This window comes from Streptomyces sp. NPDC050674, assembly GCF_040654575.1.
Classification (GTDB): Bacteria; Actinomycetota; Actinomycetes; order Streptomycetales; family Streptomycetaceae; genus Streptomyces.
The window spans coordinates 1-230686 of record NZ_JBFAIG010000003.1; the positions used below are offsets into that span (position 1 = coordinate 1).

202 protein-coding genes and 6 pseudogenes (1 of these 208 cut by a window edge) are annotated in these 230686 nt (G+C 72.0%); 104 read left to right on the top strand and 104 right to left on the bottom strand.

From position 1 onward, the window contains the following. Positions 1–239 (top strand): RICIN domain-containing protein (locus AB0I06_RS06925; protein WP_363117705.1); only part of this gene is annotated, 239 nt, incomplete at its 5' end. Between the two features lie 114 nt (positions 240–353). Here the strand turns inward: AB0I06_RS06925 and AB0I06_RS06930 are convergent. The 6 genes from AB0I06_RS06930 to AB0I06_RS06955 form a co-directional block, all read right to left on the bottom strand. Further along, positions 354–2000, bottom strand: coding sequence for a ricin-type beta-trefoil lectin domain protein (locus AB0I06_RS06930; protein ID WP_363117706.1), 1647 nt, complete (start codon positions 1998–2000; stop codon positions 354–356). Positions 2001–2077: 77 nt separating this feature from the next. Continuing rightward, positions 2078–3487 carry a non-reducing end alpha-L-arabinofuranosidase family hydrolase gene (locus AB0I06_RS06935; RefSeq protein ID WP_363117707.1) on the bottom strand — a complete coding sequence of 470 codons (1410 nt, stop codon included), beginning with the start codon at positions 3485–3487 and terminating at the stop codon, positions 2078–2080. Positions 3488–3603: 116 nt separating this feature from the next. Further along, positions 3604–5910 (bottom strand): beta-L-arabinofuranosidase domain-containing protein, encoded by a 2307-nt coding sequence (locus tag AB0I06_RS06940; RefSeq protein WP_363117708.1) that lies wholly within the window; start codon positions 5908–5910, stop codon positions 3604–3606. 107 nt (positions 5911–6017) lie between these two features. Continuing rightward, positions 6018–7376 (bottom strand): glycoside hydrolase family 43 protein, encoded by a 1359-nt coding sequence (locus AB0I06_RS06945; protein WP_363117709.1) that lies wholly within the window; start codon positions 7374–7376, stop codon positions 6018–6020. A gap of 427 nt (positions 7377–7803) precedes the next feature. Continuing rightward, entirely contained in the window at positions 7804–8592 is a 789-nt protein-coding gene (locus AB0I06_RS06950) for a polysaccharide deacetylase family protein (RefSeq protein ID WP_363117710.1), read from the bottom strand. Positions 8593–8855: 263 nt separating this feature from the next. After that, positions 8856–9626 carry an alpha/beta hydrolase gene (locus tag AB0I06_RS06955; protein WP_363117711.1) on the bottom strand — a complete coding sequence of 257 codons (771 nt, stop codon included), beginning with the start codon at positions 9624–9626 and terminating at the stop codon, positions 8856–8858. Positions 9627–9874: 248 nt separating this feature from the next. Here AB0I06_RS06955 and AB0I06_RS06960 point away from each other — a divergent pair, with 248 nt between their 5' ends. Beyond that, positions 9875–10492, top strand: coding sequence for a hypothetical protein (locus AB0I06_RS06960; RefSeq protein WP_363117712.1), 618 nt, complete (start codon positions 9875–9877; stop codon positions 10490–10492). Between the two features lie 134 nt (positions 10493–10626). Here AB0I06_RS06960 and AB0I06_RS06965 read toward each other — a convergent pair whose 3' ends face one another. The 7 genes from AB0I06_RS06965 to AB0I06_RS06995 all read right to left on the bottom strand — a co-directional run bounded on the left by AB0I06_RS06965 (position 10627) and on the right by AB0I06_RS06995 (position 19500). Next, positions 10627–11082: a TerB family tellurite resistance protein gene (locus AB0I06_RS06965; RefSeq protein ID WP_363117713.1), complete on the bottom strand. Its 456-nt coding sequence runs from the start codon at positions 11080–11082 to the stop codon at positions 10627–10629. A 55-nt stretch (positions 11083–11137) separates the two neighbouring features. After that, positions 11138–13360: a prolyl oligopeptidase family serine peptidase gene (locus tag AB0I06_RS06970; RefSeq protein WP_363118030.1), complete on the bottom strand. Its 2223-nt coding sequence runs from the start codon at positions 13358–13360 to the stop codon at positions 11138–11140. Then, positions 13357–15141, bottom strand: coding sequence for an N-acetylglutaminylglutamine amidotransferase (locus tag AB0I06_RS06975; protein WP_363117714.1), 1785 nt, complete (start codon positions 15139–15141; stop codon positions 13357–13359). Before AB0I06_RS06975 ends, AB0I06_RS06970 begins: the two co-directional genes overlap by 4 nt. Before the next feature lie 369 nt (positions 15142–15510). After that, a complete protein-coding gene (locus AB0I06_RS06980; protein ID WP_363117715.1) occupies positions 15511–16611 on the bottom strand; it encodes a glutamate--cysteine ligase in 1101 nt (366 codons plus the stop codon). Positions 16612–16845: 234 nt separating this feature from the next. Next, entirely contained in the window at positions 16846–17406 is a 561-nt protein-coding gene (locus AB0I06_RS06985) for a phosphodiesterase (protein WP_363117716.1), read from the bottom strand. A 354-nt stretch (positions 17407–17760) separates the two neighbouring features. Further along, entirely contained in the window at positions 17761–17919 is a 159-nt protein-coding gene (locus AB0I06_RS06990) for a hypothetical protein (protein ID WP_363117717.1), read from the bottom strand. A gap of 111 nt (positions 17920–18030) precedes the next feature. Next, positions 18031–19500, bottom strand: a complete 1470-nt coding sequence (locus AB0I06_RS06995) for a non-reducing end alpha-L-arabinofuranosidase family hydrolase (RefSeq protein WP_363117718.1) — start codon at positions 19498–19500, stop codon at positions 18031–18033. A 665-nt stretch (positions 19501–20165) separates the two neighbouring features. Here AB0I06_RS06995 and AB0I06_RS07000 point away from each other — a divergent pair. Together AB0I06_RS07000 and AB0I06_RS07005 are read left to right on the top strand one after the other, a co-directional pair. Further along, positions 20166–21596 (top strand): endo-1,4-beta-xylanase, encoded by a 1431-nt coding sequence (locus tag AB0I06_RS07000; protein ID WP_363117719.1) that lies wholly within the window; start codon positions 20166–20168, stop codon positions 21594–21596. A 100-nt stretch (positions 21597–21696) separates the two neighbouring features. Beyond that, positions 21697–23004 carry an RICIN domain-containing protein gene (locus AB0I06_RS07005; protein ID WP_363118031.1) on the top strand — a complete coding sequence of 436 codons (1308 nt, stop codon included), beginning with the start codon at positions 21697–21699 and terminating at the stop codon, positions 23002–23004. Between the two features lie 62 nt (positions 23005–23066). Here the strand turns inward: AB0I06_RS07005 and adh are convergent, their stop codons facing one another. Both adh and AB0I06_RS07015 read right to left on the bottom strand, forming a co-directional pair. Further along, positions 23067–24584: an aldehyde dehydrogenase gene (gene adh / locus AB0I06_RS07010; protein ID WP_363117720.1), complete on the bottom strand. Its 1518-nt coding sequence runs from the start codon at positions 24582–24584 to the stop codon at positions 23067–23069. A 157-nt stretch (positions 24585–24741) separates the two neighbouring features. Continuing rightward, positions 24742–25971, bottom strand: a complete 1230-nt coding sequence (locus AB0I06_RS07015) for a transcriptional regulator (protein ID WP_363117721.1) — start codon at positions 25969–25971, stop codon at positions 24742–24744. Positions 25972–26271: 300 nt separating this feature from the next. Between AB0I06_RS07015 and AB0I06_RS07020 the strand changes: the two genes are divergently transcribed. Then, positions 26272–26691, top strand: a complete 420-nt coding sequence (locus AB0I06_RS07020) for a hypothetical protein (RefSeq protein ID WP_363117722.1) — start codon at positions 26272–26274, stop codon at positions 26689–26691. Here the strand turns inward: AB0I06_RS07020 and AB0I06_RS07025 are convergent. From AB0I06_RS07025 to AB0I06_RS07055, 7 genes are all read right to left on the bottom strand, one after another. Further along, positions 26657–27145, bottom strand: a complete 489-nt coding sequence (locus AB0I06_RS07025; protein WP_363118032.1) for a hypothetical protein — start codon at positions 27143–27145, stop codon at positions 26657–26659. The genes AB0I06_RS07020 and AB0I06_RS07025 overlap by 35 nt on opposite strands. Before the next feature lie 289 nt (positions 27146–27434). Further along, a complete protein-coding gene (locus AB0I06_RS07030; protein WP_363117723.1) occupies positions 27435–28694 on the bottom strand; it encodes a glucarate dehydratase family protein in 1260 nt (419 codons plus the stop codon). Beyond that, positions 28691–29599, bottom strand: a complete 909-nt coding sequence (locus AB0I06_RS07035) for a 5-dehydro-4-deoxyglucarate dehydratase (protein ID WP_363117724.1) — start codon at positions 29597–29599, stop codon at positions 28691–28693. Before AB0I06_RS07035 ends, AB0I06_RS07030 begins: the two co-directional genes overlap by 4 nt. A 24-nt stretch (positions 29600–29623) precedes the next feature. Then, the gene (locus tag AB0I06_RS07040) at positions 29624–30568 is read right to left on the bottom strand and encodes a carbohydrate ABC transporter permease (RefSeq protein WP_363117725.1); all 945 of its coding nucleotides are present in this window, start codon (positions 30566–30568) and stop codon (positions 29624–29626) included. Further along, a complete protein-coding gene (locus AB0I06_RS07045) occupies positions 30565–31476 on the bottom strand; it encodes a sugar ABC transporter permease (protein WP_363117726.1) in 912 nt (303 codons plus the stop codon). Before AB0I06_RS07045 ends, AB0I06_RS07040 begins: the two co-directional genes overlap by 4 nt. Further along, positions 31473–32825, bottom strand: a complete 1353-nt coding sequence (locus AB0I06_RS07050) for a sugar ABC transporter substrate-binding protein (protein WP_363117727.1) — start codon at positions 32823–32825, stop codon at positions 31473–31475. The genes AB0I06_RS07045 and AB0I06_RS07050 overlap by 4 nt, the downstream gene beginning before the upstream one ends. Before the next feature lie 201 nt (positions 32826–33026). Continuing rightward, a complete protein-coding gene (locus tag AB0I06_RS07055) occupies positions 33027–33410 on the bottom strand; it encodes a DUF5997 family protein (RefSeq protein ID WP_363117728.1) in 384 nt (127 codons plus the stop codon). Positions 33411–33468: 58 nt separating this feature from the next. On the opposite strand from AB0I06_RS07055, the gene AB0I06_RS07060 reads away from it, so the two are divergent. Further along, entirely contained in the window at positions 33469–34236 is a 768-nt protein-coding gene (locus tag AB0I06_RS07060) for a LysR family transcriptional regulator substrate-binding protein (protein WP_363117729.1), read from the top strand. A 279-nt stretch (positions 34237–34515) separates the two neighbouring features. Here the strand turns inward: AB0I06_RS07060 and AB0I06_RS07065 are convergent, their stop codons facing one another. From AB0I06_RS07065 to AB0I06_RS07100, 8 genes are all read right to left on the bottom strand, one after another. Beyond that, positions 34516–35274 (bottom strand): DUF4142 domain-containing protein, encoded by a 759-nt coding sequence (locus tag AB0I06_RS07065; protein WP_363117730.1) that lies wholly within the window; start codon positions 35272–35274, stop codon positions 34516–34518. A gap of 297 nt (positions 35275–35571) precedes the next feature. Continuing rightward, the gene (locus AB0I06_RS07070; protein ID WP_363117731.1) at positions 35572–36267 is read right to left on the bottom strand and encodes an HAD family phosphatase; all 696 of its coding nucleotides are present in this window, start codon (positions 36265–36267) and stop codon (positions 35572–35574) included. Between the two features lie 19 nt (positions 36268–36286). After that, positions 36287–36763, bottom strand: a complete 477-nt coding sequence (locus AB0I06_RS07075; protein ID WP_363117732.1) for an Lrp/AsnC family transcriptional regulator — start codon at positions 36761–36763, stop codon at positions 36287–36289. A gap of 218 nt (positions 36764–36981) precedes the next feature. After that, positions 36982–38304, bottom strand: coding sequence for a lipase family protein (locus AB0I06_RS07080; protein ID WP_363118033.1), 1323 nt, complete (start codon positions 38302–38304; stop codon positions 36982–36984). 252 nt (positions 38305–38556) lie between these two features. Next, positions 38557–39774: a metallophosphoesterase gene (locus AB0I06_RS07085; RefSeq protein WP_363117733.1), complete on the bottom strand. Its 1218-nt coding sequence runs from the start codon at positions 39772–39774 to the stop codon at positions 38557–38559. A gap of 241 nt (positions 39775–40015) precedes the next feature. Further along, the gene (locus AB0I06_RS07090; protein ID WP_363117734.1) at positions 40016–40474 is read right to left on the bottom strand and encodes a response regulator transcription factor; all 459 of its coding nucleotides are present in this window, start codon (positions 40472–40474) and stop codon (positions 40016–40018) included. A gap of 13 nt (positions 40475–40487) precedes the next feature. Further along, positions 40488–41666 carry a histidine kinase gene (locus tag AB0I06_RS07095; RefSeq protein WP_363117735.1) on the bottom strand — a complete coding sequence of 393 codons (1179 nt, stop codon included), beginning with the start codon at positions 41664–41666 and terminating at the stop codon, positions 40488–40490. 102 nt (positions 41667–41768) lie between these two features. Then, positions 41769–43970, bottom strand: coding sequence for an MMPL family transporter (locus AB0I06_RS07100; protein WP_363117736.1), 2202 nt, complete (start codon positions 43968–43970; stop codon positions 41769–41771). Between the two features lie 689 nt (positions 43971–44659). Between AB0I06_RS07100 and AB0I06_RS07105 the strand changes: the two genes are divergently transcribed. From AB0I06_RS07105 to AB0I06_RS07115, 3 genes and pseudogenes are all read left to right on the top strand, one after another. Next, on the top strand, positions 44660–46159 hold the full coding sequence (locus AB0I06_RS07105; RefSeq protein WP_363118034.1) for an FUSC family protein: 1500 nt from the start codon (positions 44660–44662) through the stop codon (positions 46157–46159). 198 nt (positions 46160–46357) lie between these two features. Then, positions 46358–46598 (top strand): annotated as a pseudogene (locus tag AB0I06_RS07110) (FUSC family protein); the annotation flags it as partial. Positions 46599–46755: 157 nt separating this feature from the next. Further along, entirely contained in the window at positions 46756–47781 is a 1026-nt protein-coding gene (locus tag AB0I06_RS07115; RefSeq protein ID WP_363117737.1) for a lactonase family protein, read from the top strand. Positions 47782–47871: 90 nt separating this feature from the next. Here AB0I06_RS07115 and AB0I06_RS07120 read toward each other — a convergent pair whose 3' ends face one another. From AB0I06_RS07120 to AB0I06_RS07135, 4 genes are all read right to left on the bottom strand, one after another. Then, positions 47872–48795 (bottom strand): hypothetical protein, encoded by a 924-nt coding sequence (locus AB0I06_RS07120; RefSeq protein WP_363117738.1) that lies wholly within the window; start codon positions 48793–48795, stop codon positions 47872–47874. Positions 48796–48905: 110 nt separating this feature from the next. Then, positions 48906–49892 carry a BadF/BadG/BcrA/BcrD ATPase family protein gene (locus AB0I06_RS07125; RefSeq protein WP_363117739.1) on the bottom strand — a complete coding sequence of 329 codons (987 nt, stop codon included), beginning with the start codon at positions 49890–49892 and terminating at the stop codon, positions 48906–48908. Continuing rightward, positions 49889–50566, bottom strand: a complete 678-nt coding sequence (locus AB0I06_RS07130) for a uracil-DNA glycosylase (RefSeq protein ID WP_363117740.1) — start codon at positions 50564–50566, stop codon at positions 49889–49891. Before AB0I06_RS07130 ends, AB0I06_RS07125 begins: the two co-directional genes overlap by 4 nt. A 132-nt stretch (positions 50567–50698) precedes the next feature. Continuing rightward, positions 50699–51856, bottom strand: coding sequence for an exo-alpha-sialidase (locus AB0I06_RS07135; RefSeq protein ID WP_363117741.1), 1158 nt, complete (start codon positions 51854–51856; stop codon positions 50699–50701). A 211-nt stretch (positions 51857–52067) separates the two neighbouring features. Here AB0I06_RS07135 and AB0I06_RS07140 point away from each other — a divergent pair, with 211 nt between their 5' ends. Continuing rightward, on the top strand, positions 52068–52652 hold the full coding sequence (locus tag AB0I06_RS07140) for a hypothetical protein (protein ID WP_363117742.1): 585 nt from the start codon (positions 52068–52070) through the stop codon (positions 52650–52652). Positions 52653–52658: 6 nt separating this feature from the next. On the opposite strand, the gene AB0I06_RS07145 is transcribed toward AB0I06_RS07140, so the two are convergent. Together AB0I06_RS07145 and AB0I06_RS07150 are read right to left on the bottom strand one after the other, a co-directional pair. Next, positions 52659–54674: a HEAT repeat domain-containing protein gene (locus AB0I06_RS07145; RefSeq protein ID WP_363117743.1), complete on the bottom strand. Its 2016-nt coding sequence runs from the start codon at positions 54672–54674 to the stop codon at positions 52659–52661. 137 nt (positions 54675–54811) lie between these two features. Then, positions 54812–56491, bottom strand: coding sequence for an acyl-CoA dehydrogenase family protein (locus AB0I06_RS07150; RefSeq protein ID WP_363117744.1), 1680 nt, complete (start codon positions 56489–56491; stop codon positions 54812–54814). 75 nt (positions 56492–56566) lie between these two features. Here AB0I06_RS07150 and AB0I06_RS07155 point away from each other — a divergent pair, with 75 nt between their 5' ends. Continuing rightward, positions 56567–57325, top strand: a complete 759-nt coding sequence (locus AB0I06_RS07155) for a PaaX family transcriptional regulator C-terminal domain-containing protein (RefSeq protein WP_363117745.1) — start codon at positions 56567–56569, stop codon at positions 57323–57325. Between the two features lie 80 nt (positions 57326–57405). Here the strand turns inward: AB0I06_RS07155 and AB0I06_RS07160 are convergent, their stop codons facing one another. Next, entirely contained in the window at positions 57406–58197 is a 792-nt protein-coding gene (locus AB0I06_RS07160) for a pectate lyase (protein ID WP_363117746.1), read from the bottom strand. A gap of 395 nt (positions 58198–58592) precedes the next feature. On the opposite strand from AB0I06_RS07160, the gene AB0I06_RS07165 reads away from it, so the two are divergent. After that, positions 58593–59933 (top strand): PHB depolymerase family esterase, encoded by a 1341-nt coding sequence (locus AB0I06_RS07165; RefSeq protein WP_363117747.1) that lies wholly within the window; start codon positions 58593–58595, stop codon positions 59931–59933. Between the two features lie 59 nt (positions 59934–59992). On the opposite strand, the gene AB0I06_RS07170 is transcribed toward AB0I06_RS07165, so the two are convergent. After that, the gene (locus tag AB0I06_RS07170; RefSeq protein WP_363117748.1) at positions 59993–61072 is read right to left on the bottom strand and encodes an NADH:flavin oxidoreductase/NADH oxidase; all 1080 of its coding nucleotides are present in this window, start codon (positions 61070–61072) and stop codon (positions 59993–59995) included. A 118-nt stretch (positions 61073–61190) separates the two neighbouring features. On the opposite strand from AB0I06_RS07170, the gene AB0I06_RS07175 reads away from it, so the two are divergent. The 4 genes and pseudogenes from AB0I06_RS07175 to AB0I06_RS07190 all read left to right on the top strand — a co-directional run bounded on the left by AB0I06_RS07175 (position 61191) and on the right by AB0I06_RS07190 (position 64401). Beyond that, on the top strand, positions 61191–61541 hold the full coding sequence (locus tag AB0I06_RS07175; RefSeq protein WP_363117749.1) for a helix-turn-helix domain-containing protein: 351 nt from the start codon (positions 61191–61193) through the stop codon (positions 61539–61541). Positions 61542–61689: 148 nt separating this feature from the next. After that, positions 61690–62142, top strand: a complete 453-nt coding sequence (locus AB0I06_RS07180) for a DUF6214 family protein (RefSeq protein ID WP_363117750.1) — start codon at positions 61690–61692, stop codon at positions 62140–62142. Between the two features lie 284 nt (positions 62143–62426). Beyond that, positions 62427–62798 (top strand): VOC family protein, encoded by a 372-nt coding sequence (locus AB0I06_RS07185; protein ID WP_363117751.1) that lies wholly within the window; start codon positions 62427–62429, stop codon positions 62796–62798. A 164-nt stretch (positions 62799–62962) separates the two neighbouring features. Then, positions 62963–64401 (top strand): annotated as a pseudogene (locus AB0I06_RS07190) (NF041680 family putative transposase). Between the two features lie 9 nt (positions 64402–64410). On the opposite strand, the gene AB0I06_RS07195 reads toward AB0I06_RS07190, so the two are convergent. Continuing rightward, on the bottom strand, positions 64411–65064 hold the full coding sequence (locus AB0I06_RS07195) for a DUF305 domain-containing protein (protein ID WP_363117752.1): 654 nt from the start codon (positions 65062–65064) through the stop codon (positions 64411–64413). A gap of 190 nt (positions 65065–65254) precedes the next feature. Here AB0I06_RS07195 and AB0I06_RS07200 point away from each other — a divergent pair, with 190 nt between their 5' ends. Further along, positions 65255–66757: a hypothetical protein gene (locus AB0I06_RS07200; protein WP_363117753.1), complete on the top strand. Its 1503-nt coding sequence runs from the start codon at positions 65255–65257 to the stop codon at positions 66755–66757. Here AB0I06_RS07200 and AB0I06_RS07205 read toward each other — a convergent pair. The 5 genes from AB0I06_RS07205 to AB0I06_RS07225 form a co-directional block, all read right to left on the bottom strand. After that, a complete protein-coding gene (locus AB0I06_RS07205; protein WP_363117754.1) occupies positions 66745–67431 on the bottom strand; it encodes a helix-turn-helix domain-containing protein in 687 nt (228 codons plus the stop codon). The genes AB0I06_RS07200 and AB0I06_RS07205 overlap by 13 nt on opposite strands. 195 nt (positions 67432–67626) lie before the next feature. Beyond that, entirely contained in the window at positions 67627–68316 is a 690-nt protein-coding gene (locus tag AB0I06_RS07210; RefSeq protein WP_363117755.1) for an HAD-IA family hydrolase, read from the bottom strand. A gap of 60 nt (positions 68317–68376) precedes the next feature. Further along, positions 68377–69045 (bottom strand): phosphatase PAP2 family protein, encoded by a 669-nt coding sequence (locus AB0I06_RS07215; protein WP_363117756.1) that lies wholly within the window; start codon positions 69043–69045, stop codon positions 68377–68379. A 115-nt stretch (positions 69046–69160) separates the two neighbouring features. Then, on the bottom strand, positions 69161–70096 hold the full coding sequence (locus AB0I06_RS07220) for a M56 family metallopeptidase (RefSeq protein WP_363117757.1): 936 nt from the start codon (positions 70094–70096) through the stop codon (positions 69161–69163). Positions 70097–70211: 115 nt separating this feature from the next. Beyond that, complete coding sequence (locus AB0I06_RS07225; RefSeq protein ID WP_363117758.1) at positions 70212–70766, bottom strand: DUF5134 domain-containing protein; 555 nt, start codon at positions 70764–70766, stop codon at positions 70212–70214. Between the two features lie 147 nt (positions 70767–70913). Here AB0I06_RS07225 and AB0I06_RS07230 point away from each other — a divergent pair, with 147 nt between their 5' ends. Further along, positions 70914–72581: an FUSC family protein gene (locus AB0I06_RS07230; protein ID WP_363117759.1), complete on the top strand. Its 1668-nt coding sequence runs from the start codon at positions 70914–70916 to the stop codon at positions 72579–72581. 575 nt (positions 72582–73156) lie between these two features. Then, a complete protein-coding gene (locus AB0I06_RS07235; RefSeq protein WP_363117760.1) occupies positions 73157–73618 on the top strand; it encodes a MarR family transcriptional regulator in 462 nt (153 codons plus the stop codon). A 10-nt stretch (positions 73619–73628) separates the two neighbouring features. Here AB0I06_RS07235 and AB0I06_RS07240 read toward each other — a convergent pair whose 3' ends face one another. The 3 genes from AB0I06_RS07240 to AB0I06_RS07250 all read right to left on the bottom strand — a co-directional run bounded on the left by AB0I06_RS07240 (position 73629) and on the right by AB0I06_RS07250 (position 76136). After that, a complete protein-coding gene (locus AB0I06_RS07240) occupies positions 73629–74681 on the bottom strand; it encodes an aldo/keto reductase (protein ID WP_363117761.1) in 1053 nt (350 codons plus the stop codon). Between the two features lie 83 nt (positions 74682–74764). Then, positions 74765–75526 carry a VOC family protein gene (locus AB0I06_RS07245; RefSeq protein ID WP_363117762.1) on the bottom strand — a complete coding sequence of 254 codons (762 nt, stop codon included), beginning with the start codon at positions 75524–75526 and terminating at the stop codon, positions 74765–74767. 217 nt (positions 75527–75743) lie between these two features. After that, positions 75744–76136, bottom strand: coding sequence for a VOC family protein (locus tag AB0I06_RS07250; RefSeq protein ID WP_363117763.1), 393 nt, complete (start codon positions 76134–76136; stop codon positions 75744–75746). Positions 76137–76207: 71 nt separating this feature from the next. Between AB0I06_RS07250 and AB0I06_RS07255 the strand changes: the two genes are divergently transcribed. Next, positions 76208–76747: an N-acetyltransferase gene (locus AB0I06_RS07255; RefSeq protein WP_363117764.1), complete on the top strand. Its 540-nt coding sequence runs from the start codon at positions 76208–76210 to the stop codon at positions 76745–76747. Here AB0I06_RS07255 and AB0I06_RS07260 read toward each other — a convergent pair. Further along, entirely contained in the window at positions 76744–77427 is a 684-nt protein-coding gene (locus AB0I06_RS07260; RefSeq protein ID WP_363117765.1) for a glycerophosphodiester phosphodiesterase family protein, read from the bottom strand. The two genes, AB0I06_RS07255 and AB0I06_RS07260, sit on opposite strands and share 4 nt — an antisense overlap. 250 nt (positions 77428–77677) lie before the next feature. Between AB0I06_RS07260 and AB0I06_RS07265 the strand changes: the two genes are divergently transcribed. The 5 genes from AB0I06_RS07265 to AB0I06_RS07285 all read left to right on the top strand — a co-directional run bounded on the left by AB0I06_RS07265 (position 77678) and on the right by AB0I06_RS07285 (position 82316). After that, entirely contained in the window at positions 77678–79075 is a 1398-nt protein-coding gene (locus AB0I06_RS07265; protein ID WP_363117766.1) for a DUF6421 family protein, read from the top strand. Between the two features lie 41 nt (positions 79076–79116). Next, positions 79117–79863, top strand: a complete 747-nt coding sequence (locus AB0I06_RS07270) for an SDR family oxidoreductase (RefSeq protein ID WP_363118035.1) — start codon at positions 79117–79119, stop codon at positions 79861–79863. Continuing rightward, complete coding sequence (locus AB0I06_RS07275) at positions 79860–80930, top strand: low specificity L-threonine aldolase (protein WP_363117767.1); 1071 nt, start codon at positions 79860–79862, stop codon at positions 80928–80930. Before AB0I06_RS07270 ends, AB0I06_RS07275 begins: the two co-directional genes overlap by 4 nt. Before the next feature lie 99 nt (positions 80931–81029). Then, entirely contained in the window at positions 81030–81602 is a 573-nt protein-coding gene (locus AB0I06_RS07280; RefSeq protein ID WP_363117768.1) for a transglutaminase family protein, read from the top strand. Positions 81603–81614: 12 nt separating this feature from the next. Beyond that, positions 81615–82316, top strand: coding sequence for a phenylalanine--tRNA ligase beta subunit-related protein (locus AB0I06_RS07285; RefSeq protein WP_363117769.1), 702 nt, complete (start codon positions 81615–81617; stop codon positions 82314–82316). 18 nt (positions 82317–82334) lie between these two features. On the opposite strand, the gene AB0I06_RS07290 is transcribed toward AB0I06_RS07285, so the two are convergent. Both AB0I06_RS07290 and AB0I06_RS07295 read right to left on the bottom strand, forming a co-directional pair. Beyond that, on the bottom strand, positions 82335–83063 hold the full coding sequence (locus AB0I06_RS07290) for a lysophospholipid acyltransferase family protein (protein ID WP_363117770.1): 729 nt from the start codon (positions 83061–83063) through the stop codon (positions 82335–82337). 189 nt (positions 83064–83252) lie between these two features. Continuing rightward, positions 83253–83669, bottom strand: coding sequence for a DUF4395 domain-containing protein (locus tag AB0I06_RS07295; RefSeq protein WP_363117771.1), 417 nt, complete (start codon positions 83667–83669; stop codon positions 83253–83255). A 78-nt stretch (positions 83670–83747) separates the two neighbouring features. Here AB0I06_RS07295 and AB0I06_RS07300 point away from each other — a divergent pair, with 78 nt between their 5' ends. The 4 genes from AB0I06_RS07300 (at position 83748) to AB0I06_RS07315 (ending at position 86758) form a co-directional block, all read left to right on the top strand. Then, positions 83748–84161, top strand: a complete 414-nt coding sequence (locus AB0I06_RS07300; protein ID WP_363118036.1) for a thioredoxin family protein — start codon at positions 83748–83750, stop codon at positions 84159–84161. An 82-nt stretch (positions 84162–84243) separates the two neighbouring features. Then, complete coding sequence (locus AB0I06_RS07305; protein ID WP_363117772.1) at positions 84244–84735, top strand: flavin reductase family protein; 492 nt, start codon at positions 84244–84246, stop codon at positions 84733–84735. A 219-nt stretch (positions 84736–84954) separates the two neighbouring features. After that, entirely contained in the window at positions 84955–85743 is a 789-nt protein-coding gene (locus tag AB0I06_RS07310) for an electron transfer flavoprotein subunit beta/FixA family protein (RefSeq protein ID WP_363117773.1), read from the top strand. A 52-nt stretch (positions 85744–85795) separates the two neighbouring features. After that, complete coding sequence (locus AB0I06_RS07315; protein WP_363117774.1) at positions 85796–86758, top strand: electron transfer flavoprotein subunit alpha/FixB family protein; 963 nt, start codon at positions 85796–85798, stop codon at positions 86756–86758. Between the two features lie 54 nt (positions 86759–86812). Here the strand turns inward: AB0I06_RS07315 and AB0I06_RS07320 are convergent, their stop codons facing one another. Next, the gene (locus AB0I06_RS07320) at positions 86813–87718 is read right to left on the bottom strand and encodes an endonuclease/exonuclease/phosphatase family protein (protein ID WP_363117775.1); all 906 of its coding nucleotides are present in this window, start codon (positions 87716–87718) and stop codon (positions 86813–86815) included. A 193-nt stretch (positions 87719–87911) separates the two neighbouring features. Between AB0I06_RS07320 and AB0I06_RS07325 the strand changes: the two genes are divergently transcribed. Beyond that, positions 87912–89213 carry an aldolase/citrate lyase family protein gene (locus tag AB0I06_RS07325; protein WP_363117776.1) on the top strand — a complete coding sequence of 434 codons (1302 nt, stop codon included), beginning with the start codon at positions 87912–87914 and terminating at the stop codon, positions 89211–89213. Between the two features lie 162 nt (positions 89214–89375). Next, positions 89376–91262 carry a protein kinase gene (locus AB0I06_RS07330; protein WP_363117777.1) on the top strand — a complete coding sequence of 629 codons (1887 nt, stop codon included), beginning with the start codon at positions 89376–89378 and terminating at the stop codon, positions 91260–91262. Here the strand turns inward: AB0I06_RS07330 and AB0I06_RS07335 are convergent. Together AB0I06_RS07335 and AB0I06_RS07340 are read right to left on the bottom strand one after the other, a co-directional pair. After that, complete coding sequence (locus tag AB0I06_RS07335; protein WP_363117778.1) at positions 91208–92023, bottom strand: hypothetical protein; 816 nt, start codon at positions 92021–92023, stop codon at positions 91208–91210. The two genes, AB0I06_RS07330 and AB0I06_RS07335, sit on opposite strands and share 55 nt — an antisense overlap. A 7-nt stretch (positions 92024–92030) precedes the next feature. After that, positions 92031–93095 (bottom strand): LacI family DNA-binding transcriptional regulator, encoded by a 1065-nt coding sequence (locus AB0I06_RS07340; protein WP_363117779.1) that lies wholly within the window; start codon positions 93093–93095, stop codon positions 92031–92033. Positions 93096–93292: 197 nt separating this feature from the next. On the opposite strand from AB0I06_RS07340, the gene AB0I06_RS07345 reads away from it, so the two are divergent. From AB0I06_RS07345 to AB0I06_RS07405, 13 genes and pseudogenes are all read left to right on the top strand, one after another. Continuing rightward, on the top strand, positions 93293–94246 hold the full coding sequence (locus tag AB0I06_RS07345; protein WP_363117781.1) for an ROK family protein: 954 nt from the start codon (positions 93293–93295) through the stop codon (positions 94244–94246). A gap of 544 nt (positions 94247–94790) precedes the next feature. After that, entirely contained in the window at positions 94791–95234 is a 444-nt protein-coding gene (locus AB0I06_RS07350; protein ID WP_363117782.1) for a helix-turn-helix transcriptional regulator, read from the top strand. Positions 95235–95244: 10 nt separating this feature from the next. Continuing rightward, complete coding sequence (locus tag AB0I06_RS07355) at positions 95245–95661, top strand: VOC family protein (RefSeq protein WP_363117783.1); 417 nt, start codon at positions 95245–95247, stop codon at positions 95659–95661. 104 nt (positions 95662–95765) lie between these two features. Then, the gene (locus AB0I06_RS07360; protein ID WP_363117784.1) at positions 95766–98159 is read left to right on the top strand and encodes an excinuclease ABC subunit UvrA; all 2394 of its coding nucleotides are present in this window, start codon (positions 95766–95768) and stop codon (positions 98157–98159) included. Positions 98160–98311: 152 nt separating this feature from the next. Beyond that, on the top strand, positions 98312–98542 hold the full coding sequence (locus tag AB0I06_RS07365; RefSeq protein WP_363117785.1) for a hypothetical protein: 231 nt from the start codon (positions 98312–98314) through the stop codon (positions 98540–98542). Positions 98543–98614: 72 nt separating this feature from the next. Further along, the gene (locus AB0I06_RS07370; protein ID WP_363117786.1) at positions 98615–98815 is read left to right on the top strand and encodes a hypothetical protein; all 201 of its coding nucleotides are present in this window, start codon (positions 98615–98617) and stop codon (positions 98813–98815) included. A gap of 143 nt (positions 98816–98958) precedes the next feature. Continuing rightward, positions 98959–100002, top strand: coding sequence for an NUDIX domain-containing protein (locus tag AB0I06_RS07375; protein WP_363117787.1), 1044 nt, complete (start codon positions 98959–98961; stop codon positions 100000–100002). Positions 100003–100310: 308 nt separating this feature from the next. Beyond that, entirely contained in the window at positions 100311–101342 is a 1032-nt protein-coding gene (locus AB0I06_RS07380) for an ABC transporter permease (protein WP_363117788.1), read from the top strand. A 76-nt stretch (positions 101343–101418) separates the two neighbouring features. Beyond that, entirely contained in the window at positions 101419–103095 is a 1677-nt protein-coding gene (locus tag AB0I06_RS07385; RefSeq protein ID WP_363117789.1) for an ABC transporter substrate-binding protein, read from the top strand. Positions 103096–103173: 78 nt separating this feature from the next. After that, positions 103174–104166, top strand: coding sequence for an ABC transporter permease (locus tag AB0I06_RS07390; RefSeq protein ID WP_363117790.1), 993 nt, complete (start codon positions 103174–103176; stop codon positions 104164–104166). A gap of 26 nt (positions 104167–104192) precedes the next feature. Beyond that, complete coding sequence (locus AB0I06_RS07395; RefSeq protein ID WP_363117791.1) at positions 104193–105293, top strand: ABC transporter ATP-binding protein; 1101 nt, start codon at positions 104193–104195, stop codon at positions 105291–105293. Positions 105294–105319: 26 nt separating this feature from the next. Continuing rightward, positions 105320–106405: a dipeptide ABC transporter ATP-binding protein gene (locus AB0I06_RS07400; protein WP_363117792.1), complete on the top strand. Its 1086-nt coding sequence runs from the start codon at positions 105320–105322 to the stop codon at positions 106403–106405. A 155-nt stretch (positions 106406–106560) separates the two neighbouring features. Beyond that, a pseudogene (locus AB0I06_RS07405) lies at positions 106561–107723 on the top strand (epoxide hydrolase family protein). A 59-nt stretch (positions 107724–107782) separates the two neighbouring features. Here the strand turns inward: AB0I06_RS07405 and AB0I06_RS07410 are convergent. After that, positions 107783–108487, bottom strand: a complete 705-nt coding sequence (locus tag AB0I06_RS07410; RefSeq protein WP_363117793.1) for an MBL fold metallo-hydrolase — start codon at positions 108485–108487, stop codon at positions 107783–107785. Between the two features lie 60 nt (positions 108488–108547). Beyond that, positions 108548–109903, bottom strand: coding sequence for a dipeptidase (locus tag AB0I06_RS07415; RefSeq protein ID WP_363117794.1), 1356 nt, complete (start codon positions 109901–109903; stop codon positions 108548–108550). 190 nt (positions 109904–110093) lie between these two features. Between AB0I06_RS07415 and AB0I06_RS07420 the strand changes: the two genes are divergently transcribed. Further along, the gene (locus tag AB0I06_RS07420; RefSeq protein WP_363117795.1) at positions 110094–111335 is read left to right on the top strand and encodes a geranylgeranyl reductase family protein; all 1242 of its coding nucleotides are present in this window, start codon (positions 110094–110096) and stop codon (positions 111333–111335) included. Here AB0I06_RS07420 and AB0I06_RS07425 read toward each other — a convergent pair whose 3' ends face one another. Next, the gene (locus AB0I06_RS07425) at positions 111336–111785 is read right to left on the bottom strand and encodes a nitroreductase family deazaflavin-dependent oxidoreductase (RefSeq protein ID WP_363117796.1); all 450 of its coding nucleotides are present in this window, start codon (positions 111783–111785) and stop codon (positions 111336–111338) included. A 171-nt stretch (positions 111786–111956) separates the two neighbouring features. On the opposite strand from AB0I06_RS07425, the gene AB0I06_RS07430 reads away from it, so the two are divergent. The 3 genes from AB0I06_RS07430 (at position 111957) to AB0I06_RS07440 (ending at position 115003) form a co-directional block, all read left to right on the top strand. Continuing rightward, positions 111957–112652 (top strand): TetR/AcrR family transcriptional regulator, encoded by a 696-nt coding sequence (locus AB0I06_RS07430; protein WP_363117797.1) that lies wholly within the window; start codon positions 111957–111959, stop codon positions 112650–112652. Positions 112653–112746: 94 nt separating this feature from the next. Further along, a complete protein-coding gene (locus tag AB0I06_RS07435; RefSeq protein WP_363117798.1) occupies positions 112747–113991 on the top strand; it encodes a sensor histidine kinase in 1245 nt (414 codons plus the stop codon). Positions 113992–114337: 346 nt separating this feature from the next. Then, the gene (locus AB0I06_RS07440) at positions 114338–115003 is read left to right on the top strand and encodes a response regulator transcription factor (protein ID WP_363117799.1); all 666 of its coding nucleotides are present in this window, start codon (positions 114338–114340) and stop codon (positions 115001–115003) included. 153 nt (positions 115004–115156) lie between these two features. Here AB0I06_RS07440 and AB0I06_RS07445 read toward each other — a convergent pair whose 3' ends face one another. After that, a complete protein-coding gene (locus tag AB0I06_RS07445; RefSeq protein WP_363117800.1) occupies positions 115157–116647 on the bottom strand; it encodes an MFS transporter in 1491 nt (496 codons plus the stop codon). An 86-nt stretch (positions 116648–116733) separates the two neighbouring features. On the opposite strand from AB0I06_RS07445, the gene AB0I06_RS07450 reads away from it, so the two are divergent. Continuing rightward, positions 116734–117129, top strand: coding sequence for a MarR family transcriptional regulator (locus AB0I06_RS07450; RefSeq protein ID WP_363117801.1), 396 nt, complete (start codon positions 116734–116736; stop codon positions 117127–117129). A 31-nt stretch (positions 117130–117160) separates the two neighbouring features. Here the strand turns inward: AB0I06_RS07450 and AB0I06_RS07455 are convergent, their stop codons facing one another. Beyond that, complete coding sequence (locus tag AB0I06_RS07455; protein WP_363117802.1) at positions 117161–117889, bottom strand: maleylpyruvate isomerase family mycothiol-dependent enzyme; 729 nt, start codon at positions 117887–117889, stop codon at positions 117161–117163. 65 nt (positions 117890–117954) lie between these two features. Further along, positions 117955–118833: an SDR family oxidoreductase gene (locus AB0I06_RS07460; RefSeq protein WP_363117803.1), complete on the bottom strand. Its 879-nt coding sequence runs from the start codon at positions 118831–118833 to the stop codon at positions 117955–117957. 266 nt (positions 118834–119099) lie between these two features. On the opposite strand from AB0I06_RS07460, the gene AB0I06_RS07465 reads away from it, so the two are divergent. Further along, the gene (locus AB0I06_RS07465) at positions 119100–120578 is read left to right on the top strand and encodes a glutamate-cysteine ligase family protein (RefSeq protein WP_363117804.1); all 1479 of its coding nucleotides are present in this window, start codon (positions 119100–119102) and stop codon (positions 120576–120578) included. Positions 120579–120580: 2 nt separating this feature from the next. Here the strand turns inward: AB0I06_RS07465 and AB0I06_RS07470 are convergent, their stop codons facing one another. From AB0I06_RS07470 to AB0I06_RS07480, 3 genes are read right to left on the bottom strand one after another with little or no spacing between them, the layout of a single operon-like run. Next, positions 120581–121690, bottom strand: coding sequence for a Gfo/Idh/MocA family oxidoreductase (locus AB0I06_RS07470; protein WP_363117805.1), 1110 nt, complete (start codon positions 121688–121690; stop codon positions 120581–120583). Then, positions 121660–122370 (bottom strand): ThuA domain-containing protein, encoded by a 711-nt coding sequence (locus tag AB0I06_RS07475; RefSeq protein WP_363117806.1) that lies wholly within the window; start codon positions 122368–122370, stop codon positions 121660–121662. The genes AB0I06_RS07470 and AB0I06_RS07475 overlap by 31 nt, the downstream gene beginning before the upstream one ends. 51 nt (positions 122371–122421) lie before the next feature. Further along, the gene (locus tag AB0I06_RS07480; protein ID WP_363117807.1) at positions 122422–123273 is read right to left on the bottom strand and encodes a class I SAM-dependent methyltransferase; all 852 of its coding nucleotides are present in this window, start codon (positions 123271–123273) and stop codon (positions 122422–122424) included. 77 nt (positions 123274–123350) lie between these two features. On the opposite strand from AB0I06_RS07480, the gene AB0I06_RS07485 reads away from it, so the two are divergent. The 3 genes from AB0I06_RS07485 to AB0I06_RS07495 all read left to right on the top strand — a co-directional run bounded on the left by AB0I06_RS07485 (position 123351) and on the right by AB0I06_RS07495 (position 125397). Beyond that, positions 123351–123782, top strand: a complete 432-nt coding sequence (locus AB0I06_RS07485) for a helix-turn-helix domain-containing protein (protein WP_363117808.1) — start codon at positions 123351–123353, stop codon at positions 123780–123782. Positions 123783–124046: 264 nt separating this feature from the next. Next, on the top strand, positions 124047–124211 hold the full coding sequence (locus tag AB0I06_RS07490) for a hypothetical protein (protein ID WP_363118045.1): 165 nt from the start codon (positions 124047–124049) through the stop codon (positions 124209–124211). Between the two features lie 157 nt (positions 124212–124368). Further along, positions 124369–125397: a LacI family DNA-binding transcriptional regulator gene (locus AB0I06_RS07495; RefSeq protein WP_363117809.1), complete on the top strand. Its 1029-nt coding sequence runs from the start codon at positions 124369–124371 to the stop codon at positions 125395–125397. A gap of 28 nt (positions 125398–125425) precedes the next feature. Here the strand turns inward: AB0I06_RS07495 and AB0I06_RS07500 are convergent, their stop codons facing one another. After that, complete coding sequence (locus tag AB0I06_RS07500) at positions 125426–129400, bottom strand: glycosyl hydrolase (protein WP_363117810.1); 3975 nt, start codon at positions 129398–129400, stop codon at positions 125426–125428. 208 nt (positions 129401–129608) lie between these two features. On the opposite strand from AB0I06_RS07500, the gene AB0I06_RS07505 reads away from it, so the two are divergent. From AB0I06_RS07505 to AB0I06_RS07515, 3 genes are all read left to right on the top strand, one after another. Next, positions 129609–130895 (top strand): MFS transporter, encoded by a 1287-nt coding sequence (locus tag AB0I06_RS07505; RefSeq protein WP_363117811.1) that lies wholly within the window; start codon positions 129609–129611, stop codon positions 130893–130895. A gap of 2 nt (positions 130896–130897) precedes the next feature. Next, on the top strand, positions 130898–132361 hold the full coding sequence (locus AB0I06_RS07510) for an L-fucose/L-arabinose isomerase family protein (RefSeq protein ID WP_363117812.1): 1464 nt from the start codon (positions 130898–130900) through the stop codon (positions 132359–132361). A 250-nt stretch (positions 132362–132611) separates the two neighbouring features. Then, complete coding sequence (locus AB0I06_RS07515) at positions 132612–133871, top strand: cation:proton antiporter (RefSeq protein WP_363117813.1); 1260 nt, start codon at positions 132612–132614, stop codon at positions 133869–133871. 25 nt (positions 133872–133896) lie between these two features. Here the strand turns inward: AB0I06_RS07515 and AB0I06_RS07520 are convergent, their stop codons facing one another. Then, the gene (locus tag AB0I06_RS07520) at positions 133897–134556 is read right to left on the bottom strand and encodes a response regulator transcription factor (protein ID WP_363117814.1); all 660 of its coding nucleotides are present in this window, start codon (positions 134554–134556) and stop codon (positions 133897–133899) included. A gap of 529 nt (positions 134557–135085) precedes the next feature. Between AB0I06_RS07520 and AB0I06_RS07525 the strand changes: the two genes are divergently transcribed. From AB0I06_RS07525 to htpG, 4 genes are all read left to right on the top strand, one after another. Then, positions 135086–135373 (top strand): DUF3040 domain-containing protein, encoded by a 288-nt coding sequence (locus tag AB0I06_RS07525; protein WP_363117815.1) that lies wholly within the window; start codon positions 135086–135088, stop codon positions 135371–135373. Positions 135374–135570: 197 nt separating this feature from the next. Then, positions 135571–136332 carry a hypothetical protein gene (locus AB0I06_RS07530; protein ID WP_363117816.1) on the top strand — a complete coding sequence of 254 codons (762 nt, stop codon included), beginning with the start codon at positions 135571–135573 and terminating at the stop codon, positions 136330–136332. Between the two features lie 116 nt (positions 136333–136448). Continuing rightward, entirely contained in the window at positions 136449–137159 is a 711-nt protein-coding gene (locus tag AB0I06_RS07535; RefSeq protein ID WP_363117817.1) for a class F sortase, read from the top strand. Between the two features lie 87 nt (positions 137160–137246). After that, positions 137247–139145, top strand: a complete 1899-nt coding sequence (gene htpG, locus AB0I06_RS07540; RefSeq protein ID WP_363117818.1) for a molecular chaperone HtpG — start codon at positions 137247–137249, stop codon at positions 139143–139145. A 13-nt stretch (positions 139146–139158) separates the two neighbouring features. Here the strand turns inward: htpG and AB0I06_RS07545 are convergent, their stop codons facing one another. From AB0I06_RS07545 to AB0I06_RS07555, 3 genes are all read right to left on the bottom strand, one after another. Beyond that, a complete protein-coding gene (locus AB0I06_RS07545; protein WP_363117819.1) occupies positions 139159–139410 on the bottom strand; it encodes a twin-arginine translocase TatA/TatE family subunit in 252 nt (83 codons plus the stop codon). Next, positions 139398–140063, bottom strand: a complete 666-nt coding sequence (locus AB0I06_RS07550; RefSeq protein ID WP_363117820.1) for a hypothetical protein — start codon at positions 140061–140063, stop codon at positions 139398–139400. The genes AB0I06_RS07545 and AB0I06_RS07550 overlap by 13 nt, the downstream gene beginning before the upstream one ends. Before the next feature lie 84 nt (positions 140064–140147). After that, a complete protein-coding gene (locus tag AB0I06_RS07555; RefSeq protein WP_363117821.1) occupies positions 140148–140723 on the bottom strand; it encodes a TerD family protein in 576 nt (191 codons plus the stop codon). A 152-nt stretch (positions 140724–140875) separates the two neighbouring features. Between AB0I06_RS07555 and AB0I06_RS07560 the strand changes: the two genes are divergently transcribed. After that, positions 140876–141262 (top strand): BlaI/MecI/CopY family transcriptional regulator, encoded by a 387-nt coding sequence (locus tag AB0I06_RS07560; RefSeq protein ID WP_363117823.1) that lies wholly within the window; start codon positions 140876–140878, stop codon positions 141260–141262. 6 nt (positions 141263–141268) lie between these two features. Beyond that, a complete protein-coding gene (locus tag AB0I06_RS07565) occupies positions 141269–142222 on the top strand; it encodes a M56 family metallopeptidase (RefSeq protein WP_363117824.1) in 954 nt (317 codons plus the stop codon). Positions 142223–142639: 417 nt separating this feature from the next. Here the strand turns inward: AB0I06_RS07565 and AB0I06_RS07570 are convergent, their stop codons facing one another. The 5 genes from AB0I06_RS07570 to AB0I06_RS07590 form a co-directional block, all read right to left on the bottom strand. Next, positions 142640–143647: a sporulation protein gene (locus AB0I06_RS07570; RefSeq protein WP_363117825.1), complete on the bottom strand. Its 1008-nt coding sequence runs from the start codon at positions 143645–143647 to the stop codon at positions 142640–142642. A 194-nt stretch (positions 143648–143841) separates the two neighbouring features. Further along, on the bottom strand, positions 143842–144216 hold the full coding sequence (locus AB0I06_RS07575) for a hypothetical protein (protein ID WP_363117826.1): 375 nt from the start codon (positions 144214–144216) through the stop codon (positions 143842–143844). 260 nt (positions 144217–144476) lie between these two features. Continuing rightward, on the bottom strand, positions 144477–145592 hold the full coding sequence (locus AB0I06_RS07580; RefSeq protein WP_363117827.1) for an acyltransferase family protein: 1116 nt from the start codon (positions 145590–145592) through the stop codon (positions 144477–144479). A gap of 208 nt (positions 145593–145800) precedes the next feature. After that, positions 145801–147444: a cellulase family glycosylhydrolase gene (locus AB0I06_RS07585; RefSeq protein ID WP_363117828.1), complete on the bottom strand. Its 1644-nt coding sequence runs from the start codon at positions 147442–147444 to the stop codon at positions 145801–145803. Positions 147445–147569: 125 nt separating this feature from the next. Beyond that, the gene (locus AB0I06_RS07590) at positions 147570–148679 is read right to left on the bottom strand and encodes a GDSL-type esterase/lipase family protein (protein WP_363117829.1); all 1110 of its coding nucleotides are present in this window, start codon (positions 148677–148679) and stop codon (positions 147570–147572) included. A 344-nt stretch (positions 148680–149023) separates the two neighbouring features. Between AB0I06_RS07590 and efeU the strand changes: the two genes are divergently transcribed. Both efeU and efeB read left to right on the top strand, forming a co-directional pair. Next, entirely contained in the window at positions 149024–151057 is a 2034-nt protein-coding gene (gene efeU, locus AB0I06_RS07595; protein ID WP_363117830.1) for an iron uptake transporter permease EfeU, read from the top strand. A gap of 50 nt (positions 151058–151107) precedes the next feature. Continuing rightward, the gene (gene efeB / locus AB0I06_RS07600; protein ID WP_363118038.1) at positions 151108–152379 is read left to right on the top strand and encodes an iron uptake transporter deferrochelatase/peroxidase subunit; all 1272 of its coding nucleotides are present in this window, start codon (positions 151108–151110) and stop codon (positions 152377–152379) included. 186 nt (positions 152380–152565) lie between these two features. On the opposite strand, the gene AB0I06_RS07605 is transcribed toward efeB, so the two are convergent. The 4 genes from AB0I06_RS07605 to AB0I06_RS07620 all read right to left on the bottom strand — a co-directional run bounded on the left by AB0I06_RS07605 (position 152566) and on the right by AB0I06_RS07620 (position 157818). Further along, entirely contained in the window at positions 152566–154059 is a 1494-nt protein-coding gene (locus AB0I06_RS07605) for a tripartite tricarboxylate transporter permease (RefSeq protein ID WP_363117831.1), read from the bottom strand. Between the two features lies 1 nt (position 154060). Next, positions 154061–154600, bottom strand: a complete 540-nt coding sequence (locus AB0I06_RS07610) for a tripartite tricarboxylate transporter TctB family protein (protein ID WP_363117832.1) — start codon at positions 154598–154600, stop codon at positions 154061–154063. After that, a complete protein-coding gene (locus tag AB0I06_RS07615; RefSeq protein WP_363118039.1) occupies positions 154597–155580 on the bottom strand; it encodes a tripartite tricarboxylate transporter substrate binding protein in 984 nt (327 codons plus the stop codon). Before AB0I06_RS07615 ends, AB0I06_RS07610 begins: the two co-directional genes overlap by 4 nt. Positions 155581–155814: 234 nt before the next feature. Next, positions 155815–157818 (bottom strand): FAD-dependent oxidoreductase, encoded by a 2004-nt coding sequence (locus AB0I06_RS07620; protein WP_363117833.1) that lies wholly within the window; start codon positions 157816–157818, stop codon positions 155815–155817. 292 nt (positions 157819–158110) lie between these two features. Here AB0I06_RS07620 and AB0I06_RS07625 point away from each other — a divergent pair, with 292 nt between their 5' ends. The 3 genes from AB0I06_RS07625 (at position 158111) to AB0I06_RS07635 (ending at position 160881) form a co-directional block, all read left to right on the top strand. After that, positions 158111–160009 (top strand): NAD-binding lipoprotein, encoded by a 1899-nt coding sequence (locus AB0I06_RS07625; RefSeq protein WP_363117834.1) that lies wholly within the window; start codon positions 158111–158113, stop codon positions 160007–160009. Positions 160010–160106: 97 nt separating this feature from the next. Next, the gene (locus AB0I06_RS07630; RefSeq protein ID WP_221754361.1) at positions 160107–160277 is read left to right on the top strand and encodes a DUF5670 family protein; all 171 of its coding nucleotides are present in this window, start codon (positions 160107–160109) and stop codon (positions 160275–160277) included. Between the two features lie 112 nt (positions 160278–160389). Beyond that, positions 160390–160881 carry a hemerythrin domain-containing protein gene (locus AB0I06_RS07635; protein WP_363117835.1) on the top strand — a complete coding sequence of 164 codons (492 nt, stop codon included), beginning with the start codon at positions 160390–160392 and terminating at the stop codon, positions 160879–160881. Positions 160882–160983: 102 nt separating this feature from the next. Here the strand turns inward: AB0I06_RS07635 and AB0I06_RS07640 are convergent, their stop codons facing one another. Further along, positions 160984–162528, bottom strand: coding sequence for an alpha/beta hydrolase (locus AB0I06_RS07640; RefSeq protein WP_363117836.1), 1545 nt, complete (start codon positions 162526–162528; stop codon positions 160984–160986). 338 nt (positions 162529–162866) lie between these two features. Between AB0I06_RS07640 and AB0I06_RS07645 the strand changes: the two genes are divergently transcribed. The 8 genes and pseudogenes from AB0I06_RS07645 to AB0I06_RS07680 all read left to right on the top strand — a co-directional run bounded on the left by AB0I06_RS07645 (position 162867) and on the right by AB0I06_RS07680 (position 168676). Continuing rightward, complete coding sequence (locus AB0I06_RS07645; protein ID WP_363117837.1) at positions 162867–163991, top strand: Gfo/Idh/MocA family oxidoreductase; 1125 nt, start codon at positions 162867–162869, stop codon at positions 163989–163991. Then, positions 163988–164914 carry a PmoA family protein gene (locus AB0I06_RS07650; RefSeq protein WP_363117838.1) on the top strand — a complete coding sequence of 309 codons (927 nt, stop codon included), beginning with the start codon at positions 163988–163990 and terminating at the stop codon, positions 164912–164914. The genes AB0I06_RS07645 and AB0I06_RS07650 overlap by 4 nt, the downstream gene beginning before the upstream one ends. After that, positions 164908–165672, top strand: a complete 765-nt coding sequence (locus tag AB0I06_RS07655; protein WP_363117839.1) for a cupin — start codon at positions 164908–164910, stop codon at positions 165670–165672. Before AB0I06_RS07650 ends, AB0I06_RS07655 begins: the two co-directional genes overlap by 7 nt. Before the next feature lie 68 nt (positions 165673–165740). Next, on the top strand, positions 165741–167024 hold the full coding sequence (locus tag AB0I06_RS07660; RefSeq protein WP_363117841.1) for an ABC transporter substrate-binding protein: 1284 nt from the start codon (positions 165741–165743) through the stop codon (positions 167022–167024). Next, positions 167021–167362, top strand: a pseudogene (locus AB0I06_RS07665) (ABC transporter permease); the annotation flags it as partial. The gene AB0I06_RS07660 and the pseudogene AB0I06_RS07665, both read left to right, overlap by 4 nt. Next, positions 167362–167508, top strand: a pseudogene (locus AB0I06_RS07670) (carbohydrate ABC transporter permease); the annotation flags it as partial. The pseudogenes AB0I06_RS07665 and AB0I06_RS07670, both read left to right, overlap by 1 nt. Then, entirely contained in the window at positions 167505–168107 is a 603-nt protein-coding gene (locus AB0I06_RS07675; protein ID WP_363117842.1) for a hypothetical protein, read from the top strand. The pseudogene AB0I06_RS07670 and the gene AB0I06_RS07675, both read left to right, overlap by 4 nt. A gap of 116 nt (positions 168108–168223) precedes the next feature. Beyond that, entirely contained in the window at positions 168224–168676 is a 453-nt protein-coding gene (locus tag AB0I06_RS07680) for a phospholipase (RefSeq protein WP_363117843.1), read from the top strand. A 63-nt stretch (positions 168677–168739) separates the two neighbouring features. Here the strand turns inward: AB0I06_RS07680 and AB0I06_RS07685 are convergent, their stop codons facing one another. Beyond that, a complete protein-coding gene (locus AB0I06_RS07685; RefSeq protein ID WP_363117844.1) occupies positions 168740–169441 on the bottom strand; it encodes a phosphatase PAP2 family protein in 702 nt (233 codons plus the stop codon). 137 nt (positions 169442–169578) lie between these two features. Between AB0I06_RS07685 and AB0I06_RS07690 the strand changes: the two genes are divergently transcribed. After that, positions 169579–170235: a class I SAM-dependent methyltransferase gene (locus tag AB0I06_RS07690; protein ID WP_363117845.1), complete on the top strand. Its 657-nt coding sequence runs from the start codon at positions 169579–169581 to the stop codon at positions 170233–170235. A 12-nt stretch (positions 170236–170247) separates the two neighbouring features. Here the strand turns inward: AB0I06_RS07690 and AB0I06_RS07695 are convergent, their stop codons facing one another. Both AB0I06_RS07695 and AB0I06_RS07700 read right to left on the bottom strand, forming a co-directional pair. After that, positions 170248–172497 (bottom strand): heavy metal translocating P-type ATPase, encoded by a 2250-nt coding sequence (locus AB0I06_RS07695; protein WP_363117846.1) that lies wholly within the window; start codon positions 172495–172497, stop codon positions 170248–170250. A gap of 3 nt (positions 172498–172500) precedes the next feature. Beyond that, a complete protein-coding gene (locus tag AB0I06_RS07700; protein WP_363117847.1) occupies positions 172501–172713 on the bottom strand; it encodes a cation transporter in 213 nt (70 codons plus the stop codon). 199 nt (positions 172714–172912) lie between these two features. On the opposite strand from AB0I06_RS07700, the gene AB0I06_RS07705 reads away from it, so the two are divergent. Then, positions 172913–173872, top strand: a complete 960-nt coding sequence (locus AB0I06_RS07705) for a hypothetical protein (RefSeq protein ID WP_363117848.1) — start codon at positions 172913–172915, stop codon at positions 173870–173872. A gap of 4 nt (positions 173873–173876) precedes the next feature. On the opposite strand, the gene AB0I06_RS07710 is transcribed toward AB0I06_RS07705, so the two are convergent. Continuing rightward, positions 173877–175715, bottom strand: coding sequence for a glycoside hydrolase family 15 protein (locus tag AB0I06_RS07710; RefSeq protein ID WP_363117849.1), 1839 nt, complete (start codon positions 175713–175715; stop codon positions 173877–173879). A 91-nt stretch (positions 175716–175806) separates the two neighbouring features. Continuing rightward, the gene (locus AB0I06_RS07715; protein ID WP_363117850.1) at positions 175807–176586 is read right to left on the bottom strand and encodes a DeoR/GlpR family DNA-binding transcription regulator; all 780 of its coding nucleotides are present in this window, start codon (positions 176584–176586) and stop codon (positions 175807–175809) included. A 120-nt stretch (positions 176587–176706) separates the two neighbouring features. Here AB0I06_RS07715 and AB0I06_RS07720 point away from each other — a divergent pair, with 120 nt between their 5' ends. Both AB0I06_RS07720 and AB0I06_RS07725 read left to right on the top strand, forming a co-directional pair. Further along, positions 176707–177588, top strand: a complete 882-nt coding sequence (locus tag AB0I06_RS07720) for an SIS domain-containing protein (RefSeq protein ID WP_363117851.1) — start codon at positions 176707–176709, stop codon at positions 177586–177588. A gap of 13 nt (positions 177589–177601) precedes the next feature. Next, complete coding sequence (locus AB0I06_RS07725) at positions 177602–178462, top strand: class II fructose-bisphosphate aldolase (RefSeq protein ID WP_363117852.1); 861 nt, start codon at positions 177602–177604, stop codon at positions 178460–178462. Here the strand turns inward: AB0I06_RS07725 and AB0I06_RS07730 are convergent. Next, positions 178452–179582, bottom strand: coding sequence for a methyltransferase (locus AB0I06_RS07730; protein WP_363118040.1), 1131 nt, complete (start codon positions 179580–179582; stop codon positions 178452–178454). The two genes, AB0I06_RS07725 and AB0I06_RS07730, sit on opposite strands and share 11 nt — an antisense overlap. Positions 179583–179650: 68 nt before the next feature. Between AB0I06_RS07730 and AB0I06_RS07735 the strand changes: the two genes are divergently transcribed. From AB0I06_RS07735 to AB0I06_RS07750, 4 genes are all read left to right on the top strand, one after another. Then, positions 179651–180292, top strand: a complete 642-nt coding sequence (locus tag AB0I06_RS07735) for an alpha-ketoglutarate-dependent dioxygenase AlkB (protein WP_363117853.1) — start codon at positions 179651–179653, stop codon at positions 180290–180292. A gap of 64 nt (positions 180293–180356) precedes the next feature. Continuing rightward, positions 180357–181604 (top strand): ROK family protein, encoded by a 1248-nt coding sequence (locus tag AB0I06_RS07740; RefSeq protein WP_363117854.1) that lies wholly within the window; start codon positions 180357–180359, stop codon positions 181602–181604. 140 nt (positions 181605–181744) lie between these two features. Continuing rightward, positions 181745–182635: an NAD(P)-dependent oxidoreductase gene (locus tag AB0I06_RS07745; protein ID WP_363117855.1), complete on the top strand. Its 891-nt coding sequence runs from the start codon at positions 181745–181747 to the stop codon at positions 182633–182635. A gap of 11 nt (positions 182636–182646) precedes the next feature. Beyond that, a complete protein-coding gene (locus AB0I06_RS07750; RefSeq protein ID WP_363117856.1) occupies positions 182647–183069 on the top strand; it encodes a PPOX class F420-dependent oxidoreductase in 423 nt (140 codons plus the stop codon). Positions 183070–183088: 19 nt separating this feature from the next. Here AB0I06_RS07750 and AB0I06_RS07755 read toward each other — a convergent pair whose 3' ends face one another. From AB0I06_RS07755 to AB0I06_RS07765, 3 genes are read right to left on the bottom strand one after another with little or no spacing between them, the layout of a single operon-like run. Further along, positions 183089–183997 carry a phosphotriesterase gene (locus tag AB0I06_RS07755; protein ID WP_363117857.1) on the bottom strand — a complete coding sequence of 303 codons (909 nt, stop codon included), beginning with the start codon at positions 183995–183997 and terminating at the stop codon, positions 183089–183091. After that, positions 183994–184572: a DUF4865 family protein gene (locus tag AB0I06_RS07760; protein WP_363117858.1), complete on the bottom strand. Its 579-nt coding sequence runs from the start codon at positions 184570–184572 to the stop codon at positions 183994–183996. Before AB0I06_RS07760 ends, AB0I06_RS07755 begins: the two co-directional genes overlap by 4 nt. Positions 184573–184582: 10 nt before the next feature. Next, on the bottom strand, positions 184583–185161 hold the full coding sequence (locus AB0I06_RS07765) for a TetR/AcrR family transcriptional regulator (RefSeq protein ID WP_363117859.1): 579 nt from the start codon (positions 185159–185161) through the stop codon (positions 184583–184585). Positions 185162–185325: 164 nt separating this feature from the next. Between AB0I06_RS07765 and AB0I06_RS07770 the strand changes: the two genes are divergently transcribed. Then, a complete protein-coding gene (locus AB0I06_RS07770; RefSeq protein WP_363117860.1) occupies positions 185326–185610 on the top strand; it encodes an SHOCT domain-containing protein in 285 nt (94 codons plus the stop codon). Between the two features lie 419 nt (positions 185611–186029). On the opposite strand, the gene AB0I06_RS07775 is transcribed toward AB0I06_RS07770, so the two are convergent. Together AB0I06_RS07775 and AB0I06_RS07780 are read right to left on the bottom strand one after the other, a co-directional pair. Continuing rightward, positions 186030–186563, bottom strand: coding sequence for an ATP-binding protein (locus AB0I06_RS07775; RefSeq protein WP_363117861.1), 534 nt, complete (start codon positions 186561–186563; stop codon positions 186030–186032). Between the two features lie 183 nt (positions 186564–186746). Beyond that, positions 186747–187070: a hypothetical protein gene (locus AB0I06_RS07780; protein ID WP_363117862.1), complete on the bottom strand. Its 324-nt coding sequence runs from the start codon at positions 187068–187070 to the stop codon at positions 186747–186749. Between the two features lie 491 nt (positions 187071–187561). On the opposite strand from AB0I06_RS07780, the gene AB0I06_RS07785 reads away from it, so the two are divergent. After that, entirely contained in the window at positions 187562–188686 is a 1125-nt protein-coding gene (locus AB0I06_RS07785; protein WP_363117863.1) for a PLP-dependent cysteine synthase family protein, read from the top strand. Between the two features lie 17 nt (positions 188687–188703). Here AB0I06_RS07785 and AB0I06_RS07790 read toward each other — a convergent pair whose 3' ends face one another. Together AB0I06_RS07790 and AB0I06_RS07795 are read right to left on the bottom strand one after the other, a co-directional pair. Beyond that, positions 188704–189174, bottom strand: a complete 471-nt coding sequence (locus AB0I06_RS07790) for an SRPBCC family protein (protein ID WP_363117864.1) — start codon at positions 189172–189174, stop codon at positions 188704–188706. Between the two features lie 66 nt (positions 189175–189240). After that, on the bottom strand, positions 189241–190071 hold the full coding sequence (locus AB0I06_RS07795; RefSeq protein WP_363117865.1) for a DeoR/GlpR family DNA-binding transcription regulator: 831 nt from the start codon (positions 190069–190071) through the stop codon (positions 189241–189243). A 288-nt stretch (positions 190072–190359) separates the two neighbouring features. On the opposite strand from AB0I06_RS07795, the gene AB0I06_RS07800 reads away from it, so the two are divergent. Further along, positions 190360–192714, top strand: a complete 2355-nt coding sequence (locus AB0I06_RS07800; protein ID WP_363117867.1) for a hypothetical protein — start codon at positions 190360–190362, stop codon at positions 192712–192714. A 4-nt stretch (positions 192715–192718) separates the two neighbouring features. Here AB0I06_RS07800 and AB0I06_RS07805 read toward each other — a convergent pair whose 3' ends face one another. The 4 genes from AB0I06_RS07805 to AB0I06_RS07820 all read right to left on the bottom strand — a co-directional run bounded on the left by AB0I06_RS07805 (position 192719) and on the right by AB0I06_RS07820 (position 197454). Continuing rightward, positions 192719–195157 (bottom strand): right-handed parallel beta-helix repeat-containing protein, encoded by a 2439-nt coding sequence (locus AB0I06_RS07805; protein ID WP_363117869.1) that lies wholly within the window; start codon positions 195155–195157, stop codon positions 192719–192721. A gap of 227 nt (positions 195158–195384) precedes the next feature. Beyond that, a complete protein-coding gene (locus AB0I06_RS07810; protein ID WP_363117870.1) occupies positions 195385–195990 on the bottom strand; it encodes a hypothetical protein in 606 nt (201 codons plus the stop codon). A 163-nt stretch (positions 195991–196153) separates the two neighbouring features. After that, positions 196154–196981 (bottom strand): MOSC N-terminal beta barrel domain-containing protein, encoded by an 828-nt coding sequence (locus AB0I06_RS07815; RefSeq protein ID WP_363117871.1) that lies wholly within the window; start codon positions 196979–196981, stop codon positions 196154–196156. 44 nt (positions 196982–197025) lie between these two features. Beyond that, on the bottom strand, positions 197026–197454 hold the full coding sequence (locus AB0I06_RS07820; RefSeq protein WP_363117872.1) for a DUF6643 family protein: 429 nt from the start codon (positions 197452–197454) through the stop codon (positions 197026–197028). 310 nt (positions 197455–197764) lie between these two features. On the opposite strand from AB0I06_RS07820, the gene AB0I06_RS07825 reads away from it, so the two are divergent. Continuing rightward, positions 197765–199048 carry a TerD family protein gene (locus tag AB0I06_RS07825; protein WP_363117873.1) on the top strand — a complete coding sequence of 428 codons (1284 nt, stop codon included), beginning with the start codon at positions 197765–197767 and terminating at the stop codon, positions 199046–199048. 16 nt (positions 199049–199064) lie between these two features. On the opposite strand, the gene AB0I06_RS07830 is transcribed toward AB0I06_RS07825, so the two are convergent. Next, on the bottom strand, positions 199065–200255 hold the full coding sequence (locus AB0I06_RS07830) for a glycosyltransferase (protein ID WP_363117874.1): 1191 nt from the start codon (positions 200253–200255) through the stop codon (positions 199065–199067). Positions 200256–200294: 39 nt separating this feature from the next. Between AB0I06_RS07830 and AB0I06_RS07835 the strand changes: the two genes are divergently transcribed. Both AB0I06_RS07835 and AB0I06_RS07840 read left to right on the top strand, forming a co-directional pair. Then, positions 200295–201080, top strand: coding sequence for an aspartate/glutamate racemase family protein (locus AB0I06_RS07835; RefSeq protein WP_363117875.1), 786 nt, complete (start codon positions 200295–200297; stop codon positions 201078–201080). A 115-nt stretch (positions 201081–201195) separates the two neighbouring features. After that, positions 201196–201750 carry a hypothetical protein gene (locus tag AB0I06_RS07840; protein ID WP_363117876.1) on the top strand — a complete coding sequence of 185 codons (555 nt, stop codon included), beginning with the start codon at positions 201196–201198 and terminating at the stop codon, positions 201748–201750. Positions 201751–201882: 132 nt separating this feature from the next. Here AB0I06_RS07840 and AB0I06_RS07845 read toward each other — a convergent pair whose 3' ends face one another. After that, complete coding sequence (locus tag AB0I06_RS07845; protein ID WP_363117877.1) at positions 201883–202950, bottom strand: O-antigen ligase family protein; 1068 nt, start codon at positions 202948–202950, stop codon at positions 201883–201885. A gap of 224 nt (positions 202951–203174) precedes the next feature. Here AB0I06_RS07845 and lnt point away from each other — a divergent pair, with 224 nt between their 5' ends. The 4 genes from lnt (at position 203175) to AB0I06_RS07865 (ending at position 208174) form a co-directional block, all read left to right on the top strand. After that, positions 203175–204791, top strand: coding sequence for an apolipoprotein N-acyltransferase (lnt, locus tag AB0I06_RS07850; RefSeq protein WP_363117878.1), 1617 nt, complete (start codon positions 203175–203177; stop codon positions 204789–204791). Between the two features lie 68 nt (positions 204792–204859). Beyond that, positions 204860–205339, top strand: coding sequence for an NUDIX domain-containing protein (locus tag AB0I06_RS07855; protein ID WP_363117879.1), 480 nt, complete (start codon positions 204860–204862; stop codon positions 205337–205339). Positions 205340–205393: 54 nt separating this feature from the next. After that, positions 205394–206194 (top strand): 3-hydroxybutyrate dehydrogenase, encoded by an 801-nt coding sequence (locus tag AB0I06_RS07860; RefSeq protein ID WP_363117880.1) that lies wholly within the window; start codon positions 205394–205396, stop codon positions 206192–206194. Positions 206195–206269: 75 nt separating this feature from the next. After that, positions 206270–208174: a GAF domain-containing protein gene (locus AB0I06_RS07865; protein WP_363117881.1), complete on the top strand. Its 1905-nt coding sequence runs from the start codon at positions 206270–206272 to the stop codon at positions 208172–208174. 49 nt (positions 208175–208223) lie between these two features. Here the strand turns inward: AB0I06_RS07865 and AB0I06_RS07870 are convergent, their stop codons facing one another. Further along, the gene (locus AB0I06_RS07870) at positions 208224–209615 is read right to left on the bottom strand and encodes an MFS transporter (protein WP_363117882.1); all 1392 of its coding nucleotides are present in this window, start codon (positions 209613–209615) and stop codon (positions 208224–208226) included. 407 nt (positions 209616–210022) lie between these two features. On the opposite strand from AB0I06_RS07870, the gene AB0I06_RS07875 reads away from it, so the two are divergent. Both AB0I06_RS07875 and AB0I06_RS07880 read left to right on the top strand, forming a co-directional pair. Further along, positions 210023–212077 carry an alpha-L-fucosidase gene (locus tag AB0I06_RS07875; protein ID WP_363117883.1) on the top strand — a complete coding sequence of 685 codons (2055 nt, stop codon included), beginning with the start codon at positions 210023–210025 and terminating at the stop codon, positions 212075–212077. A gap of 389 nt (positions 212078–212466) precedes the next feature. Beyond that, a complete protein-coding gene (locus AB0I06_RS07880; protein WP_363117884.1) occupies positions 212467–213093 on the top strand; it encodes a TetR/AcrR family transcriptional regulator in 627 nt (208 codons plus the stop codon). A 138-nt stretch (positions 213094–213231) separates the two neighbouring features. On the opposite strand, the gene AB0I06_RS07885 is transcribed toward AB0I06_RS07880, so the two are convergent. From AB0I06_RS07885 to AB0I06_RS07915, 7 genes are all read right to left on the bottom strand, one after another. Further along, positions 213232–213765: a TetR/AcrR family transcriptional regulator C-terminal domain-containing protein gene (locus tag AB0I06_RS07885; RefSeq protein WP_363117885.1), complete on the bottom strand. Its 534-nt coding sequence runs from the start codon at positions 213763–213765 to the stop codon at positions 213232–213234. Between the two features lie 141 nt (positions 213766–213906). Beyond that, the gene (locus AB0I06_RS07890) at positions 213907–215235 is read right to left on the bottom strand and encodes an amidohydrolase family protein (RefSeq protein ID WP_363117886.1); all 1329 of its coding nucleotides are present in this window, start codon (positions 215233–215235) and stop codon (positions 213907–213909) included. Beyond that, on the bottom strand, positions 215232–216824 hold the full coding sequence (locus tag AB0I06_RS07895) for an FAD-dependent oxidoreductase (protein ID WP_363117887.1): 1593 nt from the start codon (positions 216822–216824) through the stop codon (positions 215232–215234). Before AB0I06_RS07895 ends, AB0I06_RS07890 begins: the two co-directional genes overlap by 4 nt. Beyond that, positions 216821–217726 (bottom strand): alpha/beta hydrolase, encoded by a 906-nt coding sequence (locus tag AB0I06_RS07900; RefSeq protein WP_363117888.1) that lies wholly within the window; start codon positions 217724–217726, stop codon positions 216821–216823. Before AB0I06_RS07900 ends, AB0I06_RS07895 begins: the two co-directional genes overlap by 4 nt. Before the next feature lie 19 nt (positions 217727–217745). Then, a complete protein-coding gene (locus AB0I06_RS07905; protein ID WP_363117890.1) occupies positions 217746–218579 on the bottom strand; it encodes an alpha/beta hydrolase in 834 nt (277 codons plus the stop codon). Positions 218580–219045: 466 nt separating this feature from the next. Beyond that, on the bottom strand, positions 219046–221031 hold the full coding sequence (locus tag AB0I06_RS07910) for a beta-galactosidase (RefSeq protein ID WP_363117891.1): 1986 nt from the start codon (positions 221029–221031) through the stop codon (positions 219046–219048). An 83-nt stretch (positions 221032–221114) separates the two neighbouring features. Continuing rightward, entirely contained in the window at positions 221115–223346 is a 2232-nt protein-coding gene (locus AB0I06_RS07915) for an alpha-L-fucosidase (RefSeq protein WP_363117892.1), read from the bottom strand. Between the two features lie 500 nt (positions 223347–223846). Between AB0I06_RS07915 and AB0I06_RS07920 the strand changes: the two genes are divergently transcribed. The 9 genes and pseudogenes from AB0I06_RS07920 to AB0I06_RS07960 all read left to right on the top strand — a co-directional run. Further along, on the top strand, positions 223847–225160 hold the full coding sequence (locus AB0I06_RS07920) for an L-fuconate dehydratase (protein WP_363117893.1): 1314 nt from the start codon (positions 223847–223849) through the stop codon (positions 225158–225160). A gap of 321 nt (positions 225161–225481) precedes the next feature. Beyond that, positions 225482–225919 carry an RbsD/FucU domain-containing protein gene (locus tag AB0I06_RS07925; protein ID WP_363117894.1) on the top strand — a complete coding sequence of 146 codons (438 nt, stop codon included), beginning with the start codon at positions 225482–225484 and terminating at the stop codon, positions 225917–225919. Further along, positions 225916–226959 (top strand): alcohol dehydrogenase catalytic domain-containing protein, encoded by a 1044-nt coding sequence (locus AB0I06_RS07930; protein WP_363117895.1) that lies wholly within the window; start codon positions 225916–225918, stop codon positions 226957–226959. The genes AB0I06_RS07925 and AB0I06_RS07930 overlap by 4 nt, the downstream gene beginning before the upstream one ends. Continuing rightward, positions 226956–227717 carry an SDR family NAD(P)-dependent oxidoreductase gene (locus tag AB0I06_RS07935; protein ID WP_363117896.1) on the top strand — a complete coding sequence of 254 codons (762 nt, stop codon included), beginning with the start codon at positions 226956–226958 and terminating at the stop codon, positions 227715–227717. The genes AB0I06_RS07930 and AB0I06_RS07935 overlap by 4 nt, the downstream gene beginning before the upstream one ends. Beyond that, positions 227714–228346, top strand: a complete 633-nt coding sequence (eda, locus tag AB0I06_RS07940; RefSeq protein ID WP_363117897.1) for a bifunctional 4-hydroxy-2-oxoglutarate aldolase/2-dehydro-3-deoxy-phosphogluconate aldolase — start codon at positions 227714–227716, stop codon at positions 228344–228346. The genes AB0I06_RS07935 and eda overlap by 4 nt, the downstream gene beginning before the upstream one ends. Next, entirely contained in the window at positions 228343–229386 is a 1044-nt protein-coding gene (locus tag AB0I06_RS07945) for a sugar kinase (protein ID WP_363117898.1), read from the top strand. The genes eda and AB0I06_RS07945 overlap by 4 nt, the downstream gene beginning before the upstream one ends. Before the next feature lie 35 nt (positions 229387–229421). After that, a pseudogene (locus AB0I06_RS07950) lies at positions 229422–229604 on the top strand (aldo/keto reductase); the annotation flags it as partial. 172 nt (positions 229605–229776) lie between these two features. Next, a complete protein-coding gene (locus tag AB0I06_RS07955; protein WP_363117900.1) occupies positions 229777–230499 on the top strand; it encodes a FadR/GntR family transcriptional regulator in 723 nt (240 codons plus the stop codon). Positions 230500–230652: 153 nt separating this feature from the next. Beyond that, on the top strand, positions 230653–230686 hold the 5' portion of the coding sequence (locus AB0I06_RS07960) for an amidohydrolase family protein (protein WP_363117901.1). It continues 860 nt past the right edge of the window; only the first 34 of its 894 coding nucleotides appear in the window; the start codon lies at positions 230653–230655; its stop codon lies off the right edge, out of view.

A 230686-nucleotide genomic window follows, 5' to 3' on the forward strand; every position in this document is an offset into this window, starting at 1 on the left:
TGGGCAAGTGCCTCGACGCCGCCGGCGGAGCCACAGCCAACGGCACCAAGGTGCAGCTCTGGGCCTGCCACGGTGGTGCCAACCAGGTCTGGCAGTCCTACAACGGCGGCTACCGCAACCCCGCCTCCGGCCGCTGCCTCGACGTTCCGGGCTCGTCCACAGCCGACGGCACGCAGCTGGTGCTGTGGGACTGCAACGGCGGCTCCAACCAGAAGTGGACCACGCTGACCGCCGGATGACCCCGCTCCGCTCCCGCTGCGGCGGCGGGCCCGCGGTACGGCGCCCCGTCCCGGCCCGAGAGCCGTGGCGGGGCCGCAGCCGTGACGGCCTGCGGCCCCGCAGTGGGTGGTGGGTTACGGGAGTGTGGTCCACTTCTGGTTGTTCTGGCCGTTGCAGGTCCACAGGACGACCGGGGTCCCGTTGGCGGTCCCTGCTTGCTGGGCGTCCAGGCAGAGCCCGGCGTGGACGTTGCGGATCGACCCGTCGGACTGCCTGGTCCACTTCTGGTTGTTCTGGCCGTTGCAGGGCCAGATGACGACCCGTGTGCCGTTGGTGGTGCCCTGGTTGTAGGCGTCCAGGCACTTGTCGCCGTAGACGCGTATCTCGCCTGCGGCCCAGGTGGTCCAGAGCTGGTTGGCGGCGGTGTGGCAGTCCCAGATCAGCGTCGCCGACCCGGCCGCGGTGGCGGCGCGGTCCACGTCCAGGCAGCGGCCGGACCCGGTGGCGCGCAGACGTGCGGTGGTGGAGGCCAGCGGGCTGCCGCCGGTCATCTTGAACACGGCGACACCGTGCGCCGGGACGCTCGCCGAGATCTGACCCGACGTGCTCGACGTGGCACCGGTCCACAGGTCGGTGAGGGTGAACGACCCTCCGGTGAGGCCGACCTGCGCGGCCGAGGCGGTGATGGTCGTGGTGCCCCCTCCCCGGTTGAACAGGCCCACGGCGACCGAGCCGTCGGACAGGGGCTTGGCGAACACCTCGGTGTCGCCGTCGTCGCGCACCCTGCGCCCGCCCGCGCCCAGCGAATCCTGGTTGACCGCCAGCAGACGGGGGTTGCGCAGGATCGCGCTCACGTCGGCGGACATGGTGCGGATGTCGTTGCCGGCCATGAGCGGGGCCGAGAGCAGCGACCACAGGGCGAAGTGGGAGCGGGACTCGGTCAGCGACAGACCGGGACGGCCGACGACCAGCATGTCGGGGTCGTTCCAGTTCCCCGGGCCCGACTGCGCGGCCAGCGGCGCGGTGACGTCCAGGACGTTGCCGACGCCCATCGGGTAGCTGTTGGTGTTGTTGTTCTGCCAGATGTCGAGCAGGTCCTCGGTCGTCCGCCACAGGTCGGCGACCTCACCCCAGTCGTACTTGTCGCCGGTGGGGGAGTGGAAGCTGTTGGGGTTGATGCTGTAGACGATCGGGCGGCCGGTGGCACGCAGGGCGTCGCGCATGGTCGTGAACCGCGCGATCTGCTCGTTGAGGGTGCCGCTGCCGGAACACCAGTCGTACTTGAGGTAGTCCACGCCCCAAGAGGCGAACGTGGCGGCGTCCTGGGCCTCGTGGCCCTTGCTGCCGGTGGAGCCGGGGTAGGTTCCCACGCCCTGGGCGCACGTCTTCTCGTTGGGCGCCTGGTAGATGCCGAACTTCAGGCCCTTGCCGTGGATGTAGTCCCCGAGCGCCTTCATGCCGCTGGGGAACTTGGTCGGGTTGGCCCGGAGGTTGCCCGCCGCGTCACGCTGCGGGTCGAACCAGCAGTCGTCGACGACGACGTACTGGTAGCCCGCGGCCTTCATGCCCGTGGACACCATCGCGTCGGCGGCCTGGCGGACCTGCGCCTCGGTGATCCCGCACCCGAAGCTGTTCCAGCTGTTCCAGCCCAGGGGCGGGGTGAGCGCCGGACTGCCCGGCGCGGCCTCGGCGGTCGAGCCGGCGGAAGCGGTGACGCAGGCGGTGAGCGTCAGCGCGGTGGCCGTGAGGAGACGCAGTAGTCGTCTGTGCAGGGAAACCATGGGGGGTTCCTTCCTGGCCCGCGTGGCTGTGCGGGCCTGATGGGCCGCTCATGAGGTGGTGATCAGGTGCGCGCGGGTCAGCGCTGAAGGGTGAGCAGAGCCGGCCGGTACGGCAGCTTCAGGTAGTCGGTGCCGTCCGATTTGGGGTCCCTGCCCTGGTAGAGGAACTGCAGGTTGCAGGGGTCGATGGTCATGGTCTGGTCGGGGTTGTTGCGGACCAGGTCACCGTGGCTGATGTCGTTGGTCCAGGTGGCACCGCTGTTGGCCTTGCCCGCGAAGGGGTTGCTCTCGGTGGCGGCCTGCGGGGTCCACGGACCGTTCAGGCTGGAGGCCGTGAACGAGCGGAAGAATCGCTGCTCGGTCGCACCCCGAGCCTCAACGATCATGAGGTACTGGTTCTGGCCCTGGACCTTGTAGACCTCCGGCGCCTCGAACAGGTTCTTCTCCGTGTCGGTCATCACCGTCGTGTACGACGAGCCGAAGCTGCCCGGGAAGTTCCCGATCGGCATGGTCGACTTGAAGATGCCGCCCTTGTCGTTGGCGAAGAACAGGTACATGTTCTGGTCGTCGGCGATCACGGTCGGGTCGATCGGGCCGCCGACGGGGACGCTGCCGGTGAACAGCGGCTGGGGCGCGGACCAGCCGTTGGGGTTGGTGGGGTCGCTGGACGTGCGGTAGCTGAAGGGCCAGGCGGTGCCCCACCCGTTCGAGACCAGCACCCATATCTTCTTGGGCGCGAAGTAGAAGAGTTTGGGCGCCACCGCGGACCCGCTGATCTTGGTCTGGCCGGCCGAGGCCATGTCCGACCAGTTCGTGAAGGGCCGGAACGTCATCGCGCCCCACGACGATCCGTCGGAGACGGTCGCGTAGACCAGGTGCTGGCCGTTGTACGTCACGGTGGTGAAGTCCTTCAGCGCGACCCACCCGTTCGACGGCTGCGCCAGCGGACCCGTCGAATTCCACCGGTACGTCGACGGAAGAGCACACGTGGTCGGCGTCCCGGACAGGCCGGTCCACTTCTGGCCGCTGCCGCCGTTGCAGTTCCAGAGCTGCACCGCCGTGCCGTTGGCCGTGGCGCCGCCGCTGACGTCCAGGCACAGCCCGGACTCCACGGCGACGATCGTGCCGTCGGCGTTCGCCCGCCACCGCTGGTTGGTCCCGCCGTTGCAGGACCAGATCACCGGCCGGGTACCGGCCGTGGTGGCGTGGCCCGGAACATCCAGGCACTTGTTGCCGTACACGGTGAGCTGGTTGTCGTCCGTCAGCGTCCACTGCTGGTTGGTCCCGCCGTGGCAGTCCCAGATCTGCACGTTCGTGCCATCGGTCTGGCTGGTGCCCGGTACATCGAGGCACCGGCCGGAACCGGCGCCGCGCACGGTGCTCGTGGTGGCCGCCTGGGCGGGGTTGGCGACGAGTGTCGCCGCCGAAGCGAGCAGGGTCGCCAGCACGACTGACACGTGCTTGCGGCTGAAACCGCGTCTACGCATGGGGGTCTCATTCCTTGAGTGAGCGGTTCTGTTCGTCATGTTCGCCATTCCGAACAAGGGTCGAGCTGTCGAGCAGGCGGAAGGGGGAGAGCGGCCGCCTGCTTCCGGGGCGGAACTCATATCCGCACGATGCGCCACCGGTTGTCGGCGGTGCCGTCGTCCGGACCCTGGATCGCGAACGCGCCGACGGCGGTGGAGTTGTTCGCGATGGCGAGCAACTTGCCGCTGTGCTCGTTGCGGATCTTGTACGTCCCGTCTCCCTGGTCGAGCAGTGTCCATCGGTGGTCGGCGGTGCCGTTGTCCGACCACTGCAGGACGGTCGCGTTGTCGTCCGTGGACATGTTCAAGACGCCGAGCACCTTGCCGCTGTGGGCGTTGCGGAAGCGGAACCCGTTTCCATCGGCGACCATGTGCCAGTCGTGGTCGGCGGTGCCCGAGTCGTGCCACTGGAGGGCGCGGCCGCCGTCGGCCGTGGACATGTCCTGGATGCCCAGCACGAGACCGCTGCCCACATTGGTGAGACGTACGGTGCCGCCGGCGTTCCAGTAGACGGTGTAGTTGTGGCCGTGCGCGTCGTGGAACGGGCCCAGGCTGACGGTGGAGCCGTTGGCGGTGGCGGTGAAGGCGAGTGACGTGCTGCTGGTCCGTCTGATCGAGGACGTGTTCAGCGTGGGGAGGGAACTGAGCGTGGAATCGCCGTAGTTGCCGGACAGGACCACCGGGCCGTAGGTGATCGCGGCGACGTTCGCGTTGTCGTTGGCCGCTCGCATGACGACCCGCATGGGCAGACGGACGGTGACCGTGTCGCCGGAGGTCCAGGAGCGGGTCAGGGTGGCGTAGCCGCCGGGCGTGGTGGCGATGTCCTGCCGCGTGCCGTTGACGCTGACGGTGGCCCCCGCGGTCCAGCCCGGGATGCGCAAGCGCATCGCCCAGGTCCCGCTGACGTTGCCGGTGACCTGAAGGGTCGTGGTGTCGCTGACGGGGTAGGTCGTGGTCTGGGTGACCGTGATTCCGCGCTCCGACCAGGTGAGGACCGAGGGCACGAACAGGTTCACGATCAGCGTGTCGTCACTGCGGTAGTAGATGGAGTCCATCAGCCTGGTGTGCATCTCCAGGCCCGTGCCCTGACAGCACCAGAACGTGCCGTAGTCGGTGCTCCAGGTGCCGCCGCCCCACGCGGGACCCACACCGCGCCGGCCTCCCGGGTTGAGCGGGGTGAAGTAGGTGACGTGGCCGTGGGGGTCGGCCGGGTTCTGCTGGCCGATCATCTGGTTCAGCCACGCCCGCTCGTAGTAGTCGAACAGCGCGGCCCGGTTCGGGTCCAGCGCGAACAACTCCCGCGTGAGAAGCAACATGTTGAAGGTGTTGCAGCTTTCGCAGGTGTCCTTGTTCAGGTAGCCGGCGATCGCGTTCGGGGCGCGGAAGTGCTCCGCCTGGCTGTTGCCGCCGATGGCGTAGGTGTGCGAGTCGACGCAGAAGTTCCAGGCGTTGGTGGCGATGTCCCGGTAACGGGTGGTGCCGGTCGCCTTGAACTCCCGGGCGGCCCCGATCCACTTGGGTACCTGGGTGTTGGCGTGCAGTCCGCTGAGCCGGTCCTGGTTGGCCGCCAGCGGGTCGAACACCGCCGCGTGGTCGAACCGCCGGGCGACGGTGAGCCACCGCGCGTCGCCCGTCTGCTGGTGGAGATCGGTCAGCACGGCGTTCATGCCGCCGAACTCCGTGCCCAGCATGGCCTGCATCTGCTGACCGCTCAGCCGGCCGGTGCGCAGGTCGACCCATCCCGCCAGGGCGAGCAGCACGTCACGGGCTTGTGTGCTGCCGATGTGGCGCCATACGTCCAGCAGACCGGCGAGGGTCTTGTGGATGGTGTAGTACGGCACGTTGCCGTTGCTCAGGGTCCGCTGTTCGAGAGCGGTGAAGTCGGACTCGGGGTAGCCGGAGAGGTACCCGGCGTTGAAGCCGGCGGCGCTGTTGTTGGCCTGGCACTTGGCCAGCTCCGCGACCATGTGGGTCGCCTTGTCCCGGCAGACGGTGTCCCCGGTCACGGCGTACAGCTGCGCCCATGCCGTCAGGAAGTGCCCTTGGGCATGGGTGCGGAAGGGGAAGTCGGGCGCATCCCAACCACCGTTCGGCGAGGCGCCGTTGGTGGACAGCCGGTGGTTGGCGCGGAAGTTGTACAACAGCCGGTCGACATCGACGAACCGCAGGTAGTCCCGTGTGCGGTTCTGGTTGTCCAGCCAGCGGCTCGCGGTGAGACGCACCTGGCCGAGCGCGAAGGGGTGCGCCAAGACCCCGATGTCGGCCCTCGCGGGGGGCACGGCCGCGTGGGCGGGGGACCCGCAGACGAAGGATCCGGTGGCAGAGGCGGCGGCGGTGGCCCCCACTGCTTGCAGTAGGCGCCGTCTGCTGACGGAGGGCGACATCGTGAACCTTTCGGTGAGGGCGGAACAAGCGGTCGCGTATCCACGCGGTGAGCTCCCGGCGCCTGACGGAACAACAGGAGGGCTGGACGGCCGGGGAGTCGGGCAGGTCAGGCCCAGGGGCTGACCAGCGTGAAGGAGCTGTCGGCGCGGAAGGTGTCGGTGTTCTGGTAGAGGTCCATGCGCAGCGCGTAGTTGTAGTGGCGGAGGTAGCGGCCGGGGTAGTTGTACGACTCCAGGCGCACCGAGCCCGCGGTCGCGCCCGGACGGGCGCAGTATGTGGCGTCCTTGTCGAAGACGGCCGTGCCGCTGCTGCTGTCGAAGCGGACCCGGTAATCCCAGTGCCGTAGATAGCGTCCGGCGGAGTCGCGGAAGGAGTAGCAGTTGGCGTCCGCGAGTCCGGGCACGACGGTGAAGGTGGCGCTCTGCTTGACGGCGGTGCTGCTGGAGGAGGTCACCGGGTCGACGTAGCCGAGGCTGTCGGAGCGCACCACGGCGTACCGGTCCGGGAAGTTGACGGACCGGAGGGACCGAGTGGTGTTGGCCGGGAGGGTGACACCACCGGAGACGGTCTCCTTCAGCACGGTGGCGTGGCGAATGAGGCCGGACAGCCCGGGCACCTCGGTGGGCGTGGACCAGGTGGCGAAGTTGTCGTAGCTGTCGCTGTACCAGTACGCGCCGGCGCGGTAGCCGTCGTAGTAGATGCGCCAGCCTCCGTTGTCGAGCCGGACCAGGGCCGGGCCCTCGACCCAGTCGCCGAAGCCCGCCCAGTTGCCCGTCTTCTTGAAGGTGTACGGGCCGGTGAGGCTGGAGGCGGTGGCGTACTCGATGTACTTCGTCGTCTCGTTCTTGGTGAACGCGTGATAGGTGGAACCGACCTTGACGACGAAGGTGTCGATGTAGTTCGGGCCGATGCCGGCCAGCTGGGTGGGGGTGGACCAGGCGGTCAGCGCGGAGTCGGTCGCCGTGATCTTGTAAGCGGTGAAGTGGGTCGCGGTGCTCGCCGACGTCAGGGACACGATGATGTTGACGCTGCCGTCGGTGTCCACGAACCACTCGGGCGCCCAGGTGCGGGTCAGCCCGCTGACAGGGATCGTGTGGTTGTACAGGAACGTCCAGTTCACTCGGTCGGCGCTCCGGGCGAAACCGATGGTGCTCCCGGTCCAGTTGGTGGTGTAAGTGAGGTAGTAGAAGCCGTCGGTGTGCCTGAAGATGCTGGGGTCTCGGATCAGACCGGACGGCGGGGTGAAGGCCGGGCCCTTCCGCAAGGTGAATCCGGTGGCGTCCGGCGAGTCGTACACGTACATGTTCGACTCACTGCTGTTGGTGAACGCGGTCATCGTGTACCGCGTCGTCTGCCCCGCTGGCGGATGGGCGGCTCCGGCCGTGCCCGCGAGAGCGGTGGTGAGGCCCAGCAGGGCGGCCACCGAGGTGAGGACGGCGAGGACCGCCCTGAGGGTTCTGTTCAACGCTCGTCCCATTTCTGCGTGAACTGCCCTGACGCTTCAGGTTGTTCGAAATGCCGAACTGCGTGCGGTACTTCGAGCAGAAGATAGGTATGGGACGTGGGTGCGTCAATGCTTCCGACGGGTTCCGTTTCCGGTGCGGCTCGGGGCGCCCGGACGGCCGGGCGGCTGTGCCGTCGCGCACGCTGAACTCCCCGCGAGGTCTTGTCCGTTCTGCGGCCATTCCACATCGCGGACGTGACCCGCGTTCACGTCACTGGACACGTCTCGTGTCGGCAGGAGAACCCGTCGCACCGGTCTCAAGGTGGCGGAGGGAGGGCCCCGAGGGCGAGTCCGGCGGCGCCGCGAAGCTCATCGGCGAGCAGCCGGCCGGGCCCGGGGCGCCGCGGGGGATAAGGGAGGGCGGCACGCGTGATCGCCCGGACGGCTCCTAGCGCACGGGGAAACCGAAGGAGTACCCGCGCTCCTTCAGCCACGGCAGCAGCTCCCGCAGGGCGGCGACGGTCTGCGAGCGGTCTCCCCCCGCGTCGTGGAAGAGGAGGGTGGGGCCGTTGGAGATCTCGTCCTCGACCGTGGTGACGATGGCCTCGGTGCCGGGGCGTTCGAAGTCCTTGGAGTCGATGTTCCAGCCCAGCGGGCGCATCCCGTGCGACGCGGCCAGGTGACGGCTGTAGGGGGTGAAGGCGCCTCCGGGGGCCCGGTAGTACTGGGGGCGGACACCCCCGGACGCCTCGGTGATCATTCGGGCGGCGTCCATGATCTGCCGGGACTGGTACCCCTCGGACCGGTGGTCCATGGTGACGTCGTGCGACACCGTGTGGTCGCAGAGCCGGTGCCCGGCCGCCACCACCGCCTTGACCAGGTCGGGGTGCGCGCGGGCCTGCGTGCCCACCATGCAGAAGGTGGCCTTCACCCCGTTCTCCCGCAGCACCCGCAGCATCTGGGGGGTCCAGACGGGGTCCGGTCCGTCGTCGATGGTGATGTTGACGCCGCGGGCGCCCCTGTCCGAGGCGTGCGCGATGGCCGCCGAGACGGCCCCGGCCGCGGGGTCCTTGGGCTGCGAGCGGGCGGGAGGCGCCGAGACGCCCGCCTCACCGGGCCGTCCGTCGGTGGAGTCGAGCTGCGCGTTCCAGAACGAGGTCAGGCCGGCCACCGCGGTCACCCCGAGCGCCGCCGCCAGTACCGTGGCGTACCATCCCCGTCCGCCGCTTCGCACCATGTCTTCCGTTCCTTCGCCGTCGCCGTGGAGCCTGCTCACACGGCAAGAGGGCGGAAGGCGGCTTCCGGATCCGTCTGTTACCGATCACGGACAATCCTGCTGCCCGGCGGTGGCCGGACGGCCGCCCCGGGCGCACACGGCGGCGTGGCCGTCCTCCAGCAGGTGCACCGTTCGCGTGGGTGACGCTGCGCGCGAGCCGAAGTCGCCCGCAGCGCGCCGGGGTTGATCCCGAGCCCGCGTCGGCCCGTTCACCCGCCCGCCCGTCACGGCCGGTCGCCGGGGTACGCCCAAGACGCCGTTTCCGATGGCGAGTCAGCCCAGCCGTCCAGGGACTCCATGAACGCGTCGAAGAAACCGAACCAGACGCAGTGGCCCGCTCCCGGCACGGAACGCACGGTGAAACCCTGTGCCAGCATGCTCGCCACCACGTCAGGGGTCACGTACCGGCTCGGGTGAGCGCGCACCACCAGGGACGGCACGTCGGTCGCAGGAGTGAAGTCCCTGCCCGCTGATGACAAGCACAGGCTGACCGCTGTCGCCACATCGAACGACTTGACAGCCTCCACCTCGGAGGCCATGTCCTGCTCGCTCCACCAGGACCGCTCCCGCAACAGGTACTCGAGGGTCCGCTCCTTCTTCGCCGTCGCGTACCCTCGCGTGAGCGTGGCGCGGTCGGGATCGGAGTCGCCCTCGAAGGTGGTGTCGACGTACACCGCACGCTCAGGCCGCAGTCGGCCCACCGCAGCCGCAAGGATCACTCCGCCCATGGAGTGGCCGATGGCCAGCGCGGGCGCGGCGGAAACCGAGTGCACAAGCGCCGCCACGAAGGACTCCACGGTCGCGTCGGCGCAACGCGGGGACTTTCCGTGGCCGGGCAGGTCGACCGCGATCACCCGGTAGCCGCGTCGGGCCAGCGCGGGGCCGACACGCCACCACGCGCGCGAGTCGGCCATCATGCCGTGCAACAGCACGGCGACGCGGTCGCCTGTTCCCCACTCACGGGTATGGAGCTCGACGCCGCCCACCGGATCCATCGATCAACCTCCGTATTCCGCATCCCTGCCGAGGTCGGTTGGTGGACGCCAGTCGGACTCCACCATACGGCCGGCGAACTGGGCGATCCGCGGAAGATTCACCGCGGGAGGGACCGAACCCTGTGCAGCTCCGCCGGTGTGCGGAATGCCGGCACTCCATCTGTAGGGCCGCTGTGAGGGCCACGAGACCGGCGGCGCCCCTCGAGACGTCTCCAAGCCGGTGGCCAACCGGTTCGTATGCTGACCGCATGGGCGTATGCATGGAGGTCCTGATCGTCGACTGGAGCCATCTGGAGTCGGTGCCGGCTGGACAGCGGGAGGATCTGGTCATGGGGGCCGCGTTCGGCCCGGACGATACGTACGACTACAGCCTCCCGCCGGGTTGGACATGGCCCGACCCCACGCAGGCACGGTGGTGGGCGCGCTACGAGTTCCTCGACACCATGACCTCGTACAAAGCGCACTTCTGGGCCGGCGAGCGCTGGGACGAACTGCGCGCCTTCGTCGGTGCGCCGCTGCGGGACGCTCTCGACCAGTTCAGTGCCCCGTTGTTCTGGGACGGCGCCGCCTTCGCCTCCGAGACGTCGGACTTCTCTCCGGCTGTGGAGCCGGGCACCTGTGACTGGACCTCTCGGCTCGACGTCATGCTCTGGCTGCTGCCGGAAGAGGTAGCGGCGCTGCATCGCTTCTGGGGGCACGTCGAGCCGCAGCTCGGCTCACTGCGCGAAACCTTCGGCCGCCACCTCACCGAACCCATCGGCTGGATCCAGGACTTCCCGTCGTTCTCGCGGCTCGTCACCGAATGGGGTGACGTCGTCAGCCAGGCCGCCCGACGCGACTGGGCCGTCATCGGCCTGCGAAGCTGAGCACTTACGGCCGGCAGCCGGCTCGGCACCACTGCACCGAACCATGGCGCGCAACCGCGCAGCGGCCGGAGGGCATAGCCGCAGCTCTCATCAGCTACCGCCGACTCACCGACTGAACCGACGTCTGAGGTGGATCAGAGGTCGAACTCATGCGGCGGCAGGTCCAGGGCGTAACACGCCTCGCGGACCACGGCCTGCTCGTCCTTGTCGAAGTCGCCGTCGGCGCCGCCGATGACGATGCCGATCTGGATGACGGCCCGTGCCTCGGCGGGCTTCTTCCTCGCCTTGGCGATCTCCTGCATGACGCTCACCTTGCCGAAGTCGAAATCGGCGGTCAGCTTGTCGAGGTTCGCCTCGAAGCGGCGGCGCAGGTCGTCCGCGGGGAAGTTGTGCAGAACCTCGTTGGTGCCGATGAGCTGGGCGACACGCTGCCGCTCGGCGGGGTCGACCGTGCCGTCCGCGGCGGCGACCAGGGCGCACATGGCCATGCTGGAGTCGCGGAACGCGCCGCTCTTGAGGTCGTTCTTCCTCGCGATCAGCTGGGTCTGCATCGTCGAGGCGGATTCCTTCAGACGGTCCCACAGGGCCATGAGCACTCCAAAAGGCGTCAATATCTTCTACAGCACTGTAGAAGATACACTGGGCTCACCCGTGGAGATGCCGTGCCAGCCAGTCCGCCGCGGCACGGCGGAAGAGCCGCCGGTTGTCCGCACGCAGGAAGTCGTGCCCCTCGTCGCGCAGGGTCAACAGCTCTGCGGAGACGCCCCGTTCGCGCGCGGCCCGGACGAACTGCCGTGACTCGCCCGGAGGCACGTTGGTGTCGTGCTCGCCGTGCACGGCCAGCAGCGGGGCGCGCAACGCGTCGATGCGGCTCATCGGCGACAGGGCGCGCAGCAGTTCGCGATCGCGCTCGGGATGGCCGTACTTGTGCGCCGCCGATTCCGCGATCCACGGTTCCGTGCCCGCGAAGAAGCTGAGGAAGTCGGACATGCCGCAGACCGCGACGCCGGTGCGGAACAGGTCCGGGTGCCACACGAGCGAGGCGAAGGTCAGATAGCCGCCGTACGAACGGCCCATGACCGCCAGCCGCGTCGGATCGGCGGGGCCCGCCGTGACCGCGTGGGCCGCGCAGTCCGCGACGTCGTCCAGCGCGGCGAACCGGCCGGCGCCGAGGTCGGCGTCGACGAAGGACCGGCCGTGCCCCGACGATCCGCGCACATCGGGGGCGAAGACGTCCAGGCCCCTTCCGGCCAGCTCGTGGTACAGCGGATTGAACACCGGGCGTTCCTGTTCCTCCGGACCGCCGTGCAGGTGGATCACGCAGGGTGCCGGTTCGCCGGGGGAGCGGCCGGGCGCCCTGTAGTACCAGCCGCTCAGGGGCAGCCCGTCCCGTGCCGTCAGCCGCAGGGGGACGGGGCGCACCGGCGGTCGGCCCGGCGGGACGGCGTCCGCGTCCTTCGCCGACCACGGGGTGCGCAGCAGGGACACGCCTTCGTGGGCCCACCAGACGCCCGGCCGGCGCTGCGACCCGGACAGTGCGAGCAGCAGCCGCCCGGCGCCTGCGGCGGTCACGCGTGTGACGACCTCGTGGGGCAGGGCGAGGGGCCTCGGCGGACCCGTACTGTCCGCGGCCTGCCCGGCCGGGAACGTCTCGACGAGCTCCAGCTCGCTCGCGCCCTGCGCGTTCCACGCCAGTGCGGCCGTGCGGCCGTCATGGGCCAGGGCCAGGAGTTCGAGGTCGCTTCCCTCCCGTTCCGCCGCGACGGACACGCCGCGCGACGCTCCGCCCGTGTCCAGCGCGACTTCGAGCAGCGCCGCGTACTCGCGATCGGCGTTGCTGCGCAGCCACAGGGTCCGTCCCTCGGGGGAGAACCGGCCGATCCACGGGTCGCCGTCGGCCACCGGCATCGCGAAGGTGGTAGCCGAGTCGGCGGTGCGCCGTACGACCGCTTCCCGCCGCCCGCGCGGCCCGCGGCGCAGCAGCACGAGGGCGCCGTCGTGGCTCAGGTCGCACGCCCGCAGGGAGGCGGCGTGCGTCTCCGTGGTGAGCAGCACCGGGGAGGCCAGGCCGTCGGGGTCGATCAGGTAGACCGACAGGCCTCCGCCGGACCGGGCCGCCGGGGCGGCGAACGGGTCCCCGGCCTCCGCCGCGTACGCCGACGATGCCCCGCCGGTCCCCGGGGCCCCGTCGTACGCGGTCGCGCCGAGGAGCGTCGCACGACCGTCCCGGTCCGCCCAGTCGGCCGCCGGACGGGCCCCGGCGAGTATGCCGTCCGGCGGGCCGAGGCCGCTCGGGGTCCGCCCCGCGAACGGGGACACGGCGGCCGGCGGAGCGGCGACGGTGACGGCGACGGCCGAACCGTCGTGCGCCCAGCACCCCAGATGGGCGGAACTCGCCGGGTCGGCGCCCGCCAGGATGCGGCGTCCGGTGCCGTCGGGCCGTACGCACAGCACCCGTGAGTGCTCACCGCCGCCCGGCGCGGTGGTGTAGGCGATCCAGCGGCCGTCGGGCGACCAGGACACCTCGGTGACGGGGTCAGGCGAGGAGTCGAGCAGACGGACCTCCTCGCCGCCGACCGGACCCGCCCACAGCTGGGGGACGCCGCCCCGGTCGCAGATGAAGGCCGCCTCGGTGCCGTCGGGGTCGGCGGAGGGGTACCAGCAGCCGTGCGCACGCAGCCGGGTCACCGCGTCCTGCGGGCCGCCCGCGCCGGGCAGCAGCACCGGAGCGGGAGCGGCGTCAGCGGTGCCGGACCGGTCCACCGCCCGGCCGGCCGGGAGCGGCACGGGCGCCGAACCCGGCGTCCCGGAGGGCGCGAGCCCGGGCGCGGGGCCGTACCCCGTCCGCAGGCCCTCGCCGTCCGTCATGTGATCCCGTGCGTCTGCAGCCATATCTCCAGCAAAGCGATCTGCCACAGGGCGTTCGCGCCCCGCTTGGTCCGGTGCTCGTCGGGCGCCGCGAGCAGGCGGGCCACGTACGCCTCCTGGAACAGGCCGCGCCGCCTCGCCTCGGGTGCCTCGAGCGCCTGCCGTACTCGTTCCAGCACCGGGCCCGCCATATGCATGATGGCCGGTACCGGGAAGTAGCCCTTGGGCCGGTCGACGACCTCGTGGGGCAGGAGCTTGCGGCCCGCCTCCTTCAGGACGCCCTTGCCGCCGTCGGCCAGCTTGAGCTCCGGTGGGCAGGCCGCCGCCAGCTCCACCAGTTCGTGGTCGAGGAAGGGCACGCGGGCCTCCAGGCCCCAGGCCATGGTCATGTTGTCGACCCGCTTGACGGGGTCGTCCACGAGCATCACGTGCGTGTCCAGCCGCAGGGCCGCGTCCAGCGCCGTCTCGGCTCCCGGGACGGCCATGTGCTCGCGGACGAAGCGGCCGGAGACGTCGTCGCGGGTCAGCAGATCGGGGCGGAGCATGCCGGCGAGGTCGTCGTGGGGCCGGTCGAAGTACGTGGCGGCGTACCGCTCGGGTTCGTCCTCGCGCGGGACCCCGGCCAGCTCCGGATACCAGTGGTAACCGGCGAAGACCTCGTCGGCGCCCTGCCCGCTCTGGACGACCTTCACCTCCTTGGACACCTGCTCGGACAGCAGATGGAAGGCGACCACGTCGTGGCTGATCATCGGCTCGCTCATGGCCGCGATCGCGCCGTCCAGAGCCGTGGACACGCGGTCGGAGGGGACCATGAGCCGACGGTGGTCGGTGCCGAACTCGCGTGCCACCAGGTCCGAGTAGGCGAACTCGTCGCCCTGCTCCCCGCCCTCCGACTCGAACCCGACACTGAACGTCATCAGGTCGCGCTGGCCCTCGTCGGCCAGCAGCCCGACGATCAGACTGGAGTCCAGGCCGCCGGAGAGCAGGACACCCACGGGCACGTCGGACACCATCCGGCGGCGCACCGCCGTGCGCAGCGCCTCGAGGACGGCGTCACGCCATTCGTCCGTGCCCATGCCGGCGTGCTCGGGCCGGCGGGTGTAGGAGGGCTGCCAGTAGCAGTGGTCCTGGTGGGTGCCGTCCGGCTCGACGACCCGCACGGTGGCCGGGGGCAGCTTGCGCACGCCGTTGAGGATGGTGTGCGGCGCCGGGACCGTGGCGTGCCAGCTCAGGTAGTGGTGCAGGGCCACCGGGTCGAGCGAGGTGTCCACGTCCCCTGCGGCGAGGAGGGCGGGCAGCGTCGACGCGAACCGCAGCCGGCCCGGCGTCCGTGCCAGGTACAGGGGCTTGATCCCGAGCCGGTCGCGGGCGAGCACGACACGGCCGGTGCGGTGCTCGACGACGGCGAAGGCGAACATGCCGCGGAAGTGCTCGACGCAGGCGGTTCCCCACTCCAGGTAGGCGTTGAGCACCACTTCGGTGTCCGACGTGGACGTGAAGCGGTATCCGAGTCCGCGCAGCTCCTCGCGCAGTTCCGGATAGTTGTACACACAGCCGTTGAAGACGCCGGTGACCCGCCCGCGGGCGTCGGTCATCGGCTGGGCTCCCTGGTCCGACAGGTCGATGATCTTCAGCCGCCGGTGTCCCAGGGCGACCGCGCCCTGCGTCCAGGTCCCCTCCCCGTCGGGTCCGCGGGCGGCGAGCCGGCCGCTCATGCGCTCGACGGCCGCCACGTCGGGGCGGCCACCGTCGAAGCGGACCTCCCCGCTCAACCCGCACATGGCAGCCCGCCTCCCTGCCGCGTACCGGCGGACACGCCCGGCCGGATTGCCGACGAGCCTCCTCCGGTGAGGACCCGGACGGTTCTGCGAGACATGACAAAACCCTTTCTCCCAGGGGGCGGCATCTCCCCGAGACCCACCCCGGCACCGGGCGGTCGTGATGGCTCCGTGCCGTCTTTCTGGGTTCCCCGACCATGAGCGGCTAAGCCGGGCGTCACCGTCTGTACCCCTGGTCCCAGGACTTCGCACACGCTCGGTGACGCCTCGCGGGGTCGCGGTGCCGCCCGGTCACGGTGCCGTTCACGCACGGTGCCGTTCGCTCAGCACCGCCGTTCGCTCACCGGGTGAGGTGGTCGCCGTGCCCGGCGGTCAGGGAGTCGTGCTCTCGTCGATGATCAGGTCCATGACCGCGGGGAGACCGCCCTCCGCCAGGGCGGCACGCTGCCGGTCGGCTCCGGTGCCGTCACGCAGCAGCCGGTGGACCAGGGCCGTGACCTGCCGGGTGTCACCGGACGCGTCGAGCGCCGGAGCAACATGCCGCAGGAGCCGGCACAGCACGTCCCCGGCCCGTCGCCGCTGCCCGTCGCCCGGGTCGATCAACGTGTCCCCGAGGCCGTACCGGGCCGCGTGCCACATGCTGGCGTGCAGCAGTTCCGGCGCGCAGTCCGCCGCGGGCACCCGGTCGGCGGTGGCCTCCGCGAGAGCGGTCCGCACCAGAGCTCGGACGATCCCGGCGCACAGGACCGCCTCGTCCGCGCGCAGTTGGACGTCCGCGCAGCGCACCTCGACCGTGGGATACCGCTCGGACAGGCGTGCCTGCCAGTACACCTGGCCGCTGTCCGAGATGAGACCGCTTTCCACCAGCTGCTGGATCCGTCGCTCGTAGTCCGCGGCATCGCGGAACGCCGGAGGCACACCGCCCACCTGCCAGCGGTTGAAGATCACCGTGCGCCAGCTGGCGAACCCGGTGTCGTGACCGTCCCACAGAGGAGAGTTCACCGACATCGCCGTCAGCACCGGCAGCCACAGCCGGATACGGTTCAGGACCTCGACACCGGCCTCCCGGCTGGGCACACCGACGTGCACGTGCATGCCGTTGACCAGCTGTTCCGCGACGAGTTGCGGGGCCTGCGCGGCCATGGCGCGGTAGCGGGCGCGGTCGGTGACCGCCACCGGGCGCCCGTCGCGCAGCGGTGGCGTCGCACAGGCCGATATCCGGCACCCGTGCTCCTCGGCCGCCGTCCCGACGGCGTGCCGCAGACGCAGCAGATGCCCACCGACCTCGTCGAGGGTTCCGCACACCGGCGTCGCCACCTCGACCTGCGCCTGGAGCAGCTCGGACTGCACCTCCTGGTCACCCACGCACGGCGCCGCACCGGCCGCCATGCAGACCTTCTCCGCCAGCGGCGCCGGGAACCCCGCGATGGGGTCCACCAGCAGGTACTCCTCTTCCACGCCGATCGTCGTCATCGACCGCCCTCTGCTTCCTCGCGGCCGCACCGGCTCGCGATCCTCCGACGCCCTCGCAGTGCAAGACGCCTCGACGAGGCGCGCTCTGGGGCTGCCACCGAGTGCCGCAACCGGCTCATCACAAACCCCACACGGTTGAGGAGGTGCGGCGCCGATGATGCGAAGGCGGAGGCCCGGTGCCGACCGTCACGGCCCCGCCCCGCTGCCACTCGGTGAAGCGGTACTGCCGGGGGATCAGGCGCGCCGACGGCCCGCTCGGGAGCCGCGGTAGGCGGCGCGGCGGGTCATGGCCAGGGCGCTGCCGGGGGTGAAGCCCGGCACGCTGTGCGCGTAGATGTCGAAGTCCAGGCTCTCGTGCCGCGGCAGGGGCAGAGCGGTGCGGACCGTGAGGACGGCGAAGGGGCGCCACGAGCCGTCGGAGGTCCCGGCACACAGGTCGAACACGAGCGGTCCCGCGGCCAGCGTCCGCCTCAGACTCTCCGGGTCGCCGTGCACCGGCGCCTGCGCGGTACGGCGGGGAAAGGCGGCCAGGACGCGGTGGCGGCCGCCGACCCGGTAGGAGAGCAGACTCGAGTAGGGGCCACCCAGTGCGTCGGCGCGCGGCAGCGGCACACGCCTGGTGATGCCGCCCCGCCCGCTGCTGGTGAGGAGCAGGTCGAGAGGGCGGTCGGCGCCGTCGGCGTGCTGAACGCGCACGGCGAGCCCGAGCCCGTCGGGAAGCCGCCCGGGCAGGCCGGCCGCGCGGGAGAGCCGGACCGCGGCGGCGTACCGTCCGGGTGCGTCCAGCCATGGCACGTGCCATGGCGTGGTTCCGCCCACAACCTCCAGTTCGGCCGTGCAGGTCAGCCCACGGGGATGCAGCGCGGGGGCCGCGCGCATCGCGGCCAGGCGACGGAATCCGGCTTCCACGGCGGCGACGGCCCAGGACCCCGGCACCGGACGTCGTCGCTTCCCCGTGGCCGCCGGTCCGTCAGAAGGTGCCGCCGCGTCCGCCACGGACCGGGCCGTCCGCTCTCCCACCACTGTGCTCCCTTGTCCGCGACCGGCCACTGGTACGACGCCGAGAAGGCGGGCCGATCGTGAACCGGTCCGTGCGCGCGGCACGGCCGTCGTCCACGATCGGCGCCGCCGTCGGCACCTCGGTGGTGGTCATCCGGTGTCTTCGCCGGACGCCTCCTGTGTGTCCGGGGCCTCGCCGCCGGACGGGTCCGGGGCCGGACGTCCCTCCTCCTCCGGGTGGACGTCCCGTTCACCGGTTTCCCGCTCCAAGGGGGAGTCGGGCTCGCGTTCGGCTTCAGGACTGCTCATGGTCCCTCCTTCACGCCGTCGAACGGGCCTCCCGACTTCCCCTGTGCGGCGAGCGGAAACGGCGAGCCCATGCCGCCCGCTCGCTGCCGGAGCCGGACTCGTCTCACGCCGTCAGCGCCGCAGAGTCAGCAGCCCCGGACGGTAGGGCAGGAGGCCGTAGTCGCCCCCGGAGGAGGGGCTGCGCCCCTGGTAGAGCAGTTGCAGATTGCAGGGGTCGACGGTCATGGTCTGGTCGGGGCCGGTACGGATCAGTTCGCCGTGACTGATGTCGTTGGTCCAGGTGGCGCCACTGTTGGCCTTGCCGGCGAAGGGGTTGCCCTCGGTCGCGGCCTGGGGTGTCCACGAGCCGTTCAGGCTGGTGGCCGTGAACGAGCGGAAGTAGCGGTGGCCCTGCGCGCCGATCGCCTCGACGATCATGAGGTAGCGGTTCTGGCCCTGGAGCTTGTACACCTGCGGGGCTTCGAACAGGTTGTTCGTCGTATCGCTCATCACCACGGTCGAGGACGCGCCGAAGCTGCCCGGGAAGTTCCCGATCGGCATGCTGGCCCGGTAGATCTTGCCGTTGTCACCGGCGAAGAACAGGTACATGTTCGTCCCGTCACCGATGAGCGTCTGGTCGATCGGTCCCGTTCCCGAGCCGGTGATGCTTCCGGAGAAGAGCACCTGCGGGGACGACCAGCCGTTCGGGTTGGTGGGGTCGCTCGACGTCCGGTAGGAGAAGGCGCTCCCGCCCCACTGGTAGGTGAGCACCCAGATCTTCTTCGGCGCGAAGTAGAACAGCGTGGGCGCGACGGTGGAGTTCGACATCGCGTTCTGGCTCGCCGAGCCCATCTCCGACCAGTTGGTGAACAGGCCGAAGTTCATCGAACCCCAACGCGTCCCCGTGTCGTGCGTGGTCGCATACACGAGTTGTTTGCCGTTGTAGGGGACGACGGTGAAGTCCTTGAGCGAGACCCACCCCGGCTTGGGCTGGGCCAGGGCGCCCGTCGATGTCCAGCGGTATGTCGACGGCAGCGCGCACGAGCCGGGGTCGGTGCTGCCGGCCTTGACGAGTTGCCACTGCTGGTTGGCGCCGCCCCAGTCGTCGTACTGGACGACCTCGGCGTTGTCGGCGGTCGAAGCGCCCTGGACTTCGAGGGCCTTGTTGCTGTGGCGCGCGATGAGCCTCACGTAGCCGTCCGAGCTGTCGGCAAGCCGCCACTGCTGGTTGGTCGCGTTCAGGTCGGTCCACTGGACGATCGATCCGCCGTTCGCGGTGGACTGGTTGTGGACGTCCAGAACCTTGCCCGAGTGGCGGGACTTGATGCGGTAGTAACCGCCCCCGGAGTCGACGAACTGCCACTGCTGCTGGGCCTGGTCGTTCCTGGTCCACTGGGTGATGCGGGCGCCGTCGCCGGTTGCCAGGTTGTAGACATCCAGGGCCTTGCCGCTGTTGCGGTTGACCAGCACATACGAGGCGTTGGGGTCCACCGTCGCCGCGCCGGCGGGCTGGGCGCCGAGGAAGGTGACCACGAGCAATAAGGGCGCCAGGACGGCGAGCAAGCGTCTCGGACGGATCGGGGAAGGGTGGCGAGACCACATCGGAGGGCCTCCTTCGACTGGGTGGGGGGTGAGGTGGCCCGATGAAGCGAGGAGCGGACGGGCCGAGTATGGGATCTCGAATGTTTCGAAGATTTCCCGGATGCTTCGACGCCACAAGCTAGGAATGTGGGACCAGTTGGTCAAGGCCTGTCGCAGAACTGTCCACAAACAGCACCTGGCTCAGGGGGGACCGTGGCGCCTGCCGACGGGGGGCGCCGGAGGTTCCTCCCGCGGCTCGCCGAGCACCGAAAGGTTTCGGGGGGAGAGCCGAAAAATTCTTCTGCGGGAGGTGTTGACGATACATCGTCAACGCCTCAATCATCCCTGTCGAAGAGGCGGCCGTGGTTCGAGATGCCGAACCATCAAGCCGACCCCTGAGCAATCCGTGCCGCACGGCAGATCCACACACAGCCGCACGACGGATCCGCACCCCGAGCACCCGCGCCACCCCGTTTCGTTCCGGTGAGGTTCGCACCAGCGCTCCTGGCTCTTCGCGCAGTCGAAGAGGTACGCGACGCCGCGTGGCGGTCCCCCGGCTGAGCCGCGATGGAGTGCCCATGCCTGTGTCGAGACACCGCCGCCGCCCGCCGAACGCCACCCGACGGCCGGCCGGGTGCCGTCCTGCCCTTCGGTCCTTCCTCGATGCCTACCCTGGAGGCACAGTCATGGGCTCGTACGCCCTCCCCAAACCGGTTGTCCGCCTGAAGATGCGCGGCCCGCTGCTGGCGCTGGTCGTCGGCATCCTCAGTACGCTCGTCGCACTGGTCACGCCGCAGACCGCACAGGCCGCCGAGAACACCCTCGGCGCCGCCGCGGCGCAGAGCGGCCGCTACTTCGGCACCGCCATCGCCTCGGGCAGGCTGGGCGACTCGGCGTACACGTCGATCGCGGCCCGTGAGTTCAACTCGGTGACGGCCGAGAACGAGATGAAGATCGACGCCACCGAACCACAGCGGGGCCAGTTCAACTTCACCGCCGCCGACCGCGTCTACAACTGGGCGGTGCAGAACGGCAAGAAGGTCCGCGGCCACACCCTGGCGTGGCACTCCCAGCAGCCCGGCTGGATGCAGAGCCTCAGCGGCAGCGCGCTGCGCCAGGCCGTGATCAACCACATCAACGGCGTCATGGCGCACTACAAGGGCAAGATCGCCCAGTGGGACGTCGTGAACGAGGCCTTCGCCGACGGCAGTTCGGGAGCCCGGCGCGACTCCAACCTGCAACGCACCGGCAACGACTGGATCGAGGTCGCCTTCCGCACCGCGCGCGCCGCCGACCCGGCCGCCAAGCTCTGCTACAACGACTACAACGTCGAGAACTGGACCTGGGCGAAGACCCAGGCCATGTACGCCATGGTCCGGGACTTCAAGCAGCGCGGCGTGCCGATCGACTGCGTCGGCTTCCAGTCGCACTTCAACAGCGGCAGCCCCTACAACAGCAACTTCCGCACCACCCTGCAGAACTTCGCCGCCCTCGGCGTCGACGTGGCCATCACCGAACTCGACATCCAGGGCGCCCCGGCCACGACGTACGCCAACGTGACCAACGACTGCCTGGCCGTCCCGCGCTGCCTCGGCATCACCGTCTGGGGTGTGCGTGACACCGACTCCTGGCGAGCGGACCAGACGCCGCTGCTGTTCAACGGCAACGGCAGCAAGAAGCCCGCCTACACCGCCGTCCTCAACGCGCTCAACGGCGGCTCCACCACGCCCCCTGCGGGTTCCGGAACGATCAAGGGCGTCGGTTCGGGCCGCTGCCTGGACGTGCCCGGCAGCAGCACCACCGACGGCACCCAGGTCCAGCTGTGGGACTGCCACAGCGGCACCAACCAGCAGTGGACGTACACCGCCGCCGGCGAGCTCACGGTCTACGGCAACAAGTGCCTGGACGCCGCCGGCACCGGCAACGGCACCAAGGTCCAGATCTACAGCTGCTGGGGCGGCGACAACCAGAAATGGCGCCTCGGCTCCGACGGATCCATCGTCGGCGTCCAGTCCGGCCTCTGCCTCGACGCCGTCTCGGGCGGCACGGCCAACGGCACCCTGATCCAGCTCTCCTCCTGCTCGAACAGCGCCAACCAGCGCTGGACGAGGGCCTGATGGGACCCGTCACGGACAAAGGGGCGAATCGATGAAGACCTACGGCGCGGTTTCCCCCGCTCCTGTGCGACGACATCGCTGGTGGTCCCGCATCGCCGCGGTGCTGGCGGCGACCCTCGCGATCGGCATGCTCGTCGCGGTGAATCCGACGCCCGCCGAGGCGGCGACGGTGGACCCCAATGCCTGGTACGTCCTGGTCAACCGCAACAGCGGCAAGGCGCTGGACGTCTCCGGCGCGTCCACCGCCGACGGCGCGCGGCTCGGCCAGTGGACGCGCAACGACGGAGCCCACCAGCAGTGGCAGTTCGTGGCGTCCGGCGACGGCTTCTACCGCCTCAAGGCCCGGCATTCGGGCAAGGTCCTCGACGTGGCCGGCTCCTCGACCGCGGACGGTGCCGCGATACAGCAGTGGGCCGACCACAACGGGGCCAACCAGCAGTTCCGCCTGGCCGACTCCGAGGCGGGCCACGTCCGGCTGATCAACCGCTCCAGCGGCAAGGCCGTGGAGGTGCAGGGAGCCTCCACCGCCGACGGCGGCAACGTCGTCCAGTACTCCGACTGGGGCGGCACCAACCAGCAATGGCAGCTGGTCAAACTGTCGTCCGGTGGGGGTGGCGGCGGCGGATGCGGCAGCGCCCCGACCCTGGCGAGCGGTACGCACACGATCCAGAGCGGCGGCAAGAGCCGCAGCTTCATCCTCAGGGTTCCCGCCAACTACGACAACAGCCGCCCCTACCGGCTGATCTTCGCGTTCCACTGGCGGGGCGGAACCGCCGGCGACGTCGCCTCGGGCGGCACGAGCGGCAGCGCCTGGTCCTACTACGGCCAGCAGGAGCAGTCGAACAACAGCGCGATCCTCGTCGCCCCCCAGGGCCTCGGCAACGGCTGGGCCAACTCGGGCGGTGAGGACGTCACCTTCGTCGACGACATGATCCGGCGCATCGAGGGCGGCCTCTGCGTCAACCCGGCACAGCGCTTCGCCACGGGATTCAGCTGGGGCGGCGGCATGAGCTACGCACTCGCATGCAGCCGGGCGAACGTCTTCAGGGCCGTGGCCGTCATCTCCGGCGCCCAGATCAGCGGGTGCAGCGGCGGCAACCAGCCGATCGCCTACTTCGGAATCCACGGCGTCAGCGACAACGTCCTCAACATCGGGCAGGGACGGTCCCTGCGCGACAAGTTCGTCACCAACAACGGCTGCACCCCGCAGAGCCCGCGCGAGCCCTCGCCGGGCAGCCGTACACACATCACCACCACCTACGCGGGCTGCCGTGCCGGATACCCGGTCCAGTGGGCCGCGTTCGACGGAGGCCACATGCCCGGTCCGGTCGACGGCTCCTCCGGCGAAAGCGGCGTCACCACCTGGACCAAGGCAGAGATCTGGAGGTTCTTCGCACAGTTCCAGTGACACCCACGCACCACGGAGTGGAGCCAGGACGATCCCGGCTCCACTCCGTCCACGTCGGGCGACTAGAAGAACCCGAGCTTCTTCGGGCTGTAGGAACAGAGGATGTTCTTGGTCTGCTGGTAGTGGTCGAGCATCATCTTGTGGTTCTCGCGGCCTATCCCGGACTTCTTGTAGCCGCCGAACGCCGCGTGCGCCGGGTAGGCGTGGTAGCAGTTCGTCCAGACCCGGCCCGCCTTGATCTCGCGGCCCAGGCGGTAGGCCGTGTTGCCGTCGCGGGTCCAGACGCCCGCCCCGAGGCCGTACAGGGTGTCGTTGGCGATCTTCAGGGCCTCGTCGACCGAGTCGTACGTCGTGACCGAGACGACCGGACCGAAGATCTCCTCCTGGAAGATCCGCATGTCGTTGGTGCCACGGAAGACGGTCGGCTCGATGTAGTAGCCGCCCTCCAGGCCGGGCACGGCACGGGGGTTGCCGCCCGTGACGACCTCGGCGCCCTCCTTCCTGCCGATGTCGAGGTAGGAGAGGATCTTCTCGTACTGGTCGTTGCTCGCCTGCGCGCCGATCATCGTGGCCGGGTCCAGCGGGTCGCCGCCGACGATGGCCTCGGTGCGTTCGACACAGCGGGCCATGAAGTCGTCGTAGATCGACGAGGGGATCAGGGCGCGGGACGGACAGGTGCAGACCTCGCCCTGGTTGAGGGCGAACATCACGAAGCCCTCCACGGCCTTGTCCAGGAAGTCGTCGTCGGCGGCCATGACGTCGGGCAGGAAGATGTTGGGGCTCTTGCCGCCCAGCTCCAGGGTGACGGGGATGATGTTCTCGCTCGCGTACTGCATGATCAGACGGCCGGTCGTCGTCTCGCCGGTGAACGCCACCTTCGCCACCCGCGGGCTGGAGGCCAGCGGCTTGCCCGCCTCCACGCCGAAGCCGTTGACGACGTTGACCACACCCGGCGGGAGCAGATCGGCGATCAGCTCCATGACGTAGAGCAGGCTGGCCGGGGTCTGCTCGGCCGGTTTGATGACGACACAGTTGCCCGCGGCCAGCGCGGGGGCGAGCTTCCACGTGGCCATCAGGATCGGGAAGTTCCAGGGGATGATCTGGCCGACCACGCCCAGCGGCTCGTGGAAGTGGTACGCGACGGTGTCCTCGTCGAGCTGCGCGATGCTGCCCTCCTGCGCGCGGACGACCCCGGCGAAGTAGCGGAAGTGGTCCACGGCCAGCGGGATGTCGGCGGCCAGGGTCTCGCGGACCGGCTTGCCGTTCTCCCAGGTCTCGGCGACGGCGATCTTCTCCAGGTGCTGCTCCACGCGGTCGGCGATCCGGTTCAGGATGTTCGCGCGTTCCGTCGTGGACGTGCGGCCCCACCGCTCGGCCGCCCGGTGCGCGGCGTCCAGGGCGAGGTCGACGTCGGCGGCGGTGGAACGGGCCACCGCGCAGAAGGTCTTGCCCGTCACGGGGGTCGGGTTGTCGAAGTAGCGGCCCTCGACGGGTGCGGTCCACTCGCCGTCGATGAAGTTGTCGTAGCGGCGGGCGAAGGTGACGATGCTGCCGTCGGTTCCGGGCTGCGCGTACACCATGGCGGCTCTCCTCGGTGAAGGGCGGTGCGGTGACGGTCCGTGCCGTCGTGACGGCCCCCACTGTGCTTCCGGGAGGTTGGCGCGAGGTTGGCGCGCGATGCCGTGCCGCCGGCCCGGCTCCTCCAGGGCACCTCAGCGCCTGGTCGCGAAGAACACGTCAGTCCCAGTCCCGCAGAGCCGTCGTCAGCCGGCCCGCCGCTATCGCGCGGCGCGTGTCGTCCGGGGCGAGCAGCCGCAGCGCGTGCTCATGGATCTCCGCGTCGTACGGCGCGCGTTCGCCGTGGCGCAGGGCGTGTTCCGGACGAGTGCTCGCCAGCACGGCCTCGCGTACCGCCACCTCGAGACGGGTGCGCCACTCCTCGATGCCGGGGGCCTCGGACCGGGGCAGGAGCGGGCCACCGTAGCGGAGCAGGGCGGTGTCCGTGTCGCCCTGCTCCAGCGCGCGCAGGACGTCCGCGGCGTCGCAGGACACGGGAGCGGTGAGGGCGTAGTGGCGGGGGCTGATCGCGCCGCCCAGCGCCCGGCGCAGATGGGAGATCTCGGCCTTGAAGGTCGAGGACGTGACCGGCCGGTCGCCGTACAGGGCCGCGCGCAGCCGTTCGGGGGAGAAGCCCGCGGGTTCGAGGGCGAGAAGGGTGAGGATCTCCAACTGGCGGGGCCGCAGGGCGAGGGGCTGCCCCTCGCGCACGGCCCGTTCGGAGCCCAGACACGTGAGCCGCAGCCGGCCCGGGCGGGGCACCTCCGCGGTCAGCCGGGCCTCGATCGTCGACACCAGCGTGCGGACGGTGGACATGGCCAGGGGATGCGAGCGGTCCCAGGTCGTGGAGAGGTCCAGTACGCCGAGGACGCGGCCGTCCCGGCCGTGCACCGGGGCGCAGTAGCAGACCCAGCCGTGCAGGGCCGACACCAGATGCTCGGCCGAGAAGACGAAGCTGGGACGGCCGGTGCGCAGGGCGAGGGACAACGCGTTGGTGCCCATGGCCTGCTCGTCCCAGCGGCCGCCCGGCGCGAAGTTGACCCGCTCGGCCCGGCGGCGCATGGTCGGACCGCCGCAGGTCCATAGGATGGTGCCGGACTCGTCGGTGACCGCGGTGACGAACCCGGCGTCCTCGGCGATGCTGTGCAACTCCCCGGCGAGTTCGGTGACCGGCCGGTACAGCGGTGAGGACGTCCAGCGCCGGTGCACCTGACCGCCGTCGGTGACCGGGGCACTGTCCCGGCCCGGGTCCACGCTGCCCAGCGACCGGGCCCAGGACTGCGTCACCTCGTCGCGCAACGTCGCGGTGACACCCGGCCGCGCGCCCGGGACGCTCAGCCGCGGCACCCACCGGGACCACTCGTGCTCCAGCACGGCCCTGCGCTGCCGGAGGTCAGGGCGCTGTGACATGGCCTCTCCCTGCCGTCGTGCCGGTTTCCCGGCGTCAGGTCAGTGTTACCGGATGCGCCCGCCCCGGTCGAGAATCCCGTCGAACCCGGCAGCGACCTTCCGCCGGGACGGGTCGGGGGAGGCGTCCTGGCCGGGAAGCGACGGGTCGGCCGGGAATCGCCCTCCGCCCTGAACGGGCGACCGCCTGACTGGATGTTTGTCCGGTGTCCGCACGCCGCCGTTCGGGTGACGCGTTCACTCGACCCGACGGAGGGCGTGCGGCCCGCGTACCACCGGTGTGCGACCCCGCGTTTTCCTGGCATGGACAGCACGGAGACCGCTCGGCGCCTTCCCGGGAACGACGCCGCGCCCCGCTCGTACGCCGAACTCACCAGCGGATACGCGGGACATCCGCCCATCTACGCGGCGCTGGTCGCCGAGTGGGAGGCCAGGGGGCACACCGTCCCGGAGCACCGCGACGGTCAGTGGGTGTCCTTCGCCGCGCCGGCCGAGAGCGAGACCTGGACCGCCGTCACCTCGTGGACCGCCGGCCGGCACCTGGGCCCGGTCGTCCCCGCCGCCCCGCACCCCGCGCACACTCCCCATCCGCCCGCCGGCCGGCACCCCGGCCCGGCCGCCCCGGCCGGCACCCGCCCCGCGTCCGGCCGTCACGCGGGCCCGGCGACTCCCTCGTCCGGTGCCCGTCTCACCAGCCGTCCGTCACCACCGGCTCCGCGCTGACCGGCGCCAGCACCGCGAGGGTGCCGCTGGCCTCTCGCAGGGCCGTTTCGAGCGTGCCGGGCGTGTGCAGGGTGCCGGTTCCGTCCGGCGGGACGAGCCACTCCAGGCGCCCGGCGGGCCGGTACGGCGGTGGCACGGCGACCCAGGAACCCCGCCCGACGTGCCGCACTCCGAAACCGACCCACTCGCTGACCGGGTCCGGCGGCAGGAAGAACCCCACTCTTCGCGCGGCGCAGTCCACCAGTGTGGGGCCCGGCACCTTCAACGGATCGCGCCACAGGATGTCCAGCGCGAGGAGGCCGAGCCGGTCGGGAACGCTGAGCACGTCCCAGTACCGCCCGGCCTGCACGAGCACCGTGCCGGCGCCGTAGTCCCACTCGCGCTTGCACTCCTTGGGGTCCGTGGCGGCCGCGGCGAGCCACTCGACGGCTTGCTTCCACATGACGCTGTGCATGGCCACCCCAGGGACAGTCGGCGGCGCCGCGGTCGGGCGCGTGCTGAACAGAGCCGGTGACCCGCGGGTTCCGCGTGCCGTCCGGCCGTAGCCATGCTGGTAGATATTTCTACGTGCCGGAAGGGGTGGCGTGGTCTGGCGTTTGGGTCGGTCCCGCCCCGGTCGAAAGAGGGCGTTCGGCGGTGTCGTCGCGTAAGTGAGCGATCAACTTCGCGCACGTCCGGCCGCTCCGGCGGAGTCGGTCACCACTGTGGGCGTGCGCCCCTCCCGAGCGAGGGGCGCACGCGGGTCACCAGCGGGGGAGCCGCAGCTCGTGCTCCGGGTGGAACCGCCGCATGTAGCCGGTGTCGTCCCGGCTGCGCATCCCGGAGGCGACGTACCTGCGGTGCAGCCGCTCCAGCTGGTCGTGGTCCAGCTCGACACCCAGCCCGGGCCCGGTCGGCACCTGGACCTCCCCGTCACGCAGCTCCAGCACGCCCGGCACGATCACGTCGTCCGCCGAGTTCCACGGGTAGTGCGTGTCGCAGGAGTGGTCGAGGTTGGGGATGGCCGCGGCGACATGGGTCATGGCGGCCAGGCTGATGCCCAGGTGCGAGTTGGAGTGCATGGACAGGGCGAGCCCGAACGCCTCGCAGACGGCGGCCAGTTCGCGCGTGCGGCGCAGCCCGCCCCAGTAGTGGTGGTCGGTGAGCAGCACCTGGATCGCGCCCTGCTCGACGGCGGGCCTCAGATGCTCCCACGCGATCACGCACATGTTGGTCGCGAGCGGCATGGGGGAGTCCTTCGCCACCTCCGCCATGCCGGGGATGCCCTTGGTCGGGTCCTCCAAGTACTCGATGACACCGGCCAGTTCGCGGGCGACGTACTTCGACGTCTCGACCGTCCACGCCACGTTCGGGTCGAGACGCAGCAGTTGCCCCGGGAAGGCCTCCGCCAGAGCCCGCATGGCGGCGATCTCCTCGTCGGGCGGGAAGACGCCGCCCTTGAGCTTGAACGACCGGAAGCCGTGACGCTCCTGCATGAGCCGGGCCTGCTCGACGATCCCCGCCGGGTCGAGGGCCTCGCCCCAGTCGTCGCCGAGGGCGGCACGGCCGTCGAGCGCGGGGTGCTCGGCCCACTTGTAGAAGAGGTACGCGGCGAACGGCACCGCGTCGCGGACCTTTCCGCCCAGCAGGTCGCTGACCGGACGGCCGAGCAGCCTGCCCTGGGCGTCCAGGCAGGCCACCTCCACCGCCGAGGTGGTCCAGCCGCGCTCGTGGGAGCTCGGCACGCCCGGCAGCAGGGCCGCGTCGATCGCCGCGGACACGGCGGTGGTGTCGAAGACGTCCATGCCGACGACGACCTTCGCGGCGACGTGCAGCCGCTCCAGACGCGCCGCTCCGCCCGGCGACTCGCCGAGCCCCACCGTGCCGTCCTCCAGGACGAGTTGGAGGATGATCCGCAGGGCGAGGGGTTCGTGCATGCCGTTGGAGTTGAGCAGCGGCGGGTCGCCGAAGGCGATCGGGGTGACGATCAGCTCGCGGATGCGTGTGGCGTCGCGGACGCTCATGCGGCGACCACCTCCAGGCCGTGGTCGAGGAGTTTCGCGAGCCGGGCGATGTGCTCCGGCGTCGGGTCGAGCAGGGGCGCCCGGACGCCGCCGACGTCCGGGCCGCGCAGGGTCACACCGGCCTTGACGAGCGACACGGCGTAACCGGGGACCTCGTCGCGCAGGGCGACCAGTGGGTCGTAGAACTCGTCGAGGAGCCGGGAGACCAGGGCGTCGTCGCCCTCGGCGAGGGCCCGGTGGAAGGCCAGGGCGATCTCCGGGGCGAAGGCGAACACCGCCGACGAGTACAGCTCCACGCCGACGCCCCGGTAGGCGGGCGCGGTCATCTCGGCGGTGGGCAGCCCGTTGAAGAACTGGAAGTCCTCCGCGCCCGGCACGGCCCGCACCGCCCGGACGATGCGGTGCATCCGCTCGATGTCCCCGATGCCGTCCTTGAGGCCGACGACCCCGGGCAGGGCGGCGATCTCGGCGGCCGTCTTTGCGGTGAGCCGGGCGGTGCCGCGCTGGTAGAAGACGACGGGCAGCCCGGTACCGGCGCTGACCTCCTCGACGTACCGCACAAGGCCCTGCTGCGGGGCGCTGACCAGGTAGGGCGGCAGCAGCAGGATGCCGTCGGCACCGGCCCGTTCGACGCGGGCGGCCTGCTCCCGGGCGACCGGCGTGGGACCGCCTGCCGCCGCGAGGACCGGGACCCGTCCGGCCGTCGTCGTGACGGCGACCCGGGTGGCACGCTCGATCTCGTCGGTCGACAGTGCGTGGAACTCGCCGGTGCCGCAGGCGACGAACACACCTCCCGCGCCCGCGGCGACCCCCGACTCGATGTGCTGGGCCAGCCGTTCCTCGTCCAGTGAACCGTCCGCCGCGAACGGCGTGACCGGGAAGAACAGCACTCCGTGGAACTTCATGTCTCCCTCATACGTGGGGGGTGGTCAGCCCTTGGTGGCACCGGCTGCGATGCCGGTGACCAGCGAGCGCTGGAGGAGCAGATAGACGATCAGGCTGGGGATCAGGGCGATGACCGCACCGGCCAGCACCACCCCGGAGCCGACCTCGGGGTCGGTGCGCAGGATGGACAGGGCGACGGTGACCGTGTAGTCGGTGGGGTCCTTGGCGGCGATCAGGGGCAGCAGGTACTGGTCCCAGATCATGATGAAGCCGAGCACCCCGGCCACGCCGAGCGCGGGCTTGCACAGCGGCAGGACGACCTGCCACAGCATCCGCAGCTCGCCCACGCCGTCGATGCGGGCGGCCTCCTCGATCTCGGTGGGGATGTCCTTCATGAACTCGGTGAGCACCATCACCGAGAACCCCCAGGCGCCCAGCGGCAGGATCACGCCCCAGACGGTGCCCTTCAGATCGAGGCCGACCACCGGCACATGGCCGAGGACCAGCGACAGCGGGATGGCGATGACCTCCTCCGGCAGCATCATCGTCAGCATGAACAGGGTCAGGACCAGTGCCTGGCCGCGGAACCTGTGCCGGGCCAGGGCGTACGCGGCGAGTGTGCAGACGACGAGCTGGAGCAGCAGTCCGCCGCCCGCGATGACCAGGGAGTTGCCGAAGTAGTCCCAGATGCCGCGCTCGCCTGCCACCTGGAAGTTCAGCAGGGTGGGGTGGTGCGGCAGGAACGACAGGGTCGAGCCGCTGGCCTTCTCGCTGAAGGCGCCGGAGAAGATCGTCAGGAACGGTGCCGCGAAGACGCCCAGGGCGAGCAGGCAGAGCAGGACGCGCAGCGCCCAGGCGGGGCCCGGCCGGTCGCTCCAGCCGAGGGCGGTGTCGAAGCGGGCGGGGGTGGTGCGCTGTCTCCCGGTGGACGTGCGCGCGGGCGAGGCGGTCACCGGGGTGCGGACGGGGTCGATGGCGGGGGCGCTCATCGCACGTCTCCCCTCTTGCGGAGGTGGTTGACCGTGACGGTGAGCAGCAGCGTCACGCAGAGCAGAACCACGGAGGCGGCCGAGGCGCCGCCGATGTCGTTACGGGTGAAGCCGAGGGTGTAGGCGCGGGTCATCCACACGTCGGTGGACCCGGCCGGGCCGCCGCCGGTGAGGACGTACACCTCGGTGAAGACGCGCAGTCCGCGGATGGCGGCGAGGGTCAGGACGATGCCGAGGGCGGGCCGGATGGCCGGCAGCGTGATGTGCCGCAGCCGTTGCCAGAGCGAGACGCCGTCCATGGCGGCGGCCTCGTACAGCGAGCGGTCCACTCCCGCGAGACCGGCCAGGATGATCACCATGTTGTACGGGGCGAGCATCCAGACGCCCATGGCCATCGTCGCCCACAGCGCGGTGCCGGGGTTGTCGAGGTAGGGCACGGGACCGAGGCCCAGCAGTCCGAGTCCGCTGTTGATGAGGCCGTCGGAGGTCGGGTAGTACATCAGCCGCCACAGCTCGCCGACCACCGCGGTGGCGGTGACGACGGGCAGGAAGACGGCGGTGCGGACGATCTTCAGTGAGCGGGCCTGGCCCTCCAGCAGCAGCGCCAGCGCGGAGCCGACGACGATCCCGCCGAGGGACATGCCGACGCCGAGGAGCAGGGTGTGGCCGATGGCGTCCTGGAAGCGGTGGTCGGTGAGGACCCGCGTGTAGTTGTCGAGGCCGACCCACTTGTCACCGAGGAAGGGCCGCACGTCGAAGAAGCTGAGCCAGAGGCCCTTGCCCATCGGCAGGAACTTGAAGACGAGGGCCAGCAGCAGAGCCGGGGCGAGGAACAGCCAGGGCAGTACGGTCTTCTTGCCGATGATCTGGGCTCTGCGCGGCCCGGGTGTCGTCACGGTCGCGGTCATTTCAACAGGTCCTGGTCCTTGAGGTCACCGGCGAGGGTGTCGTTGAGTTCCTTCAGGCCGGAGCGGACGTCGCTGCCGCAGTAGGTGAAGATCGCGTTGAGCGCGTCGGCGGTGTCCTGCTTGATCGGGGCGAAGTCGGGCGCGTTGGGGAACTGCGCGGAGGCCCGCTCGTACGCCGTCTGCACCACGCTCCAGCGGGGGTCGTCGCGCACCTTCGCCGCGTCCAGCGTGGAGTTGACCGGGATGCGCACGACGGGCTGGTGGTCGCCGGTCATGGCGAGTTCCTGGCCCTCGGGGGAGACGAGGAACGCGGCGAGTGCCTGTTCCTGCTTCGCCTTGCCGGTCCGGGCGCCGAAGTAGATGTTCTCGCCGTCGGCCAGCACGTCGTTGTTGCCGGCCGGGCCCGAAGGGGCGGGCAGCACCTCGTACTTGTCCTTGCCGAGCGCCTTGTCGAACGTGGAGATGTTGTAGGGGCCGGTGAGGTACATCCCGGCGTTGCCGTCCTGGAAGTTGGTGGTGTTCGCGGTGACGGAGGTCAGGGCGCTGGGCTGGATGACACCGTTGTCGCCGCAGAAGAGGTTCTTCTTCATCCAGGTGACGGTGCGCAGGGCGGCCGGCGAGTCCATGGCGGGCCGGTAGCCCGACCCCTCCTTCCGAAGGATCCGGACCCCGCCCTGCCACAGGTAACTGGCTCCCCACCAGGCGACGTAGCCGTTCTGGGCGCTGCCCGGGACGACCATCCCGTAGGTGTCCTTCCTGCCGTCCCCGTCCGGATCGCGGGTGGCGAAGGCCTTGGCGAGGGCGAGGGTGTCCTGCCAGGTCCTCGGCCGCGGCAGGCCGAGCCTCTCGCGCCAGTCCTTGCGGACGAACAGGGTCATGGCCTGACGGGAGTACGGGATGCCGTAGTGCCTGCCGTCGCGGCCCACCGTGGACGACCAGGACTTGGCGGTGATCTCGTCGTGGCCCGCGATCGAGGCCGGAGTGACCGGCTTGAGCAGGCCCTGGGCCTGGTAGCTGCCCATCAGCGCGGTGTCGTTGATCATGACGTCCGGCAGGTCCTTGACCGATGCCCGGCTCTGCAACTGCTGGTCGAAGTTCATGACCGGCTGGTAGTCGATTCTGATCCCGGTCTTCTTGGTGAAGGCCGCGAACACGCGGTCGTAGGTCTGGGCGGACTCCGGATCGCTCCGGGTCCACACCTCCAGGGTGTTCGGATCGCCGGCCCGGGCGCTGCCGGAACCGGAGCCGCAGGCGGCCGTTCCGAACAGGAGCCCCGAGACGGCGAGCGTGGCGGCCAGGCGGTGCCCGCGGCGAAGCCGCGTGTCGATCCAGCGTCGGCGATCCCGCATGGATGGTTCTCCGTTCATATTCGTGAACCCGCTTCACGAATCTAAATGATCGGCCAAGCTACGGATCGCGTCATCGCCATGTCAAGACATGGCCGAAAGATTTCACCGAGGCCACACGAGGCTCTGGAAGCCCCTGAAAACAGGGACGGCCCCCACCGGGTCATCCGGTGGGGGCCGTCCGAAAATGACGGGAGGGGGAGGTCAGCTCTGGCGTTCGGTGTTCTTCTTCTTGATCCGGGCGGCTTCCTTGCGGACCTCCGCCTGCGTGGTGCGCTCCCGCTCGAGCCACTCGGGGGCTTCCTGCTTCAGCGCCTCGATCTGCTCGGTGGTGAGGGGCTCGGTGACGCCCGCGCGGGCGAGCCCCGCGATGGAGACCCCGAGCCTGGCCGCGACCACGGGCCGGGGGTGCGGGCCGTTGAGCCGCAGGTCCTTCAGCCACTGCGGCGGGTTCGCCTGGAGCTCGTTCAGCTCGGCGCGCGAGACGACACCCTCACGGAACTCGGCGGGTGTGGCCTCGAGGTACACACCCAGCTTCTTCGCCGCGGTGGCGGGCTTCATCGTCTGGGTGCTCTGGTGCGACGTCATGCCGTCCAGCGTATCGAGCGTGTGCACGCCCCCCGACCACGGCCGGTAACCTGGCGAGGTGACAGGCTCGGATGCAACCCCCTCGTTCCGGCTCGCCTACGTCCCCGGGGTGATGCCCGACAAATGGGTGCGCGTCTGGAACGAGCGGCAGCCCGATGTCCCGCTGGTCCTCACACAGGTGCCCGCGGAAGCGGCGGCCGACCGGCTGCTGGGCGGGGACGCCGACGCGGGCCTCGTCCGTACGCCCGTGGACCGTACGGTCTTCAGCGCGATCCCTCTCTACACCGAGCAGACCGTCGTGGTGGTGCCCAAGGAGCACCTGGTCACGGCCGTCGACGAGGTGGAGCCGGAGGATCTGGCCGACGACATCGTGCTGCACCCCCTCGACGACGTCCTCGACTGGGAGGCCCTGCCCGGGCGGCCCGCGTTCGAACGCCCCGCCACCACGGCCGACGCCGTCGAACTGGTCGCGGCCGGCATCGGCGTGCTCGTCGTCCCGCTGTCGCTGGCCCGCCTGCACCACCGCAAGGACCTCACCCACCGGCCGCTGCGGGACGCCCCCGAGTCGAGCGTGGTCCTCGCCTGGCCCGAGGACGCCAAGACCGACCAGGTCGAGGACTTCATCGGCATCGTCCGCGGGCGCACGGTCAACAGCACGCGGGGCCGCCCGCAGCCTCCCGCGCAGGAGAAGTCCGGGCGTGCGGAGAAGGGCGGTGGCCGGAAGAAGCCGGCGGGGGCCAAGCAGCAGGGCGCGAACCGGCGCGCGGGCGGCTCGGGCGCCACCGCCAAGGGCGGCAAGCGGGGCAGGCCCCGCCGACGGTCCTAGAACGGCGGCCCCTCGCCCCGGCGCGGGGCGGGCGGCCGACGGCGAGGACGCTCACCCGCCCGCCACGCGGGCCTCCAGGCCCTGGCCCTCCGCCCGACGCCCCTGGTCTTCCGGCCGACGCTCCCGGCTTCCGGCCGGTGCCTCTGGCCCTCCGGCGGACGCTCCCGGCTTCCGGCCGGTGCCTCTGGCCCTCCGCCTGACGCCCCTGACCTCGCGGCCGGTGCCCCTGGCCCTCCGCCCGGCGCCCGTGGCGTTCCGCCCCGCGCCCGCCGCCTTCGCTCAGCCCGCCGACGGGGACGGCGCGCCGAAGGACGGATTGGGAGCGACCGTCTGAAAATCCTTCAGGTCTTCGGGGACCGGCAGCACCCGGACCGGCGAACCCGGCTGCGGAGGCGGCGGCGTCGTCTGATCCTGGGGCAGCTTGGGAGGGGCGGTGATCTGGAAGGCCACCTGCTCGTGATTGATCAGACCGGTCTTCTCCAGGACCGTGATGTGGTCGAGCACGGTGTCGTTGGTCTGGTCGGCCAGCTCCCGCACCAGGCTGTTCCGGGTGGTCGCCCGGATCTTGGCGATCGTCGGGAAGATACCTCCGTGCGCGACGCGCATGATGGTCACGGCCGTGGAGTCGAACTCCTTGCCGGAGCTGCCTTCCGCCGTCGCCACGAACTGCTGCTGCTGCGGAGACGGCTCGTTCGGCAGGGTGATGCCCAGGTCCGTGGAGACCTTGCGGCAGGACGCGTCGAGCCGGCCGTGCCCCACCAGCAGGTGCTTGGCGACTTCCTTCATCGCCGGCGTCGTGCCCCGCTGCATCGCCAGTTGTCCCAGCGGGTACTCCCAGAGGCCGGCCGCGCGCACGCGGACCACGAAGTCGCGGTCCGCCTCGCTCAGCGGGCCCCACTGAGTGTTGGCGATGATGCGGTCCTGGCCGGAAGCCGCGTTCTGCACGCCCAGCATGCTGGGATAGGCGAGCGCGGTGAGCGTAAGGATCATCGCACCGCCCACGAACGCGGTTCCTGCCGTGCTGCGCGAGATGCGCATCGTGCCTCCTGGGATATGAACGGCCCAACACCAGGAGGTACGTACGGCAGGGGCGAAACAATCACCGCTGCCGCGAAAAATTTGGAAGGTTCAGGGCCGGTACGAGGCCACGGCCGCCGTGCTCACCACCTTGTCCCCGTTCCGGTGTTCGCGGCGCACGCGTCGATCAGCCGGTCCAGGTCGCACAGCCTGGCCGGCGCGAGGTGTGCGGCCTCGCCGATGATCGTGGGCAACGGGTCCACCGGTTCGCGGTGCCCGGACCGAGCCGTGCCGGTGTACGGGTCGGGAAAGGCCAGTTCAGGCCGGCCCGGCCGGGCCGGCGAGCCAGTCGAACGCGGAGCGCGCCGTGAACTCCTCCTGCCCACCCGGCAGGAGGAGGTCCGCGGTGGCGAACTCCGGTGCGCCCGCCTGGGCCGGGACGTACGGGATCGCGATGCACCGCATGCCGGCCGCATGCGCCGCGGCGGCGCCCGGTGCCGCGTCCTCAAGGACGACACAGTCGGACGGGGCCGCCCCCATCCTGCGGGCCGCCTCGAGGAAGACGTCCGGAGCCGGTTTGCCGTGCGCGACCTCGTCGGCGGAGACCACCGTGCGCAGATGCGCGTCCAGCCCGGTCCCGGTCAGCACCGCCGCGATGGCCTGTGGGGACGATCCCGAGGCCACGGCCATGGGCACCCCCTCGGCCGCGAGCAGCTCGACGAACGCGCGCATCTGCGGGTAGGCACGGGTGCCGCCGCGGGCCAGCTCCAGATAGCGACGGTTCTTGGCGGCGAGGAGTTCGTCCACCGAGGCGGGCAACCGGTAGCGCTCCTTCCAGTCCGCGACCGTCTCCTGCGTGCTGATGCCGACGTACCGCTCGTGATCCGCCCAGGTGAAGTCGTGGACGCCGTATGCCGCGAGCGTCTGCCGGCCTGCCTCGTAGTAGTTCGGCTCGCTGTCCACGAGCGTTCCGTCGAGGTCGAAGATGACCGATGTCCCGCGGAGCCTGCTCATGACGCCATGCTCTCAAAGGTCATCCGCGGGCCGACCGCCCGATCGACTCCACCAGCGGCAGCATCCGGTGGGAGACCCGTTCGCGCAGGGCGACCTCGGTACGGGTGCGCACCACCCCCGGCATGCTGATCAGTTTCTGCACGACGTCCTCCAGGTGTGCGTTGTCCCGGGCCACCACCCGGGCCAGCAGATCCCCGCCACCCGTGATCGAGAACGCCTCGACGATCTCCGGCACCGCCGCCAGCGCGTCGCCCACCTCGTCGAGATGGCCCTGGGTGACCTCGATGTGCACGAACGCGAGCACCGGATGCCCGAGCGCGGCGGGGGAGAGGGCCGGTGCCGTGCCGGTGATCACACCGTCACGCTCCAGCCGGTCGAGCCGGGCCTGGAGGGTGCCGCGGGCGACCCCCAGGACCCGGGCGTACTCGCGCACACTCGTGCGCGGCTGTTCCAGCAGCAACCGCAGGATGCGGGTGTCCAGCTCGTCCACGGCCATGGCACGTCCTCCTCGTCCACTGGCTCTGCCGGGGCGGCTCCCCAGCCGCTCCGGCAGTACCAATGGGCCAGTCTAGAAGGGTGCGGTTGAGCCAGTGGTCCCCGGGATGCCGAGGCGGGCGAGTCCATGGCGCTGCGGATCCCGCCGCGCCATGTTCAGTGGACTCACGGCCGGTGCGGTGAAGGGGCGGTGAGGGGCAGGCCCGCCGGATGGCCCGGTCAGCGCTGGAACGGCATCGTCCAGCAGTTGGACGCGGCCGGCTTGCCCTCCAGGCGGTCGGTGAGCCAGGAGATCGCCGCTTCCTGGTCGGCGATGAGGGGAGCGAGGTGATTGGTGAGGATCCTGTCCCCGAGGTTGGGCAGGTCGAGGGCCTTGTAGGTGACCTCGCCGCCCTTGCGGCACCAGTCCACGGCCAGTTGACGGGCCTGGGCGTGCGGAACGATGTCGTCCTGGACGCCGGTGCTCACCCGGACCGGACCGGCCGGCCTGAGCGTCCCGATGCGCTGCTCGTCGAGGACGGCCCGGGCGCGCGGTTCGTCGGCGATGACCTCGGCGACGGACTTGCCGCTGGTCGTCCACGCGCCGCTCCGGGTGAAGCCGTAGCGGATGACTGCCTCGCCGACGCACATGGTCGAGGCGTCGGCGAGGGCCTTGCGCCCGGCGTCGTTCAGGTTGGCCTCGGCGACGTCCCGCATGCCGGGGTACGCCTGGACGAAACCGTTGATCGCCCAGCCCAGGGCGGCGGCCAGGGCGCTCCCGTCGATCCCCTTCATGACGGCGGTCAGGTCGGCGGGCGGCGCGCCCGCGTAGGTGCCGGCCAGGTGGACGTCGGGCGCGTACGTCGGCTGGAGTTCGGCCGCGGAGGCGCCGGCGCCGCCGCCCTCGCTGTACCCGTACAGGCCGACGCGGGAGCCCGCGGTGAGGGACGTGCCGGGCAGGGCGCGCGCCGCGCGCACGGCGTCCAGCACCGCGTGCCCCTCGTCCAGGCGGTTGACATAGGTGTGCAGACGGTCGGTGGCGCCCAGGCCGACGTAGTCGGTCACGACGACAGCCGCTCCGGTGGCGAGGAGACGGTAGATCGCCAGGTTGTCGTAGGCGACGGACAGGGTCTGTCCGTTCACCGTGAGGGGGTGTTGCAGGGCGAACGACGGCGCGCACTGGTCGCCCTGGCCCATGGTCCCCGAGGCCACCGCCACCAGCGGGCGGGGTCCGTCGCCCTGCCACTTCGCCGACGGCTCGATGTAAGCGCCGGTCACCGCGACGGCTCGGCCGTCGGAGTCGGTGGACCTGTACATCAGCCGGGTGGCGGTGCCCGGCAGGGGGCGGCCGTCGAGACCGGGCAGCGACAGCCCCAGGGGGAGGGGCTCCTGTCGGATCAACGCGCCGTTGGTAGCGGGCAGTTGGGTGGGCGGGGTGTAGAAGGCCGGAATGGCGACCCCCCGGGACACGACGGGTCCGGTGTCGGTCGCGGTGGCGTCGGCCGTGGCCGCGCCGGCGCAGACGCAGACGCAGGCCGCGGTGGCGAGCGCGGTGGCGGCCAGACGGTGGGAGGTGGAACGCGCACGGCTTCGGTATCGGCTCACGGCTCACTCCTCGTGCTGCTGCGGTGCGTGATTGCGCGAAAAAGTAGCACCGGTAGTTACCGCTGGTAACACCTCTCCAAGTTACGTTCGGGTAACTGTTTGCCGGAGCAAGTCCGCGGCGGGATGAGCGCGTCGGCGCGCTGCCCCGCCCGGTGCGGCGAGGAGTCGGCGCTGTGACGAGGTGGGCCGGTACGGCGGCAGTCCGCGCTGTTACGCGGTGGGCCCGTGCGGGCCGCGGAGCACCAGCAGGGTGATCTCGCTCGGGGCGAAGACGCGGAACGGCGGGCCCCAGAAGCCGGTGCCGCGGCTGGTGTAGAGGAGGGTGCGGGAGCCATGGCGGCTGAGGCCGGCGAGTGCGGGCTGGTCGATGCGGACGAGGTGGTGGAACGGCCAGATCTGCCCGCCGTGGGTGTGGCCGGAGAGCTGGAGGTCGATGCCGGCGGCTGCCGCCCGGTCGACGAACGTGGGCTGGTGTGCCAGGAGCAGGACGGGCAGGTCCGGGTCTGCGCCGTCCAGGGCTCCGGCGAGATGGGCGCGGTGGCCCGCCAGGCCGGAGGACTCCGCGGTGACGTCGTCCACGCCGGCGACCACGAGGGTGTCGCCGTCGCGTTCGAGCAGCAGATGGCGGTTGCGCAGCGGCTCCCAGCCCAGTTCGTCCATCAGGTCGACCCAGCCCTGGGCCTCGCTGTAGTACTCGTGGTTGCCGGTGACGTAGACCCGGGCCCGGGTGGCCCGCACCGTGCCGAGGGGGGCGGCCTGGGCGCGGCGGCGTTCGGCCGTGCCGTCCGCGATGTCGCCGGTGTGGCAGACCAGATCGGCATCCAGCGTGTTCACCGTCTCGCACACCCTCGCCGACCAGCGGGCGCGATCGAGCGGGCCGTAGTGGGTGTCGGTGATGAGGACGACACGCAACCCGTCCAACCCGGCGCCCAGCCGCGGGAGTCGCACATCGAGTCGGCGTACGCGCGGCACACGGCGGGCCTCGGCGTATCCCCAGACGAGCAGGACGGCGGCGACGCCGAGGACGGTCCAGGTGACGATGCGGGCGCGGTCCTGACTCTCGCCGGCACCGGCCACCGCCAGGGCGAGCCGCAACAGGACGCCGAGCAGAGCGGACCAGGTGAACAGGACCCAGCTGACGCCCAGCAGCGTGTCACCGATGATCGCCGCCCGGTCCTGCTGCCGCCGGCCGTGGCCGCGCGCCATCGCGAGCGGCATGCAGACGAGGCCGAGGGCGAACAGGGCGGTGCCGAGCAGCGTGACGGGCGGTGGCCAGTGCTGGCCGCCGTGCAGGAGCACCCAGCACGGCACGGCCCACAGCAGAACGGGGGCGACCAGGGGGAGGAAGCGCATCAGGAGGTACAACCGGCTCCGCCGCGGCGCTTTCGCCGCGCCCTCGGTGGGCCGGGTATTGCTGGTGTCGGTCACGGCTCTCCTCCCTCAGCGGGTCGCCGTCTCGCGCACTGTATCCGGTCGTCCTCCAGGGGATCTTTCCCCCCTCACGCCGGGGTACCGCCCGCCCCGCTGTCCGAGCGGTACCCCGACACGCGCCGGTCAGACGCCGGCGGTGGCAGGTGAAGACCATCGGTTCGTCAGTCGCGACTGTGACCGATAACAGTCCCCGGACTGCCCACCGCCCCCCACAGAGGGACCCGGCCGGGCCGGTGCCTCAGCCCTTCCGTTCTCCCGCGCGTACCAGGCCGGCCTCGTAGGCGATGACGACGAGTTGGGCCCGGTCGCGGGCGCCGAGTTTGGCACCGGCCGCCACCAGCCGGACGGCGTCGAGCAGTTGGGCCGGTTCGACTCCCTTGCCCAGGAAGCCGCTCGCGCCGGCTCGGAGGGCCTCGATGACCAGGTCGTCCTCCTCGAAGGTGGTCAGGACGAGGACCTTGACTCCGGCCAGGTCCTCGTCCTGGGCGATCAGCCGCGTGGCCTCGATGCCGTCGACCTCGGGCATCCGGATGTCCATGACCACGATGTCGGCGCGCTCGGACCGGGCCAGCCGGGCCGCTTCCCGACCGTTGGATGCCTCCGCGACGACGTTCATGTCGGGCTGCGCGTTGATCAGGAGCCGGAAGGCGCCCCGGAGCAGGGCCTGGTCGTCGGCGAGCAGGACGCGAATCGGCATGACGGGTGATTCCTCACGGGGCGTCGGGCAGGGTGGGGGCGAGTGAGAGGGGCAGCTCGGCGAAGACCTGGAAGCCGCCCTCCGGCCGGGGCCCCGCGGTGACGGTGCCGCCGGTGGCGAGGGCTCGTTCACGCATGCCGATCAGCCCGTGACCGGTGCCTGCGCCCTTGGACGCGCCGGGGCGCCCGTCGTCCGTCACGGTGACCCGGAGCGCGCGCGGCCCGTAGTCCAGGACGACTTCGGTCCGTGTCGCCGAGGCGTGCTTGTGGGAGTTGGTGAGGGCTTCCTGGATGATCCGGTAGGCGGTCAGCTCGGTGGCCGGCGCCAGCGGGGACGGATCCCCGGTCCGGGTCACGGACACGGAGAGCCCGCTCGCCCGGAATCCGCCCACCAGGCTGTCGAGATCGGCCAGGCGAGGGATGGGCGCCCGCGAGCCCGGCGCGTCGTCGGGCTGGCGCAACAGGCCGACCGTGGAACGGAGTTCGTCGAGGGCGGCGCGGCTGTTGTCCTTGATGTGGGCCAGCGCCTCGTACGCATGGTCGGGGTTGGCGCGCATGAGATGGTGCGCCACACCGGCCTGGGCGTTCACCAGGGTGATGTGGTGGGCGACGACATCGTGCAGATCGCGGGCGATGCGCACGCGTTCCTCGGCGACCCGGCGCCGCGCCTCCTCCTCCCGCGTGCGCTCGGCACGCTCGACGCGTTCCCTGGCCGCCGTCAGATTCTCACGTCGGCTCCGGACGACCCGGCCCAGCGCGGTGGCGGCGAGCACGGCGTCGAAGCGCAGCAGACTGGCCCCCGCCACCAGCGACTCGGCGTGGGTGGCGGCGTGGACACCGGTGATCGCCACCGCCGCGACCACACCGACGCTCCACACGGTGCGCCGGCTGCCGTGTACGGCGAGGGTGTACAGGGCGATCAGGCTCGCCGCCGGGGTCGGCGCGATGTGCGAGGCGACGGCCATCAGCGTCAGGTCGCCCGCCACCGTGAACAGAGCGACCCCCAGCGGCCGGCGGCTCCGGAAGACCAAGGGCATGCAGGACAGCGCTGTCCACACGACCTCGTGCCAACGCGGCGCGTGCCAGTCGTTCCCGCCGACGGCCGTCGCCGCCGTGGCGATCACGATCAGCGGTACCGCGGGCAGCGCGTCTGCGATCCGGTCATGAAGGACCGGCCACTGTCGCCACACCATGGGCGGTTCCACTCCCTCACTCCGAGCAGCGCCGGCCGGTGGAAGGTGAGGTCACCCGCCTTCCACCGGTCCGCGTGCGATGTCGGTCCGTCGTGCTGACGGTCAGCGGGCCAGGCCGGTGGTCTCCGGCTCCCGCACGGCGTGCGGCGGGGACGGGGGCCCGTCGGCGGGGCCTTCCACCGAGACGTGGGGCAGGGCCTTGTCCAGGCGGCGGGGCAGCCACCAGTTGGCCCGTCCGCACAGGTGCATGAGCGCGGGGACGACGACCATGCGGATCAGCAGGGCGTCGAGGGCCACGGCGACGGCGAGGCTGACCCCGAACTCGGAGATGACGCGCATGCCGCCGAAGACGAAGGAACCGAAGACACAGACCATGATGGTGGCGGCGACGGCGATCACCCTGCCGGTCTCCGCCTGCCCGACCCGGACCGCGCGGCGGCTGTCACCGGTGTGCGCCCATTCCTCACGCATCCGGCTGACCAGGAAGACCTGGTAGTCCATGGACAGGCCGAACATGATGCCGACGACCAGGATCGGCACGAACGACTCGATCGGCCCCGCGGCACCGAGCCCGAGGAGTCCGGCGCCGAAGCCGTACTGGAAGACCACGACGATCGCGCCGAAGGCCACCCCGATGCTGAGCATGTTCAGCAGCGCACCCACGGCGGGGATGAGCAGACTGCGGAAGGCGACCGTCAGCAGCAGGAAGCCGAGCACGGCGATGACCAGCACGAACACCGGCAGCTTGCCCATCAGCACGGAGGCGAAGTCGTCGTTGCTCGAGGTGACTCCGCCCACGTAGACCTTCATGGACGTTCCGCGTTCCGCCTCGGGGATCACGTCGTCACGCAGGTGGTGGATCAGGTCGGAGGTGGCCTCGGACTGGGGTGAGGTGGTCGGGACGACGGAGACCACGCCGACCGTCTGCCCCTCCTTCATGGGTGCGGCGCCGACACCGGCGACGCCGTCGACCCGCTTCAGAGCGGTGACCAGTTCCGCCTGGGCCGCCCTGTCGGCGGCGGTGGGGGCCTGGACGGCGAGGACGAGCGGGCCGTTGAAGCCCGGTCCGAAACCGTCCGCGATCATGTCGTACGCCTGGCGGTTCGTCGAGGACGCGGGCAGGTTGCCGTCGTCGGACGCGCCCAGCCGCAGCGACAGCGTCGGCAGCGCGAGTGCCGCCAGCACGGCCAGGGCGACGACACCCAGGGTCTTGGGCCGTGCCTGGACGCGCTCGGCCCACCGGGCCCACAGCCCCGCCCTGCCCGAGGAGCGCGGCCCGCCGAGCCCGGCCCCCTCACGGCGCTCGCTCTTGCTGAGGACACGCGGGCCGATCATGCCGAGCAGCGCCGGCAGCAGGGTGATGGCGGCCAGCACGGTCAGGACGACGGTGACGGCCGCGCCGATCGCCATGCCGTTGATGATGCCGACGTTCAGGGTGAGCATGCCCAGCAGCGCGACGACGACGGTCAGACCGGCGAACACCACGGCCCGGCCGGAGGTGTTGAGGGACTTGGCGACCGACTCGGCCACGCTCATGCCGGCCATCAGGTTGGCGCGGTGCCGGTTGACGATGAACAGCGCGTAGTCGATGCCCACGCCCAGGCCGATCAGCGAACCGAGCGTCAGCGTGGTGTCGGAGAGCGTGATGAGGTGGCTGAGCAGCATCACCGTGACCGCGGAGGTGCCGACACCGACCACGGCCGTGATGATGGGCAGCGCAGCCACCCAGACCGCCCGGAAGACGAACAGCAGCACCACGAAGGCGAGGACGATGCCCATGGCGTCGGCGACCGCGTTCGGTTCGGGGTTGACGGTGAACGCCTGCCCGTTCAGCGCGATGCGCAGGTTCCGCGACTCGAGGTCGGTGGCGAGTTCCTTGACGTGGTCGATCTGCGCGTCGGACACGTCCTGCTCGAAGGCGACCGTGGCGTAGGCCGTCCTGCCGTCCTCGCTGACCTGCGTCCTGCCCTCGGGCGTGTAGGGGCTGGTCACGGAGGCGACACCCGGTGCCTCGGCGACGTCCTCCAGGGCGCCGGTCATGGCCTGCTCGGCGGCGGGCCCGGTGACCTTGGCCTCGGCGCCGTCCACCTGCCAGACGATCCGGCCGCTCTTGCCCGCGGCGCTGTCGGAGGCCTGCTGCAACAGGGCCGTCGCCCTGGCCGAGTCGGTGTCCTGCGATATCGGGCTGTTGCCGAAGGCGTTGCCGGCCGCACCGACTCCGGCACCGAGGGCGAGCAGCAAGCCCACCCAGAGCAGGACGACGGCGAGCCGGTGCCGGTGGCACCAGCGGGCGAGAGGGGACATCGACGAGCCTTTCGAGGGATCTGCCATGCGTACGGGCCGGTCACAACGGCCCACCCCGACGCTCGCAGTTCTCCGGCCTCTCGTCGTTGGCCGTATGCAGACACTTTCGTCTACCGCGATCGCAGCAGTGAGGGCGGCCACGGCATGCCTGCGACGGCCCGCCCGGACACGCGCCGCACGCGCCGGCCCGGGCCGTGGGCGCCGCAATGCTGCGCTCAAGGCCTTCCGTGCCGCGGCCGGTCGCTGGTCCCGGCGTGGTCGGGGTGATCGGCGTGGCGGAGAACCCGGCCCGCGGGCAGCTCACGGTCTGCGTCCGCGTCAGCGGCCGGGTTGCGGGCCGAGCCGGCCCGGAGAGGGCGCGCCGCTCACCCCCTCCTCGGGCGGCGCGACTGTGGTGCCCTTGCGCGTCCTCCGGGCCCGGCCTGATCCATTGGCCGGCCATCGGTTTCCGCCAGCCTCGATCCACTGAGCCATTGGCTCAGTCGATTAAGGGACAGTGGAGCCACTGGGCCCCTGGATGGTTATCTTTGCCCTATCCATGTACTTGCGGCGCCGCGCAGCGCCGGACGGCGACGAGGCCGGTCCGGACCGCGGTGCCGCAGTCGTGTCCGCTTGTCGTCCACCACCCGGGACGGCCGTGGACAGGACACGTACCACCGAGAGGGGGGCGGCGCACCGCCGTGAAGAGGATGTTCGTGGCTCCGGACCCGGGGCGCTCGAGGCTGCGGAACGCGACCCGCGCCGTCATCGGTGTCGCCGCCGCCGTCGCCGTTCCCGAACTCTGCGGACTGTCGCTCACCGCATCCATCACCGGAGGGCTCACGGCACTGCTCGCCCTCTTCACGGTCACCGACGCGACCGTTCGTGACCAGCGGATCACCACCGCCCTGCTGCCCGTGGCCGGATTCCCCGTGCTGGCGCTCGCCACCGCACTGCACGGCATCACCCCGGCCCGTGACGCCGCGTTCCTGGCCGTCGTCTTCTGCGGGGTCTACGCCCGACGCTGGGGTCCACGGGGCCACGCGCTCGGGATCTTCGCGTTCATGAACTTCTTCGTCACGCAGTTCTTGCACGCGGTCCCCGCTCAGCTGCCCGAGCTGTACACCGCCGTGGGTCTCGCCCTCTGCGCGGCCGGTGCCACGCGATTCGTGCTCTGGCCCATCGAGCGGCACACCCCACCCGCGGCGGCCCCGCCGGTCCTGCCGGGCACCGGATGGGCACGGCCCACCACCCGGCAGGCCTTGCAGGCCACAGCTGCCGCTGCCCTCGCCCTCCTGGTCGGGCAGTTCCTCTCCGAGGAGCGCTGGTACTGGGCCGTCGGCACCACCTGGTGGATCTTCGTCAACACGACGTCGCGCGGCGAAACCCTGGTCCGCGGTTTCCGCCGGGTCTGCGGAACCGTGATCGGTATCGTCGTCGGCCTGGCGGTCGCCATCCCGCTGCACGGCGCGCCCACGCCGACGGCCCTCCTGGTCGCCGGCTGTGTCTTCGGCATCTTCTACACCGCCCCCGTCTCGTACACCTGGATGATGCTGGCGGTGACGGTCATGGTCAGCCTGCTCTACGGCCTGCTGGGCGTGCTGGACCCCGGCCTGCTCGGGCTGCGTCTCGCGGAGACCGGCGTGGGCGCGCTGTGTGCCGCGCTGGCCGTGGTCCTCGTCCTGCCGGTCACCACGCACAAGACGACCGACGCGTGGATCCGGCGCGCCCTGCACTGCGTCCACGCGGCCACCGCCGAAGCGGCCGCTCGCCTGGCCGGAGACCCGCATGGCGACCCTGCCCCGCACGCAGCCGAACTGGAGCTCCTGCTCGGCCGGGTGCGGATGGCACTCGCCCCGTTGACGCACCCCCTCACTCCCTGCCGTGCTCGCAAGGCCCGTGCCCAGCAGGTCGGTGAACTGCTCGACGACTGCGCCCGCGAAGTGCGGGGCCTGGTGTCCGTGGCCGCCGATCCGGTCGCGTCGCACGACGCCCGGCTCGTCGCCGCCTGCTGGCGCGTCGAGGCGGCGGTGGAAGCCCTCACCGCCGGTGACCTGGGGCGCAGGCGCGTGGCGCTCCCCACCGGCGAGCTGCCTCAGCGGGACGAGACGGAGTCGGCCCTCGCGCATCTGCGCGGCTTGGAGAAGGCACTGTCGGCTCTGGCGATGCCGCTCGGTTCGTCCTCGCGGCCTCCGCTCGCCCGTTCCTGAGCGGGGCAGAGCGTCGGCGCTACGGCGCGGTGCCGGATCCGGCGCGCCCTGTGCCGTGTGCACGCCTGCGCCGTCGAGACCGCGCGGCACAGGGGGCGGCGGACATGGACCCGGCGCTGGGCGCAGCCGGGACCGATGGCGTACGTGACGCCCGGCACCCTCTCCGGCGCCGCGGCCTCCCGTCAGTGGCGCCAGCAGGTGGCGGGGCCGGAGCGGCTCGTGGCCCGGGTACGGTTCCCGGTCGCCCCGCTCGTCCACCTGCTGAACCCGACGCCGGCCGTATGCGGCGGGCCCGGCAGGTGCCCGCCCTCCTCGATGGCTGCGCCCGGGAGATCCGCGGCCTGGTCGCCGCCGCGGCCGACCCGGGGGCCTCTCACGACGTCCGCTCGCCACGGCCCGCCGCCGGGTGGAGGCCGCCATCGAAGCCCTTACCGGTGGCAGGGACGTCACGCCGCGCGCCGACGGCCTGCGCCATGCGGATCCGCCCCGCGCCCCACCCGGGTCCGACCGGGCGACTCGCCCTTGACCGCTTGGTCTAGACCGCGCATGATCGGCTGCGCGGCACTTCCGGGCGGCGCGGGCGAGAGGGGACAGCGGTGGCGGACGGCAGGCGGCGGGCGTTCATCGGGTCGTTCACGGCGGCCGGCGGGCCCGGGATCGTGATGGCGGAGGTCGAGCCCGACAGCGGGGCGCTGACCGTGCTGAGCAGTGTGAACGCCGTGCCTGACCCCTCCTGCCTGGCGCTCTCGCCCGACGGCGGGACGCTGTACGCGGTCAGTGAGACGCCCGACGGCGCGGTGGCCGCGTACCGGGTGAACGGCGACAAGCCCGAGCCGGCCGGGCGCCCCGTGCCGGTCGACGGCAGCGGTCCGACGCACCTCAGCCTGTTCGACGGTCACGTGCTGACCGCCAACTACGGCTCCGGCAGCGTCTCCGCGGTGCCCGTGCGCCCCGACGGCACCCTCGCGCGATCCGCCTCCGGCGTGCTCCGGCACAGCGGCGCGGGACCGCACACGCCCCGTCAGCAGGGGCCGCACGCCCACCAGGTGCAGGCCGACCCGAGCGGCCGCTGGGCCGTCAGCGTGGACCTCGGCACGGACTCGGTGCGGGTGTGCACGCTGACCGAGGGCACCCTCGCCCTGCACCGGGAGACCGCTCTGCGCCCCGGCTCGGGGCCCCGGCACCTGGCCTTCCACCCCGACGGCTCGCACGCGTACGTCGTCAACGAACTGAGCCCCTCGGTCACCGTCTGCCGCTGGGACGCCGCGGAAGGCGCCCTGACGCCGCTGTCCGAGGTCCCGGTACTGCCCGGCGCTCCGGCGCGCGACGCCTACCCGTCGGGCGTCGTCACCTCGCCCGACGGCCGCTTCGTCTGGACCGCCACCCGCGGCGAGGACGTCCTGTCCGTGCTCGCCGTCGAGGGCGAGGAACTGCGGCTGGTCACCACGGTGCCCTGCGGCGGTCACTGGCCGCGTGCCCTCACCGCCTCCGGCGGCTTCCTGTACGTCGCGAACGAACGCTCGGGCGACGTGACCTGGTTCGCCGTCGATCCGCGCACGGGCGTCCCCCGGCGCTCCGGTTCGGTCAGAGTGACCGCCGCGTCGTACGTGGTCCTGCGCTAGCGGAGGGCTGAAGGGCCGGTCCCCGCCCCATGGCGAGAAGGCCCGCTCCGAACCCGGAGCGGGCCTTCCTCGGTACGTCCACGTCCCGCGTCAGCGGACCGGAGTGCTCTGCGCCTGCTGCGGCGCGATGCCCAGGGCCGTCGTGTACTTGGCCAGGGCCAGCTTGCCGATCGCCGGGTACGGGCCGAGCGACTCGGCGGCGGAGCAGCCCGCCTCCTTCGCGGCCTCCTCCACCAGCCCCTGCTCGATCTCCGGGCCGATCAGGTACGGCGCGAGCGCCAGCTGGTGCGAGCCGGAGGAGCGCAGCTGCTCGGCGACGGAGGCGATGGAGCCCTCCTGGTCCAGGGCCGCCGCCATGACCGGCACGGCCAGGCGCGCGGCGAGCAGCATGCCGGTGATGCCGGCCGCCTGCACCGCCTCGTCACCGCCCACGGAGGCCAGGATGATGCCGTCCGCGGCGGTCGCCACGGTGAACAGCCGGGCGCGGTCGGCACGGGCAAGACCGGCCTCGGACAGCCGCACGTGCAGCGCCTCGGCGAGCAGCGGGTGCGGACCGAGGACGTCGGTCAGCTCGGCGGCGACACGGCTCTCCATGAGGGCCTGACGGACCTGGCGCAGCAGCGCGCTGTCCGGGCCGGCGAGCAGCGGCACGACGACGGCGACGGGGCCGTCGGGCATCTTGACGTCCATGCCGGCGGCGCGGGCCTGCTCGAAACGGGCCGTGCGCTCCTCGGCGGCGTGCACGAGCACGGCTTGCAGCGAGGGGAACTCCGCGTTGTCCCCGTCGAGGTACCCGATGCGGGCGTCGAGGCCGGGCAGCTCGGAGCGGGCGATGCTCACGACCTCCTCGGCGAGGCTGCGCGTGGCGCTACTGGGCGTCCCCGGCACGGCGAGGACGAGCGCGGGCGCGCCCTCGGGAGCGACCAGCGGCTCGGGACGGCGATGCCGTCCGGGCTGGCGGGGGCGCGGCATTCGTACGGGCAGGCCATCCGCGGGCCCAGTGGGGGAACTCATGGCGCCGCATGTTACTGGCTTCTTGGGTTCCCCTGTTCGGGGAGGGTGCAGGTGAGCGGTATCCGTCCTGTTTTGTCTGATGAGTTACATACGGGCTGGGTATCGTCGGATCAATCACCCGGCCGAGTGGTCACGGACAGCATCCTCGGGTCGGCCGGCAGCATGAGCGAACCGGTGCTCAGTGCGGCCGCGATACGCACCGAGCCGTCCAGCGGGTCGCCTTCGGCCGGTACCCGCCGCGCCCGCGGCAGCCGCCGGGCCAGTTCCGCGTCCAGGGGCCCCAGCAGGGGGTCGCCCAGCTTGAACAGGCCGCCGGTGACGGCGACACGGGGTTCGCCGTCGGCGGGGCACACGGCCGCCGCGGAGTCGGCCATGTGCCGGGCGGCAGCGCGCAGGATGCCCGCCGCGACCGGGTCCTCGTCGGCACAGGCGGCCACGCGGGGTGCGAAGGAGGCCAGGACAGCGGGGCGGTCCGGGCGCGGGTACAGCGCACCGGGCAGCCCCGCGACCGGTCCGAACACCTCCTCGGCACAGGCCAGCAGGCGGCGTGATCCGTCCTCGCGCCCGTCATGGGCGCGCAGCGCCGCCTCGAGACCGGCCCGGCCGATCCAGGCGCCGCCCCCGCAGTCACCGAGCAGATGCCCCCAGCCGTCCGCACGCCGCCAGCGCGTCAGATCGGTGCCGACCGCGATCAGCCCCGTGCCGCCCGCGACGACCGCGCCCGGGCGTGCTCCGAGCGCACCCACGTACGCGGTCACGGCGTCGGCGGCCAGCGCGACCCCGCGCACGCCCCATTCCCGGGCCAGGGCGCCGGGCAGTTCGGCACGCAGCCCGTCACCGAGGGAGGCAAGACCGGCCGCGCCGACGGCCACGGCGGTCAACGGCACGGGCCCGGCCTCGACGGTCAAGGCGCGGACCAGCCCGACGAGTTGGGCCATGAAGTGCCCGGGGTCGATCCCCCGCTCGCCTGTGCGCACCGGCTCGTCGGACGCCACCCGGGCCAGCGGACCGCGCTCGGCGGTCCCCAGCACGGCCCGGAGCCCGGAACCGCCGGAGTCCACGGCGAGGAAGCCGGAGCCCTCCGACGCCCCGGTCACGGCAGACGCCAGTCCACCGGTTGGCCGCCCTGGCGGATCAGCAGGTCGTTGGCCCGGCTGAACGGCCGGGAGCCGAAGAAGCCCCGGTCTGCCGACATGGGGGAGGGGTGGGCGGACTCGACGGAGGGCAGATCGCCGAGGAGTGGGCGCAGATTGCGGGCGTCACGGCCCCACAGGATGGACACCAGCGGTTTGCCGCGCCCGGCCAGGGCCCGGATCGCCTGCTCCGTGACCTCCTCCCAGCCCTTGCCCCGGTGGGCACCCGGCTTGCGCGGGGCGGTGGTCAGGGCCCTGTTGAGCAGCAGCACGCCCTGCCGGGTCCACGGCGTGAGGTCGCCGTTGGACGGCTGGGGGAGCCCCAGGTCGCTGTTGAGCTCGCGGTAGATGTTGATGAGGCTGCCGGGCAGCGGCCGCACGTCCGGCGCGACCGAGAACGACAGCCCCACCGCGTGTCCCGGTGTCGGGTACGGGTCCTGACCGACGATCAGGACGCGTACGTCGTCGAAGGGCTGCTGGAAGGCCCGCAGGACGTTCGGCCCGGCCGGGAGGTAGGTGCGTCCCGCGGCGATCTCCGCGCGGAGGAAGTCCCCCATCGTGGCGACGCGTTCGGTCACCGGTTCCAGGGCCTTCGCCCAGCCCGCTTCGACGATCTCATGCAAGGGTCGTGGTGCCACGGGCGTCACCCTACTGCCGTGCCGGCAGCGGCGATCAACCGGTGGCCAAGGCTGCATCGCCACCGCGCCCCGTGCTGTGTGCCCCGCCCAGCCCCACGCCGAGCCTCCCGCGTCCCCCGTGCCATTCGCGGCTCAGCCGACGCGTGCGGCCCGCACGCACAGCACGTCCGGCAGGTGCGAGGCGAGTTGCCGCCAGCTGTCGCCGTCGTCCGCCGACGCGAACACCTCGCCGTTGCGGTTGCCGAAGTAGACGCCCGCCGGGTCCGCGTCGTCCGTGCACATCGCGTCGCGCAGCACCGTGCCGTAGTGGTCCTCCCCGGGCAGGCCCGCCGTGAGGGGCTCCCAGCTCTTGCCCGCGTCCGCGGTCCGGTAGACCCGGCACCGGCGGTCGGCGGGGACCCGGTCGGCGTCGGCGTTGATCGGGAACACGTACGCCGTGTCCCCCCGGTGCGGATGCGCCGCCACCGCGAAGCCGAAGGTGGACGGCAGGCCCGCGCCGATGTCCGTCCACTGCGCGCCCGCGTCGTCGCTGCGGTACACCCCCCAGTGGTTCTGCAGATACAGCCGGTCCGGGGTCACGGTGTCCCGGGCGACCTTGTGCACGCACTGGCCGAATTCCGGGTTCGGGTCGGGCAGGAACACCGCGGAGACACCCGAGTTGGAGGGCGCCCAGCTCGCCCCGCCGTCGAGGGTGCGGAACACACCGGCGGTCGAGACGGCGACCGTCACCGCCTTCGGGTCGCGCGCGTCGGTGAGCACGGTGTGCAGTCCCTCACCGCCGCCGCCCGGCACCCACTTCGACCGGGTGGGGTGTTCCCACAGCGGCCGGACCAGATCGAACGTCTCCCCGCGGTCCTCCGAACGGTACAGCGCCGCCGGTTCGGTGCCCGCGTACACCACGTCCGGCTCGGCGGCGGCCGGGTGCAGCTGCCACACCCGCTCCAGGGACGCCCCCGTGTCCTTGGGGAACCTGACCGCCGGGCGGGCCGGTTCGGTCCACGTCCGGCCGAGGTCGTCGGAGTGGAACACGGACGGGCCCCAGTGCGCGCTGTCGCCGCCGGCCAGCAGCCGCGGGGTCCCGCCCCGGGTGTCGATGGCGACCGAGTACACGGCCTGAGCGTTGAAGTAGGGGCTCTCGTCGAACTCCCAGGCGCCGTCACCTCGCCGGCGCCCGATGAACAGGCCTTTGCGCGTGCCCACGGCGAGCAGTACCTCGGTCATGCCGATCACCTCCGCGGCGTCGTCGTCGACGCCTTCGTCCCGGACACCGGCCAGTCTGCACCCGACCACTGACAGTCACCCCCGGAAGCGGCTCCGCCGCAGGTCAGTGGGGTGTCGCGAGGTGTTCCGGCAGCCTCGCGGCCCGCATCGGCAAGCCGCTCGCGCGGGCCGGAGGCAGGCGGGGACCGCCCCGCCGAAAAGGTGCGGTGAGCATCCAGGCGCCGCCGTCCGTATGGGGAGGGCGGCGGGATGGCCGTGGGCTCGTGAGGAGGAGGCCTCGATGGCGTTACGTGGTCCGGGGGTGTGGTTGTGGCGCTGGCGGCGCAACCCCCTCAAGCGCCGCGCCGACCGGCTGGAGGCCTGGGTCGTGCTGGGCGTGTGGCTGCTCACGGTGTTCGTCGGGGCGGCGGCCGGGGCGGCGGTGAGCCGGTCCGTCGAGGACGGGCTGGCCCAAGAGCGTGCCACGTGGCGCCCCGTCGCGGCACGGCTCGCCGAACGCGCTCCGGGGGCGCCCGCCGGGGCCGCCCCCGCCTCCCGTGCCGAGCGGGTGTGGGCGACGGCGCGGTGGAACGCCCCGGACGGTTCCGAGCACTCGGGCCTGCTACGGGTGCCGGCCGGCAGCGCCGCCGGGACCCCGGTCATGGTGTGGACGGACCCCGACGGCCGCCAGGTCACCCGGCCCGTCACCGTCGCCCAGGCCCGCGTACGGGCGTGGCTGACCGGAGGCGCGGCGGGCGTGTGCGCCGCGGCCGTGCCCCTGGTCGCGGGCCGTGCCCTGCGCAGCCGCCTGGAGCGTCGCCGCCTCGACCGGTGGGACGTCGAGTGGGCCCGCTTCGGCCCCATGTGGGGACGCACGGCGGGATGACGCCGCCTACCGGTGCCCCTCTCCGGCCAGGGCCTGCCGGCACGTCCGCAGCAGCTCCAGGTCCGCGCGCACGCCCTGGCCGCCGGAGTCGGTCAGATGCCGCCGGGGAGAGGCGAGCTCCGCTCGGAGCAGGTCGTGCAGCGGTGTTCCCGCCGGTCCCAGGGCCGCGACGCACCCGGCGATCGTCCGGCGTGTGCGCGGGTGGTCCGCCCAAGCGGAGCGCAGCACCGGAAGGCAGTGTTCCGTTTCCCCCGCGGTCCGCCACAGCGCGCACGCGGCCGTGACCCGCTCCCAGACGTCGGCGGAGCGCGTCCCCGCACGCAGCCCGGGCCCGGCCGGACGGGCCGCCGGCCCCAGTGTTCCCAGCACGGCCGCCGCGCGTCGCCGCCGACCGCTGCCGGGGGCCGCCAGCTCCCGGAGCAGCACGGGCAGCACGGCATCCGCGTCGCCCGTGACCGACCACAGCGCGTCCGCCGCCGCGACCGCGCCGTCGGTCTCCAGCAGCCCGCGCAGCTCCGGTGCCGCCTCGCGCGCCGCACTGCCGAACGCGCCGAGGGCGCGCACCGCCGCTTCGATGACGGCGTCGCGCCGCCGCAGCCCGTCCGGCAGGCCGCGCAGCAGCCGCGACACCACCGGCACGGACTCGGCGTCGTCCAGGGCGGAGAGAGCGGACAGCAGGGGCACGGCCCGCTCGTACGCGTCGGGCGCGTCGAGCGGCACACGGGCGAGCCGTCGCCGCAAGACGGGGGCGAGCGGCACGGCGGCGCGGCCCAGGTGGGGTATCACCAGCCCCACGTCGTGCGGGACGACGGGACCGGCCAGCACCTCGGCCAGCAGTGGAACCGCCCGCGCGTCCCCGGCCCGGGCGAGTGCCTTGAGCGGGCCGCCCAAGGCGCTCGCGCCCCGCTCCCCGTGCCGTACGCGAAGCCCGGGACGACAGGTGACCAGCGTGTGGAGCGGGTCCGCTGCGGGCGCGGCCAGCTCGAACAGCTCCGCCAGGACGGCGACCGCGGCGTCGTGCAGCCACACCTCCTCCGCGCCCAGCCGGGCTCCCAGCAAGGTGACCGGCTCCGTGTGGCCCGTACGCCACTCGCGTATCAGTCCGGCCGACATCCACACGCCGTTGCACCGGTCGACGGGATCCGGACTGGTCAACTGCCCGCGCAGCAGGGCGACCCGGTCGGCCACCCGGTCTCCGAGCGCCGCGTGCAGGGTCCGCAGCAGCCGGGAGCCCTCCTCGTCCGAGGGCCGCAGCCGCCGCAGCCGTCCGGCGAGCGTGTCCGGGCCCGGACCGTCGTACCGGCGTCCTGACCGCGCCCGTCGCGCGGATCTGTCCCTGAGCAGCCGGACCGCGGTCGGCACGAGATCGGCGCCGAGCCGTTCCGGGGCGCATGAGGCGAGCTGGCCGAGCGCGGCGAGGCGGAGCCCCGGGCCGTGAGGGGGCCCGCTCAGCGCGGCCAGCAGGTCGGCCGCCTCGGCGGCGAGGGCGGCGTCGGCCGGGCGATACCGCCGGGCGAACAGCCCGAGGCTCTCCGCCAGCGCGATCAGGACCCGGTCGTCCCGCTCCACGGCGAGCCGCTCGCGCACCAGGGCGAGCACCCGCGCCGGCCGGTCGAGGAAGCGCACGAGCGCCCCGGGCACCGCCCGGCGCACGGCGGCGTCGGGGTCCGCCGCGAGCCGGACGAAGACGTCGGCACGCGCGCGCAGGGCCGCGCCGGCCCTCGCCGCGAGGTCGTCGCGGGCACCCTCGAAGCCGCCGATACTGACGAGGAGCTCTATCACCCCGGCCCGGTCGCGCCCTCCCTCGCGGACGGCGAGCGCGAGGAGAAACGGAACACAGGCGAGCGTCGAGTCGTACACATCGCCCTGGTGGTGCACGGCGCCGTACATCCCGTCGAGCGCGGTCTGCCGCTCGGCCGGGTCGGCGGAGGCCAGTCCCCGGAGCAATCCGGGCACGTCCTCCGCGCTGCCGTACGCATGCCGCAGCGAGGCCCAGTCGACCTCGTCCATCCCCCTGAACACGTTGTCCTCCCCCGGGCGAAGTGCCACCTGACGGGGAGTCTGCACCACGGCACCGACAACGAAGCGGAATCGGGAGATGACTGTGCGCGAACTGTGCGCACGATGGCTTGAGTTCGAGTCGCCGCACGGACGGGTGTCTAGACCCCGCGTCGCCCCTCGCCCGGCAGCGCCCGCTCCACGATCGCGTCCAGGCCCGCCGAATCCGGCAACGTCCCGAACGCGTGCCCCCAGTCGCCTCCCAGCCGCGTCGCGCAGAACGCGTCGGCGATCGCCGGCGGGGCATGCCTCACGAGGAGCGAGGCCTGGAGTGTCAGAGCCATCTGCTCCACGAGCCGGCGTGCCGTCGTCTGCGACGCCCCGGACAGTCCCGCCTCCAGCCGCGCCACGGCCGCGTCCAGCCGGGCGTCCGCCCCTCGGGCGAGAGCGAGCTCACCGAACAGGGCCTCGGCCGTGCCCGGTTCGCGGCGCAGCGCCCGCAGCACGTCGAGCGCGTTGACGTTCCCGGAGCCCTCCCAGATGGACAGCAGGGGAGCCTCACGGTAGTGCCGGGGCATGCCCGAGTCCTCCACGTACCCGTTGCCGCCGAGGCACTCGAGGGCCTCCGCGGTGAAGGCCGGGCCCCGCTTGGTCACCCAGTACTTGCCGACGGCGGTGGCGATCCGGCGGAACGCGGCCTCGGCCTCGTCCCCGCGTATCGCCCGGTCGGCCGCCCCGGCGAGCCGCATGGTGAGCGTCGTGGCGGCCTCGGACTCCAGCGCGAGATCGGCCAGGACGTTGCGCATCAGCGGCTGCTCCACCAGCCGCGCGCCGAACGCGCTGCGGTGCCGGGCGTGGTGCCCCGCCTCCACGAGGGACTTGCGCATCAGCGCCGCCGACATCATCACGCAGTCCAGCCGCGTGCAGTTGACCATCTCGATGATGGTCTTCACGCCCTGCCCCTCCGGACCGACCAGCCAGGCCACCGTCCCGTCGAACTCGGGCTCGCAGGAGGCGTTGGACCGGTTGCCCAGCTTGTCCTTGAGCCGCTGGATGCGGAAGGTGTTGCGGGTGCCGTCGGGCAGTACACGCGGCACCAGGAGGCACGACAGCCCGCCCGGCGCCTGGGCCAGCACGAGGAACACGTCGCACATCGGCGCCGAGGTGAACCACTTGTGCCCGCGCAGGGTGTACATCCCGGGCTCGGCCGTCGGCGTGGCCGTCGTGGTGTTCGTCCGGACGTCGGAGCCGCCCTGCTTCTCGGTCATCCCCATGCCCGCCAGCAGCCCGCGTTTCCCGGTGGGCTCCCGCAGGGCGGGGTCGTACTCCCGGCTCGTCAGCAGGGGTTCGTAGAGCTTCGCCAGCTCCGGTTGCCGGCGCAGGGCGGGGACGGCCGCGTAGGTCATCGAGGTGGGGCAGCCGTGCCCGGCCTCGGTGTGGCCCCACACCAGTCCGCCGGCCGTCCTGACGACATGGGCTCCGGGCCGGTCGTCCGTCCAGGGTGACGCGGCCAGTCCCTCCGCGATCGCCGTGCGCATCAGGTGGTGCCAGGCGGGGTGGAACTCGACCTCGTCGACGCGGTTGCCGTACCGGTCGTGCGTACGCAGCTCCGGCGCGTGCCGGTTGGCCAGGTCGGCCCACTCCTGCGCCTGGACGCTGCCGGCCCGCCGACCGAGCCGCCGCAGGTCCTCCTCGGCCCATCCGGCGCCCTCGCGCCGCAGCCCCTCCAGCAGGGCCGTGTCGTCGGAGGCGTCGTAGGGCGCGAGGGGCGGGGCCTGATTGGTGACCTCGTGCGTGGCGGGTCCGCCGCGCACCTGCTGTCCGTCCGGTGTCGAGACCATGCCGAGAGTGTTGCACTCTTCCTGCGGTCGCAGCAATCCTGCAACACCGACGGGTGCCGCGTACAGTACGTGACCATGCCGATGAACGTCCCGGCGCGGTCCGGCGCGCTCGATCTGCGCCCGCTGTCCGCCCGGTCGGTGGTGCTGAGCCTGCTGCTCGGGACGCATCCCCCGGAGCTGCCGGTGCGGGAGCTGGTGCGGCTGCTGGAGGGCTTCGACGTCGGCGGCTCCACGCTGCGGGCCGCGCTGAGCCGGATGGTGGCCGCCGGTGACCTGCGGCGCACGGACGGCGGCTACCGCCTGAGTGACCGGCTGCTGGAGCGCCAGCGCCGCCAGGACGACGCCGTGCGCCCGCGTACCCGGGCGTGGGACGGGGACTGGGAGATGGTCGTGATCACCGCGACGGGGCGGGGACCCGCCGAACGGGCCGACCTGCGCGCCCGGCTGTCCGGCCTGCGGCTGGCCGAACTGCGCGAGGGCGTGTGGCTCCGCCCGGCCAACCTGACCCGCGCCCTCCCCGGCGATCTGGACCAGGTGGTCCAGCGCTACACGGCCCGCCCCGACCGGCCCTCGCGCGAACTGGCCGAAACCCTGTGGCCACTGGGCGACTGGTCCGGCACGGCCCGGGCCCTGCTGGCCCACATCGCCGGCACCTCCCGCCCGGCCGACCGGCTGGCCGCCTTCGCCGCCGTCGTGCGGCACCTGCTCGCCGACCCCGTGCTGCCGCCCGGCCTCCTGCCCGCCGACTGGCCGGGCGCCGACCTGCGCGCCGCCTACGCCGACTACCGGCGGGAGCTGATCGGGGCGGTGGGCGCGCGGGTACGCGGCACATGACGCCGGCGGCCGTGCGCGGCGCCGCCTGGGCACTGCGCACGGCCGCCTTCACCGTGGGGGGAACCGGGGGCCGCCGGGGACTACCGGTAGGTGATGTCCGAGGCGGAGTAGAGGCAGTTCTTGCTGTCGGGCCCCGAACCGACGGCGGTGTTGTTGTTGTACTTCTGGCAGGGGACGACCTTGCGGCCGGAGTCGTTGCGGATCGTGATGTTCCGCAGCGTCGCCACGTCGTTGCGGTTGACGTTGATGCCGACGAGCCGCGCGGTGGAGCCGGTGCCGGTCACGTCGACGGTGTCGAGGTTGACCTTGCGCGTGTACTGCGTGGAGCAGTCACCGCACGAGCGGTAGAGCGTCTTGAACTCCTGCACCGCGAAGTTGGAGATGGTCAGGGTGCCGCCACCGTTGTGCTGGAAGACCTTGTCCGCCGCCTTCTTCGCGCCGCCGCCGATGACCTGGTAGGTCGCGCCGTTGCCGCCGCGGAAGGTGGCGGCGTCCTCGCCGACGTCCTCCCACCAGACGTTCTGCAGCGTGCAGCTGCCCTCGCAGTGGATGCCGTCGGCCGCGGGGGCACCGAGGATGACGTTCTTCAGCACCGCGCCGTCCGAGAGCTTGAAGATCGGGTCCTGGCCCTCCTCCTGACCGTCGCCGGCCAGGCTGCCGGTGCCGTAGAAGCGCTTCATCCCGTAGTCCTTGGTGCCGGACACGGAGATGGTGGAGGAGGTGCCCTGGCTGCCGTTGGGGGTCGGCCAGGTGGCGGCGCTCGCCGTGGAGGCGTGGGTGGTCATGATCATGCCAAGCGTAAGGCCGAGTGCGGCCAGTGCGCCGGTCGCCGCGCGCCTGCGGCGGGCGGGCGGACGTGTCGCAGAAGTCATGTCCCGATTCCTTCTGTCGTGGGGGCGGATGGGGGTCGGGTCTTCCGGTGGTCGTGCGTTCCGTGGGGGGTGCATGGAGAGGGTGGGGGCGCGCGGCATCACGTACATGAATGACGTTCGTGATTCTGTTCGCCATCCGCGACGAACGCGGCCCACTCGCGCCATGCGGTCACACTGTTGAACGGAACGTAGGCGGCAAGCGCTTTCTAGTCAACGCCTCGCGCAGAACGTAGTCGGTCAGGTCTCATCAAGACGCCGACGGCCCGGACCGGGCTGTGGGAGCGCTTCCATGACGGCCATGTCCATGCCACCATCCACCGAGGCGGGCCGGTGCATCGCCGAGCCGCCCGTACGACGTTCCTCGACACCGCGCCCCACGACGGAAGGAACCGGACGTGTCTGCCACCCCCCACCGCCCGGCGAGGAGACCCCGGCGGTCGCTTCTCCTCGCGCTCGTCACCGCGCTGCTGCCGTTGCTCGCGGCCACCGCGTTCACCGCACCCGCGGCCGCCGCCGACGGGCCCGCCCGCGGCTCCGCCCGCGAAGGGGCCGTACCCGCCGCGGCCCTCACCGAGGTCACGGACTTCGGCACCAACCCGAGCAACCTGCGCATGTACCTGTACGTGCCGGAGAGCGTGACCCCGAAGCCGGCCGTCGTGGTGGCCGTGCACTGGTGCACCGGCTCGGGCCCGGACATGTACAACGGCACCGAGTACGACACGCTGGCCGACCGGTACGGGTTCATCGTGCTCTACCCGTCCGTCACCCGCAGCAGCAAGTGCTTCGACGTCGCTTCGCCCCAGGCGCTGCGCCGCGGCGGGGGAAGCGACCCGGTCGGCATCAAGTCGATGATCGACTGGACCACTCGCACCTACAACGCCGACACCGGCCGGATCTTCGCCACCGGCATCTCCTCCGGGGCGATGATGACGAACGTCCTGCTCGGGGACTACCCGGACGTGTTCGCCGCCGGCGCCGCCTTCTCGGGTGTCCCGTTCGGCTGCTTCGCCACCACCGACGGCTCCGAGTGGAACAGCGCCTGCGCGGGCGGCACGGTCACCCGCACCCCTAGGGAATGGGGCAACCTGGTCCGCGGCGCGTACCCCGGCTACACCGGCGCCCGGCCCCGGATGCAGATCTGGCACGGCACCCAGGACGACGTGCTGCGCTACCCCAACTTCGGGGAGCAGATCAAGCAGTGGACCGACGTGCAGGGTGTCAGCCAGACGCCCACCGTCACCGACACCCCCCAGTCCGGCTGGGTCCGCACCCGCTACGGCGGTACGGGTGACCGGGCCCCCGTCGAGGCCATCAGCCTCCAGGGCGTCGGCCACAACCTGTACGCCCAGGGCATGGCGTCCCGCGCGCTCACCTTCTTCGGCCTGGACGGCTCCGGCCCGGCTCCCCAGCCCCAGCCCGGCGCCTGCAAGGTGACGGCCTCGGTGAACGCCTGGAACACCGGCCTGACCGCCACCGTGACCATCACCAACACCGGCACGACCAGCGTCAACGGCTGGAAGCTCGGCTTCACGCTGCCCGCGGGGCAGACGGTCACGGGCGGGTGGGGCGCCACGTACACACCTGCGTCAGGGTCGGTCACCGCCACCAACGTCTCGTACAACGGCACCATCGCGCCGGGTGCCGCCGTGAGCATCGGCTACCAGGCCGCTCACGGCGGCAACAGCGCGGCTCCGGCCGCGTTCACGCTCAACGGGACGGCGTGCGCGACCGGTTGACGCCGTGCTCCGGTACGTCGTACGCGGGGACGACGGGGAGCGCTTCTGCGTGTGCCGGATCAGACCGACCGGTGGTACTGGTCCGGCACGCGTACCTCGGCCCCGAGTTCCCGGGCGGCGAGCCGTGCCCACGAGGGGTTGCGCAGCAGCTCGCGGCCCAGCAGGACCGCGTCCGCCTCGCCGTTGGCCAGGATCTTCTCGGCCTGCTCGACGTCGGTGACGAGCCCGACCGCGGCGACCGGCAGGCCCGTCTCGTTCCTCACCCGGGCGGCGAAGGGGACCTGGTAGCCGGGACCGGTGGGGATGCTGACGCCGGAGGCGTTGCCGCCGCTGGAGACGTCCAGCAGGTCGATGCCGTGGGCCCGCAGGTCGGCCGCGAAGCGGACCGTGTCGTCCGCCGTCCAGCCGCCCTCGTCGAGCCATTCGGTGGCCGAGACGCGGAAGAAGAGCGGCTTGTCGTCCGGCCACACCTCCCGTACGGCGTCGACCACTTCGAGGGCGAAGCGGGTGCGGTTCTCGTACGAGCCGCCGTAGCTGTCGGTGCGGTGATTGGAATGCGGGGACAGGAACTCGTTGATCAGGTATCCGTGGGCGCCGTGGATCTCGGCGACCTCGAAGCCGGCGGCGAGCGCGCGGCGGGCCGCCGCCGCGAACTGCCCGACGATGTCCTTGATCTGATTGACTGTCAGCTCAGCCGGGGTCGGGTGCCGGTCGTCGAACGCGAGCGGGCTCGGGGCGACCGCGTCCCAGCCGTGGGCGTCCGGGCCGACCGGGGCGCCGCCCGTCCAGGGGCGGTCCGTCGACGCCTTGCGGCCGGCGTGTGCCAGCTGGATGGCCGGAATCGTCCCCTGCGCGGCGAGGAAGCGGGTGATGCGGCGGAACGCCTCGACCTGCGTGTCGTTCCAGATGCCGAGGTCGTAGGGGGAGATGCGGCCCTGCGGGGACACCGCGGTGGCCTCCACGATGATCAGGCCCGTGCCGCCGGTGGCGCGGGCGGCGTAGTGCGCGAAGTGCCAGTCGTTGGGGACCCCGGTCTCCGGGCCCTCCGGCGCCGCCGAGTACTGGCACATCGGGGACATCCAAACGCGGTTCGGGATCGTCAGCTCGCGCAGGGTGCAGGGCTCGAAGAGCGCGGTCACGGCGGACTCCATTCGTCACGGGGCCGATGTCGACTCGTACGATAGGCATCGTAGTACGGTGGATGTCAAACTACGAGGGTTCTCGTACCATGGACGTTCCCGAGGAAGTGGAGCCGCCGTGACGTCCCCAGCCGTCAGCAGTCGTGACCTGCCGCATCCCGCGCGTGACGAGATCCGGCTGGAGGGAGTGCTGCACGCGCTCTCGGATCCGATGCGGCTGCGTGTCGTGCGGGAGCTCGCCGGCGCGAGCAGTGAACTGTCCTGCTCGCACTTCGACCTGCCGGTCACCAAGTCGACCACCACGCACCACTTCCGGGTGCTGCGGGAGAGCGGGGTGATCCGGCAGGTGTACCGCGGCACCGCCAAGATGAACGGGCTGCGGCGGGACGACCTGGACGGGTTGTTCCCGGGGCTGCTGGACGCCCTACTCGGTGCCGCCGCCCGCCAGGCCGCCCGTCTCGGCGAGTGACGGCGCACCGGCCTGCTCCGCTGACAGGGTGCTGTGCGCGCCCCGGCGCGTGTCTGATCTGTAGGGAATGTGATCATGCGGTTACGTTCAGTGTGTGCTGGAAGCCTCCTTTCTAAATCTTTCTGATCGCTCTCCGGCGGACGGTGCGGTGTCCGTGCACCCCGCGTGGGAAGTGCGGGAGAACGAGGGCGCCACCCGGTGGTTCGAGTTCCGGCTGGCCTTCGCGGACGGCGCCCGCGTCGACGCGCTGGCCGTCGTGGGCGGCGGCTGTGTCTGCGTCGAGGAGGTGCGCTCGCAGCCCGCGCTGTGCCTTGACGATCTGGCCGTGCTCGCCGACTGGATCGAGGAAGCGATGGCCGAGGCGTGCGGTGAGGGGCCCGACGGCCGTGAGGGCGAGGGGCGCCGTGCCAGGCCCGCCTGGCCGCGTGGCGCGGAGGGGCGGCGGCGCGTGGCGCAGGAGTACCGCGCGGCCCAGCGCGACGGCGCCGACCCGATCCTCGCCGTCATGGGCGCGACCGGGCACAGCCGTCGCACCTGCCTCAGGCTGATCGGCCAGGCCAGGGACGAGGGCCTGCTGTCACCGCGCCGCGCCCGGCCCTGACTTGGGCAGCTCGCCTTTCACGGTCCGAGAAGGACGCCCGGCCGGGCCGAGCACCGACGGGCGGGGCTGAATGCCCACGACTTCGCACCAGTACTCGTCCGACTGCTCTTCCGCATGCTTTCGCTGCTGGTTCCGCTGATGATCATCCGGTGCCCGCCCTGGTGGGCCGTTGCTCACCGCCATGGTCATGCTCGCGGATGCGGGTCGAGCTCAGCTTGTTCTTCAACCTTGGGCTGGGCCCCTGCCGTTTGGCCCGCTCGCGGGCCAGTGGCAGAGTGAGCCGGATGATCGGACACCTGTACACCGTTGTCATCGACTGCCCCGACCCGGACGAACTCGCTGGTTTCTACGAAAAGCTGCTGTCGCTCTCACGGCAGGCGGACACCGGTGAGTTCGTCGTGCTCCAGGACGCGTCGGGCGCCCCGGTAGTCGTTTTCCAGCGGGTGGATGATTTTCGCGCGCCGCGGTGGACGGATTCCGCGCGCCCTCAGCAGATGCACATCGACGTGATGGTCGCGGACCTCGATGTGGCCGAGGCCCAGGTACTCGCCCTCGGGGCGACGCTGCTGGATGGTTCGGACAAGCCGATCGGTTACCGCGTCTACGAGGATCCCGTAGGCCATCCCTTCTGCCTGATCACTCCCGAGGGAGCCTGACCCTGTCATTTGGGGTCCGGCGTCGAAAATGACTCGAACTGGATCGCTGGCCTGGGCATTCGCCGGACGCTGAGGCGGCCTTCGTCTGATCATGTGCTCCGACCAAGGTGCACTGATCAGAACGAAGGCCGTGAGGGTGAGTCTGCTGCCTGAAGCCATTCCGGGTGAGTCTGCTGCCTGAAGCCATTCCGGAGGAAGCGCGCGCGGAAGCGTCACGCTTCCGAGACGAGTTGTACGCGTGTCTGACCGTTCGGGGCGATGAGCTGTTCGAGTTGGCGGACGCGGTGCTGTGTGCCCGGGGTGCGGTCCATTCGGCAGTCGAGCTGACGCTCCTGCCAGAACATCGACGTGGGCACGGAGCGATGTACGCCGGCCTGAACCAGGGGCGCATCGACGTGGACCGGCTGCGGTCATTGCTGGCCGGCCTGCCGCTGCCCCGGTTCCCCGACGGGCGCCTGGCCCTGGCCGTCGACGTATCACCGTGGCTGCGGTCGGACGCTCCGTGCTCGCCGGACGGGTTGTTCTGCCATGTCTACGGGCGGGCGAAGACGGCCTCACAGTTCATCCCCGGCTGGCCCTACTCGTTCGTCGCCGTGCTGGACATGGGCGCCACGTCCTGGACGCAGATCCTGGACGCGGTCCGGCTCGGCCCGGCCGGCGACGCCACCGCGGTGACCGCGGCCCAACTCCGTGACGTCGTCGAACGACTCGTCGCGGCAGGCCAGTGGGCGCCGGACGAGCCCAACATCGTCGTCGTGACCGACGCCGGCTATGACGTCACCCGCCTGGCGTGGGTCCTGCGGGACCTGCCCGTCGAGCTGGTCGGGCGCGTCCGCGGTGACCGCGTGATGCGGCTGCCAAAACCGCCACGCGTCTACGACCCGAAGGGAGGCCGACCGCCGAAGCGCGGTCCGGAGCTCCGCTTCGCCAAGTCCGAGACCTGGCCCGAGCCCTCCGTCACCACCCGCATGGCCACCGCGAACTACGGCAAGGCCGTCACGCAGGCATGGGACCGGGTCCATCCGCGGCTGACCCACCAGGCAGCCTGGCTGGAACACGATGGGGACTCCCACTGATCGAGGGCAGGTTGATCCGACTGGAAGTCGAGCATCTGTCGAAGGACCGGGCGGCCCCGGCCGTGTGGTTGTGGTCCTCCAAGACCGGCGCCGACGACGCGGACGTCGACCGGGCCTGGCAGGCGTTCCTGCGCAGGTTCGACCTGGAGCACACGTTCCGCATGTTCAAGCAGACTCTCGGCTGGACCCGCCCCAAACTGAGGGAACCGGAGGCAGCGGACCGGTGGACGTGGCTGATCATCACCGCCTACACCCAGCTCCGGCTCGCCCGCCCGCTCACTCGCGGCCTGCGGCACCCCTGGGAGAGGCCAGCCGAACCGCACCGGCTCACACCCGCTCGGGTTCGGCGGACGTTTCGGAACCTGCGCCAGCACATGCCCTGCCCCGCCAGAGCACCGAAACCCCACCGGCCCGGACCCGGACGTCCGCCCGGCACCCCGAACAGAGTCCGTGCACCCCGCTACGACGTGGGCAAAACCGTCCGACGCGAGCAGACCCTTACCGCCCTACAAGGGTTGAAAGGTTAAAGAACGCGCTCAGAGCATGCTCCGCATCCGGGTGATCTCGCTCGTCTGCTGTGCGATCACCTCGTCGGCCATCTCCTCGACGCGGATGTTGTTGCCCTGCCCCTTCACATCGGTGGCCATGGTGATCGCGCCCTGGTGATGGGTCGTCATCAAGGTGAGGAAGAGGCGGTCGAACGCCTTGCCCTCGGCGGCGCGCAGCTTCTTCAGCTGGGCCGGCGTCGCCATGCCGGGCATCGTGGCGTGCTCGTGCCGCTCGGCCTTCAGCGGTTTGCCGTACGACTTCAGCCAGCCCTTCATCGCCCCGATCTCGGGCTTCTGGCCGGCCGCGATGCGCTCGGCGATGCGCTTCACGTCCTTGGACCCGGCGCGCCTCGGGGCGAGTTCGGTCATCACCAGGGCCTGGGCGTGGTGTTCGATCATCATGCGGACGTAGGAGACGTCGGCGGAGTTGGGGGAGTCGTTCTCTTCGCGCGCATCCGCGGCCTCCTCGGCGGACAGCGTGCGATTCGCCTCGCCCGGCTCGCCCGGGGCGATCACGGAGGGCCCGTCCGCGGCGGCCGGCTTGCGATCCGGACCGGAGTCACAGCCTCCGACCGCGAGGACGGCCAGGGCGACCAGCCCCGTTGTGACGGCGGACGCCCGAGACGCATGGCGGAAGAGCACAACGACCTCCTGTGACAGGCGGGTTGGGACACACGTCGTGTTGCGGACGACGTACTGGCACGCTTCCGCGGGTCATTGATCGGGAAACTTCATTGCGGTTCTGTTGCCCCCTGTTGGTATGTGCATGGCGAAGACGATACTGCGTGGTGCGTGAACCGTTCCGCAGTGAACGGAACCAGGGAGGAAAACAGTGATCCTGTTGAACGACCGCAGAACACGCCGCAGACGCGTAGGAGTTGTGGCTGCCGCCGGCGGGCTGCTGGCCGCGCTCCTCACGGCGGCCCCGGCAGTGGCCACCCCCGACCCGGGGGACGCGCCGCCCGCGCCGAAGAAGGTTTCCAAGAGCGCTCAGGCCGAGGTCCGTGAGGCCATCCGGAGCGGCGAGATACCCGGCCAGGACGAGATCGTCCACTCCGACAACATCCGGCACCTGGCCCACGTCCCCAAGGACGCGCTCCAGGGCACGAACTCGGACCTCGCCTTCCAGGGCAGGTACGCCTTCGCGGGCAACTACGACGGCTTCCGCATCCTCGACATCAGCAACCCCAAGGTGCCGAAGACCGTCGCCCAGGTGCTGTGCCCCGGCTCGCAGAACGACATCTCCGTCTCGGGCGACCTGCTGTTCCTGTCCACCGACTCCTCGCGCAGCGACAGCAGTTGCTCCAGCACCACCCAGCCGGCGACCGAGAAGTCCTCGTGGGAGGGCATGAAGGTCTTCGACATCAGCGACAAGCGCAACCCGAGGTACGTCGCCGCCGTCGAGACCGCGTGCGGCTCGCACACCCACACGCTGGTGCCCGAGCGGCGCAACGTCTACGTGTACGTCTCCTCGTACTCGCCGAACGCCGCCTACCCCGACTGCCAGCCGCCGCACGACGGCATCTCCGTCATCAAGGTGCCGCGCAACGCCCCCGAGGAGGCGAAGGTCGTCGGCTTCCCCGTGCTGTTCCCCGGTGAGGGACCGGACGGCGGCGGCAACCCGGGCGGACCCACCAACCCGGGCGTGTCCAAGACCACCGGTTGCCACGACATCACCGTGCTGCCTTCGAAGGACCTGGCCGCGGGCGCCTGCATGGGCGACGGCATCCTGTTCTCCATCAGGGACCCCGAACGCCCGAAGGTCATCGACCGCGTGCAGGACAACGTCAACTTCGCGTTCTGGCACTCGGCGACCTTCAACCAGAAGGCGAACAAGGTCGTCTTCACCGACGAGCTGGGCGGCGGCGGTGCGGCCACCTGCAACGCGGAGATCGGTCCGAACCGCGGTGCCGACGGCATCTACGACATCGCCGGCAAGGGCGACAAGCGCAAGCTGGTCTTCCGCAGCTACTTCAAGATCCCCCGCCACCAGGCGGACACCGAGAACTGTGTCGCCCACAACGGCTCGCTCATCCCGGTCAAGGGCAAGGACATCATGGTCCAGGCCTGGTACCAGGGCGGCGTCTCCGTCTGGGAGTTCACCGACTCGGCCAACCCGAAGGAGATCGCCTACTTCGACCGGGGCCCGCTGACCACCGACGTGATCAAGTCGGGCGGCTCGTGGTCGGCGTACTACTACAACGGCTACATCTACTCGAACGAGATCGCCCGGGGCTTCGACGTCCTGAAGATCGACGACCGGCGCACCGACCCGGCCCGCCGGGTCCACCAGCGTGAGCTCAACGTGCAGACACAACCGGACTACTTCGACTGATCCCGAGGGTCGCATTCCGGTGCGGCCCCGGTCGCGAAGAACCGCGACAGATCCTTGTCGCACCTCCCGCCGGCGGCTCCGGCCTCCGGCGGGAGGCCCAGCTCCCAGTCGAGCCGGTAGCGCTTGAACAACTCGGCCCGCAGCACCGGCACCGGCATCGGCACCCCCGGCACCAAGGCCGCGTACACGGCACCCATCAGCAGGGCGCGCATCATCGGGTAGTCGCTGTCGACGTCCGGGGAGCCGTGCCGGGCCATGGTGTCGCGCAGCAGCTCGGCCAGCCGCCGCTGCTCCGGGCACTGCATGAATCCCTCGGCCTGAAGGATCCCGGCCATGTGCTGGCGCATCAGCACGGGCCGGTCCCGGGCCAGGCCGAGGATCGCGTCGATGGCCCGGGCCATCCGCTCCCGGCCGTCCTCGGTGCGTGGCTCCCGCTCCAGCGCCTCCTCCAGCGTGCGGTGCATCAGCCGGTGCACGGCGGACTGCACGAGCTGGCGCTTGCCGGGGAAGTAGTAGGACACCAGGCCACGGGCCGAGCCCGCCCGGTCCGCGATGTCGCCCAGTGTGGTCGCGTCGTAGCCCCGCTCGCCGACCAATTCGACCGCCGCCTGCAGAAGCCGCTCCCGGGAACGCCGCCGCAACTCTTCATTGACCGAGGCGCTACGCGGAGACATGCTGCAACTCCTGTGTTGACTGGCTGCCAGCCAACTATACTCAGAGCGTCCGGCCACGACCTGTCAGGTCTGGGCCGGTGATGCCGTCTGCCTCGGGCGACGCGGGGGATCGTCCGAGGCGGGCGAGTAATCCGCCCTGGTAGTGGCCTCAGGCTACTTGTGCGGCAGGTGTCCGTCACCGACGGCGTACCCGGCTCAGCTCACCAGATCCAGGACCGGCAGCAGTCCGTCCGGCCGGGCGGCCGCCGGCAGGTGGTCCACGAAGTGCACCGAGCACCCCAGGGCGCAGGCGCCACCGTCCGCCCGGCGATCGTCACCGACCATGAGGGTCCTGCGCGGATCGGCGCCGAGCGCCTCGCAGGCCGCGGCGAACAACCGCGGGTCCGGCTTCTGGATGCCGTGCTCGTACGACAGCACATACGTGTCGATGTAGGGGTCCAGGCCGTGTGCGCGGAAGACCGGCCGCAGATCCCAGCCGATGTTGCTGACCACCCCGACGGGGACGCCCCGCTCCCGCAAGCCGCGCAGCACCTCGACGGCGTCCGGGTAGGGGGCCCACGCCGCCGGGGTCATGTGGCGGTCGTACAGCGCGTCGTGCAGCGCCGGATCGGGCAGCCGGACCTGCCGGGACAGGCCGGTGTAGGCGGCCCGGTGCAGATCGGCGCTCTGGTCGCGGATCAGCCAGGTGTCGGCCAGTTCCCGCGGGACCCGCGCCGGCGCACTGCCGCCGGGCAGCGCCCCGGCCGACTCCAGCGCCAGCGCGGCGGCGGTCAACTCGGCTTCGGTGAGCCGCACATCGGACCCGGCCAGGGCACCACGCAGCCAGGAGTCGGTGGACTCGACGCGGAAGAGGGTCCCGGAGAAGTCGAAGAGCACGGCGGTCATGCGGCGATCCTACGAGGCCCTCCGGGGGCGCGAGGGAAGATCGGTCAGGCGGCTGGGAGTTCAGGGCTGCCAGCGCCGGTGCGCCCACACCGCCGCGGCCACCACCGTCGTGCCCAGCAGCCAGCCGCCCAGCACGTCCGACGGCCAGTGGACGCCGAGCCAGATCCGGGTCAGTCCGACCCCGACCACGGAGACGACGGCAAGAGCCAGGGCCGCACGCCACACGGCCCGGCCGACGCCGTGGCGGTGCAGGAGCCACAGCAGCAGCCCGCACACCACCGTGGCGGTCATGGCGTGGCCCGACGGGAACGCCGAGTAGTGGGCCGAGTCGACCGGGTCGGGCCAGACCGGCCGAGGGCGGTCCACCGCGGCCTTGAGGCCCTGTTGCAGCAGGGTGCCCAGCGCGACGGCGAGCGCCAGCCACACCGCCGTCCAGCGCGCCGCCACCCGCACCACCAGCCACACGACGACGGCCGCGCACAGCAGGCGCATCGTCCATGGATCCCACACCCAGTCCGTGAGGATCCGGCACACCTGGGTCAGGACCGGTTCGTCCACCGCCCAGCGGTGGGCGGTGGCGGCGATATCCCCGTCCGCGCTGATCAACGGGCTCCATCTGGCCGCGACGAGGATCAGCAGTAGGGCCGAGCCCAGCGCCAGGGCGCCGGCGAGACCGGCGGTGCTGCGGTGCTGCGGACGGGGCGGGGAGTCCACGGACGAGGTGTGCATACAGCGATCCTCGCCGAACCGGGGGGTCCGGATCCAGTACGGGCACGATCTTCCGTCACCGGGGCGACACGCTCAAGCCATGCCACGTCCACCGGAGGGCGGCCGGCACCCCCGGTCACCCCAGCGCCCACAGCCCCGGCACGAACGCCAGCAGGACCGGCACCACGGGCACGAGCGCGGCCGCCGCCGTCAGCCGCAGGCGGCGGGCGGCGGTCAGCCGGTCCGGGGGAGTGAGCAACCGGTGCACCCGGGCCGGGACATGGGCCTGCGGTGCCGGGCACGGGCCGAAGACGCCGCGGTGCTCGTTGAGTTCGACCAGCGCCAGGGCCGTGGTCAGCCGCCCGAAGCGACGCGAGGCCGTGTCGTCGGCGGCGAGTTCGACCAGACGGTGCATCTCGTCGCGGAACGCGGCGAACACCGGCACCTGGGGAAAGCCGCCCGCCAGGGCCGAGGAGCAGTTCAGCAGCCAGTCGTGCCGCGCCCGGGCATGGCCCTGCTCGTGGGCGAGGACGGCGTCGAGCTGCCGTCCCTTCAGCCGGCGCAACGCGGCCGTGGTGACGACCAGTTGCGGGGGAGTGCCGGGCTGCCACCAGGCGTCGGGCAGCTCGCTTTCCAGGACGACGAGCCGGCCGGAGACGGCCACCTCGCCCGGCAGCAGCGGAGCCCGGACCAGCAGATCGGCACGCCGTCGACGGCGCCGCGAACGGGCCCGGCCGATCTCGCGGACCAGCAGCGCCGCGCTCCACAACCCACCGCCGGCCAGCGCGACCGCGGTGGTCGCCGCCCAGGGACCCGCCGTACCGAGTGCGTAGGCCTCGACGACCGTGCGCGGGGCCGTCGCGAAGAGGTGCCCGCCGACCGCGTGCCAGGCCGCCGCCGCGCTGAGCGTCATCGACAGCGCGCAGCACACGAGGACGGCCGCCACCACGCACTGCCACATCCACAGCGCCACCACCGGCTCACGGTCCGGCCAGTCCGCCCGGGCGAGCAGCCGGGGGGCGACGACGGCGGTCAGGGCGCCGAGCAGCAACAGCGCGGCGGTGAGCATCATGAGGGCAGCTTATGAGCGCGGCCCCGCTCAGCGGTACGGCTCATGCCGTCAAAGTGACGCAGGCAACGGATCCCCCGGGTGCGCCGACCGCCGGCCGGGTACCGACCGCTGCGGCTCACAGCGTGAGCAGCATCGTCACCATCGCGATCCCCATCGACAACCGGCACGCCCGTGCCAGTTCCGGCCGGTCACCCCACCCGGCGGGACCCCCGCCCCCGCCACCGGCGACGGCGGCGACCGGCACCAGGCGGACGCCCGTCAGCAGGACGTACCCGGCGAAGTAGAGCAGCAGCGCACCCGTCAGAAGCGGGACTCCCGATCCGCCTGGGGTGTGCGTGTGACCGGGGGAGCCGGCCATGACGACGGACATGTAGACCATCGCCGCCGCCCCGACCAGATGGTGGAGGTGGTGGGCGCCCGCCCGCGACGCCCACAGCGCGTGCACGCCCGCCGCCCCGAACACCGCGGCATACGCGGGCCAGGCCCACGAGGGCGGACTGAACACCGTCGTCGGGACGGCCATCACAGCCATCCCGAAACCCATCAGCGCCTCACCGCCGGCGGCGCTGCGCTGCGCCTCGGCGCCGTTGCGCATCCGCGCCAGGCAGTAGGCGCCGGTCGCCGCGCAGAGCGCCACCAGCAGCCAGCCGGACGAAGCCGGTCCGTGCACGCGTACCTCCCCGTTCGACGGTCGGTCATTCGATGCCCGGGCCTTGCGGCGCGCACGCGAGCGCAGGGATGTACACGGGGAGCATGCGACGGAGCACACAGGTCAGCAAGGTGTTTTACGAGTAAAACACTTGTTAACGTAGGCGTCATGAGCAGTGCGCCCACCACCCCCGCCCCCGCTTCCCCGTCCGTCCGGCGCCTTCCGACGGCGGGCGTGCTGCGCCTCGGCAGGCCCTCGGAGATCTGGTTCAAACCCGCGCTGAGCGTGGTCGCGGCGATCGCTCCGCCCGCGCTCACCCTGATGGCGCTCGGCCGTCTCCACCTCGTGATGTACGCGATGGCCGGGTCCCTGTGCGCGCTGTACACCCACAACCGTCCCTACGCCGCCCGGGCCGGAGCCCTCATGCGGGTGGTGCTGGGCATGCTGGGCGGCCTCGGCGTGGCCCTCGTCGCGGCCTCGCTCACCCACCACGCCGTCGTCTTGGTCGCCGTCGGCGCGCTGCTGGCCGCCGCGCAGAAGGTCCTGTGCGACGCCAGTCGCATCGGGCCGCCGGGCCATGTCGTCCTCACCTTCGTCAGCTCCGCCTCCCTGTTCACGCCCCAGACCCTCGCCCAGGTGCCCGGCCATCTGGCGCCGGCCGCCGCGGCGGGTGCCTGGGCGTGGCTGGTCTGCATGGCGCCCGCGCTCGTCCGGCCGCACGGACCCGAACGCCGCGCCACCGCAGCCGCCCTGACGGCCGCCGCCGCGTACGCCGACACCGGCGGCACCGAGGGACACGCCCGGACCCGCGCCGCCGGTTACGCCGCTGCACAGGCCGCCTGGCAGTCGCTGCTGTCCACCGGCGCCCCGTCCCGCACCCGGCGGGCCCTCGAACGGCTCGTGGTCCGCGCGGAGGTCGCCCTCGCGGCGCCGAGCGAGGCCGACGCGGGCCGACTGCGCGCGTGGGCGGGCTCACTGCGCGGCACGGGGCCCGTTCCCGAGACCGGGCTGCCGGACGCGGCGGCCGATGAGCTGCTCGGGGTGGACGCCACCCGGTCCGTCTGGGCGCGGCTGGGCCCGCTGACCCCGCTCGCGGTGCGTACCGCGCTCGGCTGCGCGCTGGCCGGCTGGGCCTCCCTCGCCCTCGGCATCGGCCGCCCCTACTGGGCGCTGGTCACCGCCGCCTCGCTCTACCAGGCGAACCTCTCCCTGACGTGGAACCGGGCCGTCCAGCGCGTCGTCGGCAACGTCGTCGGGGTGCTCGTCTTCCTGGCCGTCGTGCCCCTGGCGCACCTGGGCCCGGCGGCGCTCGTGCTGTGCTGCCTGGCGTTCAGCTTCGGCGCGGAGGCGCTGATCAGCCGGAACTACTGGCTCGGCAGCGTCTGCGTGACGCCGATGGCCCTGCTCATCACGGAGTTCGGCGGATACCAGCAGCCCGCGGCGTTGATGACGGAGCGGGTCGCCGACACCCTCATCGGCGCGCTCGTCGGGTTCGCGGCGGCCGTGGCCGTCACCAACCGACGCGCGGGCGATCGCGTCGAACGGGCGCTCGCCGCCGCCGACCGGGCCCGCGAGCACGCCGCACGCCTCCTCGCCGGGCCGGACCCCGGCACCGCGGCCCTGCAAGCCGCGCGCCGCGGCCTCGCCGTCGCCCTGGCCGACCTGCGCGCCACCGCCGACGCCGCCGCGGGCGAATGGTGGCAGCGGGCCCTGCCCCAGGAGCGGGTCGTGCTCGCCGAGCAGGCCGGACACCGTACGCTCGCCGCGACGGCCCGACGCCAGGGCCTGCTCCCGGACCGGGACCCGGCCACCGAAACGGAGGACGCACGGCCATGACGCCGACCCAAGGACCACCGCCCACGGGGAGCGACGCGGGGCGGAACCCGCAGCCGGGGGGCGAGGCGGATCAGGCGGCGACGGCACGGGCGGCCGACGCGGGGACGACGACCGGTGGGCATAGCGCGGACGGTGCCCGAACGGCCGGAGCCGCACCGGACGCCCGGCCGTTGACCGGCACGCCCCGGGGGACCGGAGGGAGCTCGGGCGAGGGCACGCGGACACACCGAGGAGACCCCGAGTCGGCGGCCGACGCGACCCGGGCGACCGGACGAGGGCCGGCCCACGGGGCGCAGGGACGTGGAGATGGGCCCGAGGCGGCAGCCGGAGCGGAACCGTGCGGTGGTGTGCCGGTCGGGGACGGGCCAGGCGTAGACGAGTCGCCGGCGCAGGGTGAGGGTTCGGAGGCGGCGGCCAGGGGCCGTTCGGGCGGTGGTGTGCCGGTCGGGGACGGGCAGGGCTCGGACGAGGGGGCGCAGGGGCGTGGTGACGGGGCCGGGCCGGCTGCCGGAGCCGGGCCGGGAGACGGGCGCCGGGGGGACACCGTCGCCGCTGTCGTCCGGCAGTGGGGGGTCGTGCATCCCGGGCTCGACACCGGGCCGATGGAGGTCATCGGCCGGATCAACCGCTGTGCCGCTCTCCTCCAGCAGGCCGAGGACGCCCCCCTGCGCCGGGCGGGGCTCAGCAGGCCCGAGTTCGATCTGCTGGGCGCGCTGCGCCGCACCGGGCACGAGCTGACGCCCGGGGAACTGGCACGCGAGACCTTCTCCTCGGGGGCCGCCGTCACCAAACGCCTCAGGCAGCTGAGCGAGCGCGGTCTGGTCGAACGGCGCGGCGACACCCGTGACCGCCGGGTCGTCCACCTCCGCCTCACCGACGCCGGACGCGACCTGGTCGACGGCCTCCTGCCGGTCCAGCTCGCCTACGAGACAGCCGTGCTGTCCGGCCTCGACGGGCCCGAGCAGGGTGAACTCGCCGCACTTCTCGGCACGTTGCTCACCCAGCTGGAGGGCCGCCTCGGCGGACTGCGGACCTGAAAGGTCCTGCTCAGAGCACCTCGTGCACCGTACGGCGATGCGTGGAGCGGCGGTCGTCGAGGGCCGCCCAGCGGTCACCGTAGATGTTCCGGGTGACGGCCGGCTCGCGGACGAAGTCGTGCGGGAAGCCGAGCGGCACCGCGCTCACCTCGTCGAGCCGGGCCAGGGCGTCCGCGTCGAGGCGGACGTCGACGCAGGCCAGATTGTCGGCGAGCTGGCTCTCCTTGGTGGCGGCGATGATCGGCACCACGTTGCCCGGCCTGGCCAGCAACCAGGCCAGCGCGACCTGGGCCGGACTCCAGCCGCCCTGCTCGGCGATCTCCAGCACCGCGCTGATCACCGCCTCCTCACGCGGGTCGGCGTCCCCGGCCGTGCCCTCCAGCCGCCCCGCCTCACCCCTGCGGTACTTGCCGGTGAGCTTCCCGGCCGCCAGCGGGGCCCACGCCAGGACCGCGAGATCGAAGGCCCGGGCCTGTGGCAGGAGTTCGCGCTCCGGGGTGCGTTCCAGCAGGTTGTAGCGCAGCTGGGAACCGGCGAACGCGGTCCAGCCCCGCAGCTCCGCCAGGGTGTTGGCCTGGGCGATCTCCCAGGCGGGCCAGTCCGAGACACCCACGTACAGCACCTTGCCCGTGCGGACGAGGTCGTCCAGGGCGCGCATGACCTCCTCGACCGGTGTGAAGTTGTCCCGGGCGTGCACCCACAGCACGTCCAGCCGGTCGGTCCGCAGCCGCCGCAGGCTCGCCTCCACCGACTGGACCAGGTTCTTGCGGTGGTTGCCCGCGGCGTTGACGTCACCGTCGCGGATCCCGCAGGTGTACTTGCTGGCCAGCACGAACGTGTCGCGCCGGCCCTCCAGCACTTCCCCGAGGAGCCGTTCCGAACCGCCGCCGGTGTAGTTGTTGGCGGTGTCGACGAAATTGCCCCCGGCCTCCGCGTAGGCCTCGACGATCCGGGCGCTGACCTCCTTGCCGGTGCCCCAGCCCCCGTCGTCGCCCATGGTCATCGTGCCGAGGCTCAGTTCGCTCACGCGCAGACCGGTCTTGCCGAACAGTGTGTAACGCACTCTCGTCCCTTCAGGCAGGTCGTACGCGAGACGCTAGGAGCTGGAGCGCACTCCAGCGCAAGCCGACCGGTCACACCGTCGTCTCAGGTCTCGTCGCCCGCCCGGTACACACCGAACATCGCCCCCTGCGGATCCCGCAGCACCGCGATGCGCGGACCGTCGGGGACGGAGGTGGGCACCATCAGGACCGTGCCGTGCCGCTGCGCCACGGCGGTCGTGTCGTCCACGTCCGCCACGGCGAAATACGGCAGCCAGTGCGCCGGCACCTCGGGCGGGAACTTGTCGTCCATCGTGACCATGCCGCCGAAGTCCGCGCCGCCGACGCCCCACTGGGTGTAGCGGTCCGACGGGGCGACCGTCCAGCCGAACACCCGCGTGTAGAAGGACACCGCGCCGTCCGGGTCCCGTGTCATCAGCTCCACCCAGCCCAGCGAACCCGGCGCGTTGAACAGTCCGGCGCCCGGGAAGGTGCCCGCCTGCCACAGCTGGAACACGGCACCGCCCGGATCGGCGGCCACCGCGAAACGGCCCACCTCGGAGACGTCCACCGGGCCGAACAGCATCGTCCCGCCCGCCTCGGCCACCGCCCGCGCGGTGGCGTCCGCGTCGGTCACCGCGAACGACACGTTCCACGCGACCGGCTGCGACGGCTGGTACAGCGGGGCGAGCGCGGCCACGGCCGCGTCCCCGACATGCGCGACGGTGTAACCACCGGCTTTCTGACGCGCGTCCGTCTCGGGCCGCCAGCCGAACAACCGCGTGTAGAACCGCTGGGCCGCGTGCAGGTCACTGGTCCCGAGCTCGGTCCAGCAGGGGCCGCCGGGCACCGGTGCGTCGAGCTTCATGGCGTTCCTTCCACGAGCGGCGGGGACGGGCCCCCTCCAGCACGCTATGCCGCCCCCGGGGCTCCCTGCCATCCGGGGAAACCCACTGGTGTGCCGCTGCGGGCCCGACGTACCCTCGCCCGTTCGGTCAGCTGGTCGCGGTCGGTCCGCGTGGGTGGCCGAGCGGGCGACACTCGTCGCCGAACAGTCGGGGCCGGCAGCACCGCCCGGGCGGGTCTCAGATGCCCGGCCGGTAGCGCATCGGGTGGTCGGCCGGCACCTCCACCAGCACGATGGGCGTCCCGTCCGGGTCCGCGATCCACATCTCGACCAGCCCCCAGGGCTCCCTCACCGGCGGCCGGACGATCTCCACCCCCTTCGCCCGCAGCTCCTCCTGCGCCGCCGCCACGTCGTCGACCTGCAACCACAGGCGTACGGCGGGCTCAGGGGGCGTCTTTGCGCGGCCCGAGACCTCGAGGAAGCCACCGCCGAGGAAGAAGACCGTGCCGCGTTCGGGCCCGGTCCCGAACTCGCGGTACACGGCGAGGCCCAGCTGCTCGCCGTAGAAGGCACGGGACCGCTCGGGGTCGGCCGGGCGGAGCAGGATCCTGCTGCTGAGTACATGCACCATGCAGCGGAGCCTAGTGGCGGGGTTACGCTCGTCCCTGCCCGAGCCGCGCCCGAAACACGGAGACGTACGCCATGGAGACCGCCGCCACGCCACTGACCTTCCGCGACGCCACCGACGCCGATGTGGACGAGCTGGTCGCGCTGATCGAGTCGGCGTACCGGGGCGACGACAGCCGGGCCGGGTGGACCACGGAGGCGGACATCCTCGAAGGGCAGCGGACCGACCCCGAAGGGGTGCTGGCGGTCATCGCGTCGCCCGACAGCCGGCTCGTGACGGTGGAGCGGGACGGCAGGATCGTCGCCTGCTGCCAGCTGGAGCACCGGGGCCAGCACGCCTACTTCGGGATGTTCGCCGTCAGCCCCCGGCTCCAGGGCGCCGGACTCGGCAAGGTGATCATCGCGGAGGCGGAGCGGCAGGCCCGTGAGATCTGGGGCGTGACGGAGATGCACATGACCGTGATCTCCGTGCGCGCGGACCTCATCGCCTGGTACGAGCGGCGCGGTTACCGCCGCACGGGACGGATGACCCCGTTCCCGTACGGCGACGAGCGCTTCGGCATTCCGCAGCGCGAGGACCTGCAGTTCGAGCTGCTGGTCAAAGAGCTCGCCTAGGCCGTGAAGCGGCCCGTGCGTTTGATGTCGGGGTGGTCGGTGGTCGCGCCGTCCAGTCCGAACGCCCGGACCAGACGCAGCTGGTCCTGTGTGTTCACGACCCAGCCGATGATCCTCAGGTCGGCCTTGCGGGCCCGCTCCACGATCTCCAGGGTGAGCCGGCGGATGTTCAGGCAGACGGTCTCGGCGCCGGACTGCACGGCGCGGTCGACGACGTCCGTGCCGTAGCGGCTGGCGATCAGTGCCGTGCGCACGCCCGGCACCAGGGGCTTGATCTCGGCGATCGCCTCGTCGTGGAACGAGGACACCTCCACCCGGCCGGCCAGATCGCGCCGGTTCATCACCTCGGCCAGGGCCCGGGCCGCCTGCGCGTCCTTGATCTCGGCCTGGAGCGGCGTGTGGACGGCGTCCAGGACCTCCTCGAAGACGGGGACCCGCTCGCCTCGGCCCGCGTCCAGGGCCCGCAGCTCGGCGAGGGTCTTCTCGGCGATCGGGCCGGTGCCGTCGGTCGTGCGGTCCACATCGGTGTCGTGCATGACGACGAGCGCGCCGTCCTTGCTCAGATGCAGATCGAGCTCGATGGCGTCCAGGCCCGCCTCCTGGGCGGCGACGAAGGACCGGAGGGTGTTCTCGGGCTCCACACCCATGACTCCGCGGTGACCGATGGTGAGGAAGTTCAAGACGCGACTCTCTTCCGTCGACAGGCGGCACTGGGGGGCCTGACGGCCCCCTTGACCGTATCGCCTGGACCCGCCCTGTGCAGAGAGTGAGGGCATGGTTGCGGCACATCCGGGCAGAAGCGTGGCGGACAGGAAAAAGTGCGGTGAAGCACTAGGTCAGGCAGGATAATTTCCCGGGTCCGCCCTTGCTGGGAGGAACCTCGTGTGTATACGGTCTGCATACGTGAGATTCTCCCGTGGAAGGTGGGACATGACGGAAATTCTTGTGCAGGTGGGTTCGGAGGAAGGTCTTCCTCCCGTGGCCAGGGTGGTGGAGCACCCGGCATGGCCCGTGCTCAAGGATGCCGTGGAGCGGATCCGGCCATGGCAGTCCAAGGACGGGTCGATCGACTTCGACGCCGAGGGCGCACCCGACCCCGCCGAGGCCGAGCTCACCGTCCGCCGGGCCGCCGACGCCGTCCTGGAGCTCTCCCCGCTGCTGCCGCACGACGCCGCCTATCACGAGGCCCTGGTCAAGGACCTGACCCGATGGGCCGACAGCGGCTTCCAGGTGCCCGACTTCCTCGACTCGCTGCTGGCCTTCCAGCCCGCCGCGAACCGCGTGGACGGCCTCCAGCACCTCGTCGTCTTCCCCATGTACACGCAGAACGGCAACCCGGACCGCAATCTCGAGGCGGTCGTGCTGCGCATGGTCTGGCCGGACTGGCTGGCCGAGCTGGAGCGCACCCGCTACGACAACCCGCTGTTCTGCGGCATCACGTTCGAGGACTTCACGGCCGGCTACGACACCAACTCGGCCGTCCTGTTCCCCGAGACCATCGCCGTGCGCGAGGCCCCGGAGCGGTTCACCTGGGGCGGCATCTTCTGCGACCGCGAGGCCGCCCGCTTCCGCCGCGTGACCGACGCCGCCGTCGACATCCTGGGCCTCGAGCTGCCCGAGGACGTGGCCGCGATGGTCCACGACCAGAAGCGCTGCGAAGAGGCGTTCGTCCTGTGGGACATGGTCCACGACCGCACCCACAGCCACGGCGACCTGCCCTTCGACCCGTTCATGATCAAGCAGCGCCAGCCGTTCTGGATGTACGGCCTTGAGGAGCTGCGCTGCGACCTCACCGCCTTCAAGGAGGCCGTGAAGCTGGCCGGGGAAGGCGTCCCGCAGGCCCGTGACGTGCAGGTCGCGGTCCTCTTCGACCGCATGTTCCGCTTCCCGGTCACCGGCGAACGCGTGCGCAACTACGACGGCCTCGGCGGCCAGCTCCTCTTCGCCTACCTGCACAAGCACGACGTCATCCGCTGGACCGACAACCGGCTCACCATCGACTGGGAGCGCGCCCCGCAGGTCACCAACCAGCTCTGCGCCGAGATCGAGAACCTGTACCGCGACGGCATCGACCGCCCCAAGCTCGTCCACTGGTTCGCCGGCTACGAGCTCGTCTCCACCTACCTCGCCCCGCACCCGGGCTCGAAGTGGGCCAAGGGCCCCGACGCCCTGGACACGACGCAGCCGCCGCGCAAGCTCGTGGATGACGTGCTTCCGGACGAGTTTCCGCTGAGCATGTTCTATGAGGCACTGTCCAAGAAGCTGAAGAACGTGATCGCCTCCACCAAGGGCATCACGGCGGACAGCGCCGAGCGGATCGCCGCGTGAGCGATCGGCGTACCGAGAACACTGCTCAGGAGGCGAAGAACATGGGGAACGGGGCGCTCAGCGGTGCGGTGATCGCGGTGGCCGGAGCCGGCGGGCCCGCCGGACGGGCCGCGCTGCTCAGGCTGGCCGAGGCGGGAGCCACCGTCATCGGCTCGGACAACGATCCGGAGCGGCTGGCGGAGGCGGTGGACGCGGCGAGCTTCGCGTCCGGCGGCGCCACCGTCACCGGTGACACGGTCGATCTGCTGGACCTGGGGGCCACCCGCGACTGGGCCACCCGCATCGAGAAGGACTTCGGCCGCGTCGACGGCCTGGTCCACCTCGTCGGCGGCTGGCGCGGCAGCGAGACCTTCACCCGGACCAGCCTCGACGACTGGGACTTCCTGGAGATGCTGCTGGTGCGCACCGTGCAGCACACCTCGCTGGCGTTCCACGAGGGGCTCCAGCGCAGCGACCGAGGCCGGTACGTGCTGATCAGTGCCTCCGGCGCCACCAAGCCCACCGCGGGCAACGCCGCGTACGCGGCCGGCAAGGCGGCGGCCGAGGCGTGGACGCTGGCCATGGCGGACTACTTCCGCAAGGCCGGGGGTCCCGAGGGGCCGACGTCGGCTGCTGCGATCCTGGTGGTGAAGGCGCTGGTCCACGACGCCATGCGCGCCGACCGGCCCAACGCGAAGTTCGCGGGCTTCACCGACGTCAAGGACCTGGCCGAGGCCATCACCGAGGTCTGGGAGAAGCCCGCCGCAGAAGTGAACGGAAAACGTCTGTGGCTCACCGAGAAGCCGTGAACCCGCCGAAGACCGACGCCCGCCGTCATCACGACCCCGAGGTCAGGGGATTCGCCAGCGACAACTACGCCGGAGCCCATCCGGAGGTCCTCGCCGCCCTGGCACTGGCCAACGGCGGGCATCAGGTCGCCTACGGCGAGGACGCGTACACCGAGAACCTCCAGCAGCTGGTCCGCAGCCACTTCGGGCCCACCGCCGAGGCCTTCCCGGTCTTCAACGGCACCGGAGCGAACGTCGTCGCGCTCCAGGCGGTCACCGACCGCTGGGGCGCGGTGATCTGCGCCGAGAGCGCGCACATCAACGTCGACGAGTGCGGCGCGCCCGAGCGGGTCGGCGGCCTGAAACTGCTCACCGTCCCGACACCCGACGGCAAGCTCACCCCCGAGCTGATCGACCGGCAGGCCTACGGCTGGGACGACGAGCACCGTGCGATGCCCCAGGTCGTCTCGATCACCCAGGCCACCGAACTGGGCACGGTCTACACGCCGGACGAGATACGGGCCCTGTGCGAGCACGCCCACGCGCACGGCATGAAGGTGCACCTGGACGGCTCGCGGCTGGCCAACGCCGCCGCCTTCCTGAACGTCCCGATGCGCACGCTCACCAACGCCGCAGGGGTCGACCTCCTCTCCCTGGGCGGCACGAAGAACGGCGCCCTGTTCGGCGAGGCGGTCGTGGTGCTCAACCAGGACGCCGTCCGCCACATGAAGCACCTGCGCAAGCTGTCCATGCAGCTCGCCTCCAAGATGCGCTTCGTGTCGGTGCAGCTGGAGGCCCTGCTCGCCCGGGATCTGTGGCTGCGCAACGCCGGTCACGCCAACGAGATGGCCCAGCGCCTCGCCGAGGGCGTGCGGGCCGTGCACGGTGTGGAGATCCTCTACCCGGTGCAGGCCAACGCGGTGTTCGCCCGGCTTCCGCACGACGTGAGCGAGCGGCTCCAGAAGCGGTTCCGCTTCTACTTCTGGGACGAGGCCGCGGGTGACGTCCGCTGGATGTGCGCCTACGACACCACCGAAGAGGACGTGGACGCGTTCCTGGCGGCACTGAAGGAGGAGATGGCCCGCTAGGGCCGTCACCTCGGCCATCCAACATCGGCGATTGCATAAGTATGCGGCAGAGCGTAAAGGGATTGACCGTGGTGTGGTCCCTCCCTACGCTCTGCCTGCATGCAGCTGATCCAGGAAACTCCCGACCTCTCCGCCTATCTGGCCACTGATGAGGCGATCGACCATCATCATCCGCTGGTGCGGGCGACGGCGGCGAAGCTGGCCGCCGGGGTGCAGGACTCGTATGAGTATGCGCGAGTGGCCTTCGAGTTCGTGCGCGACACCATCCCGCACTCGCAGGACTCGGGTGATCTCCGCGTCACCTGGCGCGCCTCCGACGTCCTGGAACAGCGCACCGGCATCTGCTACGCCAAGGCCCACGCGCTGACCGCCCTGCTGCGGGCCGAGGACATCCCCACCGCGCTCTGCTACCAGAAGTTCGACGTGCTGCACGGTCTGGTCGCCGTGCGGTTCAACGGCGCCTGGCACCGGCAGGACCCCCGGGGCAACAGGCCCGGCGTGGACGCCCAATTCTCCCTCGACGGTGAGCGGCTCGCCTTCACGCCCGACCATGCGTCCAATGAACTGGACTACCTAGTCTTGTATGCTGCACCGCATCCGGTCGTGCTGGACGCCCTCACGGCAGCGCGTGACCGGCCGCACCTCTGGCAGACGCTCCCCACCGCACTCTGAGGCAAGGCGACCATGACGCTCACGCTGACCGTGTCCGACGACGTACGCACCCTCGCGCCCGGTTTCAGGCACCTCGCGATCGAGGCACACGGCCTGGTCAACGGGCCGAGCAGCGACGCCGGTTCGGCTCTGCTGGACGACGCGGCGCGCCGGCTCGCCGCACGGCTTCAAGGCCGCGCCCCGCACGAGGACCCGCACATGGCCGCATGGCGCCGGACCTACGCGGCATTCGGCTCGAAGCCGTCCCGCACCCGCAACTCCGCGGAGGCGCTGGCCCGGCGGGCCCTCTCGGACGCCGGGCTGCCCCGCATCAACCTGCTGGTCGACCTCTACAACGCCGTCTCCGTCGCCCATCTGATCCCCGTCGGCGGTGAGGACCTCGACCGCATCGAGGGCGGCATGCGCCTGATCCGCGCCACGGGGGAGGAGGACTTCGTGACCGTCGCCGGCGGTGAGGAGACCGTCGAGCACCCCGACGCGGGCGAAGTGGTGTGGCGCGACGACGCGGGCGTGACCTGCCGCCGCTGGAACTGGCGGCAGGGCCCGCGCACCCGGCTCACCGAGGAGACGACGTCGGGCATCTTCCTGCTGGAGAGTCTGCCCCCGGTGCCGGTGGCGGAGGTGACTGCGGCCGGGGCCGAACTCGCCGAGCTGCTGGAGAAGTTCAGCCCGGGGGCGGACATCACCGTACGCGCTGTGGAGCCCTCCGCCTGAGCCGCGTCCGGCCGGGCGTCAGTGCGCCTCGGCCTCGCGCACCTGCTCCGGTGTGGGAGCCGTTCCCCCGAGGTGGGCCGGCATCCACCAGGTGTCCTCCGGGCCCTTGGGGCGCACCGGGTAGGCGCGCTGGGCGGCTTCGAGGAGTTCCTGCACGCGCTCGCGCAGCTGGCGCGTGATGGCGCCCGCGTACTTGTCGCGGGAGGCCTCGATCGCCTCGCCCACGCGGATCGTGATGGGGATGTGGCTGCGCTTGAAGTTGCGCGGCTGGCCCTTGGTCCACAGTCGCTGCGTGCCCCACACGGCCATCGGGATCAGCGGCACGCCGGCTTCCTGGGCCAGGCGTGCGGCGCCCGACTTGAAGCTCTTCAGCGTGAACGACTGGGAGATGGTCGCCTCGGGGAACACCCCGACGATCTCACCCGAGCGCAGCGAGTCCAGGGCGTGCGCGTAGGCCGCCTCGCCCTGCTTGCGGTCCACGGGGATGTGCTTCATCCCGCGCATCAGCGGGCCGGAGATCTTGTGCCGGAAGACGGACTCCTTCGCCATGAAACGCACGAGGCGCTTCTGCGGCAGCGCGGCCAGGCCGTCGAAGACGAAGTCCAGGTAGCTGATGTGATTGCTCACCAACACGGCGCCGCCCGAGCGCGGGATGTTCTCCGAACCCTGACAGTCGATCTTGAGGTCCCACACCTTGAACAGCGTGCGGGCGAAACCGACGACGGGACGGTAGACGAGCTCTGCCATGGGCGGTTCGGACCCTTCCTGCTCTGCCTGGGAAGGGATTCCCAGTGGAGAAGTTACGCAGCCGTAGGTTTACGGCTTGTCGCAGATCGTGCCCCAAGAACGGCCGGGTAGCCAGTCCTCGTGCCCATAGGCGGCGAGATTCTCGTCACGTCCCCCCGCCCGTCCCCACCTCGTGCTTTTGCGCCCCCGTTACTCCGCGCGAGGCGTCACCCGCCGTACGAGCAGGTACAACTCGCAGCCCAGGCAGTACCCGAACGCCGCATTGAGGAAGGCCGCGGCGAGTGCGGCGCCGGTCGCCGCGAGCCCCAGCCAGCCGGGGCCCAGGGCGAAGCCGACGAGCCCGAGCCCGGCGAAGAGCAGCCCCACCGCCTGGGCGAAGCGCGGCGGTTCGGGCGCCTCGAACCGCGTCGGCGGCCCGAGCCGCGGCCGTACCACCCTGGCGAACAGCAGGCCGTACGGGGAGCGTCCCACTCCGCCCGCCGCGCCCAGCAGGAATGCCAGCGTCTGCCAGGCCAGCAGCCAGACGCTCCCGGTGACCAGAACGACCGCCAGGACGGCGGCCGTGACGGCCGCGCCGAAACGCGGCCCCCTCGCATCGATGTTCATGGGAACCAAGCATTCCGCAGCACGGCCCGGTGGAGGGGGCGGGAATCTTTGCGGTCTCGTGAACGCTTGAAGCAGGTGATGACCGGACTGGTGGTGTGCGTGGTGGTGCTCGCGGCGGCGAGCGCCTACGGAGTGCTGCAACGGCGGCGGAGCGGGAGAGTACGGGTGCGCGGGCGCGACGACGGCAAGCGGCTCGGTTCTGCGGAGCTGGGCGCGGACCTCGGCGAGCGGGCCACGCTCGTGCAGTTCTCCAGCGCGTTCTGCGCGCCCTGCCGGGCGACCCGGCGGGTCCTCGGCGAGGTCGCAGCGGTGGTACCGGGCGTGAGGCATGTCGAGATCGACGCCGAGGCCCACCTCGACCTCGTGCGGCGGCTGGACATCCTGAAGACGCCGACCGTGCTGGTCCTGGACGCCGACGGGCGGGTGGTGCGGCGGGCCACCGGGCAGCCGCGCAAGGCCGACGTGATCGCCGCGCTGGGTGAGGCGGTGTGACGGTGTGAGGCCCTGGGTGAGTCATCTCCCACATGACGGAGCGCACTTGACTGCACGCACCATTTATCGTCAGCCTGACCCCATGCCTGCCGACGTCCTCGCCACGCCCGACCTCCTGCGCTCGGTCTTCCGGCGGCACGCGGCAGGGGTCGCGGTCATCACCGCCCGTGGGGAGGCGGGACCGGTGGGGTTCACCGCCACCTCCTTGACGTCCGTCTCGGCGGAGCCGCCCCTGCTGTCCTTCGGTGTCGGCACCGGCGCCTCCAGCTGGCCCGTGATGGCCGAGGCGGACCACGTCGGTGTCCACATCCTCGGCGAGCACCAGCAGGAGCTGGCCGCCACCTTCGCCCGCAGCGGGGCCGACCGCTTCGGCCCGCCGACCGTCTGGCGGGAGGGGCCCGAGGGTGTCCCCGTCCTGGACGGCGTGCTCGCCTGGCTCGTGGGCCGGGTCGTCGCGCGGGTGCCCGCCGGGGACCACCGGATCGTGCTCGCCGAGGTCGTGCACGGCGACCCCACCGGCACCGGCCGTCCGCTCCTCTACCACCAGGGCCGTTTCCAGCGTCTGCGCGACTGAACCGGGCCTCCCCCCGTGCTGCGTGACCGTCGAGTTCCGGTTACGCTGCGTTGCGAAGGTCACAGTTCAAAGCGCTTGCTTAGCGGGAACGAACTGGGTGTACTGACGAGTAATATTTCGCTCGGAGCGTGGGTCGCCCCGACCGGGATCGGCCGCTTGAGGCGCCTATGCTGCCTGCAAGAGGCAGCCGAGAAATGACGATGCAGTAGGAGAGCCGGCGTGAGCTTGAGGATCGTTGTCACTGTGAAGTACGTGCCCGACGCCACTGGCGACCGGCACTTCGCCGATGACCTGACCGTCGACCGGGACGACGTGGACGGTCTGCTCTCCGAGCTCGACGAGTACGCGGTCGAGCAGGCGCTGCAGATCTCCGAGAACTCCGACGACGACGTGGAGGTCACCGTCCTGACGGTGGGCCCCGAGGACGCCAAGGACGCGCTGCGCAAGGCGCTGTCCATGGGCGCGGACAAGGCGATCCACGTCGAGGACGACGACATCCACGGCACCGACGCCATCGGCACCTCCCTGATCCTGGCCAAGGCGATCGAGAAGGCCGGCTACGACCTGGTCGTCTCCGGCATGGCCTCCACCGACGGCACCATGGGCGTCGTGCCCGCGCTGCTCGCCGAGCGCCTGGGCGTCCCGCAGGTCACCCTGCTCTCCGAGGTATCCGTCGAGGGCGGCACGGTCAAGGGCCGCCGCGACGGCGACGCCGCGTCCGAGAACCTGGAGGCCTCCCTGCCGGCGGTCGTGTCCGTGACCGACCAGTCGGGCGAGGCGCGTTACCCGTCCTTCAAGGGCATCATGGCGGCCAAGAAGAAGCCGGTGGAGTCCTGGGACCTGTCCGACCTGGACATCGAGGCCGAAGAGGTCGGCCTGGAGGGTGCCTACACGGTCGTCGACGGCGCGACCGAGCGCCCGGCCCGTACCGCGGGCACGATCGTCAAGGACGAGGGCGAGGGCGGCAAGCAGCTCGCTGAGTTCCTCGCGGGCCAGAAGTTCATCTGAGCCCGACCGCCGACCGTCCCTCATCTTTCGCAAGCAGGAGAGAAGAAGTCCCATGGCTGAAGTTCTCGTCTACGTCGACCACGTGGACGGCGCCGTCCGCAAGCCCACCCTGGAGCTGCTGACCCTCGCCCGCCGCATCGGCGAGCCCGTCGCCGTCGCGCTGGGCAACGGCGCCGGTGACACCGCCGCCGCCCTCGCCGAGCACGGCGCGGTCAAGGTCCTCACGCACGAGGCCGCCGAGTACGCCGACTACCTGGTCGTCCCCAAGGTCGACGCCCTCCAGGCCGCGCACGAGGCCGTCTCCCCGGCCGCCGTGCTGGTCCCGTCCTCCGCCGAGGGCAAGGAGATCGCCGCCCGTCTGGCGCTGCGTCTGGGCTCCGGCGTCATCACCGACGCCGTCGACCTGGAGGCCGGCGACGAGGGCCCGGTGGCCACGCAGTCGGTGTTCGCCGCCTCCTTCACCACCAAGTCCCGTGTCTCCAAGGGCACCCCGGTCATCACGGTCAAGCCCAACAGCGCCGCCGTCGAGGCCGCCCCGGCCGCGGGCAGCGTCGAGGCCCTGAACGTCACCTTCTCCGCGCAGGCCACCGGCACCAAGGTCACCGGCCGTACGCCGCGTGAGTCGACGGGCCGTCCGGAGCTGACCGAGGCCGCGATCGTGGTCTCCGGTGGCCGTGGCGTCAACGGCGCGGAGAACTTCGCGATCATCGAGGCCCTCGCCGACTCCCTCGGCGCGGCCGTCGGCGCCTCGCGTGCCGCGGTGGACGCCGGCTGGTACCCGCACACCAACCAGGTGGGCCAGACGGGCAAGTCGGTCTCGCCGCAGCTGTACATCGCCAACGGCATCTCGGGCGCGATCCAGCACCGTGCCGGTATGCAGACCTCGAAGACGATCGTGGCGGTCAACAAGGACGCCGAGGCCCCGATCTTCGACCTGGTCGACTACGGCGTCGTCGGCGACCTGTTCGACGTCGTCCCCGCCCTCACCGAGGAGATCAAGGCCCGCAAGGGCTGATCGACCCGGGCCGGCGAAGGCCCCCGTGACCGGGAACGGTCGCGGGGGCCTTTGTCATCCCAGGGTCATCGAGGCCTGCACCGGCAGGTGGTCGCTCGGATAGGTCCCGTCCACGCTGAAGGTGTTCATCCGGGCCCAGTGCGTGGTCACCCCGGGCGTGGTGAGGATCCAGTCGATGCGCCGCCCCCCGGGCCTCGGCCCCCGGTAGCCGTGGTACGTGCCGTACGCCGGACCCCGCGAGGCCGCAGTGTCCCAGGCGTCCACCAGGCCGATGTCCAGCATGAGGTCGTGCACCCGGTTGTCGCGGGCGTCCGCGTTGAAGTCGCCGGTGACGATCACCGGCAACGACCGGTCCCACCCGGCGATCGTCTCGCCGATGAGCCCCGCCGAGCGTTCCCGGGCGTACTGGCTGACGCTGTCCAGATGGGTGTTGAGGACGTAGAACTCGCGCCGCCCGTCGGCGAGATCGGCGAAACGGACCCAGGTCACCATGCGCAGCCAGTCCGCGTCCCAGGTGTTCGAGGCGATCGTGTACGGGGTGTCGGACAGCCAGAAGTGGTCGAACTCGATCGGTTCGAGTCTGCGCGTGTCGTAGAAGATCGCCATGAACTCGTCCCTGCTGCCGCCCCCGCGTCCGGTGCCGATCCAGTCGTAGTGCTCGCCGAGATCCTTCTCGATCATGCGCACCTGCCGGTAGAGCCCTTCCTGCGTGCCGATGACGTGCGGTCGCTCGCGGCGCAGCAGTTCCCGCATCACCGGTCGGCGTACGGTCCAGCGCGGTGTCGCGTCGACGACGGTCGCCATCCGTACGTTGAACGTCATGACGTTCAGGGCGCCCTCGTGCTCGCCGGCGGAGGCGCGCTGCGGGGGACCGGCGGTGGTGAGCAGCGGTCCCGCGACGGCGGCGACCGCCGCTGCCTTGAGCCCGTGGCGGCGCGTCAATCCGGCCTCGTTCGGCACGTGGTCTCCCTCCCCTTGCACGTCAGGATGAAGCTTGCCTTCTCCGTACGGAAGATGAGGACGGGTCCGCAGTGATCAGCGCGCAGGACGGGGAATCCGACGGCCCGACGGTGTTGACCAGGCCGAAGGTCGGCCGATAGCTTCGCTCTACGGATTGTTGATTCCGTACAGTGGAAAACAGGAGGGTCTCGGAATGGGTCAGGGCCAGCAGGAGAAGGTGGCGACGAGCCTCGCGGGCGCCGTCAGCGAGGAGATCGACGCTTCCCTCGCGCCGGTCGACGCCGAGCTGGAGCGCCGCTATCCCGGAGACCCCGGCACCCGCCAGCCCGTCCACACCGTCTACGTCCCCGGCGACGTCTTCGCCCCGGACACCGTCCGCTCCTGGGGCGACCGCGCCCTCGCCGCCCTCGACCAGCACGCGCCGGACGCCGCGTCCTTCGCCGCCGTCCTCGGCCTCCCGGAGGAGCTCGCCGAACCCGTCCACGCCCGGGTGCGGGCCAAGCTGGAGCGCGAGCCCATCGAGGACCTGCGCGTCGACTTCGAGGACGGCTACGGCAACCGCCCCGACGCCGAGGAGGACGAGGCCGCCGCCCGCGCCGCGCGCATCGTCGCCGAGGCCTACCGGGACGGCACCGCCGCCCCCTGCATGGGCATCCGCATGAAGTGCATGGAGGCGCCCGTACGCGCCCGGGGCATCCGCACCCTCGACATCTTCCTCACCGGCCTGATGGAGGCCGGCGGCCTGCCGGACGGGCTGGTGCTCACCCTGCCCAAGGTCACCTACGCCGAACAGGTCACCGCCATGGCACGGCTGCTGGACGCCTTCGAGAAGGCGCACGGCCTCGAACCCGGCCGGATCGGCTTCGAGATCCAGATCGAGACCAGCCAGTCCATCCTCGCCGCCGACGGCACCGCCACCGTCGCCCGTATGATCCAGGCCGCCGAGGGCCGCGCCACCGGACTGCACTACGGCACCTTCGACTACAGCGCCTGCCTCGGCGTCTCCGCCGCCCACCAGGCGAGCGACCACCCCGCGGCCGACCACGCCAAGGCCGTCATGCAGGTCGCAGCGGCCGGCACGGGGGTACGTGTCTCGGACGGCTCCACCAACGTCCTGCCCGTCGGCCCCACCGAGAAGGTCCACGCCGCCTGGCGCCTGCACTACGGCCTCACCCGCCGTGCCCTGGCCCGCGCCTACTACCAGGGCTGGGACATGCACCCCGGCCACATCCCCACCCGCTACGCGGCCGTCTTCGCCTTCTACCGGGAGGGCTTCGAGCAGGCCGCGGCCCGCCTGTCCCGCTACGCCAACCGCACCGGCGGCGACGTCATGGACGAGCCCGCCACCGCCAAGGCCCTCAGCGGCTACCTGCTGCGCGGCCTGGACTGCGGAGCTCTGGACATGGGAGAGGTCGCCCGCCTGTCGGGCCTGACCCGGAGGGACCTGGAGGGCTTCGCCGTGCCGCGGCGCGGGGACCTGACGGCTTCCGCCTGACGTCGTTGCGCCCGGTGGCCTCCGCACACCGGCACCGCGGGCACGTACCGGCCCTGTCACAGCCGTCGCCGGCCGCTGGTCCCGTCACCGCCGCCCCGTAGTCTGTACGCCACGAACTGACGGAGTCAGTGCATCCGGTGGGGTCACAGGAACGGGGCAGCGGTGTCGACGGGGGAGCACGGGCAGACGGACGGGGCCGGTCGGCTGCTGGCGGGCCGCTACCGCGTCACGGCGGCGCTGGGACGCGGCGGCATGGGCGTCGTGTGGAAGGCGGTCGACGAGGTCCTCGGCCGTGAGGTCGCGGTCAAGGAACTGCGCACCTACACGGACGCGGCAGGTCCCGAACTGGCCGATCTGCACCTGCGGATGCGGCGCGAGGCGCGTGCGGCGGCCCGGGTGCGCCACCACGGTGTCATCGCCGTGCACGACATCGCCCAGGTCGACGGCCGCCCCATCATCGTCATGGAACTGGTCGACGGGCCGTCCCTGGACGATGTCCTGCGTGAGCGGGGCACGCTGGATCCGGCGGAGGCCGCCGGCATCGGCGCGAAGGTCATGGACGCGCTGGCCGCCGCCCACCGCGCGGGCGTCCTGCACCGGGACGTCAAGCCCGGCAACATCCTGCTCGACCGCTCGGGCCGGGTCGTCCTCACCGACTTCGGCATCGCCACGATGGAGGACCCCGGCGACGGTTCGGCCACGCGTCTCACCCGCAGCGGCGAACTCGTCGGGTCCCTCGACTACCTGGCCCCCGAGCGCGCCCAGGGCGCCCACCCCGGCCCCGCCTCCGACATCTGGGCGCTCGGCGCCACGCTGTACGCGGCCGTCGAAGGAGCCTCGCCCTTCCGCCGCACGTCGACGTTCTCCACGCTCACCGCGATCGTGAGCGAACCGCTGCCGGAAGCCCGCCGCGCCGGGCCGCTCGCGCCCGTCCTCCAGCGGCTGATGGACAAGCGGCCCGACTCCCGCCCGGAGGCAGAGCAGGCCCGCGACATGCTTCAGGCGATCGCGGACTCGGGCGGCGCGGACGAGTCGACCTCTGCCACGGTGAGCAGCGCGGCCCCGCCGCCGCGTCCGGAGACGGAACGGAGCCTTCCGTCGGTACCGCCGGGGTTCGGCCCGCCGCAGCCCGGCGCCGCCGGGCCGCACGAGGGCACGCACACCCCGGGCTTCGGCACGGCCGGCGCCTTCGGGGCGGCGGCGCACGCCGGGCCAGGGCACTCCGGACCCGCCGCGTACGCCCAGGCCTCCGGGCACCCCACGCCGGTGGGGCACGGACCGCAGAGCCCGGGCACCGGCCCCCAGGGCTTCGGCCCGGCGCCCCTCGGCAGCGCCCCGGGCCCGTCCGTCTCGACCACCCCCGTGAACGCCGATCGCGCCACGCCCCGCCGCCGGGCACGTGTCGTCCTCGCCGCCGCGGCCGTCGCCGTCGTCCTGGCCGCCGGCGGTACGACGGCCGCCCTGCTCGCCGACCCCGGTGACGAGAAGACCGGCGCCCGTTCGGCCGAGCCCGGTGGTCCGGACGACGGCTCGAACGCCCCGCGGGCCACGCGGCAGGGCGACGACAAGGACGGGACCCCGTCGAAGAAGCCCGCCGACGAGAAGGACCCCGAGCCCACCGGCCGGGCCACCACCGCCGCCCCCGGGAAGACGGCCGGCGCGGGCGGCGCGGGGACCTCGGACGGCGGCACCTCCCGGGGCGGCACCACCACCGGCGGCGGTTCCGCGGACGGCGGCACGCCGGGCGGCGGCTCGACCACCCCGGCCCCGGTCTGCCACGCCATCGGGGGCGGCAAGTACAACTGCCAGGTCTGGAAGACCGCCGACTCCTACACCGCCTCCGGCACCAAGGTGGGGATCCTCAACGCGGGCACCAATTACTTCTACTGCCAGCAGAACCTGGGCCGCCGCGAGACGTCCGGGCAGTGGACCAACGTCTGGTGGGCGAAGACCGACGACGACAGCGGCAACACCGACGTCTACGTCAGCGACGTCTACATCAAGGGCGGCGACAACGACGCGCCGGTTCCCGGGCTGCCGGTCTGCTGAACCCGCGCCGACGCGGCCACGTACCGCTCGAGGCCGGAGGCCGTCACCAGCTTCTCCTCGATGAACAGCCGTGTGCCCCGTTCGCACAGCCGCCGGTCTCCACGGGCCCGCGCGCAGAACTCCTCGGGCACCACGCCGAACAACTCCCGCAGCCGCGGCAGCCCGACGAGCAGCTCGGTCAGCAGCTCCCGCTCACCGGGGTGCGTGCGCGGGACGCCCGTGCCGTCGTGGAGGACGCCGTGCCGGTTGACGTAGGCGTACGCCCCGGGCAGACGGGTGCCGTCCGCGAGGTCGATGCGGACATCGGGCGACGGCAGCCAGGCCCGGTCGAAGTTGCCGCCCGGCACCGGCACGCCCTCGCTCGCGTCGATCACCGCGAGCTGCCCGGCGTCCAGCCACAGGACGAACAAGTCCCGCACGGTGCCCGGGGCGCCGACCGGCGAGGCCGACACGTATCCCATGCGGCTCACATGCGCCGAGACACCGGCGTCGATGCCCGTCACCCGGGCTTTCACCATCGGCAGCGGTGATCCGATGCCGAACTCGGTCATCTTGTGGCGCAACTGCCCCGGGCAGCCGTTGGAACCGATGGCGATGACCGGTGTGCGGTCCTCGTACACCAGCCGCTCCGGCGGCAGGAAACGGTCCCCGTCGAGGATCCCGGAGCCGGCCGGCCACGCCCCCGGATACAGCAGCGGATGCTCGCGCGGAGCCTCGGCCAGGCCGAGTGCCCGCAGCGTGCGATCGGTGCCGTCGTCCATGGGCCGCTCAGTCCGCCGGGGGGATCTCGCCCGAGCCGCGGGTGATCAGCCGGGTCGGCAGCTCGATGCGCTCGGGAGTGACGAGGGAGCCGTCCAGCTGCCGGAAGAGACGTTCCGCCGCGGTGCGGCCGATGTCCGCCGCGTCCTGGGCGACGACCGTGACGCCAGGCTGGAGCAGGTCGGCGAGCTCGATGTCGTCGAAGCCGACCAGGGCGACCCGGCGGGTCTGCTCGGCGAGCACCCGGATCACGGTGACCGTCACCCGGTTGTTGCCCGCGAAGATCGCCGTGACGGGGTCCGGGCCGCTCAGCATCTCCTCGGCCGCCCTGCGCACCCGCTCGGGGCCGGTCACGCCGAGGGACATCCAGGAGCCCGCCACGGGTATGCCCGCGTCCTCCATGGCGGCCCGGTAGCCGCGCAGCCGCTCGGCGGCGGTGTGGATGCGGGGCATGTCGCCGATGAAGCCGATCCGTCGGTGCCCTTGGGCGATGAGGTGGGCGACGCCGTCGCGGGCGCCCCCGAAGTTGTCCGACAGGACCACGTCGGCGTCGATGTGCCCGGCGGGCCGGTCCACGAACACCGTGGCGACGCCCGCCTTGAGCTCGGGCTCCAGGTACCGGTGGTCGTCCCCCGCCGGGATCACCACCAGTCCGTCCACCCGGCGCGCGCACAGGGCCAGCACCAGTTCCTGCTCGCGCTCGGGGTCCTCCGCGCTGGAGCCGTTGATCAGCAGGGCGCCGTGCGCGCGGGCCACCTCCTCGACCGAGCGGCTCAGCGGCCCGTAGAACGGGTCGGCGAGGTCCTCCAGGACCAGGCCGATGCTCGCCGTGCGGCCCTTGCGCAGCACCCGCGCGCTGTCGTTGCGGCGGAACCCGAGGGCGTCGATCGCCTCCTGCACCCGCCGCTCCGTCTCCGGGGTGACCCCCGCTTCCCCGTTCACGACACGGGAGACCGTCTTCAGGCCGACTCCGGCGCGCGCCGCGACGTCCTTCATGGTCGGCCGGGTGCCGTAGCGCGTGGCGGATCGGAGGGGGGTCTGGGGCACGGTGCGGTGTCCTGTCCTGTCGTCCACGGGGGTGCGTCGATCCTGGGTTTGTATGAGGATGTGGCGTCGAGCATAGAGCCTGGACAACGTTGTCAGGCTCGGGGGAGACTGTCCACCGCACTCTCCGGCCCCGCGCGCTGTCGCGGGACCGGTCCGCTGCGTGCCCTGCTTGACGGCTTTCACGGCCTTTTCTCACGCATGCCCGACGGGGAGATCCGACTCTGATGCACACCGACCTCGTGGCCGCGCTCGACATCGGCGGCACCAAGATCGCCGGCGCCCTGGTGGACGGCCGTGGCCGGATCCTGGCCCGCGCGCAGCGGCCCACGCCCGCCCGGGAGGACGGTGACACCGTGATGCGGGCCGTGGAGGAGGTGCTCGGCGAGCTCACCTCGTCGCCGCTGTGGGAACGGGCCACGGCCGTCGGGATCGGCAGCGCCGGGCCCGTCGACGCCTCGGCGGGCACGGTGAGCCCGGTGAACGTGCCCGGCTGGCGCGACTACCCGCTGGTGGCGCGGGTCCGGGCGGCGGCCGGGGACCTGCCCGTCGAGCTGATAGGCGACGGTGTGGCGATCACGGCGGCCGAACACTGGCAGGGCGCCGCCCGGGGACACGACAACGCCTTGTGCATGGTCGTCTCCACGGGCGTCGGAGGCGGTCTGGTGCTCGGCGGCCGGCTGCACCCGGGACCCACCGGCAACGCCGGTCACATCGGGCACATCAGCGTGGAACTCGACGGCGATCTGTGCCCCTGCGGCTCGCACGGCTGTGTGGAGCGCATCGCCAGCGGCCCCAACATCGCCCGGCGCGCCCTGGAGAACGGCTGGCGGCCCGGCCCGGACGGGGACACGTCCGCCGCCGCGGTGGCCGCCGCCGCCCGCTCCGGCGACCCGGTCGCCGTCGCCTCCTTCGAACGCGCCGCGCAGGCCCTGGCCGCCGGGATCGCCGCGACCGCCACGCTCGTGGAGATCGACATCGCCGTGATCGGCGGGGGAGTGGGCAAGGCGGGCGACGTCCTCTTCACGCCGCTGCGCAAGGCGTTGGGCGGCTACGCGACCCTGTCCTTCGTCCGGGATCTGACCGTGGCGCCGGCGCAGATGGGGACGGACGCCGGTCTGGTGGGCGCGGCGGCGGCAGCCCTGGCGATACGGACGGACGCGGCGGCGGCCGGGGTGTGAGACCGGGGCGGCCGATTCGAGCAGGAACGTTCAGCCTGCGGTGGGGTGATGCGGGACGTCGCGGGGGCCGGTGGGGCGGCCATCCGTGGGTGATGCGGGGTGCGGTGGGGATCGGCGGGGCGGCCATTCCGCGGTGATGTGGGGTGCCGCCGGGCCGGTGGGGCGGCGATCCGCCGGTGATGCGGGGATCGGCGGGGCGGCCATTCCGCGGTGATGTGGGGCGCCGCGGGCCGGTGGGGCGGCCACCGGCGGGTGATGTGGGGTGCCGTGGGCTCGGTGGGGCGGCCATCCGCCGATGTTGCGGGGTGCGGTGGGGCTCGGTGGGACGGCCAACCCGAGGGTGATGTGGGGTGCCGCGGGGCCCGGTGGGGCGGCCGTCCGCCGGTGATGCGGGGTGCGGCGGGGATCGGCGGGGTGGCCGCCCGCCGGTTATGCGGGGTGCCGCGGGGTCGGTGGGGCGGCCACCTCCGGGGGATACGGACCGGTCCGGTCCGTTTAGCCGGAAATCGGCCGCACGTGCGTGCGATGTGGCACGATCGCGCTTGTGAGCAGCAGACCCACCACGCCACAGCACCTGCGTGACCTCGCCCGGCTGCGTCGCGTCAAGGACCGGATCGACCGGGAGTACGCGAAGCCTCTGGACGTCGAGGCGCTCGCCCGGGGTGTGCACATGTCGGCGGGCCATCTCAGCCGTGAGTTCCGGCAGGCGTACGGCGAGTCGCCGTACAGCTATCTCATGACACGGCGCATCGAGCGCGCCATGGCGCTGCTGCGCCGGGGGGACCTCAGCGTCACCGAGGTGTGCTTCGAGGTCGGCTGCGCGTCGCTGGGCACCTTCAGCACCCGTTTCACCGAGCTGGTGGGCATGCCGCCCAGTGCCTACCGGCGTGAGGCGGCCCGGGCCACGGCGGGCATTCCCTCGTGTGTGGCCAAGCAGGTGACCAGACCGGTCAGGAATCGAGAAGCGCCGGCCCCGGGCCGAAACTAGCGTGAGGGCCATGGACCTTCGCATTCACGCCAGCTTCCTTCCGCACGACGACCCGGACGCCGCCCTGGCGTTCTACCGCGACACCCTCGGCTTCGAAGTCAGAAACGACGTCGGGTACGAGGGCATGCGCTGGATCACGGTCGGCCCCGTCGGCCAGCCCGGCACGAACATCGTGCTGCACCCGCCGGCCGCCGACCCCGGCGTCACCGAGGACGAGCGCCGCACCATCGCCGAGATGATGGCCAAGGGCACCTACGCCAGCATCGTCCTGGCCACCACCGACGTCGACGCCACCTTCGAGCGGGTGCAGGCGGGCGACGCCGAGGTGGTCCAGGAGCCGGTGGACCAGCCCTACGGCGTTCGCGACTGCGCCTTCCGCGACCCCGCGGGCAACATGGTCCGCATCCAGCAGCTGAAGGCGTCGTAGCGGCCCCCGCACCGCACCGCACGGCCCGCGCCGCTCCCCCGGGAGCGGCGCGGGGCAACGAGATCGTCCGAGCGCGGCAGCGCCGCCCGACAGATGGAGACACCATGAGCAAGGCCACGACGACGGACAGACAGTCGCCCGGGCCGCACGTTGCCGACAGCCATGACGTGATCCGCGTGCACGGCGCACGCGAGAACAACCTCAAGGACGTCAGCATCGAGATCCCGAAGCGCCGGCTCACGGTGTTCACCGGCGTCTCCGGCTCGGGCAAGAGCTCGCTGGTGTTCGACACGATCGCGGCGGAGTCGCAGCGTCTGATCAACGAGACCTACAGCGCCTTCCTCCAGGGCTTCATGCCCAACCTGGCCCGGCCCGATGTCGACGTGCTGGACGGGCTGACGACCGCGATCGCCGTCGACCAGCAGCGCATGGGCTCCGACCCCCGCTCCACGGTCGGCACCGCCACCGACGCCAACGCGATGCTGCGGATCCTCTTCAGCCGCCTCGGCAGGCCCCACATCGGCCCGCCCGGCGCGTTCTCCTTCAACACCGCCTCGGTCTCGGCGAGCGGTGGCTTCACGGTGGACCGGGGGGCCGACAAGACCAGGACCGAGAAGGTGTCCTTCAGCCGCACCGGCGGCATGTGCACGCACTGCGAGGGCCGGGGCTCGGTCTCCGACATCGACCTCACCCAGCTCTACGACGACTCCAAGTCGCTCTCCGAGGAGCCCTTCACCATCCCCACCTACACCGGGGGCGGCTGGGTGGTGCGGGTCATCGCCGAGTCGGGCTTCTTCGACAAGGACAAGCCGATCCGCGAGTACACGAAGAAGGAACGGCACGACTTCCTGTACCGCGAGCCGACCAAGGTGAAGATCAACGGCGTCAACCTCACCTACGAGGGGCTGATCCCGAAGATCCAGAAGACCTTCCTCTCCAAGGACCGCGAGTCGATGCAGCCGCACATCCGGGCCTTCGTCGACCGGGCGGTCACCTTCAGCCGGTGCCCGGAGTGCGACGGCACCCGGCTCAGCGAACTGGCCCGCTCCTCGAAGATCGGGGAGGTCAACATCGCCGACGCCTGCGCGATGGAGATCCGCGACCTGGCGGAGTGGGTGCGCGGCCTGGCGGAGCCGTCGGTGGCGCCGCTGCTCGCCAAGCTCCAGCACACCCTGGACTCGTTCGTGGAGATCGGCCTCGGCTACCTCTCGCTCGACCGGTCCTCGGGCACACTCTCCGGCGGTGAGGCGCAGCGCACCAAGATGATCCGCCACCTCGGCTCCTCGCTCACCGACGTCACGTACGTCTTCGACGAGCCGTCCATCGGCCTGCACCCGCACGACATCCAGCGGATGAACAACCTCCTGCTGCGGCTGCGGGACAAGGGCAACACCGTGCTCGTCGTGGAGCACAAGCCGGAGACGATCGCCATCGCCGACCACGTCGTGGATCTCGGCCCCGGCGCCGGCACGGCGGGCGGCACCGTCTGCTTCGAAGGCACCCTGGAAGGGCTGCGGGGCAGCGGCACCGTCACCGGCCGGCACCTCGACGACCGGGCCAAGATCAAGCCGTCCGTCCGCAAGCCCACCGGCGCGCTGGAGATCCGGGGCGCCTCGGCGAACAACCTGCGGAGCGTCGACGTCGACATCCCGCTCGGCGTACTCACCGTGATCACCGGCGTCGCCGGTTCGGGCAAGAGCTCCCTCGTGCACGGCTCGATCCCCGCCGACGAGGGCGTGGTGGCGATCGACCAGACCCCGATCCGCGGCTCGCGGCGCAGCAACCCGGCGACGTACACCGGGCTGGCGGACCCCATCCGCAAGGCCTTCGCCAAGGCCAACGGCGTGAAGCCGGCGCTGTTCAGCGCCAACTCCGAGGGTGCCTGCCCCGCCTGCAACGGTGCCGGTGTCATCTACACCGACCTGGCGATCATGCAGAGCGTCGCCACCCCCTGCGAGGAGTGCGAGGGCCGGCGGTTCGAGGCGTCGGTGCTGGAGTACCGGCTCGGCGGCCGCGACATCAGCGAGGTGCTGGCGATGCCGGTGACGCAGGCCGAGGAGTTCTTCGGCAGCGGCGAGGCCCGCACCCCGGCCGCGCACCGGATCCTGGAGCGGCTCGTCGACGTCGGGCTCGGCTACCTCACGCTCGGCCAGCCGCTGACCACGCTGTCCGGCGGCGAGCGCCAGCGGCTCAAGCTGGCCACGCACCTGGGTGAGAAGGGCGGCGTGTACGTCCTCGACGAGCCGACCACCGGCCTGCACCTCGCGGACGTGGAGCAGCTGCTGGGCCTGCTGGACCGGCTCGTCGACTCCGGCAGGTCGGTCATCGTGATCGAGCACCACCAGGCGGTCATGGCGCACGCCGACTGGATCATCGACCTCGGCCCCGGCGCGGGCCACGACGGCGGCCGGATCGTCTTCGAGGGCACTCCGGCCGACCTCGTCGAGTCCCGCTCCACGCTGACCGGTGAGCACCTGGCGGCCTACGTGGGCGCCTGAGCGAGCCGCCGGGACGGCACCAGGAAGGGCGCCGTCCCGAACCGCCGGCGCCCCCGGGGTCCGGTCCGCGCCAGGTGCACGCCGCGAGGGCCCCCGGGCCGAACGGCCCAGCCCGGCGCGCGGCCGGCGCACTCCCCGCGCACCCTGGTGCCATGGCGTCCGTGAAACCCGTCGTGGTCTACCCGCCCGCCGCGGACGGCGGCCGTCGGGTCCGTGTGGACGACCAGTTCCTCGGCATCGCCTACGGCCCCCTCGACGTGGCCGAGTTCCTGCGGCGGGCCGGGATCGAGGACGCGGACGAGACGTACGTGGCGGCCACGGGGCTCATCGAGTGGCGCGGCGGCGGCCCGGGGGAGTGGGCCGCCGAACGGGACGGCGACTGAGCGTGACGTCCCGTGTCGCCCGGTCGTACGCGGCCGCGTTACCCCGGAGCGGGTCCGGCAGTTGAGTCGGGCATGAAGAAGCGCAGCATGCTCGCCATCGCCTCCCTCGCCACCGGCTTCGTCGTCGCGGCGGTCACCCCCTCGCACGCCCTCGGGGACGGTCTGGGCACCCTGAGCGTCGACGAGACCCTCAAGACCCTCGACGAGACCGTCGCCAAGGACAGCCTGTCCCTGGACCGGGAGGACGGCAGCCAGCAGAAGAAGAAGGGCTGACGGCCCACGGCCCGCCCGCACGGCGCCGGTGCTCCCGCCACAGGGGGGCGCCGGCGCCGTCGTCATGCGCCCTCAACTGCGGCTGGTTTCCGTGGCAGGGTGGAGCGGGCAAGCCTCAGGGGGCCAACAGAAGAGGGGGACCTGTGACCGTCGTCTGGATCAACGGCGCGTTCGGTGCGGGGAAGACCACCGCCGCACGGGAGCTGATCGAACTGATCCCGAACAGCACGCTCTTCGACCCGGAGGTCATCGGCGGCACGCTCGCCCACCTGCTGCCGCCCAAACGCCTCGCCGAGGCCGGCGACTTCCAGGACCTGCCGATCTGGCGACGGCTCGTGATCGACACGGCGGCCGCGATGCTCGCCGAACTCGGCGGGACCCTCATCGTGCCCATGACCCTGCTGCGCCAGGAGTACCGCGACGAGATCTTCGGCGGCCTGGCCGCACGCAGGATTCCGGTCAGTCACATCCTGCTCACTCCGGCCGAAACGATACTGCGGGAACGCACGGCGAGCCGCGACGTACCGCGGGACCTGCCCGACGGCGAGATACGAATACGCCGGTGGTCCTCCGACCACATCGAGCCCTACCGCGCCGCCCTCGCCTCCTGGCTGACCGCCGACGCCCACCCGGTCGACACCAGCGACCTGACGCCCTACGAGACGGCCGTCCGCATCGCCGAGGCCGTCTCCAGCGGTGCCGCGCCCGTCTGCGACATCGTGCAGACGCCCGAGCCCACCGCCGAGACGCTCGCCGCCGGAGTGCTCCTCTTCGACGAGCAGGACCGGGTCCTGCTCGTCGACCCCACGTACAAGGCCGGCTGGGAGTTCCCCGGCGGCGTCGTCGAACGCGGTGAGGCACCCGCACGCGCCGGGATGCGCGAGGTCGCCGAGGAGACCGGCATCCACCTCGACGAGGTGCCGCGCCTGCTCGTCGTCGACTGGGAGCGTCCCGTGCCCCCCGGGTTCGGCGGTCTGCGGCTGCTCTTCGACGGCGGCCTCCTGCACTCCCGTGAGGCGGGCCGGCTGCTGCTGCCCGGTCCCGAGCTGCGCGCCTGGCGGTTCGTCACCGAGGAGGAGGCCGCCGGTCTGCTGCCCCCGGTGCGCTACGAGCGGCTGCGCTGGGCCCTGAGGGCCCGGGAGCGCGGAGCGGCGTTCTATCTGGAGGCCGGGGTACCCGTCGGCTGACGACCGGGTTTCACGCACGGGTCTCTTTACCCGGCGCGGGGAATTCCGAGGGAAAAGCGAGGGAAAGCGGCGGCGGAGCCACGGCCAATCGCTGCCCAAGGAATCTCCCGCAGACCTTCACGCGCCGGGTAATCGCATTCCCCACTCTCGTCAACACTTTTCCATGTCCGCAAACAATCCCTTTTCTCGCCCCTGCGCGGCTTGACCGGACTCGCACGCCGTTGCGAAAGTCCGCAGAGTCTCACGGCGGAAGCAACGACCGCCACCCAATTTCCTTGCCCCAGGGGCAGATCCGGGATGTCCGTACGATGACCACGCAACACCAGCCGGTCGACACCGGCGGCGGCACCACGCTGCTGACCGAACCGTCGACGCAGGCCTCCAGACCCGGCGGCACGGTTGTCGCCGGCCGCTCACCGGCCCGGATGGCCTGGCGTCGGATCAGGCGGGACAAGGTCACCACGGTCGCCCTGGCGGCCACCCTCCTGTTCATCGCGATCGCGCTCCTCGCACCGGTCCTCACCGCGCTCACCGGCTGGGGGCCGATCACCCCCGACAACAAGGCGATCAATCCGGACACGGGGAATTTCCCCTACGGATCGCTCGGCGGCGTCAGCGCCCAGCACCTGCTCGGCGTCGAACCGGGCACGGGCTACGACCTGTTCGCCCGCATCGTCTACGGTCTGCGCACCTCCCTCTACGTGGGCTTCGCCTCGGCACTGCTGTCCACCGCCGTCGGCGTCGTCGCGGGGCTGGCCGCCGGCTACTTCGGCGGCTGGGTCGACTCCCTGCTGTCCCGGATCATGGACGTGATGCTGGCGTTCCCGCAGCTGCTGTTCATCATCGCGCTCACCCCGGTGATCCAGAACGCCCTGCAGACCAACAGCCACGGCGGCACCGACGAGAACCTCCGGCTGCTCGTCCTGGTCCTCAACATCGCCGTGTTCGCCTGGGCCTACACCGCCCGGCTCGTCCGCGGACAGGTCCTGTCCCTGCGCGAGCGGGAGTTCGTCGACGCGGCACGGCTGATGAGCGCCGGCCGACGGCACATCCTCTTCCGGCAGCTGCTGCCCAACCTCTGGGCGCCGATCCTGATCTCCTTCGCGCTCGCCGTCCCGCAGAACATCACCACCGAGGCGGCGCTGTCGTACCTGGGTGTCGGTGTCATCCCGCCGAACCCCGACTGGGGAGCGTTGCTGTCGGACGCCTCCCAGTTCTTCCTCCAGGACCCGATGTACCTCTTCGTGCCCGGCGTCCTGCTCCTCCTGCTGGTCCTGGCGCTCAACCTCCTCGGGGACGGCGTCCGGGACGCCCTGGACCCCCGCGCCCGGCGCGGCTGACAAGCCACCCCCGACATATCGGCCCGGCGGTCCCACGAACGCCCGCCGGGCCCGTAGCAAGAACGGAGTTTCCCCCATGACGCGCAGAACGCGCAGATCCCGCACGGTCGCTCTCGCGGCAACCGCCGTGGCGATCGCCCTCGGAGCCACCGCGTGCGGAGGGTCCTCCAGCACCAGCGGCAGCGGCACCCCCGGGAAGGGCGGCACCCTGACCGTCCTCGACAAGGCGGACTTCGACCATCTCGATCCCCAGCGCGTCTACACGACCGAGGGCTCGAGCATGGACCAGGAGATCGTCCGGAACCTGACCGGCTGGGACGAGACCGGCTCCCAGCCGAAGCTCGTCGGCGACCTGGCCACCGACACCGGCACGCCTTCCAAGGGCGCCACCGTCTGGACCTTCCACCTCAAGCACGGCGTCAAGTACCAGGACGGCACCGAGGTCACCGCACCGGACGTCAAGTACGGAGTCGAGCGGTTCTTCTCCTCCGACATCAACGGCGGCCCGCCCTACGCGGCCCAGTGGCTCGTCGGCGGCGCCGACTACAAGGGCCCCTACCAGGGCAAGCAGCTCGACTCCATCCAGACGCCGGACAAGTACACGATCGTCTTCCACCTCAACCAGCCGGTGGCCGACTTCAACGAGACCACCGCCATGACCGGCTGGGCGGCCGTGCCGAAGGCCCACGACACCGGCTCGACCTACGACACCAAGGTCTGGTCCGACGGCCCGTACATGATCAAGTCGTACACCAAGAACAAGGAACTCGTCCTCACCCGCAACACCCACTGGTCCCAGTCGACCGACCCCATCCGGCAGCAGAACGTCGACGAGATCGACGTGCGGTTCGGCCAGGACGAGTCGGCCATCGACCAGCAGATCAAGGCCGACGCCGGCACCGCGCAGACGTCGATCCAGCAGTGGCCGATCGCCGGTTCCGACCTGTCCCAGCTGGCCAACGACCCCTCGCTGAAGAGCCGTTACTACAAGATCCCGGCGCCCGGCATCAACTACCTGGCCATCAACACCACCCGGGTGAAGGACCTGAAGGTCCGTCAGGCGATCGAGTACGCCATCGACAAGACCACGGTGCGCGGCGCGTTCGGCGGCTCCGCGTACGGCGACTACGCCACCACGATGCTGAGCCCCGGCATCGGCGGCTACAAGAAGTTCAGCCTGTACAGCGCCAACCCGGCCGGCAACCTCGCCAAGGCCAAGGAACTGATGAAGCAGGCGGGCAACCCCAAGCCCACCATGTCGATCGCCGTGGAGAACACCCCCACCCAGGAACACTTCGCCGACGCCGTGAAGACCGCGCTGGGACGCATCGGCATCCGCGTCAACATCACGCCCATCGACGCGGCCAACTACTTCAGCACCATCGACAACACCAAGAACCAGTACGACCTGACCTGGGGCGACTGGATCGCCGACTGGCCCAACGCCTCCACGGTGCTGCCCACTCTCTTCGACGGCCGCCTCATCGCGAAGAACCCGCAGTCGAACCAGGACCTCTCCTACCTGAACGACCCCAAGGTCAACTCCCTGATCGACAAGGCCGCCAGGATGACCGACGTCGGACAGCGCAACGCGGCCTACGGCCAGATGGACGAGCAGATCCTCAAGGACGCCGCCGTGGTCCCGCTGATGTACATGAACTTCAGCGACATGTCCGGCTCCAAGGTCGGCGGAGTCATCTCCGACACGATCCTCGCCGAGCCGAGCCTGGTCCACGTCTACATCAAGCACTGACGGAACCGTCTCCACCACACCCCGCCGGCGGCCCCGGCCGCCGGCGGGCATCCCACTCACGTCAGGTCCCGGCACCCCATGTTTCGTTACCTCATCAGACGCCTGCTGGCAGCGGCCGTGATCATGCTGGTGATCACCACGATCACCTTCTTCATCTTCTTCGCGCTGCCGTCCGACCCCGCCCTGCTGGCCTGCGGAAAGACCTGCTCACCCTCCCGGCTCGCGGAGATCAAGCACTCCCTGGGCCTGGACCAGAGCTATCTGACCCAGTACTGGGAGTTCCTCAAGGGGCTGGTCGCCGGACGCGACTTCGGCGACCAGAGCGTGCGCATCCACTGCGGCGCGCCCTGCCTCGGCGTCTCCTTCCAGACCGACACCCCCGTGCTGACCACGCTGCTCTCGGACTTCCCGGCGGACCTCTCCCTCGGGGTCGGTGCCGCGGTGGCCTTCCTGGTCCTGGGCGTCGGCCTCGGCACCGTCGCGGCGGTGCGCAGGGGCCGGGCCGCCGACAAGGCGGCGGTGGGCCTCGCCCTGTTCGGTGTGTCGGTGCAGATCTACTTCATCGGTCTGCTCCTGCTGTACCTCTTCGTCGACAAGTTCCAGATCCTGCCGACCTCCGGCTACACGCCGATCACCGAGGACCCGGCCGCCTGGTTCCAGGGGCTGCTCCTGCCGTGGACCACCCTGGTCATCGTCTACCTCGCCATGTACACCCGGCTCACCCGCTCCTCCATGCTGGAGGTCTTCGCCGAGGACTACATGCGCACCGCCCGCGCCAAGGGCCTGCCGGCCGCCACCGTCGTCCTCAAGCACGGACTGCGCGCCGCCATCACCCCGATCATCACCATCTTCGGCATGGACGTCGGATCCCTCATCGGCGGCTCCGCGGTCATCACCGAGTCGGTGTTCGGCATCAACGGCATCGGCAAGCTCGCGGTCGACTCCGTCCAGAACTCCGACCTGCCGGTCATCCTCGGCACCACGCTCTTCGCCGCGACGTTCGTCGTCCTCGCCAACGTCGTCGTCGACCTGGTGTACGGCCTCGTCGACCCTCGCGTGCGCCTGGCCTGAGCCCTTCTTCGTCCTTAGGAACACCCGTGTCCGTATCGACCTCACCGCAGCCCGTGGACGTCACACCCGCGCCCGCGCCCTTCCTCGACGTACGCGACCTGAGGGTGCACTTCCCGACCGAGGACGGCCTCGTCAAGTCCGTCGACGGCGTCTCCTTCACCCTGGAGAAGGGCAGGACCCTCGGCATCGTCGGCGAGTCCGGCTCCGGCAAGTCGGTGACCTCACTGGCTCTGCTCGGACTGCACAAGGGCACCCGCGCCCAGGTCTCGGGCGAGATCTGGCTGGACGGCAGCGAACTCGTCGCCCTGCCCGAGGCCGGGATGCGCGCCCTGCGCGGCCGGACGGTCTCCATGATCTTCCAGGACCCGCTGTCCGCGCTGCACCCCTTCTTCACCGTCGGCTCCCAGATCGCCGAGGCCTACCGGGTCCACCACAAGGTCTCCAAGAAGGAGGCCCGGGAGCGCGCGGTGGAGATGCTGAAACGGGTCGGCATCCCGCAGCCCGAGCGCCGGGTCAGGGACTACCCGCACCAGTTCTCCGGCGGCATGCGCCAGCGCGCCATGATCGCCATGTCCCTGGTGTGCGACCCGGCCCTGCTCATCGCCGACGAGCCCACCACCGCCCTGGACGTCACCGTCCAGGCGCAGATCCTGGACCTGATCCGCGACCTCCAGGAGGAGTTCGGCTCCGCCGTCGTCATCATCACGCACGACCTCGGCGTGGTCGCCGACGTCGCCGACGACATCCTGGTGATGTACGGCGGCCGCCGCATCGAGTACGGCACGACCCACGACGTGCTCAAGCGGCCCCAGCACCCCTACACCTGGGGCCTGTTGCAGTCGATGCCGCACCTCAGCGGTGATGTCGGCGAACGGCTCAACCCGATCCCCGGCAGCCCGCCGAGCCTGATCAACCTGCCGGACGGCTGCGCCTTCCACCCGCGCTGCGCCTACAAGGGCTGGGTGCCGCAGGGTGGTTGCACGGCGGAACGGCCCGAGCTGCGCCTCGTCTCCGGCAGCGAACACCACCTCGCCGCGTGCCATCTCAGCGACGACGCCAAGCGGGAGATCCGCGGCGGGGCCGGTCCGGACGACCGGGACGCGGCGGCCGCACGGGCCGCGCAGTGACGGCGGCGGACGAAAGGGAACATGCCGTGAGCACCACCGAGCCCCTCACCGGGCAGAACACCGACCGCACCGCCGGCGAGAACCTCCTGGAGGTACGCGGTCTGCACAAGCACTTCCCCATCCGGCAGGGCATCATCTTCCAGCGGCAGATCGGGGCGGTCCGGGCCGTCGACGGCATCGACTTCTCGGTCGGACCCGGTGAGTCGCTGGGGCTGGTCGGGGAATCCGGCTGCGGCAAGTCGACCACGGGCCGGCTGATCACCCGGCTGCTCGAACCCACCGGTGGCTCCGTCGTCTTCGACGGCGAGGACATCACGCACCGGTCGCCCGGGCGGATGCGGGAGGCCCGCCGCAACCTCCAGATGATCTTCCAGGACCCGTACTCCTCGCTGAACCCCCGGCACACCGTCGGCACCATAGTCGAGACCCCGATGCGGCTCAACGGCATCAACCCTCCCCAGGGCCACAAGAAGCGCGCCCAGGAGCTCCTGGAGACGGTCGGGCTCAACCCCGAGCACTACAACCGCTACCCCAACGAGTTCTCCGGCGGCCAGCGCCAGCGCATCGGCATCGCCCGGGCCCTCGCCCTCAGGCCGAAGCTGATCGTGGCCGACGAGCCGGTCTCCGCCCTGGACGTCTCCATCCAGGCGCAGGTCGTCAACCTGCTCCAGGACCTCCAGCGGGAGTTCGGCATCGCCTTCGTCTTCATCGCCCACGACCTCGCCGTCGTACGGCACTTCTCCGAGCGGGTCGCCGTGATGTACCTCGGCAAGATCGTCGAGGTCGCCGACCGGGAGTCCCTCTACACCCGCCCCCGGCACCCCTACACACACGCGCTGCTGTCCGCCGTACCCGAGGCCGACCCGGACGCCGTCGACCGGCGCGAACGCATCCGGCTGGCCGGTGACGTCCCGTCCCCGATCGACCCGCCCTCCGGCTGCCGCTTCCGGACCCGCTGCTGGAAGGCACAGGACAAGTGCGCCTCGGAGGAACCGCCGCTGGTGCGGGTGGACGGCAGCCCCTCGGGCCATCTGACCGCCTGCCACTTCCCCGAGGAGCCGTCCGTCACCGCGCGCGAGGAGGACATCGTCCTGGACCCGGCCCTCGGCTAGGCGGGTCGTTCGAGGTGCCGGCGGCCGGCTTCACGGCGACCCTGACGGCATGGAACCGCCTCAGCCGGTTGCGGATCGGCGGTGATCCTTGTTAGAACCGTCTGAGCCGGTTCGCGTCAGGTCCCGGCCGCCCCCCACGACGACCAGGAGGACTCATGTCCAGTGAGGTGCACGCATGGACATCCCACGCGGCCGACGCCGACCTCGACGACCTGCGGGCCCGACTGGCCGCGGCGCGGCTGCCGGAAGCCGAGACGGTCTCTCGCGCGGCACCCGGCCCTCACCGATGGGTACAGGGAGTTCCTCTTGCCGACCTCGTCGAGGTCGTGAACCACTGGCGCACCGGCTACGACTGGCGCTCGTTCGAAGCGCGCCTCGACGGGATCGGCCAGTTCCGCACGATCATCGACGGCCTGGGAATCCACTTCCTGCACCGCCGGTCCGCGCGCGCGGATGCCACTCCGCTGATCTTGACGCACGGCTGGCCGGGCAGCATCGCCGAGTTCGTCGACATAGTGGACGAGCTGGCGGATCCGGACGATCCGGAGACGCCGGCGTTCCACGTCGTGGTCCCGTCGCTGCCGGGCTTCGGCCACAGCGACAAGCCGGCCACCACCGGGTGGGGCATCGAGAAGATCGCTGCCGCATGGGTGGAACTGATGGGAAGGCTCGGCTACCGCGAGTTCCTGGCCCATGGCGGCGACTGGGGAGGTGTGATCACCACGGTTCTCGGCGGCAGGTTCCCGGCGCACGTTCTCGGCATCCACACCACGACCGCGCAGGCTCCACCCGGGTTGACCACGGACGGGCTGACGGCCACCGAGCGCACATGGACCGAGGAAACCCGCGACTTCTGGGCCAGGCGCGCGGCGTACGCGAAGCAGCAGGCGACCCGGCCGCAGACCATCGGCTATGCGCTAGTCGACTCGCCGGTCGGTCTGCTCGCCTGGATCCTCGACAAGTTCGCCGAGTGGTCCGACACCGAGGACAGCCCGTTCGAGACGATGTCCATGGACCGCGTTCTCGACGACGCACCCTCTACTGGCTGACGCGGACCGGCGCGTCGGCAGCCCGTATCTACTACGAGAGCCACCTTTCGCTCGACCCCGAACTGCGGGTCGACGTCCCGTCGGCGATCAGTGTGTACCCCCGCGACACCGAGAAGTGCCCGCGCCCCTGGGCGCGGGAGCGGTACCGGCACATCGTCCGATGGACGACGCCTGAAGCCGGGGGACACTTCCCGTCGCTGGAGGTCCCCGGGTCTTTCGTCAAGGATCTGCGAGAAGGCCTCGCGGCGGTGCTGGCCGCCGGCCGGTGAACACGGTGGGTGCGATCCCGATCCCGATCTTGATCTACCGATCCCGATCCCGATTTCGATCAGGTCCTGAGCGCCGCGCTCCGCAGGGCCCGAGCCGCCTGCCGGGTCACCGGGTCGCCGTGGCCGAAGCAGGCCACCTCCGGGCCGAGCTCCGCCAGCTGGTGGCACGCGGCGAGGACCTGCTCGCGATCGAGGTTGAACACCCCCGGCATCACCGTGCCGTCGGCGGGTGACGCGGCGACCGTGTCACCCGTGAACACGACGCCGTGCTCCGGGAGATGGAGTGCGATGCTGCCCTGCGTGTGCCCCGGCACGTGCACGACGTGCGCCCCGCCGCCGAGGTCCAGCACCTCGCCGCCGGACACCTCGGTGACCTCCCCGGGCCGGGGGTGGTCACCCTCGGGCAGCAGCCTCAGCGCCTGCTCGTGCAGCGGCCGCTCCCAGTCCTCGAACACCGGCTCCGGGCCCGCTGCTTCGCCCCGTACGGCCGGCGCGTCCAGCCGGTGCGCCAGCACCTCGGCACCGCTGAGCGCGGCGAACTCGGCCGCCCCGCCCGCGTGATCCGCGTGGAAGTGGGTGAGCACGATCCGCCGTACGTCCCTCGGGTGCCGGCCCAGCGCGGTCACCGCCTCGGCGATCCGGTCGCCGTAGCCCGCCGGGCCGGCGTCGACCAGCGTCAGTTCGCCGCCGTCGCGCCACAGATAGGCCTGGCCGACCGGGAAGCGCAGCAGGTGCAGCCGGGGGAGCAGCTCGATGAGGTCCATGGGAGGACGGTAGACAGGCCCCCGTCCGAGGACGAGGGCCTTCTGCTGCGAGCAGAGCGGTCAGTTCGCCGCGTAGTTCCGCAGGAACAGCGCCTCCGCCACCGACAGGCGCTCCAGCTCTTGCGGGGAGACGCTCTCGTTCACCGCGTGGATCTGGGCCTCCGGCTCGCTCAGCCCGATGAGCAGGATCTCCGCACGCGGGTAGAGGGTGGCCAGCGTGTTGCACAGCGGAATGGATCCGCCCTGCCCCGCGTACTGCATCTCCTGGCCCGGGTAGGCCACCGCCATCGCGGCCGCCATGGCCCGGTACGCCGGGCTGGTGGTGTCGGCCCGGAACGGCTGGCCCTGGCCGATCTGTTCGGTGCTGACCCGAGCGCCCCACGGCGTGTGCGACTCCAGGTGCGCCTGGAGCAGCTTGGTCGCCTCGCCCGCGTCCATGCCGGGCGGCACGCGCAGGCTGATCAGCGCCCGGGCGCTCGACTGCACGGAGGGGGTGGCGCCGACGACCGGCGGGCAGTCGATGCCGATGACCGTGACGGCCGGCCGGGCCCAGATGCGGTCGGCGACCGACCCGGAGCCGATCAGCTCCACGCCGTCCAGCACTTTGGCGTCCTGCCGGAACTGCTCCTCGGTGTACTCGAGCCCCTCCCAGGCCGTGCCCCCGGCCAGGCCCTCGACGGTCGTCGAACCGTCCTCGGCGCGCAGCGAGGCCAGCACGCGGATCAGGGCGGCCAGCGCGTCGGGCGCCGCACCGCCGAACTGGCCCGAGTGCAGATTGCCCGCGAGCGTGTCCACCTGGACGCGCATCATGGTCATGCCGCGCAGGGTGGTGGTGACGGTCGGCAGGCCGACGCGGAAGTTCCCCGCGTCGCCGATGACGATGGTGTCCGCCTCCAGCAGGCCCGGGTGCTCCTCGGCGTACCGCTCCAGGCCGCCCGTGCCCATCTCCTCCGAGCCCTCGGCGATCACCTTCACATGGACGGGCACACCGCCGTCGGCCTTGAGCGCGCGCAGCGCCAGCAGATGCATGATCAGGCCGCCCTTGCAGTCGGCGGCCCCGCGCCCGTACCAGCGCCCGTCGCGCTCGGTCAGCTCGAAGGGCGGGGTCGTCCAGGCGGTCTCGTCCAGGGGCGGCTGCACGTCGTAGTGGGCGTAGAGCAGGACGGTCTTCGCGCCCTCAGGCCCCGGCAGGAAGCCGTAGACCGACTGCGTGCCGTCGGGGGTGTCGAGCAGGGCCACGTCCTGGAAACCCTCGGCGGCGAGCGCGTCGGCGACCCAGCGGGCGGCGCCCTCGCTCTCACTCCTCGGGAACTGGTCGAAGTCCGCCACCGACCGGAAGGCCACCAGTTCGGCGAGCTCCTCCTTCGCCCTGGGCATCAGCGAGGCGACGGTCTCGGCGACCGGATTCGACGACATGGGCACGCTCCTCGTGGGTGCGACGTTGTACGGGTGCGTACCTCTCGGTACGCGGTGATCGTGTGGTGCGGGCGAGGCCCCGGGTAAGGGCCGCCCACGCCGCCGATCCTCCCACAGCGGCCTGCGGTGACCGCCGCCGTAGGATGCGGGAGACAGCGGCAGGCGGCTTGATCGGGAGTATCAGACCATCGTGAGCAGCGAGAACTCTTCGGCGGACGACGTGCGGCAGGTGTGGGACGTCGTCGTGGTGGGCGCGGGACCCGCGGGCGCTTCGGCCGCGTACGCGGCGGCGGTGGCGGGCAGACGTGTGCTGTTGCTGGAGAAGGCGGAGCTGCCGCGCTACAAGACCTGCGGCGGCGGCATCATCGGCCCCTCGCGCGACGCCCTGCCGCCCGGCTTCGAGCTGCCGTTCAGGGACCGGGTCCACGCGGTGACGTTCTCCCACAACGGCCGTTTCACGCGGACGCGCCGCTCCCGGCAGATGCTCTTCGGCTTGATCAACCGGCCCGAGTTCGACCAGCAGCTCGTCGAGCACGCGCAGAAGGCGGGCGCAGAGCTGCGCACGGGCGTCACGGTCCAGCGGGTCGAGCAGCACGGCTCGTCGGTGCCGGACCGGCGCACCGTGGCGGTGGTCCTCCAGGGCGGCGAGGTGGTGCTGGCGCGGGCCGTCGTAGGGGCGGACGGCAGTGCCAGCCGGATAGGGGCGCACGTCGGGGTCAAGCTCGACCAGGTGGATCTCGGTCTGGAGGTCGAGATCCCGGTGCCGGAGACCGTCGCCGAGGACTGGAAGGGCCGGGTGCTCATCGACTGGGGGCCCATCCCCGGCAGTTACGGCTGGGTCTTCCCCAAGGGCGACACCCTGACGGTCGGGGTCATCTCGGCCCGTGGCGAAGGCGCCGCGACCAAGCGGTACTTGGAGGACTTCATCGGCCGCCTGGGCCTCGCGGGCTTCGAACCGAGCATCTCCTCGGGCCACTTGACCCGCTGCCGTGCCGACGACTCGCCGCTGTCACGCGGGCGGGTGCTGGTGTGCGGTGACGCGGCGGGGCTGCTGGAGCCGTGGACCCGTGAGGGCATCTCCTTCGCGCTGCGCTCCGGCCGGCTCGCGGGGGAGTGGGCGGTACGGATCGCCGAGGCGCACGACGCCGTGGACACGCGCCGGCAGGCCCTCAACTACGCGTTCGCGGTCAAGGCCGGCCTCGGAGTGGAGATGAGCGTCGGCAAGCGGCTGCTGACGGTGTTCATGCGCCGCCCCGGGCTGTTCCACGCCGGGCTGACGGGCTTCCGCCCGGCCTGGAAGGCGTTCAGGGACATCACGCGGGGTTCGACGTCGCTGGGCGAGATCGTCCGCACGCACCCGATCGCCCAGCGTGCCCTGGCCACGCTGGACCGCCGCCCCGCGGCGGGCGGCGAGGCCGGCCCGTCGGAGTGATCAGGCTGTCGGCGTGATCTCGAAGACCGGGTGGTCGGGGGCGATGCGGCGCAGCTGCTCGTCCGGGGAGTCGGGGCCCACTCCGTTGAAGAAGACCCCGACCTCCGCCTTCCAGCGCTTGAGGTAGGCGCGCAGGACGGGGGCCTTGTCGTCGTCGCCCACCTCGGCCGCCGTGAAGGTGTCCACGCGCTTGCCCAGGCGCAGTTCGCCCCCGCCCGCGGCGCGCATGTTGTGCGTCCACTGCACATGGCCGCGGGGGGCGACCAGGTACTGCTTGCCGTCCAGGGTCAGCAGGTTGACCGGGGTGGTGCGCCACTGACCGCTCTTGCGACCGCGGACGGCGAGGACGCGGGAGCCCCAGACGCTGATGCCGCGGCGTGTCAGCCAGGCCACGAGACGGTTGAAGACGTTGACGGTGAACCAGCCGGGCTTCTGGACGTGCGTGGACATGGGGCCCCCTCGTCGATGGCGAAGCGGTGCTCTCTTGTGTGAGCACCGCTCTCGCTCCTGCCGGACCCAGTCTGTACGAGGCCGGTCCATCCGCGCAAGAGCACTGCTCTCTTTTTAGTTCACTGCTCTCCTCTGTGTGCAGTGCTCTGCTTCCGTGGGAGACTGCCGGTCATGAGCACCGCACACGGCGCCCGCGCCCGGGCCAGGATCGAAGTCACCGCGGCCATCAAGGACGAGGCCCGCAGACAGCTCGCCGCCGAGGGGGCCGCCCGGCTCTCCCTGCGGGCCGTGGCCAGGGAGCTCGGCATGGTCTCCTCCGCGCTGTACCGCTACTTCCCCAGCCGGGACGACCTGCTGACGGCACTCATCATCGACGCCTACGACTCCCTGGGCGAGAGGGCCGAGGCCGCCCACGGCGCTGCGGCCGGAGGTCCCTTCGAGCGCTGGGTCACGGTCTGCGAGGCGGTGCGGAGCTGGGCGCTGGAACACCCGCACGAGTACGCGCTGATCTACGGGACGCCCGTCCCCGGCTACACGGCACCCGACACCACCGTCCGCGCCGCCGGCCGCGTCGGCCTGCTGCTCATCGGCATCGCCCGCGACGCCCACCGCTCTCCCGGCCCGACTCGGCCCCCGCTCCCGGACGACCTCCGACCGGAGGCCGAACGGATGGTCGCCCATTTCGCCCCCGACGTCCCGCCGGAGGTCGTGACCGCGCTCGTCGCGGCCTGGGCCCAGCTGTTCGGGCTGGTCGGCTTCGAGCTGTTCGGCCAGTTCAACCGGGTGGTGGAGGACCGGGAGGCGTTCTTCCGGCACGCGGTGGGACAACTCGCCCGCGGGGTGGGTCTGGAGCCCGGGCCCGCGTGAACCGCCGGTGGGCTCGCGTACTTCCCGGGGAGTACGCGTGATCACCACGCCGGGGTGACGCGGGCGTGGGGGCGGGGCGTCTAGCGTGGCCGGTATGGACGAGCAGCGTGCGCGGGGCGGTCCGCGGCGGTGGTGGCGGCACGGACCCACCCGCTGGGACCGGTGGGAAGGGCGGGCGCCCCGCTGGCCCTGGCGATCCACGGTCCTCGTGACGGCGCTCGTGCTGGCCGGGTCGAACGTCGCCGCCCACGAACAGCAGGGTGAGCGGGCCCACCTCGACCTCTTCGCACGGGTGCTGCTGCTGGTGGCCGGAGGGCTGCTGCTGTGGCGCAAGCGGTATCCGGTGGCCGTGGTGTTCGGCACGGCGGCCGCCGTGATGGTCTATCTCGGGGCCGGGTATCCCTACGGGCCCGTGTTCTTCACCGTGGCCCTGGCCTGCTTCGGCGCCATCGTCGCCGGGCACCGCCGGGCGGCGTGGGCCGCGATGGGCATGCTCTGGGCCGGGCATGTGCTGGTGGCCCACTGGCTCTTCCGGTGGCTGCCGCCGTCCGGGGACTCCGCCGCCTCCTGGGGGGAGCAGATCGTCGTCGCCACCTGGGTGGTGGCGATCGCGGCGCTGGCGGAGCTGTTCCGGGCCCGGCGCGAGCAGTGGGTCCGCGAGCGGGCCGAACGCGCCGAGGCCGCGCGGCGGCGGGCCGACGAGGAGCGGCTGCGGATCGCGCGCGAGCTCCACGACGTCCTCGCCCACAGCATCTCCGTGATCAACGTGCAGGCCGGGGTCGGGCTCGCGCTTCTCGACACCGACCCCGAGCAGGCCCGCACGGCCCTCACCACGATCAAGGACCAGAGCAAGGAGGCGCTCGGCGAGGTGCGCCAGGTGCTCGACACCCTGCGCGCCCCCGGCGACGCGCCCCGCGCCCCCGCGCCCGGGCTCGACCGCCTGCCCGAACTGGTCGAGCAGGCCGCGAGCGCCGGCCTCACGGTGGACGTCGAGGGGAAGCCGCCGCGCCTCGCCCCCGGCACGGACCTCGCCGCCTTCCGGATCGTCCAGGAGGCCCTGACCAATGTCGTCCGGCACTCGGGTTCACGGCACGCGCGGGTGCGCCTGGACCACGAGGCGGGCGTGCTGCGGCTGCGCGTGGACGACGACGGACCCGCGACCGGCGCCGACGCGGGCGGCAGCGGCAACGGGCTCGCCGGGATGCGGGAGCGGGCGGCCGCCCTGGGCGGCACCGTCGAGGCGGGCCCCCGCCCGGACGGGGGCTTCCGGGTGCTCGCCGCCCTGCCTCTGAGGGCGTCCGCCGAAACCGTCACCGGGCCGGCGGGGGAGGACTCCTGATGCGCGTACGGTGCGGGGACGGCGACGTCATGAGGGCTAGGTCGTGTTCGCAAAGTCCCTCCTGCCCCGCGACGCCCGGCAGGTACTCTCGCCGCACCGGGCGCAGCCCCAAGTACGTCCAGTACGAGGGACTCCACCCGGCACGCCGAGAGCACGCACCAGACGCCGCGGGGCCCGCCCTCCGGGCGGACGGAGGGACTTTGCGGACACGACCTGGCGGGCTCCCCGGGGCGCGGGTGCGGGCGGCTGCCCCGGGCGGCACCCCGCACGGGGAGTCCCGGGTGCTTGTCGTACCGCCGCCGAGGGCTGCCGTCGGCACGGGAGCCGGACCTGTACAGGAGGAGTCGTGATCCGCGTACTGCTCGCCGACGACCAGTCACTGGTGAGGGCGGGATTCAGGGCACTGCTCGACGCGCAGCCCGACATCGAGGTGGCCGGGGAGGCCGCCGACGGTGCGGAGGCCGTGCGCCGGATCCGTGAACTGCGGCCCGACGTCGTCCTGATGGACATCCGCATGCCCGCCCTGGACGGCCTCGCCGCGACCCGGCAGGTCACGGGCGATCCGGATCTCGAAGACGTCAGGGTCGTCATGCTGACCACCTTCGAGCTCGACGAGTACGTCTTCGAGGCGATCCGCTCCGGCGCTTCGGGCTTCCTGGTCAAGGACACCGAGCCGGACGAACTGCTGCGCGCCGTACGGGCCGTGGTCGCGGGCGACGCGCTGCTGTCGCCCGGAGTGACCCGGCGGCTGATCTCCGAGTTCGCCTCCCGCTCCAAGGAACCGGCGGCGGCCGGCGCCCTGAGCCGGCTCACCGAGCGGGAGCGGGAGGTGATGGCGCTGGTAGGGATCGGCCTGTCGAACGAGGAGATCGCCCGCCGCCTGGTCGTCAGCCCGCTCACGGCGAAGACCCACGTCAGCCGCACGATGGTGAAACTCGGCGCCCGGGACCGTGCCCAACTGGTCGTCCTCGCCTACGAGTCGGGGCTGGTGCGGCCGGGCTGGCTGGGCTGACCCTCCCCCCGGTGAGCGGCCGGACCGGCACACCGCGTCGACCCGAGAGCGGACGCCGCCCTCCTGCGGGGCCCGGCGAGCGGCGCGGGGGTGCGCCCGGCAGGCCGCTCGGCCCGCCGGGCGCACGGTCGGAGGCGGTCCCCCCGGTCCGCGCTAGTCGCGCACGGCGACGCGCTCCGCCTCCTCGGGGACGGACTTGGCGATCACCACGGACGGACCCGCGGACCGGCCCCGGCGGGGTCGCAGGCCCGTGAGGGTGATCAGCAGACCGGCGAGGGCGATGAGCGTCACGACCACCAGACCGGGCCGGTAGCTGTCGAGCACGGCCTGCGGCGAGGGGGCGCCGCCCTCGGGGGAGTTGGCGGTCACCACCGCCGTCACCACGGCGAGGAAGATCGCGCCACCGACCTGGACCGAGGTGTTGAGCAGCCCGGACACCATGCCCTGCTCGTGCTCGTCGACGCCGTTGGTGGCCTGGACGTTGAGGGACGGGAAGGTCAGCGCGAATCCGGAGCCGACCAGCAGCATCGTCGGCAGGATCACCGCCGCGTAGACCGGGTCGAGGTCGACGCGCAGGAACAGCACGTACCCGGTGACCATCAGCGCGAAGCCCAGCACCATGAGCCGGGCCGTGCCGAACCGGTCGATGACGGCTCCGACCTTCGTCGCGGACAGCGCCACCAGCGCGCCCGCCGGCAGGAAGGCCAGGGCGGTGTGCAGCGCGGACCAGCCGAGCAGCTGCTGCATGTACAGGGTGACGAGGAACTGGAAGCCGATGTAGCTGCCGACGAAGGTCAAGGCGCCCAGCTGGGCCCGCACTTGAGGCCCCGAGCGGAGCACACCGAGCCGGATCAGCGGGCTGGGGCTGCGGCGTTCGACGGCGACGAAGGCGGCCAGGAACAGCGCGACGGCGACGAAGGACAGGATAGTCCGGGCCGAACCCCAGCCCACCTCGGGCGCCTCGACGACGGTGAACACGAGCAACAGCATCGAGGCGGTGCCGAGGACGGCGCCGGGGATGTCGTAGCCGCCCCGGCCGCGCTCGCGCTCGGTGCGCGGCAGCAGCTTCAGGCCCACGAGCAGGGCGATGAGCGCGATGGGCGCGGGCAGCAGCATGGTGAGCCGCCAGCTGGCCTCGGTGAGCAGTCCGGAGAAGACCAGGCCCATCGAGTAGCCCGTCGCGCCGCAGGTGGTGTAGATGGCCAGGGCCCGGTTGCGCAGCGGGCCTTCGGGGAAGGTCGTGGTGATGATCGACAGTCCTGCGGGGGCGGTGAAGGCCGCGCTCAGGCCCTTGATGAAGCGGCTGGCGATGAGCAGCGGCCCGGAGTCGACGAGCCCGCCGAGCAGTGACGCGAACGCGAAGACGGCCAGCGCGACCAGGAACACCTGACGCCGGCCCAGCAGGTCGGCGGCGCGTCCGCCGAGGAGCAGCAGACCGCCGTAGCCCAGGATGTAGCCGCTGACGATCCATTGCAGCGCCGAGGTCGACAGACCGAGGTCGGCGCCGATGGACGGCAGGGCGACGCCGACCATGGACACGTCCAGGGCGTCCAGGAACATCGCGGCGCAGAGCACGAGCAGGGTGCCCCACAGTCGTGGAGTCCAACGTCCTTCGACCGCAGGGGAGATGAGCGGAGAGGTCATGACCGAGAGAGTACATGCGCATGCATGAGATGCAAGTGCAATTAATTCAGGTGCATTGACACATGGTCTCTGTTACGGTGCGGCGCATGGCGGCTCAGCAGGCCGAGCGGACGCTCGTGGAACGGTGGCGGGACCTTCTGGCGCTGCACGCGCGCACGCAGTGCGAACTGGACCGCGCGCTGCACGGCCATGGCCTGTGTGCCAGCGACTTCGAGGTGCTGGACGTCCTCGCCGGGTGCCGGACGCCGAACGGCGTCCCGTCCTACCGCGTGCAGGAGATCTCCGAGCGGGTCCATCTCAGCCAGAGCGCCCTGTCGCGGCTGATCGCCCGGCTGGAGAAGGAGGGGCTCCTCGAGCGCGGCATGTGTTCCGAGGACCGGCGCGGCGTGCGGGTCTGCCTCACGCCGAAGGGGCGCGCGCTGCACGGTGAGGTCCTTCCCGTGCAGCGCGCGGTGCTGGCGCGGATGCTCACCGACGGCTGATCTCCCGTCGGCGGGTCTCTCGGCAGCCCGCTCAGATCGCCGACGTCTCCCGCCACAGTGCGGCGAGCGCCCGGTCGCCCGTGGCGTCCGGCAGGGGAGCGCGGTTCCACAGCGCCAGGTACAACCGGTCGGCCGGGCCCGACAGTTCGCAGTCGGCGGCCCCGGAGGCGTCCCGTGTGGTCACGGGCGGCTCCTGCGACAGCCGCACGGTCCACACCGCGCCGGTGTCCTCCGCGCGGATCCGCAGGACCCGCGGCTCGGGGGTGCGTACCCGGCTGCGGGGGCGGGCGTGGAAGCCGCGCAGGAGTTCGTCGATGCCGTCCGTCGCGAACGCGGGAGTGAGGGCCGTCGGGTCGCCGCCGCGCGCGGACTCGGCGTCGACCCGGTGCACGGCCGTCTCGTGCGCCTGCCGCCGGGCCCAGAAGGCCAGCGGGGACGGCGCGGGCAGGAAGGTGAAGCACTCCACGTCGGGCGCGGCGCCGGCCAGCGTGGCGACGAGGTGGCGGTGGCTGTCGCGGTACCAGGCGATGAGCTCGGCGCCGTCGAGATCGGTGGGTTCGGCCGGCGGGCGGCCTTCGGTGATCCGCTCCGCGACGAACGCGGCGGCCCAGCGGTGCACGGCTCCGGTATGCCGCAACAGGTCGCGCACCTGCCAGGCGGGGCACGTGGGCACTTTCGCCTCCGTCCCCGCCTCCTCGGCGGCCGCGGCCAGCAACCGGCCTTCCGTCTCCAGCGTCTGAAGGAACTCGGCGGTCTCCATGGCGCCGAGTCTGCCGCATGGAGCTCACTACAAGCCCGGGGTTTTCCGGCGGCGGCCCCCGATGGCTACGGCAGCGGCGTCCCGCCCGTCGCGTTGACGATCTCGGCGGTGATGTACGACGCCTCCTGCGAGGCGAGGAAGACGTACGCCGGGGCCATCTCCGCCGGCTGCGCGGGCCGCCCGATGGGGGCCTGCTTCCCGAACGACTGGGTGTCCGGCAGGGTCGCCGGGATCAGCGGCGTCCACACCGGACCCGGCGCCACCGCGTTGACCCGGATGCCCTTCTCGATCAGCATCTGCGCCAGCCCCTGCGTGAAGGTGACGATCGCGCCCTTCGTCGTCGCGTAGTCCAGCAGATGCGGACTGGGCTTGTACGCCTGCACCGACGTGGAATTGATGATGCTGCCGCCTTCCGGGATGTGCGGCAGGGCCATCTTGCACAGCCAGAACATGCCGTACAGGTTGGTGCGCAGCACCCGGTCGAACTGCTCGGTGGTGATCGCCTCGATGCCGTCGGGCTGGGACATCTGGTACGCCGCGTTGTTCACGAGGATGTCGATCCGGCCGAATTCCCGCACGGCACGCTCGACCAGTGCCCGGCAGTTCTCCTCCTCGCGCACGTCGCACGAGACGGGCACGGCACGCCGTCCGGCCTCCTCGACCAGCCGGACCGTCTCGGCGGCGTCGTCCTTCTCGTCCTCCAGATGGGTGAAGAGCACGTCCGCTCCCTCGCGCGCGAACGCCAGGGCGACGGCGCGGCCGATCCCCGAGTCACCGCCGGTGATCACGGCCTTGCGGTCGGCCAGCCGGCCACTGCCCCGGTAGGACTCCTCACCATGGTCCGGCGGCGGGTCCATCGGCCCCGTCCAACCGGGGTGCGGCTGGTCCTGGGAGGGAAACTCCGGGGTCGGGTGCTGCTCGCCGGGGTGCTGCTGTTCGGTCACGAGTCTGCCTCCTTCTGCATGGCGTACGGCCCGGTGATCATGACGGGCACCGCCACGGGTACCCACAGGATCACCGGCATCCCCCGGCAGCTTCCCCTCTTCGACCCCCGGCCGCCCGTCGGGCCGCCGCTCCCATCACCGGTTTGTTTATCGGCGGCACAAAGTCGGGCCAGGTGGGTGCGGGGTCGGGGACAAGGTGCGACTCTGGGACGTAACCGGTCCGCCGGGAACGCGGACCCCGCCGCCGCGAGAGCGCAGGAGGGCAGATGGGACGTGACGTGCCGGCCCTGGTGTTCACCCGGGAGGACCGCCGTCGGTACCGGGAGAAGATGCACACCGACCTCGAGGTGCTCGCCCGGATGCTCCACGAGTCGGGGTTCGAGAGCGAGCGCCCCCAGGTCGGCCTGGAGATCGAGCTCAATCTGGTGGACGACGCCGGACTGCCCGCGATGCGCAACACCGACGTGCTCCGGTCGATCGCCGACCCCGCCTGGTCCAGTGAGCTCGGCCGCTTCAACCTGGAGATCAACATCCCGCCCCGGCAGCTCACGGCCGGCGGCCCCGGGGCCTGGGAGCAGGCGATCAGGGACGCCCTCAACCACGCCGAGGACCGTGCCGCCGCGGTCGGCGCCCACCTGATCATGGTGGGCATCCTGCCGACGCTGGGCGAGTCCGACGTCAGCGAGTCCGCCCTCTCCGGCGACCCGCGCTACCGCCTCCTCAACGAGCAGATCTTCGCGGCCCGGGGCGAGGACCTGCGGATCCGGGTCGACGGGGTGGAACGCCTGTCGACGTACGCCGACACCATCACCCCGGAAGCCGCCTGCACCAGCACCCAGTTCCACCTCCAGGTCGACCCCAAGGAGTTCCCGCACTACTGGAACGCCGCCCAGGCCATCGCGGGCGTGCAGGTCGCCCTCGCCGCGAACTCGCCCTTCCTGTTCGGCAAGGAACTGTGGCGCGAGACCCGCATCCCCCTGTTCGAGCAGGCGACCGACACCCGACCCGAGGAGATCAAGGCACAGGGCGTCCGGCCCCGGGTGTGGTTCGGGGAGCGCTGGATCACCAGCGTCTTCGACCTCTTCGAGGAGAACGTGCGCTATTTCCCGGCGCTGCTGCCGCTGTGCGAGGACGAGGACCCGCAGCGGGAACTGGACAGCGGCGGCGTTCCCCAGCTGGGCGAACTGACCCTCCACAACGGCACCATCTACCGCTGGAACCGCCCCATCTACGCCGTCACCGACAGCGGTCCGCATCTGCGCATCGAGAACCGGGTGCTGCCCGCCGGCCCCACCGTGGCCGACATCATCGCCAACGGCGCCTTCTACTACGGCCTGACCCGCGCGCTGGTCGACGAGGACCGGCCGGTGTGGACGCGCATGTCCTTCTCGGTCGCCGAGGAGAACCTGCACACCGCCGCCCGCGACGGCATCGACGCCCGCCTGTACTGGCCCGGTGTCGGCGAAGTGCCGGTCACGGAACTGGTGTTGCGTCGTCTGCTGCCCCTGGCCCACAAGGGCCTGGAGCTGACCGGCATGGACGCCGCGTGGCGCGAGCCTCTGCTGGGCATCATCGAGCAGCGCTGCGTCACCGGCCGCAACGGCGCCCTGTGGCAGGCGGAGATGGTGCACCACCTGGAGAAGGCAGGCATCTCCGACCGCCGGGAGGCACTGCGGCAGATGACCGGCACGTACATGGACTACATGCACATGAACGCGCCCGCGCACACCTGGCCCGTGGACTGACGTCAGTCCGGCCGGCCACGCCACCGCGCGGCGGGCGTCAAAGGCACGGGCGCGGGCACCTCCGCCGACGTCGTCAGCTCGATGCGCCGCCCCTCGGCCGCCGAACGCAGCAGGGCCGTCATCGTCTCCAGCACGTGCAGGGCGAGTGCACCGTTCGCGCGCGGTGCCCGCTCGCCGTCGGCGGTGACGAAGTCGAGCAGGCCGACACCGCGTGCGCCGTCCACGTAGCCCGCCGACACCGGCAGGGGACGCCAGCGGTCGTCGCCGAGGGCGTGGAGGCGCACCTCGCCGTCGAAGCGGTTCGGGTCGGGGACCGCGAGGGTGCCGCTCTCCCCGTGCACCTCGATCGGGGCGGCCGTGGTGGCCACCCCGTCGAAGCTCGTCGTGAGGGTCGTCAGGGTCCCGCCCACGTGCTCCAGCACTCCGGAGACATGGCTGTCCACCTCGACCGGTATGCGCCGGCCCGCGCGCGGACCCGAGCCGATGACCCGCTCGGCGCGCAACCGCCCCGCAGCCCCGATCACCGCCCGCACCGGACCCAGCAGATGCACCAGTGAGGTGAGGTAGTAGGGGCCCATGTCCAGCAGCGGCCCTCCGCCCGCCGTGTAGTAGAAGTCGGGGTGGGGGTGCCAGCGTTCATGGCCCGGGGTCACCATCACGGCCGAGGCGAACTGGGGGCGCCCGACACTGCCCGCCTCCACGGCGGCCCGCGCGGTCTGAACTCCCGTACCCAGTACGGTGTCCGGAGCACAGCCCACCCCGGTGCCCGCCCGCGCGGCGGCGTCCAGCACGGCGCGGGCGTCCTCCAGGCCCGCCGCCAGCGGCTTCTCCCCGTAGACGTTCTTGCCGTGCCGGATCGCCTCGAGGGCTATCTCCGCGTGCGCCGCCGGGGTGGTGAGGTTCAGCACCGTGTCCACGTCCGGGCTGCTCAGCAGCTCCTGGACCGACAGCGCCCGGGCACCGGGCAGTTCGGCGGCGGCCGCGGCCGACCGGGAGGCGTCGAGGTCGGCGACCGCGGTGACCCGCACACCGGGACGGCCCACGAGGGTGTCCAGGTACGCGCGGGAGATGACGCCGAGCCCTACGACCCCGACGCGGTGCGCGTCGCCCACAGCATGCCCCTCTCGATGATGGTGCGGAACTGCGGGTGTTCCAGCACGTCGACGCTGTGCCCCGGGGTCGTCACCACGATCCGCCCCGCCCCCCACCGGCGGGTCCACACCGCCGGTGAGGTGACCGGCCGGTGCCAGGGCTGCCACGGCCGGACGGGATGCGTCGTGGTGGCCAGGACGTCGATGAGGTCGTCGTGCAGCACCCAGTACTGCTCGGTCTCCAGCGCGAAGTCCTCGATGCCGGCCGTGATCGGGTGCGCCCGCCCGGCCTCGGTGAGGGAGATGGTGTGGGGCAGGAAGTTGTCCGCCGCCTCACCCCGGCGCTCGCACGGCTCCTTGCCCGGGTGCGTGGCGAACTGGCCGCCCACCAGGTGCAGATAGTCCGAGGAGGCGCGGAAGGAGTCGGCGATGCCGCCGTGCCAGCCGGTGAAGCCGGTACCGGCCACGACCGCGGAGGTCAGCCCCGCCAACTGCGCGGGCGTGATCTCCGACATCGTCACGCACTGCACGACCAGGTCGGTGCCGGCCATCTCGGCGGCGTCCGCGTAGACCGCCGTCGACTCCTCGACACGGACAGCGTACCCCTGGCTCCGGAGGAAGGGCAGGAACAGGTTCGTGGCCTCGACCGGCTGGTGCCCCTCCCAGCCGCCCCGGACCACCAGCGCTCTCTTCTGGGTCATCGTGATCTCACTATGCGCCGGTCGCCCGCGCCCGGAGAAGGGGCCAGGACGTCACGAAAGTTTCGCGTCGGCGGACCGTGCGGAGACCATCCAGCAGGCCGCGGTGTAGCGGACCTCCGTGCCCTCCACGAACGGGTCGAAGGCGGGCCGGACCACCTCGACGATCTCCGCCCGGGTCCGCGCGTCGGTCCCGGGCAGGACCGTGCCGAGCGGACCGAGCCGGGTGAAGTACGTGACGAGGTCCCGCTCGGGCAGGGTGCAGACCGCGTCGACCGGCTGGATGTCGATCCCGGACCAGCCGCTGTCCGACAGGATGCGGTGCACCCGATCCGGGTCCGCGAAGGCGAACTGGCCCGGCTGGTCGGGCTGCCGGGCGGGAAGCTCCGGCAGGAACGGGGCCGCGGCCCGCTCGGCCGTCGTCATGAACGGGTTCTCCTCGGCGCCCCGCCACACGAGGCACCGCAGCCCCGCCCCGTCCTTCACCGCGCTCCGGATATGGGTGAAGGCCCGCACGGAGTCGCTGAAGAACATGACCCCGAAGCGCGAGACGACCGCGTCGAACGCGGCGGGCTCGAACGCGTACTCCTGCGCGTCGGCCTGGATGAAGGACGCCGCGACGCCCTCCTGCTCGGCACGCGCCCGGGCTTCCTCGATCATCGGGCCGGAGATGTCGACCCCGACGCAGTGACCGGTCCGGCGCGCGACGGCCCGGGTGATGCCGCCCGTACCGCAGCCCACGTCCAGCACACGTGCCGGGTGCTCGGTGGCCACCGCGTCGACGAGCAACTCCTCCAAGGGCCTGAACATGTCGTTCAGCAACCCCTGGAGATCCACCCAGGCATGGCCGGCGGGCCCGTTCCAGCGGGCGGCCTGCTCGTCGTAGGACCTGCGTGAGGCATCCATCGTGGTCTCTCCCTCTGCTTGCCTTCGTCGGGACGGGATGACAGCGTTCTACTTCAAGTCGACTTGAGGTCAAGACAATGACAGATCTGGACATCGCGGAAGTGGCGCACCGCGCCGGAGTGCCCGCCTCGACGCTGCGGTTCTACGAGGAGAAAGGGCTGATTGCCCCGACCGGCCGGCGCGGTCTGCGGCGTCAGTACGACCCCGGTGTCCTGGAGCGGCTGGCGCTGATAGCGCTGGGACGGACGGCCGGGTTCTCGCTCGACGAGATCGCGCGGATGTTCGCACCGGACGGGCAGCCGCACATCGACCGGCGGATGCTGTCGGCCAAGGCGGACGAACTGGACCGCAGAATCAGCGAACTGGGCGTGCTGCGGGACTCCCTGCGGCACGCCGCCGCCTGCCCGGCACCGCGCCACCTGGAGTGCCCCACCTTCCGCCGTCTGCTCGACGCGGCGGCCTCCGGCACGGTCGCTACGCCGGAACGGCGGGTTCCCGAGCGCCGCTGACGCTCACGAGGCGTCCGGCACGCCGACCGACGCGGCCTCGGCGCCCGCCGGGGCTCTTGGTCCAATCCTGGTCCGTGCTTTGCCCGATTCCCGTCGCCGCCTGCCCAGCCTCGGCTGCGGACTCCGGGAGGCAGCAGTGCGAATCGATCGTCGGCTTCACCTGCGTCTTCGCGCCGAACTACACGGTGCTGCTGGTGCTGCGCCTGCTCTACGGCATCGGCATGGGCGGCGAGTGGGGCCTGGGCGCGGCCCTCGCGATGGAGAGTGGCCGAGCGTCACGGCTATCCGTCGGCGATGGCGTGGACCATCGTGCCCACCCTGGCCGTGGTGATCCTGCTGAGCGCACTCGGCAAGGAGGCCAAGGGCATCCGTTTCGGGACCGGCGCGGCGGCGCCGAGCGGCGCGGTGTCCGGCACGGTGCAGTCCTGATCGCTTAACGCCGATCGCCGAAAGCTGATCACTGGTCGCTCGTCTGCCGGTCCCTGCTCCGGCCGGTGTAAAAACGTTCCACACCCGGTCGCGTTATACTTTCGGCGCCCGAGAAGGTCACCGTCGTGCCTGGTCGCACGGCTGCTACAGCGAGGGGGTGGACGCCGTTCCGGCACGCCCCGCCCGCATCCAGGACGTCGCGGCCGCCGCCGGTGTCTCGGTGTCCACGGTCTCGAACGTGCTCAACCGGCCCGAGCGGGTCAACGCCCGCACCGCCGAGCGTGTCCGTGTCGCGGTCGCCGCGCTCGACTACGTCCCCCACCCGGGGGCAGCGGGCCTGCGCACCGGGCGCGCCTCCGCGATCGGGCTGGTGCTGCCCGACGTCACCAACTCCTTCTACGCGCGCATCGCGCGAGGCGCCGCCGACGCTGCCTACGCCCACGGTTACTCCCTCGTCCTGTGCCACAGCGGGGACGACCCGGAACGGGAGCAGGGCTACTTCAGCATGCTCGTCGAGCAGCGGGCCGTCGGTGTCGTGGTCGTGCCGCTCAGCGCCGACCCCGGCCGGCTGGCCCGGCTGCGCGAGCGGGGCATCCCGCTCGTCCTGGCCGACCGCGCGATGCCCGACCGGGAAGGCTGTTCGGCCTCCGTCGACGACATCGCCGGCGGCCGCATCGCCGTCCAGCACCTCCTCGACAGCGGTGCCCGCGACCTGCTCGTCGTCAACGGCGAGCGCGGCATACGGCAATGCGCCGACCGCTACCAGGGCGCCCGGCAGGCCGTGCGCAGCCGGCGCGAGGCCCGGCTCGGCCAGGTCGTCGCCGAGCGGATGACCGTCGCCCACGGCACGGAGATCGCCCGCGGCCTGAAGGAACTGCCCGACGGGGTGTTCTGCACCAACGATTTCCTCGCCGCCGGCCTGTGCCGGGGGCTCACCGAGCGGGGCGTGCGCATCCCCGAGGACGTGCAGGTCGTCGGCTACGGCGACCTCGACGTGGCGACCTTCGGGGCGACGACCCTGACGACGGTCCGGCAGCCCGTCGAGGAACTCGGCCGTGCGGCCGTGGAGATGCTGCTCGACGAGATCGAGGCCCGCGCGGATCACCTGCACGAGACCCGCGTCTTCGCCCCGGGCCTCGTCCGGCGCGACTCCACCCGGCCCCCTGCCGGCAACCAGACCCCGTAGCGCGGACGGTGGTGGCCTCGCGGACGCCTCACCACGGGTCCTCCAAGGACGGCAGATCTCGGCCCCGGGCCGGAATCTCCAGCGTCACCGGCCCGAACAGCCCCGAAGGCAACTGGGACGGGAAGGCCCAGGCGGTCGGAGTGGCCTCGGCGAGATACGGCGCCAGCGTCCCCCGCACCGTCACCTCCAGCCGGACCGTCCGCCCGGCGGCACCGCGCAACGGGAAGCGGTAGGGCGCGCAGAACGCCTCACCGGCGAACTCCCCGTCGACCGCCACCTCCACGCTGCCCCGCACCCGCCCGAGATCAAGCACCGGATCACACCCGGCAGGCACCTCCACCGCCCGCGTGTACGTCACGCCCCCGCTCCAGCCGCCCAGGCCCTGCTCGCGCCAGTCGCCCAGCCGCAGCGGTGCCGGCACGGTCCGCACCCGCACCGGCCCACGCCAGGCCGAACCACCCCGCAGGAACGCCGTGGGCTCGGTGACGACCTCGACCGCCGTGACAGCCGCGAGCGGCGCCCGAAGCGTCAACCGTTCACGGGACAAGGCCCGTTCCTCGTCGTCTCCGACCCGCACCCGCGCGGGCAACGCCAAGGGCAGCTCCAGCGACACCGTTCCGGACGGGACGGTGAAGCGGAAACGCTGCGGCACCTCGTGGACGTCATCGGTGCAGCGCGACGGCCACACGGGGCCGCCGAGCTCCGGGCGGCCGTTGAGCCAAGCTGTGTCCGGCAGCGGATGCGGCCGTACGGCGGCGTGGCAGTGCTGCAACTCGCCCCGCCTGCGGTCGTCCTCGACGGTCCGGCCCCGCCACGCCCCCGTCTCGGCCTCCCAGCCGGCCCCACTGACCAGAGCCGTCGTCCCCCCGGACCCCGAGTGCGCCACCAGGTCGACGAACACCGCGTCCCGGGCGTCATCGCTGTCGGTCACGACCTCCAGCGTGTGTTCGCGCGCCCCGAGTTCGACCTCGTGACGGAAGAACACCGGCACGGCTCCCCAGTCCGCCTCGTAGTACTCCGCCTTCTCCTGCCGCGCCACCACCTCTCCGTCGAGCAGCACGGTCACGGCACAGGCGGCACCCACGACGAGCACCGCGCGTGCGTCGCCGCCCCGGACCGCGAACCGGGCGCGGCAGGTCACCCGGCCGTCGGCCCGGACCCCGTCGGGCGGGCGCATGAACCGCGGGCGGGGCCCCGGCCCTCCCGGCCCGGTCAGGCAGAAGAAGCTGCCGAGCGCCGTGGCGGCGGTGGCCGAGATCGTCGAGGGCCGGTCCTGGGCGTCCGACAGCTCGTACTCCAGCACATCGCGGTCGTGGACCACGACCGCGGCGGACGCCACGCAGCCGCCGCCGTCCGGCTTCAGCGGCTGCCCGTTCCACCACACCCGCTTGACCGCCTCCGCGCCGACATGCAGCTCGGCAGGTCCCCGGCGGCCGGTCGCGACGATCGTCCGGACCCGGGCGGCCGTCGCGCCGACCGGCACGGGGACGCGGATGAACTCCTCGCCCACCAGGCCCTTCGTGCCCAGCAACCCGCCCTGGTCCGGGTGCCCCCGGCTCGGCGAGTACACCGCGGCCTCCCAGGGCGAGCCCGGCGGCACGAGGGGCAGTTCACCGGCCAGGACCCGCTGGGCAGCCGCCGCGTCCAGTGGCTCGGGCAGCTCGTCGAGCGGCACCGGGGGCAGGACCCGGACCCGGTTGCCGTACGTGACCCGGGACCGCTCCCACGCCCCGCCCTCGCTCCACCGCATGGTCCAGATCTGCGGCTCCGCCACGGACGACGCGGGCGGGAGGGCCAGATCGCCCCAGGTGTTGTCCATCGTGGGGACCAGCCGTCCCTGCCAGCCGGTCGAGAGGTCGAGGACCCGGGCGGCCGTCCCACCCGTGGCCGGTGTCGGCGCCGGACGGCCCTCACGCCAGACCACCAGGACCGCGGGCGCGCCGTCCAGCGGCACCTCGACGGTGGAGAGGGCACCGCCCTCGCCGACGGTGACGCGGGCCGGGCGCCGCGAGCCGGTCGCCGGGTCCCAGACCTCGGCCTCGGCCACGGCGGCCCGGACGGTGACGGACGTGCTGCGCAGCGGCTCGGGCCGGGAGCCGGACGGCCGCAACGGGTGCGCGCCGATCTCCGGGAAAGCCGCCGTGACCAGTGCCACCGCCTCGTTCCCTCTCCGCCGGACGAGCAACGGCACCTCGCCCGTCGCGTACCCGGCCAGGTCGGTCACCGCGGCGGCGCCGGCCTCGGGGCCGGGCGCCCGCTCCAGCCGGGGATGGGCCAGCAGGGCCGCCACGACCGCGTCGTCACCGGACCGGCCGGCGGCCGTCGCCGGCGGCCGCCCCACGACCACCACCCGCCCTCCCGCGTCCAGCAGTTCGGCAAGCCGGCGCGCCGTCTCCTCCTCCAGCACGCTCGCCGAGGGCAGCAGCACCGCGCGGTAGGCCAAATCCCCGATCCGCAGGGCGCCGCCGGTGGCCCGGGCACGCCGCACCGAGTCGTCGTCGACGACGTCGAAGGAGATCCCGCGCCGGTCCAGGGCACCGGCGTGCGGCCCGAGCCAGTTGTTGGTGCCGCACAGGTCCAGGTAGTGCCGCTGGGTCTCGTCGGCCCGGGCGTGGCCCTCGCCCAGCCGCCCGTCGCCGAAGTGCCGGACGGGGGCGTCCAGCGGCAGGAGGGCCTGCATGGTGGCGGTGGGGTGCAGCACCGCGACCTCGGCCGCGTACCCGCCCCACGACATGATCGAGCAGATGCGGGCCACCGCCCGGGAGAACGCCGGGTACTGCTTCCAGTACGGCTGGCGCCAGTCGGTGGACGGCGGCGCCCACTCGAACCAGCCGCCGGCCGTGCCGAAGTAACTGGCATGCGGGTTGTAGAGGTTGGCCCCGCTGCGCAGGAACGGCAGCAGCCAGTGGTAGGTGTCCTCCAGCGTGCCGCCCCAGCCGGAGGAGTGGAACGCCTCGATCCAGACGCGCTCGTGGCCGTAGAGATGCGCCATGGACGAGTGCACCTTGGCGTCGCCGTGATGGTCGCTGCCGGCGGCGCCGTACCAGCGGTGGGTGCGGAAGTAGTCGGTGTAGAGCTGTGTGGACTGGGCCGGGTACCCCGCGCGGGCGGGGTGGCTCTGGTCGCTGCCCAGCAGCAGACCGCGCTCGCGGTGCCAGGCGGCGAGCGGCCGGAACAGGGCCTCCTCGGTCAGCTCCGCGCGGACCGCGTAGTAGTCGGCGCGGATCCTGCCCTCCGCCGCACCGGCGTTCGCGCCGAACAGGGCCGGCAGGTGGTCGAGCAGGTCGTAGCCGCGCCGGGTGCGGAACTCGTCGGCGAAACGGTGGCTCCAGGCGTTGGTGCCGGGCAGCTCGTCCTGGAAGCTGCCCGCGATGACGGTGCCGAGGTACTCCGGCACGCGGCGGTCGTACGCGTGGTGGACCGTGTCCATCAACAGGCCCACGGCGTGCGGGTCCAGATAGTCGAACGCGGTGGGGACGGTCGTGACCAGCCGCACCTCGCTGCCGTCGGGGGCCGCGATCCGTCCGTCCGCGCGCAGGCCGAGCCGCAGCCCCTGCCGCGTGTACACGGCCAGCGGGGTCTCGGCGTCCGTCAGGGCGACCGTGCCCCGGGAGACCCGCACATCGCGGCAACGCAGCGCGAGCCCCGCCGCCTCTGGATGACATCGTGTCACTCCGCCCTGCACATTGGCACCGGAGAACCCGATCTGGTCGTAGAACCACAGGCGTGTGCCCAGCTCCGCCGCGATCTCGCAGGCGTCGGTGAACCGCGCCCACCACTCCTCGCCGAACCACGCCGGATCGTCGGCCCGGGCCCCGAACGTCGGCCCGGCCGGGGCCAGGTTGATGACGACCAGGTTGTGCACCCCGCCCTGCGCGAACGCCCGCAACTGCCAGGCGAGTCGTGCGCGCGTGACCTTCGCGCCGGACCACCACCACAGGGGCGTGGGACCGAAGGCGCGCGGCGGGTCCTCGAACAACTGCCGGAGAGCGGGGGAGAGCACGGATGCGGTCCTTCCCCTAAAACGTTTTTCGGGCCGCCCTCACCGTAGGCGAGCTGGAAGGAGCACGCCATAGGCCGGGAGCGGACCGGGGCGGCCGACGTCCGGTCACCCACACCCGCCCGGCACCTTGTTGCAACGTTTTCCTCGTCCTATATTCGCAGCGACCAGGCCCCCGAACCGCGATGTCACCAGACGACGGAGTCGCAGCATGGCCGGTAACCGCCCCATCCCCCCACCGCTCTGGAAGGCCGCAGCCCTGTCCGGCATGGCCTCCTACCTCGACGCCGGGCTGATCGTGAGCATCTCCGTCAACCTGGCCGTCTACCGCGACAGTTACGACATGGGCGTGTGGATGGCAGGGGCGATCAGCGCGATCGTCACCGGCTGCATCGCCGTCGGATCACTGGTCGGCGGACGTCTCGCCGACCTCTTCGGCCGCCGCCGCGTCTACAACTGGGACATCTTCTGCTTCGCCATCGGCGCCCTCGTCATCACGCTCGCGCCGGACGACGTCACCCTGCTGGTCGGCGTCCTCGTCGCAGGGCTCGCGGCCGGCGCCGACCTTCCGACGTCCCTGGCCGTCGTCTCGGACGCGGCACCCGCCTGGGCCCGGGGCAGACTCGTGGCGTTCACCCAGGTCATGTGGATGCTGGGCATCGCCGTCGCCATCTTCCTCGGCTTCGTCCTGTCCACCACGGGCATGACCGGGGCCCGGCTCATCACCGGGCAACTGGCCGTCGCCGCGCTCGTCACCTGGGCTCTGCGATCCCGGCTGAAACTGCCGGGCGAGCCATCGGAGCCGGGCCCGCGGACCTCCCCGGAGGATCCCTCCCTGGCCCCCGTGTGGACCCGCGCCGCCCTGCTGCCGATGGCCGCGACCTTCGTCTTCTACGTGACCTGGGGGCTCGGGGCCAACACCTTCGGCCAGTTCGGCACCTATCTGCTCGTCACCGTCAGCGACGCCTCGCAGAGCCTGGCCACCGGGATCAACCTGGCCTTCATCCCGGTCGGCGTGCTGCTGACCTTCGCCTTCGTGCGCGTCGCCGACAGCCCCTGGCGCGACCGGCTGTTCCATGTGGCGGCGCTCGTGCAGATCCTCGCCTTCGTCATCGCGTCCCTGACCGCGGGCGCGCTCGCCGGCATGCTCGTCTTCTTCGTGCTCTACCAGCTCTCCAACCCCTTCGCAGGAGAGGCCAACTACAAGGTGTGGTCGCAGCTCACCCTGCCCGCCGACACCCGCGGCACCACCCAGGGCCTCACCTACGCGCTGTCCCGTGGCGTCTTCGCCGTAGCCGCCTTCTTCACCCCGGCCCTGGCCGACCGCAGCCCGTCCGTCCTGCTCTGGACGATCACCGCCTGCATGACGGCGGCGGCGCTGGCGGGCGTCTTCATCATCCGCGTCCTGGTCCCGCGGCCCGCGAGCCCCCAGCGGGACGCGGCGGACCCGCGCGTCCCCCACACCTGGCCCGCCGGCCCGTCCCACAAGGAGCACTGACCATGGCAACGACCGCGGACCGCACGGCCGCACGGGCCGCCGCCCTGCACGACCTGCTCCCGCCGGTCACCCGGCGCCGCACCCGGATCGGGCTGGTCGCAGGCGGACTCGGCACTTACTGGCCCCAGTTCCCCGGCCTCCTGCCGAAGCTGAAGGAGTCGGCCGCGCATGTCGCCGACCGCCTCCGGGCGATGGACGCGGAGGTGACCGACGCCGGATTCGTCAGTGACGCCCAGGAAGGCGCCCGCGCGGCCGAGGAGTTGCGCAGGGCCGACTGCGATCTGATCGTGCTCTTCCTGACGACGTACCTCACCTCGTCGATGGTGCTGCCGATCGCAAGGCGCTCCCACACGCCCGTCCTGGTCGTCGACCTCCAGCCGTCCGAGAGGATGGACCACGCCTCCTTCGACACCGGCGCCTGGCTGGCCTACTGCGCCCAGTGCTCGGTCCCCGAGGTCGGCAACGTCTTCCGGCGCGCCGGCATCCCCTTCCGGTCGGTGTCCGGCTGGCTGCGGCAGGAGTCCGCCTGGCGGCGCATCGAGCAGTGGGTACGGGCCGCGCACGTCCGCGCCGCGCTCCGGCACGCCCGGCACGGCCTGATGGGGCACGTGTATCCCGGCATGCTTGACGTGCAGACCGACCCGACGCTGCTGGCCACGACGTTCGGCTCGCATGTGGAGGTGCTGGAGTTCGACGACCTGAGGCACCGCGTGGAGCGGGTGAGCGAGTCGGAGACCCGGGAGCGGATGGCGCTCGCCCGGCAGATCTTCACCCTCGACGAGAGCGTGGTGGAGGAGGACTTCGCCTGGGGCGCGACCGTGTCCGTCGCCCTGGACCGGCTCGTCGCCGACTTCGGGCTCGACAGCCTCGCCTACTACCACCGTGGTCTCGACGGCGAACTGCACGAGCGGCTCGGCGCCGGCATGATCCTCGGCGCCTCCCTGCTCACCGCGCGGGGCGTGCCCGCCGCCGGGGAGTACGAACTGCGCACGTCCGTAGCCCAGTTGGCGTCGCAGAGCGTCGGCGCCGGGGGTTCCTTCACCGAGATCCAGGCCCTCGACTTCGAGGGCGGCGTGGTGGAGATGGGCCACGACGGCCCGGCCCACCTGGCGGTCGGCGCCCGCGACCCGCTGCTGCGCGGCCTCGGCGTCTACCACGGCAAGCGCGGCTGGGGCGTGAGCGTCGAGTTCGACGTCCGCCACGGGCCCGTCACCCTGCTCGGCCTCGGCCAGGACGCCGACGGCAGCCTGTCGTTCGTCACCTCCGAGGGCACCGTCGTACCGGGACCGCTGCTGGAGATCGGCAACACGACCAGCCGTGTCGACTTCGGCCGCGACCCCGGTGAATGGGTCGACGCCTGGAGCGCCACGGGCGTCGGCCACCACTGGTCCCTCGCGGTCGGTCATCACACGGCCGACTTCCGGGCGGCCGCGAGTCTGCTGGGCATCGACCACCGGCAGGTGTGACGGGCGGCGTCCCGTGAGGGATGGGTGTCGGCCCCACCCGGATGTGGGTGACGGCACCGATGGTGCGGGGCCCGGGGCCCGTGTGAGGCTGGCAGCACCGCCCGGGCCGCCCGCCGACCGGCACGGCCGCGGCCCCGGAACGCGCCGAGGTGCGCGCGACCCCGCATGCCGAACCCCCCTGAAGGAGGAGCCCCTATCCATCCCCGCTCGGTGAAACGATCCGCCTGCGCGCCCACGAAGGTGGTGATCCGTGGGACACGCTGACGCTCTTCTCGCCATGGGCGGAGCCTTCCTGGCCGCCGCCCTGTTCGCCCGTCTCGGTGGCCGTATCGGACTTCCGACGATCCCGCTGTTCATGCTCGCGGGCATCCTGCTCGGCCCCCACACCCCCGGTCCGGTCATCGTCGAGGACGTCCACGACTTCGAGATGCTCTCCGCGCTCGGGCTGGTGCTGCTGCTGTTCTACCTCGGCCTGGAGTTCCACCTTGACGACCTCAGGAGCGGCGGCCGGCGCCTGCTGACGGCCGGTGGGATCTATCTGCTGCTCAATGTCGGCGCGGGGCTTGGATTCGGCTTCGCCCTGGGCTGGGGCGTGAGGGAGGCGCTGGTCCTCGCCGGTGTCCTCGGGATCTCCTCGTCCGCCATCGTCACCAAGGTCCTCATCGACCTGGGCCGCATCGGCCGTCCCGAGACCCGCCTCATCCTGGGCGTCATCGTGGTCGAGGACATCTTCCTCGCCCTGTATCTGGCAGCCCTCCAGCCGGTCATCAGCGGCGCCCAGGGCGTCACGGACATGGTCCTCCAGGGCGCCAAGGCCTTCGGCTTCCTGCTGCTGCTGGCCGCCGCGGCCCGCTACGGCACCAAGCCGGTCGGACGGCTCATCGCGACCCGCGACAACGAACTGCTCGTCATCAGCTTCCTCGGCGCGGCCGTCCTGGTGGCCGGAGTCGCCGAGGTCCTCGGAGTGGCCGACGCGATCGGCGCGTTCATGGTCGGCCTGATCCTGGCCGGCACCCCCTCGGGCCCACGCATCAGGGACCTGGTGCACCCGCTGCGTGACGCCTTCGCGGCCATCTTCTTCTTCGCCTTCGGTCTCTCCATCGACCCCGGCGACCTCCTCTCCGTCGTCGGACCGGTCACCGCGGCGGCCCTGCTGACCCTCGTGATGAACGTCCTCGCCGGTCTCCTCGTCGCCCGCGTGTACCGCTACGGCATCGAACCCGCCGCCGAGATCGCCACCACCCTCGTGGCCCGCGGCGAGTTCGCGCTGATCCTGGCCGCCATGGCCGCCGGCGCCGGACTCGACGCCCGGCTCGCCCCGTTCATCGCCGGGTACGTCCTCGTCCTCGCGGTCCTCGGACCCATCGCCGCCGGCCGCGCCCACCTGCTCGCCCGGGCGCTCCGGGCCGGCCAGGGCGTCCTGCCCCGCCGCAGGGCCCCGGCGGACGAGAGGGAGCCGCTGACGGACGGCACACCGGCCGCTCCTCAGCCCGCCGAGGCCGAGCGCTAGCGGACGACCACCGGTCCGGGCGCGCTCAGGGCTCGATCAGCCCGACACGGATGGCGTAGCGGGTCAGTTCCACGCGGTCCCTGAGGCCGAGCTTCCGCAGCAGGTTGGCGCGGTGCCGCTCCACCGTCTTCGGGCTGATGACCAGCAGGTCGGCGATCTCCTGCGAGGTGTGGCCCTCGGCGACGAGCTTGAGGATCTCCTCCTCACGGCCGGTCAGGGACCGGAGCGACCCCGCGTCGCCCTGCCGGGCCCGGTCGAGGTGGTCGCGGATCAGCGCCCGCACCGCACCGGGGTACAGGAACGGCTCGCCCCGCATCGTGGCCCGGCAGGCCTCGACCAGGTCGCGGTCCGCGACGGACTTGAGGACGTACCCCGCGGCACCGGCACCGAGCGCCTCGAAGAAGTACTGCTCGTTGTCGTACATGGTCAGGATCAGGATCCGGATGCCGGGGCAGGTCCGGGACAGCTCCCGGGCCGCCTGGAGTCCCGTCAGGCGCGGCATGGCGATGTCGAGGACGGCCAGGTCCGGGCGGTGCTCCCGGGCCCGGGCGACGGCTTCGGCCCCGTCACCGGCCTCGGCGACCACGGTGAGGCCGGGCTCGGCGTCCAGGATGAGCCGGACGCCACGCCGCACCAGGGCGTGGTCGTCGGCGAGCAGGATGCGGGTGGCGGGGGAGTCGGTCATGCGCGGCCGTTCCGGTCGGGATCTGTACGGGGGCGGGGACGGGGTGGGCGAGGCGGACACCGGTGCCTCCGCCGGGCCGAAGCCCGGGCACCAAGGGCGCCGACGTACGGCACACACGCACGCCTTCCCCGGATGCCGCACCTTGAGCCGGACGCGCGAAGTGCTCCCGCCGCGACGTGCCGACGAGCCCGGCCCCATGGCCGGCCCTTCCCGCGCGGGCCCGGTGGCGGGCGGGTTCGGACCCGGCGTGTGCGCTGCCCGACCGTCTCCGCCATCCGTGACAGGACCCGTCCCCGGGCCGAAGGCGCCCCACACGACCGCGCGTTCGTACGGCCCCGCCACCGGGAAGGATGAGGGGTGGGCCCGATGGTGCGCGCCGCTGGAGAGGGGAGAGGCTGAAGCCCCGGAGGGACGGTCGCACCGCCGCCCCGTCTCCCACCGCACCGGCACAGGGCCCGACACCCCAGGACTTGTCATGGCCTCGGCCGTGCCCTGCCACGAAGCGCTCGGGTTCCGGGAAGGAGAAGCCGTGCCCCAGTCCGAAGACCGGCGTCTGGTCGATCTCGAAGCACGACTCGAGCGGGAGGATCCCCGGTTCACCCGGGCCATGAGATCCGGCCGCCCCGCCCGGCCCCGCGAGTACCGCCGTACCGGAGCCTGGTGGGGGCTGGCCCTGGGCGTGGCCGTGCTCGGCTTCGGCATCGTCCTGGCCCAAGGGCTGCTCATCGCGGGCGGCCTGGTCCTCGTCGGCATGGCGGCCCAGCTGGCCGATCCGGACCCGGCCCGGATGACGCACCGCGGATTCGGACGACGCTGACGCGGACAACCCCCCGGGGCCCGGCGGACGGGGCGCCCGGAGGGCGTGGTGTGCCGCCGTAAGAGTGTCGTCGTAACCCGTGTGAACGCCCTGGATGGTGGGACGGCCCGGTGTGAATGACGGTGGTTCACGTCGAGGCCGGGTCTCGTGAGCTGGCGAGGCGTCAGCTGCCCGGCTCGCGACGGAAGGACTCACCGATGCGCTCTGCCCGCATGCTGCTCGCGACGGCCACCGCCACGGCGGCCCTCGCGATCGCCGGACCCGCCGCCTACGCCGACGCGATGGGCGACGGAGACCACGACTCCACTTCCTACAGCAAGGAGCACCACAAGGACGGCGACCACCACGCGCCGCGCGGCGGCGTACACACGGGTGGCGGTGCGCTGACCGCGGTGAACACGGACCACGACGAGGACCCCTCCGAGCACGGCAAGGACGCCTCCGGCGACCAGGGTGAGGAAGAGGGCAAGCACGAGGAGAACGGCAAGGAGAACGGCAAGGAGGACGGGCACGAGAAGGGCTGGGAGGGCAAGCACGAGGAGCACGGCAAGGAAGACGGGCACGAGAAGGGCTGGGAGGGCAAGCACGACAAGCCGCGCGGCGGGATGCACACCGGCGGCGGAGCCCTGGCCTTCGTGAACTCGGACGACTGGGACAACCCCAAGCACGACCCGGAGTCGTACAAGGACGGCGAGGACGACTGGGGCGGCAAGGAAGAAGAGGAAGGCTCCGGCGACAAGGGCGACTGGGGCGGCAAGCAGGAAGAAGGGGGCAAGCACGACAAGGGCTCCTGGGAGGGCAAGCACGACCACGGCAAGCCGCGCGGCGGCATGCACACGGGCGGCGGCGGACTCGCCTCCGCGTCGGGCGTGACGGCCGGCGGTCTGGCGGTGCTGGCGGTGGCCGGCACGGGCCTGTACGCGCTGCGACGCCAGAGGGCTTCGCAGGGCGCCGCATGACCGGTGCCTGACCGCACAGCCGCCGTGGCCGCCGCACGTGCTTCGCACGTCGCGGCGGCCCGGCTCGTCCTCCCGCGTGCCGTGCCCGCTGCCGTGCTCGAATGAGGTGGTCCCTGATGGCAGCCAGTCCCCCCGCTCTCCCCGACCCCGGCCCCGAACCGAAGAGGCGGCGCCTGCGCACCGTCGTGACGGTGCTCTGGGCGGCTGCCGCCCTCGCCCTGACCGTGAGCATGGTCGGCCGCCACGGCGAGTCCCCCGACGCCGCCGGCCCGCCGCACGTCCCCTCGGCCGTGTCCGCCGCCTCGGGCGTGCCCGACCTCCCCGACACCTCCGCCGCACCGCTCCGCTCGGCCGCGCCCGGGGCCGGTCCGCACCTGCCGCCGTCCCGGCCGGTCCGCCTGCTCATCCCCAAGATCTCGGTCGACGCGCCCTTCACCGACCTCGCCATCGGCCCGTCGGGGCAACTGGAACCCCCGCCGCCGGACGACACCAACCTCGTCGGCTGGTACGCCAAGGGGCACACGCCCGGAGAAGCCGGCACCGCGATCATCGCCGGACATGTGGACACCACGACCTCTCCGGCGGTGTTCGCCGGGCTCGGTGAGCTGAAGAAGGGCGACCGGTTCCAGGTGGTGCGGGCCGACGGCGTCAAGGCGACCTTCGCCGTCGACGCCGCGGAGTCCTTCGACAAGGACGCCTTCCCCAGCGACCGTGTGTACGGCGACACGGAGGATGCCCAGGTCCGGCTCATCACCTGCTCGGGCTCCTACGACCGTCAGGCCCGGGACTACACCGAGAACCTGGTCGTCTTCGCGCACCTCGTCTGAGGTCCGGTGCCCCCAGCCTGACTTGGTGTTTTACAGTGACTGACACCAGTTCAGGCGACTGTGGGACCTGTGAGGGATTCGCGAACCATGACGACCGAAACGTTTGAGTTCCAGGTAGAGGCGCGTCAGCTGCTCCAGCTGATGATCCACTCGGTCTACTCGAACAAGGATGTCTTCCTGCGGGAGCTCGTCTCCAACGCCTCCGACGCGCTCGACAAGCTGCGTCTGGAGAAGCTGCGGGACGACGCGCTCGACGCCGACGTGTCGGACCTGCACATCGAGCTCGACATCGACCGGGAGGCCCGCACGCTGACGGTGCGGGACAACGGCATCGGCATGTCGTACGACGAGGTCGGGCAGCTCATCGGCACCATCGCCAACTCGGGGACGGCCACGTTCCTCAAGGAGCTGAAGGAAGCCCAGGACGCGGCCGGGGCCGAAGGGCTCATCGGCCAGTTCGGTGTCGGCTTCTACTCCGGGTTCATGGTGGCCGACGAGGTGACGCTGGTGACCCGTCGCGCCGGCGAGGCCCAGGGCACCCGCTGGACGTCACGCGGAGAGGCCACGTACACCCTGGAGCGGGTGGACGACGCGCCGCAGGGCACGTCCGTCACGCTCCACCTCAAGCCCGCCGACCCCGAGAACCAGCTGCACGACTACACCTCGGAGTGGACGATCCGGGAGATCGTCAAGCGCTACTCGGACTTCATCACCTGGCCCATCCGGATGGTCCCGGAGGTGGAGGACGGCGGGGACACGCCCGAGCCCGAGACGCTGAACTCGATGAAGGCCCTGTGGGCGCGCTCGCGCGACGAGGTGTCCGACGACGAGTACCACGAGCTGTACAAGCACATCAGCCACGACTGGCGCGAGCCGCTGGAGACCATCCGGCTCCAGGCGGAGGGCACCTTCGAGTACCAGGCCCTGCTCTTCGTCCCCTCGCACGCCCCGCACGACCTGTTCACCCGGGACTTCAAGCGCGGTGTCCAGCTGTATGTGAAGCGCGTCTTCATCATGGACGACTGTGAGGCGCTGCTGCCGCCCTACCTGCGCTTCGTCAAGGGCGTCGTCGACGCGCAGGACCTCTCGCTCAACGTCTCCCGCGAGATCCTCCAGCAGGACCGGCACATCCGGATGATGCAGCGCCGGCTGACCAAGAAGGTGCTGTCCACGGTCAAGGAGCTCAAGACCAAGGACGCCGAGCGCTACGCGACGTTCTGGCGCGAGTTCGGCACCGCCCTGAAGGAGGGCCTGGTCACCGACTCCGAGAACCGCGACGCCATTCTCGCCGTCTCCTCGTTCGCGACCACGCACTCCGACGACGAGCCGACCACCCTCGCGCAGTACGTCGAGCGGATGAAGGACGGCCAGGAGGACATCTACTACATCACCGGCGAGTCCCGGCAGAGCATCGAGAACTCCCCGCACATGGAGGCGTTCCGGGACAAGGGCATCGAGGTCCTGCTGCTCACCGACGCCGTCGACGAGGTCTGGGTCGACGCCGTCGGCACGTACGAGGGCAAGAAGCTGCGGTCCGTCGCCAAGGGCGAGATCGACCTCGACGCCGAGGGCGCGGACAAGGCCGCCGAGGAGCGGGAGAAGCAGGCCGAGGAGTACGCGGGGCTGCTGAGCTGGATGCGGGAGCAGCTGGACGAGGACATCAAGGAGGTCCGCCTCTCCACACGGCTCACGGTCTCCCCGGCCTGCATCGTCTCGGACGCGCACGACCTGACCCCGGCTCTGGAGAACATGTACCGGGCGATGGGCCAGGAGGTGCCGCGCACCAAGCGGATCCTGGAGCTCAACCCCGGCCACCCGCTGGTGAAGGGCCTGCACCAGGCGTACCAGGCGAGTGAGGAGCGCACGGAGCTCGCCGAGTCCGCCGAGCTGCTCCACACCCTGGCGGTGCTCGCTGAGGGCGGCCAGCCCAAGGATCCGGCGCGCTTCGTCAGGCTCGTGTCGGACCGCCTGGAGCGCACGCTGTAGTCGCCGCGGAGGATCAGGGGTGGTCCGGGGCGCCCGCCGCCCGGGCGCCGGGCGGGGTCGTGCCGGTGCCGGGCGGGACGACCTCGCCCTGGATCACCCGCGGCGCGGGGGCCGTCCCGGCCTCCTCGTCCTTGGCGGCGCGGGCCTCGGCCTTGAGGATGCGGGCCGCCTTGCCGGCCGAGCGGGTCAGCTCGGGGAGCTTCTTCATCCCGATGACGGCTATGACGACGATGAGAATGATCGCGAGCTCGCTCAGTCCGAACATGATGTCCTGTCCTCTCTCGCCCGGGCCGGGCACGGCGTGAGCGTACCGGGCGGGGAGCACGGCGTGATCGCCGTCTCGGGATGCGGCGCCAGATGCCGGCCCAGGTGCGGCAGCATCCCGCGGTCGAGCAACTCCTGCCGCCACACCAGCCGGGCGTGTTCCACCTGGTCGGCGGCCGGGGGCGCGCCGTGCCGGCGCAGGGCCGTGTGCAGCACGGCGGCCAGGGTCCCGAGGCCGGTCAGGGCCGCGACGAGCGCCAGGGTGGAGCCGGCCGCGACGAGCGACCCGGGCAGCGGACCGAGGGCGTCGGCGGCGTGCAACAGGCCGCCGATCAGCAGCAGCGCCGCGGCGGACGTGCCCGCCACGAGCGGGGTGAGCACCGCGAGGGCCGGCAGCAGGGTGCCCGACCCGAGCAGCCGCCGTGCCTCGTGGCGGGCGGCCCTGCGCACGGCGACGTAGGAGCGGTACGGCTCGGCGGCCGCGGCCGCGATGTCGTCGGCGTGGGCGAGCGCGTGGGCACGCAGGTGCGCTGCCGCCCGGCCGGTCGGGTCGGTGGTCAGGGCGCTACGGATCTCGGAGGTGCGCAGGGCGTGGTGCAGGACGGCTTCAAAGTCCGCGCGGTCCTCCGGGCGGAGGCGGAACGGTTCGGGCACACGGTCTCCCGGTCGGTCGGTCGGCTGTCGCGGGCGCCGGGCCCGGCCGCACGCGGTCGGGCTCGGCGGCGCGGTCGGTCCCTGTCAGACGTTGACGCCGAAGTCGGAGGCGATACCGGCCAGACCCGAGGCGTATCCCTGGCCGACGGCACGGAACTTCCACTCCTCGCCGTGCCGGTAGAGCTCGCCGAAGACCATCGCGGTCTCGGTGGAGGCGTCCTCGGACAGGTCGTAGCGGGCGATCTCCTGGCCGCCCGCCTGGTTCACGACCCGGATGAAGGCGTTGCGGACCTGACCGAAGCTCTGGCCGCGGTTCTCGGCGTCGTGGATGGACACCGGGAACACGATCTTGTCGATGCCGGCCGGGACGGCGGCGAGGTTCACCTTGACGGACTCGTCGTCGCCCTCGCCCTCACCGGTGAGGTTGTCGCCGGTGTGCTCGACCGAGCCGTCCGGGCTCTTCAGGTTGTTGTAGAAGACGAAGTGCTGGTCCGACGGCACCTTGCCGGAGGCGTCGAGGAGCAGGGCGGAGGCGTCGAGGTCGTAGTCGGTGCCGGTGGTCGTGCGCACGTCCCAGCCCAGGCCGACCACGACGGCGGTGAGGCCGGGCGCCTCCTTGCTGAGCGAGACGTTGCCGCCCTTGGACAGGGAAACTCCCACGGGGTACTCCTTCTTGAGGGTTCGACAGGTGCGGTGCGGATACCACTCTGAAATCTACAGCAATGTAGAAGTGAACGGGATCGGGATCCGGACCGGCGGATCTATACGATGTCCGCACGGGCAACGCAGGGCGGCGAAACGGAGGCAGGGCGGTGACGGATCCCGGGCAGCGTCCCCGGCGGGGACAGGGCGAGCTGGAGGCGCTGGTGCTGTCGGCGCTGCGGGCGGCGGACGGCCCGGCCACGGCCGGCTGGGTGCAGGAACGCCTCGGCGGGGACCTCGCGTACACGACGGTGATCACGATCCTGACTCGCCTGCTGGGCAAGGGGGCGGTCACCCGGGAGCGGGTGGGCCGGTCCTTCGCCTGGACGCCCGCCTCGGACCAGGCGGGCCTGGCCGCCCGCAAGATGCGCAAGGTGCTGGACGCGGAGAGCGACCGCGGCGCCGTGCTGGCCAGCTTCGTCACCGGCCTCGGCCCCGACGAGGAGCAGCTGCTGCGTGACCTGCTGGATCAGGCCCAGGGCGAAGGGGAAGACTGACACCTCATGGGGGTCTTCGTCTTTCTGCCACTGATCCTTCCGCTCACGGCCTGGCCGGTCGCACGCCTCGCCGAACAGCATCTGCACCCGCGCACCGCCACCCGGCTGCTGACGGCGCTGGCCGTGGTGCTGGCGCTGTGCAGCACGGTGTGCCTCGCGCTGGTGATGGTGGTCGGCACCGCCCAACTGCCCGGCAACCCGCTGCCCGACGGCTGGTCCGACCCGCAGGTGCGGGCGGCCGTGCCGTACGACGAGGTCGTGGGCAAGGCCGCGATTCCCGCGCTGTGCGCGGTGGTGGTCGCCTGCGCGCGGACCGTGCTGCGGCACACGCGGGTACGCCGTCAGGCGCACCTCGCCCTGACCGGGCTGCGGGGGACCCAGGTGGCGGTGCTGCCCGACGCCGTGCCCTACGCGTACGCGCTGCCCCCCGGTGGGCGTACGGGCGGACATGGCAGGCGTGGCCGGGTCGTGGTGACCACGGCCCTGCTCGACGGACTCCGGCCGGCCGAGCGGCGGGCCCTGTTCGCCCACGAGCGGGCGCACCTCGCCGCACGGCACGACCGGCACCTGCTCGCCGTGCAGCTCGCGGCCCGGGCCAACCCGTTCCTGCGGCCACTGCGCACCGCCGTGGCCTTCACGGCGGAGCGGTGGGCGGACGAGGAGGCGGCCCGGGTGGTCGGCAGCCGCCGCACGGTGGCCCGGGCGATCGGCACGGCCGCGCTCGTCTCACGGGGCACCCCCTCGCCCACGCTCGCGGGACTCGCCGCTCCCGGCCCGGTACCGCGCCGGGTGGCGGCCCTGCTCGGCCCGGCCCCCGCCGTGCGCCACTGGCCTCCGGCGTTCACGGCGGTGGGGCTGGCGGCGTGGGGCGCCGCCGCCGGGACGGCCGTCTCGGCGATGTCCTCGGCGAACTCGGCGGTGACGATGGTCCTCATCCTGCACGCGGCGACACCTCTGTGAGGGCCCGGGGACGCCGTCCCCGCCGGGAGCCTGTCGAGGCCTGAGGCGCCCGGGCGACTGCCGTCGGTTCGGCGGGGGCTGTGGGCCGGTGGGCGGTGGTCAGGGTGGCTGGGGGCATGGTGGGGTGGGCCGGGTCGGCGGACTCGGGTGTGACGGTGGTGTGTACCTGCACGCGGCGACACCTGTGTGCGGGGCCGGGGCGGCGGTCCCCGCGGGGCACGGTCGAGGCCTGAGGCGCCCGGGTGACTGCCCGTCGGTTTGGCGGGGGTGGTGCGCCGGTGGTCGGTGTGGCGCCGGGGTCCCGTACGGGCTGACACCGCGGTGCCTCGGAACGCCGGGGACCGATGTGGCCGGGTGGGCCGGTGGGGCGCCGCCGGGCTCCGTCGTGAAGGGGCGGGGCGCGGCGGCGGACCCGTGTCAGCCCTCGTCCTCCTCGTCGCCCTCGAAGAAGTCCCCGACCTCGTCGACGACTTCACCCGCGACCATGCCACCGACGACGCCCGCTGCGAGTCCGGCCGCTCCGGCGGCGACGGCCGTGCCCATGCCGGGTCCCGAGCGGTGGCCGTCGTGGGGCCGGTCGCCGTGCCACTGATCGTGGCCGCCCGGGCCGAAGGGGGCGGGGGAGCCGTAGGCCCCGGGCGAGCCGTACGACGCCCGGTGTTCGACCAGCTGCCGCAGCCAGCCGTCGACGATCGCGGGCCAGTCCTGCTGATGAACTCCCTCGTGGGCGACGGTGAACCGCATGAGCGCGTCCTGGCCCGGCGACAGGAAGCCGCCCCGCTTGTCCGCCTCCAGGACGACCTCCGCGCCGCCCGGGTTCGCCAGGAACGTCAGCTCGATCTCATTGATCTGCTGCGCGTACGCGGGGGAGGGGATCAGCTCGATCTCCTGGAAGAACGGCAGCCGTTGGCCGGAACCGCCGATGCGGCCGTACTCGAGGTCGGCCGACCTGAAGCCGAACCCGAGCCCGCCGAGGGCTTCGAGCACGGCCTCCTGCACGGGCAGCGGCGTGATGGTGAGCGGGTCCAGGTCGCCCTTGTCCTTCGCGCCCGCCACCGACAGCTCGGTGCGCACCCCGAGCACCACGCCGAGGCTCTGCCCGTGCAGTTCGGTGACCGGTGTCTCCCACGGCACGATCACGCTGAACGGCAGGCTGCGCTGCTCGCCCTCCGTGAGCCGGAAGCCGCCGCCGACGGTGAACCGGTCGAAGGTCACGACGCCCTGGCTCTCCCCGCCCTCGTGCTCCGCCTCGACCCGGGCCACCAGCTCCAGGGTGACGTGCTCGATCTCGAAGTCGGCCTTGCCGCCCACGAGGTGGACCTGCCCGGTGAGCGTGCCGCCGGGACGGACGGAGGCGGGACCGAGAACCGTGTCGACCGTGGGGCCGCCGACACCGAGTGCGCCGAGCAGTCGCTTGAACACCATGGTGGCGTCCACTCCTTCATGTGCGGGGGTACTTTCTTCTACAAGCATGTAGAAGCATAGGGGTGGGAGGGCGGAGGGAGGCGGCACTCCGGGGCCCCGCGCGCCGGATTGGCCGAAAAGGGATCACCTCCCGACGCGACAGTGCCGCAGCCCGCCGTTCGGCGGACTGCGGCACCAGTACCCCTCGACGGATGTCAGCAGTCGCGAATGGGGTTGGTCTCGCTGTAGATCGCGGTGTCCTTCATCCAGCCGAGCTTGCCGTTGTCGGCCACTGTCAGCACCCAGCGGGTGGGGTGCGGGCCGCCGACCCAGGCCTGGTTGTCGAGCTTGCAGTAGAACCAGCTGGGGTTGGAGTACATGTGGCCGACCACCGTGGTGGGGTCGGGGTAGATGTGGTTGTTGCCTATGGAGCCGTAGACCGCCGCACCGGACACGTTGTGGCACCAGGTGCGGATGCCGTCTCCGTACGCCCAGCAGTTGTCGGCGGCTGAGGCGCTGGGTGCCATCGCGACTCCCAGGCCACCGGCAAGAACAGTCGCCGCCAGAACCGAACCGAGCTTCGTGCGCATGGAACTCCCCGTGGTCGTGGCCCGGACCGGGCCGTCGTCATGGCCGCCCGGTCGGCGGCGGCCATGTCAACAGACGGTGGCCGAGGGTGCTTCGGTTGCGGAGGAGCACACCTCACTCTTCCGCGACCGTCTCGTGTCACCCCCGGTTCAGCCCACGACCCGGCCCCGTTCGATCCGGTCGATGTCCGGTGTCCAGATGCGGGGAGTGTGGGCGGCCGGGGTGCTGGGCGTGTGGCTCAGGGGGAGTCACACGGCGTTGTTCACGCCCGTACGGCGTTGCGCTCTCGCGCCCGGGTGCGGGCGTCCCGGTGGAACGCCCAGCTCATGTCGGGCTCGATCACCCACCGGAACATCCGTCGCACCGGTGGGGTGCACAGGGCGGTCACGAGTGCCGCGGCGGCGAGCGTCACAACGATCTCGCCCGACGGGCGGTGCACCCACGCCGGCTCGTACCAGCCCCAGAACTTCGACCCCTGGGCCACGAAACCGTGCAGCAGATAACCGTAGAGCGTGCCCGCGCCCAGCGCGGTGAACCAGGCGCGGCGGCCGGGCACCCACGCGAGGAAGCAGGCGACCAGGACCAGCGAGCAACCGAAAATCACCAGCGTCATGACCGGCCCGTACCAGGAGGGCGCCGCGAGCTCCTCGGCACTGTCGCGGTGGTAGAACCAGGCGCCGCTCATGCGCGGCACCGCCCAGTAGGCCACGACCAGCGCGCCCGCGAAGACCGGCACGGCCAGGATCCGCACCGCGCGGCGGCGCACCAGGCGGAAGTGTTCGGGCCGCAGCAGCAGACCGAGGACGAAGTACGGCAGGAACTGCAATGCCCGCTGAAGATCGAGGTCGTTGCCGATGGACGGGGAGAGCGTCGCGAGCATCGCGATGAGCAGGGCGACGGGCAGCGGCCACCGCACGCGCTGCCAGATCGGCGTCGTCAGCCGCCAGATGAACAGGGCCGCGAGGAACCAGGTCAGATAGAGGGGGTCCAGCAGGCTGACCGGCCGGTCCGGATCCTGGTCGGTCCACCGGGTGAACAGGGTGTACGCCGTCTCGAAGACGACGTACGGCACGGCGAGCCCGGTGACCAGGCGCCGGATCCGGCCCGGGCTCGCGTCGAAGGAGCGTGAGAAGTAGCCGGAGATCACGATGAACGCCGGCATGTGGAAGGCGTACACGACCATGTAGAGCGCGCTGACCGCCCGGCTGCCGTCCCGCAAGGGCTCCCAGGAGTGTCCGATCGCCACCAGCACGATCGCCAGGTACTTGGCGTTGTCGAAGAACGCGTCGCGCCGGTCGGCCGGTTGTGGTGCGGGCGGCGTCTGCCGTTCCGTTGCGCCGGGCGTGACGGCGCGTATGCGCAAGGTGTCCTCGCTCATCGCGCCTCCCGGGCGACGTGCGGGGAACCCGGGCGGCTGCGTACGCGTCGTGCCGGAGATGCGGCGGTGGGCTGCCGGTGTGACATCCCCGCCGCCTGACCACTGAGTGGCGGCGTAAACCGCTTTCTTCCGCGGGGTGGCGCGGATCACATCGACGGTGGTCGCCGCCGGGCGGGGAGCCCGGCGGCACCGCCGCACGGGGGTGCGGTCAACTCACGGAACAGTCCGCGCCGTTCAGGGTGAAGGCGGTCGGGGCGGGGTTCGCCGCCGAGCGGGTGGCCGTGAAGCCGAGGGTGACCGAGCCCGAGGCGGGAATCGCCGCGGTGTACGAGGCGGCCGCGACACTCACCTGCGCACCGCTCTGGGTGGCCGTACCGCCCCACAGGTTGGTGACGCGCTGGCTGTCCGGGAAGGTCCAGCGCAGCGTCCAGCCGTTGATCGCCGACGTTCCCGTGTTGCGCAGGACGATCTCCCCCTGGAAGCCGCCGGGCCAGTTGCCCGTCACCCGGTAGCCGACACCGCAGGCCGACGACGAACCGCCCGGGGCGGTCGTGACCGTCACGGTGCCCGAGCGGGGCGAGCGGTTGCCGGCGGCGTCGCGGGCGTAGACGGCGAAGGTGTGGGAGGTCGCCGGGGACAGACCGGTGAGGGTGGCCGTGGTCGCGGTGGTGCTGGTGACGGCCGACTCGGTGCCGCCGCTGATCCGGACGACGTCGTAACCGGTGACGCCCGCCGCGTCGGAGGCGGCGGCCCAGCTCAGGGTGGCGGACGAGGAGGTCACCGCGGAGGCGGTCGGCGTGCCGGGCGCGGTCGGGGGAGTGGTGTCGCCGCCGGTGCCGGAGTAGATCGTGGCCTCCTTGGCGGTGGCGGCGATGCCGTTCGCGCCGTTGAAGAGGCGCCGGCCCCAGGAGGTGAGCTGGTCGGGGTCGAAGTTCGTGACCATGTCCAGGTAGCCGACGTCGCTGCTGTTGCCGCTCCACGACCAGCCGAGGTAGCCGAGACGGAGCTGCTGGGCCACGGCCAGGATGGTGTCCTCGTCGGGGTTGCCGTCCGAGTGGTCGTGGCCGAACTCACCCACCACGATGGGCAGCCGGGCCGTCACGAAGCGGTTCAGATACGCGGTGATCTCGGCGGCGGTGTCGAAGACGCCGTACATGTGCACGGAGAAGACCGTGTTGGCGTCCGGGTCGGCGGCGAAGACCGAGGCGGCGTTGTCACGCATCGTGAACGCCCAGTCCTGGCCCCAGTTAGGCGCGTCCACCATGATCGTGTGGTTGAACCCGGCGTCCCGGAGCTTCTGGATCGCGGCCTTGGTGTCGGCCGTCCACGCCGTGTAGTTGGTGTTGCCGAACGGCTCGTTGCCGATGTTGACGATGACGTAGTCCTCCTGGCCGGCCAGCACGCTCTTCACGCTGATCCAGTAGTCGGCGGCCCGGGAGAGCGAGACGGCTCCGCTCTGCTCGCCGTAGCCCGTGGTGTCGTGCACCTCCAGGACGCAGATCAGCCGGTTCTGCTTGCACTGGGAGACCACGTTCGCCACGTCGGCGGCGTCGTTGCGCGTCCAGCGGTCGCCGCTGGCGAGGACCACCCGGACGGTGTTGGCGCCCTTGGCCTTGATGTGGGCGAGGGAGCTGATCCGGTCCGGATACCAGGTGTGGGCGTGGTTGACGCCCCGCATCACGAAGTCGTTCCCGTCAGCCTCCAGCAGCCGCCCGTTCTGTACCCGGAAACCGGTGGGGGCGGCCTGGGCCGGCGGTGTGAGGACGAGGAGGGACAGGAGGAGGGCGAGCAGGGTGGTGGCCACGGCGGCCAGGCGTGGGGTGGGGGACGCGGGCGTGGGGCGGAGTCTCATGACGGCTCCAGAAGTGGGGGTCGGGTGGGGCGCGTGGTCGGTGGCGCTGTGGTGGTGAACGGGGGCCTGCTGTCGAGGGGTCCGGATGGGCCCGATGCCGGGGTGTCCGCGACCCGGCAGGGCTGTCATCCGGCCGGTGTCCTGCCCGCGCAGGTGACGGTCGCCGCCGGGGTGCCCGACGTTGCAGGGGCGGTGGCGACGAAGCCGAACGTGGCGCTCGCGCCGGGAGCGAGGGCGCCGTTCCAGGCGGCGTTGGTGACGGTCGCCGTGCCGTCGGCGGCCGTGGTGTGGGTGCCGTTCCAGAGCTGGGTGAGGCGTGCGCCGTTCGCGGGTGCGACGGTCGCGGTCCAGCCCGTGACCGCGGCGGCGGACGTGTTCGTCACCGTCACCTCGCCCTGGTAACCGCCTTGCCAGGAGGACACCGTCTTGTAGCGGGCGGTGCAGGCGGCCGGGTCCCCGCCCGGCTCTCCCGGGCCGCCCGGGTCCTGCGGGACACCGGCGTCGAGGACCGCCGCCAGGGCCGGGAACCAGCGGGCGGCGATCTTGCCGTCCCCGGAGGCGTTGGGGTGCACGCCGTCGTAGGTGTCGGTGGCCGTGCTGAACCCGGTCCACTGGTCGACCACGGTGACGGGGGAGAGGTCGGTGCCGGTCGCCCGGGCCCAGGCGGGTATGCGGGCGTTGAGGTCGACCACCCGCTGCGCGCAGGCCCCGCAACTGCTCGGGTTCAGGGGGATGAGCTGGGCGACGAGGATCCGCATGTCCGGATCGGAGGCCCTCATCTGCGCCACGAGCTTGGTGTAGGCGGCGAGGATGCGATCGGGGGAGACACTGCTCCAGACGTCGTTGGTGCCGAAGTGCATGACAACGATGTCCGGCCGCGTGGAGGCCAGCCGGCCGGGCAGCAGGTTCTGGTCGGCCACGTTGGTGACCAGCTCACCGCCGTGACCCTCGTTGTCCCCGTCGTGCGCCTGCCCGCAGCCCTGCGGGGGGAGGGTGCCGACGAAGTCGATGTCCTTGTAGCCGCTGTTGACCAGGCGGTTCCACAGCACGGCCCGCCAGCAGCCCGGCGAGCCGGTGATGGAGTCGCCGAGCGGCATGATGCGGATGGGGTCCGCAGCCGGCGCGGCCGTAGCGCGGGGAGCCGCCGTCATGCCGAGAGCGAGGAGCAGGGCGGCCAGGAACCCGAGTGCGGGCATGACCCGTAAGTGCGGGGACGCGTGGGGGGTTCGGTGCATGGTGGTCCCTTCCCTTGATGAGGTGGGAGCGCTCCCACCACATCAAGCCACTGTTGTCATTGACGCGTCAAGAGGTGGGTGGCGAGCCGGTGGGCCGGATACCGAGTTCGTTGCCGCCGCCGCCCGCTCCCGCCGGGCACACCGCGGAGGTCTTCGGTGAACCCGGATGACGACTGCCTGCCCGTGCCCCGCCGTTGACGGCGTCCCGGGACTTTTGCCGGGCCATGAGGCATTCATGACCGGATGCCCAGAGGGCGGAGTCCATGATGGTCGGCGTCAGTAAGGCATGCCTTGGCTAACCGTTCACGCGGCGGCCTGGCATCGGGCCGGGAGGGCCGCGGCACATGTGGGACGACTCGTTTCCGAGCTTTCTGATCGGGCTGAGGGAAGGGCTGGAGGCCGGGCTCGTCGTCTCGGTGCTCGTCGCCACCCTCGTGCGGGCCGGGGCCACGTCACGGCTGTCGCAGGTGTGGACCGGCGTGCTCGCCGCGATCGCCGTCTCGCTGAGCTTCGGCGCGGTCCTCACCTTCACGGCCGCCTCCCTCTCCACCCCCGCGCAGGAGGCCTTCGGCGGCGCCCTGAGCCTCGTCGCCGTCGCCTTCGTGTCCACCATGGTGTTCTGGATGCGGCGATCCGCCCGCAGCCTGGCGGGCGAAATCAGGGAGAAGGTCACCGAGGCGCTGACCATGGGCGCCGGAGTGCTGATCCTCACCTCCTTCCTCGCGGTCGGGCGCGAGGGCCTGGAGACCGCCCTGTTCCTGTGGACCACCGTCCGCGCGGCGGACGAGTCGGCCGGGCCCCTCACCGGAGCGGGCGCCGGGCTCCTCCTCGCCGCCTTCCTGTGCTGGGGTCTCTACCGCCGGGTGCTGCGCATCGACCTCACCCGCTTCTTCGCCGTCACCGGCGCGGTCCTGATCGTCATCGCGGCGGGCGTCCTCGGCTACGGGCTGCGCGACCTCCAGGAGGGCGCGGTGCTGCCCGACGGGACGGCCTACGCCTTCGACCTGAGCGGCAGCGTCGACGCCGGATCCTGGTACGCCGCTCTGCTCCAGGGCGTGCTCAATCTGACTCCGGCGATGACCTGGCTCCAGGTGATCGGGTACGCCGGATATCTCGCCGTGGTGATGACGCTCTTCGTACGGGGAGGGCGAGGAGGGCCGGGGGCCCCGAGCCGGGAGAGCGCCGGTGCTCCGGCCGGCCGGCCCCTCACCCCCGGCCCCACCCGCCCCCGCTGGCTCGTGCCCGCCGCCGTCGTCGCCGTCCCCGCGCTCCTGGCCGGGCTGGTCGTGGCACTCGCACACCCCGAGCCCGCCGCCGGCCAGACCGTCGCCGTCTCCGCGACGGACTGCGGCCGGGGATTCACCGCTCCCGAGCCGGGACGCCGGGACTTCCGGATGCACAACACCGGGAACCAGACGTCCGAGGTGTATCTGATCGACCCCTCCTCGAACGCGGTCTACGGGGAGATCGAGGGGCTGGCGCCCGGCACCACCCGGGACCTCGTCGCCACCGTGGCGGGCGGAACGTACGCCTGGCGCTGCGTGCCGGCCGACGGCAAAGCCGTCACCTCGAAGACGGTCCGGGTCGGCGGCGCCGCCGGTGCCCACGCCGTCGTGCCCGTCTCGGAGCAGGACCTCGCCGCACCGCTCAGGGCCTACAAGGCCTATGTGAACCGGGGCCTGGCCACGCTCGTCACGCAGACCCGCGAGCTCAGCGGCGACATCCGCGCCGGGCACCTGGCCGCCGCCCGCACCGACTGGCTGACCGCGCACCGCACCTATGCCTCCCTGGGCGCCGCCTACGGCACCTTCGAGGACTTCGACCAGAAGATCGACGGACGGCCCGACGGCCTGCCGGGCGGCGTGCACGACACGCGCTTCACCGGCTTCCACCGGATCGAGTACGGGCTGTGGCACGGCGAGTCCGCCGCCCGGCTCAGGGGCCTGGCACAGCGGCTGGCCGATGACACCGCCGGACTGCGCGAGGCCTTCCCGCACCAGGACTTCGACCCCTCCGACCTGCCTCTGCGCGCCCACGAGATCCTGGAGAACACCCTCCAGTTCGAGCTGACCGGCGACACCGACCAGGGCAGCGGCACCGGACTGGCCACCGCGGACGCCAACCTCGCCGGGACACGCGAACTGCTCGCCGTGCTCAGGCCGTTGCTCACCTCGCGCGCCCCGAAGCTGCTTCCCACCGTCGACGCGGACATCGCACGTGTGCAGAAGCTGCTCGACTCCGCGCACCACGGGGCCGGGTGGACCCCCGTCGACCGGCTCGACCCGGCCACGAAGGCCCGGATCGACGGGACCACGGGGCAACTCCTCGAAGACCTCTCCCCGGTGCCGGACCTGCTCGAGATCAGGAAGTCCGCATGAGCGGCACCCGACTACGCCACCCCGCAGCACACCCCGAAGGGAACACCCCCATGCCGTCCGCCGCCACGCCACCGCCGGGCTGCCCCGCCCACGCCGGCCGCCGCTCCTTCGTGAAGACGGCCCTGGGTGCCGGAGCCGCCGGCGCCGTCCTGGCCGGGGGTGGACTCGCGCTCACCGAGAGCGGCAGCGGCACGGCCCGGGCGGCCGAGCAGGACACCGCTCCGGTGGCCTTCCACGGGCCCCACCAGGCCGGGATCCTCACCCCCGCTCAGGCGGCCGCCGCCTTCGTCTCCTTCGACGTCATCGCCGCCGACCGCGCCGAACTGGCCGACCTGCTGCGCACCCTCACCGAGCGGGCCCGCTTCCTCACCTCCGGCGGCACGCCCGAGGACCTCGGCGTCGGAGCCCCGCCCTCCGACAACGGCATCCTCGGCCCGGCCGTCCCGGCCGACGCGCTCACCGTCACCGTGGGGGTCGGCGCCTCCCTCTTCGACGACCGCTACGGACTCGCCCGGGCCAAGCCGCGCCGTCTCACGCCCATGCGGACCTTCCCCAACGACGACCTGAACCCCGCCGAGTGCCACGGCGACCTGTCCCTGCAACTCTGCGCGGCCCGCCAGGACACCGTGCTGCACGCCCTGCGCGACATCGCCAAGCACACCCGGGGCGCCCTCCAGATCCGCTGGCGCGTCGACGGCTTCCACAACACGCCCCGGCCCAGCGGCGCCCAGCGCAACCTGCTGGGCTTCAAGGACGGCATCGCCAACCCGGACGTGACCTCGGCCCGGGAGATGGACCGGCTGGTGTGGGTCGGCAGGGGCCAGGGCGAACCCGCATGGGCGGCCGGGGGCAGCTATCAGGTCGTCCGGATCATCCGCATGCTCGTGGAGTTCTGGGACCGGGTCTCGCTGTCCGAGCAGGAGCTGATGTTCGGCCGGCGCAAGGACACCGGCGCTCCGCTGGACGGCACGAAGGAGACCGACACCCCGCACTACGCCAAGGACCCGCACGGCACGGCGATCCCGCTCGACGCACACATCCGGCTCGCCAACCCCCGTACCGCGCGGACCGACACCTCCCGCATCCTGCGCCGTGGCTACAACTACGACCGGGGCGTCGACAGCGTCGGCGACCTGGACATGGGACTGGTCTTCTGCTGCTACCAGCAGGACGTGCGCCGCCAGTTCGAGGCCACCCAGACCCGGCTGATCGACGAACCCCTCGTCGACTACATCTCGCCGACCGGCGGCGGCTACTTCTTCGCCCTGCCCGGTGTGCGGGACTCCTCCGACTGGCTGGGCAGCGGGCTGATGTCCACCTGACTCCAGCCGCTCCCTGCCGAGTCCCGTCTTGGCCAGAGGTGTTGATCGAAGACTCGGCGGGCCGCCAGGCAACACCGCGGACCCGTACACGCGATGTTCAGGAGCGCGCGTACGGGTCACCGCGGCCGGCGAGGTGGAGGTCCGCTTCCCGGGCGGCACCCGGGAGCGGGTGCCGCGCTGACGCCGTCAGGCCTCGGCGCGGCTCCGCCTCACCGCCTTCCTCAGCAGCGGCCAGATCAGCAGCAGCACGATCACCGCGTACACGGTCACCGCGAACGGCGTGTCCACCAGACCCGACACACGGCCGTCGCTGATCTGCAGGGCCCGCCGCAACTGCTGCTCGGCGTTCGGGCCGAGGATCACCCCGATCACGGCGGGCAGCACGGGCAGTCCGTAGCGGCGCATGCCGAACCCGATCAGACCGATGACCAGCAGGATCACCAGGTCGGTCACCTCACCGCCGACCGCGTACGCGCCGACCGCCGCGAAGAACATGATCCCGGCGTAGAGGTACGGCCGAGGGATGCGCAGCAGTTTCGCCCACACCGGCGCCAGCGGCAGGTTCAGCGCGAGCAGCAGCACCATGCCGACGAACAGGGAGGCGATCAGGCCCCACACCAGGTCGGGTTCGCGCTCGAAGAGGAGCGGGCCGGGCTGGATGCCGTACTGCTGGAAGGCGGCCAGCATCACGGCCGCGACCGCCGTGGTCGGCAGGCCCAGGGTCAGCATCGACACCAGGGTCCCGGCCGCCGAGGCCGACGCCGCCGACTCGGGGCCCGCGACGCCCTCGATGGCGCCCTTGCCCCACTCGTCCTTGTGCCGGGACAGCCGCTTCTCCGTCACGTAGGACAGGAAGGTGGGGATCTCGGCGCCGCCCGCCGGGATCGCGCCGAACGGGAAGCCGATGAACGGCCCGCGCAGCCACGACCTCCAGGTCCGTTTCACGTCGTCGCGCCCCAGCCAGGGCCGCCCCACCGGGATCGGCTCCGGCGGCCTGCGCCGCAGGTGCGCCGCCACCCACAGCGCCTCTCCGATGGCGAAGAGCCCGACCGCGACGATCACCACGTCGATGCCGTCGGCCAGTTGCAGCGAGCCGAACGTCAGGCGCTGCTGGCCGGTCATCTGGTCCAGGCCCACCAGACCGAGGGTGAGGCCGATCAGCAGGGAGGCCAGACCCCGGACGCGGGACGAGCCGAGCACCGAGGTCACCGCGATGAACGCCAGCACCATCAGGGCGAAGTAGTCCGGCGCGCCGATGTCGACGGCGAGTTCCGCGACCGTCGGCGCGAGCGCCACCAGCAGCAGCGTGCCGATCATGCCGCCCGCGAAGTGCCCGATGGCGGCCGCCGCGAGGGCCTGCGCGCCGCGCCCGGACTTGGCCATGGGGTTGCCCTCCATGGCCGCCACCACGGCAGCGCTCTCACCCGGGGTGTTGAGCAGGATGGAGGTGGTCGAGCCGCCGAACATGGCGCCGTAGTAGATGCCCGCGAACATGATGAACGCGCCGGTCGGGTCGAGCCCGTACGTCACCGGCAGCAGCAGCGCCACCGCCATCGCCGGGCCGATGCCGGGCAGGACCCCGATGGCCGTGCCGAGCAGGACACCGATCGCGGCCCAGAGCAAGTTGACGGGGGTGAGGGCCGTACCGAAGCCGTCCAGGAGCGAGTTGAAGGCGTTCATGTCACAGCACTCCCATCAGGGGGCCGCCGGGCAGGGGCACGCCGAGCAGGTTGTCGAAGACGACGTAGGTGACGAGGGAGAGTCCGGCCGCGATGAGCGGATCACGGTCGACGCGGCGGCTGCCCAGCGCGAACGCCGCGCCCCAGAACAGCAGCGCCCCGGCTACGGGGAAACCGGCCGGCTCGATCAGGACGGCCGCGCCGAGGAACACTCCGGCGAGCAGCAGGACCGTGCGCCAGTCGGCGGGCTCGGACAGGTCGACGTCCTCACCGCCCTCGGCCTGCCCCCGGCCGCCGCGCAGCACGTCGAGGGCGAGCAGCGCGGCGATGACCAGCAGGCCGGCGCCGACCACGACCGGCACGGTCTTCGGCCCGACCGGGCCGCGCTGGGCGATGTCGACGTCCATGGTGAGCGCGTCGGTCAGCACGAGCACGCCCAGCGCCAGCAGCAGGACACACACGCCGAGTTCGGAGTGCTCGCGCAGCCAGGAGCGGCGCTCGCCCTGCCCGGCGGGCGGGGTGTCGGTGGTCCGCGTCGTCACAGCCCCAGCTCCTTCAGCACCGCGACCACGCGCTTGTCCTCGGCGTCGAGGAACGCGCCGAACTTCTCGCCCGTGAGGAAGGCGTCGTCCCAGCCGTTCCGCTCCAGCGACGCGCGCCACTCGTCCGAGTCGTGGAGCTCCTCGACCAGCCGTACGAGCCTCTTCCGCTCGGTGTCGTCGAGTCCGGGAGGGGCGACGATGCCGCGCCAGTTGGTGAAGTTCACGTCGTAGCCCGCCTCCTCGAGCGTGGGGGCGTCCAGTCCCTCCACACGCTCCGGGCCGGTGACGGCGAGCAGGCGCAGCTCGCCCGCCTTGATCTGGTCCAGGTACTCGCCGACCCCGGAGACACCGAAGGCGACCTTGTTGCCGAGGATGGAGGCGAGCAGTTCGCCGCCGCCGTCGAAGGGGATGTAGTTGACCTGCTTCGGAGGGATGCCGGCGGCCTTGGCCATCAGCATCGGCGCGAGGTGGTCCGGCCCGCCGGGCGACGACCCGCCGCCCACCGGGAGTTTGCCCGGGCTCTCCTTCCAGGCGCCGATCAGATCGTCGATCGTCTTGTACGGCGAGTCCTTCGCGACCACCACCACGTCCTGCTCCTCGGTGAGCCGGGCGATCGGCGTGGTGTCGCCGAGCGTCCTGGGCGCGTCGTTGGAGCGGACGGCGCCCACGACCCCGAGACCCATGGACATGGCGAGCTTGCCGTTGCCGTGCTCGCTCACCAGCCGGGTCAGGCCCACCGTGCCGCCGGCGCCGGGCAGGTTGAACACCTCGACGTTGTGGGTGAGTCCGGCGTCCTCGGCGTTCTTCGCGGCCGTGCGGGCCGTGATGTCGTAGCCGCCGCCGGGCGTGTTGGGGACCATGAGGCGCAGGCCCGGGATCCGTGTGCCGGTCTCGGAACCGCTGCCGGTGGTCAGCAGCGGCGGCCCGAGGAGCACGAGCACGGCGGCCCCGAGCAGGGCGAGGGGGGTGCGCAGGCGCACGAGTGCCACCACCTGTCGGTACGTCGATGCGGGTAGGTGTACGCCCTGTGGGGGAGCGTGGCGTGGGCCACATGGTGCCCGGGCATCGACAGGCTGTCTGCCTTGCGAAACCAACGGAGGTTTTGGTCATTGCGGTAACCGGGCGGGGCGTGGTGTGGCCCCGCGCCGCGGCAGGCGAACGGCCCCGGCGCCGATGCGCCGGGGCCGTCCGCGAACAAGGCGGTTCAGCGGCCTCTAGGCCGTGTGGATCTCCAGGGCCGCCCGCACGGCGGACTCCAGGGCCCCCTCGATCCACGCCGGCTTGACGGACGTGTGGTCGCCCGCGAAGTGCAACGGTCCCTCAGGCAGGGGGATGACCGGGAGCAACTCCGTGTGCTGGCCGGGCAGCAGCACGGACGCCTCCCCGTAGGCGTACGGGTCGCGCAGCCAGCTCTGCGTACGTCCCGCGCCGGTGTAGAAGACCTCGATGCGCCGGCCGTAGACCTCCTGGAGACCGCACAGGGCGTGCGGATAGCGCGCCTCGTCGTCCAGAGAGTCCCAGCGCAGCGCGTCGTCCGCCCAGCTGTAGGAGGCCAGCACGACACCCCCCTTGCTGCCGGGCACCGGATGGGAGGGGTTGAACATGAACCGGTTGGCGTTGTCCGACACCGAACCGCCGCCCACCACGCCGGTCGCCTCGGGCTGGTCGCGCCCGCTGGCGCGGTTGGCGGCGTAGTGGGTGCGCTGACCCGCTGTGATGTGCCCGCCGGGGACCGAGGGGTGGGCGCCGAGGAGGCTGCCGTCCGCGGCGGCGCGTCCGGTGCGGTACGCGTCGTACAGACCCGGGTCGACGGCGTTCAGCTCGCGCTTCCAGTCGGCCTCGTCGAACTCCCACCAGCGGCGGCTGAACTCCAGCAGCACCTTGGTCGCGCAGTCGTAGTGCAGTTCGCTGACCGCGCGGCGCTTGCCGTAGGACAGGGGCGGGTTGATCTGCACGTGGCGCAGGCCGGAGAACGGCACGGTGACCACCGCGACGTCCGCGGTGAACTGCTCGCGCACGACCGGCCCGCCGCGGCCCTCGGACACGGTGTCCACCCACACGTGCGGACCCTTGCCCCGGACGTGACCGGCTTCCGGAGCGGGGCGATCGGGGTGGTGGTAGTCGATGCGTGTGACCCGGCGGTCGAACCGCACCTCCTCACGCACCTGTTCCAGCAGCGCGTCCGCGAGTACGGCCGTGCCGCCCTCCAGTTCGTAGAACGGGGTGTCGGGGCTGATGAGGGAGGAGCCGATGAAGCTGTGGATGAAGGAGAGCGGGAGGCGCGAGGTGAGGTTCTCCAGGGTGCCGATCAGGTCGATCGTCCGCTCGTCCAGACCGGCGTGCTCGGTCAGGAAGCGGTACATCGACCAGTCACCGAACCGCCGCACCACCCGCGCCCAGCCCCGCAGTTGCTCCGGGAGCGGCTTGGGGACCCGCTTGCCGTCGGACCCGACGCGGCTGAACTCGTCACGCACCGGGTCCAGCGCCGAGCGCAGGATGGCGGCTGCCGGGGTGTCCCAGTGGGCTCGGGGCACACCGAAGGACCGGTTCACGCGCCGGGGTGCCCGGGCATAGTCGGTGCGCCGCACACGGATGCCGTTGACGTGGATCCAGGTGCGGCCGGCGGGACGTCCGTCGGCGTCCACGTCGACGTAGTGGAAGCGCCGCTTCTTGAGGTCGAACTGGTCGATCAGTTCCATCACCAGGGGATGGCTGCCGGGGAGGCGCATCGCGCCCGCCTCGGCGTACTGGAGGGGATCGGCGAAGGGCTGCTCGGCGTCCTCGTGGCCGCCCTTGCGGAAGGTCTTGACGCGACCGCCCGCCCGGTTGCCGTTGGCCTCCAGGACCGTCACCCGGTGACCGGCCTTCTTCAGCAGCCACGCGGCGACCAGCCCGGCCGGTCCGGCGCCGATGACGAGGACGTTCTGGGGGCGTGTCCGGCGCTGGGCCGGCAGCCCGTTCTTGAGGACGCGCTGGTAGCGGGGGACGAGAGGACGGTCGTGGGAGTCCAGGACGAGCAGGGCGCGGGCGACGGCGAGGCACCTGTCGGCGTCGGCGCCCCGTCTGCCGGCCGGTGCGGCCGGTGCCGCCGGTGCGGGCACAGCCGTGGCGGCACCACCGGTCAGGGCCGTCGCCACCGTGGCCGTACCGGCCACCGCCGCGAAGCTCCTGCGGGAGAAACCGCCGTCCGAGTGCGCAACCGCGTGATCTTCAGTCATGGCGGCCTTTCTAGTGGCGGCTCCGGCCCGGGCACCGTCCTTCGCCCGGCCGTTGACCCTAAGGAGCGAACCGGCCGCGAAACCTGACGTCAGGGCGGGGCCGCCGAAGCCGGCCGGCCCCGGGCACCCGAAGGAATGAATGCGCGGCGAACCGCGGCCGGCACCCCGCCCGAGCCCGCACACTGCGACATGCGGAGGCACCTCCGCGCTCTTTGGCCGCCGGCGCACCTGGCGCATCGCGAACGCGGCGCCGACCGGCGCCAGGAGAAGTCGGGGCGACGGAGGGGGACAAGTGGCGCAGCGGGGCGCTCCGTTGGGCGACCGGGCCCGTTACTGGTTCGACAACACCCTGGCCCGTGGGGCCTCGGCGATCGTCGGCTGGATGGCGCTGCTGTGCCTGGCCGTCGTCGTCCCGGCCAGCGCGGTGGTGGTGTGGACCGACCCGGACGCGCCGCGGTCCCTGCCGGGCCGGCTGGCCGCGGTGTGGCACCTCACCGGCGAGACCCTGCGGCTGGGCGGCGCGACCGGGACACCGCTGCGCGTGACGATGTCGGTGCTGCTCGCCCTGGTCGCCCTGCTGTACGTCTCGACGCTCGTCGGTCTGATCACGACGGCGCTCACCGAGCGGCTCACCGCGTTGCGGCGGGGCCGTTCCACCGTGCTGGAACGCGGGCACGTGGTGGTCCTGGGCTGGTCGGAGCAGGTGTTCACGGTCGTCGGCGAACTGGTGGCCGCCAACGCCAACCAGCGTCGCGCGGCGGTGGCGGTGCTGGCCGACCGGGACAAGACCGCGATGGAGGAGGCGCTGGCCACCAAGGTCGGTCAGTTCGGCCGTACGCGGCTGATCTGCCGCAGCGGCCCCACCACCGACCCGGCGGTGCTCACCCTGACCAGCCCGGCGACGGCCGGTGTCGTGCTGGTCCTGCCGCGCGACGAGCCCGACGCCGACGCCGAGGTGGTCAAGACGCTGCTGGCGCTGCGGGCCGCCCTGCCCGGGGAAGGGCCGCGTCCGCCCGTCGTCGCCGCCGTACGGGACGACCGCTACCGCCTTGCCGCCACGCTCGCCGCCGGGCCGGGCGGTGTGGTCCTGGAGGCCGACACCGTCACCGCCCGGCTGATCGTCCAGGCCGCCCGCCGCCCCGGGCTGTCCCTCGTCCACCAGGAGCTTCTCGACTTCGCCGGTGACGAGTTCTACCTCGTCGCCGAACCGGCCCTGGCGGGGCGCCCGTTCGGCGACGCGCTGCTGTCCTACCCGACGTCGAGCGTCGTCGGGATCGTGCGCGGCGACAGCCCCGTGCTCAACCCGCCGCCGCACACGCCCCTCGCCGAGGAGGACTTGCTCATCGTCATCTCCCGGGACGACGACACGGTCTGGCCGGCGGACTGCGCGGACGCGGTCGAGAAGGCGGCGATGGCCTGCGGCCCCCCGACGCCGGCAGGGCCGGAGCGGGTCCTCCTGCTCGGCTGGAACCGCCGGGCACCCCTCATGGTCGACCAGTTGCGCCGCCGCGCCCGGCCCGGATCGTCCGTCGACGTGGTCGCGGACGGGGACGCGGCGACGGTCCGTGAGGTGAGCGAGGCCGACGCGTACCACGGCAGCGACCTGACCCTGACCCTGCACCACGGCGACGTCACCCGTCCCGAGACGCTGCGGTACCTGGACGTGCACTCCTACGACAGCATCATCGTGCTCGGCAGGGACCCCGCCCCAGGACAGCCGTACGAGGACCCCGACAACCGCACGCTCGTGACACTCCTGCTGCTGCGCCGCCTGGAGGAGGCCTCCGGGCGCGAACTGCCCGTCGTCACCGAACTGACCGACGACCGCAACCGGGCACTGGCCCCCATCGGGCCCGGCGCCGACGTGATCATCAGCGGCAAGCTCATCGGTCTGCTCATGGCGCAGATTTCCCAGAACCGGCACCTGGCGGCGGTGTTCGAGGAGCTGTTCTCCGCCGACGGCACCGGCGTCCGACTGCGGCCGGCCGGCGACTACGTACTGCCCGGGTGCGAGACGACCTTCGCCACCGTCGTGGCCGCGGCACGCCGGCGTGGCGAGTGCGCCATCGGTTACCGCAGCCGGGAGGGCGCGTCCACCGGTCCGGGCTACGGGGTGCGGATCAACCCGCCCAAGGCGGAACGGCGTGGCTGGACGGCACAGGACGAGGTGATCGTCGTCGGTGAGGACTGAGGCGGCAGAATGCCCCCGATTTCGGCGAAGAAACTCAGGGATTCGACTGTGTGTTCGCCTTATGGCGGGGCACCAGAGGGATCGGAGGTTGATGACTATGGTTCCCCTGCTTCTCGTCCTGCTGCTGGCCCTGGTGCTGTTCGGTGCGGGCTTCGCACTGAAGGCCCTGTGGTGGATCGCGGTGATCGTGCTGGTGCTGTGGCTGCTCGGGTTCGTGCTGCGCAGCGCGGACAGTGGCGGCCGAAAGGGCCGCTGGTATCGCTGGTAGACCGGCCGGACAGGTCCGACCGATTCACACCGCCGTCTGCGGCGAACCAAACGTCGGGAATGGGGTAAACGAAAGTGACCCGTATTCCTTCGAGGAAAGGCGTTCCTGTTCCATGGCCGATACACAAGACGTCGTAGAACTCATTCTTCAGGACCACCGGCGCATGGAAGACCTCTTCCGTCAGATGCGGAGCGTCGAAGCCGACCGGGCGGGTGCGTTGCGGGAATTCGCGGATCTGCTGATCGCGCACGCACAGGCCGAGGAGGCCGAGGTCTATCCGGCGCTCAAGCGCTACAAGAACATCGACGACGAAGAGGTCGAGCACGGCGAACACGAGCACGACGAGGGCAACGAGGCCCTTCTGGAGCTCCTCCAGGTCGAGGAGGTCGGCTCCGACGAGTGGGACTCGAAGCTCGAGGAGCTGGTGGAAGCCGTCACCCACCACGCCGACGAGGAGGAGCGCACCATTCTCAACGGCGCGCGCGAGAACGTGGCGATGGAGCGCCGGGAAGAGCTCGGCCGGGCCTTCGCGCAGGAGCGTGAACGCCAGCTGAAGTCCGGCTGCGGCTCCGTGGACAACGTACGCAAGATCGTCGAGTCCTGACTCCGTCGGGTCTGACTCCGTCGGGTCCCGACCCGGCCGTACCGGCCCTGAGGGCCACCGCTCACGGGCGGTGACCTCAGGGCCGGTCGCCGTCATGGACCGCTAGGGCATGCTCCGCGCCGCGCAGGTGACGTCCCGCGCGGGCAGCCGCCCTGTCGCGAGGTACGCGTTGACCGCGTCGTCGGCGCACGCCGACCCGTACACGCCGTACACCGCGTGCTGGTCGGCCCCCTTCAGGGTGATCAGGCGCGAGGAGCGCCACCGCTCGCGGACGGCTTTGGCGCTGTCGTAGGTGGTGCGCGGGTCACCGGTGGCGTTCACCAGCAGGGCCGGCAGGTCGCCACGGATCCTGGTCGGGAGCTCACGCGGACGGTCCCAGTACGCGCACGGGTTGACGTTGTTCGTCACGGGCCCGAACAGCGGGTCCAGGGCGCGGGCGCGCTGGACGTCACGCCAGTACACCTCGGGGTCGCGTGGCGCGGCGTTGTCGCCGCACACGATCGCCGTCTGCGCACTGCCGTAGGGCGAGTCGGCTCCCGTGAGCAGGAAGCCGAGCGCCCCGGCGAGCCACCGGGAGGGCGTCACCCGCTCCCCCCGCGATGCCCGCAGCAGGTCCCGCACCCCCTGCGCGAAGTCTCCGTACGCGGCGGCGTTGTGCTGCGAGAGACCGTTGAGGACGACGATCGGCAGCACGTGCTCGTCCAGCCGGTGGTCGCCGAGCCGCAGCGGGGTCCGGCCGGCGGCGACCCGGACGCGCTCCACGGCGGCCAGCACCTCACCCCGCGTCCGGCCCAGCCCGTAGGTGGCGTCGCGGGCGGCGGCCCAGGAGGCCCAGCCCCGCAGGGCGTGCCGGTTGGAGGGCTCGACGCCCCGCAGCAGCCGGGTGCTGTAGCGGTCCGGCTCGATGACACCGTCCAGCACGACCCGGTCCGTGCGTCCCGGGAACATCGAGGTGTACACCTCGCCGAGGTAACTGCCGTAGGAGTAGCCGAGGTAGGAGATCCGCCGCTCACCGAGCGCCGCCCTGACGACATCCATGTCGCGCGCGGTGTTCCGGGTGGTGGCGTGGGGGAGCGCCTCGCCCGCGTGGGCGCGGCAGCGGCCGGCGAGGTCCTGCGAGAAGGCCGCCACCCGGTCGAAGCCGGCCCGGTCCTCACCCGCCGAGCGCCAGGCCGATCCCGTCGGCCAGCGGCAGTCGAGCGGCGTGCTGCGGCCGATGAATCGGGGGTCGACGCCCACCACGTCGTACCGCGCGGCGACGCCCTTCATCGCCTCGCGCACCCACGGAGGGTCGCCGAGCGAGGGTCCGCCCGGGCCGCCGCCGTTGAGGAGCAGGGGGCCGACGCGGCGGCCGGTGTCGGTGGCGCGTATGCGGGAGATGGCGACGGTGATCGTACGGCCGCCGGGATCGGAGTAGTCCAGGGGCACCGTCACGTCGGCGCAGCGGGCTCCGGCGCGCTCCAGTTCCCTGCCGGTCGCGTCGTCCGGTCCGAGCACGCAGCTCTTCCAGGTGAGGTGCTGGTGGTGGTACCGGGCGAGCGGGTCCGGCGCGGCCCGGGCCGTCGCGGGCAGGGCGGTGACGGCGAGGGCGGTGGCCGTGAGGGCGAGAGCGGTGCGTCTGGCCGTGCCCCAGGAGCGGGATAACACGCGGCTGTCCTTTCTGTCGCCGATGTCCCTCGCCGGGCCGGCCGGGGCCTGCCCGGGAGGGCGCTGTGCGAGGAAAACGGTAGGGACGGCGCGCCGCCCGATCACTCCGGCTGGCGGCCGGTCCGCCGGGGGGAAAGCCCCCGTGGTGGCGCGGGGGAATGCCGGTTCCGTGGCCGGGGCATCAACCCTGATCTCCGCCCCGAGCTGGGACGATGTACGGGCAGACCTTGTGCAGGTCGGTGCAGGGGGGTTGTCCAGACATTCTCTCCGGCCTAGGGTCCCTTCAGAGTGCAAGCGCTTTCCAAGCGTGTGTCCGCCGGCCGTCCGAGGAGCGCCGCATGACCGTGACCTCAGGGTCTCCCACCCGCCGCCGTGTGGCCGTCGTCGGCACCGGAGCCATCGTCGGCGGGAGCCATCTGCCCGCCCTGCGGGCCCACTCCGACCGGGTGGAACTGGTGGCCGCCGTCGACGTGGACCGGGAGCGGCTCGACGCCTTCCGCGAGCTGGCCGGCGACCGGGTCGCCGGATACACCGCGATGGACGCCATGCTGGACGCCGAGCGTCCGGACCTGGTCCTCATCGGCACCCCGCCCTCCCTGCACCGCGACCAGACGGTGGCCGCGCTGAAGGCGGGCGCCTGGGTGCTGTGCGAGAAGCCGCTGACCCTGTCGCTCGCCGAGTACGACGAGATCGCCGCGGCCGAGGAGGCCTCGGGGGCGTACGCGGCGGTGGTCTTCCAGCACCGCTACGGATCCGGCGCCGTGCACGCCCGCGAGCTGATCAGAAGCGGCGAGCTGGGCGCCCCGCTGGTCGCGCACTGCCAGACCACCTGGCACCGGGACGCCGCGTACTACGCGGTGCCGTGGCGCGGGAAGTGGGCCAGCGAGGGCGGCGGCCCGACCATGGGCCACGGCATCCACCAGTACGACCTGATGCTGCACCTGCTGGGGGAGTGGGAGGAGATCAGCGCGATGGCCGCGCGCCTGGTCCACGACACCGAGAGCGAGGACGTCTCCACCGCCCTGGTGCGGTTCAGGAGCGGCGCACTCGCCACCGTCGTCAACAGCGTGCTGTCCCCGGACGAGGTGAGCCGCATCCGCGTCGACTGCGCCGACGCCACGGTCGAGCTCACCCACCTGTACGGCCACACCAACGACAGCTGGGCCTACACCCCTGCCCCGCACGTCGCCTCCGAGCGCGCCACCGCCTGGCGCACCCCGCCGGCGGACGTGCCCAGCTCGCACACCGCCCAGCTCGGCACGCTCCTGGACGCCTACGACTCCGGTACCCGGCCCCCGGGCAGCGGCCAGGACGCCCGCACCACCCTGGAGTTCGCCGCCGCCCTGTACAAGGCGGCGTTCACCGGCCGCTCGGTGCGGGCGGGGGAGATCGTCCCCGGCGACCCCTTCTACGAGGCCATGCACGGCGAGTACCCCGACTGGGCCCCCAAGGAGCGCGCATGACCATCCGCGTCACCCACACGCACGGCGAGGACATCGCCGTCACGGCGGCGAACGGCACGGAGATCCTCCGCTACGTCTACCGCCCCGACCCGGACCCCTTCGAGTCCCGCAAGCCCTACGCCCATCCCGTGCGCACCCTCTCGGGCCGCACGGTCACCGGCTACCGCCCCAACGACCACCGCTGGCACAAGGGCCTTCAGATGACCGCGAGCCATCTGTCCGGCCAGAACTTCTGGGGCGGCAACTGCTACGTCCACGGCGAGGGCTACCTCCCGCTGCCCGAGCGCGTCGGCTCGATGCGGCACGACGGCTTCGCGGACCTCACCGTCGAGGACGACCGCCTCGCCCTCACCGAGCACCTCACCTGGATCGAGAACGGCGGCGAGGAGTGGGCCCGCGAGGTACGCGGCCTGAACGTCCACTCGGTGGACGAGGAGTCCGGTTCCTGGGCCCTGGACTGGTCGATCCGCCTCACCAACACCCGGTCCGCACCCCTGGCCTTCGGTTCCCCGACCACCGCGGGCCGTGAGATGGCCGGCTACACCGGATTGCAGTGGCGCGGCCCGCGCGACTTCACCGGCGGCACGGTCTTCGCCCCGGACGGTGACGCCGACGCGGGCAAGCTGATGGGCACCCAGGGCCCCTGGCTCGCCTTCACCACCGAGCACGACGAGGTCGACGGCCACTCCACCCTGGTCTTCGCGCACGCGCCCGAGAACCTCGACGAGACGTCCCCCGCCCACGAGTCGCACTGGTTCGTCCGCTCCGAGCCCTTCCCGACGGTCGCGTTCTCCTGGGCGTTCTTCGAGGAGTTCGAGCTGCCGCCGGGGGAGTCGTTCGCGTACCGCTACCGCGTCGTCGTCGCCGACGGCGCCTGGGACCGCGAGCGGGTCGCCGCCCACCTGGAGGGCCTGCCGTGGTGAGCGAGGGCGAGGCGGCGGGTCTCGCGCACCCGCTCCCGGGCGCGATCGGCCTGTCCCACCTCAGCGCCTACGACTGGGAGGCCGCCGACGGCGTCTGCGGCGGCAGCCCGCATCTGCACCTGGTGTGCACGGAGGCCTACGTGGTCACCGGCGGCCGGGGCGCGGTGCAGACGCTGAGCCCCGACGGCTACCGGGACATCCCCCTCGAAGCGGGTTCCCTCGTCTGGTTCACACCCGGCACGGTGCACCGCATGGTGCAGGGCGGCGATCTGCGCATCACCGTGCTGATGCAGAACAGCGGCCTGCCCGAGGCCGGCGACGCCGTGTTCACCTTCCCGCCCGAGGTGCTCGCCGATCCGGAGCGGTACGCGGCCGCCGCGTCCCTGCCGCCCGGCACCGGTTCGGAGACGGCCGCGGCCGCCCGGCGCCGCAGGGACCTCGCGGTCGAGGGCTACCTCGTCCTGCGCGAGGCCCTCACCGCCGGGGACAACGGCCCCTACCTCCGGTTCCAGCGGGCCGCCGCCCGGCTCGTCCGCGACAAGGTGCCCACCTGGCGGGCCCTGTGGCGGGAGGGCGCCCTGGCCGCCGCGCGGCGCACCGGCGCCCAGCTCGACGCCCTGGCCGCCGGCGAGCCCGCCTACCTCGGCGAGGCCACCGCCCACGAGGCCGCGCCCACCCGGCTCGGCGGCTTCGGCATGTGCGGCCGGCGCGACGAGTACGCGCTGCCCGGCACCACGCCGCCGTACCCGGGGGAGTAGCGGCGGGGACCGGCAGGGGGATCTGAGGGGGGCTCAACCGAAACTCCGTCGAGAGGAGTGACCTCGGCATGCCCGGACACAGGACGAAGGGGTTCTGCGCGTCGGCCGCCGCACTGGCACTGTGTGCCCTGCTGGCGGGCTGCGGAGGATCCGGGGAGTCCGCGGGCGGCGGCAGAATCGTGCTGCGCTACACGTGGTGGGGCAATCCCGACCGCGCCGAACGCACCGAGCGGGCCGTCGCGCTGTTCGAGAAACAGCACCCGGACATCGACGTGACCACGTCGTTCTCCGGCTACGAGGCCTACAAGCAGAAGCTCGCCACCCAGGCCGCCGGCGGTGACGCGCCTGACGTGATGCAGCTCGACTACCGGCAGATCGACCAGTACGCCTCCGGCGGTGTCCTGTTCGACCTCGCGCGACAGAAGTCCGTCCTGCGCACCTCCGAGATCGACCCGGGCCTGCTCGCCACCGGCCGCGTCGACGACGCGCAGTACGCGATCCCGCAGGGCCGCGGCACCGAGACCGTCGCCTACGACGTCGCGACCTGGAAGAAGTCGGGCGTCCCGCTGCCCGGCGAGAGCTGGACCTGGAGCCGGTGGGCCGCCACCATGCGCGCCCTGGCGCACAAGACCGGCAAGCCGGGAGCCACCGACCCCGGCCAGAGCGAGGACGCCTTCGAGGTCTGGCTGCGCGGCCGGGGCAAGGCCCTCTACACCGAGGACGGACGCCTGGGTTTCACCGCCGCCGACCTCACCCGCTGGTGGACCTTCACCGACCGGCTGCGCCGGGAGGGCGCCGTCTCGCCCGCCGAGCAGACGACCCAGCTCGACGGCTCCGTGGAGAACACCCCGCTGGGGCGCGGCAAGGCCGTCACCGACGCCAACTGGGACGCCCCGGCCAGTGGTTTCGCCGCCCTGGTCCCGACCGGCGTCGCCCTCGCGCCCATGCCGACCGGCGAGGACGGCACACCCGGCCAGTACTTCAAGCCGTCCATGTTCCTCGGCGTCTCGGCGCACACCGGCCATCCGAAGGAAGCGGCACAGCTTGTCGACTTCATGGTCAACGACCGGGAGGCCGCGAAGATCCTCGGAGCGAGCCGCGGCATCCCCGTCAACGAGACGATCCGCGACGAGACGGGCCCGCGGCTGAAGGACTTCGACCGGACCATCGCCGACTACCAGGCGTCCCTCGAAGGCGAGCTCAAGGACCCGCCCCAGGCGCCGCCTTCGGGCGACAACGCCTTGCAGAGCACCTTCCAGCGCGACTACGACCAGGTGTCCTACGCGCGCATGTCGCCCCGGGAGGCGGCCGAGAACTACGTCACCGAGGCGAAGGCGGAGCTGAGGTCATGACCACCACCGCGATCCCCGCGCGGGCGAGGCGCGTCCCCGCCGCCGAAAGGCGCCGCCCCCGGCGCCAACGCGAGGGCGCCGCCTGGGTGTTCCTCTCGCCCTGGGTGCTCGGCGCGATCGTCCTGACACTGCTGCCGATGGCCGTGTCGCTGTACCTGTCGTTCACCGACTACGACCTGTTCAACCCGCCGCGGTGGGTCGGCCTGCGCAACTACGCGCAGATGTTCACCGAGGACCCCCGCTACTGGCGTTCGGTCGTGACGACCCTGACCTACGTGGTCATCGCCGTGCCCCTGCAACTCGCCCTGGCCCTGGCGGTGGCACTCGCCCTGAAGGGCGCTCCTTCGTGGACGCCTCCAGCACCTCGGCGTTCGGCCCGATGTTCGCCCTGTCGGTGATCGCGCTGCTGCCGATCGCGCTGTTCTTCCTGGCCTTCCAGCGGTTCCTGGTGGAGGGCATGGCCGGATCGGGGCTCAAGGGATGAGCGGGACGCCGGCCCGCGAGGCGGGCGAGGTGTTCGGCCCGCGCATGACCCTGTTCGCCGACGTGCTGAGCGTCGGACTCGCCACGGCGGTGGCCTGCCTGCCCCTGGTCACGGTTCCGGCCGCGCTGTCGACGGCGTGCGCCGTGCTGCGCGGGGCGGGGCAGGACCGGCCCGTCACGGCGGGGCGGTACTTCGCGTTGCTGCGGCGGCGGTCGCGCGCCGGCGACCTGGTGGCCGGGTGCCTCGCGCTCACGGGTGTGCTGCTGTTCGCCGCCGACCTGGCGCTGGCGGGCGCCGGGCTGCCGGGGGCGCCGCTGTTCGCTGTGGCCGCCGCGGTGATCGGCGTGTGCGCGGTGGTGGTCGGGCTGCGCGCCTGCGGGCGTCCAGAGGCGCTCACCGACTGGCGTGCGGCGGTGCGCGGGGCCGGCCGGGACGCCGTGACGGACCTGGGCGGCAGCGGTCTGGTGCTGCTCGCCGTGGCGACGGCCGCGCTGTGCGCCTGGATGCTGGTGCCGCTGGCCTTCCTCGCGCCCGGGCCGCTGGCCTTGGCACTCACCGCCGTCGACGTCCGCCGGTCCGCTGCCGTTCTCCTTCAATAGCCCGAAGTTCAGCAGCCTTTGGGGCAGATCAGGTGTGAGCACCGGGACGGAGTGGTCATCCTCTTGTCATGGACCTGCGGCTCGATGGGCGAGTCGCAGCCTCATGGAGGTGTGGGATGCGCCGAAGATTCGCAACCGCTCTTGCCACTTCGACCCTGGCCCTCGTCACCGTCGTCGGAGCCGCCACGGGTGCGACCGCCGCTCCGGCCGACAAGCCGCAGGTGCTCGCGAGCTGGACGCAGACCAGCGCGTCCAGCTACAGCACCTGGGCCGCCGCCCGGGCCAACCAGGCCGCCTGGGCCGCGTACTCCTTCGACTGGTCGACCGACTACTGCTCCTCCTCGCCGGACAACCCGTTCGGCTTCCCCTTCTCGATGTCCTGCGCCCGCCACGACTTCGGCTACCGCAACTACAAGGCCGCGGGCACCTTCAGCGCCAACAAGTCCCGGCTCGACAGCGCCTTCTACGAGGACCTCAAGAGGGTCTGCGCGGCCTACAGCGGCGCCACGAAGACCTCGTGCACCAGCACGGCCTGGACGTACTACCAGGCCGTGAAGGCATTCGGCTGACGGTTCGTCACCGCGAGCACACCGGGCGCCGGGGTGTCTCCCCGCGCCTGGCCCGCCCGCGGCTCACCGGCGCAGGGCGCCGGCGACGCCGATCCGAGGCCAGGAACGGGCCGCCGCCAGGAGGGCCTGAGTCCGCGCCGAGGGGGTGGCCGCGGCCGCCGCCAGGGCCGCCGCCGCGCTGGCGATCCCGAGGACCGCGCCCGCCGCCACGTCGCCCGGGTAGTGCACGCCCGTGTGGACGCGGGAGTAGCCGACGGCGCTCGCCAGCGCCCCCAGCGGAACCGCCGCGGGGGGCAGGACCACGCCGACGGCGGTGGCGAACGCGACCGCCGACGCCGTGTGCCCGGACGGGAACGACGCCGAGGTCGGCATCCTGACGTGCCGGTCCACCGTCACCCGGGCCGCCTCCCGGTCGGGCCGCGCCCGGCGCACCAGGCGCTTGCCGAGCAGATTGGCGGAGGCCGACGCCACCGCGATCGCGCCGACCCCGGCGAAGGCCGCCTTGCGCGGCCGCTTCCCGGCCAGGGACAGGGCGGCGGCGATGGCGAACGAGATCTTGGAATGGTCGGCCGCGTGCGACAGGTGCCGCAGCGTCCGGTCCAGGGTCGGCGTCGGGGTGGCGGCCACCGCCGCGTACAAGGCGCCGTCCACGGCCCTGAGATCGCCGAGCACGGCGCTCAGCAGCGAGCCGCTCCGGCCCGCGGAGCCCTGGGCGTATCGCAGCGGACGGGGGGCGTCCGCGTCTGTGGTCCTCGGATGGGTCATGTGCTTCTCCCCGCAGTGGCCTTCCCCCAGCACGGTACCGGCTCACGCCCGGCGCACGCTCGGCGCCCCTGCGAGCCGGTACCTCCCGAGTGCCCGACTGGCGGACGGCCACGCCGGTGATCCGGAACACTGAGGGCATGTCAGACCTTCCACGACGCGTCCTGCGAGCACTGGAGCGTTTCCACGCCGCCCGCCCCTGGGACCACAACGCCCACTTCCACCCCTGGATCCTGCGGCAGGTGCCGGACCGGGTGCGCAGCGCCCTGGACGTGGGATGCGGCAGTGGCGACCTGGCCCGGCTGCTGGCCGGCCGGGCGGAGCGCGTGCACGGGATCGACGCCGACCCGGAGATCACGGCCCGGGCACGGGAGCTGACCCCGGCGACGACCCCGGTGACCTACACCACGGCCGATGCCCTGACCGGCCTGGGTGATCGGTCGTACGACGTCATCACCTGCGTCGCCGTCGTCCACCACCTGCCGTTCGCCGAGGCCCTGGAGGTCTTCCGTGAGCGTCTCGCCCCCGGCGGCACCCTGGTGATCGTCGGCCTGGCCCGGGAAGCGACACTCCTCGACCGTCTGCTCGGCCTGGCGTCCATCCCGCTCAACATCCTCATGGCCGTGCTGAAGAACGGGGGCGGCCGGGCGCCGCGCCCGGTCTCGATGACGGCCCGCACCCGCCCGGCGGAGCTGACCTTCCCCGAGATCGCGCGCCAGGCCCGGGCCGTACTGCCCGGCGTCCGCCTGCGCCGCCGTCTGCTGTGGCGCTACACGCTGGTGTGGCGCCGCCGTTGATCCGCCGGTGTCTCAGCCGGTGGCCCGAAAGGCCCGCAGCCGCAGTGAGTTGCCGACCACGAAGACCGACGAGAAGGCCATGGCCGCCCCGGCGATCATCGGGGTGAGCAGGCCGGAGGCGGCCAGCGGGAGGGCCGCCACGTTGTAGGCGAAGGCCCAGAACAGGTTGGAGCGGATGGTGCCGAGCGTGCTGCGGGCGAGCCGGATGGCATCCGCGGCGGCCCGCAGGTCGCCCCGTACGAGGGTCAGGTCGCCGGCCTCGATCGCTGCGTCCGTGCCGGTGCCCAGGGCCAGGCCGAGATCGGCACGGGCCAGGGCCGCCGCGTCGTTGACCCCGTCCCCGACCATCGCCACCGACCGGCCCTCGCCCTGGAGCCGCTCGACGACGTCGACCTTGTCCTGCGGGAGCACCTCGGCGATGACCTCCTCGATGCCCACCTCGCGGGCGACGGACCGGGCCACCGCCTCGTTGTCACCGGTCAGCAGGATCGGCGTGAGACCGAGCGCTCGCAGCCGGCCGACCGCCTCCGCGCTCGTGTCCTTCACCGCGTCGGCCACCTCCAGCACCGCCCGGGCCTCGCCGTCCCACGCGACCGCGACGGCCGTGCGTCCGGCTTCCTCGGCCGCCGTCCTCGCACCGGCCAGACCCTCCGGCAGCGCCATCGCCCAGTCGGCCAGCAGCCGCTCCCGGCCGACGAGCACCGCGTGGCCCTCGACGACGCCCTGCACACCCAGTCCGGGCACGTTGACGAAGTCCTCCGGCGTGGGCAGCGCGCCCAGCTTCTCCAGCGCCCCGTCCGCGACGGCCCGGGCGATCGGGTGCTCGGAGGAGTGCTCCAGCGCCCCGGCCAGCCGCAGCACGTCGGCCTCGTGCGTGCCCTCGGCGGTGTGCACGGCCAGCAGCGTCATACGTCCGGTCGTGACCGTGCCGGTCTTGTCGAGGACGACGGTGTCGACGCGACGCGTGGATTCCAGCACCTCCGGGCCCTTGATGAGGATGCCGAGCTGGGCGCCGCGCCCGGTGCCCACCATCAGCGCGGTCGGGGTCGCCAGCCCCAGCGCGCAGGGGCAGGCGATCACGAGGACGGCGACCGCAGCGGTGAAGGCGGCCGTCAGCCCGGCGCCGTTGCCCAGCCAGAAACCCAGTGTGCCGAGCGCCAGGGCGATCACGACCGGCACGAACACCGCCGAGATCCGGTCCGCGAGCCGCTGCGCGGCGGCCTTGCCGTTCTGCGCGTCCTCCACCAGCCGGGCCATCCGGGCCAGCTGGGTGTCGGCGCCCACCCGGGTGGCACGCACCACGAGCCGCCCGCCGACGTTGATCGTGGCCCCCGTGACCGGGTCCCCCGTGCCCACCTCCACGGGCACCGACTCGCCGGTGAGCATCGAGGCGTCCACGGCCGAGGAACCCTCGACGACCGTCCCGTCCGTCGCGATCTTCTCGCCGGGCCGGACCAGGAAGCGGTCGTCGACCTTCAACTCCGCGACGGGGACGACCTGTTCGCGGCCGTCGGCCCGCAGCACCGTGACGTCCTTCGCTCCCAGCTCCAGCAGTGCCCGCAGCGCCGCCCCGGCCTTCCGCTTGGCGCGGGCCTCGAAGTACCGCCCCGCCAGGATGAACGCGGTCACGCCGGCGGCGGCTTCCAGGTAGATGTTCCCGGCGCCGTCCGTGCGCTCGATGGTCAGCTCGAAGGGGTGCGTCATCCCCGGGGTGCCCGCGGTGCCGAAGAACAGAGCCCACAGCGACCACAGGAAGGCGGCCGAGGTGCCCACCGAGATCAGCGTGTCCATGGTGGCCGCGCCGTGCCGGGCGTTGGTGAACGCCGCCTTGTGGAAGGGCCAGGCCGCGTACGTCACGACGGGAGCCGCCAGGGTGAGCGACAGCCACTGCCAGTACTCGAATTGCAGGGCCGGGACCATCGCCATGGCCACGACGGGAACCGACAGCACCACGGCGGTGATCAACCGCTCGCGCAGCGGCCGCAGTTCGTCGGCCTCCTCGGCCGGGTCCGTCCGCTCGGCGGGAGGCGCGGGCTCCCGGGCGGTGTACCCGGTGGCCTCGACGGTGGCGATGAGATCGCCGACGGAGACGTCACCGGAGTAGTTGACCTTCGCCTTCTCGGTGGCGTAGTTGACGGTGGCGGTGACCCCGTCCATGCGGTTGAGCTTCTTCTCGACGCGCGCCGCGCAGGAGGCGCAGGTCATGCCCCCGATGAGGAGTTCCACCTCGGCGTCGGCGCCGGTCGTCGTCCCGGTGCTCATGGCTCAGGCCCTTCCGGTCAGCTCGTAGCCGGCCTCGTCGACGACCTCCGCGATCAGGGCGTCGTCGGGTTCGGCGGTGCCGGTGACGGTGACGTGGCCGGTGTCGAGGTCGACCTCGACACCGCTGACGCCGTCCAGCTCCCCGATGACCTTGGTGAGCGTCGCCGTGCAGTGGCCGCAGGACATTCCGGAGACGGCGTAGGTGGTGGCGGGCATCGGGTGCTCCTCTGGGTGGTCCGACAGATGGGTGGCATACGGGCCGGGGGTATCCCGGCGCCGATTCCAGATATACCCCTCAGGGGTATGGGATGCAAGCGCGAGAAGAACTTGACTGGATACCCCAGGGGGGTATGGTGAACTGCATGGAGGCCCCGCATTCGAGCGGGAGGCCCGGTATCTGAAGGAGCCGACGGCCATGAACACCGGACTGAGGATCACCACCTTCGCCGCCGCGCTGGCGGCGACCTTCGGCGCCGCCTACGGCGTCGGTCAGGGCATCGACCCCGTCGTCGCCGACAGCCCGCCGAAACACCAGGACGAGCACACCAGGCCCACGCCGCAGGCGGAGAAGGGCGGCGGCCACACCGGGCACGACACGCCCCCGGCCGGCGGACTGCAGATCTCCGAGGACGGTTACACGCTCGACCTCCACACCCCGCGCGTCACCGCGGGCGAGCAGACCGACCTGCGCTTCACCGTGCGGGACACCGCCGGGCGCGCGCTCACCGCCTACCAGCGCGAGCACGACAAGGAACTCCACCTCATCGTGGCCTCACGCGACCTGGTGACCTACCGTCATCTGCACCCCATCCGCGCCGCCGACGGCACCTGGAGCACCCCCGTGGACCTGCCCCGCGCGGGCGGCTACCGCGTCTTCGCCGACTTCACCCCGGCCGGGAAGGACGCCGAGAACCTCACCCTCGGCGCGGACCTCGCCGCCTCCGGGCCGTACCGGGCCCGGCCACTGCCACCGGCGAACACCACGGCCCGCGTCGACGGCTACGAGGTGAAGCTGACCGGCGCCCTGCGCCCCGCGAAGGCGGGCGAACTGAAGCTGAAGGTCTCCCGCGACGGCAGGCCCGTCACCGACCTCCAGCCCTACCTCGGCGCCTACGGCCATCTGGTCGCCTTGCGCTCCGGAGACCTCGCCTACCTGCACGTCCACCCGAACGGCGAACCCGGCGACGGCAAGACCAGGCCCGGCCCGGACATCTCGTTCACGGCCACGGCGCCCAGCTCCGGCGCCTACCGCCTGTTCCTCGACTTCAAGCACGACGGCGAGGTGCACACGGCCGCGTTCACCGTCCGCGCCCAGGGAGCGGCGGCCGGGTCCGGTACCCCCGAGGGGCATGCGGGCGACGGCCACGGGCACTGATCCGTCAGCCGAGCGCGCGGTCCAGGTTGAACGCCGCGCTGATCAGCGCGAGGTGCGTGAACGCCTGCGGGAAGTTGCCCTGCTGCTCCCCGGTGTGGCTGATCTCCTCGGCGTACAGGCCGAGGTGATTGGCGTAGGTCAGCATCTTCTCGAAGGCCAGGCGCGCCTCGTCGACGCGGCCGGCGTGCACCATCGCCTCGACGTACCAGAACGAGCAGATGGAGAACGTGCCCTCGTCGCCGCGCAGCCCGTCCGGGCTCGACCGGGGGTCGTACCGGTAGACCAGCGAGTCCGACACCAGCTCCTCGGTCAGCACGTCCAGCGTCGACAGCCACTTCGGGTCGGTGGGGGCGATGAACTTCGTCAGCGGCATCATCAGCACGGCGGCGTCCAGCACATCGCCGTCCTCGTGCTGGACGAAGGCCCCGCGCTCCGTCGACCAGCCCCGGCTCATGATCCGCCGGTAGATCGTGTCGCGGCACTCCCGCCAGTGCGGCAGGTCGGCGGGCAGACCGCGCCGGTTGGCCATCCGGATGGCCCGCTCGATCGCCACCCAGCACATCAGCCGCGAGTACAGGAAGTTCTTGCGCCCGCCCCGCGTCTCCCAGATCCCCTCGTCGGGCTGGTCCCAGTGCGCGCACACCCAGTCCACCAGCGCGCACACGTCGTCCCACTGCCCGCTGGAGATGGGCTTGGCCCACTTGTCGAAGAGGTAGATCGAGTCGATGAGCGCGCCGTAGATGTCGAGCTGGAGCTGGTCGGCCGCCGCGTTGCCGACCCGCACCGGCGCCGAGCCGTGATGACCCTCCAGGTGGCCGAGGGTGCGCTCGGGCAGCTCGGTGCGGCCGTCGATGCCGTACATGATCTGAAGGGGCCCGGAGGGCTTGCCGTCGCCCGGGCTGATGTGCCGGGTCACGAAGTCCATGAACGCCTCGGCCTCGCCGGTGAAGCCCAGCCGCAGCAGGGCGTACACGCAGAACGCCGCGTCGCGCACCCACACGTACCGGTAGTCCCAGTTGCGTTCGCCGCCGAGCTCCTCGGGCAGGCTCGTCGTCGGCGCGGCCACGATCGCCCCGGTGGGCGCGTAGGTGAGCAGCTTCAGGGTCAGGGCCGAGCGGTGGACCATCTCCCGCCAGCGACCCTTGTAGCGGGACGCCGCCAGCCAGCGCCGCCAGTACGCCACCGTCGCCGCGAACTGCTCCTCGGCCTCGGTGCGCGCGCACCGGCGGGGCGTCACATCGCCGCCGACCTTGTCCAGCGCGAAGACCGCCGTCTCTCCCTCGGAGAGCTTGAAGTCGCCGCGCACGTCCGGTCCGTCGGTCTCCAGCGGCACGGTCGCGGTCAGTGCCAGCGCCATGCGCTCCGCCTCGAACACCGCGGTGTCACCGGTCAGCCGGACGGTGTGCGGCAGTGAGCCGTAGCCGAACCGGGGCGCGACGCGCGTGCGGAACGGGATCGAGCCGCGCACGCAGACCACCCGCCGGATCAGCCGGTGCCGCTCGGCCTCGGCCGGCGCGCCGCCGACCGGCATGAAGTCCTGCACCTCGCCGACCCCGTCCTCGGTGAAGAACCGGGTGATCAGGACGTTGGTGTCGGGGAAGTAGAACTGCTTGGTCCGTGCGGGCACGGCCGCCGCCAGCTCGAAGCAGCCGCCGCGCTCCGCGTCCAGGATCGAGGCGAACACGCTCGGCGCGTCGAAGGCCGGGCAGCAGTACCAGTCGATCGTGCCGTCGGTGCCCACCAGGGCCACACTGCGCAGATCTCCGATCAGCCCGTGCTCCGCGATCGGCACGTACCGCCGCCCGCCCGGCACGCCCTGACGATCCTGTGCGGCTTCGGCCATGACAGCCTCCCTGCCCGGTAGGCGCCTCAGCCCCAGCGTAGAACCGCCGACGCGGGTGCGCTGTCGGACCGGCGCCGCCGGGCCACCGCCGTCAGGCCGTGAGGACCCGCAGCCCGGCTTCCTCGAACCGCCGCACCGTCTGCGCGTCCGCCGCCGTGTCCGTGACCAGCGTGTCCACCGCCTCGGCCGCGCAGATCCGGGCGAACGCCCGCTGCCCCAGCTTGCCGGAGTCGGCGGCCACCACCACCCGCTGCGCCCGCTCGCACAGCAGCCGGTTGATCGCGGCCTCCGCCTCGTCGTGCGCCGCGGCGCCGTGTGTCACGTCGAAGGCGACGACACCGAGCACCGCCACGTCGACGGTGATCTGCGCCAGCACCCCGTCCGCGAGCGGTCCGACCAGCTCGTACGACTGGGGCCGCGCCACCCCGCCGGTCAGCACGATCTTGAACTGGGGGCGTACGGCCAGCTCGCCCGCGATGTTCAGCGCGTTCGTCACGACGGTGAGCGCGGGCGACCCGGAGGACAGGTCCCCGCGCACGGCCAGCGCCCGCGCCACCTCGGTCGTGGTGGTCCCGCCGGTCAGCCCGACCGCCTCGCCCGGGGCCACCAGATCCGCCACCGCCTTGGCGATGCGCTGCTTCTCGGAGACGCGGCGAGCGGCCTTGTAGCGCAGCGGCAGCTCGTACGACACGCCGTGCACGACCGCTCCGCCCCGGGTGCGCACCAGCATCTGCTGCTCGGCGAGCCCGTCGAAGTCACGGCGGATCGTCGCCGCCGAAACCCCGAGCTCCACCGCGGCGTCCTCCACGTCCAGCCGGCCGCGCTCCACGAGCAGTTCCAGCAGCGCCTTCCAGCGGGCGTCGCGCGACATCCGCACCTCCACCTCTCGATCTCCCGGGCGACCTTAACGCACCCGATCACGGCAGCATGCTTGATGTTGCTCGAAAGCTGGCTATATCTTGCAGGAACAATCAGAACGGGAGGGTGCCGTATGACGCATGTCGAGGACGAGCTGACCAGCCAGCCCGATTGCTGGGAACGCGCCGCGGCGGAGGCGCCCCGGCATGCGAAGGTGCTGCCCGCGCCGGGGGAGCGGGTCGCGCTCGTGGGCTGCGGCACCTCGTACTTCATGGCGCGGGCGGCCGCCGCCCTGCGGGAGGGCGCGGGCCAGGGCGAGACCGACGCCTTCGCCGCCTCCGAGTTCCCCCACGGCCGCCGCTACGACCGGATCGTCGCCCTCACCCGGTCCGGCACCACGACCGAAGTCCTGGACCTCCTCCACCGCGTGAAGGACCGCACCCCCACCACCGCGATCACCGCCGACCCGGACACGCCCGTGCGGACGGCCGCGGGCGCACTCGCCGTCCTGGACTTCGCCGACGAACGCTCCGTCGTCCAGACCCGGTTCGCGACCACGGCCCTCACCCTGCTCCGCGCCCACCTCGGCCTCCACCCCGGCACGGCCGTCACCGACGCGCGCACCGCCCTGGCGCAGCCGCTGCCGCAAGGACTGCCGGAGTGCGGGCAGTTCACCTTCCTGGGACGCGGCTGGACCGTCGGCCTGGCCGAGGAGGCCGGGCTGAAGATGCGTGAGGCCGCACTGGCGTGGGCCGAGTCCTACCCGGCCATGGAGTACCGGCACGGCCCCATCAGCGTCAGCACCACGGGCACGGCGACCTGGATGCTCGGCGACGCCCCGGACGGACTCGCCCGGCAGGTCCGCGAGACCGGCGCCCTGTGGATCGCCGGGCACCTCGACCCGCTCGCCGAACTGGTCCGCGTCCAGCGCCTCGCGGTCGCCGTCGCCGCGTCGCGCGGGCTGGACCCCGACCGCCCGCGCCACCTCACGCGCTCGGTGATCCTCGCACCCTGACCCGGGAGACCTCGTGCCCCTGACCACCACCGGCGACCTCGTCACCCGCGCCGCCACGGCCGGCTCGGCCGTCGCCTCCTTCAACGTCATCACCCTGGAGCACGTCGAGGCCGTCATCGCGGGCGCCGAGTCCGCGCACGCCCCCGTCGTCCTCCAGGTCAGCCAGAACGCGGTCAGATTCCGCGGCGGACAGCTGCTCCCGCTCGCCCGCGCCGCCCTCGCCGCGGCCGAGCACGCCGCCGTCCCCGTCGCGTTGCACCTCGACCACGTGCAGAGCGACGCCCTGCTGCACCGGGCAGCGGACGCCGGGTTCAGCTCCGTCATGTACGACGCGGCCCGGCTGCCCTACGCGCAGAACCTCGCCGCGACCCGGGCCGCCGTCGACTGGGCGCACGCCCAAGGGCTCTGGATCGAAGCCGAGCTGGGGCAGATCGGCGGAAAGAACGGCAGACCCCCGCTGGACGCGCACGCCCCCGGCGCCCGCACCGACCCCGACGAGGCCCGGGCGTTCGTCGCCGACGCGGGCGTGGACGCCCTGGCCGTCGCCATCGGCAGCTCCCACGCCATGACCACCCGCACCGCGGCCCTCGACCACGCCCTGCTGACCCGCCTGTCGGCCGCACTGGACGTGCCGCTCGTCCTGCACGGCTCCTCCGGCGTCCCGGACGACGAACTCACGGCCGCCGTCGCGGGCGGCATCACCAAGGTCAACATCGGCACCGCCCTGAACATCGCGCTGACCGGCGCGATCCGGGACTTCCTCGCCGAACGGCCCGAGGCCGTCGACCCGCGCAGCTACCTGACCCTCGCGCGAGAGGCCATGACACGAGCGGTGGCGAGGACCCTGCGGACCCTGGGCGCCGCTACCGCTTGACGGCCTTCAGCACCACGAACTTCGGGTCGCTCGCCACGAGCCGACTGTTGCCGAACAACTTCCGCAGCTTGACGTGGTAGCCCAGGTGCCGGTTGCCGACCACCCACAGCTCCCCGCCCGGCCGCAGCGCGCGCCGCGCCCCGGTGAACATCCGCCAGGCCGTGGCGTCCGTCGTGGCCTGGTGGGAGTGGAACGGCGGGTTGTTCAGGACCAGGTCCACACTGCCGGACGGCACCCCCGCCAGCCCGTCACCCACCCGGAACTCGGCATGCCCCGGCACGCCGTTCGCCTTGTACGTCGCCTCCGCAGAGGCCACCGCCTGGAACGACTCGTCCACGAACAGCACCTCGGCGTCCGGGTCGGCCAGCGCCACCGCCGTACCCACCACGCCGTTGCCGCACCCCAGGTCCACCACCCGGCGCCCCCGGCCGGGCGGCAGGTGCCGGAGGAGGAACCGGGTCCCGATGTCCAGCCGGTCGGCGCAGAAGACCCCCGCGTGATTGACGACGGTGCCTCCCGCGGCCGGACCGGCGTCGTCCGGCAGCGTGTAGGCGTACGGCCACGGATTGGCCGGCCGCTCCAGCGCCGGATCGGGCGTGCAGAAGATCAGCCGCGCCTTCTTCTCGGCGAGCGAGGTGCGCGTCGGGCCCAGGATCCGCTCGAACAGCCGGAGCGTCGAGGTGTGGATCTCCTTCACCATCCCCGTACCGACGACGACCGTCCCCGCGTGCACGGCCGGCGCCAGCCGCAGCAACTGGTCCTCCAGCAGCGCCAGGCTCTTCGGCACCCGCACCAGCAGGACGTCGATCCGCTCCGGCGGCGGATCCTGCGTGGTGAGCAGCCGCACCGCGCCCGGCTCGGCCCCGGCGCGCGCGAGATTGGCGCGGGTCGCCTCCTGCGCGAGGTAGGAGTCGGTGATCTGCACCGGCCGGTGCGCCGCGAGAGCCGTGACCAGCGCGCCCCAGCGGTCCCCGACGACCACGACCGTGCCGTCCAGCGGCACCCGCTCCGCGGCCAGATGCCTCAGCAGATACTCGTCCGAGGCGTCCCACGCGCGCAGCGTGTCACGCGGGTCCTCGGGGAAACGGGTCAGCGCCGGCTCGCCCCACGGCGTCTTCATACGGTCGTCCATCGTGCGACCAGGCTAGCCGAGCCGCAGCTCAGGCCGTGTCGGGCACCATGGAGGGCATGGACGCCGAGCTGTTCCCCAGGGCCCGTACGCAGGTCGCGCCCGGCGCCGTGCATCTGCCCGACTGGCTGGACGGGGAACGCCAGCGGGCGCTGCTGGACGCCTGCCGTGCATGGGCCCGGCCGCCCGCGGGGCTGCGCACGGTCCGCACCCCGGGCGGCGGCACCATGACCGCCCGGCAGGTCTGCCTCGGCTGGCACTGGTACCCGTACGCCTATGCCCGCACGGTCGCCGACGGGGACGGCGCCCCGGTGAAGCCGTTCCCGCAGTGGCTCGGCGATTTGGGCCGCCGGGCGGTCCGCGACACCCTCGGCGGCCCCGCGCCGGACTACGACATCGCGCTGATCAACTTCTACGACGCCGACGCCCGCATGGGCATGCACCGCGACAGCGACGAGAAGTCGGACGCGCCGGTGGTGTCGCTGAGCCTCGGCGACACCTGCGTCTTCCGCTTCGGCAACACCGAGACGCGCACCCGGCCCTACACCGACGTCGTACTGCGCAGCGGCGATCTGTTCGTCTTCGGCGGCCCGTCCCGCCTGGCCTACCACGGGGTCCCCCGGGTCCACCCCGGCACGGCACCGCCCGGTCTGGGGCTCACGGGCCGGCTCAACATCACGCTCCGGGTCAGCGGCCTCTAGAGCGCGCCCACGCCCGGCGGGGACGCCGGGCACCACCCCGGCGGATCATGGGAGACTCGCCCTCATGAGCGGGAAGGCGGACCCCCGGCAGGCGGGGGATGGGAGCACCACGAGGACGCGGCTGGACCGGGGGCGCGCAGCGCTCGGACCCGCGCTGGAGCTCGTGCACACCGGACGCGCGCCGACCCGGGCCGTGCTCACCGCCGAGCTCGGGGTGACGCGGGCGACGGCCGGTGCGGTCGCCGCCGAGCTGGAGGCACTGGGGCTGATCCGGGTCGACGCCCGGCCCGGCGCGGCGGCCGGTTCGCAGGGCAGGCCCTCCCACAAGCTGTCCGTCGCCGACGACGGACCCGTCGCGCTCGCGGCGCAGGTCCACTCCGACGGGTTCCGGGCCGCGCTGGTCGGACTGGGCGGCCGGATCGTGGCCACCGCGCCCGGCTGCGAGGTCGTCGACGCCGACCCGGCCAAGGTGCTCGCCTCCGTCGTCACGGCCGGTGCCGAGCTGCTGCGCGAGACCGGGCTGCGCTGTGTGGGCGCCGGCCTCGCCGTACCGTCCGCCGTGGCCGAACCCGAGGGGCTGGCGCTGAACCCGCTCCACCTGGCCTGGCCCGCGGGTGCGCCGGTCCGGGACATCTTCGCCGAGCAGGTGCGCGCGGCCGGCCTCGACGGGCCGGCGTTCGCCGCGAACGACGTCAACCTCGCCGCGCTCGCCGAGCACCGGCACGGCGCCGGCCGCGGCGCACGCGACCTGCTGTGCGTGGCCACCGGCCACCGCGGCGTCGGCGGCGCGCTCGTCCTCGACGGCCGCCTGCACCGGGGCAGTTCGGGCCTCGCGCTGGAGGTCGGGCATCTCACCGTGCACCCCGAGGGCCGCCCCTGCCACTGCGGCAGCCGCGGCTGCCTCGACGTGGAGACCGACCCGCTCGCCTTCCTCACGGAGGCCGGGCGCGAACCGGGGCCCGAGGTGTCCCTGCTCCAGCAGTCCATCGACCTGATCCGCCACCACTACGACGACCCGGGCGTCCGCGCCGCCGCCGAGGCCCTCATCGACCGCCTCGGGCTCGGCCTCGCCGGCCTGGTCAACATCCTCAACCCGGACCGCATCATCCTCGGCGGCCTGCACCGCACCCTCCTCGACGCCGACCCGGGCCGGCTGCGCGCGGTCGTGGCCGACCGCAGCCTGTGGGGCCAGAGCGGCGGCGTGCCCATCCTGCCCTGCACCCTCGACCACAACAGTCTGGTCGGCGCGGCGGAACTGGCCTGGCAGCCGGTCCTCGACGACCCGCTGGGAGCGCTGACCGCGCGGAGATGAGCGGGACCGGGCGTGACCGGCGAGCCTGATCCCACCGGGGTCAGGCTTGTCCGCGCCGCTTCCGGGAAGGCGGGCCGCGGAGCGGGCAGGCTGGTCAGCGGGCAGTTCGTCCGCACCGCACCACCGAGGAAGTTGACGCAATGACCGACAAGCTCACCGTGAGCGTCCTGGGCACCGGCATCATGGGCGCCGCGATGGCCCGCAACCTCGCCCGGGCCGGACACACGGTCCACGCCTGGAACCGCACCCGGGCCAAGGCCGAGCCGCTGGCCGCCGACGGCGTGCGGATCGCCGGCACCCCGGCGCAGGCCGTTCAGGACGCCGACGTCGTCCTGACCATGCTCCACGACGGTCCCGCCGCGCTCGACACCATGCGCGAGGCCGCCCCCGCCCTGCGCCCCGGCACCGCCTGGGCGCAGTCCGGCACCGCGGGCCTCGAAAGTGTCGCCGCACTGGCCGCCTTCGCCCGCGAGCACGGCCTGCTCTTCTACGACGCGCCCGTCCTGGGCACCCGCCAGCCCGCCGAGGCCGGGAAGCTGACCGTGCTCGCGGCCGGCCCCACCGAGGGGCGAGAAAGGGTGACGCCGGTCTTCGACGCGGTCGGTGCCCGGACCGTGTGGTCCGGGGAGGACGGCGCGGAGGGCGGCGCGACCCGGCTCAAGCTCGTGGCCAACAGCTGGGTCCTCGCCGTCACGGCCGCCGCCGGTGAGGCCCTGGCCCTGTCGCAGGCCCTCGGCGTCGACCCGCACGGCTTCCTCGACCTCGTCGCCGGGGGCCCGCTCGACATGGGCTATCTGCGCGCCAAGTCCGATCTCGTTCTCGAAGGCAGGCTCACGCCGCCCCAGTTCGCGGTCGCCACGGCCGCCAAGGACGCCCGGCTCATCGTCCGGGCCGGCGCGGACCACGGCGTACGCCTGGACGTCGCCGAAGCGGCCGCCGCCCGTATGGAACGCGCCGCCGCCCAGGGCCACGCCGACGAGGACATGGTCGCGGCCTATTTCGCCAGCTTCGACGAGAAGCCGAACTCCTAGGAGGCTCACCCATGTCCAAGCCACCCCTGCCACCCGAGGCCGACGCCCTGCTGAGCCGGCCCAACCCGTGCGTCATGGCCACCCTGCGCTCCGACGGAGCACCGGTGTCCACCGCCACCTGGTACGCGTGGAAGGACGGCCGGGTGCTGGTCAACCTCGACCAGGGCCGGGTCCGCCTGAAGCACCTGCGCCGCGACCCGCGCGTCACCCTCACCGTCCTCGCCGGTGACGACTGGTACACCCATGTGACCCTGATCGGCCGCGTCGCCGAGATGTACGACGACGAGGACCTGACCGACATCGACCTCCTCGCCCGGCACTACACGGGCAAGCCCTACCCGGACCGGGTCCGTCCCCGGGTCAGCGCCTGGATCGAGGTCGAGCGCTGGCACGGGTGGGGCTCGATGAAGGACAGCGACCAGGCCGGCGGCTGAGGCCACCGGGCACGCCCCGTCAGCGCCACTCGACCCCGAACGCCCGGCCCGGGTTCTCCGCGAGGATGCGCCCCACCAGCTCCTCGCCGACGGCGTCCACGAGCCGGGGGCGCACCCGGCGCAGCAGGTAGGGCATCCCGGGGCCGCCGTCCACCGAGCGGGCGGCGGCCGTGGTGGTGTCCGCGCCCAGCAGCAGCCGGTCGCCGAACCCGGCGTCGGCGAGGGCCCGTACGGCGTCCGGCATCCGCCAATCCGTGGCGTGGTGGGTGAGGGACGGACCGTCGAAGGCCAGATAGCAGCCGGACTCGGCGGCCTGCCGGTGCGTCACGAGGTCGGGGGAGCGGTTGAGGTGCCCGAGCACCACGCGGTGCGGCGGGACCCCCAACTCCCCGCAGAGCAGGTCCAGTACGTCCAGAGCGCCGGTGCCCATCTCCAGGTGCACGGTGATCGTCGCGCCCGTGGCGTGATGCGCCTCGGCCGCCGCCGCCATGGTCCAGCGGGCGTGCGCGTCCAGGGCGTGGAAGCCGCCCGCGACCTTGACGAGCCCCGCCCGCACCCCCGACGTCCCGATGCCCTCGGTGAGTTCGCGGACGAAGACCTCGGCGAGCCGGCCGCGCAGCCCGGCGAGAGTGCCCTCGTCGTAGTGCACCGCCTGGTGCAGACCGGTCGCCGCGACCACGTGCACGCCGGTCTCCCGGGACAGCGGCGGCAGATCGGCGACCCGCCGTCCGAGCCCGTACGGCGTCCACTGCACGACGGCCCCGCCGCCCTGCTCCCGGAACGCCACCAGCTCCGCCCGCGCCGCCGCGACGCTGCGCAGCTCCTGGCCGGGCAGCCGGGGACTGCCGAAGAAGAGGTGGTCATGGGCGTCGCACACGCCCAGCTCTCCGGGCGGAACGTCCCCGAGCACCGTGCGGACCGCGCTCACCACTGGCGTCCCCGTGGCAGCACGTCCCGGCCCGGCGCGGACAGATGCAGCACCTCGAAGACCTCACCGTCGGCCTCGGGCGTGTCCTGCTCCCAGAGGGAGAACCACACCAGCTCCCAGCGGCTCGTGTCGACGGCCGCGGCGGCGAGCACGGCCCCGTCCCGCGCCGCCAGCCGCCGTGTCTCGGTCACCGCCTCCTCCACGGCGTCCGCCAACGGCCCGCCGTCCGGCACCGGCCGGCGCCGCCGTACCCCGAACCGCGCGTGCGCGCCCGCCCCCTCCTCGTACGCCAGGCCCGTCCACTGCCGCGCCGACGGCCGCCCGAAGTCGTCGCCGACTCCCTGGAACCCGCCGCCCCACAGGAAGGAGTTCATGCCCTCGACGGTGTTCCAGAGGTAGAAGGGGGCGTAGGTGTTGACGGGCGAGCCGCGCAGGCCGCGCTCGCGTATCAGATAGGCCTTCAGCCCGAGCCCGTCCCAGCCGTCGAGCAGATGCCCCCGGCGGGCCACCCGGTCACGGATGACGCCCATGTCGTAGTCGGCGGGCAGGGTGATCTCGTACTGCATGGCGTGCACAGCGGTCTCCTCAAGAGGTACGGGGCGCCAGCAGGGACAGCAGCCCCGACACTCCCGCGTCGAACGCGGCGGGGGAGCCGGAGGCACGGGCCAGCACATAGCCGCCCTGGACGGTCGCGACGACCGCCGCCGCGATCTCCCCGGCGTCCAGGCCGGGCGCGAACTGGCCCTGCGTCTTGCCCTCTTCGACGATCCCGGCGATCCGCGCGCGCAGCCAGTCGAGGGTCTCGTCGACCGGGGCGCGCAGCTCGGGGCTCGCGATCACGTCCGGGTCCATCGTCAGCCGGCCGACCGGGCAGCCCCGCAGCACGTCCCGCTCGCGCCGCAGGTACGCCTCGATGCGCTCGTAGGGCGTGCCAGGGCCGTCGAGTACCCCCGCCGCGGTGGCCCGCATCTCCTCGGCGGTGCGCCGGATCGCGGCCCGGGCGAGATCGGGCTTGCCCTTGAAGTGGTGGTACATGCTGCCCTGCCCGGCGTCCGCGCGCTCCAGGATCGCCTTGGGACTGGTGCCCGTGTAGCCGCGCTCCCACAGGAGCGCGCGGGTGGACTCGATCAGCCGTTCCGGGGTGCTCATGCCCTCACTGTACATACCAGTAGTTACAGAAGTCGAGACCATGCGGAGTACGCCGGACACACCCGCCTGCTCCCCGCGGGGTACGCACGGTGCCGTCGGCCGTACGACGACCGGAGACCCCTGGCGGGGCGACCCTCGAAAGCGACGGAAGTCCGAGAGCGATCGAGGAGTGGGACGACATGCAGACCTTGGCGAACTTCGGAGACGGCGGCGGCCCCGGCCCGTGGATCCTGCTCTTCCCGGTGATCTGGGCGCTGGTGATCGGCGGCGGTGTGGCACTGCTGCGCCGCACCGTGTGGCGCGGACGGCGTGGCGGCCCCTGGCGGCAGCCCCCCGCCGGGAACGACTCGCCCATCACCGTCCTCGGCCACCGCTTCGCCTCCGGCGAGATCGACGAGGACGAGTACTGGCGCCGACTGTCCGTGCTCAACGAGGAGTTCGGCCGCAAGGGGGGCGCGGCATGACCCCTCGTACGGCGGCGGTGGCGGCACCGCCGTACCTCGGGCTCCGGTACCGCCCGCGTCGACGGCACCGAACCGGACGGCCTCGACGACCGCCGCCTCACCCCGCCGCGCCCCGACCGGCCGGGCGAGCGCCCTGCCGAGGATGATCAGTCCGGGCACCGGCCGGACCGCGCATGGCCGCCTGCCGTCCCAAGGGCTCATCCACCGGCGCACCGGCGCACCAACTCGGGCGCACCGGCGCACCGCACAGGCGCACACCTCGTGCCGGCGGTACGGCCGGACCCGGACGGACACAAGGCGGACACGCCGGGTGAGGCCTGTCGGCGACCCAGCCCGGTTCCCCGCGCGTCAGGGCAGCCGCCCGTCAGCGACCGGGACACCGCGGCAGCGGTCCCCGCGGGAAGGTGGTCACCGCCCGGTCAGCCGGCAACGGCGGACCGGGCGGGAGCATGGTCGGGCCGGAGGCCGTCGGCGCAGGCCCCGACTTCGGCGAACCTGCGCGTGGGTTTCTCCTGGACCGTGCGTCGCGACCGGAGCGGCGGCGCGCTCACCACGGGGGCGGACGTCGGCAGCGTGAACCACACGACCTTGCCGGACTCGCCGTCCGGCCGGACGCCCCAGCTCTCGCTCATGGCGGCCACCATCGCGAGACCGCGCCCGCAGGTCGCCAGCGGCTCGGCGTCGTCGACCACGGGCATCCGTGGATCGCCGTCGCGCACCGAGACGGTGAGCCGGTCGAGCAGCAGCTCTATCTCCACCGTGCACGTCTTGTCGGGCTGCGCGTGCCGGTGGACGTTGGACAACAGCTCCGTCACGCCGAGCGAGGCCCGGTCGATCAGGGGGTCGAGATGCCAGTAGCGCAACTGCGCAGATACGATTCTGCGGACCTGGCCGATCCGCGACGGCAGGGCTTGGAGCTCCACCGTGCAGTGCCTGCTTGGGTAGCTGATCACGGCTGCGACTCCCCGACGTGAGGTCCGGAAGAACACGGAGTTCGGATCCAGCAGGGCGCCTGCGTGACGCTGCCGCCTGCTGTCGTGGCCGGCGGGCTGGTTCGCAGCGTTATCGCCGGTAAACCCAGAGTGACGTGAGACCAGAGTGGCGCAGGGGATGAGGTACCGCAAGTCGCGGACATCTCAGCCGCCACGCCCCGCCGCCCGGCGCACCGCTTCGATGAAGCGCCGCGCCGCCGGCGGACCCGGCTCCCCCGGGGCGGGGTCGTGGTCGCCCAGGGTGAGCAGATACCGGTTGCCGTTCAGATCCGCCGTGGCCCGGTCCTCGGGGCCGAACCACGGTTTGGAGGCGCGCACGGCCTGCACCGGCGCGCTGTCGATCTCGCTGCCGTAGCTGGTCAGCAACTCGAGCCGGCCGTCGCTGATCCGGATCTGGCCCGCCCGGGTGAGCGAGCGCAGCCGCTTCCCGATCCGCACGCCCGTGGCCCTGAACTCCGGCTCTCCCATGCCACCCGCCCCTTGCTGCGTATCGGTGTACCGGCGCTCCGCGTGCGAGGCCCGGTACGGGCTCGTGTCCTGGTCCAGTGTGCCCCGCCCGGACGGGTGCCCCCGGAGGGCCGCCGCGTCCCGCTCGGTCCGAACTCCGCCCCCTCCGTACGGTGTTCACCGCCCTCTTCCTGGAGGGCGAGGTGCCCGGGCTCCGGACGATGCGTCCTGCCCGGCGGTGTGCCCCGCCGGGCCCTGGTCCCGCCGTGCAGTCTGCCCCTGCCCGGCGCCGAGCACCAGTGCCCGTGACCACCTCGCCGGGGGGCGCCCGCAGCACACGCGCCGATGCGCCCCCGGGACCGCGCGCCCCCTTGCACCGGCCCTGCCCCTGGGGGCGCTTTGGGGGGCTCAAAGATGCGTTTATGCAGGTGAGAAGCGTGCGGAAGGTGCTTATGATCGGAGGTGTCGGCCGCGCGACGCGTCGTCGGCGCGCAGCGTTAGGAGCCCCTCCCGTGAGCACTTCCCAGCAGACCCGGACCGGCGTGACCCTCGACGTCGACCACAGCGACACCACCTACCGGGCATGGCTCAAAGAAGCCGTCCGCAGAGTCCAGGCCGACGCCAACCGCTCGGCCGACACCCACCTGCTCCAGTTCCCTCTGCCCGAGCGGTGGGGCATCGATCTGTACCTGAAGGACGAGTCGACCCACCCCACCGGCAGCCTCAAGCACCGCCTCGCCCGCTCCCTGTTCCTCTACGGCCTCTGCAACGGCTGGATCCGCCCGGACCGGCCCGTCATCGAGGCCTCCAGCGGCTCGACGGCCGTCTCCGAGGCGTACTTCGCGAAGCTGATCGGCGTGCCCTTCATCGCCGTCATGCCGCGCACGACGAGCGCCGAGAAGATCCGCCTCATCGAGTTCCACTCCGGCCGCTGCCACTTCGTGGACGACCCCCGCACGATGTACGAGGAGTCCGCCCGTCTCGCCGCCGAGACCGGCGGCCACTACATGGACCAGTTCACCTACGCCGAACGGGCCACGGACTGGCGCGGGAACAACAACATCGCCGAGTCCATCTTCCGCCAGTTGCGCCTGGAGCGTTTTCCCGAGCCGGCGTGGATCGTCGCCACGGCGGGCACCGGCGGCACCTCCGCGACCCTCGCGCGCTACGTCCACTACATGCAGTACGACACCCGCGTCTGCGTGGCCGACCCCGAGAACTCGTGCTTCTTCGAGGGCTGGACCACCGGCGATCCGGACGTCACCTGCGACTGCGGCTCCCGGATCGAGGGCATCGGCCGGCCCCGCATGGAACCGAGCTTCGTGCCCGGCGCGATCGACCGGATGATGAAGGTGCCCGACGCGGCCAGCGTCGCCGCCGTGCGGGCCCTGGAGCGCGCCATCGGCCGCAAGGCGGGCGGCTCGACCGGCACCGGACTGTGGAGCGCGCTGAAGATCGTCGCCGAGATGGTCTCCGAGGGACGGCGGGGCAGCGTCGTGACCCTGCTGTGCGACCCGGGGGACCGGTACCTCGACAAGTACTACTCGGACGCCTGGCTGGCCGATCAGGGACTCGACATCGAGCCGTACACCGCCGCGATCGACTCGCTGCTGAAGACGGGCGTCTGGCCCGGCTGAGCCCGGTCCCCAGGCCCTCAGGTGTTCAGCCGCCGGTCCAGCGCCGTCATGGCGTCCCGGAACGCCCGTGCCTGGCCCCCGCGGACCGCCTTCATGGCCGGCCGGTGGACAGCCGTACCGTCGGTGGCGAAGGTCCACCGCACCCGGGTGCCCCCGCCGGCGGCGGGCGCCGGCCGCCACTCCTCGGCTATCGCCCGCGCGCCGGGCACGTTGGTGACGTCGACCCGGTAGGCGTACACCTCGGGCGCCTCCGCCGCGATGACCGACTCACGGACCCGGAGACCACCGGTGAGCGTGATGTCGCGCCCCGCACCCGCGTCGACCGGGCGGGCCGCCGTCACCCGCGGGAACCACTCGGCCCACCCGGGCACGCTCTCGAGCGCGCCGCAGACCTTCTCCACCGGGGCGGAGAGCTCCCGGGTGAACACGTACCGAACGGGTGCGAGCGCGACGAAGTCGAGCCCCACCGGACGCAGTCGACGAGCCATGGACGGAGCCCTCCTGGTCGGGAGCGGTCGAGGACCGTGAGGGGCGCCACCCTGACTGGCGGGCCGTCAGTTGTCCGCGTCGTCCTCGGGCTCCCCGGCCACCACCAGCCGCCGCAGGTGCTCGGCGACCACCCCGCGCGCCTCGTCCGGCAGACCGGCGTCCGTCACCAGCGTGTCGACCCGCTCCAGCGAGGCGAACGAACTCAGGCCCACCTTGCCCCACTTGGTGTGGTCCGCGACCACGACCACCCGGCGGGCCGACTGGACGAGCCGCCGGTTCGTCTCGGCCTCGGCGAGGTTCGGCGTCGACAGGCCGGCCTCGACCGATATGCCGTGCACACCCAGGAACAGCAGATCGAAGTGGAGCGCCGCGATCGCCTGGTCGGCCACCGGCCCCACCAGCGAGTCGGAGGGCGTGCGCACCCCGCCCGTCAGCACGACCGTGGCCGCGCCCTGGCGCGGACCCGACGTGCGCTGCGCGGCGTGGAACACATCGGCGACCCGCACCGAGTTGGTGACCACGGTCAGATCCGGGACGTCCAGCAGCTGGTGCGCCAGCGCGAAGGTCGTCGTACCCCCCGACAGGGCGATCGCCGCACCCGGCGCCACCAGCTTGGCCGCCGCGCGAGCGATGTCCTCCTTGGCGGTCAGCTCCAGGCCGGACTTGGCCTCGAAGCCCGGTTCGTGCGTACTCGCCTCGACCACCGGGACCGCGCCGCCGTGCACCTTCTCCAGCACGCCCTGGCGGGCGAGCGCGTCGAGGTCGCGGCGGACCGTCATGTCCGACACACCGAGCTTGCGGGTCAGCTCGTTGACCCGGACACCACCCCGGCGGCGGACCTCGTCGAGGATCAGGGATCGCCGCTGCTCCGCGAGGAGGTTCTGATTCTCGCTCACGTACGCTCCGGTCCTTTCGCCTCAATGCCGTCCGACTCCTCCCGCACCGGCTCCGACCAGGACATTCTTCCCGGCTCCGGTGCGAGGACGTCCCATCCTCGCATGTCGCGGAGCGGGGAGCGCCACCGACTGCTCGTCGCCCCCGTGTCACCGGTGGTTCACCCGCCACCGCGGTACATCACGGATCGGGAAGAATCCGTGACAGCAGGTGTGCGACGCCGCGGATGTGGAGATCCTTGTGCCCGCACGGACAGAGCCGACGGCGTGTCACGGGGGAAGTGCGAATCAGTGGAACGTGCGCAGCACCATGCGTCGAGCGGCGGACCGGACGGTCCCGCCACGCGGCCCGGCGAGTCCGGGACCGCGCTCGAACTTCTGGTCCACGGCGTGGGCGGCACCACGCCGCAGCAGATGCTCAACGATCCGCGCACGGTGCGGATCACCGGCGACGACACCGCGGCCGTCTTCCGGCGCGCCGACGACGTCGACGCCGAGCACAGCCCCGACGACCGCCGCCGAGACGAGCCGGTGCCCGAGGCGTACGTCTGGTGCAACCTCACCTCCGGCAACGGCACCCGCGCCCTGTGGCTGTTGCTGCTGCCGTTCATGGTCGTCAACCTCGCCCACTGGATGCGCCCCAGCGCGCACGGCCGCCGCCGCACCGTGCGCTTGTACGGACTGCTGGTGCGGCTCACCGGGCTCACCCTGACGGTGCTGCTCGTCGCGGCGGCCTGCGAGGTCGCCCTCGACCTGGCGGCCTGGCAGTGCGCGGGCACCACCGCCTGCGCCGACCGCCACACCTGGCTCGGCTTCCTCTCACCCACCGTTTCGGACGGCGGCTGGTGGAGCGCCCCCGGCCGCCGGCTCGCCCTCGCCTCGGCTGTCCCCACCGCCCTGACCGTCCTGCTGTGGTACCTGTCCCGGCGGACCTGGAGCGACTACGAGTCCCAGCAGCCCATCGAACGCGCCCCCGAGCCCGAAGGGGAAGGCGGCCCGACCGCTCTCGGCCGGCCCGGGTTCTGGTACGGCCGCCGGCTGGTGGCCCGGCTGCGCGCCGCGCACACCGCCGCCGGACTGATCACGGTCGCCGCCGCCGTCGGCAGCGCGGCCGCCCGCCACGACCGCCGGCCCGGCGGCGCACCCGTCCTCGACCTCCTGGGCCTGCTCCTCGAAGCGGCCCTCGCGGCCTGCGCGATCGCCGTGGTGTGGGTGGTGTGCCGCCGGGGCCGCAGCGAGAAGCGGCTGGACCGGGAACTCGACGAGCGTTTCGTACGGCGCCTGCCGCTCGCCGCGCTCGTCCTGCTCGCGTGCGCCCTGCTGTACGCCGGGTGGGAGCGCCCGGGCTGGACGTCGCAGGGCAGACTGCCGGGCGATACGACCTTCGGCGGGATCGCCCTGGTCCAGGGGCTGCTCGTCATCGTCCTGGGCGTCGTGGCGCACGTCCTGCACCGCACCGACCCCGACCGGCGCGCGGTGCTGCGGGGCCTGGGCGGACCGGCCGTGGCCATGCTGGCCTGCGCGCTGGGCGGAGTGATGTCCGGCGGGGTGTCCCAGCGGGTGTCCGACTGGCTGGATGGCACCGGGGCGGCGCTCGAGGGGCCGCCGGTCCTGCTCACCTGGCAGGCGTCCGTCATCCCGCCGCTGCTCGTCGTTTTGCTGGGGCTCTTCGGCTGGCTGGGCCACCGTGCCTGGCAGCTCGCCCGCGCCGAGCGCGTCGCCGTGGCGCTCGACTACCCGGACGAGGACCTCGACCCCGCCCGCACCCGCCGTATCGCCTCCACCCGGGCGATGGCCGCGCTCACCGACCGGGGACCGCGCATCGTCGCCGTCACCTCCGGTGCCACCTTGCTGCTCGGCGCCGGAGCCCTCGTGGGCGCCCTGGCCACCGACCGGACCCCGGGCGAGGCCGCGCGGGACACCTACCCCGTCGTCCACGGCGCCGCCGAGACCTCCCAGGCACTCGGCTCCTGGCTGATCGGCCTCGGCTTCCTGCTGTTCGTCACCTGGGGCCGGCGCGCCTACAAGGACGCGGCGGCCCGCCGCACCATCGGCATCCTGTGGGACGTGGGCACCTTCTGGCCGCGCGCCTCCCACCCCTTCGCCCCGCCCTGCTACGCCGAGCGGGCGGTGCCCGACCTGACCTGGCGGATGGCGACCTGGACCCGGGTCACCGGCGGCCGGCTGGTCATCTCCGGACACTCGCAGGGCAGCGTGCTCGCCGCCGCGGCGGCCTGGCAACTCGCCCCGTCCGCCCGCAAAAGGGTCGCGCTGCTGACGTACGGTTCCCCCCTGGAGCGCCTCTACGGCCGCTGGTTCCCCGCGCACTTCGGACCCGCCGCGCTCAGTTCCCTGCACCGCGACGTCAACTGCTGGCGCAACCTCTACCGGCTCACCGACCCCATCGGCGGCCCGGTGCGCCTGCCCGGCGACCGCGGCCCCCAGGTCGACCACGCCCCGCTGAGGGACCCCCTCGCCTACGGCCGCACCGATCTGCTCCCGCTGCCCGCGCCGATCCTGGGCCACTCCGACTACCAGGCCGACCCCGTCTTCGCCGAACAACGCCGCGCGCTGCTGGCCCGGTTGCGCCCGGACGATCCGGAGGTGCCCTCACCCCGTCACGAGCCCCAGCCGCCCGCCGCCTGAGCGCTCAGAGCAGCTCGGGCAGATCCTCGGCGTAGAGCAGCGTCAGGTCGTCCTTGCTCGGCTCGGCGACCTGGGCGACCCGGCTCGCGTGGCGCTCGACCATGGCCTCGAAGGTCTGCCGCGCGGTACGGCCGTTGCCGAACGCAGGGCCCTTGGGGAGCACCGTGAAGTACTTCCGCAGGGCCTCGGCCGCGCCCGCGGCCAGCCGGTACTCGTGCTCCTCGGCCTGCTGCTCCACGATCCGCAGCAGGTCCTCGGGGCCGTAGTCGCTGAAGGTGATGGTCCGTGAGAAGCGGGACGCCACCCCTGGGTTGACGGACAGGAAGCGCTCCATCTCGGCCGTGTAGCCCGCGACGATCACCACGACCGCGTCCCGGTGGTCCTCCATCAGCTTCACCAGCGTGTCGATGGCCTCCTTGCCGAAGTCGCGGCCCGCGTCCTCGGGGGACAGCGCGTACGCCTCGTCGATGAACAGCACACCGCCGCGCGCCTTCTCGAAGGCCTCCTGGGTGCGGATCGCCGTCGAGCCGATGTGCTCGCCGACCAGGTCGACCCGGGACACCTCGACGAGGTGGCCCTTCTCCAGCACACCGAGGGAGGCGAGGATCTCGCCGTAGAGCCGCGCGACCGTCGTCTTGCCGGTGCCGGGGGAGCCGGTGAAGACCAGGTGCCGCTTGACCGACGCCGCCTTCAGGCCCGCCTGCTGCCGGCGCCGGCCGACCTCGATCATGTCGGTGAGGGCGCGCACCTCGCGCTTGACGCTCTCCAGGCCCACCAGCGCGTCCAGTTCACCCAGGACGTCCTTGGAGGAGCGGACCGGCTGCCCGGGTTCGGCGGCCGGCGCCGGGGGCTCCGGTTCGACGCGCTGCCCGGGGACCGCGCCCAGCAGGCCGGGGGAGTGGCTCACCGTCTGCACGGCCGCCTCCCGTGCCGCGGCGGGTGTGCGCGGCCCACCGCTCTCGTCGCTCGTGCAGTCCTCGACCAGCGGGCTCGCCCCCGAGGCCGCGTCGGCGCCGCTGTCCGCGAACTCGTAACCCCCGCGCGCGCACCGCTCCGTGCGGCACTTGCGCAGCGTCGTACGGCTGCCGTCGATCACGTGGAAGCCGTAACCGCCGCTGCCCGTGACCCGGCAGTTCAGGAAGCTGCCCCGGCCGCCGGCCGAGACGTAGACACCGGCCTCCGCCGGGGAGTCGATCGTGCAGCGCTCGACGGTGGGGTCGGCGCCCTTGGTGACGATGACGCCGGTCTGGGTGCCGTCCACCGTGCAGTTGCTGAGCGTGCCGCCGCTGCCGTGGTCGCGGAACCACGCGCCCGTGGCGGCGTCCCGGATGCGGCAGTCGTCGAGCTGCGCGGTCGCGCCGTCGCTCACCGACACGGCCGTGTTGCGCACCTGCGACAGGTCGCTGTCGACGACGTCCGCGCGCGAGCCGCGGTCCAGGACGAACAGGGCGTCCGGCACGTCGTGCACCCGGCACGAGTCGAGCACCGCCGTCGCCCCGTCGCTCACCCACACCGCCGGGTAGTCGCCCGTGCTGTCGAAGATCTCGCACTGGTTGGCGTCCACCCGCGTGCCCGGGTCCCACACCGACAGGCCGTTGCGCCCGAACTGCCGCACGGTGGTGCGGGTCAGGGTGAGGACGGAGCGCGAACGCAGGTCGACCGCGTTCTCCGGGATGTCGTGGATACGGCAGTCGGCCAGCGTCAGCACGGCGTCGGTGTCGAGGGTGACACCGTCGGACGTCGTGCGGTGCACATCGCAGTCGGTGAGGTGCGCGGTGGCCCGGCCGGTGATCTGCACTCCGCTGCCGCGGACCTCGTACACCTCGCAGCCCACCGCCTCCAGCGCGGTGTTCTCCCCGGTCGCCGACAGGCCCGAGCCGGAGGTGTGGTGCACCCGGCAGCGCTCCAGGCGGGGGTGGGCTCCGCCGCGCACCGCGACACCCGCCTGGCCGGCCGCGACGATCTCGCACTCCTCGAACACCCCGCCCGCGCCGTCGAGTACCGCGATGCCGATGCCCGCCGGGTTGTCGACCGCGCAGCGCCGCACCGTGGGCCGGGCGCTGCCGCGCACCTCGATCCCGGCCGCCGACCGCGTGACGACCCGCACGTCGCGCAGCTCCGGGGTGCCCTCCTCGACCAGCACGGCGGGGGCGGCCGCGTCCTGGCCCTCCACATGGAGGTCCTGCACCACCGCCGAGGCGCGCACGGTCAGCGGCACCCCGTCCACGGGCGCGATCCGCACCGAGCCGGGCGAGCCCTCGGGGCCGCGCAGGGTCACCGCGCGCTGCAGGACGAGGTTCTCCCGGTAGGTGCCGGGGGCGACGGTGAGGACGTCGCCGTCGGCCGCGGCCTCCAGGGCGGCGGCGAGCGATGCGTACTCACCCGTGCGGCGACGCCACCGCGACGTGCCGGTGTGCGTCACCTGGACCGTGCCCTGTGCCATGGTGTTGCCGTGCCCCCACCTCGGTCGTACTGATGGCTCGTCCGCCCTCGGGGCGCTTCGCCCGGGGTCGCGACCGCGACCGAGCCCGGCCCTGAGGCCTGGGCGCGCACGCGGCATCGACACCGGCGCGTCCCTGGGGCTCGCTCGCGCGCGGGTTGTGCCGAACGGTTCGGCCGGACCACCGTAGCGTGCGCGCGGGTGGTGGGTTGACCAGAGCCGGAAGGCCGTCAGCTGCCGGTGCCCGTCCTGCCCCAGTCCGGGCCCGCCTTGTCCCATGCCTGGTCCCAACGGGCGTGACGGCGGCGCACCATGCGCCAGACGACCAGGCGTCTGCCGCCCTCTATGAGGCCGCCGGTGCCCAGGGCCGCGCCGAAGCCGGCGAGGACCGCGTGCGTGGAGGCCGTCGCCGAGTCGAGGGGGCGGGCCACCATGCGGCCGTGCCGGTCGGTCCATATCCGGAACCGGTCGCCCTGCCGAGGGTCCTTGAGGCTCGCCAGGACGGGGCCCTGGTGCGAGGTGCCGTCCGGTGCGGTCCAGTCGGCGAGGACGCGGTTGCGCAGGTCCCTGCCCGAGGAGGTCTCCGGGTCCGCGTCCAGCGGGGAGCGGTCCAGCTTGCGGACCACGGTGGCCGTCACCGGGTGCCGCGCCTCGTGCTGGGCGCGGACGGAGCGCTGCAGCGCGTCCTGAGCGGTTTCCCCGACGAGGGCCCCGGCCACCGGCGCGACCAGCAGGATCAGCAGCAGGGCGGCCAGCGCCACCCAGGCCTCGGCCAGGTCGGTCGGGCGGCACAGTGGATTGCGCCGCCAGCGCCAGAGTCCGCTGATCGCCCGCACCGCCTGCACCCCCTTCCCGCTCCGTGATACTCCCCGGCGGAGCCGTCCGTGCGCGGACCCGTCGAAGAGAGAGCGAGATCACCTCTCCCCGGGGCCTCTCATGAATTTCTCACACAGGCCAAACGCCCGGGCGGGCGGCGCGGTTCCCGCTTCCGCCGAAGAGCTATTCGAGGACGGTGACCGGGTCGCCCACCCGGATCGTGCCGCGCGACAGCGGCACCAGGTTCTGCCCGAAGACCAGCTTGTCGCCGAGCCGTCGGTGCCGCCCGAGGCTGAACAGGGGCTCGCGGCCGCGCTTGCCGGTGCCCTGGTCGGTGGTGGTCACCACGCACCGGCCGCAGGGCTTGGCCACGCGGAAGCGCACCCGACCGACGGCGAGGAGCGACCAGTCGTCCTCGGCCCAGGCGGCGGTGCCCGCCACGACCACGTTCGGCCGGAAGCGGTTCATCGGCAGCGGTCCCTCGGCCGCGTGCTCGCCCCGCGCGATCAGGGAGTTGAGGGCGTCGAGCGAGGCCGTCGTGGTGAGCAGCAGCGGGAAGCCGTCGGCGAAGGAGACGGTCTCACCGGGTCGCGCGTACTCCGGGGCGAGGGGCCGGCGCACGGCCGGGTCGTCCATGTACGCAAGGCGCACCTCGATGCCGAGGAAGGAGCTGAACCACGCGTGCGCGGCCTCGTCGTCGGCCGGGACCGCCTCGACCTTGTCGCGGAAGATCTCCACCGGCACGGTGGCCTGGGCCCGCGGGACCGGCACCGTCAGCGGCCGCGTGCCGGGCGCGGACAAGCGGACGCCGCCACCGGGCAGAAGCTCGGCGGCGGCGAGCGCGAGGTGTGGCTGCCGGCGTTGTGTGACGACCTTTCCCCCGTCGTCGATCAGCACCCAGCGCCGGTCTCCGGCCAGCCCCCAGGGCTCGACGACGGCCTCCCGGGGCGCCAGGCCCCGGACCGCCTTGACCGGATGGACATGGATCGAGTGCAGGTGAGCGTTCCCCATGGGGCCATCGTGCCAGTCGGCACCGACAGCCCCCGGAGGTCGGCTCAGTACCCGCGGTACTGCTGGTTGTTGTACGGGTCCTGGTAAGGAGCCGGGGCCGGCCGGGGAGCGGCGGGGCGCATGGCCTCGTAGCCCGCGGGGGCCACCGGACGCGGCTGCTGCGGCTGGGGTCCGGGGTAGCCGCGCGGGGCGGTGGCCTGCTGCGGGATGTAGGCCGCGGGCGCCTGTTGCAGCGGTGCGGGTTGCTGCGCCTGCGGATAGCCGTAGACGGGCTGGGAAGGAGCTGCCGGAAGGGCCGGCAGCGCCGACGGGAGGGCGGGCAGATGGCCGCCCGGCATGTCGTACTGAGCGGGGACCCGGATCGGGGCGATCTGCGGGGTGCCCCGCTCGGCGACGAGCTTGTCGTAGATCGGGGTGTCCGGGAAGGAGGCGGAGTAGTAGCCGCCGCCATAGGTGGAGCGGGGGGAGGTCATGGGACATAAGTTAAGCCCACGATGTGCTGGTTGGGGAGACCGATAAGAGGGTTGTTTTCCGTGTCCGCAGTGACCCGGCATCCCCAATGCGAGCGAACTCGTCAAAAAGGGGCGGCGAACGGGCTTCTGATGCGGTAAAGGCCGAGCTCCGGGCGGGTTACCCGCGGTCGGCGTCCGGATCTTCCCGGTGCTTCACGCAGGGGACTCGCCCCGGCGAGGAATAGGTTGTGCGGAGCGAACGCGACGGACGGAACACGTCGGGCGGCCGGGGCAGGCCGGACCGTGACACGCAATGGGGGCTCACATGCAAATGCTGAAAGGTTCAAATACTCCGGTGCCCACCGCGGCACTGCGGGTGGAATTGGGATGGCGCACCGGACCCGGAGTGCCCGACGCCGACGCCTCCGCTTTGCTGTTGGTGAGCGGCAAGGTCCGCTCGGACGCCGACTTCGTCTTCTACAACCAGCCCGCGCACTCCTCCGGCGCGATCCGGCACGAGGGCAAGCGCGACGCCGGAGGCCGGGTCACCGACACGCTCCTCGTCGACCTCGCGCGCGTGGAGCCCGCGATCGAGACGGTCGTCCTGGCCGCCTCCTCCGACGGCGGCCCGTTCGGGCGGGTCCCCGAGCTGTACATCGAGGTCCAGGACGCCGCCCAGGGCACGCCGGTGGCCCGCTTCGACAACCCGGGCGCCACCACCGAAACCGCCTTCGTGCTCGGCGAGTTCTACCGCCGCCAGGGCGCCTGGAAGTTCCGCGCCGTCGGACAGGGCTACAGCAGCGGCCTCGAAGGACTGGCCACCGACTACGGCATCACGGTCGACGAGCCGCAGCGGCAGCCGTCCGCACCGGCCCCGGCCATGGCCCCCATCCCTCCCGCGGCCGCACCGCCCGCCGCGCACACGCCCCCGCCGACGCCGCGGCCCGCGGCCCCGCCCGCCGCGCCGCCGGCCCCCGTCCGCCTGACCAAGGTGACGCTCACCAAGTCGGCCCCTTCCGTCTCGCTCACGAAGCAGGGCGGCACTTCCGGAACGCTGCACGTGAACCTCAACTGGGAGGTGCGCAAACAGTTCTCGGGCTGGAGCGGCAAGTTCGGACGCCCGACCGCGATGCACTCCGACCTCGACCTCGACCTGTGCGCGCTGTACGAACTCAGCGACGGCAGCAAAGGCGTCGTCCAGGCCCTCGGCAACAGCTTCGGGGCGCTGCACCGGCCGCCCTACATCCACCTCGACGGCGACGACCGCACCGGCGCCGTGTCCACGGGTGAGAACCTCACCGTCAACCTCGACCACAAGAACGCCTTCCGGCGGATCCTCGTCTTCGTCACCATCTACGAAGGCGCCCGATCGTTCGCCGACCTGCACGCGTCGGTGACGCTCCAGCCGCAGTACGGGGCGCCGATCGAATTCTCCCTCGACGAGTGCACGGTCCCCTCGCTCGTGTGCGCGCTGGCCCTGATCACCAACACCGGCGGCGACCTGGTCGTCCAGCGGGAAGCGCGCTACCTGGTACCCGACCGCGGGGTGAGTCCGCAGCGGACCGTCGACCACGCCTACGGCTGGGGCATGAACTGGACCCCCGGCCGGAAGTGACCCCTCGCGGCCGTCGTCAGCCTTCGTCGGGCACGGCCTTCGGACGGGCGTAGGTGCGGCCCTTCCACGCCGCACCGCGCCCCCGGTAGTGCTGCACCGCCGAGTCGACCGTCATGAGCAGGTAGAGGAACGCGGTGAACGGCAGCAGGGGTGCGAGCCACAGCGGCTGCCGGCAGTAGCGGAGCATCGGCACGTACGTCCCCGCCATGACCAGCCACGCCGTCCCGCCGAGGACCGCCGCCGCCGTGCGGCCGGTGACGAGGCCGGACAGGAGCGCCACCGGCGGGAGCAGATACACCAGCACCAGCCCGGCGACGGTCCCGGCGAGCAGCGCAGGGCTGTACCGCAGCTGGGCGTACGCGCTGCGCGAGACCATGCGCCACAGATCGTGCAGCCGCGGATACGGCCGCACGCTGTCCACCCGCTCCGCGAGCCCCAGCCAGACACGGCCACCACCGCGTTTGACGGCCCGGGCGAGGGCCACGTCGTCGATCACGGCGTGCCGGATCGCGTCCGGGATCCGGACCCGCTCGGCGGTCTCCGCCCGCAGCAGCACACAGCCCCCGGCGGCCGCCGCCGTCCGCCCTTTCCCAGCGATCCGGCGGAAGGGGTAGAGCTGCGCGAAGAAGTAGACGAACGCCGGCACGACGAGCCGCTCCCACACGCTCTCCACCCGCAGCCGGGCCATCTGGGAGACGGCGTCGAACCCACCGGACCGGGCCGCCGCCACCAGCTCGCGCAGGCTGTCCGGGGCGTGCGCGATGTCGGCGTCCGTCAGCAGGAGGTACTCGGGATCACGCGCGCGTGCCAGCCCGATGCCGTGGCGCACCGCCCACAGCTTGCCGGTCCAGCCCGCCGGGGGCTCACCCGGTGAGTCCACCGTCAGCGGCAGCCCGCCGTGCCGGCGCGCCAGCTCCCGAGCCAGCTCACCGGTGCCGTCCGTACTGCCGTCGTCGACGAGGAAGATCTCCGCCCGCCCCGGATAGTCCTGGGCGAGCAGCGACGGCAGCGCGGCGGGCAGCACGGCCGCCTCGTCGCGGGCCGGGACGACGACGCACACGGACGGCCACACCCGCGGCTGCCCGCGCACGGGCAGCCGCACATCGGTGCGCCAGAAGAAGCCCTGGCAGAGCAGCAGCCACAGCCAGGCGAGCAGTGATCCAGCGGCGGTCCACACAACGGCGCTCACGCGCGCAGTCTGCCCCACGGGAGCTGCCCGATACGGCTCATCGTCTATCGTGATCGGGTGAAGATCGCGCTCATGGACTCCGGAATCGGTCTGCTGGCGGCCACCGCCGCGGTACGGCGGCTGCGCCCCGACGCCGATCTCGTGCTCTCCCTGGACCCCGACGGCATGCCGTGGGGCCCGCGCACCCCGCAGGACCTGACCCGGCGTGCCCTGGCCGTCGCCGAAGCCGCCGCCGCGCGCCGCCCCGACGCGCTGATCGTCGGCTGCAACACCGCGACCGTGCACGCGCTGAGCTCTCTGCGTGCCCGCCTCGAACCCGGGCTCCCGGTCGTCGGCACCGTCCCGGCGATCAAGCCGGCCGCGGCCGGCGGCGGGCACCTCGCCATCTGGGCCACCCCGGCCACCACGGGAAGCCCCTACCAGCAGGGCCTGATCCGGGACTTCGCCGACGGCGTGCCGGTCACCGAGGTGCCGTGCTGGGGCCTCGCCGAAGCCGTGGAGCACGCGGACGAGACGGCGATCGACGCGGCCGTCGCCGCGGCCGCGGCCCTCACGCCGGACGAGGTGACCACCGTCGTCCTGGGCTGCACCCACTACGAGCTGGTCGCCGAGCGCATCCGGACCGCCGTCCAGCGCCCCGGCCGCCCGCCCCTGGTCCTGCACGGTTCCGCGGGTGCCGTGGCCGCCCAGGCGCTGCGCCGGCTCGGCGAGCAGCCCGCGCCGGGAGCCACCCCGCACGGCACGCTCACCGTGCTGCTCAGCGGACGCGAGGGCGCGCTGCCCGCCGCCGCGCTGGCCTACGACGAGGGACGCCTGCTTCAGGCGGTCACGCCGGCCGGCTGACCCGGACGTCGTCACCGACGGTCGTCGGCGGCAGGTGCGGGCACGCCGCCCGCCCGGCGCAGTCACGCTCCGCCACCAGGTACCCGCGGAGCGAAATCTGAGTACCCTCAAAGACATGAGGGACCACCGCCACGGCGAGAACGCCCCCCACTCGCACTCGGACGTCTGGACCGGCCGTGCCACGAACCGGGTGCAGTGGCTGCTGGCGCTCGTGGGTGCCGCCTGCATGGCGCTCGGCATCGAGCTGGCCGTCGACTCGGCGTGGAAGTCCGGCATCGCCCCGCTCGTCATGGCGGTCGTCGGGTGCATCGCAGCCGGTCTGCTGGTGCTCTTCGGAACTCTCGCCTTCGTGCACGTAGCCCTGCGGGTCGACGAGGAGCACCTCGAAGTGCGCTGCGGTCACATCGGCGTGCCCCGCCGCCGTATCCCGCTCTCCCATGTGGCCGGTGCCACCTACATCTCGCACGTCACGCCCCGCCACTGGGGCGGCTGGGGTTACCGCTGGCGGCCCGAGAGGGGCACCGCGGTCGTCGTCCGGCGCGGCGAGGGCGTCGAGCTGGAGCTGTGGGACGGTCACACCTTCACGATCACCGTGGACGACGCGGAGGCTGCCGTACGGGTGATCGAGGCCCGGCTGCGGCCCACCAAGCCGGGCGCTCCCACGCACTGAGCCACCGCGTTCTCGTCACCGCTTGTGATCGAGACGGTGATCACCGAGTGTGATCGCCGGCCGTTGCGGGAACGGTGCCCACCGGCGCACCACGCGGAACCCCGGACCGGTCACCACGCGGAACCCGACCGCTCACCACGCGGCGGCGCGTCCCGCTCCGCGTGCCTGTGTCTCCGGAGTACGGCCCGACGGTTCGAGGGGGCGGGCCGTGGCCATGCCCGCCAGCAGGCCCGCTCCCACCGACACCGCGGTGAAGCTCAGCGCGTTGCCGATCGCGGCGATGGCGGCGAGCGCGGTCAGGGCAGCGCCCGCCGTGAGCGCCACCGGGGTCGGACGCGGGCCGCGCCACAGGGCGTACAGCACCCAGCCGAAGGCCGCCGCCAGCAGGAGCACGCCGACGACGCCCTGCTCGGCCGCCTGTTGCAGGGGCGCCGAGTGCGGCTTGCCGTCGGACAGCAAGGACTCGGCGGACGTCGCGCTCAGCTCCCCGAAACGACCCGGGCCCGCCCCGAGGGCGGCGTCCTGGCCCGCCAGGTGCCAGGCGTCCTGCCACAGCTCGACGCGGTGCGGTGTCAGGCGCCCCTCCAGCGCGGCCACGAAACCGCTCGGCACGGCCCGCGCGGCGACCAGCCAGACCACACCGGTCGCCAGGACGGTCACGGCCGCCAGCACGGCCATCCCGGCGCCGCGACGACCGGTGCGGCCGGCGGCCAGCGAGCACCCCAGCACCGCGAGACAGGTCACGAGCCCGCTGGTCGAGCCGAGCACGGCCGCCAGCACCGCGACCGCGGCGGCCAGCAGGCGCAGGGCGAGGCGGACAGCCTTGACCGGGGCGGCCCAGGCCGCGCAGCAGGCGGCACCGGCCGACAGCGTCAGCACGGCGGCGGTGGCCCCGGCGTGCCCCAGGGGCGCGGCGATCTGCGGGCCCGGGGCGAGATGCGGAACGGCCACGGCCAGCGCGACGCCGGCCAGCGCCCCGGCCAGGGGCGCGCCGACCGGCAGCAGCGCCCCGCTGATCCGCCCGGCGGCGTAGCCGGCGGCCACGGCCAGCACCGCGAGCAGCACCCCCTCGGGCCTGCCGTCGTGCACGGCCGCCGTGATCAGGGACCAGCCGGCGCAGGCCCCCAGCACCACGACACCGGCCGCGTCAGAAACGATTCGTCTCTCGCCGTAGGCGTCCGCCCCGGACGCAGACGCCATCCCACTGGAACCCACCCCGCCCCGCCCCTCGCCCCCGGCGCCCCACTCGCCCTGACCTGTGAAGACCCCGGCCGGTCCGGGCCGCGACGGGCCCGTACGACTGAGGCTTGGCACACCGTAACGGCTGGTGAAGGGTTTGGGGATGTGTCGTGACGAAATGAACAGGGAGCCCGCCGTGCGGACCGCGCTGTCGGCTCCCTGGTCACGCGCCTTAGACTCCGGGAGTGACCGTCACCGCAACCTCCGTCGGCGAGTCGGACCAGCTGGAACAGCGAATCGCGCCCGGAGCGCGGACGTGGGTCCGGCGGCTCGTGCGTCTCCTCCCGGCCGCCGCAGCCACCCTCTCCGGCCTGCTCCTCTACGTCTCCTTCCCGCCCCGCACGCTGTGGTGGCTGGCCCTGCCCGCCTTCGCCGGCTTCGGCTGGGTGCTGCGCGGCCGCGGCTGGAAGGCGGCCCTGGGCCTGGGCTACCTCTTCGGCCTCGGGTTCCTGCTGCCGCTGCTGGTGTGGACCGGAGTGGAGGTGGGGCCGGGGCCCTGGCTCGCCCTGGTGGCGATCGAGGCGCTCTTCGTGGCCCTGGTCGGCGTGGGTGTCGCGGCCGTGTCGAAGCTGCCCGGCGCGCCGGTGTGGGCCGCCGCGGTGTGGATCGCCGGCGAGGCGGCACGCGCGCGCGTGCCCTTCCACGGCTTCCCCTGGGGCAAGGTCGCCTTCGGGCAGGCGGACGGGGTGTTCCTGCCGCTCGCCGCGGTGGGCGGCACCCCGGTGCTCGGCTTCGCTGTGGTCCTGTGCGGCTTCGGACTGTACGAGGTGGTCCGGCTGGCCGTGGAACGGCGGCGGACCGGTGAGGTGCGGCGCACCGCGGCGGCCGTGGGCCTGCTGAGCCTGGCCGTCCCGGTCGTGGGCGCCGTCGCGGCCCGGCCGCTGGTCAGCGACACGGCCGAGAACGGCACCGCCACCGTGGCGGTGATCCAGGGCAACGTGCCCCGCGCCGGCCTCGACTTCAACTCCCAGCGGCGGGCGGTACTCGACTACCACGCGCGCGAGACCGAGCGTCTGGCCGCCGAGGTCAAGGCCGGCAAGGTCGCGCGACCCGACTTCGTGCTGTGGCCGGAGAACTCCTCCGACATCGACCCGTTCGCCAACCCCGACGCCCGGGCCGTCATCGACGCCGCGGCCAAATCCATCGGCGCGCCCCTCTCGGTCGGCGGTGTCGTCGAGCGGAACGGCAAGCTCTACAACGAGCAGATCCTGTGGGACCCGGCCAAGGGCCCCGTCGACACCTATGACAAGCGGCAGATCCAGCCGTTCGGCGAGTACCTGCCGCTGCGCTCGCTCATCGGCGCGATCAACGAGAACTGGACGGCGATGGTCCGCCAGGACTTCAGCCGGGGCACCGAACCGGGCGTGTTCACCATGGACGGCGCCAAGGTCGGCCTCGTCACCTGCTACGAGGCCGCTTTCGACTGGACCGTGCGCTCCGAGGTCACGGACGGCGCCCAGCTGATCTCCGTGCCCAGCAACAACGCCACCTTCGACCGCAGCGAGATGACCTACCAGCAGCTCGCCATGTCCCGGGTGCGCGCGGTCGAGCACAGCCGGACCGTGACCGTGCCGGTCACCAGCGGGGTCAGCGCGATCATCATGCCGGACGGCAGGATCACGCAGAGGACCGGCATGTTCGTGGCCGACTCACTGGTGCAGAAGGTGCCGCTGCGGTCCTCGCAGACCCCCGCCACCCGGCTCGGCATCCTGCCGGAGATCGCCCTCGTGCTGGTCGCGGCCGGCGGACTCGGCTGGGCCGTCGGCGCCGGGCTGCGCGGGCGACGCGCCGGTGACGCGTAGCCGTACGCCCGTCGTCCGCCGACCGAAGGGCGCCGTGCCGCCGCGACCGGCCCTTTAGGGTCGACGGCATGGCTACTCCCGACTTCATCCGCACCCTGCGTGCCACCGCCGGTCATCAGCTGCTCTGGCTCCCCGGGGTCACCGCCCTCGTCTTCGACGACGAGGGCAGAGTGCTGCTCAACCGCCGCGCCGACACCCGCAAGTGGTCCGTGATCGGCGGCATCCCGGACCCGGGGGAGCAGCCGGCGGCCTGTGCGGTGCGGGAGGTCTACGAGGAGACGGCCGTACGCTGTGTCGCCGAGCGGGTCGTCGTCGTCCAGGCCCTGGAGCCCGTCACCTATGAGAACGGCGACACCTGCCAGTACATGGACATCACCTTCCGCTGCCGGGCCGTCGGCGGTGAGGCACGGGTCAACGACGACGAGTCGCTGGACGTGGCCTGGTTCGACGTCGACGCCCTGCCCGAACTGAACGAGTTCGGGCTGCTCCGGATCAAGCAGGCCCTGTCGGACGACCCCACATGGTTCGCCCCCACTGCTTCTGACTGAACTATGGGGCCAGACCACATGGGGTGGGGCAGGGGCGCTGCCTAGGGTCGAACCATGACCGCGCCCCGTGCCCTCCTGGCCCCCCACGCCTGTCCGCTCGACCTGGGCGGACGCACCGCGCTCGTCACCGGCGCCGCCGGCGGCATCGGCCGGGCCTGCGCGCTGCGGCTCGCTGCCGCCGGGGCCAAGGTGAGAGCCGTCGACCGGGACGCCGCGGGCCTGGAGGAACTGGCCGGCCAGGGGCGAGGCCTCGCCGGCACGGTGGAGCCGCACGTCCTCGACCTCACCGACCTGGACGCCGCCGAACACGCCGCCGCGGGCACCGACGTCCTCGTCAACAACGCCGGGATCCAACTGGTCCGTCCCCTCGAGGAGTTCCCGCCCGAGGTGTTCCACACGGTGCTCACCGTGATGCTGGAGGCGCCGTTCCGGCTCATCCGCGGGGCCCTGCCCCACATGTACGGACAGGGATGGGGCCGCATCGTCAACGTGTCGTCCGTCCACGGGCTGCGCGCCTCGGCCTACAAGTCGGCCTACGTGGCCGCCAAACACGGCTTGGAGGGACTGTCCAAGACCGCCGCCCTCGAAGGCGCGCCCCACGGAGTCACCTCGAACTGTGTGAACCCCGCCTATGTGCGCACCCCCCTGGTCGAGAAGCAACTCGCCGACCAGGCGCAGGCACACGGCATCCCGCAGGAGCGCGTCCTGTCCGAGGTACTGCTCCAGGACAGCGCCGTGAAACGGCTCATCGAGCCGGAGGAGGTCGCCGAGGCCGTGGCGTACCTGTGCGGTCCCCAGGCCTCCTTCGTGACCGGGACCTCGCTGGTGCTCGACGGTGGCTGGACCGCCCACTGAGCAGCCGGCCCCGTCGGCCGCGGGAGTTGTCCACAGGGCTGACGGGACGGGCCGGTCATGGTGAATCCTGTGAGCATGTCCAGCGATCATGCGCAGTCCGCCGAGATGCCGTTCCTCGAGCTCCTGGCCCGGGGCGCGTCGGCCGACGCCTATGAGCAGCCCGAGCTGCTCGCGCGCGCCGAAGGGCGCCCGGCGGAGTGGATCGCCGCGCTCCGGCGGGCCAAGCCGCTCGCCCTGCGCGTCCGCGCCGAGCTGGAGGGGCGACGCCGGCGCGAGGCCGAGCTGTCCGCCCTGTTCGCGACCGCCCACGACCTCGCCGGGCTGCGCGATCTCGACGCCGTCCTCCAGGCGATCGTGCAGCGCGCCCGCTCGCTGCTGGGCACCGACGTCGCCTACCTCAGCCTGCACGACACGGAGCGCGGCGACACCTACATGCGGGTCACCGAGGGCTCGGTCGCGGCCCGGTTCCAGCAGCTGAGGCTCGGGATGGGGGAGGGCCTCGGCGGCCTGGTCGCCCAGACCGCGCGCCCCTACGTCACCGACGACTACTTCAAGGACGACCGGTTCCAGCACACGCTGACCATCGACGCGGGCGTGCGGGACGAGGGACTGGTGGCGATCCTCGGCGTGCCGCTGACCCTCGGGCACCACGTCATCGGCGTGCTGTTCGCCGCGGACCGCCGCGCCCGCGTCTTCGAACGGGAGCAGATCGCCCTGCTCGGCTCGTTCGCCGCCCTCGCCGCTGCCGCCATCGACACCGCCAACCTGCTCGCCGAGACCCGCTCCGCCCTCGCCGGCCTGGAGCGGGCCAACGAGATCATCCGGGACCGCAGCGGCGTCATCGAACGTGCCTCCTCGGTGCACGACCGGCTCGCCGAACTCGTCCTGCGCGGCGGCGGCGTGCACGACGTGGCCGCCGCGGTCTCCGAGATCCTCGACGGCACCGTCGAGTTCGCCGAGGCCTGGGCCGCACCGGCCGAGCCCCTGCGGAAGTCCGGCGCCGAAGGGCACGCCGTGCTGCACGAGCAGGACTGGATCGCCGCCGTCGCCGCGGGCGGCGAACTGCTCGGCGCACTGGTGCTGCGCGGGCATCCGGGGCTCGACCCGGTCGACCAGCGCACCCTGGAGCGGGCCGCCATGGTCACCTCCCTGCTGCTCCTGGCCCGCAGATCCGCCGCCGAGGCCGAACAGCGGGTGCGCGGTGAGCTGCTGGACGACCTGCTCGACGCCCGCGACCGCGACCCGCGCCTGCTGCGGGAGCGCGCGGCCCGGCTGCACGCCGACCTCGACGCCCTCCATGTGGTGCTGGCGGCCCGGCTGGAGGGCGGTGCGGCCGACGCCGAGCAGGAGGCGGACGCCCGCAGACGCCTGGCAGCGGCGGCGTCCCACCTGGCGGCCACCCGGCACGGCCTGGCGGCCGCGCGCGACGGGGGCACCGTCCTGCTGCTCCCCCTCGCCCCCGGCGACACCGCGACCGGCCTCGCCCGCCGCGCCGCCCGGCAGCTGGGCACAGCCGTCCACGCACCGGTCACGGTCGGCGCCTCCGCACCCGCCGATGACCTCGTCACCCGTCCCGAGACCGTGGCCACGGCCTACGCGGAGGCCCGGCGCTGCCTGGAAGCCCTGCGCGTCCTCGGCCGTCGCGGAGACGGGGCCGCCGCCGAGGACTTCGGCTTCCTGGGACTGCTCCTGGCCGGCGACCGCGACATCCCCGGTTTCGTCGACCGCACCATCGGCCAGGTCATCGCCTACGACCGGCGACGCGGCACCGAACTGCTGCGCACCCTCGACGCGTACTTCGCGTGCGGGATGAGCCCCGCGCGCACCAAGGACGACCTGCACGTCCATGTGAACACGGTCGCCCAGCGCCTGGAGCGCGTCGGCCGTCTCCTCGGTGACGACTGGCAGCGACCGGACCGCGCCCTGGAGATCCAACTCGCCCTGCGACTGCACCGGTTGTCGGAGGCCGCACCGCACTGACCCCCGTACGCACGGGGCGTACGGGGGCCGGTGAGGACGGTTGCCGGGGTCAGACCGTGCGGGCGTCCTCCACAGGGCTGTCCGTCCGTTCGGTCCCCGACGCGGCGGGATCAGTCACATCGGCCAGATCCCGGTGACGGGTCTCCTCGGCCGCCGCCACCGCGACGACCGTGAGCACCGCGGCGGCGATGACGTAGAGCGCGATCGGCGTGGAGCTGCCGTAGTCGGACAGCAACGCGGTGGCGATCAGCGGCGCGGGGGCGCCCGCCGCGACCGAGGCGAACTGGGCGCCGATCGAGGCACCGGAGTAGCGCATCCGCGTCGCGAACATCTCGGAGAAGAACGCGGCCTGCGGCGCGTACATCGCCCCGTGCAGCACCAGTCCGACGGTGACGGCGAGGAGCAGACTGCCGAAGCCGCCGGTGTCGATCAGCGAGAAGAACGGGAACATCCACAGCCCGACCCCGACCGCACCGATCAGGTACACGGGCCGGCGCCCGATGCGGTCGGACAGCGCGCCCCACGCCGGGATGACCACGAAGTGCACGGCCGAGGCGATCAGCACGGCGTTGAGCGCGGTCTGCTTCGAGACACCGGCCGAGGTGGTGGCATAGACGAGGATGAACGCCGTGATGACGTAGTAGCTGATGTTCTCCGCCATGCGCGCGCCCATCGCGACCAGGACGTCACGCCAGTGGTGCCGCAGCACGGAGACGAGCGGCAGCTTCTCGGCCTCGGCGGCGTGGTCCGCCTTGCGGGCCTCGGCCTGCGCCAACGCCTCCTGGAAGACCGGCGATTCATCGACAGACAGACGAATCCACAAACCGATGATCACCAGCACCCCGGACAGCAGGAACGGCACCCGCCAGCCCCAGCTGCCGAACGCGGCGTCCGACAGCAGCGCCGTGAGCAGGGACAGCACCCCGGTGGCCAGCAGCTGCCCCGCCGGCGCGCCGGTCTGCGGCCACGACGCCCAGAACCCCCGCCGCCGGGCGTCCCCGTGTTCCGACACCAGCAGGACGGCACCGCCCCACTCCCCGCCGAGCGCGAAGCCCTGGACCAGCCGGAGCACGGTGAGCAGCACCGGCGCGGCCGTGCCGATGGAGGCGTGCGTCGGCAGCAGCCCGATCGCGAAGGTCGCCCCGCCCATCAGCAGCAGACTCAGCACCAGCAGCTTCTTGCGCCCGAGCCGGTCACCGTAGTGCCCGAACACCAGCGCGCCCAGCGGCCGGGCGGCGAATCCGACCGCGTACGTCAGGAAGGACAGCAGGGTCCCGACGAGCGGGTCCGAGTCCGGGAAGAACAGCTTGTTGAACACGAGCGCGGCGGCGGAGCCGTAGAGGAAGAAGTCGTACCACTCGATGGTGGTGCCGATGAGGCTGGCGGCGACGATGCGCTTGAGATTGCCCGGGGGCGGGGGAGCGGTGGTTGCGGAGGCCATGTGCGCCACTTCCTCGTGTGCGGTGGGGACGGGTATGTGCGCACACCGTAGGAACGCGCAGGTCAGGGGCACATGTGGTGGGGCAACATAGTTCGGGGCGCGGCTATGCGTCGGACCACCATGCCCGCTCGTGAAGGGTGATGTGGTGGTGGCCTGCCGACTCCCGTGGTGGGGCGGATCGGGGATAGCAAGGCGGAACCCTTCAAGACATCCGATGTATGACGCTTCACTCGACGGGTGAGTGAACCTCCGGGTTCAACACTTCTTCAAGTGCCCCTGTTTCTTGGCTCTTTGCGTCAATTTCGCCTCAACTATAGACGCAGCCGCCGTCGTTCTCCTATAAATCCATCCGATGTCTCGGCTTCCAGCGCCCTGCCATCCCTCCCCCTGACCCATGGAGCCGCACCATGTCCTCTGCCTCTCTCAGCAGACGTTCACTGATAAAGGCCGCCGCCCTTGCCGGGGGAGTGGCGGCCTTCGGGCTGCCGCAGGTCCTGTGGCCTTCCACCGCCGAGGCGTACGCCGTCCCCTCGAAGATGGACTGGTGGTACCAGGCCAGGTTCGGGATGTTCATCCACTTCGGCTCCTACTCGCAGCTCCGGCAGGGTGAGTGGGCGTTCGACGGTCAGCAGTGGAGCAAGGAGAACTACCAGAACCAGGTCACCAAGAACTTCAATCCGACCCGGTTCAACGCCGCCACCATCGCCGAACTGGCCAAGAACGCCGGCATGAAGTACCTCGTGATCACCGCCAAGCATCATGAGGGCTACGCGATGTGGGACTCCGACGTCGCGGGCTTCACCGACACCACCGGCACCAAGCAGTACAACCTGCGCGACTACAACGGCATCCAGACCGACCTGCTCATGGACCTCAAGCGGGAGTGCGAGAGCCGCGGGGTCAAGTTCTGCCTGTACTACTCGATCCTCGACTGGAACCACCCTTCCCAGACCGACCGCCACCAGGGCGGTCTCACCACGATGTCCTCGCAGGCCGCCCGCACCGCCTACATCGCCGACATGAAGGCCCAGCTGCAGGAGCTGCTGGACCGCTACGACCCGGCGCTGCTGTGGTTCGACGGCGACTGGTTCGGCGACCCTTCCAGCCCCACCCTGGAGGACTGGTGGCTGGAATCCGACGGCGTCGACCTCTACAACTGGCTGATCGCCCGCAAGCCCGGCCTCATCGTCAACGAGAGGGTCAAGCGGGACCACGGTCTCGGCGACTACGCGGTCGCGGAGTTCGGGATCCCGTCCGCGCCGATGAGCCGGCCGTGGGAGCGGTGCACCACCATGAACGGCGCCTGGGGTTACAACGCGGGGAGTGAGAACTCCTACAGATCCGTGAAGGACGTCGTCCAGGAACTCGTCACGGTGGTCTCCCGGGACGGCAACCTCCTGTTGAACATCGGCCCCAAGGGTGATGGCTCGGTCACCGCCGGATCCCAGACCGTCCTCAACGGGCTGGCCGCATGGATGTCGACGCACAGCGACAGCATTCACGGCACCAGCGGCAGCCCGTTCGCCACCGAACCCTCCTGGGGCAAGGTCACCAAGAAGAACGGCAAGCTGTTCGCCCACGTCTTCGCCTGGCCCACGAACGGCCAGCTGCGGATCCCGGCGATCGACAACACGATCAGCCGCGTCTACCTGCTGAACAACCCCTCGGTCTCGCTCCCGTACACCGTCACCGACCAGATCAACGTCACCGTGCCGACCACCGCGCCGAACGCCGACGTCTCCGTGGTGTGCGTCGAGGTCCAGGGCATGCCCGTACGCGTTTCCGCGACGGTGAGCGCGAACGTCACCTACGAAGGCGCCCGCGCCGTCCTTCCCTTGGGCAGCTACACCTCCTCGCAGCTCACCGCCGCCGGCCTGGGCCCCGGCATGGCCTCCTCCATCCTGGTTCCGGACGGTTACCAGGTGACGGGCTACTCCGGCGACAACTTCACCGGCACCGCCTGGACGTTCACCTCGAACACCCCCGACCTTCGGGTGACCGGCAACAATGACGCGATCAGATCACTGAAGGTGACGTTCAGGCCCGACAAGTACTACCGCCTGACCAACGTCACGAACCACTTGGCGCTGGACAGCGGCGGCAATTTCACCAGCGGCTCGAGCTTGAAGCAGTGGGAGCCGATAGACCACAACAACCTCCAGTGGCAGGCGATCGAACTCGGCAACGGGTACTACAGACTCGTCAACCGAACCAACGGCCTGGTCGCCGACGGCTGGGGAACCACCAGCAACGGCGACCCGGTCCGGCAGAGGGCCTGGGACGGCAGTAACAACCAGCAGTGGCAGATCATCCACCGCGGCCAGGGCCAGTACTCGATCGCCAACCGCGCCACGGGACTGGTCCTCGACGGCGGCGGCTTGGTCGCCGCAGGAGCCGTGGCCAAGCAGTGGACGTGGGTGCAGAGCACCAACCTGCTGTGGACGTTCAGCCCGGTCGGCTGACCGGCGCCACGCCGCACCGTCCGGATCCGCCGCCGCGCCGACCGCCGGAACCGTCGCGCTGCCCGGTGCCTGCGTCGGCAGGGCGGCTACCGCCGTGCCGCCCCAGGTCACGCTGCCCGACCGGGGCATCTACGACACCGCCACCGCGTCGGCGGGGACCGACGGGTTCGTGACCCGGCAACGGTGAGTACGGAGCCGACTACTACGGTGCGCCGACGCTGGAGAAGGGGTCCTGATGGAACTGGCCCTGTTCTATCGGGGATCTCTATATCGGCTACGGTGTTGCTGTTACGGTGCTGCTCAAGGAGGTCGGACGTTCCGTGGCAGAAACTGGTCCTGCGCGAGCAGACACGAAGGCATCGGCTCGGCGGTCTCCAGGGCGGCCGCCGGTGCCGTTGGAGCGCATCGTCGCGACCGCACTGCAGATCGTGGACGAGGAGGGCGCCGACGCTCTGTCGATGCGGACGCTCGCCCAGCGTCTGGGCTCGGGCACGGCGACGCTGTACCGGCACTTCGACAACCGGGCGGCATTGGTCGCCCATGTCGTGGACCGCATGTTCGGCATCGTGGAGCCGAACGGCGAGGAACTCCTCACGATGGGCTGGGAGCAGGCGTTGCGGACGGTCGCGCACACCATGTTCGACGCCTTGGCCCGGCACCGTAACGCGGCGCGCCTGCTGGTCGAACAGTTCCCCCTGGGACCGAACGCCATGGCATTGCGGGAGCGCTGTGTCGCGGTGCTGCTCGACAGTGGTTTCCCGCCGCGCGTGGCCGCGTACGCGTACGCGACTCTGGCCCGCTACGTCCTCGGATTCGCCGTGCAGGTCAACAGGCAGGGCGGCGCAGGACAAGCCGACGACGCACAGTCGATGGCCGTCTTTCAGAGCCTGGACCCGGACCTGTTCCCGGCCACCGTGACCGTGGCCGGGGTGATGCCGGTTCCGATCGAGGACGAGTTCTCCTTCGGCCTCGAACTTCTTCTCAGCGGGCTTGCCCGCCTGCGCGACGAGGCCTGACCGAGCGACGTGATCACTGGGGCGAGCTCTGGACACGGACCGCTCCTTCGGGCAGATCCCGCTCCCGGCCCTCCGACACCGTCCTCGACCTGGTCCACTTCGGCTTGGCAGGCAGCACGGACTCGGGGAGCCGCACTGCTACCGGGTGCTGGCTTCGATGCCATCGAGGATCGACTGCAGTCCGAAGGACTCGCACGGGCCAGGGGTGGCCGCGAGGGCGGCGCCGATCGCGAATGTGACCAGGCTCCCGGCGGCTTGCTCGGCATCCCGCCTGCTGAGGCCGGCCGTCTCGCAGACCGCGCGGAGGTGTTCTTCATGACGGTCCCTGGCCGGGCCGTCGAGAGGCTGGATGGTCATGGCGGCCAGGAGCCAGGGATGCCGGAGAAGCATCGAACGCAGGTCGTCGACCATGCCCCGGAGGGTCGGACGCCATTCGATGTCGTCGAGAACGGGGAGCGGTGGCTGTCCCCATACGGTGTCAGCGGCCAGTAGGAGCAGATCGTGTCTGCTCCTGACGTGCCAGTAAAGTGCCGCCGCGGTGATGCCGAGGCGACTGCCGAGCCTACGCATGCTCAGGCTCTCGATGCCGCCCTCGTCCAAGAGGGCGATGGCGGCCTGGATGATCTGCTCCTGGTGCAGAGCGTCGCGGGGCGTTCCTGGGGCGGCCGACATGGGACTGCTGACGTCACCTTCTGCTGTGGAAGTGGGGCTGCGGTGCGCGGATGTGAGGATGGGCGGCCGTCGCGCCGACGAGCACGGGGTGTTGTGCTCGTCGGCGCGTGGTTCATGGCTTCGAGGCCGCCTCGCTTTGGGTCAGGCGGGGGAGCCCGCGGCCCCGTGCATGGTGCGCAGCAGCCGCTCTCCGGACTCTCGGAGCTGGTCCTTGACCTCGTCGAGCCGGGATGCGAGCAGGGCGTGATCGCGTTTGCGCCAGGTGCCGGCGACCATTACGGCTTCGATGTTCGCGATGTCGGCGTGCAGGACCGTGGCGACCGGGTCGTGCGCCGGCCACAGGTTCAGTGCCCGGGCGTCGACGGCGACCAGGTCGGCCTGCATGCCCACCTCGATCCGGCCCACCTGGTCGGCCAGGCCCAGTGCCTTCGCCCCCTCGACCGTGGCCCAGGCCAGTGCCTGTTTGGCAGTGACCGAGGGTGTGTCGGCGTGCATTCCGGTCGTCTGCAGGTGACGGGCATGGTCCAGGCTGCGCTGGTGGGCCAGGGCGATCCGGGCGGCGGTGAGGAGCTTGCCGGGTACGGCGGTGTCGATGTCGGTGCCCAGCGAGGGCGCGGCGCCCAGGTGCAGCAGTGACCCGGTGACGGGTGTGCCGTGCCCCTGGCCCAGTTCGTTCTCGGGGGTGGAGGTGAAGGTGACACCCGCCTCGACGAGCGTCTTGAGCCAGTCGTCGGGCAGGCCGACTCCGTGCACGATGTTGGTCAGAGGGCTGAACAGCCCGGCGGCGCGCACGGCCTCCCAGCCGGGTGCGGGTTCCCCGCCGCTCTGGTGCATCGAGACGACGAGACCGCGTTCCGCGCCGGCTTGGAAATCGGCCACCGCGGCCTCGGGGGAGGAGTACTGCGGGCCCTGGACTGCCATGCCCAGGGTGAGGAGGGCGTGGTCGCGGACGGGCCCGTCGAGCAGCCGGTCGATCTCGGCGAGCGGGTGGGGGATGTCCGGCGACCGGTAGGGAGTGCCGTGCAGGAACACGGCGCGGATCCCGGTGTGGGCCAGGCCCTCGACGGCCGCGTCGGCGTGTTCGGGCGACAGGACGTTGTGGCACCAGTCGCCGAGGGTGGTCGTACCGCAGTTGAGCTGGTTCAGTGCGCCGGCGAGATTGCTGATGTGCATGTCGGCCGGGGTGTAGTGCCCGACGCACTCGCCGTGGAGATGGGTGAGGTACTGCATCAGCGTCCAGTCGGCGCCCACCGAGCGCAGCGCGGTCTGCCAGGTGTGCAGGTGGGCGTTGACCAGACCCGGGATGACGATGCGGCCGGAGAAGTCGACGACTTCGGCGTCGGGCGCCTCGATGTTCTCGTCGACGGCGGCGATGCGCTCGCCGTCGACGAGGATGTCGGCGTGCTCGGCGTCGGGCCGGTCCGGAGTCATCGTGATGACTCGCGCTCCGCGCAGCAGTACGCGGCTCATGCCGTGCCCCCAGAACCGGAGGAGGTGTGGCTCTGCTGGGACATGGGGCGGCTCCCTGCCTGCGGCGTCATCGCCCGTACGGCGGTTTGTGTGGTGGTGAGGAAGTCGGAAGTGGCGATGTGCCCGATGTAGCCGTCGGGACGGATCAGCAGCAGCGTGTCGCCGGTCAGGCCGTAGGCACGCCGCAGTGTGTGCTTCAAGTCGGTGAGGGTTTGGCCGTCGGCGGCGGCCGGTTGGACGGTGAGCCGCTTCAGCTGGGCGCCCGTCGTCGGCCACGCGAGCTCTTCGAGGTCGCGGGCGGCACCCGGGCCGTAGGCGATGGCGGTGAATTCCGGCCCGCGGAAGGCGTCGAACAGCCGGGTCCAGGTCCCGTCGGCGCTGAGCAGCTCGGCGTCCGGGGCGCGGTCACCCACGCGCAGTGTCGTGGTACGCATGCCGTCGGCGGGGGCGAGCGGGCCGCCGTAGTAGGTCAGGGCCAGCTGCTGCTCGTCCGTGCCCCGCTTCATGCTCGACGGGTCGAGCTTGGCGATGCCGCCCCACTTCTCCGTGGACAGGCCCAGGACTCCGGCGGCGATCGGCTGCCGCTCGGCCTCGTAGCTGTCCAGCAGCGTCTCGTCCGCCCCGGCGAGGACCTGCGCGAGCTTCCAGCCGAGGTTGTAGCCGTCCTGTATGCCGGTGTTCAGGCCCTGGGCGCCGGCCGGGGTGTGGACGTGCGCGGCGTCACCGACGAGGAAGACACGCCCGCGGCCATAACTCTGGGCCAGGCGGATGTTGGGCCGGAACACCGACGTCCAGTGGATGTCGTGCAGCTGAATGCGCCGGTCGCGGGTGTGGGAGTGGATCCGCCGGACGATGTCGTCCTTCTGCGAAGGCGGTTCCTCTTCCGGTGTGAGGCGGATCATCCACTGGAACATGTCGCTGTGCGGGAGCGGGCAGGCACCGATGAACCTGCCGCCCCGGCCGGGCCACATGTGCCACCGGTCACGGGCCAGACCGGTCACCGAGGCATCGACGATGAGCATCCGATCGCTCTCGTCCGTCGTCCCGACGAAACCGATGCCGAGTTGCTTGCGCACCGCACTGGAACCGCCGTCAGCGCCCACGACGTACCGGGCGACGATCTCCTCAACGCCGCCCGCGCCCGCCACCTTGGCGACCACCGTGTCCTCGTCCTGCGTCAGTTCGGTCAGTTCCCTGCCGAACCCGATCTCAGGGCCGAGCTGGTTGATCCGGGCGTGCAGTGCGCGGTCCGTGCGGAACTGAGGGATCAGCCAGGTGTTCGGGTACGGGACGTCTGGCGTCGCCTCCCTGTGGGTGAACATCTTCCAGGGCACGGTGAGGGGGCCCGCATGGATCCCGAGCTTGGGGTAGGTGCTGCCACCGGCCAGCACGTCGTTCAGGACACCGAGGTCTTCGAGGACTTCCAGGCTGCGGGGCTGGACCCCCTTGGCGCGGGAGCCGTCGAAGGCATGGGGAGACCTGTCGACGATCCGTACGTCGAGTCCCCGGCGTACGAGGTCGATCGCCACGGCGGAACCCGAAGGGCCCGCACCGACGACCAGTACGTCGATGACGTGCGGGTTGCTCACGACTCGAGCCTTTCGGTGCGTGCGGCCACGAACGGGACGATCTGGTCTGCGACGTGACGAGGGCATTCGAACGGGGCCATATGGCCACATTCAGGAACGACGTGGTGGTGCTGGGGCTTCAGCAGGGTGCGCGCCGCGTCGAAGTGGGTCAGTGGCGTGACGTTGTCCTCGTCGCCCCACAGGAGCAGCGTGGGAATGCCCAGCCCACCCGTCTGCCGGAAGAGGTCGTCGCGACCGGAGAGCGGCAGATGCTGCAGCGTGTCGAAGACCGCGTAGAGCGAACCCTCGAAGCGGAAGGCGTCGAGGACCATGTCCGTCAGCTTCGCGCCGAGCTCGGGGTCTCGGACGTTGTGCCCGAGGTGCCCCTGGAGGATCCGGTGGCCGCGCCGCCGGGCGACGACGCCCGCCAGCAGATCGCTGCGCAGCAGCCGGTGGGGGGAGGTCGCCCGCGGGTTCGCGAGACCGGCGGGTCCGACGATGGTGAGGGTGGACACCAGCGAGCGGTACTGGGCGGCGTAGGTCATGGCGACGAGCGCGCCCATGGAGGTGCCGACGAGGTGCAGTGGCCGCGTCGTCAGGCCGAGCCGGTCCGTCAGCTCGGCCAACTGCCGCGCGAACAGCCTCTCGTCGTACCGCGCCCGCACCCGGTCCGAGTAGCCGCGGCCGTACGCGCTGAAGGTCAGAGTCCGCAGCCCGCGGGCGTGCAGCTCGCCGACGAGGCCGTCCCAGTAGAACAGCGGGATGGTCAGTCCGCCCACCATCACGACCACATCCCCGTCCTCGGGGCCCTTCAGTTCGTAGTGCGTGACACCGTCGGACAGCTCGATAAAGCTGCCGCGCAGGGCCGGCCGCGAGTCGGCGGTGAGCCGGCGGTCCTCGCCGGAGGCGACGAAGTACTTCATGGAACGGGCCTCCTCGGCCTCAGAGCGTGGGGGTGTCGGCGCAGGAGCGGAGGAACTTCGCGATCGCGTCGGCGACCCACTGCGGTTCCTCTTCCGGCAGCAGGTGTCCGCCGTCGGGGTGCACCAGCTCCACGGCGCCGGGGATGTCGCGGGTGAAGTGCTGGCCCTCGATGCCGGCGCTGCGCAGCACGAGCGTGGGCGCCGCGATGTGGGGGATCTGCGCGCTGCGGTCGGGCTGGTCGGTGTTGCAGAAGTCGACGAAGGCAGAGCGGTTCCCGGGCCGGTTCATGAGCTGGTGGGCGCGGTCCACCATGGCGTCGTCCACGACGGTGGATTGGGGGCCGACGTTCGCGCGCAGGTTGCGCTCGATGGCGCCGCGCGGCATCACCCGCCGCAACACAGGGCGCAGCAGCGGGTTGCGCGTCAGGCGCATGCCTGCCGGTATCTCCTTCTCCGGGTACCCGGTGGCGTTGACCAGCACCAGGCCGGTCAGCCGCTCCGGGTGGTCAAGAGCGAGGTTCCAGGCGATGTTGCCGCCCAGTGAGTTGCCGGCGACCGCGTAGTGCGGCACTCCCAGTGCCTCCAGGAAGCCCGCCACGGTCGCGGCGTAGGCCGGGATGCGGTAGTCGCGGTCCTCGCGGGGGCCGGTCAGGCCGAACCCCGGCAGGTCGGGGCGGATGACGTCGAACGACTCGGACAGCAGGCCCGCCGCACGGTCGAAGTGCTGAAGAGACGAAGCGCTGCCGTGCAGCAGGACGAGTGCCGGGCCCTGCCCGGCGCGTTTGTAGTGGATCCGCAGACCGCCCACCGTGATGAACCGCGAATCGGGTTGTGGGTCAGACCAGGTACTCATAATGGCTACACTGTTACCGATAAGGGGGTCGTGTCAAGCGAAGCAAGTCGGACCATGTGCCGGATGCCGGGTGAGCGGTTGGCAGCCCCGTCGGCCACACCGCGCGGCGCGCGGCGACGCATCCGGCCGCTGCCGGGACATGTACGAGAAGCCTCGGCCGGTACGAGGTGCCCACCGGCTGGCCTTCGGATTCCACTGGTGGGGGGTGGCACCTCCGCCGACGCCGCGTCCGGGGCTCGCGGCAGCCGTACGGATGGGTGCGGCCGCCGTGCGGGAGGCCGCGAGCGGGAGTCGCCGTGTCGTGTCGTCCCCGCGGCCCGGGCGACCGGATACCCCGGCGAGAGGAGGGAGGCATCGGCGCTCGCACGACGGGCCCGCGGCCTGAGGTGCCAGAGTGGCGGGGGCAGCCCCTGGCGCTCGGCCGTGGTGAGGACGTGTCGCAGCTCGGACTACAGCAGCTCGGACGTCACGGTCGGCGCAGTACCACGCAGCTGCCGGGCGGGATCTCGTGCGCGAGGGCACCGGTGAGCAGGTCGTGGGCGGGGTCCGGCAGGGGAACCGCGTCGGCGCGGTGGTTGATCAGGAAGTGCCAGCGGCGGCCGTCGGCGGCGTGCCGGGTGACGGCCTCGACGCCGGGCGGCTGACCTGGCATTTCCGGCTCGATGCCGGTCTCCTTCAGCAGCCGGCCGATCAGGGAGCCGTAGTCGGCGTCATCCAGGCGGGTGGAGAGGTACCAGCCCTGTCCGGTGCCGAAGAGGTGCCGGGTCAGTGCCGGGCTGCCCGTGAGCATGCCGTGGGTGTAGGCGGCGAGCGTCTGCGCTCCCTGGCAAGCCAGGGACTCGCTCCAGACGGTGCCGTGCGAGCCGTCGGACAGGGTGATCCGTTGGTCCGTCCGCAACGGCCGGTACTCGTCGACGCGGATGCCCAGTGCCTCGCGCAGCGGGGCGGCGGGATAGCCGCCGAGCCGGGCGTGCATGCGGTCGTCGACGTATCCGCTCGCGTGCTGGACGAGGAGCGTCCCCCCGCCGGCGACATAACGGCGCAGGTTCTCCGCGCCCGCGTCGGACAGCAGGAACAGGGCCGGGGCGATGACCAGCCGATAGCGGCTCAACTCCTGTCCGGAGTGCGCGAAGTCGACGGTGGCATGCGCGTCCCACAGCGCGCGGTGCGCCCGGCCGAGTGCCGCGTGGTAGTCGAGGCGGGAGGAGGGCAGACCGTCCACGCCGAGCGCCCACCAGGCGTCCGGGTCGTCGAGCACGGCCACGGACGCGGTGACCGTCGATCCCGCCAGCTCGCCCAGCCGGGCGACTGCTTCCCCGGTCTGCGTCACCTCGCGGAAGATACGGCTGTCGGGGCCCGCGTGCGGGACCATCGCCGAGTGCCAGGTCTCGGCGCCGGCCCGGGACTGCCGCCACTGGAAGAACAGGGCGCCCTCGGAACCGCGGGCGATGTGGGCGAGGGTGTGGCGCAGGATCTCGCCGGGCTCCTTGGCGAGGATCTGGTCGCCGTCGTAGACGGTGCTGGTGCCCTGTTCCATCAGCAGCCAGGGGCGTTTGCCGGCCAGGGAGCGGGTGCGGTCGGCATGGAAGGCGGCGTCGGCGGCGGCGTCCAGGCCGGGGGCGCTCGGATACTGGTCCGAGGCGACGACGTCGAGTTCGCGGGCGAAGGCCCATAGGTCCACGTTCTGGTAGGCGGGGAGCATCAGGTTGGTCGTCACGGGCCGGTCGCTGTGGGCGCGGATCGCGTCGCGCTGTTCGCGGTAGGCGGCGATGATCTGGTCGGACCAGAAGCGGTGGAAGTCCAGTGCCTGGCCGGGGTTCTTGTGCCATTGCGTGGCACGCGGCGGCAGCACCTGCTCCCAGGAGGTGTAGCGCTGGCTCCAGAAGGCCGTGCCCCAGGCCTCGTTGAGGGCGTCGAGTGAGCCGTGGCGGGCGCGTAGCCACACCCGGAAGGCCGCGGCCGTGTGGTCGCACCAGCAGAGCGTGCCGTACTCGTTGTGGACGTGCCACAGCGCGAGGGCGGGGTGGTCGCCGTACCGTTCGGCCAGCGCGGAGGCGATGCGGCGGGCCGCGCTGCGGTAGGCGGGAGCGGCGAGGCAGTACGTGTCGCGACTGCCGTGGATGAGACGGGTGCCGTCCGGGGCGACCGGCAGCGCGTCGGGGTGGGCCAGGGTGAACCACGGCGGCGGGGAGGCAGTCGGGGTGGCCAGGTCGACGGCCACGCCGCCTGCGTGCAGGCGTTCGATGTGGGCGTCGAGCCGGGTGAAGTCGTAGTGACCCTCCTCCGGTTCGAGCAGGGCCCAGGAGAAGACGCCGAGCGTGGCCAGGTTGACCCTGGCCCGGCGCATGAGCGCGCAGTCCTCCTTCCAGACCGGCTCGTCCCACTGTTCGGGGTTGTAGTCGCCGCCGAAGGCGAGACCGCCCAGGCGGTCGGTGATACCGCGTGCCGTCATGTCGCTTCCTCGGAGAAGGAGAGTCGGACGGTGATGCGCTGACGTTCTGTCAGGCATGGTTCCCGGACGGGACTCGCTGGTCCTCAGAGCGCCGTGAAGGTCCACAGCAGGTTGGTGCTGCTGCCGTACGTCCACTGCTTCGTGACGGAGCCCGAGGGGACGTTGCCGCCGCCGTCGAGGACCAGGCCGGTGGTGCGGTTGGCGATCGAGTAACGCCCGTCGCCGCGGTGGGTGATCGTCCAGTGCTGATTGTTGTTGTTGCTCCACGGGGCCTGTCTGGCGGCGGAGCCGTTGTCGGTGGCGCCCCAGCCGTCGGCGACCATGCCGTTCGTCCGGTTGACCAGCCGGTAGTAGCCGCCTCCTACCGGCTCCGCGCGCCATTGCAGGTTGGCGCTGGTGTCCCATGTCCACTGCTTGAGGTTGGACCCGGAGGTGACGTTGCCACCGCTGTCCAGGGCGAGGCCGTCGGTGACGTTGGTGATCCGGAAGTACGTCGCAGGGTCGAACTGGACCTTCAGCGAGGTGATCTGGTCGTTGTTGCCGGTGTTCCTGAGGTCGGGGTTGTCGGCGGTGAAGATCCAGGAGGTGCCGGTGAAGTTGTCTCCGGAGTAGCCGATCACCTGGTAGCCGGGGGCCGGCCGGAGAGAGGAGAGCGTGCGTGCGCCCAGTCCGGCCGCGGTCAGGTCGGCGGCGGTGTAGTCGCCGAGGGTGAACGTGGCGTGGTCACCGGTGTAGTCGACGTCCTTGAAGGCGATGGCGCCGGCCTGCGGCCTCAGCCCCGGAACGCTGCCGGAGAAGGTGAGCTTCAGGACGTAGGCGCCCGCACTGTACGGCGCCGAAGAGGGCAGGGTGACCGTGAGGCCGGAGGAGCTCTGCGTCGGCATGGGCAGGTCGATGTAGGTGCCGGCGGTGGAGCCGAGGAGGTTCACCGAGGTCAGCGACGAGAGGTTGATCCGGTCCGAGCCGAGGGTTTTGATCGTCAGGGAGCTGCCGGGCCAGCCCAGGACGGTGGCGTACAGGATGTTGTTCGCCTTGTTGCGGGTGAAGCGGATGTCCTGCGCCGTGCCGGCGTGCGGGGTGGTGAACGAGCCGCCGCCCATCTTCGTCGGGCCCTCGCCGTACGCCGTCCAGGCGCGGGTCGCGTAGATCGACTCGCCGAAGCGCTTCAGGTGGTCACCGATGCCGAGCAGGATGTCCTTCTGGGCCTGGGGGATGGTGCCGTCGGCCATCGGCGCGATGTTCAGCAGCATGTTGCCGTTCTTGCTGACCCGGTCGATGAACGAGTGCAGCATCTGCTGGAACGTGTAGTAGCCGATGCCCTGCGTGTAGCACCAGCTGCTGCTGGAGATGCTGTCGTCGGTCAGCCAGTACGGGGTGGTGAGGTCGGCAGGGCCGCCGCGCTCGTAGTCGAAAACCTCGCCCTTGCCGTGCATGCCGTCCTTGTACGTGGCGACGACCTCGCGGCCCCAGCTGTCGGCCTGGTTGTAGTAGTACGCCAGGAAGTTCAGGCGCTGTTGCTCGTCGACGGCGTCAAGGTTGAAGTCCTGCCACAGGATGTCGGGCTGGGCGCGGTCGATGACCTCCTTGAGCTTGTCGTACCAGAGCTGGTTCTCCGCGGACGAGCCCAGCTGGCCGTAGAGCTTCTTGAGGCCGGGGTCGGTCTGGGCGGGGGCGTATTCGTAGAAGCCGGTGAAGTTGTACGCGTGGTGCATGGCCACCAGCAGCTTGAGGCCCTTGGCGCGGATGGCCGTGGTGAAGAGCTTCAGCAGGTCAAGGCCTGGGCCCTTCTTGACCGAGTTCCACTCGTTGACCTGGCTGTCCCACATGGAGAAGCCGTCATGGTGCTCGGCGACCGGGCCGGCGAACCTGGCACCGGCATCGACGAAGAGCTGCGCCCACTCGTCGGGGTCGAACTTCCCGCCGGCCGACTTCAGCCCAGGCGCGAACTTCACTAAGTTGCCCGCCAGGTCCTGAGCGCCGTTGATGAAGTTGTGGTACGGCCACGCCGACGGCTGGCCGTAGGTCGCGATGTGGTGCTGGTTGACGCTGTCGCCGGCCCGGTACATGGTGCGCGGGTACCACTCGTTGCCGTAGGCCGGGACGCTGAAGACGCCCCAGTGGAAGTAGATCCCGAACTTCGCGTCCTGGAACCACTCCGGAGCCGGCGGGTGCTGGTCGACCGAGTTCCAGTCGGGCGTGTACGTGCTGGGTGCCGCGTGGGCGACACCGGCGCCGAACACACCGCCGGCAACGGCCGCCGCGGCCACACAGGTGGCCCCGGCCAGGAAGTGGCGTCTGTTGATCGGACTCGACATGGGCACATCCCGGGTGCGGAAGGGGGACAGAGGAATGCGAGCGACCACGAGTCGGCGTGGCTGCTGTGCATGGGGCGCCGCGTGTTACGCATGAAGGTCCGCCATGTCTCCCTGGGATGTCAACCAGTGTGCAGGGATGAAAAGCGCCTTGCGCTCATGTGATCTGCCCCAATTTGCCAAGTTATGTACATCTTTGATGCCTGCCAGACATGCCATGTCTTACCGACGTCCGTGGCGAGTTCGACCTACCGGATAGCCGAGATTGATGGGATGCTTCCTGAAGAGGGTCCGTAGCCTGCTTGCCGGAGAACGATTTGACCTGGGTCTTTCTTTGCGGTCTGGACGACGAGCCGTACAGGGCTCTATAAATACATCCTATCTTTAGTGGGTGGTGTGCCCCCGGCCATCTTGCGCATCGCGGCGGGCCGACCGGCCTCCTCCGCCGCCCACATCTCGTCATCAGGGGTCGTATCGCCCCTGCCCGCACAGGAGTTGCCGCCATGCCGACCACTGCCCGTATCACCGCCCTGGACGTGCTGGACGTGCGGTTCCCGACGTCCGAGCACCTGGACGGGTCGGACGCGATGAACCCCGAACCCGACTACTCCGCCGCCTACGTCGTCCTGCGCACCGACGCCGGCGACGGACTCGAGGGCCATGCCCTGGCCTTCACCACCGGCCGCGGCAACGACGTTCAGGCCGCCGCCATCGCCGCCCTCGCCCCGCACGTGGTCGGCCTCTCGGTCGACGCGGTCTGCGCCGACCTCGGCGCGTTCTCCCGCTCCCTGGTCCACGACCCCCAACTGCGCTGGCTGGGACCGGAGAAGGGCGCCATTCACATGGCCACCGGAGCGGTCGTCAACGCCGCCTGGGACCTGGCCGCCAAGCGTGCCGGCAAGCCCGTGTGGCGCTTCCTCGGTGACATGTCGCCCGAAGACCTGGTCGCCCAGATCGACTTCCGCTGGCTCAGCGATGCCCTCACCCCCGAGGAGGCGCTGGACCTCCTCAAGCGCGCCGAACCGGGCCGTGAGGAACGCATCAACCGTCTGCTGGAGGGCGGTTACCCCGCCTACACCACCACCCCCGGATGGCTCGGCTACTCCGACGAGAAACTGGCCCGCCTGGCCCGCGAGGCCGTCGCCGACGGCTTCACCCAGATCAAGCTGAAGGTCGGAGCATCCCTGAAGGACGACGTACGGCGCATGCGCACCGCCCGCGAGACGGTCGGCGACGGCATCCGCATCGCGGTGGACGCCAACCAGAGATGGGACGTGCAGCCCGCGATCGACTGGATGAGCGCCCTGGCCCCTTACGAGCCCTATTGGATCGAGGAGCCCACATCCCCCGACGACATCCTCGGCCACGCCGCCGTCCGCAGGGCCGTGGCCCCCATCAAAGTCGCCACCGGAGAGCACATCGCCAACCGGGTCGTCTTCAAGCAGCTGTTGCAGGCCGGGGCGGTGGACATCGTGCAGATCGACTCCGCCCGGGTCGGCGGCGTCAACGAGAACATCGCGATCCTGCTGCTCGCCGCCAAGTTCGGCGTGCCGGTGTGCCCGCACGCGGGCGGCGTGGGCCTGTGCGAGATGGTCCAGCACCTGTCGATGTTCGACTACGTCGCCGTGTCCGGCACCACCGAGGACCGGGTCATCGAGTACGTCGACCACCTGCACGAGCACTTCGTCGACCCTGTCCGCATCGCCGACGGCCACTACCTTGCGCCGACCCTGCCCGGACTGAGCGCGCAGATGCACCCCGAGTCCCTCAAGGAGTACGCCTACCCCGACGGCCCCGTCTGGGCCACCCGTGTCTGACGCCCCTGGCCGACGCCCCTCACGCGGGGGACCTGGGCCGTCGCACCACCGGCGGGGCGAGTCCTGTCACGCGCCCGGCCGGCGCACCTGCGGCGTCGACGCCCTCCGGCGGTCGCGCGCTTGCTCCTCGCATGGCGGAGGCCGGCGAGTACCGGCCTCGTCCGGCCTGACCCCCGGCTGCGCACCGCAGGTAGGTCCCGGAGACGGGCCGCACGCCCGCGAGGTGCCGGCCGGCTGTTCGTCGGCGAGCGCCAGGCAGCGCTCTCCGCTACGGCGACCGCCTTTCACAGACCGCCCCGACAAGAAGGACGAGGACACCTCGTGCTCCTGACCGAACTTCTGCACCCCGGCATCCTCGAATCCCTGGCCGGAGCCGGCCACGGCGCACGCGTGCTGCTCGCCGACGGCCACTACCCGGCGAGCACCGCCACCGGCGAGCGCGCCAGGACCGTCCACCTCAACCTGGCGCCCGGCCTGCTGGACGTCACCACCGTGCTCGACGTCCTGCTGCGCGCCCTGCCCGTGGAGGCGGCCCACGTCATGGTGCCGCCCGAGGGCGAACCGGAGCCACCCGCCATCGCCGAGTACCGCTCGATGCTGGCGCCCGTCCCGGTCGGCACGCTCGGCCGTTTCGAGTTCTACGACGCCGCCCGCTCGCCCGACCTGGCGCTGGCGATCGTCACCGCCGACACCCGTACCTACGCCAACCTGCTGCTGACCATCGGCGTCCGCGCTGAAGGGACCCTGACGACACGATGACACTCGCCGTCCGTTACATCTCCGCCCGCACCCTCGACACGGCTGCCGCGGAGCCTTCCTCTCCCGGACCGGGTGAGGTGGAGCTGGCTCCCGCGTACGTCGGCATCTGCGGCACCGACCTGCACATCTTCCACGGCGACATGGACGCCCGGGTGGCCGCGCCCGCCGTTCTGGGACACGAGATGGCCGGCCGGATCGTGCGGGTCGGCCCGGGCGTGGAGGGCTGGCATCAGGGTGACGCGGTCACCGTGATGCCGCTGCGCTGGGACGACACCTGCCCGGCCTGCCGCAACGGCCACCAGCACATCTGCCAGCACCTCGACTTCATCGGCATCGACTCGCCGGGCGCGATGCAGCAGCGCTGGACCGTGCCCGCCTCGACGCTCCTCCGCCTGCCCGACTCCCTTCCCCTCGACCGTGCCGCGCTCGTCGAGCCGACGGCGGTCGCCGTGCACGACGTGGGCCGGGCCCAGGTCGCCGAGGGCGAGAAGGTGGTCGTGGTCGGTGGCGGCCCCGTGGGCGTCCTCATCGCGCTGGTCGCGCGAGCCGCGGGCGCCGAGGTCCGGGTGGTGGAGCCGAGCGCCCACCGCCGGCTGCTCGCCGAGGAGTTGGGGCTCACGGCGTGGAACCCGGCCGACGTCGACGTGCCGCGGCTCGTGGAGCAGTGGACCGCGCACGCGGGGGCGGACGTCGCCTTCGAGGTGTCCGGCGCCGCGGGCGGCGTGGACACGGCGGTCGACGTGCTGGGCGTGCGGGGCCGCCTGTGTCTCGTGGCCATCCACTCCCGGCCCCGCGAGGTGAACCTGCATCGCTTCTTCTGGCGCGAACTCACGCTCGTGGGCGCCCGTTTGTACGACCGCTCCGACTTCGAGAAGGCGGTGACCCTGGTCGCCGACGGCACCATCCCGGCTGAGCGGCTGATCAGCAAGGTCGTGCCGCTCACGCAGGCACCCGCCGCCTTCGAGGCCCTGGAGGGCGGCGGCGACGTGATGAAGATCCTCGTGGACTGCACCGACGACGCTCAGGGAGCCGCCGTATGACCTCCTTCGACCTCACCGGAAAGCTCGCTGTCGTCACCGGCGCCCGGCGCGGGATCGGCCGGGCCATGGCCCGCGCGCTCGCCGAGGCCGGGGCCGACGTCATCGGCGTGAGCGCCTCGCTGGAGGAGTCCGGCAGTGCGGTGGAGAAGGACGTCCTCGCCGCCGGCCGCACCTTCGAAGCGATCCGCACCGACTTCGCCGAACCGGAGGCTGTCCGGGCACTGGGCGCGGACCTCGCCGGGCGGGAGCGTCCGGTGGACATCCTGGTCAACAACGCGGGCACCATCCGCCGCGCACCGGCGGCCGAACATGCCGACACGGACTGGGAGTTGGTCCTCCAGGTCAACCTCAACGCTCAGTTCGCGCTGACCCGGGCCGTCGGCGCGTCGATGGTGGCCCGCGGCCGGGGGAAGGTCATCTTCACAGCCTCCCTCCTCAGCTTCCAGGGCGGTATCACCGTCCCCGGCTACACCGCCGCCAAACACGGCATCGCCGGTCTCACCAAGGCGCTGGCCAACGAGTGGGCGCCGCACGGCGTCAACGTCAACGCCATCGCCCCGGGCTACATCGCCACCGACAACACCCAGGCCCTCCAGGACGACCCGGTGCGCAGCAAGGCGATCCTGGACCGCATCCCGGCCGCGCGGTGGGGCAGCGCCGACGACCTCGCGGGCGCCACCGTGTTCCTCGCCTCTGACGCGGCCGCCTACGTCCACGGCACGATCCTTCCGGTCGACGGCGGATGGCTGGGCCGGTGAGCGGCGCCGACCTGGCCTCCGTGCTGGCCGGCGCCCGGATCATGCCGGTGCTGACCGTGCCCGACCCGGCCACCGCCGGCCCGCTGGCCGACGCGCTCACCGCGGGCGGCGCCCGGTGCGCGGAGGTCACCTTCCGCACACCGGACGCCGAGCTGGTGCTCAAGGAGATGGCCGCCCACGGGGGCCTGGCCGTCGGCGCCGGTACCGTCCTCACTCCGCGGCAGGCGGAGCGTGCGGTGCGGGCCGGGGCCCGGTTCGTCGTGTCACCCGGCTTCGACGCGAAGGTAGTCCGGAGATGCCGTGAGTTGAACGTCGCCGTCGTACCGGGCGTGGCGACCGCCACCGAGCTGATGCGTGCTCTGAAGGCAGGCCTCGACACGGTGAAACTGTTCCCCGCCGAACCGCTCGGCGGAACCAGCACGCTCAAGGCCCTGGCGGCTCCTTTCCCCCAGGTGCGCTTCATCCCGACCGGCGGCATCGGGCCTGCCCAGCTGCCCGGTTACCTCGCCCACCCGGCGGTGCTCGCCGTCGGCGGCAGTTGGATGGCCGCCGCCGGCCACCTGGAACGCGGGAGGTACGACGAGGTCCGACGACTGACCGCCGAGGCCGTCGAAAGGAGTACGGCATGACCGGCCCAGAGGTGATCGCCCTCGGCGAGGTGATGCTGCGCTTCGACCCGGGCGAGGGGCGCATCCGCACCGCCCGGACCTTCCAGGTGTGGGAGGGGGGCGGCGAGTACAACGTCGTCCGCGGACTGCGGCGATGCTTCGGCCGACGCACGGCGGTCGTGACCGCGCTCGCCGACAACGCGGTGGGCCGGCTGGTGGAGGACCTGATCCTCCAGGGCGGCGTCGACACCTCCCTGATCCGCTGGGTACCTGACGACGGCATCGGCCGCATCGCCCGCAACGGCCTGAACTTCGTCGAACGTGGCTACGGCATCCGCGGCGCGCTGGGAGTCAGCGACCGCGCGCACACCGCCGTGTCCCAGCTGCGCGAGGGGGATGTCGACTGGGATGCGGTGTTCTCGGCCGGGGTGCGCTGGTTCCACACCGGCGGCATCTTCGCCGGCCTGTCCGACACCACTGTGGACGTCGCGGACGAGGCCATGGCCGCGGCCCGCCGCCACGGCGTCACCGTCTCCTACGACCCCAACTACCGCCCCAGCCTGTGGGCCGGCCGGGGCGGCGCCGAGGCGGCCCGCGAGGTCGACCTGCGGCTCGCCCGGCACGCCGACGTCGTGGTGGTCGCCCTCGGCCTGGCCGGGACGTACCCGGGACAGACGCGCATCGGGGACGCAGAGGTGGCGGACGCGCTCGCCGGGGTGGCCGGCCTGCTGCCGGAGGCGAAGGTACTGGCGACGACCCTGCGCCACGTACCGTCGGCCGGCGTCAACGACTGGTCCTCGGCCGCCTGGTCCGCCGAGACCGGCTTCGTCACCGGCCCACGGATGCCCGGCCTGCAGGTGCTGGACCGCATCGGCTCCGGCGACGGATTCGCCGCCGGCCTGATCCACGGACTGCTCACCGGCGCCGGCCTGGAGCAGGCCCTGGCCTACGGCACCGCCCACGGCGCGCTCACCATGACCACCCCCGGAGACGTCTCCATGGCCTCGCTCGCCGAGGTCGAGGCCCTCGTCGCGGGCGCCTCGGCCCACGTCAGACGCTGACCGGCGCCCCCTCGCCCGTATCCCAGGAGCACGTCTTGCACCAGCGGAAGATCTGGAACACGTCCGGCTCCCTCACCGAGCCCGGCTTCGGGGCATCGGTGATCGGCAACCTCTACCGCGTCACCCCGGCCGACGACGCGACAGCCGCCGTCGACGCGGCCTGGGACGCCGGCCTTCGGTACTTCGACACCGCACCGCACTACGGCCGCGGCCTGTCCTCGCATCCCAGTATCATCAACGTCACCCTCGGCATGCGGACCCCGGACAGGTCGTACGGAACGTGACACTCCATGATCAACACGTCCCCGACGGGCTCTGGCAAGATCTGAGCGCTCAGGGGCTGATCGGGTCGGACGTGCTCGAGGGTGCGAGGTGGGGGAGGGGTGCGCGGTGTCTCTGACGGACAAGGCCATCGAGCAGATCCGTGAGCTGATCCGGACCGGTGTGCTGCCGCCGGGGTCGAAGCTGCCGCCGGAGCCGGATCTGGCCACCCAGCTGGGACTGTCCCGCAACCTCGCGCGCGAAGCGGTCAAGGCCCTGGCCGTCGCGCGGGTCCTGGAAGTCCGGCGCGGCGACGGCACCTATGTGACCAGCCTGCAGCCGAGCCTGCTGCTGGAGGGTCTCGGCGGTGCGGTGGAGCTGTTGCAGGGCGACTCGGTGGCGCTGCGGGACTTGATGGAAGTGCGGCGGCTCCTTGAACCGATGGCCACGGCGCTTGCCGCCACCCGGATCTCCGTTGAGCAGCTGGCCGAGGTGAAGCGGCACCTGGACGCGATGCGCGAGGCCCGCGACGACGTGGAACAGCTCAACGCCCATGACGCCGCCTTCCACCGGGCCGTCGTCTTGGCCACGGGCAACGAGACCCTCCTCGCCCTCCTGGAGGGGATCTCCGGCCGCACCTTGCGTGCCCGTATCTGGCGGGGTCTGGTCGACGACAAGGCCGCGGGCCGCACCCTCGCCGAGCACGAGGCGATCTTCAACGCCCTGTCCGCCCGTGACGCCGCCCTCAGCCAGGCCGCCGCGCTGCTGCATGTGAGCAGCACCGAGCAGTGGCTGAGGGAACACCTGCGCTCCGGTGAACCCTTCACCTCCGGGGCGACCGCGCGGACGTGACGGACGGGCGTCGCCCGCCTGGCAACAACCACCCAGCGCACACACGTGGGATGTATTTACACAGCAGCGACGCACAGTCAGCCGAGCCTCTGAAGATCCGGTCGTGGCGGTCACTGTCCGCATCGGATCGCACGACCTCCAACCGGAGAGACCATGACCAGGATCGACGCACATCACCACACCTGGC

Excerpts from the sequence above, each read along its gene's own strand:
- AB0I06_RS06930 (WP_363117706.1), bottom strand. The coding sequence starts at position 2,000 with ATGGTTTCCCTGCACAGACGACTACTGCGTCTCCTCACGGCCACCGCG.
- AB0I06_RS06935 (WP_363117707.1), bottom strand. The coding sequence starts at position 3,487 with ATGCGTAGACGCGGTTTCAGCCGCAAGCACGTGTCAGTCGTGCTGGCG.
- AB0I06_RS06940 (WP_363117708.1), bottom strand. The coding sequence starts at position 5,910 with ATGTCGCCCTCCGTCAGCAGACGGCGCCTACTGCAAGCAGTGGGGGCC.
- AB0I06_RS06950 (WP_363117710.1), bottom strand. The coding sequence starts at position 8,592 with ATGGTGCGAAGCGGCGGACGGGGATGGTACGCCACGGTACTGGCGGCG.
- AB0I06_RS06955 (WP_363117711.1), bottom strand. The coding sequence starts at position 9,626 with ATGGATCCGGTGGGCGGCGTCGAGCTCCATACCCGTGAGTGGGGAACA.
- AB0I06_RS06960 (WP_363117712.1), top strand. The coding sequence starts at position 9,875 with ATGGGCGTATGCATGGAGGTCCTGATCGTCGACTGGAGCCATCTGGAG.
- AB0I06_RS06965 (WP_363117713.1), bottom strand. The coding sequence starts at position 11,082 with ATGGCCCTGTGGGACCGTCTGAAGGAATCCGCCTCGACGATGCAGACC.
- AB0I06_RS06970 (WP_363118030.1), bottom strand. The coding sequence starts at position 13,360 with ATGACGGACGGCGAGGGCCTGCGGACGGGGTACGGCCCCGCGCCCGGG.
- AB0I06_RS06975 (WP_363117714.1), bottom strand. The coding sequence starts at position 15,141 with ATGTGCGGGTTGAGCGGGGAGGTCCGCTTCGACGGTGGCCGCCCCGAC.
- AB0I06_RS06980 (WP_363117715.1), bottom strand. The coding sequence starts at position 16,611 with ATGACGACGATCGGCGTGGAAGAGGAGTACCTGCTGGTGGACCCCATC.
- AB0I06_RS06990 (WP_363117717.1), bottom strand. The coding sequence starts at position 17,919 with ATGAGCAGTCCTGAAGCCGAACGCGAGCCCGACTCCCCCTTGGAGCGG.
- AB0I06_RS06995 (WP_363117718.1), bottom strand. The coding sequence starts at position 19,500 with ATGTGGTCTCGCCACCCTTCCCCGATCCGTCCGAGACGCTTGCTCGCC.
- AB0I06_RS07000 (WP_363117719.1), top strand. The coding sequence starts at position 20,166 with ATGGGCTCGTACGCCCTCCCCAAACCGGTTGTCCGCCTGAAGATGCGC.
- adh (WP_363117720.1), bottom strand. The coding sequence starts at position 24,584 with ATGGTGTACGCGCAGCCCGGAACCGACGGCAGCATCGTCACCTTCGCC.
- AB0I06_RS07015 (WP_363117721.1), bottom strand. The coding sequence starts at position 25,971 with ATGTCACAGCGCCCTGACCTCCGGCAGCGCAGGGCCGTGCTGGAGCAC.
- AB0I06_RS07020 (WP_363117722.1), top strand. The coding sequence starts at position 26,272 with ATGGACAGCACGGAGACCGCTCGGCGCCTTCCCGGGAACGACGCCGCG.
- AB0I06_RS07025 (WP_363118032.1), bottom strand. The coding sequence starts at position 27,145 with ATGCACAGCGTCATGTGGAAGCAAGCCGTCGAGTGGCTCGCCGCGGCC.
- AB0I06_RS07030 (WP_363117723.1), bottom strand. The coding sequence starts at position 28,694 with ATGAGCGTCCGCGACGCCACACGCATCCGCGAGCTGATCGTCACCCCG.
- AB0I06_RS07035 (WP_363117724.1), bottom strand. The coding sequence starts at position 29,599 with ATGAAGTTCCACGGAGTGCTGTTCTTCCCGGTCACGCCGTTCGCGGCG.
- AB0I06_RS07040 (WP_363117725.1), bottom strand. The coding sequence starts at position 30,568 with ATGAGCGCCCCCGCCATCGACCCCGTCCGCACCCCGGTGACCGCCTCG.
- AB0I06_RS07045 (WP_363117726.1), bottom strand. The coding sequence starts at position 31,476 with ATGACCGCGACCGTGACGACACCCGGGCCGCGCAGAGCCCAGATCATC.
- AB0I06_RS07050 (WP_363117727.1), bottom strand. The coding sequence starts at position 32,825 with ATGCGGGATCGCCGACGCTGGATCGACACGCGGCTTCGCCGCGGGCAC.
- AB0I06_RS07055 (WP_363117728.1), bottom strand. The coding sequence starts at position 33,410 with ATGACGTCGCACCAGAGCACCCAGACGATGAAGCCCGCCACCGCGGCG.
- AB0I06_RS07065 (WP_363117730.1), bottom strand. The coding sequence starts at position 35,274 with ATGCGCATCTCGCGCAGCACGGCAGGAACCGCGTTCGTGGGCGGTGCG.
- AB0I06_RS07070 (WP_363117731.1), bottom strand. The coding sequence starts at position 36,267 with ATGAGCAGGCTCCGCGGGACATCGGTCATCTTCGACCTCGACGGAACG.
- AB0I06_RS07075 (WP_363117732.1), bottom strand. The coding sequence starts at position 36,763 with ATGGCCGTGGACGAGCTGGACACCCGCATCCTGCGGTTGCTGCTGGAA.
- AB0I06_RS07090 (WP_363117734.1), bottom strand. The coding sequence starts at position 40,474 with ATGCCGATTCGCGTCCTGCTCGCCGACGACCAGGCCCTGCTCCGGGGC.
- AB0I06_RS07095 (WP_363117735.1), bottom strand. The coding sequence starts at position 41,666 with ATGGTGTGGCGACAGTGGCCGGTCCTTCATGACCGGATCGCAGACGCG.
- AB0I06_RS07100 (WP_363117736.1), bottom strand. The coding sequence starts at position 43,970 with ATGTCCCCTCTCGCCCGCTGGTGCCACCGGCACCGGCTCGCCGTCGTC.
- AB0I06_RS07105 (WP_363118034.1), top strand. The coding sequence starts at position 44,660 with ATGTTCGTGGCTCCGGACCCGGGGCGCTCGAGGCTGCGGAACGCGACC.
- AB0I06_RS07120 (WP_363117738.1), bottom strand. The coding sequence starts at position 48,795 with ATGAGTTCCCCCACTGGGCCCGCGGATGGCCTGCCCGTACGAATGCCG.
- AB0I06_RS07140 (WP_363117742.1), top strand. The coding sequence starts at position 52,068 with ATGGCGTTACGTGGTCCGGGGGTGTGGTTGTGGCGCTGGCGGCGCAAC.
- AB0I06_RS07150 (WP_363117744.1), bottom strand. The coding sequence starts at position 56,491 with ATGGTCTCGACACCGGACGGACAGCAGGTGCGCGGCGGACCCGCCACG.
- AB0I06_RS07155 (WP_363117745.1), top strand. The coding sequence starts at position 56,567 with ATGCCGATGAACGTCCCGGCGCGGTCCGGCGCGCTCGATCTGCGCCCG.
- AB0I06_RS07160 (WP_363117746.1), bottom strand. The coding sequence starts at position 58,197 with ATGACTTCTGCGACACGTCCGCCCGCCCGCCGCAGGCGCGCGGCGACC.
- AB0I06_RS07185 (WP_363117751.1), top strand. The coding sequence starts at position 62,427 with ATGATCGGACACCTGTACACCGTTGTCATCGACTGCCCCGACCCGGAC.
- AB0I06_RS07205 (WP_363117754.1), bottom strand. The coding sequence starts at position 67,431 with ATGTCTCCGCGTAGCGCCTCGGTCAATGAAGAGTTGCGGCGGCGTTCC.
- AB0I06_RS07210 (WP_363117755.1), bottom strand. The coding sequence starts at position 68,316 with ATGACCGCCGTGCTCTTCGACTTCTCCGGGACCCTCTTCCGCGTCGAG.
- AB0I06_RS07215 (WP_363117756.1), bottom strand. The coding sequence starts at position 69,045 with ATGCACACCTCGTCCGTGGACTCCCCGCCCCGTCCGCAGCACCGCAGC.
- AB0I06_RS07220 (WP_363117757.1), bottom strand. The coding sequence starts at position 70,096 with ATGATGCTCACCGCCGCGCTGTTGCTGCTCGGCGCCCTGACCGCCGTC.
- AB0I06_RS07230 (WP_363117759.1), top strand. The coding sequence starts at position 70,914 with ATGAGCAGTGCGCCCACCACCCCCGCCCCCGCTTCCCCGTCCGTCCGG.
- AB0I06_RS07245 (WP_363117762.1), bottom strand. The coding sequence starts at position 75,526 with ATGAAGCTCGACGCACCGGTGCCCGGCGGCCCCTGCTGGACCGAGCTC.
- AB0I06_RS07250 (WP_363117763.1), bottom strand. The coding sequence starts at position 76,136 with ATGGTGCATGTACTCAGCAGCAGGATCCTGCTCCGCCCGGCCGACCCC.
- AB0I06_RS07255 (WP_363117764.1), top strand. The coding sequence starts at position 76,208 with ATGGAGACCGCCGCCACGCCACTGACCTTCCGCGACGCCACCGACGCC.
- AB0I06_RS07265 (WP_363117766.1), top strand. The coding sequence starts at position 77,678 with ATGACGGAAATTCTTGTGCAGGTGGGTTCGGAGGAAGGTCTTCCTCCC.
- AB0I06_RS07270 (WP_363118035.1), top strand. The coding sequence starts at position 79,117 with ATGGGGAACGGGGCGCTCAGCGGTGCGGTGATCGCGGTGGCCGGAGCC.
- AB0I06_RS07280 (WP_363117768.1), top strand. The coding sequence starts at position 81,030 with ATGCAGCTGATCCAGGAAACTCCCGACCTCTCCGCCTATCTGGCCACT.
- AB0I06_RS07285 (WP_363117769.1), top strand. The coding sequence starts at position 81,615 with ATGACGCTCACGCTGACCGTGTCCGACGACGTACGCACCCTCGCGCCC.
- AB0I06_RS07290 (WP_363117770.1), bottom strand. The coding sequence starts at position 83,063 with ATGGCAGAGCTCGTCTACCGTCCCGTCGTCGGTTTCGCCCGCACGCTG.
- AB0I06_RS07295 (WP_363117771.1), bottom strand. The coding sequence starts at position 83,669 with ATGAACATCGATGCGAGGGGGCCGCGTTTCGGCGCGGCCGTCACGGCC.
- AB0I06_RS07300 (WP_363118036.1), top strand. The coding sequence starts at position 83,748 with ATGACCGGACTGGTGGTGTGCGTGGTGGTGCTCGCGGCGGCGAGCGCC.
- AB0I06_RS07305 (WP_363117772.1), top strand. The coding sequence starts at position 84,244 with ATGCCTGCCGACGTCCTCGCCACGCCCGACCTCCTGCGCTCGGTCTTC.
- AB0I06_RS07315 (WP_363117774.1), top strand. The coding sequence starts at position 85,796 with ATGGCTGAAGTTCTCGTCTACGTCGACCACGTGGACGGCGCCGTCCGC.
- AB0I06_RS07325 (WP_363117776.1), top strand. The coding sequence starts at position 87,912 with ATGGGTCAGGGCCAGCAGGAGAAGGTGGCGACGAGCCTCGCGGGCGCC.
- AB0I06_RS07335 (WP_363117778.1), bottom strand. The coding sequence starts at position 92,023 with ATGGACGACGGCACCGATCGCACGCTGCGGGCACTCGGCCTGGCCGAG.
- AB0I06_RS07345 (WP_363117781.1), top strand. The coding sequence starts at position 93,293 with ATGCACACCGACCTCGTGGCCGCGCTCGACATCGGCGGCACCAAGATC.
- AB0I06_RS07355 (WP_363117783.1), top strand. The coding sequence starts at position 95,245 with ATGGACCTTCGCATTCACGCCAGCTTCCTTCCGCACGACGACCCGGAC.
- AB0I06_RS07360 (WP_363117784.1), top strand. The coding sequence starts at position 95,766 with ATGAGCAAGGCCACGACGACGGACAGACAGTCGCCCGGGCCGCACGTT.
- AB0I06_RS07365 (WP_363117785.1), top strand. The coding sequence starts at position 98,312 with ATGGCGTCCGTGAAACCCGTCGTGGTCTACCCGCCCGCCGCGGACGGC.
- AB0I06_RS07370 (WP_363117786.1), top strand. The coding sequence starts at position 98,615 with ATGAAGAAGCGCAGCATGCTCGCCATCGCCTCCCTCGCCACCGGCTTC.
- AB0I06_RS07380 (WP_363117788.1), top strand. The coding sequence starts at position 100,311 with ATGACCACGCAACACCAGCCGGTCGACACCGGCGGCGGCACCACGCTG.
- AB0I06_RS07385 (WP_363117789.1), top strand. The coding sequence starts at position 101,419 with ATGACGCGCAGAACGCGCAGATCCCGCACGGTCGCTCTCGCGGCAACC.
- AB0I06_RS07390 (WP_363117790.1), top strand. The coding sequence starts at position 103,174 with ATGTTTCGTTACCTCATCAGACGCCTGCTGGCAGCGGCCGTGATCATG.
- AB0I06_RS07410 (WP_363117793.1), bottom strand. The coding sequence starts at position 108,487 with ATGGACCTCATCGAGCTGCTCCCCCGGCTGCACCTGCTGCGCTTCCCG.
- AB0I06_RS07415 (WP_363117794.1), bottom strand. The coding sequence starts at position 109,903 with ATGTCGTCGAATCCGGTCGCCGAGACCGTCGCCTCGCTGATGCCCAGG.
- AB0I06_RS07425 (WP_363117796.1), bottom strand. The coding sequence starts at position 111,785 with ATGTCCACGCACGTCCAGAAGCCCGGCTGGTTCACCGTCAACGTCTTC.
- AB0I06_RS07430 (WP_363117797.1), top strand. The coding sequence starts at position 111,957 with ATGAGCACCGCACACGGCGCCCGCGCCCGGGCCAGGATCGAAGTCACC.
- AB0I06_RS07435 (WP_363117798.1), top strand. The coding sequence starts at position 112,747 with ATGGACGAGCAGCGTGCGCGGGGCGGTCCGCGGCGGTGGTGGCGGCAC.
- AB0I06_RS07445 (WP_363117800.1), bottom strand. The coding sequence starts at position 116,647 with ATGACCTCTCCGCTCATCTCCCCTGCGGTCGAAGGACGTTGGACTCCA.
- AB0I06_RS07450 (WP_363117801.1), top strand. The coding sequence starts at position 116,734 with ATGGCGGCTCAGCAGGCCGAGCGGACGCTCGTGGAACGGTGGCGGGAC.
- AB0I06_RS07455 (WP_363117802.1), bottom strand. The coding sequence starts at position 117,889 with ATGGAGACCGCCGAGTTCCTTCAGACGCTGGAGACGGAAGGCCGGTTG.
- AB0I06_RS07465 (WP_363117804.1), top strand. The coding sequence starts at position 119,100 with ATGGGACGTGACGTGCCGGCCCTGGTGTTCACCCGGGAGGACCGCCGT.
- AB0I06_RS07475 (WP_363117806.1), bottom strand. The coding sequence starts at position 122,370 with ATGACCCAGAAGAGAGCGCTGGTGGTCCGGGGCGGCTGGGAGGGGCAC.
- AB0I06_RS07480 (WP_363117807.1), bottom strand. The coding sequence starts at position 123,273 with ATGGATGCCTCACGCAGGTCCTACGACGAGCAGGCCGCCCGCTGGAAC.
- AB0I06_RS07485 (WP_363117808.1), top strand. The coding sequence starts at position 123,351 with ATGACAGATCTGGACATCGCGGAAGTGGCGCACCGCGCCGGAGTGCCC.
- AB0I06_RS07505 (WP_363117811.1), top strand. The coding sequence starts at position 129,609 with ATGGCCGGTAACCGCCCCATCCCCCCACCGCTCTGGAAGGCCGCAGCC.
- AB0I06_RS07510 (WP_363117812.1), top strand. The coding sequence starts at position 130,898 with ATGGCAACGACCGCGGACCGCACGGCCGCACGGGCCGCCGCCCTGCAC.
- AB0I06_RS07520 (WP_363117814.1), bottom strand. The coding sequence starts at position 134,556 with ATGACCGACTCCCCCGCCACCCGCATCCTGCTCGCCGACGACCACGCC.
- AB0I06_RS07530 (WP_363117816.1), top strand. The coding sequence starts at position 135,571 with ATGCGCTCTGCCCGCATGCTGCTCGCGACGGCCACCGCCACGGCGGCC.
- AB0I06_RS07535 (WP_363117817.1), top strand. The coding sequence starts at position 136,449 with ATGGCAGCCAGTCCCCCCGCTCTCCCCGACCCCGGCCCCGAACCGAAG.
- htpG (WP_363117818.1), top strand. The coding sequence starts at position 137,247 with ATGACGACCGAAACGTTTGAGTTCCAGGTAGAGGCGCGTCAGCTGCTC.
- AB0I06_RS07545 (WP_363117819.1), bottom strand. The coding sequence starts at position 139,410 with ATGTTCGGACTGAGCGAGCTCGCGATCATTCTCATCGTCGTCATAGCC.
- AB0I06_RS07565 (WP_363117824.1), top strand. The coding sequence starts at position 141,269 with ATGGGGGTCTTCGTCTTTCTGCCACTGATCCTTCCGCTCACGGCCTGG.
- AB0I06_RS07570 (WP_363117825.1), bottom strand. The coding sequence starts at position 143,647 with ATGGTGTTCAAGCGACTGCTCGGCGCACTCGGTGTCGGCGGCCCCACG.
- AB0I06_RS07575 (WP_363117826.1), bottom strand. The coding sequence starts at position 144,216 with ATGCGCACGAAGCTCGGTTCGGTTCTGGCGGCGACTGTTCTTGCCGGT.
- AB0I06_RS07580 (WP_363117827.1), bottom strand. The coding sequence starts at position 145,592 with ATGAGCGAGGACACCTTGCGCATACGCGCCGTCACGCCCGGCGCAACG.
- AB0I06_RS07585 (WP_363117828.1), bottom strand. The coding sequence starts at position 147,444 with ATGAGACTCCGCCCCACGCCCGCGTCCCCCACCCCACGCCTGGCCGCC.
- AB0I06_RS07590 (WP_363117829.1), bottom strand. The coding sequence starts at position 148,679 with ATGCACCGAACCCCCCACGCGTCCCCGCACTTACGGGTCATGCCCGCA.
- efeU (WP_363117830.1), top strand. The coding sequence starts at position 149,024 with ATGTGGGACGACTCGTTTCCGAGCTTTCTGATCGGGCTGAGGGAAGGG.
- efeB (WP_363118038.1), top strand. The coding sequence starts at position 151,108 with ATGCCGTCCGCCGCCACGCCACCGCCGGGCTGCCCCGCCCACGCCGGC.
- AB0I06_RS07605 (WP_363117831.1), bottom strand. The coding sequence starts at position 154,059 with ATGAACGCCTTCAACTCGCTCCTGGACGGCTTCGGTACGGCCCTCACC.
- AB0I06_RS07620 (WP_363117833.1), bottom strand. The coding sequence starts at position 157,818 with ATGACTGAAGATCACGCGGTTGCGCACTCGGACGGCGGTTTCTCCCGC.
- AB0I06_RS07630 (WP_221754361.1), top strand. The coding sequence starts at position 160,107 with ATGGTTCCCCTGCTTCTCGTCCTGCTGCTGGCCCTGGTGCTGTTCGGT.
- AB0I06_RS07635 (WP_363117835.1), top strand. The coding sequence starts at position 160,390 with ATGGCCGATACACAAGACGTCGTAGAACTCATTCTTCAGGACCACCGG.
- AB0I06_RS07645 (WP_363117837.1), top strand. The coding sequence starts at position 162,867 with ATGACCGTGACCTCAGGGTCTCCCACCCGCCGCCGTGTGGCCGTCGTC.
- AB0I06_RS07650 (WP_363117838.1), top strand. The coding sequence starts at position 163,988 with ATGACCATCCGCGTCACCCACACGCACGGCGAGGACATCGCCGTCACG.
- AB0I06_RS07660 (WP_363117841.1), top strand. The coding sequence starts at position 165,741 with ATGCCCGGACACAGGACGAAGGGGTTCTGCGCGTCGGCCGCCGCACTG.
- AB0I06_RS07675 (WP_363117842.1), top strand. The coding sequence starts at position 167,505 with ATGAGCGGGACGCCGGCCCGCGAGGCGGGCGAGGTGTTCGGCCCGCGC.
- AB0I06_RS07680 (WP_363117843.1), top strand. The coding sequence starts at position 168,224 with ATGCGCCGAAGATTCGCAACCGCTCTTGCCACTTCGACCCTGGCCCTC.
- AB0I06_RS07685 (WP_363117844.1), bottom strand. The coding sequence starts at position 169,441 with ATGACCCATCCGAGGACCACAGACGCGGACGCCCCCCGTCCGCTGCGA.
- AB0I06_RS07690 (WP_363117845.1), top strand. The coding sequence starts at position 169,579 with ATGTCAGACCTTCCACGACGCGTCCTGCGAGCACTGGAGCGTTTCCAC.
- AB0I06_RS07695 (WP_363117846.1), bottom strand. The coding sequence starts at position 172,497 with ATGAGCACCGGGACGACGACCGGCGCCGACGCCGAGGTGGAACTCCTC.
- AB0I06_RS07700 (WP_363117847.1), bottom strand. The coding sequence starts at position 172,713 with ATGCCCGCCACCACCTACGCCGTCTCCGGAATGTCCTGCGGCCACTGC.
- AB0I06_RS07705 (WP_363117848.1), top strand. The coding sequence starts at position 172,913 with ATGAACACCGGACTGAGGATCACCACCTTCGCCGCCGCGCTGGCGGCG.
- AB0I06_RS07710 (WP_363117849.1), bottom strand. The coding sequence starts at position 175,715 with ATGGCCGAAGCCGCACAGGATCGTCAGGGCGTGCCGGGCGGGCGGCGG.
- AB0I06_RS07715 (WP_363117850.1), bottom strand. The coding sequence starts at position 176,586 with ATGTCGCGCGACGCCCGCTGGAAGGCGCTGCTGGAACTGCTCGTGGAG.
- AB0I06_RS07720 (WP_363117851.1), top strand. The coding sequence starts at position 176,707 with ATGACGCATGTCGAGGACGAGCTGACCAGCCAGCCCGATTGCTGGGAA.
- AB0I06_RS07730 (WP_363118040.1), bottom strand. The coding sequence starts at position 179,582 with ATGAAGACGCCGTGGGGCGAGCCGGCGCTGACCCGTTTCCCCGAGGAC.
- AB0I06_RS07735 (WP_363117853.1), top strand. The coding sequence starts at position 179,651 with ATGGACGCCGAGCTGTTCCCCAGGGCCCGTACGCAGGTCGCGCCCGGC.
- AB0I06_RS07740 (WP_363117854.1), top strand. The coding sequence starts at position 180,357 with ATGAGCGGGAAGGCGGACCCCCGGCAGGCGGGGGATGGGAGCACCACG.
- AB0I06_RS07745 (WP_363117855.1), top strand. The coding sequence starts at position 181,745 with ATGACCGACAAGCTCACCGTGAGCGTCCTGGGCACCGGCATCATGGGC.
- AB0I06_RS07750 (WP_363117856.1), top strand. The coding sequence starts at position 182,647 with ATGTCCAAGCCACCCCTGCCACCCGAGGCCGACGCCCTGCTGAGCCGG.
- AB0I06_RS07765 (WP_363117859.1), bottom strand. The coding sequence starts at position 185,161 with ATGTACAGTGAGGGCATGAGCACCCCGGAACGGCTGATCGAGTCCACC.
- AB0I06_RS07770 (WP_363117860.1), top strand. The coding sequence starts at position 185,326 with ATGCAGACCTTGGCGAACTTCGGAGACGGCGGCGGCCCCGGCCCGTGG.
- AB0I06_RS07780 (WP_363117862.1), bottom strand. The coding sequence starts at position 187,070 with ATGGGAGAGCCGGAGTTCAGGGCCACGGGCGTGCGGATCGGGAAGCGG.
- AB0I06_RS07790 (WP_363117864.1), bottom strand. The coding sequence starts at position 189,174 with ATGGCTCGTCGACTGCGTCCGGTGGGGCTCGACTTCGTCGCGCTCGCA.
- AB0I06_RS07805 (WP_363117869.1), bottom strand. The coding sequence starts at position 195,157 with ATGGCACAGGGCACGGTCCAGGTGACGCACACCGGCACGTCGCGGTGG.
- AB0I06_RS07815 (WP_363117871.1), bottom strand. The coding sequence starts at position 196,981 with ATGGGGAACGCTCACCTGCACTCGATCCATGTCCATCCGGTCAAGGCG.
- AB0I06_RS07820 (WP_363117872.1), bottom strand. The coding sequence starts at position 197,454 with ATGACCTCCCCCCGCTCCACCTATGGCGGCGGCTACTACTCCGCCTCC.
- AB0I06_RS07825 (WP_363117873.1), top strand. The coding sequence starts at position 197,765 with ATGCTGAAAGGTTCAAATACTCCGGTGCCCACCGCGGCACTGCGGGTG.
- AB0I06_RS07840 (WP_363117876.1), top strand. The coding sequence starts at position 201,196 with ATGAGGGACCACCGCCACGGCGAGAACGCCCCCCACTCGCACTCGGAC.
- AB0I06_RS07845 (WP_363117877.1), bottom strand. The coding sequence starts at position 202,950 with ATGGCGTCTGCGTCCGGGGCGGACGCCTACGGCGAGAGACGAATCGTT.
- AB0I06_RS07855 (WP_363117879.1), top strand. The coding sequence starts at position 204,860 with ATGGCTACTCCCGACTTCATCCGCACCCTGCGTGCCACCGCCGGTCAT.
- AB0I06_RS07860 (WP_363117880.1), top strand. The coding sequence starts at position 205,394 with ATGACCGCGCCCCGTGCCCTCCTGGCCCCCCACGCCTGTCCGCTCGAC.
- AB0I06_RS07865 (WP_363117881.1), top strand. The coding sequence starts at position 206,270 with ATGTCCAGCGATCATGCGCAGTCCGCCGAGATGCCGTTCCTCGAGCTC.
- AB0I06_RS07870 (WP_363117882.1), bottom strand. The coding sequence starts at position 209,615 with ATGGCCTCCGCAACCACCGCTCCCCCGCCCCCGGGCAATCTCAAGCGC.
- AB0I06_RS07875 (WP_363117883.1), top strand. The coding sequence starts at position 210,023 with ATGTCCTCTGCCTCTCTCAGCAGACGTTCACTGATAAAGGCCGCCGCC.
- AB0I06_RS07885 (WP_363117885.1), bottom strand. The coding sequence starts at position 213,765 with ATGTCGGCCGCCCCAGGAACGCCCCGCGACGCTCTGCACCAGGAGCAG.
- AB0I06_RS07890 (WP_363117886.1), bottom strand. The coding sequence starts at position 215,235 with ATGAGCCGCGTACTGCTGCGCGGAGCGCGAGTCATCACGATGACTCCG.
- AB0I06_RS07900 (WP_363117888.1), bottom strand. The coding sequence starts at position 217,726 with ATGAAGTACTTCGTCGCCTCCGGCGAGGACCGCCGGCTCACCGCCGAC.
- AB0I06_RS07905 (WP_363117890.1), bottom strand. The coding sequence starts at position 218,579 with ATGAGTACCTGGTCTGACCCACAACCCGATTCGCGGTTCATCACGGTG.
- AB0I06_RS07910 (WP_363117891.1), bottom strand. The coding sequence starts at position 221,031 with ATGACGGCACGCGGTATCACCGACCGCCTGGGCGGTCTCGCCTTCGGC.
- AB0I06_RS07915 (WP_363117892.1), bottom strand. The coding sequence starts at position 223,346 with ATGTCGAGTCCGATCAACAGACGCCACTTCCTGGCCGGGGCCACCTGT.
- AB0I06_RS07920 (WP_363117893.1), top strand. The coding sequence starts at position 223,847 with ATGCCGACCACTGCCCGTATCACCGCCCTGGACGTGCTGGACGTGCGG.
- AB0I06_RS07930 (WP_363117895.1), top strand. The coding sequence starts at position 225,916 with ATGACACTCGCCGTCCGTTACATCTCCGCCCGCACCCTCGACACGGCT.
- AB0I06_RS07935 (WP_363117896.1), top strand. The coding sequence starts at position 226,956 with ATGACCTCCTTCGACCTCACCGGAAAGCTCGCTGTCGTCACCGGCGCC.
- AB0I06_RS07945 (WP_363117898.1), top strand. The coding sequence starts at position 228,343 with ATGACCGGCCCAGAGGTGATCGCCCTCGGCGAGGTGATGCTGCGCTTC.